This is a genomic window from Mesorhizobium sp. LNHC232B00, assembly GCF_000502435.1.
Lineage (GTDB): Bacteria > Pseudomonadota > Alphaproteobacteria > Rhizobiales > Rhizobiaceae > Mesorhizobium > Mesorhizobium opportunistum.
Genome location: NZ_AYWP01000019.1, coordinates 1 through 230,686, shown reverse-complemented (window position 1 = coordinate 230,686; position 230,686 = coordinate 1). Strand labels below are relative to the sequence as shown.

The 230,686-nt window shown below is 60.3% G+C and carries 180 protein-coding genes and 10 pseudogenes (1 of these 190 cut by a window edge); 114 read left to right on the top strand and 76 right to left on the bottom strand.

Annotated elements, in window-relative coordinates; genetic code table 11:
- Positions 1–488, top strand: partial view of a type 1 glutamine amidotransferase gene (locus X743_RS147250; protein ID WP_023767451.1) — the 3' portion only. 211 nt of this gene lie to the left of the window's left edge; only the last 488 of its 699 coding nucleotides appear in the window; the start codon falls outside the window, past its left edge; it ends in the stop codon at positions 486–488.
- A gap of 293 nt (positions 489–781) precedes the next feature.
- The gene (locus X743_RS1000000173990) at positions 782–913 is read left to right on the top strand and encodes a hypothetical protein (protein ID WP_280801316.1); all 132 of its coding nucleotides are present in this window, start codon (positions 782–784) and stop codon (positions 911–913) included.
- A gap of 35 nt (positions 914–948) precedes the next feature.
- On the opposite strand, the gene X743_RS147255 is transcribed toward X743_RS1000000173990, so the two are convergent.
- Genes X743_RS147255 through X743_RS147265 form a run of 3 tightly spaced genes read right to left on the bottom strand, consistent with a single transcriptional unit; the run spans position 949 to position 3,719 of the window.
- Complete coding sequence (locus X743_RS147255; RefSeq protein WP_023767449.1) at positions 949–1,716, bottom strand: metallophosphoesterase family protein; 768 nt, start codon at positions 1,714–1,716, stop codon at positions 949–951.
- Positions 1,717–1,753: 37 nt separating this feature from the next.
- Positions 1,754–2,890 (bottom strand): alpha-hydroxy acid oxidase, encoded by a 1,137-nt coding sequence (locus X743_RS147260; RefSeq protein WP_023767448.1) that lies wholly within the window; start codon positions 2,888–2,890, stop codon positions 1,754–1,756.
- Between the two features lie 25 nt (positions 2,891–2,915).
- On the bottom strand, positions 2,916–3,719 hold the full coding sequence (locus X743_RS147265; RefSeq protein WP_023767447.1) for an FCD domain-containing protein: 804 nt from the start codon (positions 3,717–3,719) through the stop codon (positions 2,916–2,918).
- Positions 3,720–3,930: 211 nt separating this feature from the next.
- Between X743_RS147265 and X743_RS147270 the strand changes: the two genes are divergently transcribed.
- The 4 genes from X743_RS147270 to glcF all read left to right on the top strand — a co-directional run bounded on the left by X743_RS147270 (position 3,931) and on the right by glcF (position 9,806).
- Entirely contained in the window at positions 3,931–5,253 is a 1,323-nt protein-coding gene (locus X743_RS147270; RefSeq protein ID WP_031258079.1) for a DUF3422 family protein, read from the top strand.
- A 293-nt stretch (positions 5,254–5,546) separates the two neighbouring features.
- Positions 5,547–7,043, top strand: a complete 1,497-nt coding sequence (locus X743_RS147275; RefSeq protein ID WP_031258078.1) for an FAD-linked oxidase C-terminal domain-containing protein — start codon at positions 5,547–5,549, stop codon at positions 7,041–7,043.
- 221 nt (positions 7,044–7,264) lie between these two features.
- The gene (locus X743_RS147280) at positions 7,265–8,476 is read left to right on the top strand and encodes an FAD-binding protein (RefSeq protein ID WP_023767444.1); all 1,212 of its coding nucleotides are present in this window, start codon (positions 7,265–7,267) and stop codon (positions 8,474–8,476) included.
- Between the two features lie 4 nt (positions 8,477–8,480).
- On the top strand, positions 8,481–9,806 hold the full coding sequence (gene glcF / locus X743_RS147285) for a glycolate oxidase subunit GlcF (protein ID WP_023767443.1): 1,326 nt from the start codon (positions 8,481–8,483) through the stop codon (positions 9,804–9,806).
- Between the two features lie 15 nt (positions 9,807–9,821).
- Here glcF and X743_RS147290 read toward each other — a convergent pair whose 3' ends face one another.
- Together X743_RS147290 and X743_RS147295 are read right to left on the bottom strand one after the other, a co-directional pair.
- Positions 9,822–10,742, bottom strand: a complete 921-nt coding sequence (locus X743_RS147290) for a bifunctional 5,10-methylenetetrahydrofolate dehydrogenase/5,10-methenyltetrahydrofolate cyclohydrolase (RefSeq protein ID WP_023767442.1) — start codon at positions 10,740–10,742, stop codon at positions 9,822–9,824.
- Between the two features lie 269 nt (positions 10,743–11,011).
- A complete protein-coding gene (locus X743_RS147295) occupies positions 11,012–11,755 on the bottom strand; it encodes a L,D-transpeptidase (protein ID WP_023767441.1) in 744 nt (247 codons plus the stop codon).
- 213 nt (positions 11,756–11,968) lie between these two features.
- On the opposite strand from X743_RS147295, the gene X743_RS147300 reads away from it, so the two are divergent.
- Positions 11,969–12,607, top strand: a complete 639-nt coding sequence (locus X743_RS147300) for a DNA-3-methyladenine glycosylase I (protein WP_023767440.1) — start codon at positions 11,969–11,971, stop codon at positions 12,605–12,607.
- 3 nt (positions 12,608–12,610) lie between these two features.
- On the opposite strand, the gene X743_RS147305 is transcribed toward X743_RS147300, so the two are convergent.
- On the bottom strand, positions 12,611–12,862 hold the full coding sequence (locus X743_RS147305) for a hypothetical protein (RefSeq protein WP_023767439.1): 252 nt from the start codon (positions 12,860–12,862) through the stop codon (positions 12,611–12,613).
- A 229-nt stretch (positions 12,863–13,091) separates the two neighbouring features.
- Here X743_RS147305 and hisS point away from each other — a divergent pair, with 229 nt between their 5' ends.
- From hisS to X743_RS147330, 5 genes are all read left to right on the top strand, one after another.
- Entirely contained in the window at positions 13,092–14,588 is a 1,497-nt protein-coding gene (hisS, locus tag X743_RS147310) for a histidine--tRNA ligase (protein ID WP_023767437.1), read from the top strand.
- A 181-nt stretch (positions 14,589–14,769) separates the two neighbouring features.
- Complete coding sequence (locus X743_RS147315) at positions 14,770–15,891, top strand: ATP phosphoribosyltransferase regulatory subunit (RefSeq protein ID WP_023767436.1); 1,122 nt, start codon at positions 14,770–14,772, stop codon at positions 15,889–15,891.
- Positions 15,888–16,592, top strand: a complete 705-nt coding sequence (gene hisG, locus X743_RS147320; protein WP_023767435.1) for an ATP phosphoribosyltransferase — start codon at positions 15,888–15,890, stop codon at positions 16,590–16,592. Before X743_RS147315 ends, hisG begins: the two co-directional genes overlap by 4 nt.
- 147 nt (positions 16,593–16,739) lie before the next feature.
- Positions 16,740–18,512, top strand: a complete 1,773-nt coding sequence (locus X743_RS147325; RefSeq protein ID WP_023767434.1) for an AMP-binding protein — start codon at positions 16,740–16,742, stop codon at positions 18,510–18,512.
- Positions 18,513–18,580: 68 nt separating this feature from the next.
- Positions 18,581–19,684 carry a calcium:proton antiporter gene (locus X743_RS147330; RefSeq protein ID WP_031258077.1) on the top strand — a complete coding sequence of 368 codons (1,104 nt, stop codon included), beginning with the start codon at positions 18,581–18,583 and terminating at the stop codon, positions 19,682–19,684.
- A gap of 46 nt (positions 19,685–19,730) precedes the next feature.
- Here the strand turns inward: X743_RS147330 and X743_RS147335 are convergent, their stop codons facing one another.
- On the bottom strand, positions 19,731–20,639 hold the full coding sequence (locus X743_RS147335; RefSeq protein ID WP_023767432.1) for a LysR family transcriptional regulator: 909 nt from the start codon (positions 20,637–20,639) through the stop codon (positions 19,731–19,733).
- A gap of 99 nt (positions 20,640–20,738) precedes the next feature.
- Between X743_RS147335 and X743_RS09735 the strand changes: the two are divergent.
- Positions 20,739–21,262 (top strand): annotated as a pseudogene (locus tag X743_RS09735) (hypothetical protein).
- A gap of 58 nt (positions 21,263–21,320) precedes the next feature.
- Here X743_RS09735 and X743_RS147340 read toward each other — a convergent pair.
- Together X743_RS147340 and X743_RS147345 are read right to left on the bottom strand one after the other, a co-directional pair.
- A complete protein-coding gene (locus X743_RS147340) occupies positions 21,321–21,995 on the bottom strand; it encodes a TetR/AcrR family transcriptional regulator (protein WP_031258076.1) in 675 nt (224 codons plus the stop codon).
- A gap of 125 nt (positions 21,996–22,120) precedes the next feature.
- Positions 22,121–23,065, bottom strand: a complete 945-nt coding sequence (locus tag X743_RS147345) for a nucleoside hydrolase (protein ID WP_023767429.1) — start codon at positions 23,063–23,065, stop codon at positions 22,121–22,123.
- A 103-nt stretch (positions 23,066–23,168) separates the two neighbouring features.
- Between X743_RS147345 and X743_RS147350 the strand changes: the two genes are divergently transcribed.
- From X743_RS147350 to X743_RS147360, 4 genes and pseudogenes are all read left to right on the top strand, one after another.
- A complete protein-coding gene (locus X743_RS147350) occupies positions 23,169–24,182 on the top strand; it encodes a 2OG-Fe(II) oxygenase family protein (RefSeq protein WP_023767428.1) in 1,014 nt (337 codons plus the stop codon).
- 121 nt (positions 24,183–24,303) lie between these two features.
- A pseudogene (locus X743_RS09755) lies at positions 24,304–25,160 on the top strand (ABC transporter substrate-binding protein).
- A 56-nt stretch (positions 25,161–25,216) separates the two neighbouring features.
- Positions 25,217–26,161: an amino acid ABC transporter permease gene (locus tag X743_RS147355; RefSeq protein WP_023767425.1), complete on the top strand. Its 945-nt coding sequence runs from the start codon at positions 25,217–25,219 to the stop codon at positions 26,159–26,161.
- Entirely contained in the window at positions 26,158–26,964 is an 807-nt protein-coding gene (locus X743_RS147360; protein ID WP_023767424.1) for an amino acid ABC transporter ATP-binding protein, read from the top strand. Before X743_RS147355 ends, X743_RS147360 begins: the two co-directional genes overlap by 4 nt.
- 37 nt (positions 26,965–27,001) lie before the next feature.
- Here X743_RS147360 and X743_RS147365 read toward each other — a convergent pair whose 3' ends face one another.
- A complete protein-coding gene (locus X743_RS147365; protein ID WP_023776673.1) occupies positions 27,002–27,910 on the bottom strand; it encodes a hydrogen peroxide-inducible genes activator in 909 nt (302 codons plus the stop codon).
- A 178-nt stretch (positions 27,911–28,088) separates the two neighbouring features.
- Here X743_RS147365 and katG point away from each other — a divergent pair, with 178 nt between their 5' ends.
- The gene (gene katG / locus X743_RS147370; protein WP_023767422.1) at positions 28,089–30,299 is read left to right on the top strand and encodes a catalase/peroxidase HPI; all 2,211 of its coding nucleotides are present in this window, start codon (positions 28,089–28,091) and stop codon (positions 30,297–30,299) included.
- Positions 30,300–30,368: 69 nt separating this feature from the next.
- Here katG and X743_RS147375 read toward each other — a convergent pair whose 3' ends face one another.
- Positions 30,369–31,046 carry an MIP family channel protein gene (locus X743_RS147375; protein WP_023767421.1) on the bottom strand — a complete coding sequence of 226 codons (678 nt, stop codon included), beginning with the start codon at positions 31,044–31,046 and terminating at the stop codon, positions 30,369–30,371.
- Between the two features lie 318 nt (positions 31,047–31,364).
- Here X743_RS147375 and X743_RS147380 point away from each other — a divergent pair, with 318 nt between their 5' ends.
- From X743_RS147380 to X743_RS1000000171040, 6 genes and pseudogenes are all read left to right on the top strand, one after another.
- Positions 31,365–32,654 carry an RsmB/NOP family class I SAM-dependent RNA methyltransferase gene (locus tag X743_RS147380; RefSeq protein WP_023767420.1) on the top strand — a complete coding sequence of 430 codons (1,290 nt, stop codon included), beginning with the start codon at positions 31,365–31,367 and terminating at the stop codon, positions 32,652–32,654.
- Between the two features lie 9 nt (positions 32,655–32,663).
- Complete coding sequence (locus tag X743_RS1000000172925; protein ID WP_198028475.1) at positions 32,664–32,828, top strand: hypothetical protein; 165 nt, start codon at positions 32,664–32,666, stop codon at positions 32,826–32,828.
- The gene (locus X743_RS147385) at positions 32,794–33,252 is read left to right on the top strand and encodes a PaaI family thioesterase (protein ID WP_023686843.1); all 459 of its coding nucleotides are present in this window, start codon (positions 32,794–32,796) and stop codon (positions 33,250–33,252) included. Before X743_RS1000000172925 ends, X743_RS147385 begins: the two co-directional genes overlap by 35 nt.
- Positions 33,252–33,917: a 5'-methylthioadenosine/S-adenosylhomocysteine nucleosidase gene (locus X743_RS147390; RefSeq protein ID WP_023767419.1), complete on the top strand. Its 666-nt coding sequence runs from the start codon at positions 33,252–33,254 to the stop codon at positions 33,915–33,917. The genes X743_RS147385 and X743_RS147390 overlap by 1 nt, the downstream gene beginning before the upstream one ends.
- Positions 33,918–33,972: 55 nt before the next feature.
- Entirely contained in the window at positions 33,973–35,535 is a 1,563-nt protein-coding gene (guaA, locus tag X743_RS147395) for a glutamine-hydrolyzing GMP synthase (RefSeq protein WP_023767418.1), read from the top strand.
- 282 nt (positions 35,536–35,817) lie between these two features.
- A pseudogene (locus tag X743_RS1000000171040) lies at positions 35,818–36,153 on the top strand (Arm DNA-binding domain-containing protein); the annotation flags it as partial.
- A 416-nt stretch (positions 36,154–36,569) separates the two neighbouring features.
- Here the strand turns inward: X743_RS1000000171040 and X743_RS09805 are convergent.
- Entirely contained in the window at positions 36,570–37,661 is a 1,092-nt protein-coding gene (locus X743_RS09805; protein ID WP_245264277.1) for a RelA/SpoT domain-containing protein, read from the bottom strand.
- Between the two features lie 609 nt (positions 37,662–38,270).
- Here X743_RS09805 and X743_RS147400 point away from each other — a divergent pair.
- A complete protein-coding gene (locus tag X743_RS147400; protein ID WP_023776679.1) occupies positions 38,271–39,338 on the top strand; it encodes a cyclic nucleotide-gated potassium channel in 1,068 nt (355 codons plus the stop codon).
- 782 nt (positions 39,339–40,120) lie between these two features.
- Positions 40,121–41,269: a porin gene (locus X743_RS147405; RefSeq protein ID WP_023767414.1), complete on the top strand. Its 1,149-nt coding sequence runs from the start codon at positions 40,121–40,123 to the stop codon at positions 41,267–41,269.
- 327 nt (positions 41,270–41,596) lie between these two features.
- Here X743_RS147405 and X743_RS147410 read toward each other — a convergent pair whose 3' ends face one another.
- The 3 genes from X743_RS147410 to X743_RS147420 form a co-directional block, all read right to left on the bottom strand.
- Positions 41,597–43,261 carry a sulfotransferase gene (locus X743_RS147410; protein WP_031258074.1) on the bottom strand — a complete coding sequence of 555 codons (1,665 nt, stop codon included), beginning with the start codon at positions 43,259–43,261 and terminating at the stop codon, positions 41,597–41,599.
- Positions 43,262–43,668: 407 nt separating this feature from the next.
- A complete protein-coding gene (locus X743_RS147415; protein WP_245264276.1) occupies positions 43,669–46,047 on the bottom strand; it encodes a mechanosensitive ion channel family protein in 2,379 nt (792 codons plus the stop codon).
- 270 nt (positions 46,048–46,317) lie between these two features.
- Positions 46,318–49,230, bottom strand: coding sequence for a glycosyltransferase (locus X743_RS147420; protein ID WP_031258073.1), 2,913 nt, complete (start codon positions 49,228–49,230; stop codon positions 46,318–46,320).
- Between the two features lie 726 nt (positions 49,231–49,956).
- Here X743_RS147420 and X743_RS147425 point away from each other — a divergent pair.
- The 4 genes from X743_RS147425 to X743_RS147435 all read left to right on the top strand — a co-directional run bounded on the left by X743_RS147425 (position 49,957) and on the right by X743_RS147435 (position 54,939).
- Complete coding sequence (locus X743_RS147425; protein WP_031249829.1) at positions 49,957–50,622, top strand: hypothetical protein; 666 nt, start codon at positions 49,957–49,959, stop codon at positions 50,620–50,622.
- Positions 50,623–52,147: 1,525 nt separating this feature from the next.
- Positions 52,148–53,359 carry an OmpA family protein gene (locus tag X743_RS1000000173540; RefSeq protein WP_023767408.1) on the top strand — a complete coding sequence of 404 codons (1,212 nt, stop codon included), beginning with the start codon at positions 52,148–52,150 and terminating at the stop codon, positions 53,357–53,359.
- An 11-nt stretch (positions 53,360–53,370) separates the two neighbouring features.
- Positions 53,371–53,865 carry a Rab family GTPase gene (locus X743_RS147430; RefSeq protein WP_023767407.1) on the top strand — a complete coding sequence of 165 codons (495 nt, stop codon included), beginning with the start codon at positions 53,371–53,373 and terminating at the stop codon, positions 53,863–53,865.
- A gap of 3 nt (positions 53,866–53,868) precedes the next feature.
- Positions 53,869–54,939: an adenylate/guanylate cyclase domain-containing protein gene (locus tag X743_RS147435; RefSeq protein ID WP_023767406.1), complete on the top strand. Its 1,071-nt coding sequence runs from the start codon at positions 53,869–53,871 to the stop codon at positions 54,937–54,939.
- A gap of 88 nt (positions 54,940–55,027) precedes the next feature.
- Here X743_RS147435 and X743_RS147440 read toward each other — a convergent pair whose 3' ends face one another.
- Positions 55,028–55,708, bottom strand: coding sequence for a redoxin domain-containing protein (locus X743_RS147440; RefSeq protein WP_023767405.1), 681 nt, complete (start codon positions 55,706–55,708; stop codon positions 55,028–55,030).
- Between the two features lie 19 nt (positions 55,709–55,727).
- A complete protein-coding gene (locus X743_RS147445; RefSeq protein WP_031258072.1) occupies positions 55,728–59,027 on the bottom strand; it encodes an adenylate/guanylate cyclase domain-containing protein in 3,300 nt (1,099 codons plus the stop codon).
- Between the two features lie 238 nt (positions 59,028–59,265).
- On the opposite strand from X743_RS147445, the gene X743_RS147450 reads away from it, so the two are divergent.
- A complete protein-coding gene (locus tag X743_RS147450; protein ID WP_031258071.1) occupies positions 59,266–61,029 on the top strand; it encodes an adenylate/guanylate cyclase domain-containing protein in 1,764 nt (587 codons plus the stop codon).
- A 22-nt stretch (positions 61,030–61,051) separates the two neighbouring features.
- Here X743_RS147450 and X743_RS147455 read toward each other — a convergent pair whose 3' ends face one another.
- From X743_RS147455 to X743_RS147465, 3 genes are all read right to left on the bottom strand, one after another.
- Positions 61,052–62,431 (bottom strand): hypothetical protein, encoded by a 1,380-nt coding sequence (locus X743_RS147455; RefSeq protein WP_023767402.1) that lies wholly within the window; start codon positions 62,429–62,431, stop codon positions 61,052–61,054.
- Positions 62,432–62,627: 196 nt separating this feature from the next.
- A complete protein-coding gene (locus X743_RS147460; RefSeq protein WP_031258070.1) occupies positions 62,628–63,152 on the bottom strand; it encodes a GNAT family N-acetyltransferase in 525 nt (174 codons plus the stop codon).
- Between the two features lie 73 nt (positions 63,153–63,225).
- Positions 63,226–64,050 (bottom strand): hypothetical protein, encoded by an 825-nt coding sequence (locus tag X743_RS147465; protein ID WP_023767400.1) that lies wholly within the window; start codon positions 64,048–64,050, stop codon positions 63,226–63,228.
- 205 nt (positions 64,051–64,255) lie between these two features.
- Between X743_RS147465 and X743_RS147470 the strand changes: the two genes are divergently transcribed.
- Complete coding sequence (locus tag X743_RS147470) at positions 64,256–65,671, top strand: adenylate/guanylate cyclase domain-containing protein (protein WP_023767399.1); 1,416 nt, start codon at positions 64,256–64,258, stop codon at positions 65,669–65,671.
- Between the two features lie 125 nt (positions 65,672–65,796).
- On the opposite strand, the gene X743_RS147475 is transcribed toward X743_RS147470, so the two are convergent.
- The 8 genes from X743_RS147475 to X743_RS147510 all read right to left on the bottom strand — a co-directional run bounded on the left by X743_RS147475 (position 65,797) and on the right by X743_RS147510 (position 76,771).
- Positions 65,797–66,276, bottom strand: coding sequence for a class I SAM-dependent methyltransferase (locus tag X743_RS147475; RefSeq protein WP_023767398.1), 480 nt, complete (start codon positions 66,274–66,276; stop codon positions 65,797–65,799).
- 174 nt (positions 66,277–66,450) lie between these two features.
- Positions 66,451–67,632 (bottom strand): ABC transporter permease, encoded by a 1,182-nt coding sequence (locus tag X743_RS147480; RefSeq protein WP_023767397.1) that lies wholly within the window; start codon positions 67,630–67,632, stop codon positions 66,451–66,453.
- Positions 67,629–68,627 (bottom strand): ABC transporter permease, encoded by a 999-nt coding sequence (locus X743_RS147485; protein ID WP_023767396.1) that lies wholly within the window; start codon positions 68,625–68,627, stop codon positions 67,629–67,631. The genes X743_RS147480 and X743_RS147485 overlap by 4 nt, the downstream gene beginning before the upstream one ends.
- A gap of 2 nt (positions 68,628–68,629) precedes the next feature.
- The gene (locus tag X743_RS147490; protein WP_023767395.1) at positions 68,630–70,528 is read right to left on the bottom strand and encodes an ABC transporter substrate-binding protein; all 1,899 of its coding nucleotides are present in this window, start codon (positions 70,526–70,528) and stop codon (positions 68,630–68,632) included.
- A complete protein-coding gene (locus X743_RS147495) occupies positions 70,525–72,420 on the bottom strand; it encodes an ABC transporter ATP-binding protein (protein WP_031258068.1) in 1,896 nt (631 codons plus the stop codon). The genes X743_RS147490 and X743_RS147495 overlap by 4 nt, the downstream gene beginning before the upstream one ends.
- 155 nt (positions 72,421–72,575) lie before the next feature.
- Positions 72,576–73,916 (bottom strand): adenylate/guanylate cyclase domain-containing protein, encoded by a 1,341-nt coding sequence (locus X743_RS147500; RefSeq protein WP_031258066.1) that lies wholly within the window; start codon positions 73,914–73,916, stop codon positions 72,576–72,578.
- A gap of 236 nt (positions 73,917–74,152) precedes the next feature.
- Positions 74,153–75,499, bottom strand: a complete 1,347-nt coding sequence (locus tag X743_RS147505) for a nucleotide sugar dehydrogenase (RefSeq protein ID WP_023767392.1) — start codon at positions 75,497–75,499, stop codon at positions 74,153–74,155.
- 111 nt (positions 75,500–75,610) lie between these two features.
- Positions 75,611–76,771: a DUF3095 domain-containing protein gene (locus tag X743_RS147510; RefSeq protein ID WP_032923296.1), complete on the bottom strand. Its 1,161-nt coding sequence runs from the start codon at positions 76,769–76,771 to the stop codon at positions 75,611–75,613.
- 93 nt (positions 76,772–76,864) lie between these two features.
- On the opposite strand from X743_RS147510, the gene X743_RS147515 reads away from it, so the two are divergent.
- Positions 76,865–77,953, top strand: a complete 1,089-nt coding sequence (locus X743_RS147515; protein ID WP_023767390.1) for a glycosyltransferase family 4 protein — start codon at positions 76,865–76,867, stop codon at positions 77,951–77,953.
- The gene (locus X743_RS147520; RefSeq protein WP_023767389.1) at positions 77,950–78,726 is read left to right on the top strand and encodes a polysaccharide deacetylase family protein; all 777 of its coding nucleotides are present in this window, start codon (positions 77,950–77,952) and stop codon (positions 78,724–78,726) included. The genes X743_RS147515 and X743_RS147520 overlap by 4 nt, the downstream gene beginning before the upstream one ends.
- A 15-nt stretch (positions 78,727–78,741) precedes the next feature.
- Here X743_RS147520 and X743_RS147525 read toward each other — a convergent pair whose 3' ends face one another.
- The 3 genes from X743_RS147525 to X743_RS147535 are packed head-to-tail and all read right to left on the bottom strand — an operon-like array spanning position 78,742 to position 82,800.
- Positions 78,742–79,596 carry an MBL fold metallo-hydrolase gene (locus tag X743_RS147525; RefSeq protein WP_023767388.1) on the bottom strand — a complete coding sequence of 285 codons (855 nt, stop codon included), beginning with the start codon at positions 79,594–79,596 and terminating at the stop codon, positions 78,742–78,744.
- A 7-nt stretch (positions 79,597–79,603) separates the two neighbouring features.
- Positions 79,604–80,050, bottom strand: coding sequence for a cyclic nucleotide-binding domain-containing protein (locus tag X743_RS147530; RefSeq protein ID WP_023767387.1), 447 nt, complete (start codon positions 80,048–80,050; stop codon positions 79,604–79,606).
- Positions 80,051–80,085: 35 nt separating this feature from the next.
- Positions 80,086–82,800, bottom strand: coding sequence for an ABC transporter ATP-binding protein (locus X743_RS147535; RefSeq protein WP_023767386.1), 2,715 nt, complete (start codon positions 82,798–82,800; stop codon positions 80,086–80,088).
- A gap of 263 nt (positions 82,801–83,063) precedes the next feature.
- Here X743_RS147535 and X743_RS147540 point away from each other — a divergent pair, with 263 nt between their 5' ends.
- Positions 83,064–83,750 carry a class I SAM-dependent methyltransferase gene (locus X743_RS147540; protein ID WP_051508587.1) on the top strand — a complete coding sequence of 229 codons (687 nt, stop codon included), beginning with the start codon at positions 83,064–83,066 and terminating at the stop codon, positions 83,748–83,750.
- Here X743_RS147540 and X743_RS147545 read toward each other — a convergent pair.
- Genes X743_RS147545 through X743_RS147555 form a run of 3 tightly spaced genes read right to left on the bottom strand, consistent with a single transcriptional unit; the run spans position 83,728 to position 87,333 of the window.
- Positions 83,728–84,876, bottom strand: coding sequence for a glycosyltransferase family protein (locus X743_RS147545; protein WP_023767384.1), 1,149 nt, complete (start codon positions 84,874–84,876; stop codon positions 83,728–83,730). The two genes, X743_RS147540 and X743_RS147545, sit on opposite strands and share 23 nt — an antisense overlap.
- On the bottom strand, positions 84,873–86,117 hold the full coding sequence (locus X743_RS147550) for a glycosyltransferase (RefSeq protein WP_023767383.1): 1,245 nt from the start codon (positions 86,115–86,117) through the stop codon (positions 84,873–84,875). The genes X743_RS147545 and X743_RS147550 overlap by 4 nt, the downstream gene beginning before the upstream one ends.
- A gap of 1 nt (position 86,118) precedes the next feature.
- Entirely contained in the window at positions 86,119–87,333 is a 1,215-nt protein-coding gene (locus X743_RS147555; protein ID WP_031258063.1) for a glycosyltransferase family protein, read from the bottom strand.
- A 1,103-nt stretch (positions 87,334–88,436) separates the two neighbouring features.
- On the opposite strand from X743_RS147555, the gene X743_RS1000000174140 reads away from it, so the two are divergent.
- The 3 genes and pseudogenes from X743_RS1000000174140 (at position 88,437) to galE (ending at position 91,062) form a co-directional block, all read left to right on the top strand.
- The gene (locus tag X743_RS1000000174140; RefSeq protein ID WP_023767379.1) at positions 88,437–89,489 is read left to right on the top strand and encodes a GDP-mannose 4,6-dehydratase; all 1,053 of its coding nucleotides are present in this window, start codon (positions 88,437–88,439) and stop codon (positions 89,487–89,489) included.
- Positions 89,389–89,910, top strand: a pseudogene (locus tag X743_RS147565) (NAD-dependent epimerase/dehydratase family protein); the annotation flags it as partial. The gene X743_RS1000000174140 and the pseudogene X743_RS147565, both read left to right, overlap by 101 nt.
- 177 nt (positions 89,911–90,087) lie before the next feature.
- On the top strand, positions 90,088–91,062 hold the full coding sequence (gene galE, locus X743_RS147570; protein ID WP_023767377.1) for a UDP-glucose 4-epimerase GalE: 975 nt from the start codon (positions 90,088–90,090) through the stop codon (positions 91,060–91,062).
- Positions 91,063–91,221: 159 nt separating this feature from the next.
- Here the strand turns inward: galE and X743_RS147575 are convergent, their stop codons facing one another.
- The 7 genes and pseudogenes from X743_RS147575 to X743_RS1000000173535 form a co-directional block, all read right to left on the bottom strand.
- Entirely contained in the window at positions 91,222–93,042 is a 1,821-nt protein-coding gene (locus tag X743_RS147575) for an ABC transporter ATP-binding protein (protein WP_023767376.1), read from the bottom strand.
- The gene (locus tag X743_RS147580; RefSeq protein ID WP_023767375.1) at positions 93,039–94,028 is read right to left on the bottom strand and encodes a glycosyltransferase family 2 protein; all 990 of its coding nucleotides are present in this window, start codon (positions 94,026–94,028) and stop codon (positions 93,039–93,041) included. The genes X743_RS147575 and X743_RS147580 overlap by 4 nt, the downstream gene beginning before the upstream one ends.
- A complete protein-coding gene (locus X743_RS147585; RefSeq protein ID WP_031258055.1) occupies positions 94,025–97,042 on the bottom strand; it encodes a trifunctional glycosyltransferase/class I SAM-dependent methyltransferase/polysaccharide deacetylase in 3,018 nt (1,005 codons plus the stop codon). Before X743_RS147585 ends, X743_RS147580 begins: the two co-directional genes overlap by 4 nt.
- Positions 97,043–97,207: 165 nt before the next feature.
- Positions 97,208–98,380, bottom strand: a complete 1,173-nt coding sequence (locus X743_RS0136605; RefSeq protein WP_198028479.1) for a glycosyltransferase — start codon at positions 98,378–98,380, stop codon at positions 97,208–97,210.
- A 2-nt stretch (positions 98,381–98,382) separates the two neighbouring features.
- Positions 98,383–98,739, bottom strand: coding sequence for a hypothetical protein (locus X743_RS147590; protein WP_023767371.1), 357 nt, complete (start codon positions 98,737–98,739; stop codon positions 98,383–98,385).
- Between the two features lie 56 nt (positions 98,740–98,795).
- A complete protein-coding gene (locus X743_RS147595) occupies positions 98,796–99,467 on the bottom strand; it encodes a glycosyltransferase family A protein (RefSeq protein ID WP_023767370.1) in 672 nt (223 codons plus the stop codon).
- Between the two features lie 49 nt (positions 99,468–99,516).
- Positions 99,517–99,636: pseudogene (locus X743_RS1000000173535) on the bottom strand (glycosyltransferase); the annotation flags it as partial.
- On the opposite strand from X743_RS1000000173535, the gene X743_RS1000000172915 reads away from it, so the two are divergent.
- Positions 99,593–99,895 (top strand): hypothetical protein, encoded by a 303-nt coding sequence (locus tag X743_RS1000000172915; RefSeq protein ID WP_198028481.1) that lies wholly within the window; start codon positions 99,593–99,595, stop codon positions 99,893–99,895. The pseudogene X743_RS1000000173535 and the gene X743_RS1000000172915 overlap by 44 nt on opposite strands.
- A 689-nt stretch (positions 99,896–100,584) precedes the next feature.
- On the opposite strand, the gene X743_RS1000000169925 is transcribed toward X743_RS1000000172915, so the two are convergent.
- From X743_RS1000000169925 to X743_RS147605, 5 genes are all read right to left on the bottom strand, one after another.
- Complete coding sequence (locus tag X743_RS1000000169925; RefSeq protein ID WP_198028474.1) at positions 100,585–102,027, bottom strand: family 16 glycosylhydrolase; 1,443 nt, start codon at positions 102,025–102,027, stop codon at positions 100,585–100,587.
- 105 nt (positions 102,028–102,132) lie between these two features.
- Positions 102,133–102,696: a glycosyltransferase family 25 protein gene (locus X743_RS1000000172910; protein WP_198028473.1), complete on the bottom strand. Its 564-nt coding sequence runs from the start codon at positions 102,694–102,696 to the stop codon at positions 102,133–102,135.
- Positions 102,697–102,723: 27 nt separating this feature from the next.
- On the bottom strand, positions 102,724–103,554 hold the full coding sequence (locus X743_RS147600; RefSeq protein WP_023767367.1) for a glycosyltransferase: 831 nt from the start codon (positions 103,552–103,554) through the stop codon (positions 102,724–102,726).
- A 181-nt stretch (positions 103,555–103,735) separates the two neighbouring features.
- Positions 103,736–104,344: a RelA/SpoT domain-containing protein gene (locus X743_RS1000000169920; RefSeq protein WP_023767366.1), complete on the bottom strand. Its 609-nt coding sequence runs from the start codon at positions 104,342–104,344 to the stop codon at positions 103,736–103,738.
- Positions 104,341–105,534 carry a hypothetical protein gene (locus X743_RS147605; RefSeq protein WP_156934478.1) on the bottom strand — a complete coding sequence of 398 codons (1,194 nt, stop codon included), beginning with the start codon at positions 105,532–105,534 and terminating at the stop codon, positions 104,341–104,343. Before X743_RS147605 ends, X743_RS1000000169920 begins: the two co-directional genes overlap by 4 nt.
- 326 nt (positions 105,535–105,860) lie before the next feature.
- On the opposite strand from X743_RS147605, the gene X743_RS147610 reads away from it, so the two are divergent.
- From X743_RS147610 to X743_RS147620, 3 genes are all read left to right on the top strand, one after another.
- Entirely contained in the window at positions 105,861–107,627 is a 1,767-nt protein-coding gene (locus X743_RS147610) for an adenylate/guanylate cyclase domain-containing protein (RefSeq protein WP_023767364.1), read from the top strand.
- Between the two features lie 233 nt (positions 107,628–107,860).
- Positions 107,861–109,597: an adenylate/guanylate cyclase domain-containing protein gene (locus tag X743_RS147615; RefSeq protein ID WP_023767363.1), complete on the top strand. Its 1,737-nt coding sequence runs from the start codon at positions 107,861–107,863 to the stop codon at positions 109,595–109,597.
- 411 nt (positions 109,598–110,008) lie between these two features.
- A complete protein-coding gene (locus X743_RS147620) occupies positions 110,009–111,760 on the top strand; it encodes an adenylate/guanylate cyclase domain-containing protein (RefSeq protein WP_023767362.1) in 1,752 nt (583 codons plus the stop codon).
- A gap of 7 nt (positions 111,761–111,767) precedes the next feature.
- Here the strand turns inward: X743_RS147620 and X743_RS1000000173530 are convergent.
- A pseudogene (locus X743_RS1000000173530) lies at positions 111,768–111,944 on the bottom strand (adenylate/guanylate cyclase domain-containing protein); the annotation flags it as partial.
- Positions 111,945–112,146: 202 nt separating this feature from the next.
- On the opposite strand from X743_RS1000000173530, the gene X743_RS147630 reads away from it, so the two are divergent.
- The 6 genes from X743_RS147630 (at position 112,147) to X743_RS147650 (ending at position 120,847) form a co-directional block, all read left to right on the top strand.
- Positions 112,147–113,910, top strand: a complete 1,764-nt coding sequence (locus X743_RS147630; protein WP_031258049.1) for an adenylate/guanylate cyclase domain-containing protein — start codon at positions 112,147–112,149, stop codon at positions 113,908–113,910.
- 239 nt (positions 113,911–114,149) lie between these two features.
- Complete coding sequence (locus X743_RS147635) at positions 114,150–115,895, top strand: adenylate/guanylate cyclase domain-containing protein (protein WP_031258047.1); 1,746 nt, start codon at positions 114,150–114,152, stop codon at positions 115,893–115,895.
- A gap of 398 nt (positions 115,896–116,293) precedes the next feature.
- On the top strand, positions 116,294–116,590 hold the full coding sequence (locus X743_RS147640) for a hypothetical protein (RefSeq protein ID WP_023767358.1): 297 nt from the start codon (positions 116,294–116,296) through the stop codon (positions 116,588–116,590).
- 396 nt (positions 116,591–116,986) lie between these two features.
- Positions 116,987–117,457, top strand: a complete 471-nt coding sequence (locus X743_RS0136595) for a class I SAM-dependent methyltransferase (protein ID WP_051508583.1) — start codon at positions 116,987–116,989, stop codon at positions 117,455–117,457.
- A 311-nt stretch (positions 117,458–117,768) separates the two neighbouring features.
- Complete coding sequence (locus X743_RS147645) at positions 117,769–119,514, top strand: type I secretion system permease/ATPase (RefSeq protein ID WP_198028472.1); 1,746 nt, start codon at positions 117,769–117,771, stop codon at positions 119,512–119,514.
- Positions 119,515–119,527: 13 nt separating this feature from the next.
- On the top strand, positions 119,528–120,847 hold the full coding sequence (locus X743_RS147650) for an HlyD family type I secretion periplasmic adaptor subunit (RefSeq protein ID WP_031258042.1): 1,320 nt from the start codon (positions 119,528–119,530) through the stop codon (positions 120,845–120,847).
- Positions 120,848–121,339: 492 nt separating this feature from the next.
- Here the strand turns inward: X743_RS147650 and X743_RS1000000173985 are convergent, their stop codons facing one another.
- The 5 genes from X743_RS1000000173985 to X743_RS147685 form a co-directional block, all read right to left on the bottom strand.
- Entirely contained in the window at positions 121,340–123,829 is a 2,490-nt protein-coding gene (locus X743_RS1000000173985) for a putative Ig domain-containing protein (protein ID WP_198028471.1), read from the bottom strand.
- A gap of 3,524 nt (positions 123,830–127,353) precedes the next feature.
- Entirely contained in the window at positions 127,354–127,626 is a 273-nt protein-coding gene (locus X743_RS1000000172270; RefSeq protein ID WP_156934476.1) for a hypothetical protein, read from the bottom strand.
- A complete protein-coding gene (locus tag X743_RS1000000172265; protein ID WP_156934475.1) occupies positions 127,623–128,318 on the bottom strand; it encodes a hypothetical protein in 696 nt (231 codons plus the stop codon). The genes X743_RS1000000172270 and X743_RS1000000172265 overlap by 4 nt, the downstream gene beginning before the upstream one ends.
- Positions 128,319–128,604: 286 nt before the next feature.
- Positions 128,605–130,227: an MDR family MFS transporter gene (locus X743_RS147680; RefSeq protein WP_023767345.1), complete on the bottom strand. Its 1,623-nt coding sequence runs from the start codon at positions 130,225–130,227 to the stop codon at positions 128,605–128,607.
- A 44-nt stretch (positions 130,228–130,271) separates the two neighbouring features.
- Positions 130,272–131,510 carry an HlyD family secretion protein gene (locus tag X743_RS147685; RefSeq protein WP_031258040.1) on the bottom strand — a complete coding sequence of 413 codons (1,239 nt, stop codon included), beginning with the start codon at positions 131,508–131,510 and terminating at the stop codon, positions 130,272–130,274.
- Between the two features lie 715 nt (positions 131,511–132,225).
- On the opposite strand from X743_RS147685, the gene X743_RS147690 reads away from it, so the two are divergent.
- From X743_RS147690 to X743_RS147710, 5 genes are all read left to right on the top strand, one after another.
- Positions 132,226–132,483 carry a hypothetical protein gene (locus X743_RS147690; protein ID WP_156934474.1) on the top strand — a complete coding sequence of 86 codons (258 nt, stop codon included), beginning with the start codon at positions 132,226–132,228 and terminating at the stop codon, positions 132,481–132,483.
- Positions 132,484–132,765: 282 nt separating this feature from the next.
- Complete coding sequence (locus X743_RS147695; protein WP_023767342.1) at positions 132,766–136,560, top strand: PAS domain-containing protein; 3,795 nt, start codon at positions 132,766–132,768, stop codon at positions 136,558–136,560.
- Complete coding sequence (locus tag X743_RS147700; protein ID WP_023767341.1) at positions 136,557–137,204, top strand: response regulator; 648 nt, start codon at positions 136,557–136,559, stop codon at positions 137,202–137,204. Before X743_RS147695 ends, X743_RS147700 begins: the two co-directional genes overlap by 4 nt.
- Positions 137,201–137,590, top strand: coding sequence for a response regulator (locus tag X743_RS147705; protein WP_013896619.1), 390 nt, complete (start codon positions 137,201–137,203; stop codon positions 137,588–137,590). The genes X743_RS147700 and X743_RS147705 overlap by 4 nt, the downstream gene beginning before the upstream one ends.
- Positions 137,580–138,308: a response regulator transcription factor gene (locus tag X743_RS147710; protein ID WP_031258038.1), complete on the top strand. Its 729-nt coding sequence runs from the start codon at positions 137,580–137,582 to the stop codon at positions 138,306–138,308. The genes X743_RS147705 and X743_RS147710 overlap by 11 nt, the downstream gene beginning before the upstream one ends.
- Before the next feature lie 239 nt (positions 138,309–138,547).
- On the opposite strand, the gene X743_RS147715 is transcribed toward X743_RS147710, so the two are convergent.
- Positions 138,548–139,513, bottom strand: coding sequence for an alpha/beta hydrolase (locus X743_RS147715; protein ID WP_031258037.1), 966 nt, complete (start codon positions 139,511–139,513; stop codon positions 138,548–138,550).
- A gap of 566 nt (positions 139,514–140,079) precedes the next feature.
- On the opposite strand from X743_RS147715, the gene X743_RS147720 reads away from it, so the two are divergent.
- Both X743_RS147720 and X743_RS0136585 read left to right on the top strand, forming a co-directional pair.
- A complete protein-coding gene (locus X743_RS147720) occupies positions 140,080–141,057 on the top strand; it encodes an alpha/beta hydrolase (RefSeq protein WP_032923284.1) in 978 nt (325 codons plus the stop codon).
- Between the two features lie 177 nt (positions 141,058–141,234).
- On the top strand, positions 141,235–141,984 hold the full coding sequence (locus X743_RS0136585) for a glucose 1-dehydrogenase (RefSeq protein WP_031258036.1): 750 nt from the start codon (positions 141,235–141,237) through the stop codon (positions 141,982–141,984).
- Between the two features lie 204 nt (positions 141,985–142,188).
- Here X743_RS0136585 and X743_RS1000000171010 read toward each other — a convergent pair whose 3' ends face one another.
- Positions 142,189–142,416: a DUF680 domain-containing protein gene (locus X743_RS1000000171010; protein ID WP_013896614.1), complete on the bottom strand. Its 228-nt coding sequence runs from the start codon at positions 142,414–142,416 to the stop codon at positions 142,189–142,191.
- A 417-nt stretch (positions 142,417–142,833) separates the two neighbouring features.
- On the opposite strand from X743_RS1000000171010, the gene X743_RS147725 reads away from it, so the two are divergent.
- The 8 genes from X743_RS147725 to X743_RS147760 all read left to right on the top strand — a co-directional run bounded on the left by X743_RS147725 (position 142,834) and on the right by X743_RS147760 (position 147,866).
- Positions 142,834–143,604, top strand: a complete 771-nt coding sequence (locus tag X743_RS147725; RefSeq protein ID WP_085984582.1) for an alpha/beta hydrolase — start codon at positions 142,834–142,836, stop codon at positions 143,602–143,604.
- Between the two features lie 65 nt (positions 143,605–143,669).
- Positions 143,670–144,428: an SDR family oxidoreductase gene (locus X743_RS147730; protein WP_023767334.1), complete on the top strand. Its 759-nt coding sequence runs from the start codon at positions 143,670–143,672 to the stop codon at positions 144,426–144,428.
- Between the two features lie 70 nt (positions 144,429–144,498).
- Positions 144,499–144,900 (top strand): cupin domain-containing protein, encoded by a 402-nt coding sequence (locus X743_RS147735; protein WP_013896611.1) that lies wholly within the window; start codon positions 144,499–144,501, stop codon positions 144,898–144,900.
- Between the two features lie 68 nt (positions 144,901–144,968).
- Positions 144,969–145,616: a hypothetical protein gene (locus X743_RS147740; RefSeq protein WP_023767333.1), complete on the top strand. Its 648-nt coding sequence runs from the start codon at positions 144,969–144,971 to the stop codon at positions 145,614–145,616.
- Positions 145,617–145,674: 58 nt separating this feature from the next.
- Positions 145,675–146,112, top strand: coding sequence for a CBS domain-containing protein (locus X743_RS147745; RefSeq protein ID WP_023767332.1), 438 nt, complete (start codon positions 145,675–145,677; stop codon positions 146,110–146,112).
- Between the two features lie 209 nt (positions 146,113–146,321).
- Complete coding sequence (locus tag X743_RS147750; RefSeq protein WP_031258034.1) at positions 146,322–147,056, top strand: ATP-binding protein; 735 nt, start codon at positions 146,322–146,324, stop codon at positions 147,054–147,056.
- Positions 147,057–147,107: 51 nt separating this feature from the next.
- Positions 147,108–147,389 (top strand): GNAT family N-acetyltransferase, encoded by a 282-nt coding sequence (locus X743_RS147755; RefSeq protein WP_023767330.1) that lies wholly within the window; start codon positions 147,108–147,110, stop codon positions 147,387–147,389.
- Between the two features lie 45 nt (positions 147,390–147,434).
- A complete protein-coding gene (locus tag X743_RS147760) occupies positions 147,435–147,866 on the top strand; it encodes a DUF1810 family protein (protein WP_023767329.1) in 432 nt (143 codons plus the stop codon).
- A 48-nt stretch (positions 147,867–147,914) separates the two neighbouring features.
- On the opposite strand, the gene X743_RS147765 is transcribed toward X743_RS147760, so the two are convergent.
- From X743_RS147765 to petA, 4 genes are all read right to left on the bottom strand, one after another.
- Positions 147,915–148,823, bottom strand: coding sequence for a pirin family protein (locus X743_RS147765; protein WP_023767328.1), 909 nt, complete (start codon positions 148,821–148,823; stop codon positions 147,915–147,917).
- Positions 148,820–150,388, bottom strand: a complete 1,569-nt coding sequence (locus X743_RS147770; protein ID WP_023767327.1) for a mechanosensitive ion channel family protein — start codon at positions 150,386–150,388, stop codon at positions 148,820–148,822. Before X743_RS147770 ends, X743_RS147765 begins: the two co-directional genes overlap by 4 nt.
- Before the next feature lie 158 nt (positions 150,389–150,546).
- On the bottom strand, positions 150,547–151,842 hold the full coding sequence (locus X743_RS147775) for a cytochrome b N-terminal domain-containing protein (RefSeq protein ID WP_023767326.1): 1,296 nt from the start codon (positions 151,840–151,842) through the stop codon (positions 150,547–150,549).
- A 15-nt stretch (positions 151,843–151,857) separates the two neighbouring features.
- Complete coding sequence (gene petA, locus X743_RS147780) at positions 151,858–152,334, bottom strand: ubiquinol-cytochrome c reductase iron-sulfur subunit (protein ID WP_023767325.1); 477 nt, start codon at positions 152,332–152,334, stop codon at positions 151,858–151,860.
- A 470-nt stretch (positions 152,335–152,804) separates the two neighbouring features.
- Between petA and X743_RS147785 the strand changes: the two genes are divergently transcribed.
- From X743_RS147785 to X743_RS147795, 3 genes are all read left to right on the top strand, one after another.
- Positions 152,805–153,389 carry a glutathione binding-like protein gene (locus X743_RS147785; RefSeq protein WP_023767324.1) on the top strand — a complete coding sequence of 195 codons (585 nt, stop codon included), beginning with the start codon at positions 152,805–152,807 and terminating at the stop codon, positions 153,387–153,389.
- 322 nt (positions 153,390–153,711) lie between these two features.
- Entirely contained in the window at positions 153,712–154,770 is a 1,059-nt protein-coding gene (locus X743_RS147790) for an alpha/beta hydrolase (RefSeq protein ID WP_031258032.1), read from the top strand.
- 130 nt (positions 154,771–154,900) lie between these two features.
- The gene (locus tag X743_RS147795; RefSeq protein WP_198028468.1) at positions 154,901–155,881 is read left to right on the top strand and encodes a Dyp-type peroxidase; all 981 of its coding nucleotides are present in this window, start codon (positions 154,901–154,903) and stop codon (positions 155,879–155,881) included.
- Between the two features lie 831 nt (positions 155,882–156,712).
- Here the strand turns inward: X743_RS147795 and X743_RS0136580 are convergent.
- Positions 156,713–156,847 (bottom strand): annotated as a pseudogene (locus tag X743_RS0136580) (transposase); the annotation flags it as partial.
- Between the two features lie 281 nt (positions 156,848–157,128).
- On the opposite strand from X743_RS0136580, the gene X743_RS147800 reads away from it, so the two are divergent.
- The 4 genes and pseudogenes from X743_RS147800 to X743_RS147810 all read left to right on the top strand — a co-directional run bounded on the left by X743_RS147800 (position 157,129) and on the right by X743_RS147810 (position 162,124).
- Entirely contained in the window at positions 157,129–158,499 is a 1,371-nt protein-coding gene (locus X743_RS147800) for an adenylate/guanylate cyclase domain-containing protein (protein ID WP_023767320.1), read from the top strand.
- A gap of 237 nt (positions 158,500–158,736) precedes the next feature.
- Positions 158,737–159,648, top strand: coding sequence for an AraC family transcriptional regulator (locus X743_RS147805; RefSeq protein ID WP_023767318.1), 912 nt, complete (start codon positions 158,737–158,739; stop codon positions 159,646–159,648).
- Between the two features lie 217 nt (positions 159,649–159,865).
- Positions 159,866–161,267: pseudogene (locus tag X743_RS10235) on the top strand (sugar ABC transporter substrate-binding protein).
- Between the two features lie 128 nt (positions 161,268–161,395).
- Positions 161,396–162,124, top strand: a complete 729-nt coding sequence (locus X743_RS147810; protein WP_031258024.1) for an SDR family oxidoreductase — start codon at positions 161,396–161,398, stop codon at positions 162,122–162,124.
- A gap of 479 nt (positions 162,125–162,603) precedes the next feature.
- Here the strand turns inward: X743_RS147810 and paoC are convergent, their stop codons facing one another.
- From paoC to paoA, 3 genes are read right to left on the bottom strand one after another with little or no spacing between them, the layout of a single operon-like run.
- Positions 162,604–164,787 carry an aldehyde oxidoreductase molybdenum-binding subunit PaoC gene (gene paoC / locus X743_RS147815; protein ID WP_023767314.1) on the bottom strand — a complete coding sequence of 728 codons (2,184 nt, stop codon included), beginning with the start codon at positions 164,785–164,787 and terminating at the stop codon, positions 162,604–162,606.
- A 4-nt stretch (positions 164,788–164,791) separates the two neighbouring features.
- Positions 164,792–165,742, bottom strand: a complete 951-nt coding sequence (locus X743_RS147820; protein ID WP_023767313.1) for a xanthine dehydrogenase family protein subunit M — start codon at positions 165,740–165,742, stop codon at positions 164,792–164,794.
- Positions 165,739–166,386 carry an aldehyde dehydrogenase iron-sulfur subunit PaoA gene (gene paoA, locus X743_RS0136575; protein ID WP_031258023.1) on the bottom strand — a complete coding sequence of 216 codons (648 nt, stop codon included), beginning with the start codon at positions 166,384–166,386 and terminating at the stop codon, positions 165,739–165,741. The genes X743_RS147820 and paoA overlap by 4 nt, the downstream gene beginning before the upstream one ends.
- Positions 166,387–166,567: 181 nt before the next feature.
- Here paoA and X743_RS147825 point away from each other — a divergent pair, with 181 nt between their 5' ends.
- Entirely contained in the window at positions 166,568–167,461 is an 894-nt protein-coding gene (locus X743_RS147825) for a LysR family transcriptional regulator (protein ID WP_023767311.1), read from the top strand.
- Between the two features lie 114 nt (positions 167,462–167,575).
- Here X743_RS147825 and X743_RS147830 read toward each other — a convergent pair whose 3' ends face one another.
- Entirely contained in the window at positions 167,576–168,499 is a 924-nt protein-coding gene (locus X743_RS147830) for a LysR family transcriptional regulator (protein WP_031258022.1), read from the bottom strand.
- Between the two features lie 144 nt (positions 168,500–168,643).
- Here X743_RS147830 and X743_RS147835 point away from each other — a divergent pair, with 144 nt between their 5' ends.
- The 6 genes from X743_RS147835 to X743_RS147860 all read left to right on the top strand — a co-directional run bounded on the left by X743_RS147835 (position 168,644) and on the right by X743_RS147860 (position 173,654).
- Positions 168,644–169,834 carry an MFS transporter gene (locus X743_RS147835; protein WP_023767309.1) on the top strand — a complete coding sequence of 397 codons (1,191 nt, stop codon included), beginning with the start codon at positions 168,644–168,646 and terminating at the stop codon, positions 169,832–169,834.
- A 64-nt stretch (positions 169,835–169,898) separates the two neighbouring features.
- Entirely contained in the window at positions 169,899–170,645 is a 747-nt protein-coding gene (locus tag X743_RS147840) for an SDR family oxidoreductase (protein ID WP_023767308.1), read from the top strand.
- A 162-nt stretch (positions 170,646–170,807) separates the two neighbouring features.
- Positions 170,808–171,794, top strand: coding sequence for an alpha/beta hydrolase (locus tag X743_RS147845; RefSeq protein WP_245264275.1), 987 nt, complete (start codon positions 170,808–170,810; stop codon positions 171,792–171,794).
- 77 nt (positions 171,795–171,871) lie between these two features.
- Positions 171,872–172,279: a cyclophilin-like fold protein gene (locus X743_RS147850; protein WP_023767306.1), complete on the top strand. Its 408-nt coding sequence runs from the start codon at positions 171,872–171,874 to the stop codon at positions 172,277–172,279.
- A 69-nt stretch (positions 172,280–172,348) separates the two neighbouring features.
- Complete coding sequence (locus X743_RS147855; RefSeq protein ID WP_023767305.1) at positions 172,349–172,828, top strand: hypothetical protein; 480 nt, start codon at positions 172,349–172,351, stop codon at positions 172,826–172,828.
- On the top strand, positions 172,812–173,654 hold the full coding sequence (locus X743_RS147860) for a DUF4405 domain-containing protein (RefSeq protein ID WP_023767304.1): 843 nt from the start codon (positions 172,812–172,814) through the stop codon (positions 173,652–173,654). Before X743_RS147855 ends, X743_RS147860 begins: the two co-directional genes overlap by 17 nt.
- A gap of 226 nt (positions 173,655–173,880) precedes the next feature.
- Here the strand turns inward: X743_RS147860 and X743_RS147865 are convergent, their stop codons facing one another.
- Entirely contained in the window at positions 173,881–174,897 is a 1,017-nt protein-coding gene (locus tag X743_RS147865) for a zinc-dependent alcohol dehydrogenase family protein (RefSeq protein WP_023767303.1), read from the bottom strand.
- 389 nt (positions 174,898–175,286) lie between these two features.
- Here X743_RS147865 and X743_RS147870 point away from each other — a divergent pair, with 389 nt between their 5' ends.
- A complete protein-coding gene (locus X743_RS147870; protein WP_023767302.1) occupies positions 175,287–175,586 on the top strand; it encodes a YciI family protein in 300 nt (99 codons plus the stop codon).
- A 305-nt stretch (positions 175,587–175,891) separates the two neighbouring features.
- Here X743_RS147870 and X743_RS147875 read toward each other — a convergent pair whose 3' ends face one another.
- A complete protein-coding gene (locus tag X743_RS147875; protein WP_023767301.1) occupies positions 175,892–177,373 on the bottom strand; it encodes an aldehyde dehydrogenase in 1,482 nt (493 codons plus the stop codon).
- A gap of 395 nt (positions 177,374–177,768) precedes the next feature.
- Between X743_RS147875 and X743_RS147880 the strand changes: the two genes are divergently transcribed.
- The 3 genes from X743_RS147880 to X743_RS147890 all read left to right on the top strand — a co-directional run bounded on the left by X743_RS147880 (position 177,769) and on the right by X743_RS147890 (position 180,162).
- Positions 177,769–178,041 carry a LysR family transcriptional regulator gene (locus X743_RS147880; RefSeq protein ID WP_023767300.1) on the top strand — a complete coding sequence of 91 codons (273 nt, stop codon included), beginning with the start codon at positions 177,769–177,771 and terminating at the stop codon, positions 178,039–178,041.
- A gap of 281 nt (positions 178,042–178,322) precedes the next feature.
- Positions 178,323–179,054 (top strand): SDR family oxidoreductase, encoded by a 732-nt coding sequence (locus X743_RS147885; RefSeq protein ID WP_023767299.1) that lies wholly within the window; start codon positions 178,323–178,325, stop codon positions 179,052–179,054.
- Between the two features lie 202 nt (positions 179,055–179,256).
- Positions 179,257–180,162, top strand: coding sequence for an SMP-30/gluconolactonase/LRE family protein (locus X743_RS147890; protein ID WP_245264274.1), 906 nt, complete (start codon positions 179,257–179,259; stop codon positions 180,160–180,162).
- A gap of 170 nt (positions 180,163–180,332) precedes the next feature.
- Here X743_RS147890 and X743_RS147895 read toward each other — a convergent pair whose 3' ends face one another.
- Entirely contained in the window at positions 180,333–181,547 is a 1,215-nt protein-coding gene (locus X743_RS147895; protein ID WP_023767297.1) for an arabinose transporter, read from the bottom strand.
- A 643-nt stretch (positions 181,548–182,190) separates the two neighbouring features.
- Here X743_RS147895 and X743_RS1000000171005 point away from each other — a divergent pair.
- The 6 genes from X743_RS1000000171005 to X743_RS147920 all read left to right on the top strand — a co-directional run bounded on the left by X743_RS1000000171005 (position 182,191) and on the right by X743_RS147920 (position 187,911).
- Complete coding sequence (locus tag X743_RS1000000171005) at positions 182,191–183,528, top strand: NAD(P)-binding domain-containing protein (RefSeq protein WP_023767294.1); 1,338 nt, start codon at positions 182,191–182,193, stop codon at positions 183,526–183,528.
- Positions 183,529–183,751: 223 nt separating this feature from the next.
- Complete coding sequence (locus tag X743_RS147905) at positions 183,752–184,747, top strand: Ldh family oxidoreductase (RefSeq protein ID WP_023767293.1); 996 nt, start codon at positions 183,752–183,754, stop codon at positions 184,745–184,747.
- Positions 184,748–184,841: 94 nt separating this feature from the next.
- Complete coding sequence (locus X743_RS147910; protein WP_023767292.1) at positions 184,842–185,627, top strand: 3-oxoacyl-ACP reductase family protein; 786 nt, start codon at positions 184,842–184,844, stop codon at positions 185,625–185,627.
- A 59-nt stretch (positions 185,628–185,686) separates the two neighbouring features.
- On the top strand, positions 185,687–185,989 hold the full coding sequence (locus X743_RS147915) for a YciI family protein (RefSeq protein WP_023767291.1): 303 nt from the start codon (positions 185,687–185,689) through the stop codon (positions 185,987–185,989).
- A 53-nt stretch (positions 185,990–186,042) separates the two neighbouring features.
- Positions 186,043–186,849, top strand: a complete 807-nt coding sequence (locus X743_RS0136570; RefSeq protein ID WP_023767290.1) for an aspartate/glutamate racemase family protein — start codon at positions 186,043–186,045, stop codon at positions 186,847–186,849.
- A 147-nt stretch (positions 186,850–186,996) separates the two neighbouring features.
- Positions 186,997–187,911 (top strand): LysR family transcriptional regulator, encoded by a 915-nt coding sequence (locus X743_RS147920; protein ID WP_032923276.1) that lies wholly within the window; start codon positions 186,997–186,999, stop codon positions 187,909–187,911.
- Here X743_RS147920 and X743_RS147925 read toward each other — a convergent pair.
- From X743_RS147925 to X743_RS147950, 6 genes are all read right to left on the bottom strand, one after another.
- Entirely contained in the window at positions 187,890–188,948 is a 1,059-nt protein-coding gene (locus X743_RS147925; RefSeq protein ID WP_023767288.1) for an amidohydrolase family protein, read from the bottom strand. The two genes, X743_RS147920 and X743_RS147925, sit on opposite strands and share 22 nt — an antisense overlap.
- Positions 188,945–189,526, bottom strand: coding sequence for a carboxymuconolactone decarboxylase family protein (locus X743_RS147930; RefSeq protein WP_023767287.1), 582 nt, complete (start codon positions 189,524–189,526; stop codon positions 188,945–188,947). Before X743_RS147930 ends, X743_RS147925 begins: the two co-directional genes overlap by 4 nt.
- Before the next feature lie 20 nt (positions 189,527–189,546).
- Positions 189,547–190,419, bottom strand: a complete 873-nt coding sequence (locus X743_RS147935; RefSeq protein ID WP_023767286.1) for a 3-keto-5-aminohexanoate cleavage protein — start codon at positions 190,417–190,419, stop codon at positions 189,547–189,549.
- A gap of 34 nt (positions 190,420–190,453) precedes the next feature.
- On the bottom strand, positions 190,454–191,284 hold the full coding sequence (locus tag X743_RS147940) for an SDR family NAD(P)-dependent oxidoreductase (RefSeq protein WP_023767285.1): 831 nt from the start codon (positions 191,282–191,284) through the stop codon (positions 190,454–190,456).
- Positions 191,284–193,041, bottom strand: a complete 1,758-nt coding sequence (locus tag X743_RS147945; protein ID WP_023767284.1) for an NAD(P)/FAD-dependent oxidoreductase — start codon at positions 193,039–193,041, stop codon at positions 191,284–191,286. The genes X743_RS147940 and X743_RS147945 overlap by 1 nt, the downstream gene beginning before the upstream one ends.
- Before the next feature lie 688 nt (positions 193,042–193,729).
- A complete protein-coding gene (locus X743_RS147950) occupies positions 193,730–194,719 on the bottom strand; it encodes a zinc-binding dehydrogenase (protein WP_245264273.1) in 990 nt (329 codons plus the stop codon).
- 684 nt (positions 194,720–195,403) lie between these two features.
- Here X743_RS147950 and X743_RS147955 point away from each other — a divergent pair.
- From X743_RS147955 to X743_RS147970, 4 genes are all read left to right on the top strand, one after another.
- A complete protein-coding gene (locus tag X743_RS147955; RefSeq protein WP_031258002.1) occupies positions 195,404–196,369 on the top strand; it encodes a sugar ABC transporter substrate-binding protein in 966 nt (321 codons plus the stop codon).
- A gap of 44 nt (positions 196,370–196,413) precedes the next feature.
- On the top strand, positions 196,414–197,952 hold the full coding sequence (locus tag X743_RS147960) for a sugar ABC transporter ATP-binding protein (protein ID WP_006339950.1): 1,539 nt from the start codon (positions 196,414–196,416) through the stop codon (positions 197,950–197,952).
- 30 nt (positions 197,953–197,982) lie between these two features.
- Positions 197,983–199,200 carry an ABC transporter permease gene (locus tag X743_RS147965; RefSeq protein ID WP_031257999.1) on the top strand — a complete coding sequence of 406 codons (1,218 nt, stop codon included), beginning with the start codon at positions 197,983–197,985 and terminating at the stop codon, positions 199,198–199,200.
- 84 nt (positions 199,201–199,284) lie between these two features.
- Positions 199,285–200,061 (top strand): glucose 1-dehydrogenase, encoded by a 777-nt coding sequence (locus tag X743_RS147970; RefSeq protein WP_031257998.1) that lies wholly within the window; start codon positions 199,285–199,287, stop codon positions 200,059–200,061.
- Between the two features lie 71 nt (positions 200,062–200,132).
- Here the strand turns inward: X743_RS147970 and X743_RS147975 are convergent, their stop codons facing one another.
- Entirely contained in the window at positions 200,133–201,533 is a 1,401-nt protein-coding gene (locus X743_RS147975) for an MmgE/PrpD family protein (protein ID WP_031257997.1), read from the bottom strand.
- A gap of 228 nt (positions 201,534–201,761) precedes the next feature.
- On the opposite strand from X743_RS147975, the gene X743_RS147980 reads away from it, so the two are divergent.
- The 5 genes from X743_RS147980 (at position 201,762) to X743_RS148000 (ending at position 206,972) form a co-directional block, all read left to right on the top strand.
- Positions 201,762–202,505: an SDR family oxidoreductase gene (locus X743_RS147980; RefSeq protein ID WP_084555582.1), complete on the top strand. Its 744-nt coding sequence runs from the start codon at positions 201,762–201,764 to the stop codon at positions 202,503–202,505.
- A gap of 30 nt (positions 202,506–202,535) precedes the next feature.
- On the top strand, positions 202,536–203,381 hold the full coding sequence (locus X743_RS147985) for an SMP-30/gluconolactonase/LRE family protein (protein ID WP_245264272.1): 846 nt from the start codon (positions 202,536–202,538) through the stop codon (positions 203,379–203,381).
- Positions 203,382–203,512: 131 nt separating this feature from the next.
- Entirely contained in the window at positions 203,513–204,436 is a 924-nt protein-coding gene (locus X743_RS147990) for an NAD(P)-dependent oxidoreductase (RefSeq protein WP_031257995.1), read from the top strand.
- An 89-nt stretch (positions 204,437–204,525) separates the two neighbouring features.
- Complete coding sequence (locus tag X743_RS147995) at positions 204,526–205,980, top strand: NAD-dependent succinate-semialdehyde dehydrogenase (protein WP_023767274.1); 1,455 nt, start codon at positions 204,526–204,528, stop codon at positions 205,978–205,980.
- Positions 205,981–206,018: 38 nt separating this feature from the next.
- Entirely contained in the window at positions 206,019–206,972 is a 954-nt protein-coding gene (locus X743_RS148000; RefSeq protein WP_245264271.1) for a LysR family transcriptional regulator, read from the top strand.
- A 189-nt stretch (positions 206,973–207,161) separates the two neighbouring features.
- On the opposite strand, the gene X743_RS148005 is transcribed toward X743_RS148000, so the two are convergent.
- Positions 207,162–208,001, bottom strand: a complete 840-nt coding sequence (locus tag X743_RS148005) for a hypothetical protein (RefSeq protein WP_023767272.1) — start codon at positions 207,999–208,001, stop codon at positions 207,162–207,164.
- Positions 208,002–208,253: 252 nt separating this feature from the next.
- Between X743_RS148005 and X743_RS148010 the strand changes: the two genes are divergently transcribed.
- From X743_RS148010 to X743_RS148060, 13 genes and pseudogenes are all read left to right on the top strand, one after another.
- On the top strand, positions 208,254–209,042 hold the full coding sequence (locus X743_RS148010; RefSeq protein WP_023767271.1) for an aldolase/citrate lyase family protein: 789 nt from the start codon (positions 208,254–208,256) through the stop codon (positions 209,040–209,042).
- A 16-nt stretch (positions 209,043–209,058) separates the two neighbouring features.
- Positions 209,059–209,955, top strand: coding sequence for a glucose 1-dehydrogenase (locus X743_RS148015; RefSeq protein ID WP_245264270.1), 897 nt, complete (start codon positions 209,059–209,061; stop codon positions 209,953–209,955).
- A 21-nt stretch (positions 209,956–209,976) separates the two neighbouring features.
- Entirely contained in the window at positions 209,977–211,431 is a 1,455-nt protein-coding gene (locus X743_RS148020) for an aldehyde dehydrogenase family protein (protein ID WP_023767269.1), read from the top strand.
- Positions 211,432–211,621: 190 nt separating this feature from the next.
- A complete protein-coding gene (gene ltnD, locus X743_RS148025; RefSeq protein WP_023767268.1) occupies positions 211,622–212,515 on the top strand; it encodes an L-threonate dehydrogenase in 894 nt (297 codons plus the stop codon).
- Positions 212,515–213,822 carry a 3-oxo-tetronate kinase gene (otnK, locus tag X743_RS148030; RefSeq protein WP_023767267.1) on the top strand — a complete coding sequence of 436 codons (1,308 nt, stop codon included), beginning with the start codon at positions 212,515–212,517 and terminating at the stop codon, positions 213,820–213,822. The genes ltnD and otnK overlap by 1 nt, the downstream gene beginning before the upstream one ends.
- A complete protein-coding gene (locus tag X743_RS0136565; RefSeq protein ID WP_031257991.1) occupies positions 213,819–214,469 on the top strand; it encodes an aldolase in 651 nt (216 codons plus the stop codon). The genes otnK and X743_RS0136565 overlap by 4 nt, the downstream gene beginning before the upstream one ends.
- Positions 214,466–215,245 carry a TIM barrel protein gene (locus X743_RS148035; RefSeq protein WP_023767265.1) on the top strand — a complete coding sequence of 260 codons (780 nt, stop codon included), beginning with the start codon at positions 214,466–214,468 and terminating at the stop codon, positions 215,243–215,245. Before X743_RS0136565 ends, X743_RS148035 begins: the two co-directional genes overlap by 4 nt.
- A 34-nt stretch (positions 215,246–215,279) precedes the next feature.
- A complete protein-coding gene (locus X743_RS148040; protein ID WP_031257990.1) occupies positions 215,280–216,206 on the top strand; it encodes an NAD(P)-dependent oxidoreductase in 927 nt (308 codons plus the stop codon).
- A 253-nt stretch (positions 216,207–216,459) separates the two neighbouring features.
- Positions 216,460–217,728, top strand: coding sequence for a Re/Si-specific NAD(P)(+) transhydrogenase subunit alpha (locus tag X743_RS148045; protein ID WP_023767263.1), 1,269 nt, complete (start codon positions 216,460–216,462; stop codon positions 217,726–217,728).
- Positions 217,728–217,922, top strand: a pseudogene (locus X743_RS0136560) (NAD(P) transhydrogenase subunit alpha); the annotation flags it as partial. The gene X743_RS148045 and the pseudogene X743_RS0136560, both read left to right, overlap by 1 nt.
- A 23-nt stretch (positions 217,923–217,945) precedes the next feature.
- A complete protein-coding gene (locus X743_RS148050) occupies positions 217,946–219,289 on the top strand; it encodes an NAD(P)(+) transhydrogenase (Re/Si-specific) subunit beta (RefSeq protein ID WP_023767261.1) in 1,344 nt (447 codons plus the stop codon).
- Positions 219,290–219,832: 543 nt separating this feature from the next.
- On the top strand, positions 219,833–220,801 hold the full coding sequence (locus X743_RS148055) for a sugar ABC transporter substrate-binding protein (RefSeq protein WP_023767260.1): 969 nt from the start codon (positions 219,833–219,835) through the stop codon (positions 220,799–220,801).
- 141 nt (positions 220,802–220,942) lie between these two features.
- Positions 220,943–222,016 (top strand): tartrate dehydrogenase, encoded by a 1,074-nt coding sequence (locus X743_RS148060; RefSeq protein ID WP_023767259.1) that lies wholly within the window; start codon positions 220,943–220,945, stop codon positions 222,014–222,016.
- Positions 222,017–222,293: 277 nt separating this feature from the next.
- Here X743_RS148060 and X743_RS148065 read toward each other — a convergent pair whose 3' ends face one another.
- Positions 222,294–222,599, bottom strand: coding sequence for an aldehyde dehydrogenase family protein (locus tag X743_RS148065; protein ID WP_156934472.1), 306 nt, complete (start codon positions 222,597–222,599; stop codon positions 222,294–222,296).
- A 78-nt stretch (positions 222,600–222,677) separates the two neighbouring features.
- On the opposite strand from X743_RS148065, the gene X743_RS0136555 reads away from it, so the two are divergent.
- From X743_RS0136555 to X743_RS1000000171000, 5 genes and pseudogenes are all read left to right on the top strand, one after another.
- Complete coding sequence (locus X743_RS0136555; protein ID WP_031257986.1) at positions 222,678–223,256, top strand: biotin transporter BioY; 579 nt, start codon at positions 222,678–222,680, stop codon at positions 223,254–223,256.
- Positions 223,256–224,788, top strand: a complete 1,533-nt coding sequence (locus X743_RS148070; RefSeq protein ID WP_031257985.1) for an acyl-CoA carboxylase subunit beta — start codon at positions 223,256–223,258, stop codon at positions 224,786–224,788. The genes X743_RS0136555 and X743_RS148070 overlap by 1 nt, the downstream gene beginning before the upstream one ends.
- A gap of 200 nt (positions 224,789–224,988) precedes the next feature.
- Positions 224,989–227,010, top strand: coding sequence for an acetyl/propionyl/methylcrotonyl-CoA carboxylase subunit alpha (locus X743_RS148075; RefSeq protein ID WP_023767254.1), 2,022 nt, complete (start codon positions 224,989–224,991; stop codon positions 227,008–227,010).
- Between the two features lie 10 nt (positions 227,011–227,020).
- Positions 227,021–229,162 (top strand): methylmalonyl-CoA mutase, encoded by a 2,142-nt coding sequence (scpA, locus tag X743_RS148080; protein WP_023767253.1) that lies wholly within the window; start codon positions 227,021–227,023, stop codon positions 229,160–229,162.
- 22 nt (positions 229,163–229,184) lie between these two features.
- A pseudogene (locus X743_RS1000000171000) lies at positions 229,185–229,412 on the top strand (biotin synthase); the annotation flags it as partial.
- A gap of 84 nt (positions 229,413–229,496) precedes the next feature.
- Here the strand turns inward: X743_RS1000000171000 and X743_RS148085 are convergent.
- On the bottom strand, positions 229,497–230,686 hold a 1,190-nt coding region (locus tag X743_RS148085), incomplete at its 5' end, for an aromatic ring-hydroxylating dioxygenase subunit alpha (protein WP_023767251.1).

The window sequence follows — 230,686 nt, the reverse complement described above, 5'->3', positions numbered from 1 at the left end:
TCGAACTGACCCGCGATTTCGCCGGCAAGGATCGCGCCGTTCTCGGCATCTGTCTTGGCAGCCAGCTGGTCGCCCGCGCCTTCGGCGGCGAGAACCGCATCGGCGGCGCCAACGAATTCGGCTGGCGCGGCGTGTCGCTGACGCCTGACGCCAAGGCCGATCCGGTGCTGGGCGCACTGCCGGAAAAGTTCCCGATCTTCCAGTGGCACGACGACACATTCGAGCTGCCGCGAAACGCCGTGCGGCTCGCGGGCAACGATGTCGCCCAAAATCAGGCGTTTCGCGTCGGCCGCGCCGTCTATGGCTTCCAGTTCCACTTCGAGGCCGACCGGCCGATGGTGAAGGACTGGAGTTCCTCCTTCGCGCCGATCATTGCCGCGCGCCATCCAGACTGGGCTGGCCAACTCGATGGCGAAATGGCGCGCAACGGCCCCGATGCCGACGCCGCCGGCCTCGCCATTGCCCGCGCCTGGGTGGCGACGATCTGAACCTCCGCCCCTCGGCGCTCTGCTGCGTGACATAATTGGCACGCAGCCCTGAATCCTTCTGGGAAAACCCCTTTCGTCCTTGGCTTGTGTCCGCCCGCCATCCTAGAAGGCGCGCGCCTTGCATCGGCTGTGCAACCGCGATGAACCTTTTGTGTGACCCGTGCGACACACCGCCGATACAGAACATGCCTAGAAGCGCGAAATCGTCGAAATTTTGAAGCGATTTTTCCGTTTCAACGCATTGGTAACCGCCTCGTGCACAGATGCAGAAAGCTCAACAAGAGATGACTTCCGTGAAAGCAGCGCTTCTGTCCTTTGCCATGCTCTCCGCCATCGTGGTTTGCGGTCTGGGTATCTATGCCGCCGACGCGGCAAACAACCACAATGCGGTCGACGGCTACGGCGTCACCGCTTCCTTGCGCTAAAGCCGCAACGTCTTCGCGTTCTCGGACGCGGGCGCTCAAGCTTCCTTTATCGTGATTTCCAGGATGCGTTTGTCCGCGCCGTCCACGACGAGCGCGGTCAGCATGCCTGATTGCCAGGCAAGCGTGTCCACATTGACGCGGTTGGCCATCACTTCCGCTTCCGGCACCGGCGTGTGGCCGTGCACCACGATCTTCGGGAACAGGCCGGTGTAATCGTGGAAAACGTCGCGGATCCAGATCAGGTCCTGCGGGTTCTGCTTCTCCAGCGGGATCCCCGGCCTGATGCCGGCATGGCAGAAGAAGAAGTCATCGAACGTTACCGAGAACGGCAGCGATCGCAGGAAATCGACATGGCCGGGTGGCATTGCCTCGAGCAGCGCCGCGTGTCTTCGTCTCAGCGTTTCCGTCTTGCCGAACCAGCTGGCATCGGCGGCGAGTGACACACCATAGGACAGCGCCGTCTGCACGCCGCCATAGCGCACGAAAAGGCCTTCCGGGTCAGGGGTTCCCAGAAAATCGAGAAAGCCGATATCGTGGTTGCCCGCGAGCATCAGATTTCGCGGATCGCGTTCGCGCGCCTCGATCAGAAAATCGATGACGCCCTTGGAGTCCGGCCCGCGGTCGACATAATCGCCGAGGTGGATCACCCGCCAGTCGCGAACCGGTTCCCACTGCAGCTCGCTCTCGATCCGCCGGTGCATGGCGGCCAGCAGGTCGAGCCGGCCATGCACATCGCCGATCGCGTAGAGCCGCACGCCGTCTGGCCCATGCGCGTCGAGAAAATGGATGCTCGGTTCCGCCAACTCTCGCTGTTCTCCGTGGTCAGGTCGTCACCCGAAGCTAGCGCCGGAGCTGGGCCTTGCCCATGTCGGTGACCAGACGCTTTCCGCACAGCGCCAGCGTGATGTCCATCTCTTTGCGGATGATTTCCAAAGCTTTGGTAACCCCTTCCTTGCCGAGCGCACCCAGGCCGTAGAGAAATGGCCGGCCGATATAGGTGCCCTTGGCGCCGAGGCAGAGCGCTTTCAACACGTCCTGGCCGGAGCGGATGCCGCCATCCATATGCACCTCTATTCTGTCGCCGACCGCGTCCGCAATCTCCTCCAGCACCATGATCGAGGACGACGCGCCGTCGAGCTGGCGTCCGCCATGGTTGGAGACGATGATTGCGTCGGCTCCGCTCTTGGCCGCCATCAGCGCGTCTTCCTTGTCGAGAATGCCTTTCAGGATCAGCTTGCCGCCCCAGCGTTCCTTGATCCAGGCGACATCCTTCCACGACAGCTGCGGATCGAACTGCTCCGTCGTCCATGACGACAGCGAGGCCACGTCGCCGACGCCCTTCGCGTGTCCGACGATGTTGCGGAAAGTGCGGCGCTTGGTGCCGGCCATGCCCAGGCACCAGCGCGGCCGGATGGCCATGTCGATAATGTTGGTCAGCGTCATGCGGGGCGGCGCGGTCAACCCGTTGCGGACATCCTTGTGGCGCTGGCCGAGGATCTGCAGGTCGAGCGTCAGCACCAGCGCCGAGCACTTCGCCGCCTTCGCCCGGTCGATCAAATTGAGCACGAAATCCTTGTCGCGCAGGACATAAAGCTGGAACCAGAACGGTTTTTTCGTCACCGAGGCGACATCCTCGATCGAGCAGATGCTCATCGTTGACAAGGTGAAAGGCACGCCGAATTCCTCGGCCGCCTGCGCCGCCAGCATCTCGCCATCGGCGTGCTGCATGCCGGTCAGGCCGGTCGGCGCCAGCGCCACCGGCATCGCCACCTTCTGGCCGATCATGGTCGATTCCAGCGAGCGGTTGCTCATGTCGACCAGCACGCGCTGGCGGAACTTGATCTTCTGGAAGTCTTCCTCGTTTGCCCGATAGGTGCTCTCGGTCCAGGCACCCGAGTCGGCATAGTCGAAGAACATCTTGGGCACGCGCCGGCGCGCGAGGTCCTTGAGGTCCGCGATGGTGAGAATGTCGCTCATGATAGTCCCCGCTTGATCGAATTGATTAGGTGCGTCCGCGTGCTGGTTCGGTATCGCCGGCTTCCGAGCGCTGCCGCAGCCGCAGGCGCGACACGCGTTGCCAGTCGCCGCTGCGCTCCGCCTCGGCCATCGACCGTTCGACATAGGTGATGTGATCCATCGCCGCCTGGCGGGCGCCGGCCGGGTCGCCGGCCTTCACCGCGGCGTGGATCGCCCGGTGTTGTGCAAGCAGGGCCTCGCGTGCGCCAGGTACGGTGAAGACCAGCAGCCGGTTCTGGAACACGCCTTCCGACAGCAGCCGATAGCAGGAGCGCAGTGTGTGCAGCAGCAGGATGTTGTGCGCGCATTCGCAGATCGCCTGATGGAATTCGACGTCGATTTCGGCCTCGTCGTCGAAATCGCCGGTGCGATCCGCCTGGTCCATGCGTGCCATGATGCGGTCGAGCAGCGCCAGATCCTCCGGCGTGGCGCGCCGCGCCGCATATTCGGCGGCTATGCCTTCGATCTCGCGGCGGTATTCCAGATAGTCGGTGACCGCCTTGCGATGCATCGAAATCAGGTCCGCCACCGGTTTGGTGAACAGCTGGCCGATGATGTCTGCGACATGCGTGCCGCCACCGGCCTTGGTCGTCAAAAGCCCGCGCCCTTCGAGTGCCTTCAGGGCATCGCGCAGGATCGGCCGCGATACGTCAAACTGGCGTGCCAGTTCGCGCTCGCCCGGCAGCCGGTCACCGGTGCGCAGCACGCCTTCGAGGATGAGGCTCTCGATCTGCTGCACCACCTCGTCGGCGGTGCGCGAATGCTCGATCCTGGAAAAAATATCGCTCAACAGAATGCCTGGAAGGTGAAAACGGTGTCGCGCAGGATAAAGCCTGCGTCGCCAACTGGTCAAATTATTTATCCAATTGGTCGAGGCGGGTCGGTTTTGCCGCACGGCGCCATATCGTCTTCGGCTAAACTTTGCTGTTTGCGTAACCAGCCTATTGGTCCTAGAGGGACGCAACTACAAGAGGGGTTCAAAGAAACCCGGGGAACTAGCCGTGTCAGACGACCCGTCCAATCTCGAGTTCCAGCCGCGCGCCCAAGGCAGTGTCATGGGCTTTCCAGCGCATGAAGGCCGGCCCGGCGCGCTGGGTGAGGTGCATGCCCGGCCGCATCCGCTGATCCAAAAGCCGCGCGTCCTGATCCAGCTTGCCTTCATGACCGAGGGCGGCTCCAGCGTCGATCATGCCGTCCTTTCCGAACTGTCGCGGCGGCTCGGCATCGCCGCGCCCGATCGCCAGGCCCGCCATCATGCCATGAAGTCGGGCAAGGGCTCGCTGCGTTGGGAACGGCACACGGAATTCTCGACTTATCTGTGGGAGGGGCCGCTTTCCGAAAGCGGCAGGACGCAGGAGGACTCGCCCTTCGGCAACGGCTTTTCACCGCCGGGAACCGTCATCTCGGGCATCCGCCTGGAAATTCGCAAGTGGACGCAGGCGAGTGAGCGGCTGATCGCCGCTTTCGACCCGACCAGCCTGTGCTACTCGCTGGTCGAACGGGGCAATGCGGCAATAGTCACCGATTTCCGCCAGGACGGCGACGGCATGACGCGCATCCTGGTGCTCGATCGTGGCCTGACGCCGGCGCGCACCGGAGCGTTGTCGCAGCGGCTGATCGACATCGAGACCTACCGCACGCTCGCCATGCTCGGCCTGCCGCTGGCGCTGACCTTGTCCGGCCGCGCCCGCCGCATCGAGGACCGGCTCGCCCAGACCACGCTGGAAATGAAGGTCGCCGAGACCCGCGACAGCCAGACGCTGCTCGCCGACCTGACCGAATTGGCCGCGGAACTGGAGGCGGACGCGGCATCGAGCCTCTACCGCTTCGGCGCCAGCCGCGCCTATGACGGCATCGTCGTCGAGCGGCTGGAGGCGCTCGACGAGGAAGCCGTGCCCGGCTACGACACCTGGGGCGGCTTCCTGCAGCGGCGCGTGGCACCGGCCATGCGCACCTGCCGGTCGGTCGAGGAGCGGCAAGCCAATCTGTCGCGCAAGCTGACCCGCGCCACGACGCTGCTGCGCACCTGGGTCGATGTCGAGGTCGAGAAGCAGAACCGCGACCTGCTCGCCTCGATGAACAACCGCGCCCGCCTGCAACTGCGCCTGCAGCAGACCGTCGAAGGCCTCTCGGTCGCCGCCGTCTCCTATTACGTGGTCGGCCTCATCGGCTATGTCGCCAAGGGCGCCTCGATTTTCGGCCATGCCTTCGCGCCCGAAATCGTCACCGCCGCGTCGGTGCCGGTCGCCATCCTGCTGGTCTGGTGGGGCGTGCGCCGCGTGCGCCAGATGCATTCCGAGCCCGGCAAGCACCCGGGCGAATAGCGGCGCCCCTTACCCTCCCCCTTGTGGGCCCTTGTGGGGAGGGTCGGCTCATGATCGCAGCGAAGCGAAGATCGTGAGACGGGGTGGGGGGCATCATAAAGCGCCGCGCCGACCCCCACCCCGCTCACTTCGTTCGCGACCCTGCCCACAAGGGGGAGGGTGAGACAGCGGCAGATTGCCGCTGCGGAAGGTTCGCTCGTCCCTTGGACTTGGATATTCACTACCGAGATATTTGCAACCATCGCGCTTCACTGGTAAAAGATTTTGACCAGTCAAGCGAAATGAGGCTGCTGATGTCCGGCCTTGCCATGCCGAAACCAGACGACGCCACGATGCGCCGGCGCGACGAGATCGTCGCCGACATGCGCATCATCGTGCCGGGCGAAGGCGTGGTCGATGCAGCCAATGCCATGCGGGCTTTCGAGAGCGATGGCCTGACCGCTTACCGCCAGCTGCCGCTGGTGGTCGTGCTGCCCGAAACCGTGGCGCAGGTTTCCCGGGTGCTGAAATACTGCAACGATCGCAACATCCGCGTCGTGCCGCGGGGCTCGGGCACCTCGCTGTCGGGCGGCGCGCTGCCGCTCGAGGACGCGGTGCTGCTGGTCATGAGCCGCTTCAACCGCATCCTTGCGATCGACTACCCCAATCGCATCGTCGTCGCCCAGCCGGGCGTCACCAATCTTGGCATCACCACCGCCGTCGAGCAGGAGGGCTTCTACTATGCCCCCGATCCATCCTCCCAGATCGCCTGCTCGATCGGCGGCAACGTCGCGGAGAATTCCGGCGGCGTGCATTGTCTGAAATACGGCCTCACCGCCAACAATGTGCTCGGCATCGAGATGGTGCTGATGAGCGGCGAAGTGGTGCGGCTCGGCGGCAATCATCTCGACGCGGAAGGCTACGACCTGCTCGGCGTCATGACCGGCTCGGAAGGCTTGCTCGGCGTCGTCACCGAGGTCACCGTGCGCATCCTGAAGAAGCCGGAGACGGCGCGCGCGCTGCTGATCGGCTTCCCGACCAGCGAGCAGGGTGGCCAGTGCGTCGCCGACATCATCGGCGCCGGCATCATTCCGGGCGGCATGGAGATGATGGACCGGCCGGCGATCCACGCAGCCGAGGATTTCGTCCATGCCGGCTATCCCCTGGATGTCGAGGCACTGCTGATCGTCGAGCTCGACGGGCCGGGCGTCGAGGTCGATCATCTCATCACCGCGGTCGAGGCGATCGCCATCCGCAACGGTTCGACCACCTGCCGCATCTCGCAGTCCGAGCAGGAGCGGCTCAGCTTCTGGGCTGGCCGCAAGGCGGCATTTCCGGCGGTGGGCCGCATTTCGCCCGACTACTACTGCATGGATGGCACCATCCCACGCAAGGAATTGCCACGCGTTTTGGCCGGCATGCGCGAGCTGTCGGAAAAATATGGGCTTGCCGTCGCCAACGTCTTCCACGCCGGTGACGGCAATCTGCACCCGCTAATCCTCTACGACGCCAACGTGCCGGGCGAACTCGACAAGGCGGAAAGCTTCGGCGCCGACATATTGCGGCTCTGCGTCAAGGTCGGCGGCGTGCTGACAGGCGAACATGGTGTGGGGGTCGAGAAGCGAGACCTGATGCCCGAGATGTTCAACCAGGTCGACCTGGACCAGCAGATGCGCGTCAAATGCGCCTTCGATCCCAACCACCTGCTCAATCCGGGAAAAGTGTTCCCGCAGCTTCGCCGCTGCGCTGAGCTTGGACGCATGCATATTTCGGGCGGCAAGCTGCCGTTTCCGGACATTCCGAGGTTTTGAGTGGGTATGCCAGCGCTTGAACACCCCCCTCTGTCCTGCCGGACATCTCCCCCGCAAGGGGGGAGATCGGATGTCGCGTGGGGTTTCGCTAATCTCCAGCGCTGCCAGCCAGGCGAGTGGCTGAAGCTGCCAATCTCCCCCCTTGCGGGGGAGATGTCCGGCAGGACAGAGGGGGGTGCGAAGGAACGCGGCGTTTCCGCATTCGAGGGCGCGTTCTCTTCATGACCACCTTCACCCCGACAACCTCATCCGAAGTCCTCTCCACCACAGCCTGGGCGGTGGCGGAAGAGGCGCCGCTCGAAATCATCGGCCATGGCTCCAAGCGGGGCATTGGCCGCCCGCTGCAGACCGGGCATACGCTCGACCTGTCGAAACTCACCGGCGTCACCCTCTATGAACCCGCCGAGCTGGTGCTGTCGGCAAAGGCCGGCACGGCGCTGGCCGACATCGAGAGGCTGCTGGCGGAAAACGGCCAGCAGCTTGCCTTCGAACCGATGGATTACGGCCCGCTGCTCGGTGGCGAACCGGGCAGCGGCACCATAGGTGGTGTGCTCGGCGCGAACCTGTCCGGTCCGCGTCGGCTGAAGGCGGGTGCCGCGCGCGACCATATCCTTGGCATCAATGTGGTGTCCGGGCGGGGCGAGGAATTCAAGTCGGGCGGCCGCGTGGTCAAGAATGTCACCGGTTACGATCTGTCGAAGCTGATGGCCAACAGCTGGGGCACGCTTGCCGTGTTCACCGACGTCACCTTCAAGGTGCTGCCCGCGGCCGAGACCGAGGTCACGCTCGCGGTGCGTGGCCTGCTCGACGAGGCGGCAGCAAGCGCCATGGCCCTGGCGCTCGGCTCCAGCGCGGAAGTGTCGAGCGCTGCCCATCTGCCGGAGCGCATCGCCGCGCGTGTCGCCGGCGGCGCGCTCGGCAGCGATGCCGCCACGCTGTTGCGGGTCGAGGGTTTTGGTCCGTCCGTCGCCTATCGTATCGCCGCGCTGAAGACGCTGCTCGGCAAGGCCGGACCGCTGGAGGAAATTTCCGGGGACGTTTCGCGGCAGATCTGGCGCGATGTGCGCGACTGCAGGCCGTTCGCAGACGGCAGCGAGAAACCGGTCTGGCGCGTCTCGATGACGCCTACCCAAGGTCATCAAATGGTCCTGACCCTGCGCATGCAGGCCGCCGTCAGCGCCTTCTATGACTGGCAGGGCGGGCTGGTTTGGCTGCGCATGGAAGAGGGCGATCCGGAGGCCGCTCTGCTGCGTGGTTTGTTGCGCAAACATGGCGGCGGCCATGCGACTTTGGTTCGCGCGGCACCCGCCCATCGCGCCGCGCTGCCGGTGTTCGAGCCGCAGTCGCCGGCGCTTGCCGCACTGAGCCGGCGGCTGAAGCAGGAATTCGATCCGAAAAACATCCTCAATCCCGGCCGCATGGCCCAGGACTAACGCGATGCAGACCAATTTCTCGCTTGCCCAGCTGGCCGATCCCGATGTCGCGGAGTCGGAGAAGATCCTGCGCAAATGCGTGCATTGCGGCTTCTGTACCGCCACCTGCCCGACCTATGTGACACTTGGCAACGAACTCGATTCACCGCGCGGGCGCATCTACCTGATCAAGGACATGCTGGAAAACGGCCGACCCGCCGACAAGGAGATCGTCACCCATATCGACCGCTGCCTGTCCTGCCTGGCCTGCATGACCACCTGTCCGTCGGGCGTCAATTACATGCACTTGGTCGACCATGCCCGCGCCCATATCGAGGAGACCTACAAGCGGCCGCTGCTCGACCGCCTGACCCGCGCCATGCTGGCCTTCGTGCTGCCCTATCCCCAGCGCTTTCGCGCGGCGCTCAAGCTTGCCAAGCTGGGCAAGCCGTTCATCGGCCTGTTCGAGAAGGTCCCGGCGCTGAAGCCGCTTGGCGCCATGCTCAAGCTCGCGCCGGCGTCGATCCCGGCAGCTTCGCCGATGGCCTCGCCAGGCATCCATGCCGGGCAGGGGGCGAAAAAGGGCCGTGTCGCCATCCTCACCGGTTGCGCGCAGTCGGTGCTCGATCCTGCCATCAACGACACGACCATTTCGCTGCTGAGGCGGCTCGGCGTCGAGGTCGTGGTGCCGCCGGGCGAGGGCTGCTGCGGCGCGCTGGTCCACCATATGGGGCGCGAAGAGGCAGCCCTTGCCTCGGCCCGGCAGAACGTCGATGCCTGGACGCGCGCCATCGACCAGGGCGGTCTCGACGCTATCATCATCACCGCGTCGGGTTGCGGCACGACGATCAAGGACTATGGCTTCATGCTGCGCCTCGATCCGGCCCATGCCGAAAAGGCCGCGCGCGTGTCGGCACTTGCCAAAGACATCACCGAATATCTGGCCGCTTTTGGCCTGCCCGAACCTGTGCGCAAGCCAGGCACGGTCGTTGCCTATCACTCGGCCTGCTCGATGCAGCACGGCCAGAAAATCACCCGCCAGCCGAAGGAGCTGTTGACGAAGGCCGGCTTCGTCGTGCGCGAGCCGCGCGAGGGCCATCTGTGCTGCGGTTCGGCCGGCACCTACAACATCCTGCAGCCCGAGATTTCGGCCAGGCTACGCGACCGCAAGGTGAAAAACATCGAGGCAACGGGCGCCTCGATCGTCGCCACCGGCAACATCGGCTGCATCACGCAGATCGCGTCCGCTGCCAGGATGCCAGTGGTGCACACGGTAAAACTGCTCGACTGGGCCTATGGCGGACCGAAGCCGCAAGGCGTTCTTGACGAGAACCTGATCGCGGCGGAGTAGGGCCGCGCTCGGCGGTTACTCCGCCGCCAGCCTGTCGGCTGTGCCGTAAGTCGCTTCGTAGAGCGCGCGCTGGCGGCTGAGCGCCACCATCGTGTTGCGCAGCAGGATCGCCACCGTGATCGGACCGACGCCGCCCGGCACAGGCGTGATCCAGGAGGCGACCTCGCGCACGCTTTCGGTGTCGACATCGCCGACGATGCGGCTCGTCCCGTCCGGCCCGATTTCGGAATTGATGCCGATGTCAATGACGGCAGCACCGGGCTTGACCATGTCGGCCTTGATCAGCCTTGGCTTGCCCACCGCAACGAACAGTGCGTCGGCGCGCCGCGCATGCGCGGCGACCGACCGCGTCATGTGGTGGCAGACCGTCACCGTCGCGCCCTCGCTCATCAGCAGGAAGGCGATCGGCTTGCCGACGATTTCCGAATGGCCGACGATCACGACTTCCAATCCCTTGAGATCGAGCCCGGTTTCCTTGAGCAGTTCGACCGAGGCGGCCGCCGTGCAGGGCGCGAGATCGAGCTGGTTGTAGACGATGTTGCCGATCGAGGCAGGGTGCATGCCCTCGACATCCTTGAGCGGATGCACCGCCGCCTGCAGCGTCTTGATCGGGATATGGGCGGGCACGGGCCGCTGGATGATGATGCCGGTGACGCGCGGATCGGCATTCAGGCCGTGGATGGCGGCCTCCAGTTCGCCCGACGTGATGGTGGCGGGAAAACGCCTTTCCTCGAAATCGATGCCAGCGAGCTCGGCCTTGGCGCGCTGGTTGCGCACATAGACATCGACCGCATCGGTATCGCCAACGGTGATCGAGATCAGCTTGGGCGGAAAACCCTCGGCTTTGGCAATCGCCGCATCCTCGCGCACGGCGGCGATGATGCGCTGGGCAACAGGGCCGCCCTTGAGATAGCGGTTGTCGTCGGACAGGGGCATGGGTGGACTCTTTCGTCTATGGCGCTCCCATAGCAAAGGAACATCGAAAATGGCAGCACGAAAGCGAACCGCCATGCCCTTGGCGCGACGTTCGGGCGCAGTCTCGCCTGGGTGTTGGCTCAGTTTTCACAGGAAAACGGAAAGGGCAGCGCGGTTGCCCGTGCTGCCCTTCCTGACCGGCCGCATCCCCATACGGCCCGTCCCCCGTTATCTCTGGATTGGCCCCTAAAAGCTCAATGCTTTGCCGGCCAAGTGATTCGCGAGAATTATTATATCACCTCGACCGTGGTTCCGACATTGACCCGCTCATAGAGGTCGACCACGTCCTCGTTGCGCATGCGGATGCAGCCCGACGACACCGCGCCGCCGATCGTCCACGGCTGGTTGGTGCCGTGGATGCGGTACTCGGTCGTGCCGAGGTAGAGCGCGCGCGCGCCGAGCGGGTTCTCCATGCCGCCGGCCAGATAGGTCGGCAGGTAACGGCCCTTGGCGGCTTCGCGCTTGATCATCTGCGCTGGCGGGCGCCAGTCCGGCCACTCGCGCTTGTTGGTGATCTTGTGCGTGCCCGACCATTCGAAGCCCGGCTTGCCGGTGCCGACGCCATAGCGTCGCGCCTTGCCGTTCTTCTCGATCAGGAAGAGGAAATTCTGCGTCGTATCGATGACGATCGTGCCCGGCTTCTGCGGGCCGTCATAGGCGACTTCCTGCGGCAGGTAGATCGGGTTGATCTGCGGGCGCATGGCCACGCGCTTGGCCGGAGCCTGCACGGCGGCGGTCCGCACACGATCGGGCTGCGCCGGTTGCGCGGTGCGCAGGCGCGGCTGCTGTACGACCTGGCGGTTCTGCCGCACGATGCCGGGCGCATTGCCAAGCTGCAGCACCCAGGGTGCGGAAAGGTCGGGGCTGACCATCACCGGCGGCCTGTCGGCATAGCGGTCGTCAGCGGCTGAGGGCGTGACGCCGGAGGCAAACACAGCCATGGCGCCGAGCACGGGAAACAAAACTCTTTTCATCGGGAACGCACCTTGATCGTCTGATAGAACCGGGTGGAAACGACCTCCCGGTTCAGCGATCATTGGCGTGCAAGCAGCAACCGAAACATGAATCGGAATGCGTAAAATGCGGTTCTGTCAGTAAACCTTTTGGTGTGGTTACCGCCGGGTTCAGGAATCTGGTAAAGCCGCAGTAAATACAGCGCAAGCGCGTTAACGAACGGATTTTGGCCAATGGAAAAAGAAAATACCGGCCTGCTCGCCGGTCCCGACGGTGTCGTGCGCTGCTTCTGGCATGGCAATTTGCCCGACTATCTGCACTATCATGACCATGAATGGGGCCGGCCGGTGTCAGACGACCGCAGGCTGTTCGAAAAGATCTGCCTTGAAGGTTTCCAGTCGGGCCTGTCGTGGCTGACCATACTGCGCAAGCGCGAGAATTTTCGCGAGGCCTTCGCTGGCTTCGACTTCGACAAGATCGCCGCCTTCACCGACAAGGATGTCGAGCGCCTGCTTGGCAATGCCGGCATCATCCGCCATCGCGGCAAGATCGTCTCGACCATCAACAACGCCAAGCGCGCCCGCGAAATGGTGGACGAGTTCGGCTCGCTGGCCGCCTGGTTCTGGAAGGTCGAACCCGGCAAGGACGAGCGGCCCAGGATCGTCGACCTAGCCCATCTGCGCGCCAACCCGACCACGGCGGTCTCGGTGCGGATTTCGAAGGAATTGAAGAAGCGCGGCTGGAGTTTTGTCGGCCCGACCACGGTCTACGCCTTCATGCAGGCCATGGGCCTGGTCAACGACCACCTCGAGGGTTGTGTTTGCCGCAAGGAGGTCGAGAAGGAGAGGAAGGCTTTCAAGCGGCCGAAATAGGGCTCAGGTGCCGTTGATGCTGGCCAGGAACAGGCCGGCGACGATCGCAACCACGGTGGCCACCGTCGGGTAGATCACCAGCAGGCCGGTCACCAATGCATCGCGCATCGAAGGCCCCTTGCCGATATCGGCCGGTATCTCGAATGGCCCGGCGGGCTGGCCAGCCATCTTCGGAGCGCGGATGTCGGCCGGACGCAAGCGCGCCGGCAGTTCGCCGGCATCGCTGTTGGCATGGAATTTTGTTGCGCTGGTCATGTCCCGAACCCCTTCATGTGGTGCGCTATATCGGCCGCGATTGTGTCGGCACGATGCCGTGCTCATGGCCGGACTGTTTCATTTTCGGTTCGTTTTTGTTTCAATCGTTTTCCTTCTCCCCCTTGTGGGAGAAGGCAGAGGCGCTGACCCTTGCCGGTCCCGGCTGCATCGGTTAGGACACGCGCACTCAAAATAAGTCGTCATTTACCTAGCAAAAAGACCCCATCTCATGGCCGACAAATCGGAAAAGACGAAAGCGCGGCTGCCGCGCGGTTTTGCCGACCGCAGCGCCGAGGATATCCGCGCCGTCGAGAAGATGATGGCGACGATCCGCTCGGTTTATGAGCTCTATGGTTTCGAACCGGCCGACCAGCCGCTGATCGAATACACCGATGCGCTGGGCAAATTTCTGCCCGACCAGGACCGGCCGAACGAGGGCGTGTTCTCGTTCCAGGACGATGACGACCAGTGGCTGTCGCTGCGCTATGACCTGACCGCGCCGACGGCGCGCTTCGTTGCCGAGAATTATGAGCGCCTGCCGAAGCCCTACCGCAGCTACCGCTCCGGCTGGGTGTTCCGCAACGAGAAGCCGGGCCCCGGCCGCTTCCGCCAGTTCATGCAGTTCGACGCCGACACGATCGGCACGCCGGGTGTCGCGGCGGACGCCGAGATGGCCATGATGATGGCCGACGTCATGGAAGCGCTCGGCATCAAGCGCGGCGACTACGTCATCCGCGTCAACAACCGCAAGGTGCTGGACGGTGTGCTGGAGGCGATCGGTCTTGGCGGCGACGACAATGCCGGCCGCCGGCTGACCGTGCTGCGCGCGATCGACAAGCTGGACAAGCTCGGTCCGGAAGGCGTGAAGCTCCTGCTTGGCCCGGGGCGCTGGGACGGAGGCAAGGAAGGTGAGGGAGATTTCGCCAAGGGTGCCGGGCTGGAGAACGTGCAAGCCGAGGCGGTTCTTCTCGCCACGGCGAAGAATGCACAGGCCGGCCAGGATGCCATAGTCAGTTCGAACGCGATCTACCAGGAAGGCGTTGGCGAACTCTCGACGATCGAGGCTCTGGTCAGGGCGGCGGGATACGGCGAGGACCGTATTGCCATGGACCGCTCCGTCGTGCGCGGCCTCGAATACTACACCGGCCCGGTCTTCGAGGCCGAGCTTCTGGCCGAAATTCCCAACGAAGACGGCCAGATCGTGCGCTTCGGCTCGGTCGGTGGTGGCGGCCGTTATGATGGCCTGGTCTCGCGCTTCCGTGGCGAGCCGGTGCCGGCGACCGGTTTCTCCATTGGCGTCTCCAGGCTGATGACGGCGCTGAAGAACCTCGGCAAACTCGACAGCGCCGACGTGATCGCGCCGGTCGTCGTGCTGGTGATGGACAAGGACACCGACAGCCTCGGCCGTTACCAGAAGATGGTGAGCGAACTGCGCGCCGCCGGCATTCGTTCCGAGATGTATCTCGGCGGCGCCGGCATGAAGGCGCAGCTCAAATATGCCGACCGGCGCGGCTGCCCGGTCGCAATCATCCAGGGCGGCGACGAGCGCGCTAAGGGTGAACTGCAGATCAAGGATCTGATCGAAGGCGCGCGCATGTCGGCCGAGATCACCGACAACGCCGAATGGCGCGCCGCGCGCCCCGCGCAGGTGACGGTGGCCGAAAGCGAGCTGGTCGCCGAGGTAAGCCGGATATTGGCGGCGCAGGCTGAGGAACGGTCTAAGTGACGAGCGCAGCCCCCTCTTGTCCTTCTCCCCTTGTGGGAGAAGGTGGCCTCGCGGAGCGAGGTCGGATGAGGGGTGTTCCAGGGAATGCCAACGTCTCATTCCGTCACGTACCCCTCATCCGTCTCGGCGCTGCGCGCCGATCCACCTTCTCCCACAAGGGGAGAAGGGAAGGGCGCAGCACATGACCTCCCGCTACCCCGCCATCTCAGCCGACATCACCAGCCTCTTCGCCACCCGCAACACGCATGCGGTCGAGGTTGCCATCCTGCAGCCGGCAGATCCCTTCCTCGACATGGCCGGCGAAGATCTGCGGCGGCGCATCTTCCTTACCGAGAGCGAGACCGGGCAGACGCTGTGCCTGCGGCCGGAATTCACCATTCCGGTCTGTCTCGACCATATAAGTTCGCAGGCCGGCACGCCGCGCCGCTATTCCTATCTGGGCGAGGTGTTTCGCCAGCGCCGCGAAGGCGGCAACGAGTTTTTCCAGGCCGGCATCGAGGATCTCGGCGACCGCGACACGGCCGAGGCCGATGCGCGCTCCGTGGCCGACGCGCATGCTTTGTTGTCGCTGGTGCTGCCCGGCCGTTCCCTGGCGGTCACGCTCGGCGACCAGGCTATTTTCGAGGCCGTGCTCGCCGCCCTTGGGTTGCCGCGTGGCTGGCGCATGCGGCTTGCCCGCGCCTTCGGCTCGGCGCCGATGCTTGAGGCCTCCCTCGCCGATCTCGCCAATCCACCGCGCAACAGCCAGCTTTCAGGCGATGTCGCGGCGCTTGTCCTCGACGGCGATGTCGAAGGCCTTTCGGCGCACATCGCCGGCGGCATGGAGGAGGCCGGCCTGTCGGCGTCGGCCGGGCGCTCGCCCACGGACATTGCACGGCGGCTGATCGAAAAGGCCGAGTTGCGCAGCGTGCGGCTGTCGAACGAGGCTTTCGCGGCGCTCAAGAACTTTCTCGCCATCGATGTGCCGCTCGATGGCGCGGCCCAGGCGCTGGAGAGCTTCGCTGCCGCTGCCGGTCTTTCGCTGAGTGCGGCGCTGGAAAAATTCGCGGCACGCGCCCGCGCGATCGAGGCGCATGGCTTGCCGGTGGGAACAATCCGCTATGATGCCGCTTTCGGCCGACCGCTCGACTATTACACCGGTGTGGTCTTCGAAATCGCGGCCCAGGATGGCGAGCGCCCCCTGGCCGGCGGCGGCCGCTACGACCGATTGCTGACGCTGCTCGGCGCCAAGACCGCGATCCCCGGCGTCGGCTTTGCGGTTTGGCTCGACCGCATCGAGGCGTTGCGGGAGACGGCACCATGATCACGTTGGCCATTCCCTCGAAGGGCCGGCTGAAGGAGCAGGCGCTAGAGGTGCTGGCCAAGGCTGGCCTCACCGTCAGCCTGCCCGGCGACGAGCGCTCCTATCGCGCCCGCATCGAGGGCGCGGAAGGCATCGAGGTTGCCCTGCTGTCGGCTTCCGAGATAGCTGGCGAGATCGGCCAGGGCACGGTCGATCTCGGCATCACCGGCGAGGACCTGGTGCGCGAGAACCTCGCCGATTGGGAGGCGCGCGTGGAAATCGTCGCCCGTCTCGGCTTCGGCCATGCCGATGTCGTGGTGGCGGTACCCGAGATCTGGCTCGACGTCGACACCATGGCCGATCTCGATGACGTCGCCGCCGATTTTCGCCAGCGCCACGGCCGGCGGCTGCGCATCGCCACCAAATACTGGCGGCTGACCCAGCAGTTCTTTTCGCAGAAGCACGGCATCCAGGTCTATCGCATCGTCGAAAGCTTAGGTGCCACCGAGGGCGCGCCGGCGGCTGGCCTCGCCGATGTCATCGTCGACATCACCACGTCAGGCTCAACGCTGCGCGCCAATCACCTCAAGGTGCTGGGCGACGGCGTTGTCCTGAAGTCGCAAGCCTGCCTGGTGTCGTCGAAGAAGCCGCGTGCGGCGGCCGATGAAGCCCTGCTGCGCGACATCGCGTCGAAGATGAGCGCCCTCCTCCCTCCTCCTTGAAGGGCAGGTGACTTGAAAGTCAGCCGCTGAAGGCGGACAGCGGCTCGCTGCGGCAGTGCGCGGCCCCAGCACCTCCACTACCATCGGCGGGATTTCCACCGTCCCGGCGGGCTGATAGGTTTGGGTTCGTCCTGGGAGGATACAGCGATGCCGGTCAATCTCGACGAGCTGAAGAACGCCACCAATCTGCGTGGCCGCGCCGCTCGCAATGGCAATGTCTTCGTGGCCCCTGTCGATGGCAAGGCGCATGTCTCCGGCGAGCGCACGCCGCCGCTGCTCAAGGAGACGATTCCCGCGCTGTTCTCCGACACCGCCAGCAAATATGCCACGCAAGATGCCGCCGTCTTCGTTGGCCAGGACAAGCGCTTCACCTGGAGCGAACTGTCGGACACGGTGGATGCGCTGGCCGCCGGCTTCCTGGCGCTGGGACTGGAAAAGGGCGACCGCGTCGGCATCTGGTCGCCAAACCGCTGGGAGTGGCTGGTGACCCAGTTCGCCACCGCCCGCATTGGTCTGATCCTGGTCAACATCAACCCCGCCTACCGGCTGACCGAACTGGACTATGCGCTGAACAAGGTCGCCTGCAAGGCGCTGGTGACGGCGGCAAGCTTCAAGACCTCCGATTACCTCGGCATGATCGAGACGCTGGCGCCGGAGATCGCCAAGGCCGCGCCCGGCAAGCTCAAGGCGCAAACGCTGCCGGCGCTGAAAATCGTCATCCGTATGGGCGAGGAGAACTCGCCCGGCATGTTCAATTTCGGCGACGTGCTGGCCATGGCCGGCCGCGACGAGCATGACAGTCTCGACCGCATTTCCGAGGGGCTGAAGCCCGGCGATGCCATCAACATCCAGTTCACGTCAGGCACCACGGGCGCGCCCAAGGGCGCGACGCTGACCCATTCGAACATCGTCAACAACGGCAATTTCGTCACTTCGGCGATCAAATTGACCGTCGATGACCGGCTGTGCATCCCGGTGCCGCTCTATCACTGCTTCGGCATGTCGATGGGCACGATGGGTTGCGTCTCGAAGGGCGCGACCATGGTTTTCCCGGGCGAGGGCTTCGATGCCGGCGCCACGCTGAAAGCCGTGGCGCAGGAACGTTGCACCGGGCTCTATGGCGTGCCGACCATGTTTGTCGGCCTGCTCGATCATCCCGATTTCCAATCTTTCGATCTCTCCAGCCTGCGCACCGGCATCATGGCCGGCTCGCCATGCCCGATCGAGGTGATGAAGAAGGTCGTGTCGCTGATGCATATGTCTGAGGTGACCATCGCCTACGGCATGACCGAGACCAGCCCGGTGTCGTTCCAGAGCGGCGTCGACGATCCCCTGGAAAAGCGCGTCTCGACCGTCGGGCGCATTCACCCCCATGTCGAGGTCAAGGCGGTCGATGCCGACGGCGCCACGGTTGCCGTCGGCGCGCCGGGCGAACTCTGCACCCGCGGCTATTCGGTGATGAAGGGCTATTGGGACGACGATGACAAGACCCGCGAGGCGATCGATAGCGATGGCTGGATGCACACCGGCGACCTCGCCACCATCGATGCCGAGGGCTATTGCAACATCGTCGGCCGGGTCAAGGACATGGTCATCCGCGGCGGCGAGAACGTCTACCCCAGAGAGGTCGAGGAATTCCTCTACCGCCATCCCAAGGTGAGGGAAGTGCAGGTGTTCGGCATCCCCGATACCAAATATGGCGAGGAGCTGTGCGCCTGGATCGTGCTCAAGCCCGGTCAGATCGCCACCGAGCAGGAGATCAAGAACTTCTGCGCCGGCCAGATCGCCCACTACAAGATCCCCCGCCACATCCGCTTCAGGAGCGAATTGCCGATGACTGTGACCGGCAAGCCGCAGAAATTCCTGATGCGTCAGGCGATGGTGGAAGAATTGGGGCTAGTGGCGCAGAAGACGGCGTGAACGGGTGAACGCTTCGATCTGTCGGTGCGCGAATGCAACCGGGTTTGCAGAAACGCACAGGGGCTTGCATGACTGGTTTCGGACGATCGGCGACTTCCTACGCGATGCCGCTGGCCGCCCTGGCGATGGCTGTCGCGGTCAGAGCCAGCGGGCTGTCGGTGGACCAGGGTTCGTTGAACGCCAGGATCCTTGTCGGTGCGCTGTCGAGTGCGATCATGTTCGTCACCATTTTCGTGGTGCTCGACCACGCCGAGGCGGTAGCTCGGCGGGTAGGGGAGCCGTACGGCACGCTGGTGCTGACTTTTGCCGTCACGGCGATCGAAGTGTCGATCATTGTTTCCATGATGCTGCATGGAGAGAACAACCCGACGCTGGCACGGGAGTCCGTCTTCTCGACGGTGATGATCACGTCCACCGGCGTTGTCGGCATGTGTCTCGCGCTTGGCGGCTGGCGTCATCGCAAGCAGGCCATCGTTCGGCAAGGGACCAGTGCCTATCTGGCGGTTCTGATCGCGCTGACCGTCATGACGCTTATTCTGCCGACCTACACCCAGACCACGGATCCCGGCACGTTTTCGGCAGCCCAACTTGGTTTCGTCAGCGTCCTTTCAGTGCTGCTCTATGCAAGCTTCGTGTTCGCGCAGACCGTCCGGCACCGGGAAGACTTTATCCAGGGACAACCACACGACGTTTCGGTGCTCGCTGCCCCTCACGAGAACATCTCTGCCAGCGCTCTGCTGCTGGTGGCCGGACTGATCGGAATTGTCATGCTCGCCGAGCAGGTCGCGGCAAGCGTCGAAAATACGCTCGTTGACTATCAGGTGACCCAGGCGGACAGCATTGTGGGGGCAATGATCGCGGGGCTGGTGTTGATGCCGGAGGCCATTTCGGCGGTGCGCGCTTCACTCAACAATGAGCTGCAGCGCGGCTTGAATGTCGCGATGGGTTCGGCTTGCGCCACGATCGGCCTGACCATACCGGGAGTCGCAGCCGCCAGCCTGCTGACGGGGAGAGGACTGACCCTGGGGCTGCCGGCTGCCGATGCGGTCCTTTTGGTCTTGGCGCTTTTCATATGCAATGTAAGCTTCAGCACTGAAAGAACGACGTTCTTGACCGGAATGGTCCATCTCGTAGTTTTTTTCACCTATGTATTTCTGATATTCATACCATGAAGGCTTTGGTGCGAGCGAAGCGCCAGGGGCGACGTCCCTCCTTACCTCAGACCGCGGATTTGAGGTGATCGATGAAGGCGCGCAGCTTCGGCAGGATCTGGCGCTTGCCGGGATGATAGAGGAAGACGCCCGGCGTCGTGGCGGCGATGCTCTCCAGTACCGGCTCGAGTTTTCCCTGCGCTATCGGAGCTTCGGCGACGGGCCGAGGGATCTGCGCCAGCCCGATCCCCCGCATCGCGGTGCCGACCATCGTTGGATAGTCATGCGCGATCAGCGGACCCGAGACCATCGCCTCGATCGCCTCGTTGCCGTTGATGAAGGACCAGGGCGCGATGGCGCCGTTCGAACGGCGCAAGCGCAGGCAGGCGTGGTGGCGCAAATCGTCCACACGCTCGGGGCGCCCGTAACGCTCGAAATAGTCAGGACTGCCGACGACCACGAACGAAAATGAGGGCGTCAGCCGCACGGCGACCATGTCGGGGGCGATGAACTGGCCGAGGCGGATGCCGGCATCGAAGCCGCCGGTCGCCAGGTCGACCATCTCGTCGCTGGCGGCGATCTCCAGTTCGACTTCGGGATAGGCCTGACAGAAGGACGCGATCACCGGCTCCAGGATCAACGGCACCACGGCGCGGGGCACCGACAGGCGCAGCAGGCCGGTCGGCCGTTGGCCGACGTCACGGGCGGCCTCGCCAGCGGCGACGATCTGTTCGAAGGCAGGGCCGGCGCGATCGAGGAACCGTTGACCAGCCTCGGTCAAACCGACACTGCGCGTCGTACGGACGAACAGCGCCGCGCCAATGCGGGCTTCCAGCGCGCGCACCGCTTGGCTCACGGCGGATGGCGTCACGCCGAGATCGGCGGCGGCGCGGCGGAAGTTGCGGCGCCTGGCGACGGCCAGGAACACCTCGACGCCCTCCAGCGTACCATGTCTGACTGTGTAGTTCTGCTTCATGGGTCGTTGTGATTACAACGGATAGTCGAACGATGGAAGCGGGCTTAGGTAATCGGCTGAAGCGGGGAGGCCGCAATGCCCTGCCAACAAGGAGGCCAAATGCCCACGGAAGTGCTGTTCCAGATCCAACTCGTCTTAGGCTATGTCGCGTGGCTGCTTTGCTTCGGCGCATACGGTCTGCCGTGGCTCGGATCGATGGATCGGATCGCGGCGCAACGCGCTATCGCCACGCTGCACAGCTTCCGCTTCTTCGGCCTGGTCTTCATCCTTCCGGGCGTCGTCGGCCCCGATCTGCCGGCCAGCTTCGCCACCTTTGCCGCCTATGGCGACTTCGCAACCGGGGTGCTGGCCATCTGGCGCTGCTTACCGTCAAGGTACGCCAGCTGTTCTGGGCGTTCGTCGTCGCCTTCAACATCGTTGGCATGGTCGACCTCATCGTCGACTATTATCAGGCCATCCAGGCCGATCTTCCTGCCCATGCGGGGCTGCTGGGCGCCGCCTACGCGATCCCGATCCTCTACGTGCCGCTGCTGATGATCACGCATGTCACCGCGTTCTATTTTCTGCTGCGTCCCCACCGGAGCGCATCTCGCGCCATCACGGAGAATGCGAGGGCTTCCTAGATCAACTGGGAACTCGGCTGCGCTTTCGAAGCGCAGGCGGCGGGGCGAAAAGCGGATGCTACCGCCGTCCGCTCCCCATCTCGCTCGGCCGTGGCGCCGTACCGCGCTCCTGCACGAGCGGCCCGAGCAGCACCTCTCCGAACAGCGGCTGGTAGCTCCGGCGCACCGCCGGATCCTCCTTGAAGGACAGCGCATACTGGCCGATCTGGTGGAAATAGGTGATGCGGGCCCTGACCAGGCTTTCATCCGGGGGATAGCCCATGGCGCGGAACGAGCGGATCAGCAGCGCGATGCGCAGATCGTCGATGTCCTTCACCTCCTGAGCCAGTTTTCGGGAGGTTCGCGACCAGTCGCGGATGGCCAGATCGAGCAGCGGACTGAACGGCGCTTCGTCGACCCATACATGCACGATGTCGGTGAAGAACTGCAGCCCCTCAATGTCGTGCATCTCGCGCATCGCCCAGAACGGTGCGCAGTTGATGTTGCGCCATTCCTGCAGCAGGCCGCCACGAAGATCGTCCAGGCTGGCAAAGTGGAAATAGAAGCTGCCGCGCGTGACCTTCAACTGCTTGGAGAGGCGGTCGATCTTCACCTCGGCGATGCCGCGCTTCTCCAGCACCTTGCGCGCGGCGGCGATCCAGGCGTCGCGGCTGAGCGTCTGCCGCGCGGTCTTCGAACGCGGGGCGGCCTTGGACGGTCTCTTGCCTCTGGCCGGGGCGCTGTCGGCTTTCATGTGATCAAGACCTTCATCGCCATGCGCGACGCCTCCAATCCGTTCGCCGGCTTCGATGCGCTTCGCGACTCTTCGAGGGTCCATCTATCGCGGAACGCGCGACCAGAGCAATTCCAGGAACCGCTCTATGGCAGTGCGCTGATCCGCTCCAACATGAGTTCGAACAACGGCGCCGGATCGATGCGTCGCAGAACGTTGCAGTTCTTGGCGCGGCCGGTCACGTGCCACCAGTCGACCACCGTCATGCCGATTGTCTCCGGCGAGACGATATCGACCGTCACCGCGCACTGGCGCTGCTCGTAGATATGTGGCGCCAGGAGGTAGCCGGTGACGCAGGCATCGTGGATGGGGCGCGCCGGCGTTTCGAATTTGTGGGTGCCGTACTGGCGGTAGAAGTCCGCCAGATTGGCGGCTTCGACCGCGGCGCGGCTGCCGGTTGCGCGCAGGCGGTCTAGCCACTCGGGCGTCATCAGGGCGGTGTAGGTGCAGTCGATGCCGGCCATGGTCACCGGCACGCCGCTGTCGAACACCTTATGGGCGGCATGCGGGTCGACGAAGATATTGAATTCCGCCGCGGGCGTGGCGTTGCCGCCCTGGAAAAAGCCGCCGCCCATCAGCACGACTTCGCGCAGCCGGCGCACGATTCTCGGCTCCATGGTCATGGCCATGGCGAGGTTGGTCATCGGCCCGAGCGTGCAGACGGTCAGCTCGCCCTCCGGCGCCTCCATGATCGTGCGCACCAGGTAATTCACCGCGTGTTCGCTCTGCAGTTGCGTCACGGGTTCGGGAAGATCGGCGCCGTCCAGCCCGGTTTCGCCATGGACATACTCGGCCGTGATCAGCTTGCGCACCATCGGCGCCGGGCATCCGGCATGGACCGGGACGTCCGCGCGCCCGGCGAGTTCCACGACCTTCAACGCGTTCTTCGACGTCAGGGCAAGCGGCACGTTGCCGCCGACCGTGGTGATGCCGATCACCTCGAGTTCGGCCGGAGATCCCAGTGCGAAGAGGATGGCGAACGCGTCGTCCTGGCCCGGATCGGTGTCGATGATGATCTTGCGTGGTGCCATGTTTCAGCGCTCTTCCTTTTGCGGTCGAAAGCCTATTGATGAGGCCGTTCGGATGTGTAGAAATACAGTACTGTATCTTATGTTCAAGACAGGGTGTTCGAAAATGGATGCACAAGCTCGCGGCGATTTTTCCGAAATCCCGATCCTCGACGTGTCGGCGCTCTACGGCGACGACGAAGGCGCGATCCGCGAGACGGCGGCGACGCTGCGCCGCTATCTCGAGACGATCGGCTTCCTCTATGTCACCGGCCATCCCATTCCGCGCGCCGATGTCGAAGCCGTCCGCGAAGCCAGCAAGCGCTTCTTTGCCTTGCCGGAGGAGGAAAAGCTCAAGCTGAAGATCGACCGGAATTTCCGCGGCTACCTGCCCTTCGCCGGCTCGACCATCGTAACCTCCTCCGTGGCGACGGTGAGCAAGCCGAACCAGAGCGAATCGATCTTCTTCATGCACGAGGTCGGTGCCGACGATCCCAGGGCCCTGGCCGAAAAGCCCTTGCAAGGCCCCAACCAGTGGCCGGACGAGAGAGCGCTGGCGGGCTTCCGGCAGACGATCGATCGCTATGTCGAGGAGATGGGCACGCTGGCGCGCAAGATGGTCCGCGCCATCGCGCTCTCGCTTGGGCTGCCCCTCGACAGCCTCGACCGCTATTTCGAGCAGCCGACCACCTTTCTGCGCCTGCTGCATTATCCGACGCAGCCCCAGGAAGAAGGCCTCTTCGGCTCGGCGCCGCACACCGACTACGGCTTCATCACCTTGCTGGCGCAGGACAATGTCGGCGGCCTGGAGGTCAAGAACAAGGCTGGCGACTGGGTTCCGGCACCTCCGGTTCCGGACTCCTTCGTGATGAATGTCGGCGACATCCTGGCGCGCTGGTCGAACGACCAGTTCGTCTCGACGCCGCACCGTGTCATCAACCGGTCTGGACGCGAGCGCTATTCGCAGCCCTTCTTCTTCGATCCGTCCATGGACGAGACGATCGAAGCGCTGCCGGTCTGCGTACCGGCCGGCACGCAGCCGAAATACGGGCCGGTGCTCTACGGCGACTATCTGATGGAGCGCATCGACAAGAACTATCACTATCGCAAGAAGAAGGCGGCGGAAGCGACCGGCGCCTGAGCGGATGCCAAGCCCGAGCCGGCCCCGAACAGCGGCCAGCTCGAGCCTTGCCTGACCAAGTCGGGCCTTGCCTGACAAAGACTGCCAACACTGCCAACAAGGAAAAGAAAGGGGAACAGCAATGAATGCATATCTGCGAACGGCCAGCCTCGCGCTGACGATCTCCGCAATCGCCTGGGGTGGGGTTTCCCGGGCTGCCGAGATTCCGAAATCCACCGACGTCAAGCAGAGCGGAACGCTCGCCGTCGCCAACACGCTGGACTACGCGCCGTTCGAATATCTCGATGCCGACGGCAAGCAGACGGGCATCATCATCGAACTGGCCGGCGAGGTGGCCAAGCTCGTCGACGCCAAGCTCGACGTGCAGCGCACGCCGTTTCCCTCGATGATACCGGGCTTGGCGGCGGGCCGCTTCAAGATCGCCTGGGAGACGTTTTCGGCGACGCCCGAGCGGCTGAAGCAGGTCGATTTCGTCATGTTCCTGAAGGCCGGCCTCGCCGTCTCGACATCGCCGGACAAGAAGGCCAGCTTCAGCGGCGACACGCCGCTCTGCGGCAAGCGTGTCGGCGTCTCGGCCGGCAGCGCCTCGGACTTCCTGGTCGACAAGCTCGGCAAGGAGTGCACCGACAAGGGTCAGGCGGCCATCGAAAAGTCGGTCTTCAACTCATCGACCGATATCGTCCAGGCCGTGCTGTCCGATCGGGTCGATGCCCGCATGGACGATGCGACCGCATCGAGCTATTTCGAGGTGACGAGCAAGGGCCAGCTGGTGGTCCTGCCTCGCTTTACGAGGTCGCGCCGCTCGGCATGGCGATCGCCAAGGACGACAAGGAGACCGCCGACATGATGGTGGGCGCGCTTTCCGAGCTGTTCAAGAACGGCACTTACAAGGCTATCCTCGAGAAGTACGGCATGGGCGTCTATGCCATCAAGGAACCCTACTTCGTCGGCACCATGGACGCGCTTCGCGCCGAATAGAAATTACCGGCGCCTGATCACCAGTCAGGCGCCGGTCAGCGATCAGGAGACCAGCGATGGGCGTGGCCCACCCGACCGAGATCGGCGTCGAGCCAGCAGGTGTCGCCGCCGCCGTGTCGCGATTGACCGTCGTGCCGCAGCGCCGCTACGGCATCTGGGTCGGCACGGCGCTTGCGCTGCTGCTGGCGTTTGTGATCATTCGCGCCTTCGCCAGCAATCCGGCCTTCGCCTGGGGCACGGCCGCCGGCTACCTGTTCCATCCCTCGATCATGCGCGGCCTTGGCAACACTTTGATGCTCACCGTCATCATTATGGTGCTGGCGATCGTGGTCGGCACCGTCATTGCCATCATGCGGGTGTCGCCAAGCCCGGTGCTGCGCGCCTTCGCGGGTGTCTATGTCTGGTTCTTCCGCGGTGTCCCGGCCCTGATCCAGCTGATTTTCTGGTTCAACCTGTCGCTGCTGGTGCGCGAAATCTCGCTCACTTTGCCCTTCCTGGGCACGCTGTTTGCCGTGCGCACCAATGATTTCATGACGCCGTTCTTCTCGGCTGTCGTTGCGCTTTCGCTGTGCGAGGCCGGCTACATGGCCGAAATCATCCGGGCGGGCATCAAGTCGGTGCCATCTGGCCAGTCGGAAGCGGCGAGCGCGCTCGGCATGCCCTACCGCATGATCCTGAAGCGCATCACCCTGCCGCAGGCCATGCGCTTCGTACTGCCGCCGACCGGCAATGAGGCGATCAAATTGCTGAAGATGACGTCGCTGGTGACCTTCATTGCCGTCGATGACCTGTTCTATACGGCGCAAAGCATCTATGCACGCACCTTCGAGACGATCCCGCTCTTGATCGTGGTCGCCTTCTGGTACCTAGCGGTAGTCAGCATCATGTCGGTGGGACAGCATTTCCTGGAGCGCCATTTCGGCCGTAGCGACACGCGCCGCGAGCCTCTGACGATGCGCGCACTGCGCAACGCCGTCAGCCTGCGCGGCGTCGCCCGATGAGCGATGTGAAGTCCGAAAATCGCGCCCGCTTCGGCGTGCCGGCCGGTTCCATGGTGTTCGCGCGCGGTGTGCGCAAATCCTATGGCCCGCTCGAAGTCCTCAGGGGTGTCGACTTCGACGTGCCCGAAGGATCGGTGGCTTGCATCATCGGCCCGTCGGGATCCGGCAAGAGCACGTTCCTGCGCTGCATCAACCATCTGGAGAAACTCAGCGCCGGCATCCTGCTGGTGGACAGCCAGTTCGTCGGCTACGACCTCCAGGGCGACAAGCTCTACGAGGTCAAGGACGATCTCCTGTGCCGGCGCCGGGCGGAAATCGGCATGCTGTTCCAGTCGTTCAACCTGTTCTCGCATATGACGGTGATGGAGAACCTGATCGAGGCCCCGACGCAGGTGCGGCGCATTCCCGCCGATCAGGCCAAGGCCGAGGCGGAGGTGCTGCTGCGGCGTGTCGGCCTCGCCGACAAGATCGACCGCTATCCGCGCGAACTGTCCGGCGGCCAGCAGCAGCGTGTTGCGATTGCGCGCGCCATGGCAATGAAGCCGAAGGTCCTGCTGTTCGACGAGCCGACATCGGCGCTCGATCCGGAACTGGTCGGCGAGGTGCTGCAGGTGATGCGCGACCTGGCCGAGAGCGGCATGACGATGGTCGTCGTCACCCACGAGATCGGCTTTGCTCGCGAGATCGGCGATCAGCTCGTCTTCATGGATGGCGGCGTGATCGTCGAACGTGGCGCGCCGCGCGAGATGATCGCCAACCCAAAATCGCCGCGAACCCGCGGGTTCCTGTCCCGGGTTCTGTGAGGTCTCCTTGTCGGGGCGCGGTTGCCACTTCTCGGGATCACGCTGCCAACGCCGCTGGACCCAGGCTGCGGATGATCTTGGCAAGTTCGACACACTCGCCGTGCCTGGTACTGTTGCGACGCCAGGCGAGGCAAATCATGCGTTGCGGCATCGGCTCCTGGAACGGCACGATCTTCAGGTCCGGGATGGTGCCCGCTGGCCCGGCCGCCATTTCGGGGACGAGCGTGACGCCGAGCCCGTGCGCCACCATCTGCAAGAGCGTGGTCAGGCTGGTGGCGCCGTAGCTTGCCATCGCCACCGGGCGCACATTGCCGCAGACGGCCAGCGCCTGTTCGCGCAGGCAATGACCTTCCTCCAGCAGCATCAGCCTCTCCAGTGCCGGGCTTTCGGGCGGAACCGGCGGCGAGGCGAAGGCGGGATCGCCTGATGGCACGGCCAGGAAGAACCTGTCGGGAAACAGTGCCTCGGTGGTCAGACCGGGATGGTCGAGCGGAAGCGCGGCAATGAAGGCGTCGAGCTTCCGCGATGCGGTGTCCTCGACCAGGGACGTGGTGACGGCCTCGCGCAGTTCGAGCAGCAAGGCCGGAAAGTGCTTTTTCAGCTCGGGCAGGGCACGCGGCAAGAGATAGGGCGCGACGGTCGGGATGATGCCAAGGCGGAAGCGTCCCTCCATGGCCATGCGGCCGCGCCGGGCCGTCGTTTCAACGTCGCGTATGGCGGCCAGGATATGTTCGATGCGCGGCAAAAGCGCTGCCGCTTCGTCGGTCATCCGGACCGACTTGCCGCCACGTTCGAACAGCCGGCAGTTCAGCCGCTGCTCCATCTCCGCGATCTGCGCGGACAGCGCCGGCTGGCTGACACCGGCCAGTTTTGCCGCACGCCCGAAATGCAGCGTCTGGGCCAGCATTTCGAAATAATGCATCTGGCGAACCGTCAATCCTATCACGCGGCAATCCTATCATGCGGGCAATCCTACCATAAGGAAATCCTATCAAAACAAACAGGAAAGGCAATTTGTCTTTATCGGCAAGGCGGCCTAGTCTGGAACAATTCCAGATTGGTGCGGCCACTGGCTGGCCCCAGAATCTTGGCAAAGATCAAACCTCGGCAAATCGGAGACGAACATGGACGCGAAAACCGACGACAACAGCGCGGGCAAATGCCCTGTGGCGCATGGATCCGCCGGCCGGACCAACCGTGACTGGTGGCCGAACCAGCTCGACCTCGGCGTTCTCCACCAGCAGTCGAACCTGTCGGACCCGATGGGCGAGGATTTCGACTACGCCAAGGAATTCGCGAGCCTCGATCTCGATGCGGTCATCCAGGACCTGCACAAGGTCATGACGGATTCGCAGGATTGGTGGCCGGCGGACTTTGGCCACTATGGACCGCTCTTCATCCGCATGGCCTGGCACAGCGCCGGCACCTACCGCATCGGTGATGGCCGCGGCGGCGCCGGTGCCGGCCAGCAGCGCTTCGCGCCGCTGAACAGTTGGCCGGACAATGCCAATCTCGACAAGGCGCGCCGGCTCTTGTGGCCGGTCAAGCAGAAATACGGCCGCAAGATCTCCTGGGCCGACCTGCTGATCCTCACCGGCAACGTCGCGCTGGAATCGATGGGCTTCAAGACCTTCGGCTTCGCCGGCGGCCGCGCCGACGTCTGGGAACCTGAGCAGGACGTGGACTGGGGTTCGGAAACCAAGTGGCTGGACGACCAGCGCTACTCGGGCGATCGCGAGCTCCAGGGCCATCTCGGCGCCGTGCAGATGGGCCTCATCTACGTCAATCCCGAAGGACCGAACGGCAAGCCCGATCCGCTGGCTTCGGCCCGCGACATCCGCGAAACCTTCGGCCGCATGGCCATGAACGACGAGGAAACCGTGGCGCTGATCGCCGGCGGCCACACTTTCGGCAAGACCCATGGCGCCGGCGATGCATCGCTGGTTGGCGCTGAGCCGGAAGGCGCCGGCATCGAAGCGCAGGGCCTCGGCTGGTCGAGCAAGCATGCCACTGGCATTGCCGGCGACGCCATCACTTCGGGCCTCGAAGTGACCTGGACGACGACGCCGACCAAATGGAGCAACAACTTCTTCGACAATCTGTTCAACTACGAATGGGAGCTGACGAGGAGCCCGGCGGGCGCCCATCAGTGGACGCCCAAGGGCGGCGCCGGCGCCGGCTCCGTGCCGGATGCGCACGATCCCTCGAAGCGCCGCGCGCCGGCCATGCTGACCACCGACCTCGCGCTGCGCGTCGATCCTGCCTACGAGAAGATTTCGCGGCGCTTCCATCAGCATCCGGATCAGTTCGCCGATGCCTTCGCCCGTGCCTGGTTCAAGCTGACCCACCGCGATATGGGTCCGGTCGTACGCTATCTCGGCCCGTTGGTGCCGAAGGAAGAACTGATCTGGCAGGATCCGATCCCCGCGATCGATCACGAACTGGTCAGCGAGCAGGATATCGCCTCGCTGAAGGCGAAGATCCTGGCCTCGGGCCTGTCGGTTTCCGAGCTCGTCTCGACCGCCTGGGCATCCGCCTCGACGTTCCGCAATTCCGACAAGCGCGGCGGCGCCAACGGCGCCCGTATCCGGCTGGCGCCGCAGAAGGACTGGGACGTCAACCAGCCGGCTGAACTATCGAAGGTGCTTGCCAAGCTCGAAGGCATCCAGAAGGAGTTCAACGCGGCGCAGACGGGCGAGAAGAAGATATCGCTCGCCGACCTGATCGTCCTCGGCGGCGTCGCCGCGGTCGATAAAGCGGCCAAGGATGGCGGCTATGAGGTGAAGGTGCCGTTTACGCCCGGCCGCATGGACGCTTCGCAGGAGCAGACGGATGTCCACTCCTTTGCCGCGCTCGAGCCGAAAGTCGATGGCTTCCGCAACTATGTCAGGGGCAAGCAGCCGATGTCGGTCGAAGCCATGCTGGTCGACCGCGCGCAATTGCTGTCGCTGACCGCTCCCGAAATGACGGTGCTGGTCGGCGGGTTGCGCGTGCTCGGCGCCAACGCTGGCGGTTTGAAGCACGGCGTGTTCACCGACAGGCCGGGCACTTTGACCAACGACTTCTTCGTCAACCTGCTCTCCATGAGCACGGTCTGGGATCCGGCAGCGGGCTCTGTTCCGGGTGCGGAAGAAGTCTACGAGGCCCGTGACCGCAAGACCAAGGCTGTCAGATGGACCGGCACCCGCGCCGACCTGATCTTCGGCTCGCATGCGCAACTGCGTGCGCTTGCCGAAGTCTACGGATCCAGCGACGCCGGACAGAAATTCGCCAGGGATTTCGTCGCGGCCTGGACCAAGGTGATGAACGCCGACCGCTTCGACATCGCAGGCTGATTCCGGCGTAAGGACCCGACAAAAAGAGGCGCGGGCCGTGGCCCGCGCCTTTTATTTCAGCTTTCGAGATCAATCCTTCTCGAAGATGCGTGCCTTGGCGACGACGCCGGCAATGGCGCCGCCGATCAGCGGCGCGACGATGAACAGCCAGAGCTGGCTGAGTGCCGCACCGCCCGTAAACAGTGCCGGGCCGATGGAGCGCGCCGGATTGACCGAGGTGCCGGTGACCGGGATCATGGCGAAGTGAATGCCCGCGAGCGTAAGGCCGATGACCAGGCCGGCAAATGCCGTCGAGTGCTTTTCGGCGGTGACGCCGAGGATCACGGTGACGAAGGTAAAGGTGCCGATCAGTTCCCACAGGAAGGCCGAGCTTATGCCCCATTTCGTCTCGTCCCAGCCATTGGCGCCGAAGCCGCCGGTGTGGCCGCCGGCCTGGCCGGAAACGATGATCCAAAGCGCCAGCGAAGCCAGAATGGCCCCGATGATCTGCGCGATCCAATAGGGGATGACGTCCTTGGCTGGCAGCCGTCCGGCAAGGAAGACACCGAGTGTCACGGCCGGATTGAGATGTGCGCCCGAAATGGGACCGATCGCATAGGCCGCGGCGATCAGGCCGATGCCGAATGCCAGACCGATGCCTTCCTGGCCGAGCGGCAGCGCGCCGCCGAAGCCGCCCGTCACCACCGACGCCGTGCCGATGAACACCAACAGAAATGTGCCTAGAACTTCCGCCAGATAAGTCTTCATTGCCCTCTCCTCGTGACGATCCGCCGGTCTACGTTTTCTGCGCCGCGAATCATGGCGGCAAGAGTATTCTCAACCGAAAAACTTGGAAAGCAGAGCCGTTGCGCCACGCGCCGTGCTTGAACGCGCCAGTATGAACATTAGAGATCTTTCATCTATTGATCGATCTGCTGTTGGTTGCCAGGGAGAGTTACTGGTCGGCCAATTTCGCTGGCAACAGTCGGGATGGCGCCACGCCGCGAGACGGAGCGGGGTTCAATCCGGACGTGAAAGGTTCTAAGAGCAGGCCGAGATGCTGTGCTCGATTTGATGGAATGACGAATGCGACTGGGCGGACGGCTGGCTGCGGCCATCGAAGTGCTGGAAGACATTGGCCGGCGCCACCGGCCGGTGGCCGATGCGCTGAAGGACTGGGGCCTCTCACACCGTTTCGCCGGCGGCGGCGATCGCGCGGCGATCGGCAACATCGTATATGACGCGTTGCGCCACAAGCGCTCCGCCGGCTGGTTGCTTGGCGAAGACACGCCGCGCGCCATCGGCTTCGGCGCGTTGCTGCTCGAATGGGGCCAGACGGCGCAGTCGCTCAACGACGCGCTTGATGGCGATAAGTTCGCGCCGCCGCTGCTCGGCGCCACCGAGCTCCAGGCAATCGCCGAACGCCGGCTTGCCGACGCGCCGTCCGCGGTGCGGGCCGACATACCCGATTGGTGCGAACCGCTTTTCGAACGGGCCTTTGGAGCGAGCTGGGTCGAGGAAGGCGCAGCGCTGGCAACACGTCCTCCGCTCGACATCAGGGTCAACACGCTGCAGGCCGATCGTAACAAGGTGCTGGCGGAACTGGCCGATACCGGCGCCAAGCCTGCCCGCATCGCGCCAAACGGCATCCGCATTCCGCCCATCGATGGCGACGGCAGACATCCGAACGTGCAGGCAGAGCCGGCCTTCCAGAAGGGCTGGTTCGAGGTCCAGGACGAAGGCTCGCAAATAGCGGCCGCGCTCGCCGGTGCCGAGGCCGGCATGCAGGTGCTCGACTTCTGCGCCGGCGCCGGCGGCAAGACGCTGGCGCTGTCGGCTCAGATGGGCAATACGGGCCAGATCTTTGCCCATGATGCCGAAAAGGCGCGGCTGGCGCCGATCTTCGACCGCATCCGCCGGTCGGAAAACCGCAATGTGCAGGTGGTCACCAAGCCGGCCGAGCTTGCGCCGCTCTCGGGTCATATGGACGTCGTGCTGGTCGACGCACCCTGCACCGGCAGCGGCACCTGGCGCCGCCGTCCCGACGCCAAATGGCGGCTGACGCAAAGACAGCTCGACGCCCGCAAGGGCGAGCAGTCGGCGATCCTCGATGCAGCACAAGCCTATGTCAAACCCGGCGGTCTGCTGGTCTACATCACCTGCTCGGTATTCCCCGAGGAAAATGGCGAACAGATCGCCGCGTTTCGCGGGCGCAACAGCGGCTTCGTCCCGGTCGATCACCGCGCGCTGTGGGACAGCCATTTCCCGGGGCACGAGGCGGCGGCGCGGATCGGCGCCGGCGGCGATATTTCGCTGTCGCCGGCGCTGAGCGGCACCGATGGTTTTTATGTCTGTGCCATGCGCAGGCCTGGCTGAACGTATCGGATGGCGCCGATGCGTGGCGGGTTCGTTTCGCTGTCGCAGGTCAAGCCGATTGCTGCACTGCAGCAAAAGCGTTTGCCTGCCGCCCGTGCCTCTGCAATAAGCTTTTCCGGCAAAAGTGAAGGCAATGGCGATGGCGGCAAAGATCGTACCGGCTCCAGACTATGAGGATCGCGTCAGGGCGTCCTTTGCACGCCAGCAGGCGATGGCGACGATCGGCGCCGAACTGACGCTGGTGACGCCGGGGATCATCGAGATCGAGATGCCCTATTCGGCTGCACTGACCCAGCAGCACGGCTTTCTGCACGCCGGCGTCATTTCGACCGCGCTGGACTCGGCCTGTGGTTATGCCGCCTTCTCGCTGATGCCGGAGAATTCCGGCGTGCTGACCATCGAGTTCAAGGTCAACCTGCTGGCGCCGGGCCGCGGTGAACGGTTCCTGTTCCGCGGTTCGGTGACCAAACCCGGCCGCACCATCATCGTCGCCGATGGCCAGGCCTACGCCTTCGCCGCCGACGGCGAGGCCAAGCTGATCGCCACCATGACCGGGACCATGATGACGGTGGTCGGCCGCGACGGGATTGCAGGCTGATGGGCAACGTTGTGCGAATTGGCGGCAAGGACGTCCTGTTCGTCATGGCGGCGCAAGCCGAATACGGCCCACATCTGCAAAAACTGTTCACGCCGCTGATGACCGGTGTCGGCCCGGTCGAGGCAGGTGTGCGCCTCGGCGCCGAACTCTCCCGGTTGAAGTCTGAAAAAGCCTTGCCGGATCTTGTCGTATCGCTCGGCTCAGCGGGCAGCCGGACCTTGGAGCAGACCGAAATCTACCAGGCCGTCTCCGTCGGCTATCGCGACATCGACGCCTCGCCACTCGGCTTCGAGAAAGGCGCGACGCCGTTCCTCGACCTGCCGGTGACCGTGCCGCTGCCGTTCAGGATTCCGCAGATCAAGGAAGCCACGCTATCGACCGGCGGCGCGATCATCACCGGCGCGGCCTACGACACGATCATGGCTGACATGGTCGACATGGAGACCTTCGCTTGCCTGCGCGCCTGCCAGCTGTTCGATATCCCGCTGATCGGCCTGCGCGGCATTTCCGACGGAGCGGCCGATCTCAGGCATGTCGGTGACTGGACGGAGTATCTGCATGTCATCGACGAAAGGCTGGCGGACGCCGTCATTCGCCTCGAACAGGCGATCGGCTCTGGCTTGCTTCGGGCCAAACCAGCCCGTGAAGACCCGAGCCCAGTCTGAAAGTCAGGCACCGCAACCCATTGCGCCGACTCATTTCTTTCTCTAAACGCTCGCCATGAAAACAGCCAATCATCCCGACACCGTCCTGATTGTCGATTTCGGCAGCCAGTTCACCCAGCTCATCGCCCGCCGCATCCGCGAGGCGGGCGTGTTTTCAGAGATCGTGCCGTTCCAGTCGGCCGAGGCGGCGTTCAAGCGCATCAATCCGAAAGCCGTGATCCTGTCGGGCGGGCCGGCCTCGACGTCGGACATCGGCAGCCCGCGTGCGCCGCAGATCGTCTTCGACGCCGGCGTGCCGGTGCTCGGCATCTGCTACGGCCAAATGGCCATGTGCGTGCAGATGGGCGGTGTCGCTGAAAGCTCCAACCATCGCGAATTCGGCCGCGCCTTCGTCGAGATCGAGAAGGACAGCCCGCTGTTCGAGGGCCTGTGGGCGACCGGGCAGCGGCACCAGGTCTGGATGAGCCATGGCGACCGCGTCATCGCCCTGCCGCCGGGCTTCGAGGTATTCGGCAAGTCCGAGAGCTCGCCCTTTGCCATTTTCGGCAATGTCGAGCGCCGTATGTACGGCATCATGTTCCATCCCGAGGTGGTGCACACGCCTGATGGAGCCAGGCTGCTCAGGAACTTCGTCCACAACATCGCCGGCATCGAGGGCGACTGGACGATGCGCGCCTATCGCGAACATGCTGTCGAGACGATCCGCAAGCAGGTCGGCAAGGGCAAGGTGATCTGCGCCCTGTCGGGTGGCGTGGACTCCTCCGTCGCCGCGCTGCTGATCCACGAGGCGGTCGGCGACCAGCTCACCTGCATCCTTGTCGACCACGGCCTGATGCGCAAGGACGAGGCAGCGGGCGTGGTGGCGATGTTCCGCCAGCACTACAACCTGCCGTTGATTCTGGTCGATGCCTCGGACAAGTTCATCTCCGCGCTTGAAGGCGAATCCGACCCGGAGAAGAAGCGCAAGACCATCGGCCGTCTGTTCATCGAAGTGTTCGAAGAAGAAGCGAAGAAACTCGGCGGTGCGGATTTCCTGGCGCAAGGCACGCTCTACCCCGACGTCATCGAAAGCGTCTCCTTCACCGGCGGCCCGTCTGTGACCATCAAGTCGCACCACAATGTCGGCGGCCTGCCCGAGCGCATGAACATGAAGCTGGTCGAGCCGTTGCGTGAACTGTTCAAGGACGAGGTGAGGGCGCTCGGCAAGGAGCTTGGCCTGCCCGAAAGCTTCATCGGCCGCCACCCGTTCCCCGGCCCGGGCCTCGCCATTCGCTGCCCCGGCGGCATCACGCGGGAAAAGCTGGAGATCCTGCGCGAGGCCGACGCGATCTACCTCGACGAGATCCGCAAGGCCGGCCTCTACGACGCCATCTGGCAGGCCTTCGCCGTGCTGCTGCCGGTGCAGACGGTCGGCGTGATGGGCGACGGCCGCACCTACGAATTCGTCTGCGCGCTGCGCGCCGTCACGTCGGTCGACGGCATGACGGCCGATTTCTACCACTACGACATGGCCTTCCTCGGCGCCGCCGCCACCCGCATCATCAACGAGGTCCGCGGCATCAACCGCGTTGTCTACGACGTCACCTCGAAGCCGCCCGGGACAATTGAGTGGGAATGATTCAGGCCCACTCAAGTGCCGCCGAAAACACGCCGATATGCGACGTGACTATCTGATAACAAAGATAAATCCTATCGGGGACAATCGGCACGCAGCGATTGGCTCTGACGGACCGCTTGACGGACCTCCTCCATATTGCGCACTCGAATTTTCCTGAGTACCGTCACAACCAATGAGGCTCGTGACGGTACTTTTTGTCCATTAAGGCATTTAAGAAAAACGCTATTTCCTGATGCGGAGCCTTGGGATTGTGCTGACGGTACTTTTCAGGAGGCAATGGGTATGCTGACGGACGCCGCCCTTAAAGCGCTGAAACCAAAAGGTAAAATCTACAAGATGCTGACCGTGACGGCATGTACGTCCGGGTTATGCCGAGTGGCGCGATCTCTTTTCGGCTGGACTACAGGCTGAATGGACGCCGTGAGACGGTCTATCTCGGCAGATATGGACGCGGCGGAATCTCGCTTCGCGTTGGCCCGAGAAAAGTGCCTCGACGCGAAGCGCGCTATTGGCGAGGGACGTTCTCCGGCCATCGAGAAGCAGCGCGAGAAGCGCCGCCTGAAAGAGGCTAAGAGTTTTGGCGAGTTCGGAGAGAAGTGGCTCGCCGGCGCGCCGATGACCGTCGGGATCAGCCAAGTCTCGGGTGTACATGAACCCATGATCCTCAATTGGATTGATGTCGGCCGTGCCACCGTTCGCTGCAGCCGCCGCCATCACATCAACGGCTTCACGGCCAGGGACAGCGCCAGCATTACCTCGCTAGACACGCGGAGGTGGAGCGTATTAGCGCGAGAACAATCGCCGAGCAAACTCGGAGCATCACCGGGAAAGCTTAGTCAGAAGAACAAGCGGTTCAGGAGGCCTTCGGTGAGCGAGAAGCTGATAGAACCGGCAAAGGATTTCGAATTATACGGCGAATTCCCGTCGAGGAAGGCCAATGGTCCGGCTACTTCATATGGAAGAAGCGACCGCTTAGCCAACCGTAATCGGGCGTTTCGTACGGCTTCGGATCTACCATCCGGTGCGGGATGCTCCTATTCGAGAGCCGCCTTTCCCGAGCAGATGGACTTCAGACTACGGGCGAACAATGAAACGCCACCGAAGTAATTCTGGTATATTTCAACAAGCTTTTCGACCTTGTCCACTTCGACCAAGACAGCCGTCCAATCAAGTCCTCTCAGTGCGATTTTCGCCTCAAGATCCTTTAATTTCAGCGCCCCCAGTAGAATAGTTCGAAAAGATTCGATGGTAACGTTACGATCCGTACTATATTGTATTAGATGGTGTCGAACAGATCCTATTGATTGTAAGATGCTCCCTGAGTGGCTATAAATATTCGCGATGTACTCCAGCATAGTTGTCGCACCTATACGCCTGTTGATATCTCGCAATTCCCGCACTCGGTCATCGTGATCCGGAACACCGACAGGAATGGGACACTGCTCAACCTGTGCGAATTCCGCCGACATGAGCTGGAAAAGGCGTAGCCAATCCTGCTCGCCGTTTCCGTGCTTTAAATCCTGGCGCCGGAATAGCCCGACGGCCTCAACTGCAGTTGCCCATGAGTGCTGAAGTGTGGTCCGAACTTGCAGTTCGATGCGTCGTCCCTGGAACGCTTCAGTCTCGGCAGTTCTGGGTCGGTACTGCAGAACAATATGGTGACTTCGATAGCCGTCCGGCTTCGGCTCATCGATATAGTTGAATTCCCGAGAGCGGATCTCATGGGGGAACTTGTCTCGCATCGATGCGAGAAGCAAGCGGACGCTATAGATGTCGGGCATGATCGCTCGGCAGCCGCCGATGTCGTTCATGGTGTCCAAATTGGTGGTGGACTCTCGAAGCTTTCGACAAATGGATGCCAGACGCTTCGGACGCGATGCCATGTCGCCCTTCAATCGCAGGGCTTTCATGTGGTGGCCGACAGAGAACCGAACGCTCCGCATCGGCAGAAAGTGCGAGTCGCGCCAGTTATTGGCGATTGAGAAGATCCGCATCGTGTCCACGTATTGGCCGGCGGTGGTGTCTTGTCCGAACTGCATAGGTTTTGCCAGCCGGTCGCCTGCCTTGCGAACGGCTTGCATGGTATATTTGAGGCGCGGGTACTCAGTCATTGAACCATAAGTCAAGGGAGGCCGCCTCATTCTGAACTGGGCGGGACGACCGCAAGAGAATCGGATCTCATGGATCGTACCGCTTTGATAGCTCGAGTCCGCTCAGAGCGGCTGGATCGAAGCCACGAGACCTCGACAGTGCCTCCTTGAGTTGCCTCAGACGGTGACTCAGCCCCCCTTGGTAACTTGAGCGCATGCAACGTCGCAACCATGCAGTTGCCGTCGCGTACTAACAGCGCCTCTCGAGTGATGTGGCGCACCTTCCTGCCGCCTGTGGTGCCGCACATGTTTTGGGTAGCGGGCGAAGGGCCGGAGGGAACCTCACGCTCGTGACACCAGGCGGATCTGAGCGCTCTTCTTGGGTGTCGCCGCCGGCACCCTCGCCATTGCCGACATGCCGGCCGTCTTCGAGCCGGGCATCTCTACGGCCTCGAACTCGTCGGCCCGGCTTCCTGGAACGGTTGAAACCTATTGCAGGCCCGGACGGGTCATCCTCGGTTGTGGCCTTTCGGTCCCGACACGGAGTTTCACCTTGTGGTGAACATCCCAGTGAAAGTATGCACCTTTGCGCTTGCCTTGAAGGCATCCTATTCTGGAGGAATAGCATCCGCTCATGGGCATAGAATGTCGGTACTGCCTTTCTTGAGAATTTACGCTCCGCTAAACGCGGTGTTGGCTGCGCCTGGGCTGCTGGCGGTGGCTGCGCTCACCATGCCGGGCCTATCGGGACGAAGCAGGCTGGCTCTGGCTGCCGTGCTGGCGGTCGTTTGGGGCGCTTATTTCCTGCAGATGGCCGAGACGCTGCTCAAGCGCTGGGCGGGAGACCTTCGGGATAGAACGCCGGCAATCGCCATCGATATGATCGCGGTTTTGGTTCCATTCGCTGCATTTCTGCTCGAAGGCACGCCCGACCGGAGCCTCTACTGTGCTGTCTGGCTGCTCAAGCCGCTGCGTGACTCGACTTTCTTCCCGGTACTGGGCAGGGTGCTGGCCAACGAAGCGCGCAACCTGATCGGCGTCACTACGCTTTTCGGCGTCGTTCTGTTCGGTGTCGCGCTCGCGGCCTATGTCATCGAGCGCGACATCCAACCTGAAAAATTCGGCAGCATCCCTCAGGCAATGTGGTGGGCGGTGGTCACGCTGTCCACCACAGGTTATGGCGACGCCATTCCGCAAAGTTTCGCCGGCCGCGTCCTTGCTGGGGCGGTCATGATGTGTGGCATCGGCGTCTTTGCGCTGTGGGCCGGCATTCTTGCCTCCGGCTTCTATCAAGAAATCCGTCGCGAGGATTTCGTCCGCAATTGGCAATTGGTCGCCTCCGTGCCGTTGTTTCAGAAGCTCGGCCCGGCAGCGCTGGTCGAGATCGTTCGTGCGTTGAGGCCTCGTAGTTTGCCGGCCGGCGCCGTGATCTGCCGAAGGGGCGAGACCGGGGATCGGATGTTCTTTGTTGTGGAGGGGCGGGTGAGCGTCGTGATGCCGAACCCAGTGGAGCTTGGCCCTGGCGCCTTCTTCGGCGAGATGGCGCTGATGAGCGGCGAACCGCGTACGGCGACCGTCAGCGCCGCAACGGCGGTCTCACTCCTGTCGCTGCACGCGGCGGATTTCCAGATGTTATGCAGCAGTAGCCCGGAAATCGCAGAAATAATCCGCAAGACCGCGCGCGAGCGGCACGGCACGGCACCGACGGCTTGACCGTACCAAGGTGACCGTCAGGAGGAGGGCGCGACTGCAAGGGTTGCCCCTGTCGAGATTGCTGGCGAATTATATAAGTGGCTCTTGACGGGACGTGGAAGGTCCCAGAGGCGCAGCCGCCGAGTCCGCTGCGGTGGGCAGCCAGTGAGACGACGGGCCGCGACCACCCGCTCGGGATCGTGTCGCGTTGTGCAAGGTTCTCAACTGAACGACCGCCACCAAATGCGGGGCTAAACATCAGGAGCATGCTCCACGGCCAGACGCGCGGCAGCAACAACATCCGCGAGCGTCCCAGTTAGCACAGTATCTATCGGCGAGTTCCCGCCAAGCTTGTCCGTCGGCGTCATCAACCATTTCCAGGCAAGCCGATGATCGCCAAACATGGCGATCAAAATAAGATGGCGCCGGAAATCCCGGGTTTCCCCAGCTGCGGCAGTTCTGCGGCAAATCCCAGGCTGGCGTGTCCAGGCCTTGCCATGATTCCGTCGGCCGATTGCCGGATTTGGCTGGAAACAAGCGATTGCGGCGGGCCTGAAGGTTAACGAGAGCTTTCCAAGTGAGGCCAAATCGTGACGTTTCTGCAACACAGGTCGGGGATAGCGGCCGAACTATCCATGCGCCGGTACGATCGTGGTTGAACGCCGCCGGCTCATGGGTAATGTCGAATTCGAAGGAGCGGCGCGGTGCGCATCTTTTTCGGTAGTGGGGATGGGGCAGGGAACGCTGTCCTTCAGCAAAGAATACCCAGACCCGTTTTTTAACTTTTGACTGGAGGTCAGAAAATGAACATCAAGAGCCTTCTTCTCGGCTCCGCTGCGGCCCTGATCGCAGTTTCCGGTGCGCGCGCCGCCGACGCCGTCGTCGTCGCCGAGCCGGAACCCGCTGAATACGTCAAGATTTGCGACATCTACGGCGCTGGCTACTTCTACATCCCCGGCACCGAAACCTGCCTGCGCATCGGCGGCTACATCCGTTACGACATCGGCGTCGGCGACGTGGGTTCGTTCGACGGTGCGACAAGCGCCGATCACGAGGACGGCGGCAGCAACGACACCTTCTACAAGCATGCCCGTTTCTCGCTGAAGACCTGGACCGGTCAGGAAACCGAACTCGGCACCTTGAAGACCTATACCGAGACCCGCTTCAACTTCCAGAATAACAACCGTGACTCAGGCAGGTTTGGCTCGCTCAATACTGCTGGCAACGGAGACACCGTCTCCCTGAACTTCGCCTGGATCCAGCTCGGTGGTCTCCGCGTTGGTAAGGACGAATCGGCCTTCGATACGTTCATCGGCTACGCCGGCAACGTCATCCAGGATACTCTGGTTCCTTATGGCGGTTTCGACACCAACGTCGTGCAGTACTACTTCGACGCTGGCAACGGCTTCTCGGCTGTGGTCTCTCTCGAAGAAGGCTCGGGCACCGACACGATCGACAGCTATGTTCCGCATGTCGTCGGTGGCGTGAAGTGGACGCAGGGCTGGGGCGCGGTTACTGGCGTCATCGCTTACGACAGCAACTATGAAGAAGTCTCCGGCAAGGTCCGTTTGGACGTCAACGTCAACGACGCTCTGTCGCTGTTCGTCATGGGCGGCTACGGCTCCGACGACAACCTCACCGACGGCACTTGGGCGTTCCCAGCTGGCGGTCGCGGCTTCTACAAGCCGTGGAGCGGCAATTGGGCAGTCTGGGGCGGCGGCACCTACAAGTTCAACGAAAAGACCTCGTTCAACCTCCAGGCGTCGTATGACGAAGGCAAGAACATCGGCATCGCCGCGAACGTTGCCTATGACATTGTTCCCGGCCTCACGATCACGGCCGAAGTCGACTACTCGCATCTCGGCGATGACTCTGTGTCGAACTGGACCGGTATTTCTCCTGGCGATGACGACGCAATCGGCGGCATGCTTCGCTTCCAGCGCTCGTTCTAAAAGGCGCTGCCTGATTGAAATCGAAAACCCGGCGGGCAACCGCCGGGTTTTTCATGCCGTCTGTATGGATCTTCGGAAAGCCGATGACATGGCCGTCCGCCTGCTGCCACGCTTGCAGACGTGGAAGAACAATCCTCGCAGCGAAAGGAAAAACTGCTTGGCAAGCGACGCGCGAACGGCGGGAGGCTCTGTGGCCAGGATACGCCGGCGGGACGGAGCGGGTGTGAAGGAACGCGGCGTTCAGCCTGAGGAAACCCTCGCGGCGGAAAGCGTACGCCGGCGGGATTGGGTGCAACCTAAGCTGCGCGCAGCATCAGGCATTACCGGTCAAACCTCAGCAAGATCGCCCAAAGCTTCGATCAACGGCTGAATCTCGCTTTCGTAATTCTTCCAACGCTTGACGGACGACGTATAGATCGGCTGCCGGACCTGCCAATTGCTGTAGGTATTTACGGAGCCGCCCCTGTCAAAAAAGCGCAGGCAGGCATCGTCCCACGACAATCCGAGATAATCTATGAGCCGGCGTGACTGCTCCTCCTGATTTTCGATCAACGTCTCGTAGCGATTTTCGAAAATACGACCCGGGAAAACCTTCTCCCAATGCCGCATCAAGCGATCATACTCCTTGTAGTAAAGCCCCAGCGTCTCAAGATCGGCACTGTAGCTGTGAGCTTTATTGAACTGCAGGACGAAACAGGAGATGCAATTGTCGATGGCGTCGCGACGACAATGAATGATCCGCGCTTTGGGGAAAAGAAGGCCAACCAAGCCAATCAGCTCGAAATTATGAGGCATCTTGTCAATAATTCGCAGTGAGTCGGGAGCCCGCTCGCGCAGATAAGCAAGGTGCTCTTCGGCCAAAGCCCTGGTCAGATTGGGAGTAATCATCGCGATCGATTGGCCGAGGTTCACGTTGGAGCGGTCTGCGACACCGAGTCCATTGGCTGTTCGCCTAAGTTTGCTGAGTTCGCCGGCGCCATGAACATTGGAGTGGCTGGCACAGATCTGTTCTGTCAATGTCGTGCCCGAACGAGGCATGCCAACGACGAATACAGGCGCCTCCGAGGGATTGCCGAACGCGGCTCTTGAAGTCACCAGTTCCGGCGTGAAGGTTGCGATCATGCCATCGACCCAGCGACGGTACGATTGCAGATCGAATGTATGGCCCCCGGCTTGATTCCCCTTCTTAAAGTGATCCATCGCCTCCTTATAGCGGCCGAGGTCGTTGAGAACCTTTCCTACGGCGTGATGGAGCGCTGCCGCTCCCTCCGGCCCATGGCCCGCGTCTTGAAGCTCCGTCAGGATTGCCCCGAGTTCTGGCGGCTCTTCAGCGAATTTGCGCGTGCGTACAAGCGCATTGTGGGCAGCAGGTACCGCGATGCGCCGTTGTATCGCCTCTTTCAGATGAACCGCGGCTTCGTCCATACGGCCGAGGCTTGCGAGCGCGCGGGGCAACCCCAACCAGGCTACGGGATGATTTCGGTCAATCCTAAGCGCCTTCTCAAAGAGCGGCAGCGCCATTTCCCCCTTGTCAAACGCATTGTAGGCATCGCCCAAGGCGCAAAGCGCCTCCACCAGATCCGGCTTCAACTCAAGGGCGTACTGAAAGTGCTTGATCGCCGGCGTAAATTCGCTGACCTTCAAATAGGTCTCGCCGAGGCTTAGATGGTAATAAGGATTCTGCGGATCCTCTGCCACCGCCCGAGCGAAATACCGCAGTGACTTTTCGTCATCGAAATCGAGCCCGAGCGTTCCCAGGATATACAGGGCCAGCGGATGGTTGGGCGTGCGAGCCAGGACCCTGTGGCACAGTTCTTCAGCCTCGGATAGACGTTCGGCCTGCTGCCACTCGAGCGCCTGCCGTAAAAGCAAGTCGTCGGCGTGGCTGCGGTGGGACCGCGCTTTGGATGACGCAGCCTTCGGTGATGCCGACTTCGGCGACGGTGGGGTCCTGAGGTGCTTTGCCCATGCGGGCGGCAATCGGGTGCTCATCCTGTTTGGCTAGCAAAAGGGGCTTGGAGAATCCAGCCTCAATAGCCGTTTTGCGCAGAGCGCTGGCGTCGCCCCATGATTTCCCCATTCTTCTGGATCGACTCTTATCGGATTTCCGTTCTGCGCTATGCGGTAGTAATCTAGCCCCCTGCGCACTGCCAAGACGATACGGTGATCACAAGTTTTGGCGCGTCACAATCCATTCGTGGGATGCCATATAAGCGACCACCTGCAAACCTCGTCGCGATGTCTCGGCCGGGTCACGGCGCTCCGTCGACCGAACTCGTGTACGCCATGACATCGGCTCGCGCACCACTGTGGAGACAGTGTTGCCGGCGGCGAGGCGCGCACGAACCTTGCCGCTTAGTGGGGATCTCCGACGTCGATTCGTTGACGGGCGCTCTTTCCTATTCCGTTGTGCTAGCCTTTTTTCTGCGACGTGTGTGCGATTGCGCTGCGGCCATTTTTAACACGGGTGTGATGTCCACCGGCGCATTCTCTGCCCCGTGTGGATTCTGTAGCCCCTGCACCTGGACGGTCGGGAATGGGAGTTCGATGCCCTGCTCCTTGAACACCTGGCGGAGGCGTACATAGAATTTGCGTTTCATACCGAAGGCGCCTCCCGGCCTCGTTGTGGCCTTGACCCTCAATACGATGCCGTACTCGCCGAATTCCTGTACGCCCTGCATTTTGATCGGGTCGAGCACCCAGTGTTTGAACTCGGGATCTTCCGCCAATTCGAGGCCGATCCGCTTGATCAGCTTGCGAGCGAAGTCGATATCGGTGTCATAGCCGACGGTGATGTTGAATTTGTCGATAACCCAGTCACGGCTCTGGTTCTGGACGGCCCCGAGTTCCCCAAAAGGTATGGTGAACAGTGGACCACGATGATGACGCAGCTTCACCGAACGCAGCGAAAAGCTTTCCACAGTACCCTTGTAATTGCCCGAGGAGATATATTCGCCGACCCGAAACGCGTCGTCGAGCAGAAAAAACACGCCCGAAATGATGTCCTTGACGATGGTTTGTGCCCCAAAGCCCACCGCGACGCCGACAACGCCAGCGCCAGCGATCAGCGGGCCGATTTGGATACCCAGCGAGGCGAGCATCATAAGCACCGCCATCACGATGATCGATGCGAGCAGAATGTTCTGAAGGATCGGCAACAGCGTGTGCAGCCGCGCCTGCTGCGGATCGAGCATAGGGACCTCTTCGTCGCTGATCACAGGGTGTGGTGTTTCGATGCCCAGCTTTCGTTCGATCAAGGCTTTGATGATCGACCAGCCGAAATCGGCCGCGAGGGCAATGACCACAACATTGATCAGGCCGCGCAATATGAAGGTCGTCGTATCGCTGTCGCGCATCGATTGCATGTCCAGACCCCAGACACGCGCGAGAAAGTAAGCCGCCGCCAGGATAAAAATCATTCGGATCCCGCGATCGATGACAGCGATCGCCACCGCCGGGATCGTAGGCCGGCCGAGATCTTCCGAACCTGGCCGCAGGACGAAATTAACTCCGCGCTGCGTCATAACGATCGCCAACGGCAGGAAGAATGCGGCGAAGGTGAACCAGAACATTACATAAAGCCCGGCGATGCGCTGCAGGAACAGGACGACCAAATAAGCCGTCAATAGCCATGTCGCTTCCGTGTGAACGCTGTGGCGCGCACCGTCTCGTTGCGTTCTTGGCCGACGCCAGATGGCCAGCAGCAAAAGCAATAGCAGCACGAAATCGGCGCCAAGCGACAGGACCATCATTCCGTCCCGATCGATGCCGAGACCTGGCAAGAGGATGAACGCGGCGGCGAAGAAGGCGAAGACGCCAACGATTCGAGGTAGCCAATAGGACCAATGGTCAGCCACTTCATTGGTGATCGGCAAAGCGCGAACCTCGACCGCGTTCTCGACGTTCATGAAGGAAGGGACCAGCATGGCGATGACGTACATGCGCACACCCCATGTAATGACTGCCGCCATCAGAAATGTCAGTACAATCTCGCGGATAAGCATTGGCCAGTCGAACAGCATGAACGCGCCAGCGCTGCCCAGTGCAAACGAGACGATCAGCATGCTGGAATAAAGTGTGCGACCGCCGATTTTCTTGGCCCGCCCAACGGGCGTACCCTTCGGTTGCGCGATGATCCAGAGACGAAATGGACGGGTCAACTTGTACGTTGCCCAAGTAAGCGCCAGGCCGGCAGCGATGAACATCGCAATCAGCAAGAGTACGCCGGCAGATCCCTTGCTGGACATATCCTCCATCGTCTCTGCCCGAACGCGCGCGAACTGATCTGGCAGCAGGGGCAAAGTTCGCACGATTCTTCCGATATGATGCCTGACCATATCGAGCGTCGAGGATGCCATCGTATTCATCTGGCCTGGTGCGGTCGCTGCGCCGGACGGTGCGTCGGCCGGAGAAGCTCCTGTCTCCGCAGGCGCTCTCGTTGACCCAGCATTTCGCTGTTCGGCCACCCAGGCCTTCACTGACGCATCGTCGAGCAGCTCGAATAGCTGCTTGACCCTTTCAGGCGGGACGGTTGCCGGCGCCTGCGCCTGCGCTGGACCAGCCAATAAGAGGGTGATTCCAAAGATGAGCGGCCTGGAAACCAGGACGAACATCGCGCCAAGGTGTCGGCGAGGTTGTGCCGGGCGCGCCAGGTTCCTGGCTCCCAATCGTCGAGTGATGAGACGCATCATGCTGTTAACCTTCCGGTCAAATCGGCAAGCAACAACATCTATGCCCGCCATTGCTCCTACGTTGAAGAAGGGGATGTTGTGGCGCAAGACGCCATCGTTCAAGCTAGACCATTGCGTAGGGTCTGGTCGCGCAAATCAGTGATGTGATCCGCAATTCAGGACGCTGGGCCTCACCGGGGCTTCTGGTAGAGCAGAACGTATGCCGCCTTGAGCATCGCCGACCCAATCGTGGCAGCCAAAAGCGTGACCGTGTGCGTCTATTCCCTCCAGCGCGATAGACAGTCGCATCACCCTCTACCTGGCGTCTGTCGATCTTGCGCATTGTGAGCGGAAATATGACATGAACAAAGTTCACCTTCAATTGAGAACGGCCTCGACGATGGCAACAAAGTCATCGAGCGAGCGATCCCCACGAATCTCGATGCGCGGAAGGTCGATGGGATCGCTATTAAGGTCCGCCGGCCCGTGTCTGGCGCCGAAGCCGATCCGATAGCCGGACTCCTTGGCCAGCCTGCCAAGCCGTCGATCGGTGACAGAGAAGGGTGCCGCGAAGGCCGTGGTTGGCCGGCCGGTCCACCGTTCGACGAACATACGAGAGCGCAGGAGCTCGGCGGCCAGTTCAGAGCTCGACAGACCATCGATGGCGCGATGCGTCGCCAGATGGCTTCCGAAGAACGCACCTTCGGCGGCGAGACGGCGCACCGTTCCCGCATCCATAAGCGGTGTCGGCGGACCGCTGAGAGCGTCCCACTTTGCACTTTCACCCACCAGGTCCGTGACCAGGAACACTTCCGCGGTCAGGTCGTGCGCACGCAAGATCGGCCAGGCATGGTCGGCAAAGTTCTGGAATCCGTCATCGAAGGTGATGAGCACCGGGCGGCCAGCGAAAGGCTCATGGTTGGCGATGGACCATTCCAGTTGCTCGGACATGATCGCGTGAAAGCCATTTGCGCGCAGCCATGCCATCTGGCTTGCGAATGCAGCGGGCGTGAGCCGGAAACGGGCGAGCGCGGCCGGACCTTCATCGGCGACGCTGTGATACATGAGGACAGGGATACGTTGCCGCCGCTCGCCACGAACGACGTCGCGGCGCAAGACCCGCGCCCCGCCCCAGACGATATTGCGCGCGACCCCGATACCGATGGGTGCACGGACCGGCACATGATCAATCACCGGCTCCGTCGCCATGTGGTCCGGCGACAGGCGGCGGAAGCGATCTATGCGATAGAGTTCGGTCTGGATCGATTGCGCAAGGACGAGGCCTTCGGTCTCTGACAGGGTTTTCGAGATCGTTTGGGCACCGAATGTGTTCCAGTCGAAGCCCGTCCTTTCAATATTGTCGCGTAGCACGAATGCGTGTGCGTTGATGAAACTCCCGCCAGGCGCCAGTGCCTCGACGAATTTTTTGGCGATGCGCCGCAATCCGGCGAGATCATCCAGGTAGTAGAGCACTTCCGAACAGACGATCAGATCCATCTCACTGGGCAGCGTGTCCGCAAAAAAATCCAGTACGCCGAACTCGACATTCGGTTGGTCGATGCAGCGCGCGCGCGCCCGCTCGATGGCTACGGCGGAAATGTCGGTGGCAGTCAAATGGCCCACTCGGGGCGCCAATTGGCCCGTGAAATGGCCTTCCGCACAGGCCAGCTCAAGCGCCCGTCCGATGGGACCTGCCGGCAGCATTTCGAGCTGCCGCTCATATTTTTCCTGTTCGTAGGGCGAGCTGTAGTTCCAGGGATCCTCTGTCGCGAAATACCGGTTCCAGAACGACGTACGATCCTTGTTGTGGCCACTCGACGCCGGTGCACGGCGCGGCGCCGGATGCGGCTGCGTTGCTTCGGCGCTTGACCCAACCAGTTCCCGCGCTTCCGAGATCAATTGCGCGAGTTTGCCGAAGTGGCTGTCCGGATCAGGCTGGCGTTCCGCTGTGGTTGACAGTGCCTCGGCTGCCAGCGTGCTTGATGTGTCGGCACCGTCGTCCTTTTGTGGTAGGAAATTCAGGATCAGTTCAATCCAATGGCGCCTTGTCACTTTCCCGAGTACGCCGAACTGTACGATAGCCCCGATCTGCCCATCCATCATCAGGTAGGCATAGATTTGATCGATTCCTTCCGGAAGCTTGGTCGAGGTTGGATTTCGAGCGTCGACGCGAATTCCGAAGGTGCGCGCCAGCCTGCGAGGAGCGGCAAGATCGTCGGCATCGAGCAGCATCTGCTCGAGATGATACTGTAGGCGGCGACCCGCAACCGGGTCGCCCCAGACCTTGCCGAGTTCGATGATCAACTCCGTGATGGCGCCGCCAAACATGTCCCAGCGGGCAGCCATATGGGCTGGCACCGATAGGCTTCCTACCATCAGGCCGTCGAAGGTCACCTTGGCGATCTCGCGCGCCCACTTACGCCTTGCAGGGAGCGCGCGCAGGGATTGCGGGTTGATCGAGCCGCCGCCGCTGCCGCAATCCGACGCAGCGTTCCACAGGGCGAACCACGCCAGTGCTTCGGAAGCGGTGCGGCCGCCCGCCGAGATCGCCCCATTGGCATGCGCCGGCGCTGGGTGCTTGACCCTGGGGTCGGTGGCAAAGCCGCGGGCGATAATGATTTCCGCGTCTGCCAGCGTCTGCCTCGAATTGCGGGTGAGCGCGTTGGGGCTGGTTCGATAGAAGGCGAGCGGCTCGTCGACCATCACCCAATTTTTGCCCAGACGCGCGACGCGCTGCCACAGATCCCAGCCCTCGCAGGTGGAAAGAGACACATCAAAACCGCCCAACTCCACAACTGTCGCGCGATCGACCAGCAGCGCGTGAGTGGCGATGGCACATCGGCGGGCGAACGTTTCGAAGGGCTGGCTTGCGACCTCGGGCGCGATGCTCGCCGGGGTGAGCGCTCCATTGGGCATGACGCGCCGCGAACCGCAATAAGCGGCCACTGCATCGGGAGCGGTTTTTAGTGCGGCCAGCATTTTCGTAAGGAAGCTGCCATCCACCCAGTCGTCGGCGTCCAGGAACATCAACCAGCGGCCACGCGCCGTCGAAATCCCGTTGTTGCGTGCGCCGGCGGGGCTTTTCGCGCAAGAACTCAAGGTCCGAAATCGGGCATCCTGTTCCACATAAGCGGCGATGATCGCGGGGGTGCGGTCCGTGGAGGCGTCGTCGACGATGATCACCTCCCAATCCGTGGTTTCCTGATCGAGAAGGCAATCGAGTGCGCGCGTCAGCGTTACCTCCGCGTTGTGCGCAGGAACTACGATCGAGACCAATGGATTATACGCCACGTTGTCTCACCCGCGCCGGTTCGTAACAGGTAGAACAAGCTGCGTTGATCTTTGTCGGCGCAGGCCGGCACGATCGATGCCGATCCATTCGAGCCCAACGTCGACCATGACTATACCCAGTATCCGGCAGGTCTGCCGGTGAATGCCGGCATGCATTGCGCCGCTGTTTTGCTCGACATTGAACATCGGCACCACACCCTTGCGGTAGCATTATTGTGGATCATTGAGCTTTCGTTTTCTTCTGCAAGAGTTGGCGAATGTCGAAACCCGATACCGGCATCGGATGACAGCACTGCCCTGTCAAGATCGGGGCCAATTAGGGTAGCAAAAAAAGACCTGAAGACAGGCTTGAATGGCAAGCGCTCATGCCCAAGCCTTAGTGCTGCGCCTCCCGGCAACAAAAGATGGTCGCGGGCGAACACGCGAGGGCAAGCCGATCCTGATCGAACTGATCGGAACCGCAGTCGAGCGCCGCAGTTGCTGATGATGGGTCCAAGGCACTCGATCTCGATGCCGCAGTGCTCGACGACGGCCGCCAATTTGCGCACATGGTTCCGCAAAAGGGCCTGTTCGCTGGTAGATTGTCGAGCTCGATCAGCATGTCAAATTTACGCGTGAACCCGCTTAGGCGGAAAAGATTCCGGCTTGCGAGCCGGGTGTTTTGCTGACATCTTTACTAGTTGCTAAATTAGCACGGTGTTAGCTGTTTAAATGAAGGGTATACGGATGGCCAAGGAATCTTCGAGTACCGCTTCTCCGGCAAATAAAGCGGACGGAAATCTGACAAGTAATGCAGACGCAAACGGGCTCGCCTTCATGGCGGGCCAGGCTCGCGAGAGCGGGACCCCCGGCGATGCTGTAGGTGTCGACAAGATACGTGATCTGCTGTTCGGCAACCAGATGCAGGACTATGATCGCCGCTTTTCCAAGCTTGAAGAACGGGTCTTGCAGCGCTTCAAGGATGTCGAATCCGAGGCCAAGCGCAATCTTGAAATGTACGAGTCAAACGCGAAAAAGCAGGTCGACTCGCTTGCGGCGCAATTGCGGAACGAAAAAGACGCGCGAGCCGACGCCGACAAGGAGATTGACCGGAATCTTCGCGAGCAAAATCAAGCGCTTGAAAAGCAGGTGCGCGCGTTGTCGGATCAAGTGAACGAGCTTGAGCGCGAAATTGCCGACCGGATAAATCGAAACGATCATTTGCTGCGTGAGGAAATCAAGCAAAAGAATGAAGGCATTCAGATGCTGATGGAGAAAATGTTTTCCGATCTCGGCAACGTCAAGACCGACCGAAATCTTTTGGCCGGCCTGTTTGTCGAAGTTGCAAAATGTCTGAATCAGGATCCCGTCGGCAGCAAGAACAACTCGGACCGTAGCTGGAAAGTGAGTTGATCGGATTTGACGTCGACCGTCGACCCAATCAGCCTTCCGCAAAGAACAGCCTCGAACGATACAGAGATTGATCGCGAGGCTCTGGCCCGTCTTTTGATCGAAATTGCTCGGAACGTTGATCCGGACTACCGTGCGCGTCTCGGAGGAGTTCCAACCGCCGATCCTCGCATGGAAACGCTGCGCCAGTTGCTGGTCAGCCGCGAAATTTCAGAGCTTTCACGAGTTACGCATCTGCTCGACGAACCGGAGCAGCTTGCCGCAGCAGTGGGCGACGTGCTTCCCAATGCAGCCGCACGAGCGCCTCATGCGCAACTCGGTGAGGCGCTTGCGCCGGCTGTCGAAAGGGCTGTGCAACGGTCGATCCAGAAGAGCCCGCGCACGCTGACGGATATATTATACCCTGTGTTTCTTCCAGCAATTCGCAAGTCAATCGGGGAAAAGATCGACCAGACTTTTCAGTCGCTGAATGAAACCTTGAGACATATATTTACCTGGCATGGCCTCAAGTGGAGACTTGAATCTTGGAGAACTGGAGCCAGCTTTTCGGAAGTTGTGCTGAAGCATTCTCTTTTATATCGTGTTGAACATGTCTTTCTGATTAACCGCACTTCTGGGCTCTTGATAGCGCATGTAGCTGCCGACAATGCGACGAGCGAAGATCCTCAACTGATCTCTTCTATGCTGAGTGCAATCCAAGACTTTGTGAAGGACTCATTCAACGAGAAGGAGCAGAGCGGCCTGGACACTATTCGTTTTGGCGACCTTCGTCTCTGGTCAGAAGTAGGACCGTTCGCGACCCTGGTTTCGGTGATCCGAGGAAACCCCCCAGAAGGATTGCATGACATAGTTCGCGACGTGTTGCTCCGTGTCCATGAGGAATACTCGCAGGCTTTAATGGAGTTTGACGGTGACGGGTCGCAGTTGGCCGGCATAGAGGCGCAGTTGCAGGCCTGCGTCGAGCTGAAGCAGGAGGAATCAAACCAGGGATTTCCGTGGCTGGTGGTGGGCCTGGGCCTGCTGCTGTTGGTTCTGGCAGGCGGTTGGTTCTTTCTTTCATGGCAATCCGGGCAGCGCTGGCAGGCTTATGTGTCGCGACTGGAGAGCCAGCCGGGCATCATCGTTGCCGAACAAAACATACGCGATGGCCAATTCTATATTGCCGGCCTGAGAGACCCGCTTGCCGCCGACCCGCAAGCCCTGCTGTCGGGAACGCAGGTCGATCCCGGCAGGGTCCATTCGCAGTGGCAATTCTATCAGAGCCTTGAACCGGAGTTCGTGTTGAAGCGGCTGACGGCGTCGCTGGCTCCGCCGGAGTCAGTACGGCTTGCCATCGTCGATGGGCGCATCGTTGCCGAGGGTGAGGCTCCCGACACTTGGATAGATCGGGCGCGCGCCGCGGCCCGACAGCTTTCGGTNCATCGTTGCCGAGGGTGAGGCTCCCGACACTTGGATAGATCGGGCGCGCGCCGCGGCCCGACAGCTTTCAGTAGGCGGACCGGAATTCGACATCTCCAAGGTTCGTGATGTGAGCCCCGAAGCACGCGCGGCAGAACGCTGGCAAGCCTATGTGTCGCGACTTGAGAGCCAGCCGGGCATCATCGTTGCCGAACAAAAGATACGCGATGGCCAATTCTATATTGCCGGCCTGAGAGACCCGCTTGCCGCCGACCCGCGAGCTCTGCTGTCGGGAACGCAGGTTGATCCTGCCCGCGTTCACTCACAGTGGCAATTCTTTCAGAGCCTTGATCCAAAGTTCGTGGTGAAGCGGCTGACGGCGTCGCTGTATCCGCTGAAATCGGTTCGGCTTTCGATCGTCGATAATCGCATTGTTGCCGAGGGTGAGGCTCCCGACACTTGGATAGATCGGGCGCGCGCCGCGGCCCGACAGCTTTCGGTAGGCGGACCGGAATTCGACATCTCCAAGGTTCGTGATGTGAGCCCAGAAGCACGCGAGGCGGAGCACTGGCAGTATTATGTGTCGCGACTCGAGGCCCAATCGGGAATCATCGTCGCTCAGCAAACGGTTAGGGGCGGCCAATTCTACATTTCCGGCCTGAGAGACCCGCTTGCCGCCGACCCGCAAGCTCTGCTGTCCGGAACGCAGATTGATCCTGCCCGCGTTCACTCACAGTGGCAATTCTTTCAGAGCCTCGATCCAAAGTTCGTGGTGAAGCGGCTGACGGCGTCGCTGTCCCCGCCGAAATCGGTTCAGCTTTCGATCATCCAAGGTCGCATCCTAGTCGTGGGGGAGGCTCCTGTCGCCTGGATCAACCGGGCGCAGGCCGCTGCCGAACAGCTTTCGGCGGACGGAGTGGTTCTGGATGTCTCGCAACTGCGCGAGTTGAACCTCGAAGAACTTAATTATTTGAGAGAGGCCATCCAGACGACTGATATTTTCTTCTCTTCCGGCAAAGTTGTGCCGGGACCAGAGCAACTGCCGGTTCTCGACAGGCTGGCGGATCAAATCAAGGAATTCGCCCAAAATGCCCGCAAGTCAGGCGTAGCAGCGCGTTTCATGTTGACCGGGCATTCGGACGCCACAGGCCGTGAGACGGCCAACGCGTCGATCAGTGCAGCCCGCGCCGAGACCGTTCGCGCGCTTCTCAACAAACGCGGCGTCGCTCCGGAACTGCTGCTGGTTCGGGGCGCGGGCACTTTTGAGCCGCTGGTGCCTGAAAATAGTCAAGCCGGGAGCTCCACCAATCGCCGGGTTTCGATTACGGTAAACCTGGACTAGGGGAGCCCAAGATGGTGCAAAAAAAGATCTGCATGCTGGGCGGGTTCGCTGTCGGAAAGACGAGCCTGGTTCGCAGGTTTGTGCAAAGCATCTTTTCAGAAACCTACCTGACCACGGTGGGAGTGAAAATCGACAAGAAGAATGTCGCACTCCCGGATAAAACGGTCGATCTGATTTTGTGGGACTTGGCCGGCGAAGACGACATCGGCTCATTCCGCGTCAGCTATGTTCGAGGTGCAACCGGGCTTGTGCTAGTCGTCGATGGGACCCGCGCTGCGACGCTTGCCGTGGCGCTCACGCTGCGCGAACGGGCCGAGGCTGAATTCGGCGCAATGCCGTTCGTAGTGCTGATCAACAAATCCGACCTGGCCGATCGGTGGGCAATATCGGAGAGTGATATCAACGAACTCAGGCAGCGTGGATGGCAAATCTATCTGACGAGTGCGCTCTCGGGTGAGAATGTCGATGATGCATTTCGTCAACTTGCTTTGATGGTAACCAAGTAGATCATGCATGGATTGCCAAAAGAAGTCAGCAGTTGGATTTTCAACTTCTTCTACAATGGGAACTCCGTCGCTTATCTGAAAATCGACACTCAGCTTTGCGTGGCTGCGAAGGGCGGTAATGTTGAGCATTACGGGCTCTCATCGCTTCGCATTGGCGAGCCTGTTGCCGAGCAGCTTGAATTCATGGAAGGTTTGCTGCCTTGCCCGGAGCTTCCGTTTCACATTGCCATGGTCGAACTGCCCAGCGGGCGTGTCGCTGACCTTCATTTTTTTGCTGACAATGCCTGCGTGTGGCTGCTCTTTCTTGACGCCACTGCCGAACGCGACAATAGGCAGCGGCTTCAACAAAAGGCTTATGAAATGACCCTCTTGCAAGAGAGGGAGCGTCAACTCAACAAGGAATTACAATCGACGAACGAGGCGTTGAGGAAGAGCCAGGAAGGATTGGCGCGTGAATACCATCGCGCCGAAACCCTGCTCCTCAACATACTTCCGGCGTCGATCGCGGAGCGGCTGAAGGCGCACAAAAAAATTGCTGACAACCACGCAGAAGTGAGTGTGCTTTTTGCCGACATAGTCGGTTTTACAGAACGAGCGCGGAGCGTCGGAGCCGTAACGACACTCGCAATTTTAAATTACTTCTTCAAGACGGCGGATCGGCTCTCGGAACGATATGGCTGCGAAAAGATCAAGACAATCGGCGATTGTGTGATGGTGGTCGCTGGCCTGCCCACCGCGCGAGCCGATCATGCGAAGGCACTCGCGCGCTATGCACTTGAGCTGCGTAAGGCGGTCAAGCGCGAACGCTTCGCAGGAGAACCGCTGAGACTCAGAATTGGAATTCACTCAGGGCCAATCGTCGCCGGCGTCATAGGCAAGAGGCGGTTCGCCTATGATTTGTGGGGCGAGACGGTTAATCTCGCCTCGCGTATTCAAACCTCCGCGGAGCCCGATGAAATCCGCATTTCGGATGCAACTCGCCAAATGCTTGGGCCAAATTTTGCTTGCGACCCACTCGAGGAAACGGAATTGCGTGGTACAGGTCGTGTGAGAATGTGGCGGCTCCCGGCCTGATTGCCGCGCAGCAGTGCCGATCCTGGGCTCATTCATCTCAAGCCCAAGCTGTAACGCGAAGTTTGACCCGATGGTGACCGCCGACGGTCTATTGGGCGACTTGGGACACGGCTGACATCAGCTCTTGCGGGTTTGGCGCCCCAAACATGTATCGCCCACCTTCTGGCACCTCCGTGAAGCTCCAGCGGACGATCCCCTGCCGGTCCAGCAGGAACTGACCGACCAGTTGTCCATGTCCCGTTGCGATCATCTGCTCGTCGGCTTCGGTAAGCTCGTAGTGGTCCTTCTTGTCGAGGATTGCGGCGGCTGTCATAGGATCCATGGGACCGGGCAATTCGCCAGGTATGTCGACCCGCATATCCTGTGCCGCTGCCATCGCGACCTTGTACGGCCAGTTCGTCTCGTTCTCGGTGAATTGGAGATTAGGCAGCCCAAAAGCACGATGTGAAGCGCGTTCCGGGTCCGAGGCCGCAAGCAGGTTCGGCATCGGGTGGTAGCGGAAATAGAGACGCGCCCGTTCGATCGGCGTGTTGACCACCGTCAGGCTCTCCACGCCCCTTTCGCGCAGCTCCGGGTCAAGCCGCGCCTGGGCGGCGATGTGGCGCCGGCAAAACGCACAATGCAAACCTCGAAACAGGCCGACCAGCACCGGTTTTTGCCCGCGAAAGTCGTCAAGCGCAATCTTGCCTTCCTGGGTAATGGCGTCGAGTACCAGGTTCGGCGCCCGGTCGCCCGGTTGAAGCGGTAGCAATTCACTAGGCGCGGACATGTCCAACCCCCTATCCCGGCTAGTCGAGAAAAGGCAGCACCACAAGCGCTTCCGGGTCGAGCCCGTGCTGGGCGCATATACCCTGCGCCAGGGAAAAGTAGCGTTCGGCCTCCGCCAGATTGTCGAGGTCGAGATTAAGCGTTGCTAGACCATCATAGCACGGAAACAGCAGTTGGGGCTCGCCCGTTTCGCGGGCGACGTCCAGTGCTTCGTGGAACAAGCCGACGGCCAGTTCCGGATGGCCGTTGCACTGGTGAATCTGCCCAAGCACGATCAACGGCACCGCCAGGTGCTCGCGCTGGTCGAGTGCCCGGTCGATCTCGATGGCCTTTTCGGCAGCAGGCACGCCCTCCGTTGGACAGCGATCGGTGAAAGTACAACAAGCCACCGCCAGATTGGCGAGGAGGCGCGCCTGGAAGCCCAAATCCCCAATATGGCGCGCGACTTCAAGACCGCGTCGACAGACCTCCATCGCCCGTGCGGGATCGATGGTCGTGTAAAGCACACCTAGATTGGTATAGCCGCGACAGGCCGTGCCCAGCAGACCGGCGGCTTCGGCCAATTCAATGCTATGCTCGACCTGACGCACGGCTTCACAGTTTCGCCCAAGGCGAGCCAGCGCGACAGCCTTCGTATTAAGTGCCTCGGCGGTTACGAGAGTGGCACCGCGCCCCACCTCGGAAACATGCTCTGCTGTCAGAGTGCGTACGCAATCCAACGCCGCGTCTGCCCATTTTGCCGCGAGATCGTGATCTCCGCTACGGAACGCTTGTCGGCCACGTTCTTGCCAGAGATGCGCCTGCTCGACCGGAGCATCCGCTCCATCGAGGAGCGCTGCCGCTTCAGCGTAGCGGAATTCTGCTTTGTCCCGCTTGCCGACGTCCCAGAGCAGCCGACCGATTTTACGCAGAACGCGGGCAGAGGCTACGCGATCAGCCGACTCACGGTATGCCTGCAAGGCCGCCTCGTAGTGGTGGTGCGCGATCTCGCGGCGGCCCGCCGAGCCGCTCAAATCGGCAATGCGCTCGGTAATTGTAAGTTTGAGCGGTGTTTGCCCGGTCGCCTCCAACGCAGTCAATGCTCGCTCGTAGAAACGAAGGGCGTCGTCGTTGGCGTATATCATGCGGGCGCGATCGCCGGCCGCCTGCAGGTAGTGCGCGCCCTTCTCCCGCTCGGCGCTTTGTGCGAACTGGTGACCGAGCACGGTCAAGTCCTCGAGCCGTTCCGGATTATCGCCGCACAGTTGCTCCAAGGCAGCACCTATCCGCCCGTGGATTTCGGTCCGGCGTTGCCGGAGCAGATTCTGGTAGATCACGTCCTGCAGCAAGGTTTGCGTAAAGCGGTAGCTTTGCGACGAGACAGAGCCTGATCCGGCAACTTCCTCGATGATTTCCGCATCGCAAAGCAGTTCGCAGCCGGCTTCTAGCCAGGCGGGGTCGGCTGTCACGGTCCTCAGAAGGGTGGCATCGAAGCGCGGCCCGATTACCGCGGCTTCCTGGGCCAACCGGCGCACTTCTTGTGGCAGCCGGTCGAAGCGAGTGAGCAACATTGCCTGGACTGTGGCGGGAATGTCGGTTGCGACTTCGCCTGCTACGGTCCGCCATCGCTGCCCCTCGCGCACCAGTACACCGCGATCAACAAGGCCGCGAACAATCTCCTCGACAAAAAGAGGGTTGCCACCCGCTCGGTCGAGGATCTGATCGACGAGCCCTGTTGCGGAGCTTACCCAGCTCTCGCCGAAAAGCGCCGCCAGCAGGCTGCGTCCTTCATCGCTGTTGAGCGGTGAAAGCCTGAGCGCCGTGTGACTGACCCGACTTGAGTCGAGCTGGCCGCTCTCCGGTGCCGAGCGATGCGTGACTAGCACCATTAACCGCGTGCGTTCCAACCTGTCCATCACGAAACGTAGTGCCTCGAGCGAAACGGCGTCGGCCCAGTGCAGGTCTTCGACGACAATCAACAGCGGCGACAACGCAAGCCGCCGTTCGATGATGGTGCGGACCGCGTAGAAAATTTGCCGCCGGAGCTGCTCGGGTTCGACATGCTGCAAGGTGGCATCCGGGTCGCCAAGCCCAACCACATGGTAGAGCAAAGGCATCAGCCGCTTCGCCTCCTCGCCCTGCAGGCCGAGATCGGCAAGCAAGCCTGAAAGCTTCCCCCGCATATCGTCCCCATCGTCGTTTTGCATCATCCCGGCAGCACTGCGCACCACTGCGCCCAAGGCGCCAAATGATTGTTCGCCCAGTGGTGAGCACGTGGTCTGTCGCACGGCGACGTTGCGAAAACGGTCCTCGTCGCCGACACGGGCGACGAACTCCTTCACCAGCCGCGATTTCCCGATACCGGCTTCTCCGACGAGGCGGACAAGTTGGGCCGTGCCGCCGCACGCCCGGTCAAGGCTCGCCAGCATTCTGTCGAGCTCCGCAGCACGACCTATCATCGGCGCGCTGAGGCCGAGCGCCTCGAGCCCACGCGCTGCACGCGGCACCGCAAGCGGTGCATCCAATCGATGGACGAGCACACTGCCAGCCTTGCCGCGAAGCACGACATCACCCATCGACTCGTAAGAGAAGGCATGCCGGGTCAGCCTGTGAGTGAGTTCGCCTACCAGCACTTCACCCGGTGCGGCCAGCGATTGCAGGCGTTGTGCTGTATTCACGGTGTCGCCGGTCACCGAATAGGATTTGGCGGTGCCGATGCCTAATCGTCCAGTAACGACGGGGCCAGTGTTTATGCCAATATGAAGTAATAGAGGCGAGCCGGAGTGAGAGGTGCTTTCGCCGAGCCGCGCCGTCCGGGCGATCATGTCGAGAGCGGCGCGAAGCGCACGCTCCGGATCGTCCTCATGCGCGACCGGTGCACCGAATAAAGCGAGCAGTGCATCGCCGATGAATTTGTCGACGAAACCACCAAAATTTCGCACCGCCGCCGTCAATTCCTTGAACAGCTCGTTCTGCAGGGTTTGCATGACCTCGGGGTCGAGCTGCTCGCTGAGTGTCGTGAAGCCGCAAAGGTCGGCAAAGAGGACGGTTACCGTCCGGCGATCGGCGTCAGAGATGGGCTGCAGCCGTTCGTCGTTATCAATGTTCGGAAGCAGCGACGGAGTTCGAGAGGGCGGCACAATGGTTCGGCTTGGTGTCGGAGCAAGCCGTTCGACGGCTTTTGCGGGCACACCGACACTTGCCCCACATTTCGGACAGAACCCGAAATCAGATGCGCAGGGATAACCGCAACTGGCGCATGGCACGGGCTGGCGCTTGCCACACCTCGGACAGAAAGCGTAACCGCCCTCAACCTCGAAACCGCAGCCTGCGCAGTCCATCGAGCCAGACCTCACTAGGGGCCGTGACGGCGTGTTCTCCCTACGCATTTCCCGGCCCGTGTATTCACAAGCATGAACCCATAGCCGTCGATGGGCAAGCGGCAGCGCAAATGGACATCGGGCGATCGGGTGGGACCTGTGACAGCGCGCAGCCAATTGGGTTCTGCGTGGCTGTCGGTTGCGAAAGTTCCCTCTTGGTTCGGTCTTCCTGCTATCGTGAAGATAAGGAGACGGACCCTTGAGCGAGAATCGTAAGCTAGCCGCAATTCTAGCTGCGGATGTGGTCGGATATAGCCGGCTCGCGAGCGCGGACGAAGATCGTACATTGGCGAGGTTGCGGGCACTGCGCAGCGACCTGATCGATCCGATCATCGCAGTGCACCACGGCCGGGTGATCAAGCGCACTGGCGATGGGGCGCTGGTTGAGTTCCGCAGTGTGGTGGATGCCGTGCGATGCGCCATAGAGGTTCAGAATGGTATGGTTGAGCGCAATGCCGGCGTGCCGCAAGACCGCCGTATCGAGTTCAGGATCGGCATCCATCTGGGAGATGTGGTCGAAGAAAGCGACGGCGACCTGATGGGCGACGGCGTCAACATCGCCTCGCGTTTGGAGGGACTCGCGGCGGCCGGCGCCATCTGCCTGTCCGAGGATGCCTATCGCCAGGTCAAGGCCAGGCTCGACCTCTCCGTCAGCGATCTCGGCAGCACACAGCTCAAGAACATCGCCGAGCCGATCCGGGTCTATTCGCTCCAAGTTGGCAGCGCCGGGACCGCCATCCCGGAAAGCGCAACTAGCCGGCCGGCTGCGGCAGTGCCGCCGAAGCTGTCGATCGCCGTGCTGCCGTTCGCCAACATGAGCGGTGACGCCGAACAGGACTACTTCGCCGACGGCATCTCCGAGGATATCATCACGGCCCTGTCCAAACTGTCGCAGCTCTTCGTCATCGCACGCAATTCGTCGTTCACCTTCAAGGGCCAGAACGTCGGTGTGCAGGAGGTGGGCACGAAACTCGGCGTGCGGTATGTTCTTGAGGGTAGCGTACGCAAGTCGGGGAACCGGGTCCGCATCACCGCGCAGCTCATCGACGCAACCTCGGGCGGCCATCTTTGGGCGGAGCGGTTCGATCGCGACCTGACCGACATATTCGCCGTGCAGGACGACGTGACGCAACAGATCGTCGGCGCGCTGGCGCTTAATCTGACCGCGGGTGATCGGCAGCGGCTGGCTACCGAGCACCCGCGCAACACGGAGGCGTATGACTATTTCCTGCGGGGCAGGGAGCTGTGGCACCGGCTGACGAGGGAGACGAACGTCGCGGCTCGCGACCTCTTGCAACGTGCCATCGAACTTGACGCGAAATTTGCCTCTGCCCACGCATTCCTGGCCCTTACCCACGGCATCGATTACCTGAACCGGTGGGGTGCGTCGCCCCCGGAATCGATGACGCAAGCGGAAGAGGCCGCAACGCGAGCGGTAATGCTGGATGGCAGCGATCCCTGGGCGCACTGGGCGCTTGCTATTGTCAAGCTGTACACACGGCGACACGATGGGGCCATCGACGAGGCCGAGCGCGCGCTAGTCCTCAATCCGAACTTCGCCGAAGCGCACGTTGCCCTCGGCGAGGCGTTGTACTATTCCGGCAGATCCGAAGACGCCGTCGAGAGTTTTGCCCGGGGGAAAACCTTGAATCCATATTTCCCGGATGTGCTTCTCCACTTTCAGGCTTTGGCCTTGTTTCAACTTGGAAGGTACGAAGAGGCCGCTGACCTCTTGATGCAACGGCTGGCTCGCAACGCTGTCACCGACGTCTCGCGGGCGCTTCTGGCCGCCAGCTACGGCCATCTGGGCCGTTTCGCCGAGGCCCAGGCGGCATGGCAGGAGGTGCTTCGCGTCAATCCTGACTATTCGCTGGAATACCGTCGCAAAGTCCTGCCCTACAAGAACCCTGCCGATTTCGAACTCATGGTGGAGGGGCTCCGCAAGGCCGGTATAGAGCAATGACAGGTGAGACCATGCGGCGGGATCAGACGCTGTAGGCTTGGCCGATCTTGCGCCATCGCGCGTTTTCGCGAATCAGTTTCAGGTTGTCGGTGGCCTCGGCAAATGTCCGCGAACGGTATTGCCGGAGCAGGTCCGCGAAGAGCGCCCCTTCCGGCAGGCCGGCAAGCTGCTCGCGGACCGAAATCTTTTCATCGATGACCCGGGTGCCCCAAGCATTTTCCCTTACCTGCAGCTCCGCAGCCAGATCACGCTCTTCCGATGCGGTTTCGTCCAACGCAGCTAGGAGGATCGAGTGGAAAAGCGCTACATAGCCAATCTGTCTCAGGCCGCCGACAACCCGCACCCGCGGCAAGATGGCGAGAACCAGGAACGTCAGGAACAAATTCGGCAGCAGCACGCCGTCCAGCAGCGCCTGCCTAAGATGTGGCCGCTCGAACGGGATGGAAAGACCATGCGGCTTGTCAGGCTCGATCAGCTTCCCGTTCTCAAGAACGAGCTTGCGCACGCGCTCCTCGCGGATGCCCCAGAAATAGTCCGTGGCATTGGGGAGGAACCTGCCGAATGGACCCGATGCCGCCTCTTGCAAGGCATGTTCGAGGCGCCGGCGTCTTGCGGGTTCGATGAGCAGCCTGGAAAGAAGGCTGCCGTCATGTCGTAGATGCCGCGCCACGGCAGCCGCGGCGAGCCGATCATCGATGAAAACCGGCAGAGCCATGCCGGAGCGATCCCAATTGGCGACCAGATCGTCGTTCAGCGCTATTATGGCATCGGCGGCGGTTCCAAAGACCTTATCCTGGTGAGCAAGCAGTGTACCTAGCCAGCGGCTGGCATCCGTTTCATCGCCCACCGCTTCGAGCGCGCGCTTGTTGAGGGAGACGGGACCGGCCGCGCAGGCGCTTTTGCGGCACAGCTTGTGGCGCCCCATGCCAAACAGGTTGACCTTGTCGTCCCCGACATGGAGCCATCCGGGCCCCTCCCGGCCAATTGTCTCCATGGTCATCGTCGTTCCCATGAAGCCGACGAAGGCTGACAGCTCGTTTTCGACCGCGCCGAGCCAGGCAAACAGGAGGGAATCGAAGGTGATCCGATCCATCAGAAGCAGGCAGTGCAGACCGGACTGGATCACCGGTCTGTACTCGAAATCATCGAGGGCCTTGCCGATCTCCTCAGGCTGCATAGTTACACCGAGGCGCTGATGCAGGACTTCGCGCAGCATCGAGCGGGCAGCGATCGCCGGGACCGATACGGGCCTTGCCACCGGGCGCCACAGATGGCGGGCGTAGTCGGAAACCGGCGCATTCCAGTTCTGCTCGATGTCACGCACGACTTCCGGGCAGAGCAGCGACAGCACAGCCAGAATTTCCGCCGGAGGCGCAGGGGTTGGATCACAGACGTCGGTCATCGGTCCCGTCTAACCGCTTGCGGGGCAAACGCCAAGTGAGAGCGGATCCGGCACGAATTGTCTACGTCAACGCCATAAACTGGGTCGTGAGAGATGATGCAATGAGCCTCAGATGCGTGTTGTCGCTGTCCCGGCACTCCGAGGATACCTGCTGTCGACCGCGCTCGCGTCGCCGGCACGTTGATAAAAGCGGATCTTAGAACCGCAGCCGGGCCATGCTCAGGAGGTCGTGGTACTGCCCGTCGGTAAAACCGGCTTTCACATGCCGTCCCTCGACCTCGAAGCCGTGGCTTGTGTAGAGGCGGATGGCCGGTTCGTTGTCGGCATAGACGCTCAATTCGACCCGCTTCAGGGCGCGCCAGTTGTCGGCCACGTCAAGCAGCGCGCCAAGTATGGCCGAGCCGATGCCCCTGCCGACAAAGCCATCATCAAGGCCGATATTGATTTCGCCGATATGCGAACGGCGCGGCGAACCCTGCGCGACCAGGCTGCCATGGCCGACGACCTTGCCGTCCAGCTCGGCAACGATCCAGGTGGTTTCCTGGCCGGACTTGGCGATGCGCCGCTCAACCTGCTCCACCATCTCGAACGGCATCCTGAGCGTGCCCCAGCGAAAGCCTGGCATGTTGAAGATGGCGCAAAGCGCCTCGGCATCGCCTGGCCGGACGGCCCGGAGCTGCGGCTGGATTTTCTCCACTGATGGTGAGGTCGTGCTGGTCATGGCTTTCCTGGCGATGCAATCGGCCCTACACGATGCACCGGACGTCACCTGAAAATCCAGCCGTCTCTGCCGCCTATGCTGTCGATTGCGAACCAAAATACCGAGAGGCGGTGTAGAGTTTTAAGGCGCCGCTGATGCCGATCCAGCCGAAAAGGGCGAGCCAGCTCCATGTAGCGGCCGCCGTCCAGTCGATCCGGTGCACCGCGCCGTCGGTGATGACGAGGCCAAGGATGGAAAGCAGGCCGACCAGAAATTGCGCCAAGCCTAGCACCAGCAATTCTTCGCGCGGCGCGCTTTTCCAAATAAGGTAGGTGCCGCCAGCTCCGGCGAGGAAGATGGCGCTGTAGACCTGGGCGTGAAAGGGATCGACCGTCCATGGCCAGGTGCTGCTGACCATAGCGGGAAACAGCAACATGCCCAAGCCATAGAGCCCAAGGACCGCCGTTTCCGCCAACATGTAGCTGCGCCATGCCGGGCTCGGGGTCACGCCATTTGCTGACTGACGGGCCCTGGCCCGCCACAGGAACAGCCCCGATATCGCGACCGAACCAAGATAGACCAGAAACCAGAGCCAGGCCGCTTTTCGCTCGAAGTTGAAATAGCCGAGATTGACCAACGAAACCGCCGACACTATGAGGGTGAAGATGAACGCCATTACCAGCACGAGCCTGCCCGGCGACCAGCGATTCCAGAATAAGAGCGCCGCCATCACTGCCATTTCGGCGGTGTAGAAGCCGCCGAGAAAGCGGGCACTGAACGGCGTGACGGGCCAGGGCCAGCGCGGCTTGACCAGCGCAGGCGCGAAAAACAGGCCGGCGCCGACGATGAGGACGATAATGACCCCTGCCGAGAAAAGCCGTAGCGCCGCGGGAAGTGGCGGGTTGTCGGATGTCGGCACGGGAGAATGCCCCAAAGATGAATGCCCCATGCACCCACCCTAGCGCCCCTTGCGGCCGGTGAAAATCCGCCGCATGCAAATTGAGCTGTCATCAGATCTATCCATTCGAATGGCCGTGCGATCCCTTTCGACGTAAGATGGGGTGCGCGGACCGAAGCCCGGTCCGGCCAATACGCCTCGGGGCGCATTTTCCGGAGCCTGCACGATGACCGAAGCTCAGGATCTGTTCTCACTTCTGCGGCAATCGACCGATGTCGATCCGCAGGCAATCGATGCGATCCGGCGAACCATCGCCGAGGGCAAGGACCGCGAGCTTTGCCGCATCAATGCGCTGGCCTTCGCCAGCAAGAATGGCGTCGACGAGGAACGCACCATCAGCGCCTTTCTGCATGCGGCGCGGGTGGGCATCTTCGACATCTCCTGGAATGTTCTGTGCCCCGGCTGCGGCGGCGTGCTCGACACCAACGCCACGCTGAAAACCATGCAGAAGGACGAATACACCTGCGCGCTGTGCTCCGAGGGCTATTCGCCAACCCTCGACGAGATGGTCGAGGTGACATTCACCGTCAGTCCACGCATACGCAAGATTGCCGCCCACACTCCACACGAACTGCCGTTGGTGGAATATTTCCGCCAGATCTACTTAGCGTCCGGCGCCGATCTGCCGGAAGAAGATTTGGCGGAGAAGATGGAAGCGTTCGCGCTGGAGGATATCGAGCTTGCGCCCGGTGAAAAGGCGGTTCTGCCCATACAGCTTCCGCCTGAATTCGTCATCGTGTTCGAGCCGGTCACGCATTCAGCGCAGTTCATCGATGCTAAGGGCGAACCAACAAAGGAGCGCCGAAGCCTCTCCTTGGTTTTCGACCGCGACCATGTCCAGAACCAGACGTTGGAGATGCAACCAGGCCCTTTGCGCATTTCCCTGGAAAACAGGACCGACACCCGCGTGCTGCCGACGGTCTTCATCGCAGGCCACGCATTGCATGATTTCCTGGGCAAGCGCCGGCCCTTCCTGACTGCCAAGCGCTTGCTCACCAACCAGACGTTTCGCGATCTCTATCGCACGGACACGCTCGATATCAACCAGCGGCTGAAGATCACCAGTCTGACCTTCCTGTTCACCGACCTGCGCGGATCGACCGAGCTTTACGAGCGGGTGGGCGATCTGTCAGCCTTCGATCTGGTGCGCGAGCATTTCCAGGTGCTGCACGAGATCGTCGCGGCCGAGGCGGGCGCGGTGGTGAAGACGATCGGCGATGCGGTGATGGCGACCTTCGCGACACCTGATCGTGCGGTGGCCGCGGCCCTCAGGATGCGCGATGCTATGCGTGGGCTCAATGAAAAAAGCGGCCGCGAGGATCTGCTGCTCAAGATCGGAGTCCATGCCGGCCCTTGCATCGCCGTGTCCATGAACGAGCGGCAGGACTATTTTGGCCAGACGGTCAACATTGCTTCACGGGTCCAGAACCTCGCCAACGCACAGGCGATCTTCGCCACCCGCGCGGTGGTCGACGACAATCTCACCGCCGATCTGTTGCGCAGGAACGCGCTGACGCCCGTGCCTCACGAAGTCTCGCTGCGCGGCATTGAGCGGGAGATCGCGGTATATACAATCCCCTGAGGAATTTCAGAGCAATTCTCCTGGACAAGCGTGAAATGGTTTCCGGGAGAATGGCTACGCTTTCGCTTGGCAATTGCGTTAAAACAAGAAGCTGGAGCAGCGTTCCGTGAAGCGCTCTCGGCTGCTCACAAGCGCTTGCAGAGGAAATAACGATCGGCAGGCTCCGACGTCGGCGCCGGAAGGCGCTGCAGCAGCGGGTGATCGAGCGGCGTGCCACTGACCGCGAAGCCGCCAACGCGAAGCAGGCTCGCAATCAGATCGGGAAGCCAGGTAGCGGTCACTGCATCGCGATCATCATAACCCGTGCCGATGTCGGCATGAACAAGGGCGGCTTCGATGCCGATGAACTTGCGGCCCGTTTCCCGTATTTCGCCGAGCACGAGGTTTTCAGCTTCGGGAATCGAGCTGGCGTGTGCGCCGACTTCGCGGTCAAACACCACGATCCGGCGCCCGGGCAGGCGTTCGCGCAGATGGTGGAACGTCCGGCCATTGCCGAGGCCAAGCTCGAGCACCAGCCCTTCCATCTTCGCCACCTCGGGGCAGACGTAATCGAGAATGTCACGCTGTGCGGTCATCCTGCTGATGAAATTCTCGAGACGACTCATATGCTTTGTGTGTCCTCAACCAGATCAAGAGATCGGTAATGCCCGCGATTAAACCCCGATCGCGCCTCGCCGCATATAGAGGCCGACGATGGACACTGCAACCACCAAACAGGCTGCCGACGAGGGTCGTACCGGGTAGACTTGGCGGCCCGGCGGGCGTCGGAATAGGCGATGTCATTTGTATGGGTCTGCCGCGTCGCGCAAGCCGTCGCCAAGGAAGTTGAACGCCAAGATGACAAGAACAACGGGCAACATCGGCAAAAGCAGCCATGGATAGAACGCGATCACGCTGACGCTGCGCGCCTCGGTTAGCAGGATGCCCCAACTGGTTGTCGGTGGCCTCAGGCCCAGCCCAAGGAAGCTCAGCGCCGTCTCGCCCAGGATCATGCCGGGTATGGAGATCGTCGCCGTCGCGATCAAATGCGACATGAAGCCGGGAATGAGGTGCCGCCGGATAATGCGGCTGCTGCTGGCGCCCATCAATTGCGCGGCCAGAACGTAGTCCTCCTCGCGTAAAGCCAGAAGCTTTGAACGCACGGCCCGCGCCAGCCCGGTCCAGTGGAGCAGCCCGAGGATGACGGTGATGCCGAAATAGATCAGGATTGGACTCCAGGTTATCGGCATGATCGCCGCCAGAGCCAGCCATAGCGGAATGCTGGGGATCGATTGCAGAACTTCGATTATCCGTTGAACGATCAGGTCGAAGATACCGCCGTGATACCCAGCCAGTCCGCCTATGACAATGCCGAGCAGGAAGCTGAAACTGATGCCGACAAGGCCGATTGTCAGTGAAATGCGTGCGCCATAGATGATACGCGAGAGCACATCGCGCCCCAGCCTGTCAGTGCCGGCCAGAAAGAGCTGGCCGTTTTCGGCAGGACAGAAGAAATGCCTGTCACCTTCGACGAGGCCCCAGAACCGGTAACTGTCGCCCTTGCAGAAGAAGCGAATCCGCTGAACATCATCCGGTTCGTCGATATAGTTGCGCTTGAGTGTGTCCATATCCAGCGTCATCTGGCGACCATAGACGAATGGCCCGATAAGCTGGCCGTTGTGGAACAGGTGTACCCGCTGCGGCGGCGAATAGATGTAGTCCATGTTGCGCGTGTGCAGATTGTAGGGCGCCAGGAATTCGCAGATCAGTATCCCGAAATAGAGCGCTGCCAGAAATATGCCGGATGCAAGGGCAAGCCGGTGCCGGCGGAATTTCCACCACATCAGCCGCAACTGCGACGCCTGAAAGACCTTCGACTGCTCCGCCGTCATCGCCTCGACAGATTGCAGGTCAAAGGGCGCGATGGAAACATAGTGTTGCAGTGGGGCACCCGGAGCGGGCAGGGGCGATTGCTTGTTCATTTGGTGCTGCCGCCCTGCAAGCGAATTCGTGGATCAAGCAGCGCCAGCGCCAGGTCGGAAATCAGAACACCGATCACGGTCAGAAAGGCAAGAAACATCAGGAAAGACCCTGCCAAATACATATCCTGGCTTTGCAGCGCTCTGATCAGCATCGGCCCCGTCGTTTCCAAAGACAGCACTATCGCGGTGATTTCGGCACCGGAGATGATGGCCGGCAGGATAGAGCCGATGTCGGAAATGAAGAAATTTAGCGCCATGCGCAGCGGATATTTGACGAGCGCCCTGAAGGGATGAAGGCCTTTGGCGCGCGCGGTCACGACATATTGCTTGTGAAGCTCATCGAGCAGATTGGCGCGCAGCCGCCGGATCATGCTTGCCGTGCCACCGGTGCCGATGATCAAGACCGGGATCCACAGATGGGCGAGGATGGACTTCGCCTTGGCCCAGCTCATCGGCTCACTGAGATATTGCGGGTCCATGAGATGACCGATGGAGGTGCCGAACCAGATGTTGGCGAAATACATCAGGATCAGCGCCAGCATGAAATTCGGAATGGCCAAGCCGAGAAGCCCGAACAGAGTAAGGCCGTAGTCGCCCCAACTGTATTGATGTGTGGCGGAGTACATGCCGATCGGAAAGGCGATGAGCCAGGTGAAGATGATCGTGACGAAGGAAACCAGCACGGTCAGCCACATTCGGTCCCCGACGACGTCGCGAACCGGCAGCTCATATTCGAAGGAATAGCCGAAATCGCCGTGCAGCATCCCGCCGACCCAGTAGAAGTAACGAATGACCGGCGGCTGGTCGAAACCATATTCCTTGCGCATCATTTGGATGCGGTCGGAATCTACCGCTTCGCCCTGGGCCCGAAGCTCGGAAACATAGCTGTCGAAGTAGTCGCCTGGGGGAAGCTCGATGATCGTGAACACCAGCGCCGATATGATCAGCAGCGTTGGTACCATCACAGCGATGCGCCAGACAATATATCGAAACACGCTCAGGACTCTCCAAGCCAGAATGTATCGGGCATGTAGACACCGAAATAGGCGGTCGGGTCATAGCCGTAGAGCGCCTTGTCAGGCAGATTGCGCAGCCGTGAGGACGCCAGAACCGGCTGATGCGTTCCATTCACCGTGCCGATCGAAAACACCTGATCGGTATAGATCGACAGCATTGAATTCCAGATCTCGGCGCGCTCCGCGGCCTCGGTCGATGCGTTCCAGCGCTTGAGCAGAGCCATCAACTCGACCACAGGCGGAAGATCGGGCGCCTCACCGAGCGTGCCACGAGACAGGTAGTGAGCGCCCCACAGCGGCCATTGCAGCTGGTCGTCGATGGTGGGGGCCAACTGGTACGGATTCATGTCGGAGGTCGGCACGCCATTGTCGATGCCCGACCACATTGACATCATGATCTGGCCGCCAAGCGCGCGGCTGCGGAAGATGTCGCGCTGCGACGTCCGGACGAATAGGGCGATGCCGATCTGGCGCCAGTGATCGGTGATGAGTTCGAGTGCGTCGGTTTCCAGCGTGCTTTCGCCGGCCGTTTCCACTATGATCTGCGCCGGGCGTCCATCGGGAAGTACACGCAGGCCATCATCGTCGCGTTTTTGAAGCCCGACCTCGTCGAGCAGCGCGTTGGCTTGGTCGGGATCATGGGCGACCCAGGCCTTCGCGAATTCCGGCCGGTAGAGCGGGCTCTCCGGCAGAACCGTATCGGCACTTTCCCGCGCTAATCCGTAGAATACAGCCAAATTGATCTCCCGCCTGTCCACAGCGAGGGAAAGGGCGCGGCGCACGCGCACGTCACGAAAAAGGCTACGCCATACCTGGTCGGCACAATTCAGATTGGGCAGCAGCGCCAGCCGGGAACCCTGTGTGCGTTTCCAGAGATGCATCTTCACCGGGTAACGCTTCTCCGTATCCTTCAGGAACGAGTAATCAGCGAAGTCGATGCCCATGCTTTGCAGGTCGCTCTCACCCGCACCGGTCTTGGCGGAAATGATCGCCGACGAGCTGACATTCAAGACAAACTGGTCAACATAGGGCAACTGCCTGCCATTCTCGTCTATTCTATGAAAGAACGGGTTTCGCTCGAAGATGAACTGCTCAGCCGGCGGCTTGGTCCGGTTCTGCCAGGGATCGAGCGTCGGCAACTCCGGGTTCTCCGGGCGATACTGCCGCGACATGCGGATATGCAGGAGCGTCCATTTCTGGACCCGGTTCTCCGTCATTAGGCCGGCGAGCCGGAACGGATCTTGGTATTTCTTGTGGAACTGCTTGAGATAGGCGGCTGGCAGAACAAGCGATAGCGGCGAGGCAGCAGCGAGCTTGGGCAGGAAGTCGGGATTTGGCGCCTCCCAACTGTAGCGGACCGTCAACGGGTCGACGATCTCGAAGCGTGGCGGCTTGCCATCTGCCATCAGGCCCGGAGCAAGCCCGCCTGGCGAAAGCTCATCGTTCAGCCAGACATCTTCCCAGCAATAGCGGAAATCTTCCGACGTCAACAGGCTGCCGTCAGACCATTTATGTCCTTCCCGCATCTTGAATGTGAAGACACGATCATGCGCTACGTCGAAACTTTCGAGGATGTCGGGTTGCATGTTAAGCTTTTCGTCATAGCCGACCAGGCGAGCATACCCATAGATCGTCATTATCCGGATATCTTTCTGGCTGCCGATGATCGTGCGCAGCGTGCCGCCATACTGGCCGGGCTGCCGGCCCATCGCAGCCAGATTCAACACGCGCGGATTCTTGGGCAGGCGTTCGGCGAGTGCCGGCAGCGCCCTGGCCTTCAGCTGCGGCTGAAGAAACTCCGGCTCCAGATCGCCTGCGCGTAACGTGCCCGGCACAAATGCCGAAGCCATGAGCCCAAGGACGGTGCGCCGGCTGATCAAGGCCGTAGCTCGCTGACATGGGCCGAACGTCGGGCCAGCACGAGGTGGCCGCCGCCAAGGTCGAGCGGCGACAGCACATCCTCGTCGCCCTCGTCGCGGAATTGGGGTCCCCATGCGCTCCTGTCGGAAGCACCGCTGAGCTTCAGCGTCTTGAAATCCATCGGCCTGTCGAGATCGGGAAACGGCACTGCGGCGACCAGTGAGCGCGTGTAGGGATGGACCGGTTTCCTGAGCAGAATTTCGCGCGGCGCAAGCTCGACGATACGCCCGCCGCACATCACCGCGATGCGGTCCGCCATGTAGTCCACCACAGCGAGGTTGTGGGAGATGAATAGGTAAGTCAGGCCCAGTTCCTTCTGCAGGTCCTTCAGGAGGTTCAGAATCTGCGCCTGGACAGAGACATCGAGCGCCGAAACCGGCTCGTCGCAGATCAGCAGTTCAGGCCCCAGCGCCAACGCGCGCGCGATGCCGATACGCTGCCGCTGCCCACCGGAGAAACTGTGCGGATAACGCTTGATGAAGCGCGGATCGAGCCCGATTGCTTGCATAAGGCTCTTCACGGTGGCTAGTCGGGACGCGGCATTGCCTCGTTGATGGATTTCCAACGGCTCGCTCAAGATGTTCTCCACCGTCATGCGAGGTGAAAGCGATGAAACCGGATCCTGAAAGACCATCTGGATTTTCGCGCGCAGCAGGCGCAGGGCGCCTCTGTCGCCTCCCAACACATCGATCGGTCCATCGCGGCCATTGAAAAGCACAGAGCCGCCGTTAGGCGTGACAGCTCGCATGAGCATCTTGCTGACGGTGGTTTTGCCGGAGCCGCTTTCGCCGACCAGACCCAGGCACTCACCCCGCATGATATCGAAGCTCACGCCGTCCACGGCGCGAACAGGCGTTTGATGATCGCCGCCGAACCATCCCGACTTGCGGATGGTGAAGGTTTTTGTCAGATCCCTGACCGATAGCAGGATGTCGTGCGGCCCCTTCGATGCCGGCGCCGTCTGTTTGCCAAGCAGGTTCTCGACATTCACCGGCACCTCGCGCAGCGCCTTTAGCCGTTCACCAGGCTTCAGGTCGAAATGCGGAACGGCTGCCATAAGGCCCTTCAGGTAAGGGTGACCTGGCCGGCGGAATATCGCCTCGACAGGTCCCGCTTCCATGATCTCGCCATGATAAATGACGACCACCTCGTCGGCGACATTCGCGACCACGCCCAGATCGTGGGTGATCAGCAGCATCGCCATATTCAGCTTGCTCTGAAGCTCGCGCAACAATTGCAGGATTTGCGCCTGGATGGTGACGTCCAACGCCGTCGTCGGCTCGTCGGCGATCAACAGGGCGGGCCGGCAGATAAGCGCCATGGCGATCATGGCGCGCTGACGCAATCCTCCCGAAAGTTCAAACGGATACATGTCATAGGCGCGCTTGGGATCGGGAAAGCCGACGAGGCTGAGCATTTCCTCGGTCCGCGCCCTGCGCTCTGCCCGAGGCATGGGCGTGTGGATCTGCAGCGATTCGCTGACCTGGTTGCCGATCGTGTGCAGCGGCGAAAGCGATGTCATCGGCTCCTGAAAGATCTTGCCGATGCGGCTGCCTCTCAACGCCCGGATTTCGGGTCCATCGCGCGGCATCTGCAGGATATCCTGTGTCGTGCCGGGCTTTTCAGGATCGGAAAATAGGATACGGCCACGAACATGGGCTGTGTTCGGCAAAATGCCCATCACTGCCTGGCTGAGAACTGATTTTCCGGAACCGGACTCGCCGACAAGCGCGGTAACCTTGCCGGGAAGGACGCGAAAATTTGCCCGCCTGACGGCATGCAAGGGTCCCCCGATAATGGCAAAAGAGATGCCAACATCTTCGACCCGCAGTAGATCAACGCCCGAATTCATGCTTACACCGGCCCAGTTTGCCGGCCTGCCGGGCGGCAGACCAGAAAGCGAGACTAGCGTATTGCAGGCTTAGAGCAACTTGGATTCGAAACGGTTGCCGGTGGCGAATCGGGCGACCGGACTTCAACAAGGCGTTCGGATCAGATTGGGGCGGGCTACTGGAGCTTCCTCGGGTCGCCCGGCGACAGCCGTGCGGCATCGCGATGAAGCAGCATGACCTGCTCTGCCTCCGATCTCCGGTCGTAGATCGCCTCCAGCGCACCCTCTTCATCGAGTGCGAGAGCGCCCGACAGATCGGGTGAAAGCACCGTCAGCTTCTGCTTGAGCCCCGCCAGTTCCTCGCTGCCGAGCGTCAGCCAGCTGTTGGCGCCGCAATAGCTCGCGAAGTCCTTGCTGGCGAGAACGCGGTGCGGGTATTTCTTGGTCAGGGTCTGGAGACGCTGGACCTCGTTTACAGCCGAGCCAAACACAGAGAATGTGAGCCGGTCGGTAAGCCCGACATTGCCGAACATCACGTTGCCGACATGCAGGCCGATGCCAAATTTTATGTCGGACAACCCTTTTTCCTTTCTTCGCAGATTGAGCTCCATCATGCGCGCGGTGGCCTTGTGCGCTGCCGCCAGAGCCGCCTGGCAGGCGATCTCGGACTGCGAGCGATGCCTTTCGCAAGGATAGACGGCAATGAAGCCATCCCCTATGAAACTCATGATCTGCCCGCCTTTGCGATTGAAAGGTGCAGCAATGGCGTCGAAAAACTGGTTCAGCGTGTCGATGTAGATTTCGCGGCCCGAAGTTTCGGCAAGCCGTGTCGACCCGCGCATATCGGCCATGACCAGTGCGGCCCGGATTGTGTCGCCCTCGCCGCGCTTGATCTGGCCGTCCAGCACGCGTCTGCCGGCGTCGCCGCCGAGATAAGTGGTCATCATGTTGTCGGCCAGCTTGGTAAGCACCGCCATTTTGGTTGCGATGGCGAGATGGTTTTGGATACGCAGCAGCGCCGAAATCATGCTGTCGCTGAAACCTGAGGCACTGTCGGTCGACCAGGACCCGATCATGCCCTGACTGGTATTGCCGTTGAAGGGATGGACGAAAGCCATGTAATCGGTCACGCCCATAAGCCTGAGTTCATCGAAGACAGGAAATTCCGAGGGGACCGACGGGTCGAGACGACGCCGCAGATGGTCGAGCTTGTTGCTGAGCAGATGGTAGTATGGGCTGGTCAGGAACCTGTCGGAATGAACGCCGTCCTTTTTGCGGAAGCCTTCCACTTCCATGCCCTGGCCGCGAAGCCAGGTGAAGCCAAGCGCGTCATAGAGCGGATGAAGCATCGAAAAGCTCAAATGCACCCGCTTCAGCGGCAGGCCGGCAGCAGCCAGCCGCTCGCAAAACCCCTTTACCAATGTTTCCAGCTCGTCGCCCGCCAGCGCCGACTGAGTAAGCCAGTCGGCAACCTTATCCATGAGAATTGTGGAAATTTCTGCTCGCGCCATGCTCATACCACCTCGAACCCGTCGACTTCGATCCGCCATAACACAGTCCGCCAGAGACCCAAAGATACCCCAGGTCAACGGTCGCGTGCGGCGGCAAAGGCGAAGGAATTCCCGAATGACTGTCGTTGCAACCAAGGAACAGGCTTAACCGCATTCATGCCTTGCGGCTTTATGTGGCGAAGCTGCGGCCGGAGTGCAATCACGTTCCTGACATTCGCAAAAAGTTGCCGGCTGGGGCGCTGTCAGGCCTTCACCACCGTCTCTCGGAGCAGCCCGAGACGCCCAAAAACATTGCGTGTGTCGACGATCAGAAGGGCATGATCGGCAATGGCCTGATAGTCGATCGCGTCATGGTCGGTTGCAACGACGACAGCATCGAAACCCTTCACCGCCGCCTCGGTCAACTCGACCGAACGGCGCCCCCTGATGGCCATATGCTCTCGTGTGGTCGGGATCTCGGGAACATGCGGATCGTGGAATTCCGCCTTGCCGCCCCATTCCTCGATGAGTTCGATGAGCCGCAATGAGGGGCTTTCGCGGATGTCGGGCACATTCTTCTTGTAGGCGAGCCCGATGATGAGAATGCGCGAGCGGCTGAGCGCCTTGCCGCAGCGCCGGTCCAGCGCTTTGGCAAGTTCATCGACCACGTGACGCGGCATAGCCGTGTTGATCTCTGCCGCCAGCTCGATGAAGCGGGTCGGCAGTTCATATTCGCGCGCCTTCCACGTCAGGTAGAAGGGATCGATTGGAACGCAGTGCCCGCCCAATCCGGGGCCAGGATAAAAAGGCATGTAGCCGAAGGGCTTGCTCTTGGCCGCCTCGACCACCTCCCAGATGTCGATTCCCATCGCGCCGAGCACAACCTTCAATTCGTTGACGAGGGCTATGTTGACTGAACGGAAGATATTTTCCGTCAGCTTGACTGCCTCGGCGGTCGCCGTGCTGGAAACCGGAACGACGGTTTTGACCACCCCTTGGTAGAAGGCCTGCACGAGCGTCGCCGCTTCAACGCCGTCACCTGCCACGACCTTGGGGATCGTCGCGACTTCAAAGTTGCGGTTGCCGGGATCCTCGCGTTCGGGCGAGAAGCCAAGAAAGAAGTCTGTCTTCGACCGCAAGCCGGTTTTTTCCAGTATGGGCTTGATTACATCGTCGGTGGTGCCGGGATAGGTGGTAGATTCCAGCACGACGAGGTGGCCGAGACGCAGATGCTTTGCGATGATGCCAGTCGTGTTCCTGACAAAGGAGAGGTCCGGCTCACGGTTTTTCGTCAGCGGTGTCGGAACGCAGATGATGATGATGTCGCAGGTTGACAGTTCGGCAAAATCCGCCGTGGCGCGGAACCGTCCACTCGCCACGTGGCCGGCAAGGGCAGTCGACGTCACCGCCTCAATGTAGGATTGGCCGCTGTTCAGGCTCTCGACCTTCTGGGCTTCGATGTCGAAACCGAAAACGGGGAAGCCGGCGCGTGCGACCGCAATTGCCAGCGGCAACCCCACATAGCCCAATCCGATCACGCCGACTTGCGCGGCCTGGGTCGAGATACGGTTCAGCAGACGGTCATATGCCGAAGATCGTGAAGCGTCCAAATCTGCTTTCCCGTTAATTGGGACAGGCTGGCCGGTGCCATGCGCGGCTTACCAGTCCCACAGAACCATGGCCGAGGCATATTGCGGAAAGTGGATTCTCGCAAGCTGTCATCAGACCGGCAACTTTGCCTTCAGGTTCGCGGCAGCCATCGCATAGCCGCCGGCGGCACCATCTATGAAATGAACGTGATCGCGGTGCAGCGGCGAGGCGACGAGGCATGTCATCAACGCCGATTTCTGGCGGTGCAGGCCATAGTTGCAGACGCCCGCCTCTTCCGCCTGTTTCAGCCGGTTCTCTATCCGTTGCAACACATCAGCGTCAACGTCGATGGTCATCTTCAAGCCGTCGTCGAATTTCCGGAAATCCGAATTGCTGGCCACGTCGCGTTTGTAGATCTTCGGATCGAAACTGCCGATGGTCCAGCCATATCTATCGGTGACGGCCGTAAGCGCCATCAGGAACACTATCCACAGCTTCGACAGCCACCGCCGTCCCACCGGCGCCGTGGCCCGCGCCTCGATATCGAGGCCGGCGGGCAGCAAGCTGTAACTCGGCCCGTTCACCGGCACCGGGTGGCCATCGCGTTCCTGTCTGCCGGCAATGGCGATGATGTCGGATGCCAGAAACTGAAAACCGCGCAGATCTCGCGACGAACCCGGAGTGGCTATGATCGAGACGATTTCGCCATGACGGGTTTCGATCGGGTTCCAGCGGCAGGACAGGCCGGTCAGATCCGGCCGTGCGCCGGCCGGAGCAGGATCGATGCGGTAGCGCCCCGCTTTCATCTCGGCTTCCGCCCAACTGCCGCCACCGCCGGCGAACATGGTATAGAAGACCGCATCGGATGCTTGGAACCTTGCCACGCGAACGTCGAGGCCTTGCGCTCGAATATCCTTTATCGGCACGATTGCGGCACGCAGGGTTAGGTCCAGTTCGTCCGCCACCCATCTCTGGACAGCCGCCAGCGCCTTGCGGGTGGGCTCCATCGCCGAGCCGGGAAAGGCGACGAGCGCCCCGTCGCCGCCGAAGACAAAGGGAAGGTCTTGCCGACCCAGCGCGTTGAGGAGGGCCGAAATGACGCTGGCGCCGGCCATATTGACCGTTTTGTAGCGTCCCGTCTCGATCGCCTTGGTCGAGCCGACAATGTCGGCGGTGGCCAGCGCCCAACCATCGGGGAGGGGCCGATAGTTGTCGATGTCGGCAACGCTTTCGAATTTTGCGAAGGCGGGCAGAGAAGCGACAAACGGGTCCGAGGCGGCAGCTGTTTCCATGAGCATCAGATAGCACATTCCACTGATTGGAGGTGCAGTCGATGATGCTTGGAAATTTGACTTGCGCATGCTTTCCGATGATAGGGTCGCGCAATGCGAATTGCCTTCTACGCGCCGCTGAAGTCGCCCAATCATCCCGTTGTCTCCGGCGATCGCCAGATGGCACGGATGCTGGTCCAGGCGCTGCAGCATGGCGGGCATAGCGTCGAACTGGCATCGGAGTTGCGCTTCTATCTACGCCAGCCGGAGCCGAAAAGTTTCGATGCGCTCAAGATCGAGGCCGCAGACGAAGCCGCGAGACTGACAAGGCTTTGGGACCGTGACGGCAAGCCCGATCTCTGGTTCTCCTATCATCCCTACTACAAGGCGCCCGACCTGATCGGGCCCGCGCTGGCTTCGGCCTTTGCTGTCCCCTATGTGACGGCGGAAGCCTCCTATTCCAGGCGACGCAACGCCGGCTTGTGGGCCGACAGCCAGGCGCTGGTGGCCCGAGCCATCGAACAGGCGGCACTGAACATCTGCTTCACCCAAAGGGATCGTCAGGGACTGGCGGATGCCATTCCTGGCGCAGCTTTCGGCATGCTTTCACCCTTCATCGACACATCGGCATTCCACGAAATGCCGGCACCGGATTATCCGACGCGCCTCGTCACCGTCGCTATGATGCGCCCGGGCGACAAGGTCTTGAGCTATCGCATGCTGGCGCAAGCGCTCGGGTCGATCGGCCACCTGCCCTGGACCCTGTCGGTCGTCGGCGACGGACCTGCCCGTGACGAGGTCAAGGCGCAATTCGCCGGCTTGTCCGCCGACCGTATCGAATGGCTTGGCGCGATTGAGCCGGCCGCCGTGCGGGATGTCCTCTATACCAAGGGAATCTACGTCTGGCCGGGTTACGGCGAGGCCTATGGCGTTGCCTATCTTGAAGCACAGGCCGCCGGCCTTCCGGTGGTGGCTCAGGACATTGCCGGCGTGCCGGAGGTCGTGCGGGATGGCCAGACCGGGTTTCTCACCCCGCCGCGAGATGTGGCGGCGTTCGCTTCCGCCATTGAAAGGCTTCTGGCCGGCGCCGACGAAAGAACCATCATGGCTGCACAAGCCAGACGTTTCGTTCTCGAAGAACGCTCCCTCGGTGGCGCGGCGGCGCGTCTGGCCGAACTTCTCAAGAAGATCCCGGTGTCATGACATCCGACCCGATCTGGCAGCCCCTGGTGGAGGAGCTGGCGCGTCGGCAACGGGCGGGCCGCAAGGCGGAGTTCTGGCTGCGCGACGATGACGCCGTGGATCCGACGCTGGCGCTCGATCGGTTGCTCGACCTCACCGGTGACTTCGCGGTTTCGGTCACCCTGGCCGTCATTCCGGCCCTGACCAACGAGAAGCTTGTCGTCCGGCTTGACCAGGCGCCGCATGCCACCGTTGCCGTCCATGGCTGGGCGCACCGAAATCATGCCCCCGAGGGCGAGAAGAAGCAGGAGCTCGGCGCGCATCGGCCACGCGAGGTGGTGCTCGACGACCTGGGTCGGGGGCTGTCGCGCGTAACCGGCCTGCACGCCGCACGTGCCGTTCCGATGCTGGTGCCACCCTGGAACAGGATCGACGCCGGCGTGGTATCCGATCTTGGATCGACAGGATTTACGGCATTGTCGGTCTTCGGGCCGCCGAAGCCGGCTGCCCTGGCGGTTATCAACAGCAATGTCGACATCATGGATTGGCATGGCACGCGCGGCTGCCGCGATCATGGCCTGTTGGTTCAGGCCATCGTCGCGCAATTGCAGCGTGCATTCGACGGCGGCGAACCGGTCGGCCTGCTCACCCACCACCTCGTCCATGATGAATCGGCCTGGCTTTTCCTCGAACGGTTGTTCGAGATCACCACACGGACCGAAGCCTGCGCATGGCTTCCGATCAAGACATTGATCGGGCGCGGCGCCGCTAAAGCTGTTCCAGGAAAAGGGTAGGCGGAGGAATGTACCTCAGCGCTTTTTGTGCACCGAGACTGGAAATTTGAGCGTCTGGCCATCCCGTGCGGCAAAAGCGCCGGCAAACCTGTCTTTGGCCAGTCTCTCCATCCCGTCCAGCTCATCGTCGGTGCGTGACGGATCGTGGTGAAACAGCGCAAGTCCGCGCGCACCGGCAGCTTCACAGAGCTTGACGCCCTGTTGCCACGTCGAGTGCCCGTTACCGCGGTAGCGCTCCATTTCCTCCTCGGTGTAGGTGCAATCGTAGATGACGAGGTCGGCATCTTCGATCAGCTGAAGCACCGCCTGGTCGAGTTCGCCCGGCTCGTGCTCGGTGTCCGTGATCACCGCTACGACGCGGCCGCCCCATTCGACCCGGTAGCCTATGCAGCCACCCGGATGGGTAAGACTACCGGTTCGCACCACCACCCCTTCGCGCGGACGAAGCACGTCGCCGGATGCGAAATCGCGGCAGTCGAGGCTCGCCCTGCAGACACCGAGTGTCACCGGAAACCATGGCGGCCGAATGAATTCATCGACCATCTGCCGCGTCGTCATGCGTCCAGCGAGATGCCCGGACCAAAGCGTAACTTTGATGCCCCGTTCATACATAGGCTTGAAAGCCGGCAGCCCGATGATGTGATCGTAGTGGCAATGAGTGAAAAACAGATCGAAATCGGTCACGCCCGACGCCCGAAGCGCCTTGCCGGCGGGCCGCAGGCCGGAGCCCGCGTCGAACAGAAGCGTATGCTCGCCGCACCGCATCTCGATGCAGATCGTGTTGCCGCCATAGCGAGCGAATTCTGGCCCCGACACCGCGATGCTGCCGCGTACGCCCCAAAACCTGACCAGGAAAATGTCGTCGTCCATGTACGCCCTAGGCGGTTCGCGCGTCGATCAGGTCCGCGGTCGTACTGCTTAGCCGCTCGGCCAGCACCCGCAATATCTCGATGGTCATTTCCGGAAACTCCTTCATAAGCCTCAGGAAATGGTCCTTGCGAATTCTCAAGGCTTCCAATTGGCTTGCTGCCCTGACGGTGGCCGTGCGGGAGCTGTTGCACAATATGGCGATCTCGCCAACGATCGAATTTGGCATCAATTCGGCGACTTTTATCGGTCCGTTGTCGGAATCGACCAGAATATCCGCCCTGCCTGAAAGGATGACATAGGCGGCGTCCGCCTCGTCGCCCTGCCGGAAAAGGATCTCGCCGGCACCGTAATTCACGCGATCGGATGTGAACGCGAGCAGCTTGAGCTTTGCCGGCTCGATGCCGGAGAACAAGGGAACGCGTTGCAGCATTCCAACTTCATCCTTGAGCAGCATTGTCGCAAACCTTCCCACAATTCGCGTCCGCCAGACTATGACAGAAGTTCCTTGAAGATACCGTTTCCTGCCAAAAGTGTCTCGTGTGTTCCGTCTTCCACCAATTGACCCGCATCGAAGACGATAACGCGATCGAACATCGTCGCCATTGCCGGATTCGTCACCACCCATATAATGGCCGGCGAATGGTCGTCGCGTCTGGCTTCCTCAAGCACGTTTCGCAGCACCTTTTCCTGCACCCGCTGTTCCAGCGCCGACAGCGGCCGGTTGAGAATGAGAAAATCGGGACGCTTGAGCAAGGCGCGGGCAATATCGAGCTTCTGTCGCTGTCCGCCGGTCAGGCGCCTGCCGGCGGCGCCGACATTGAAATCGAGGCCGACATCCAGAAGCTCGGCATAAAGCCCCAACTCGTCGAGAATGTCATAGACGATGGAGCGTATGCGGTCAGGCGCGTCGGGATGATTGCTGCCCACACGCCCGAACAGGACATTGTCCATGACCGTGGCCGCGGCAATGTATTTGGCAGGATCGTAGCGTTCGATCGCGTCCTGCAGCTCGGCCGGCAGGTTTTCGTAGAACTGGTTGCGTGCAGCGACGATCTTGCCCATCAGCTCGTCGGTCAGCAGGCCGAAGCGATGCCGGGGCTCGATATAGGCAAAGCTTAACGTGACCATCATGGCGCGGTCGTTCTCCGAAACCGCATCGTAGGGACGATTCTTGAGCCGTTGCAGCAAGGTTTCGTAGGCGGGTATCTCCTCGGCGCTCATGAAGGCGAGCTGCTGGAAAAACTGGTGTTCGGGCGGTAGGTCGGCAAACAGCTCGATCGCCTGTTCGGCGATCTCCATGCCCATTTCGTAGAGGGTGCGGTCGAGGCCGGCTTGCTTCAGCACGGAAGCAAAATAGGGATTGGCCGCCAGTGCCTTGTGAGCCAGCTCGGGGCCGGCGGCGGCGCCGAAGAGCAGGTTCTGGCCGATCGTCGCTTCCTTGTTGTAGGCGCCCGGTTCGAAAGGAACCACCAGCGCGCTCAGCCCTTCTTCTTCCAGCCGTGCTCGCAGCGCCGCACGCAGTTCGACGATCCTTTCGGCAAGCTTGGTGTGGCGCGTGAGGTCGGCCGAAGAGCGCAAGCCAAGATCCAGAATGTCGCGCGACAGAAGAACCGCGTCGAGCACCCGGCGCACCGCTTCGAAGAGGTCGTGCGGGCCGGTAGCGCCGGCGGAGGCATAGTTGATCCAGTCGCTGCGGATATCGAGATCCGGATTGCCCGACCGGCGCGCCTCGTCGATGTTCCAACGGTGTTGGTCCGCCGCGGCGCCGTCATAAGTCACCGCTGTCAGCGGCGCATGCTTCAACCCGTAGAGCAGGTTGTCGCGGAGGCTTGCCTGAAACAGGAAAACATCCGACGAGGCATAGGACATGCGCCGGCCGGTTACGGCTTCGGGGAGATCAAGCAGGTCGTCGCTGCCCGAAGCGACCCTTCCGCTGTCCGGCCAGTTCAGCCGCGCGAAAGCTTCCGCAAGCGCCTCCGCTCCGCCTGTTGCGGTGCTGACCAGCGCCACCGTCTCGCCCGGCTTGACCTCGAGCGAGATGCGATTGAGGAGCATGGCGCCGCCATCGTCGGCTATGGACAGGCTGATCGCCGACAGCGGCTTGGTCATCGGAGCGGGATCGTCGATCGTCAATGCCCCGATATCAGGCGCGATGATATCCTCGACGGTGAATTGTTCAACGACCTGCTGATATTTGACCTGGACATCCTGCCGATCCTGATCCCAGTCGATCAGTTCCTTCATCGGTCCGGGCAGGTCCTTATAAGCGCCGATCACGGCCACGAGCTGGCCGACATCCAGCCGCCCCTGGATGACCAGATACCCACCGATCATGTAGAAGAGAAAGGGCGTGAGCTGCGCGAGAAAATTGTTGAGGAACTTTACCATGAATTTCCATTGGTAAAGATCGAAGCGGATTTTGAAGATGAGTCCGAGCCGCGCAGCTATGTCGGCGCGCTCGTAATTTGACGTGTCGTGGACGTGAACCGCGCCGATGCCGTCGACGATTTCGCCAACCCGGCCCGAAAGCGCGCGCGCCGTCAACTGCCGTTGACGCCCGAGCACGAGCAGCCGCCGCCGCATCCGTGGGATGAGCACGATCTGGATCGCCACGATCACGACCGCTATCATTCCGAGCCAGACGTTCTGGACCATGATGAACAGCATGGCCGTCAGCGCCTGGCCGCCGAGCAGCACCGGCTGCAGGAAGGCATCGCCGATGAAGCCGCCCAGCGGCTCCACCTCGTCCTTCACCATGGTCGCCACTTCGGCGGATTTCACCCGCTTGAAGTAAACCGGCGGAAACCGCAGCACACGATCGACCAGATCGAAGCGGATACGCCGCAGCATGCGTTCGCCGAGGCGGCCCTTGTAGGTATTGATGTAGAGTTTGAACAGGCCGTTGATGACGACCAGCAAGAGGAACACGATGCTGAGCGCGAGCAGCGTCGCCGTGCGGTCGAGCTGAAAACCGGAGAAGAACTGCACCTCGCCAATGAACGGCAGGTTGTAGTGCAGCCGCATGAAGGGCAGGGTCGCGCCCGGTTGCTCGAAGCCCTTGCCCTGGATCGGGCCGTTGACGATCAGCTTCGGCAGGTCGAACGACATGAAATACGGGATCATCGAAAGCACGACGATCATCAATATCCAGAGCTGCTGCTTCCTGGTGTGCGTCCAGATATAGCGGGCTAGGCTGGGTTCCATATGCGACTGTCAGTTTGAAGGATGCAGGATGTGAAGGCACCTGGCAAATGATGTATCGGCAACGTCTTCGCCGCCAACGACAAGCTCGAAGCTGCGAGCCAGGCGAATGGGCGCCGATGGTCCGGACAGATGCAATCGGCCTCCTTCGCCACCGGCCAATGGCGGAACGGCTTGCGGCACAGTTGCGTCCGCAAGTCGAACAGCCTTGCGTGAGGCAAGATTGCGTTGTGTCGCCCGAAATCCCAACATAGAAGATGAATATGATGGATGTCACGCAACCACGCAATGCCGGCCCACGCAATGCCAGCCTGGAAGGGCACGAGCAGGCCCTGGACCTCACACGGGGAATTGCCGCCTATGTCGACCACCCTCTCGTGGCCGGGCTCGCGCGCGTCATCGCCAAGCATCCGCAGGCCGATATCGCCAACGCCTTCAACCACAAGCAGGTCGCCTGCAAGATGTGGGCGCTTGACAAGCTGTTCGAAAGCGACGGCGGCCGGTTCGGGCGTATATGGGTTCTGGGTGGATGGTACGGCGTATTGCCGGCAATGCTTTTCAACGACGCCCGCTTCGACATAGCGGCGATCGACAGCATCGACATCGATCCCAAAGTCGCGGCGGTCGCCCTGACCCTCAATCGGGAGGCCGGTGACCGGTTCCGGGCGCTGACGGCAGATATGTACGCCCTCGACTATGCGGCCGGGCGGCCCGACCTGGTGGTCAATACGAGCTGCGAACACATAGCCGATCTCGGCGCCTGGCTTGCCCTGCTTCCGCGGGGTACGAACGTGCTGCTGCAATCGAACGATTATTTCAGCGAGCCGACGCACATCAACTGCGTGGCGTCACTTGCAGCCTTCGAAGCAATGGCGGCGCTGCGGGAGATCAGGTTCTCCGGCGAACTGCCGACAAAAAATTATACGCGCTTCATGCTGATCGGAGCTGTTTGAAGCGCTCGCGCAGGATTTGCGCCGAGCGACGGGCGCCTTCCAGGTCGAGACGATGCGCGACTGGCGGCGGTCCCGCAAGCGCCTGTTCAATCGCTTGCGCCAGATCTTCGGGCGTCAGGTCCTGTTCCATCAGCACCGTTGCAAGACCGAGTTCTTCGAGCATCAGGGCGCGACGCGTCTGTTCGGTTTCCCCGCCGGCTGCAAAGGGAACGAGCAGGGAGCGACACCCCGCGCGCAGGACATCGCAGACCGTGTTGTAACCCGCCTGCGAGACCGACAGGCGGGCGCCGGTCAGCAGGCTGGCGAAATCCTCGCGGAACCGGAAGATGGACAGGCCCGGCGTGGCATCGCGTGCGATCGCCTCAAAGTCCTCCTTCGGCAGGTTGGGGCCGGTGATCAAACACCATGTCCAGGCGTTGTCGGCATTGCGCGCCGCTGCGACAGTGGATCTGACAAGGCTCTTTCCGGCGGCCCCGCCGCCAACCGACACCAGAACGTCGAAATGCTCGCAGGCCGCTTGCGCCGGCGGCGCGGCAACGAGCCCGGTGTAGGCGACCTCGGCCCTGATGGCGCCGGCCAGTGGAAATGTCTTGTCGATGGTTGCGAAAGCCGGATCGCCATGGACCATGACAAGGTCGAAATGCCTGTTGACGAGATCGACCGTTTCCTCGTTTCGGCCAGGCTTGACGCGCTCCTGAAGGATGTCGCGGACAGACGTCGCCAAAAGCGGTCTGGGCGATGTCGCTTCGATGGCCTCGATCAGCGGCAAGAGTTCGAAACGCATCTGCCGGCGTCCAAAGGGAAAAGCCTCGATAATGACGATGTCGGGCCCGCAATCCCTGAAAGCCTGCAGCAGCATCTCTGAACGGCGTTTCTTGAAATCATCGTCGATGGGTTTGCCCTGCAGGTCGACAAGCCCGGAAAATCCTTCGTCGCCGGAGGTGACAGGTGGCAGGGTCACAGATTTAACACCCGGTCCGGGAAATCCCGCGATCGGCGCTCCGCCGGTCACGACGGTTACGTCAAACCCATCATCGACTAGCGCCGCCGCAATGCGGCTGGCGCGCGCGAGATGGCCGATGCCGAGCAGATGCTGGACATAGAAGAATGCGCAGAGCCGCTTCATTCGGCGGCCCGCCACTCCCGCTCGAACAGTTCCTTGAGCTGTCCAATGCCTGCCACATGATCGAATTTGCTTCGCACGCGCCGCTCCGCGGCGTCGCCGAGGCGGGCGCGCAACACGGGATCGCGGATCAGGCGCTCCAGCGCCTGTGCCAGGGCAATCGGGTTTTCCGAGGGAATAAGCAACCCGGTCTCATCCGACGACAAAAGCTCCGGCACGCCGGAAATATCGGTCGACACGCAGGCAAGCCGTTGGCTGGCCGCCTCCACCAGAACATTGGGCAGACCGTCCCGGTCGCCATCCGCGGTGATCCTGCAGGCCAAAGCGAAGATATCGGCGCTGCGGTAGTGCTCGAGCACCTCCTCCTGCGCCAACGCGCCTTTCCAGGAGACGCGGCCATCCAGTCCGAGCTTTTGCGCCAGCGCCTTGAGCCGTTTCAGTTCCTCGCCGCCGCCAATATGCTCGAAACGCCACGCCAGATCACCAGGCAAGAGGGCAAGAGCCTCCAGCAACGTATCGTAGCCTTTCTTTTCAACGGCGCGTCCGACACTCAGGATGATGACCGGTTCGGCCGGCGCCGAGCCGTCATGCTGTTTTCGCGCCTCGCCGAAACTGCCGAAACGATGAAGGTCGAGCCCATGATAGCTCAAATGCACGGACGAGCTGCCGTTGGCGAGTTTTGTCAGGCGGTCGAAGCCGGTTTTCGTGCAGGTGACTGTCCAACGGGCCGAGGAAAGTTTGCTAGCCAAATCCCAGTCCGGCGAAGTCCAGATATCCTTGGCATGGGCTGAGCAGCTCCAGGGTAGGCGACGAAGCTGGCTGGCGTAGCGCGTCACCGATGCCGGGGTGTGCACGAAATGCGCATGCAACCATCCTGCTTCTTCAGGCCATTCGGCCGCTAGCACGAGCGCTTGCCCGAAGCGGCGTGCGCGATTGCGAGAAAAGTCGCGGCGGATATCGGCGGCGAGCGATCCGAGCGCGCGCCAGAAACTCGGCCGCGGCAAATTGGCAAGCAGCGAGCGAAGCACGCGTAGCGGCTCGTCATGCAGGTATTCCGGCAGGTAGTGGACGGGCGCTTTGATCTCGTCATGCACGGGATGCCGTTTTGCGTCGGTGGGCCGCCTGAGTGCGACGAGTATCAACTCGAACCCCGCGCGTTCCAGACCGAGCAGTTCCTGCGCAATAAAAGTTTCCGACAGCCGCGGATAACCCTTCAGGACCACGACGATCTTGCGACGTTGCAAGTCAGTTGATTCCTTCAACGACCGAAAGGTGGTGGCCGGCCCGCCGGTCGAGCAATTCCGCGACAATCTCGGAAATATGAGGCAGCCCTTCCAGCGTCAGATGCGGATTACTTTGTGAGGGGCGGGACCGGTCCGGCAGCGACACCAGTGCATCGGCGAATCGCTGGGAGTCCTTGGCTTCTTCCGGCAAAAGCAGCTCGATGAGGCCGAGTTGGGATGCGCGCCGAGCGCGAATCAATTGTTCCTGCCGTGGCTCGATGCGCGGCACGATCAGCGCAGGCTTGTCGAAAGATAATATCTCGCAATAGGTGTTGTAACCGCCCATGGCCACGACCGCCTTGGCGCCGGCAATCAGGTCTTCCATGCGGTTGTCGAACTCGATCATCTTGATATAGGGGATCTTGGACCCCTTCTTGAGCAGCTTGTTGCGCTTGCGGGCCGGCATGTAAGGCCCAAGCACGATCAGCGCCCTGTGCTGAAGTTGCGGATCCTGCTGATAGGCGTCGAGGACGTCGTGAATCAATTCGGCACCGTCGCCGCCGCCACCGGTGGTCACCAGGATGTAGTCGCCCTCGGGCCGGTGGCCGGGCAACTCGTTCCGCTGCAGGCTCCGTTGCAGGAAACCGAGAAAACTCATCTTTGCCCTGACAGCCGGCGGCACATCCATGCCGGTCAGCGGATCGTAGAAATCCGGCGGGCCGTAGACCCAGACCTTGTCGTAGAACAGGCCAATCTTGCGCATCACATCCCTGCGCGCCCACTCTGCTTCGAGCAGGTGCGGCGCATCCATGACCTCGCGCAGGCCAAGCACCAGCGTTGTTCCACGCGTCTTGAGATAGGAAAGGGTATCCTCGATCTCACCGCGCAGGCCGAGCGGTTCCTTGTCGACGATGAAGATATCCGGCCGGAAGGTCTCGGCTGTGTGGCGGATGATCGACTGGCGCAGCCTCAGCGTCTCATGCAGATCGATATCCTTTTCCAGGGAGGTGTATTCGCCGTTGCGTAACTTGATGACGCTGGGGATCTTCACGAAGTCGACTCGGGCGCGGTAATCGAAGGCGCCAGCGATGGTCGCACCCGAAATGATAAGCACCTGAAGTCCGCGGAAATCCTCGACGAGCGAATGCGCGATAGTCCGGCAGCGCTGCAAGTGGCCAAGCCCGAACGTGTCGTGGCTGTACATGAGAATTCGAGCGTTTTCTGCGTGCTGGGTCATTGTTGAACGTCTCTTAGAATTCTCGCCTTAAGGACCGTGAGCGACGCGCCGGCTTCGAAACCACCGTAGCTTTGAGAAATAAGGTCGCCATTTTCAATATATTTTACTTCGGTGGAATGCCTGCCAGACAGGCATTCCGATCGTCTGAGTCGGAAACTTGATGGATTGGCGAATATCGCCTTGCGGGGGCCGAGACTCCTGATCGTCGTTTTGGGAGGGATCGAAGGGGAACGTGGTATCCAAAAGATCGGCAGAAATCATCCCTCTTGATTCCAAAAAGTTTCGGTGTCTCCGAAAACCATTGGGTCGGAGCGGTGCGGGTGAGTTCCGCTTTCCAGCCCGTGTAGCCAATCGTCCCACCGTTCATTGTTGTTGTGGAACTCATTTCGCGCGCCGTTGTCCTCGGTCTTGGGGGACCAAGGGTGCTGCCCAACAATCTGTTGATGGGCCGTCTGATTGTGGTTCACCGACCAGAACTGAGTCATCTGTCGCGCAAGCTAGCCGGAATTTCAGCAAGAATCGAGTGGATGTCAGCGCGGGCAACGCACCGCCCCGCAGGTGGGTGTGCAAGACCAGTTGCTTGTCGATCGTAATGGCCTCTAGTTATCTCGCAATGTTCGACCATGACCAGCCCAATTTACCACGACGCCGAGGGGGGGCCGCCAGCATTTGGAGGTCATTCGTTGGCCGCATGGTCCGTTTTGCCCCCATTGCTGCAATGCCAATCCGGGAGCGCATCACTACGCTTGCCCGCAAGTCTACTCGCCCGGTGTAGTGCACCGAAGGGCGCCTGCCATTCTCTGTCACTCGCGGAATCGCCGATAGCCGTGGACAGCTCATCTTTGGCCTGGAGGTTCGTCCTACAGCTAAGAGAGGAACCGGGATCCAACCTTGTTCGGTACCGGGGAGGACGCGTTTTGACAACAATGTCTTGTCGGTAATGAAAATTGAAAGCAGGTTACTGGCCAATCGGCCTAATCTGACAACATATTAGGTTTGGCTAAATTGTCTCTTGGAGGCCTCGAAAATGCAGCAGGCAAAACGAATCCTGGTGACCGGAGGCGCGGGTTTTCTGGGATCGNTGTCTCTTGGAGGCCTCGAAAATGCAGCAGGCAAAACGAATCCTGGTGACCGGAGGCGCGGGTTTTCTGGGATCGTTCTTGTGCGAACGATTGCTTGGAGAAGGCCACGAGGTTGCATGCGTCGACAATTTCTTCACCGGAAACCGAAAAAACGTCTCAAGTTTACTCGACAACAGATCCTTCGAGATCATCCGCCACGATGTGACGTTTCCGCTCTATGTGGAAGTTGATGAAATTTACAATCTTGCCTGCCCAGCGAGCCCCATTCACTATCAGTTCGATCCGGTCCAGACGACCAAAACCAGCGTTCACGGCGCGATCAACATGCTGGGGCTCGCAAAGCGGGTTCGCGCCAAGATCCTTCAGGCGTCCACGTCGGAAGTTTACGGCGACCCTGAAATTCACCCGCAGACCNTGGGATCGTTCTTGTGCGAACGATTGCTTGGAGAAGGCCACGAGGTTGCATGCGTCGACAATTTCTTCACCGGAAGCCGAAAAAACGTCTCGAGTTTACTCGACAACAGATCCTTCGAGATCATCCGCCACGACGTGACGTTTCCGCTCTACGTGGAAGTTGATGAAATTTACAATCTTGCCTGCCCCGCGAGCCCCATTCACTATCAGTTCGATCCGGTCCAGACGACCAAAACCAGCGTTCACGGCGCGATCAACATGCTGGGGCTCGCCAAGCGGGTTCGCGCCAAGATCCTTCAGGCGTCCACGTCGGAAGTTTACGGCGACCCTGAAATTCACCCGCAGACCGAGGATTATTGGGGCAGGGTAAACCCAATAGGACCGCGTGCTTGCTACGACGAAGGCAAGCGATGTGCCGAAACCCTGTTTTTCGACTATTGGCGACAGCACAAGCTGCGGATCAAGGTAGCGCGCATCTTCAACACATATGGCCCGAGGATGCGTCCTGACGACGGCCGCGTCATCTCCAACTTCATCGTGCAGGCCCTGCAGAATGANGCGATGTGCCGAAACCCTGTTTTTCGACTATTGGCGACAGCACAAGCTGCGGATCAAGGTAGCGCGCATCTTCAATACATATGGCCCGAGGATGCGTCCTGACGACGGCCGCGTCATCTCCAACTTCATCGTGCAGGCCCTGCAGAATGAGCCGATAACAGTGTACGGCACCGGCCAGCAGACACGGTCATTTTGCTATGTCGACGACCTCATCGACGGTCTGGTTCGCATGATGCAAACGGATGACGGCGTTACCGGTCCGATCAATCTGGGCAATCCAGTCGAATTCACGATGCTCGAGCTCGCCAATCTTGTGATCGAACTTACCGGAAGCCGGTCGAGGATCATTTTTTTGCCTTTGCCCATCGACGACCCAAGGCAGCGACAGCCCGATATCGGAACTGCCTTGCGTGAGCTCAATTGGGAGCCAAGAACCCCGTTGCGAGACGGCCTTGTCAAGACCATTGCCTATTTCGAAGGCTTGGTTTCGTCGGGGTATCTACGACCCGCCGCTGCCGAATGAAGACCGTCCTGGTCACCGGCGGGGCCCGGCTATATCGGATAATTTCGGCGGTGCCATCACTCGAGCCGTCATTGACGACAATCGCCTCCCAATCGGCAATGTCCTGACCGANGTCAAGACCATTGCCTATTTCGAAGGCTTGGTTTCGTCGGGGTATCTACGACCCGCCGCTGCCGAATGAAGACCGTCCTGGTCACCGGCGGGGCCGGCTATATCGGATCACACTGTTGCAAGGCATTCGCCGAATCGGGCTGGTCGGTCATCACGTATGACAATCTGTCGCGCGGTTGGCGCGACGCGGTCAAATGGGGCCCGATTGTCGAGGGCGACATTTCCGACGCCGAGGCCGTGTCGGCGACTCTACGACAATATCGGCCTGATGTGGTGGCGCACTTCGCCGCCTATGCCTATGTGGGCGAGTCTGTCGAGCACCCGGGACTCTATTATCGAAACAACAGTTTCGGATCGCTGGTCTTGCTTGAGGAAATGTTGAAGGCCGACGTCAGAAAGCTGATCTTTTCCAGCACGTGCGCGTCTTATGGCGTTCCGGTTCACTCTCCGATTGACGAAACACATCCGCAGTCGCCCATCAACCCGTATGGATGGTCGAAATTCATCATAGAACGGATGGTGGATAATCTTTCGTATGCTCATGGCCTCGACGCGGTCGTGCTCCGGTATTTCAACGCGGCTGGATGCGATGCCGATGGCGAGGTCGGTGAGCGGCATGAACCGGAAACACATGTCATACCGCTCGCAATCGAGGCGGCGGTCAGGCGGGACCGGATTTTTACCGTCAACGGCATCGACTTCGATACCCGCGACGGGACCGCAGTACGCGACTATGTCCATGTCACCGATCTCGCGCGTGCTCACGTGCTGGCGGGGGAGAAACTGCTTCGCGACAAGGGTGTCCACGTCTACAATCTCGGGACTGGAACTGGAACGTCGGTGAAGGAACTGGCCGATGCGGTGAGCCGGGCATCGGGATCGCGCCTTCCTGTGGTTTACGGTCCGCGCAGGGCAGGTGACCCTCCAGCGCTCGTAGCCGCGGCCGGCAAGGCGCACCGGGAACTCGGCTGGGCGCCTGAGCAATCCGGAATAGACAGGATCGTCGAGACGGCGCTGGCCTGGTACCGCAGGCAATTGTGACGGGCCCGCCACCCCGCCGCCTGTCCTACCGGCGTCGAGAGAGCACCTACCGCGCCGCCCGAAAGCTTTCAGTTCGCTGCCCGCGCCGGACCGAGTCGGTGGTGGGGCTAGATTAATCACGTTTTCAGCGTTAGGGCCGACTGACGAAGTAGAGCAGCGTCAGCGTCCTTTATCCTCAGCATCAGAGTCACGCACGATTTCGTGCTGGCGACGTTGGTATTGAGGAACAACGAGGGAGGCAGGTCCTTGGCTGTTGACCCTGCCGTTCTCTATCCAAATGACATTGGCCGCATCACGCGCCGTTTCTACGCGGTGCGTGATCAGCAAAGTTGTCCTTTTGCCAAGCTGCCTGTCAATCGCGCGCCGCACCTGGTCCTCGAGCGCGGTATCGAGCGCGTTCGTGGCCTCATCCAGGATCAGGAAGTCCGGATTGCGCAATACAGCGCGTGCCAGGCCAATGCGCTGTCGCTGTCCGCCGGAAAATCGCAGCCCCTCTTGCCCGATCCAGGTATCGTATTGCTCAGGAAGGTCCTCGACGAATGACGCGACGCCGGCACTGCGGGCAGCGACAATGATCTCTTCTTCGGCCGCATCGGCTCTGGCCATCCGGATATTGTCTGTCACCGTGCCCTCGACGAGGTCGACGTCCTGACCCGTTACTGCGATCTTGGACAACCAGTCGTCCCGCCTGATGTCTTGGAGCCGGGTGCCGTCAATCTTGATGTCGCCGGAGGTCGGTTCGTACAGCCGTAGGAGGAGGTTCACGATCGTCGTCTTGCCAGCGCCACTTGCGCCGATCAGCGCGGTGGTTTCTCCGGCTGGAATTTCGAACGACAGGTCAGTCAGGACCGGCGTATTTTGATCATATCCAAAGCTTACGTGCTCGAAGACGATACTCGCGTTCAAATTTTCGAGCGCGATGGTCCCCCGCGATGGATATTCCTTGTCCTCGGACTGGACCATCTCCAGGACTGAGCGCAGTTGCGGCTGCAACTGCGCCAGAAATAGCAGATTGCTCTCGAACTCCTGCGTATGCGGCTGCAGCCGATAAAGCAGCGCGACGGCGGCCAGCGTCACCTCGAAGCTGATGTGCCACCACCCGGAGACCAGGACGATAGCCCCCAACATTCCCAGATAGCCGATCTCGGTTGTTGGGCCGATCCAAGACGAAAGGCGAATCATGGACAGCGATGCCTTGCGCGCGGCCGCCGACGATTGCACGAAGCGGCGCTGATGAAGCGCCTCCTGTCCATAGGCCCGGATGGTGCGCAACGCCTGGAGCGTCATAAGCATGTGTTCGCCGAGCGATTGATGGATCTTCTTCACCTGACGGCCTAGATCCCGCGCAGGTCGCGAAAAGATGCGCAAGATCGCCGAAATCGCGATTGAGCCAATGGCAGCGATCACCAGGATCTTCCAGGAGATCGTGAAGAGAAAGACGGCGAACACGAAGATAGAGCAGCTGTTGATGATGAGTCGGGTCACCGCACCATAGGCTTGCGCCACGAGCCACGACTCGGTCCCGAGCACCTCCATGAGCTGCGATTGTTCGTGCCGTTGGATGTGTCCGAAGGCGACCCTGAGATATTGTTCGTGGACGAGGTTGCGCACCCGTTCGCTGATTCGTTCGCCGATGCTGGAACTTATCAACGAATATAGCAGCGCCAATGCTCCACGCGCGAGAATGAGCAGGAGGATCGCGAAGGCGAGCCGGGTAGGACTACCGAACCAGGAGATTGCCAGACCCAGCGCTCGGCCCTGAAGGCCATTTCCAGTTTCTGTGATCCGGTCGGACACCAAATAGAGGAACAGCAGGATCAGGGTGATGCCGAGCGTCTCGGCCAGGGATGACAGAAAGCCAAGCGCAAGCAGCGCGGGCGTCGCCCACCGCGGCTTGCCGACGATGCGAAGCAGGTGCGAAAGATCGCGCAACGAAGCGCGGACCGCACCGCGGCGAATGGCGCCGTTCGCATCGCTCATTTCAGTTCCCCGGTCGGGAAGCGTACGATCGCCTGCGGTCGGACAGGCGGGCGACCGCGCACCAGCTTTGTCGCGGCGCGCTTGGCCAAATGCGCCCCGATCCAGGGCAAATCCACGGCGATTATCCGAATGGCGATCACGGGATGACGGCGAAGCAGCAGTGACAGGATCGGGAGCACATAGCGCGGGTGCCTCTGGCGCAAGGTCCGCTCCAGGAGCCACGCCGAATAGAAATGCAGGCCCTCACGCAGCTTAGATGCCGCTTCCGGATGGCGGCCGAGCATCTCGTCCACCACCAGTATCCAGGACCGCAGCATGCGAGTCATGTTGCTCGACATATTTCCCGGCAGATAGCGATATCCCACCAGCGGCTCTTCGACGACTTCGAAGTGGTATCTTTCGGCGACGCGACAGTAGAAGAGGATATCTTCACAACCTTGCGCGCCGGCCTCACGCAGTCCGCCTTCGAAACCGTTGGCGTCGATCAGCGCCTGCCGATGTACCAAGGCGGCGCTGCCGTTGCCAACGAAATTGCCGTGGAAAAGGCGCTCAAGCACATCGCCCCGCCAGTTTGGCCGATGCCGATCATCCATTACCGCTCCCTGCGCATCGATGACCAGATACCAGCAGTAGACAAGCCCCACTTTCTCGTCCGCTCGATCGAACGCGGCCAGTTGCCGTTCTATCTTGGTCGGCGCCCAGAGATCGTCGGCATCGACGAACGCAATCAGATCGGATCGCGCCGCTTGCCAACCCGTGTTGCGTGCAGCGGCCACGCCGGCATTTTCCTGCTCGATCAGCCGGACACGCGGATCGGTCTCCGTGTGACGTCGGGCTATGGTGACAGTCTGGTCGCGCGAACCATCGTCGACGACAATAATCTCGAGCGCGCGGTGAGTCTGCGAGCGAACGCTGCGGAGCGTCTCCTCGATTGTATCTTGCGCGTTGTGAGCGGGGATAATGACACTGACGAGTTCGCCGTTCATTCGAGCACGGCCTCTAGCATGGCAACAAAGTCATCGAGCGAACGATCCCCGCGCATCTCGATGCGGGGAAGGTCGATCAGATCGCAATCGAGATCCGCCGGCCCAGATCTGGCGCCGAACCCGATTCGATAGCCGCATTCCTTCGCCAGCCGGCCAAGCCGTCGGTCGGTGACAGAGAAGGGCGCCGCGAACGCCGTCGTTGGCCGCCCAGTCCAGCGCTCGATGAACATGCGCGAGCGCAGCAGCTCGGCGGCCAGCTCGGAGCTCGAAAGACCGTCGATTGCGCGATGCGTCGCCAGATGGCTTCCGAAGAATGCACCTTCGGCTGCAAGGCGCCCCACCGTCCAGGCGTCCATGAGCGGTGTCGGCGGACCGCTGTCTGCATCCCACAGCGCGTTTTCACCCACTAGGTCCGTCACAAGGAACACTTCCGCGGTAAAGTCGTTCGCGCGCAGGGTTGGCCAGGCATGGTCTGCAAAGTTCTGAAAGCCGTCATCGAACGTTATGAGCACCGGGCGGCCCACGAAAGGGTGACGGTTGGCGATAAACCATCCCAGCTGTTCCGACACGATCGCGTGAAAGCCATTAGCGCGCAGCCATGCCATCTGGCTGTCGAACGCGGCGGGCGTGAAGCGATAGCGGGCAAGAGCGGCCGGACCATCATCGCAGACGCTGTGATACATCAGAACGGGGATGCGCTGCCGCCGCTCGTTGCGCGCCACATAGCTGCGCCGCGCCCGCGCCCCACCCCAGACGACGTTTCGCGCGACCTCGATTTCGACGGGCGCCAGGATCGAGACATGATCGACCGTCGGTTCCGCCGCCAGCTCTTCCGGGGACAAACGGCGGAACCGGTCGATGCGATAGAGTTCCGTCTGGATCGATCGCTCAAGGACGAGGCCTTCGGTCGCTGCCAGCGTCTGCGAGATTACTTGCGCACCGAATTTGTTATCCCAATCGAAGCCTGTCCGTTCCATATTATCACCAAGCACGAATGCGTGCGCGCTGATGAAACTGCCGCCGGGCGCCAACGCGTCGACGAGTTTTGTGGCGAAGCGCCGCAACGCGTCCAGATCATCCAGGTAATAGAGCACTTCCGAGCAGACGATCAGATCCATCTCACCTGGCAGGGTATCCGCGCTCAAATCCAGTACCCTGAATTCGACATTCAGCTGGTCCCTGCATCGTGCGCGCGCTCGCGCGATGGCAACGGCGGAGATGTCCGTTGCAGTCAAATGGCCCACTCGGGGCGCCAGTTGCCGCGTGAAATGGCCCTCCGCGCACGCCAGCTCAAGTGCCCGTCCTATCGGACCGGCCGGCAGAATTTCGAGCTGCCGCTCATATTTTTCTTGCTCATAGGGCGAACCGTAGTTCCAAGGATCCGCAGTCATGAAAAAGTGATCCCAGAATGACGCGCGATCACCGTCGCGCCTTCCCTCAACCTGTGCAGGACGCGGCGGTGCGGAAGGTTCTGCCGCTTCGGTGTTTGGCCGCGCCAGCCGTTGCGCTGCCGTTGTCAACTGTGCAAGTCTGCCGTAGTGACTGTCCCGATCAGACCGGCGTCCGGCCATTCGCAGCAACGTCTGTGCCGTGAGCACGTTTGTTTTGTCGGCCCCGGCGCCCCGTTGCAGGGTCGGCACAGGCGATCGGCTCGCAACCCGCGCGGCACCCTTCCACAAACGGAATGCCATGCGCTTAAACCCGGAGAGGTCGCGTGTGAGCTCTTGAGGAGGCATGACATCTAGGATCAATTCAATCCAGTGTCGCTTTGTCACTGTCCCGAGTGCACCGAACTGAACCAGGGCCGCGATCTGGCTATCCACCATTAGGTAGGCATAGATTTGATCGATCCCTTCCGGCAGTTTGGTCGAGGTCGGATTTCGAGCATCGACGCGAATCCCAAGTGTCCGCGCCAGCCTGCGAGGAGCGGCAAGGTCGTCGAAGTCGAGAAGCATTTGCTCGAGATGATATTGCACGCGACGACCCGCAACCGGATCGCTCCAGATATAGCTGAGTTGATCGACCAAATCGGTGAGGGGGCCGCCGAACCTGTCCCATCTGGCAGCCAATTGCTGCGGCGTCGACAGACTTCCTACCATCAAGCCGTCGAAGACCACCTTGGCGATCTCCGGCGCCCATTCATATCTGGCCGGGAGAGCGCGTAGGATGTGGGGGTGGATTGGGCCGCCGCCGTTGCCGCAATCCGATGCGGCGTTCCACAACGCGAACCACGCGAGTGCTTCGGAAGCGGCGCGCCCGTCCGCCGAATTCGCTCCGTTGGCGTGCGCGGACGCCGGGCGTTTCACCCGGGGGTCGGCAGAAAAGCCTCGGGCGATCACGATTTCGGCGTCCGCCAGCATCTGCGTCGAATTGCGCGTGAGCGAGTTGGGGCTGGCTCGATAGAAGGCCAGCGGCTTGTCAACCATCACCCAACGGTTTCCGAGACGTGCGACGCGCTGCCACAAATCCCAGTCCTCACACGTGCGCAGCGACACATCGAAGCCGCCTAACTCGACGACTGTCGCCCGGTCAATCAGCAGCGCGTGAGTACGGATGGCACAACGTCGCGCGAATGTCTCGAATGGTTGGATCGCAACCTCCGGGGCGATGCTCGGTGGGGTGAGTTCGCCATCGGGCATCACTCGCCGAGAACCGCAATACGCAGCCACAGAACCGGGCTCGGCTTCCAGTGCGGTCAGCATTTTCGCGAGAAAGCTGGCGTCCACCCAATCGTCGGCATCCAGGAACATTAGCCAGCGTCCCCGCGCTGACGAAATCCCCTTATTGCGCGCGCCGGCGGCGCTATGTGCCGAAGAGTTCAGCGTCCGAAATCGGGCATCGCGCCCAACGTGACCGGCGATAATTTCGGCGGTGCCATCACTCGAGCCGTCATTGACGACAATCGCCTCCCAATCGGCAATGTCCTGACCGAGGAGACAGTCGAGTGCTTGTGCGAGCGTCAGTTGCGCGTTGCGCGCGGGCACCACGATTGAAACCAAGGGATTGTCCGCCACGTCTCCCTACCCGCGCTTGGTTCGGAGGTAGAACAGGATTCCTGAAGCATAGCCGGCGATTTCATGCCAAAGGAACCGATCCTCGGGAATCCTGCGTCCAAGCAGCCTTCTGCGAACTCTGCCGAGGTACCAAAGCGGCTTCCATTTGAAAGCCTGTNCTTCTCCCTACCCGCGCTTGGTTCGGAGGTAGAACAGGATTCCTGAAGCATAGCCGGCGATTTCATGCCAAAGGAACCGATCTTCGGGAATCCTGCGTCCAAGCAGCCTTCTGCGAACTCTGCCGAGGTACCAAAGCGGCTTCCATTTGAAAGCCTGTTTTAAATTCGCCTTGACGCCAGTTCGTTCATGCTGGACGAGCAATGCGGCCGAGTGACCGCGCATGTAGAAGTAGATTTGCTTAGCCAGACCGTCCATCGTCCGCCTGTGGAAATGGAACGCGACGGAGGTTGGCTGGTAAAGGCAGTCATATCCGTTGGCGAGCAACCGATACCAATATTCGGAGTCGCCTGAACATCCAGCCTGGCCGACGTCGAGGCGTTCGTCAAACAATCCCGCGCGGTCAAACACCTCGCGTCGAAAGGCCATGCTGGCACCGGCGCCGATTTTCCAGGCCGGGAACACGTCGTGCTTGCTGGCAGCAAAGTCGGCCGCGCGGAAAAATTGAGGCCTGTAGCCTTGCCCGAAGCTCCAGAACGTCTCGAAATAACGCTGGGCTTCGGTGGCAATTTCGGCGGGCAGTACAAGGCCCGTCACTGCGCCGATCGAAGGTCTGTCGAATGCCGTGATCAGCTGCTCAAGCCATTGCGGATGAAGCAAGACGTCGTCGTCGGTGTAGGCGATGATTTCCGAGGATGCGCGCTTAGCGCCCCGATTGCGGGCAATATCCAAGCCAGGTCGATCCTCGCGGACGTATATTGCGCCGGCAGCGAGTGCTACCTCGCGCGTTTCGCTGCCTGTCGATGCGTTGTCGACCACGATGACTTCTGCCGGCGGGACGCTTTGCTGTGGAAGCGAGGAGAGGCAACGCCGCAACTCATCCGGCCTGTCGCGTGTGCATATGATCACGCTGGCGTTCGGTAGGTCCGGAAACGGTGGAGCTGGTCTTCGGTCAGGCGAGGCCGCGATTGGGGCGGCGCGGCATTCACCGTCGCTCCCTCTAAGCAGATGCCCGACTGGAAACCCGCCGCGCCACAGCACGATCATGCCAGAATCGCAATCCTTGGGAGCAGCTTCAGTGTCTAAATCCACGTGCCGGATACCTGAGCAGCCATCCGGGCCAAACAGCTTGTGCAGTTCTGGTTTCAACAAATTTGCGCGCCGATTCGGCGTGACGGACATCTTCACCAGCTCATTTCGCCATAGAGGGGCCGAAATTCGTTCTTGTCGTTCCGCATTCGTCTCACGCATATCTTGAGCCATTGAGGAACCAGTCGGGCCCTGCAATACTCTTCGAGCATATTGGGCATGCGAGAGATCGCAACGCCCGGTTCCATCACAAAGAACCTCCTCAGCAGCTCGCCGGCTGCGAAAAATCGTCCCTCAATCAAAGCTCGTGTAGCAAGCCAATGAATCATGTCGAAGAAATGGGCGTCGAAATCGCTCGCGAATGACGGATATTTTTCACGAAATTCGGCAAGGACGATTTCGCAGGAACGAAGCATTTGCATGACATCGCTCGACATATTGTCGTTCGTCATCCGGTAACCGACAAGGTACTGAGGCACGAGGCGAAATTCGTAATTTTCCGCTATCCTTAGGCACNATATTTTTCACGAAATTCGGCAAGGACGATTTCGCAGGAACGAAGCATTTGCATGACATCGCTCGACATATTGACGTTCGTCATCCGGTAACCGACAAGGTACTGAGGCACGAGGCGAAATTCGTAATTTTCCGCTATCCTTAGGCACATTAGAAGATCCTCGCAGCCTTGTGCGTTCCTGGCTCGCAAGGACGGATCGAATTGTCCCACCCGCTCGAATGCGGAGCGACGTAAGAGCATCGAACTTCCGTTGCCGACCAGGTTTTGTCTGCACATGCGCTGGAGAACGTGACCTTCGGCGTCAGGCTGATGGCGCAGCGAGAATACCCGGCCATCCTGGTCGATATGCGCAAACCAGCAATATGCCAAGCCCGCCGAGGAGCCACCTTCCCGCAAGGCGCGCAATTGCAGTGCGATTTTCGAGGGAGCCCAAAGATCATCTGCGTCGACAAACGCCAGAAACTCCGCGTCCGTGGAAGCCGCGCCGCGGTTGCGAGCGTGCGCAACGCCGCCATTCGACTGCCCTATGAGGCGTATACGTCGATCTTTCTCGGCATAGGAGGCTACAATTGATGGGGACTCGTCCGTCGAACCATCGTCCACCACGATAATGTCCAATGCCTGGTAGGNCGCCGCGGTTGCGAGCGTGCGCAACGCCGCCATTCGACTGCCCTATGAGGCGTATACGTCGATCTTTCTCGGCGTAGGAGGCTACAATTGATGGGGACTCGTCCGTCGAACCATCGTCCACCACGATAATGTCCAATGCCTGGTAGGTCTGCTGGCAGATGCTGGTCAGGGTGGAGCGAATGGTTCGCTCGGCATTGAACATAGGGACTATGACGCCAACCGTGGCTTTGTCCTGGATCATCGGCGACTTCGTTTTCTCCCCCCGGAACGGTAAAAACGGCTGTGCTGCCATGCTGTCAGTACTGCTCTTCAATGATCGGCGAATTCGCGGCGAAAATTACTCGGGCGTTCCCAGCCGCCTCACCAGGAATTGCGATCGCGACAAAATCATGTCGAAATCCAAGAAGCAGGCGCGAGATCCATCGCGCTCAATCGCTGCTTCATTAGCTTTTCCTGAATAATCCAGTCAACCAGCAGGCTCGGATCGGCGACNATCCATCGCGCTCAATCGCTGCTTCATTAGCTTTTCCTGAATAATCCAGTCAACCAGCAGGCTCGGATCGGCGACCCCTGATCCTGACGTTGTTCGGGCGGACCCTATGAGGGCACGGTCGGGGCGCCGTCGGGCGCCACTGCCGGGCTCGGGAATTATCGCTTCTGGTTCAATGGAGATGACGAGCCACTCCCGGCTTCGTCAGCGCCTAGTCCAGCCATGTAATGGGTTGCCAAAATATCTGCGGCCGTTCATGTTTTGCATCTACACATTTTTGCTTCGACCTGGAACCGCGGCTTGTGGCGATGCACACGATTCACAAGTTGGCCGAAACTTTCGGCGATTTGCCCATTTGACGACGCGCGGATGCCCCCACGCCTAATGGCGGCCGTTGGTTCAACGCGTGCTAATAGCTGACAGACGGGTTACGGCCCGAGAGCTGTCAGGCGACAATGCGCCTCAACTAAGCCGCTCCGGATCGAATCTGCTGATCCTGAAACCTGCCGTAAGTTCATAATTAGCATGGCCGCATATTTTGGCTGCGGCACGTGCGTGTTTGAGCAGCTTTTTGCTCGTAGCCTCCTCTCGAACATAGCAAAGGGGGAATTTTCACCTCAACGGATTCCCCGCGTGAAACGCGGGCACCGGCAGCTGCGTTTACATGCATACCGAAACGTTCCTGAAGTGGGCCGTTGCGGGCAAAAAGGCCTCGTTGAGCGGACCTGCCAATTCTTCAGAGCGAGGCGCCCATAGGTTACCGTGCAAGTGCATCAGGAGGTGCGGAATCGGTGTTGGGTCCCAGCTGACTCGCTCGTGGACAACGTGGCCATCTACCGACCAAATGATAACGTTGGGTCGCCATTCAATCGCATAGGTATGGAAATCTTCACTCGCGTCGAAGCCTAGTTCGATACGGCACGGAGACCCTCGGTAACCGAAACCCATCGCACTCCCTTCATCACCAGGGTTGAAGTAAACATTGACCAGCATGCTCTGCGGGTCGTTTCCGGAAAGCTCGACGTCGATTTCTTGTCGCGGAGACTCTCGATGAAGAAAGAAACCGGTCACGAGGCCCGATCCCGGGGCGGCCTTGATTTCAGCCTCGAAACGCCCGTGACCGAAGGGGCGCGTTGACGCGAAAGCGCCAGAATGAAATGGCCTGACCCCGTTGATCGCCTTTGACAGGGTGAGCTGGACGCTATCGGGCCCGTACCGGAGCCCCCCCGTGGCGAACGAAGCCAGATTGCCTGGAAAAGTCTCTACGAGAGTTTTTAGCCAAGGGCTCGGGCTGTTCATGCTGGCTGCCAAGACGGTCGTCCCCGGCGAAGACATATTCCGGTTCGACACCCGCCCACGCTCCCATATGGCCTGTGGGGGCAAAACCCAAGGAGAGTCATCGAGTAGGGACTTCTCGATAGAGGTTCTCGCAATCGCGTTAGGCGAGCCATTCGATCGGTCGTCGCGGAACATCCTCCAGGTATGGGGTGGGCCAATCGGGAAGGCGTGTATTGGTTCGGTCAGACCTAAAGTCGCGCAGAGCGGCGTCCAGGTCCGGCCATCTTGGCGCTCGTCTAGCACCGTCAATCGGGAAGGTCGCAGTTCCTTCAGCTCAAGGGCTGTCCGGAACGCGGCGTTCGGCTCGACAATGAATTTCGTCCCACTTTGTTTGATCGCCGCAGACAGGGCCTCGGGCGTCAGCGGGGCATCGACGAGAGCGTCGAAGATGAGTCCGAGTGTCGAAAGCTGGTTGGCATCGATTGGCTTCTCGTCGCCGTCGAAGGCTCTCACACGCAGTCCCAGCATCGACAGTGCCATGGCCAGGCTTTCCTGTTGACGGCGGGCGCTCCAGGCCAACACCCGGTCAGACGGCGCCTGGCCCGGCCGCATTGCGCCTGATCCGGAATCAACAATTCCCGCCCGCGCGAGATAGGGCAACACCGAGTAGGAATTGTCCGACGGCCCGTCCTCCCTCTGGAGGATCGCTGGTGATGCCAAGGCAAGTGCCACGAGCTCGGAGAGCCGATGGTTGATCCAGAGATCGGCCGGTCCCACCACCGGCATCGATCGTAAAAGCGCTGCGGCCCCATCGCGCGACAGCACGTAGCCCGAAAGAAACCAGAGACCGCGTACGGGGCGAAACAGCGCTTCGCACGCGTCGATTCGTTCTGCGGTGCCTCCCGCGTCCCGATACGATAGGTAGAGCAGTTACGGTCCGCGATCTTTCCCGCAGCGCTCCAGTGCTGCGCGCCACCCTCGGTCGATAGCGGCGGCAGCGCCGCGTCGGAACCAAATGTCGTCCTCCAGCACTAGGACGTGCCCATCAGATCCGTTCGCAATGGCCTTCCATGCCTCGATGTGCGATCTGGCGACGGCGACTTCCTGCCGCGTCATCCTGATCGGCTCATCGAGCCCGAAACACTCCTGGAGCCGCGCGTCGGGTTGGACGAACAACTGATCGCCCATGCGGTATGTTGTGTCGACATCGGCGGTCGCGGCCACTGCCCTGCCATCGCGAGCATCTATCGCCGCAAGCCGACAGGCTATTGATTTCAGCGAAGCGCCATTGTGTGTTCGGAAACGACCGAGTTCCCGGCAAACGCGTCTCCATCTGTTTGGCTGCCTGTCCAGGTTTATCACCAGGATAGACTCAATCCTGCCTTTGCCCCGACCGAACGCTAAGATCCGAGGGCCGGGGATGGCACTTAGCGCCGCGCGAGATATACGGAAGGTGAATGCGCGTACAGAACTCGAAGCTTCTAGAAGGTTCATTGAGCCAAACTTCCTGAAATACCAGTCTCAGCAGACGTCCATTTTCCGCCAATTGCGGGCATCGTTTCGATAGGAAAGGTCCCAGCGCGTTTCCGCGACCGCGCTCCAGTCCCGGATCAGTTCAAAATCCAGGTCGGTGCCGACGCCCTGCAACTCATGTGCATGTGCTGCGAGGCTGGCCGTAAGGTTACCGGGGCCGGTCGTAGACTGGATTTCCGGTTGCGGGCCTCTGCCCAGCAGTCTCTCCGTTGCGCGGGCGAGAGCGCGTCGTAAAAGGGGGTGCCTGGGTGGCGCTATAATGGGATTGTTGTTTACGTAAAATATGCGATCGGCGGTGGGCAGATCGTGTCGCCATATCTGTGCCGCCGCAATCATTTTGCCGGTCGGAATGTCGTAGCAAAGCGGCAGCAGCTTTAACTTGCTATCGAGAAGAAATTGCTTCCAGCCGTTGCCCACCAGCACGTCGTCAGCATCGACATACAGGCCACCCTCGGCGAACATGACGCACATCCGCAAATAGTCGCTGCGCATCGCCGGATGCCGACATCGCTCGAACGCCGCACGCTCGGGCATCCCGTATACATCACTGATGTATGCAGCGGCTGACGCGTCATGAAAGATTCGAAGCTCGAAGCCCTCCTCCTTTTGCAAGGGGTTCCAACTGTCGAGGCATTCTCGCACGTCGCCCGGTATATCGTTCGGATCGTGCCAGTATTGCACCAAGATTCGGGGGATCGCCGCACCATCTGTCGCTTCGCTGATCCTAGGCAAGGAGCATTCATTGAGCTGTTGCAAGGTGAGGTGCCGAATGAAGGCAGACCGTAAATGATCGTCCTCCTCGAAGCCGGGTGAGTACATGCCAAAGGCACCTCTTTGATTGTGAACGATTTGACTGCGAAGTGGCGGGAAGATGGGCTTGTAATAAGGTCATGCCGGTAGAGGCAGTCGGCTCTCGGATCGATAAGCAATTCGCACAGAATTCCCTCAGGTGGACGTTCGGCGACCAAAATAGGCAATGCGCGCAACTCGCAGCTGATGGCTAGCTAGACCGCTTTTTAAATAGGTCGTCAAAAATGCGATCGGCACCCCATGCCTGGGCGGATGTGAAGGCGAGCAAGCGTTCATCTTCAGGGTTAAGCGGTTGCTCTCCTGGCTTGTACCCGAGATCGTGCTCTGCTTCGGACCATGCGTGCTGAAAAAGCGTCTTGATCTGCAACTCAAAGACATCCGGGACGAGTGCTTTGTCCTCAGCAGCGCCATAGAGGTCGCTCGGCATTAGGAGGATGTGGTGCCTACCGAAGTATCCGAACTCCCATTGGTGCTGAGGAACGACGTGTTTCGATTCGATTGGTCGAAACTCCCGAAGGATGACCTCTTCGATCACCGGAACGTCGCTCGAATAGAAGGCAATTATCCTCGCGCCGATCTGATCTTGAATCTGGTTGAGCGGGTCATCGTATTTAAGCTTACCACCGTCGGCCTTCGCCGCCTTGCTCATGAAGCGATCGATTGACTTTGGACGTGCGGTCACGCGGTCAACGCGAGGTCTGCCCGCAAAGATTTCGGTCAGATTGCCGATCAACGCTGTCGCTACTGGTGTCAGCGCTTTGGTGTACCGGTTCGTGTAGTCGGTTCGAAGGTCCGTCATTTTGACCTCGCTATCTTCTCGGTCACGACAGAACCTACGGTGGAGTACTTGTATTCTCCGTCAACTTCTGCGTGGACCGGCTCCTTCGTGAAGACCTCATCAAAGTCGGCCGACGGCGCTGTAAGCACCGCTCCGGAGCTCAGCTCCACGGTACGGTACGGCACCTGCTCAGTGAAGACAGGAGCGTCGAAAACGAACTTTTCAGCCTGGATTGCCGGATCCTTTATCTCGGCGAGGATTGCGTTACGGGTTGGCTCAGAGAAGTGGAAGTGATCAATAAAGCCGTTCACGCTCGTGGTCTGTCCCTGCATACCTGGGCCGAGAGTGACCGCCGACGCGATCTCACTTTTGACGGTTACGTCCTTGGCTTTGCTGACCGCTGCTTTGAGCGCGAGCGCAAGCCGGCGCGTTCCGCGCGTAGGGGTCGTGCGAAGGCCGGAATCGAGGAAATCGTTGATCCAGTATTGAGAGACCTCACGCTCTCGACTCTCGATCTGTTTGTCGACGGCGCGGCCCGTCCAGAAGCCATTGGTCAGCGACGTATGCTGGTAGACGACCGCTTTGTATGAGTAGGCGTTTCTCATAAAGACGCGCTCAAGAAAGGCGAGGGTCAGGGTTGTCGCTCCTGCCTCCGCCAACACTGCACTGTGCGCTGGGAAGCGAGACACCACGATCTTACGGACTTGGCCGTCCTGACCCGCTACGAGAAACAACAGTCCCAGGCCTGATCGTTTGGTGGTGTGCTGCGCCAGCCGCTCGGCCAATAGACGGCCGGTGTCGATCGTCCCGTGGGTGAGGTGATTGATCAGAAGTGCTCGGCATGGGTTCGTCTGGGTGCCGTCTGCTCCCGGGCTGAACGCTATGTCGATTGTATACTCGTTATCTGAGCGCAGATACACCTCTTCCAACAGGTCGAAGAGCTTACCCTGTAGTGGAACAGCAGAGCCATTGATAGCGCCGATCTCGTCGGCACCTTTACCAGGATAGACAAGGTATGTGTAAATGCTCTGAATAGGCAAGCTATTCCCCCCTGAAGTAAGTGCAGAAAAATCGCAAAACGGCCCCTTTGCTGCGGCTTGCTCTGCCACATAAGAAGCTTCTAGCACGGAATGTATCTCAAACATTTGCGTGAAGATTGTCAAACGGCAGGCGCTAGAATGCGCTGCAGAAAGCAGGACCGACCTCCCCATGATGCGATCTCCCTCAACGGGAAGCTCTCATCGGGCCATTCTCAGACCTTCGCTATACGGGACAGAAGGCCGGCTGTCGCTGATGAGCGATACACATCTGCCGGTTCGCTCCGCCCCAAACGCTGCGGCGGCAATGCGCCTGATGACAGTCATTCCCACGGCCAGGCCATTCACCAAAAGCGGACAATGGCAGTCTCAGGCTGTTATTTGCCCAACACTGGTCTCGAACGACCCGAATCGATCCGATGCGGATCATCCGACCAATGGCTCGGAGCTATCTTCCTTTGGCACGGCAGTAGTGCCAGACTGGACGGAGGGAGCACGACATGAGTGAGGCCCGCAAAATAGCAGCGATCCTGGTCTCGGATGTAGTCGGCTACAGTCGGCTAGCCGGCGCGGATGAGGATCGCATCTTGGCACGGCTGCGGGCGCTGCGCAGCGATCTCATCGATCCCACCATCGCTGTTCATCGTGGTCGCGTCGTCAAGCGCACAGGCGACGGGAGCCTCGTCGAGTTCAGCAGCGTGGTGGAAGCAGTGCGCTGTGCGATCGAAGTGCAGTACGCGATGCTTGAGCGCAATGCCGGGGTGCCGGATGATCGTCGCATCGAGTTCCGGATCGGCATTCACTTGGGCGACGTCGTGCAAGAACGCGATGGCGACCTGATGGGCGATGGCGTCAATATCGCCGCGCGCCTCGAAGGCATCTGCGAACCTGGCAATATCTGTCTTTCCGAGCAAGCCTATTGGCAGGTAAAGTCAAGGCTCGATATCGCGATCAACGATCACGGTGCGGTTCGGCTCAAGAACATCACCGAGCCGGTCCGGGTTTATTCGCTACAGATCGGCGTTCCCACCAAGGCAAAGCCCGCAGCACCAACTGAGCCCCTTGTTCTAGAGAAGTTTTCGCAGCCGCTCGCACCGCCCGACAAGCCTTCGATTGCTGTGCTACCCTTCATCAACATGAGTGGCGATTCCGAACAGGAGTTTTTCACCGACGGGCTGACGGAGGACATCATTACCGATCTGTCGAATGTGTCCGGCTTCTTCGTAATCGCCCGCAACTCCACCTTCGCCTATAAAGGCAAGCCCACCGACGTCCGTCAGATCGCTCGCGATCTGGGCGTCAAATATGTCCTCGAGGGCAGCGCCCGGCGATCCAACAAGCGGTTGCGCGTCAACGTGCAGCTTATCAATGCGGGAGAAGGCGGCAACCACGTGTGGGCCGAGCGCTTCGACCGCGAAATTGCCGACATCTTCGACGTTCAGGACGAGGTCACTCGACGCGTTGTTGAAGCGATTTCTGGTAAGCTTGGTGAAAAGAAACTTGTTGCCCGTTCCCGACCGTCAAATCTCGAAGCCTATGATCTTTGTGTTAGGTCGCGAGGCAAGTGCAACAATTCCAGGTCCGACAACAGTGAGGCGTGTGCTGACTTGGAACGTGCCATTCAGATCGATCCGAACTACTGCGAAGCGCACAGCAATCTTGCCATCTCACTTCTATTTGGCTGGATTGTCTGGGGAGAGCCACAGGAACCCGGCCGCGCAAAGGCTCTGATACACGCGCAACGGGCCGTGGAAATCGATTCCGACGATTCCCAGGCTCGGAGGATCCTAGGCTGCGTTCAACTTTATGAGCGCAACTGGGATGAAGCAAAATTCCAATTCGATGCTGCCGTTCGGCTTAATCCCAACAATGCAGATGCGGTTGCATGGATGGGTGAGCTTCAAATCTACTTAGGCGATCCGCAAGCGGCGCTGATAGCTTGTGGCGCGGCGCTCCGTATAAATCCTCGTCCACCCGGTTGGTATTTCTGGATCGTGGGAATTGCGCAGATTTCCGCCGGTTACTACGAAGAAGCTGTTGTGACCTTGAGCCGGGAAGATACATACGGGACGGGTTCGAGGGAGCACCTGGTTCCCGCGCTTGCCCTTGCCGGCCGCGTTCCTGAGGCACAGGAGGAAGCCCGCCTATTTCTTGCGGGCAATCCAAATTGGAAGTTAAGTGATTTGGTGGCGAACTCACCTTTCAAGAGCCCGAGTGATGCGCAGCCGTTTGTTGATGGCTGGCGTCTGGCGGGCTTGCGGGACTAGGCGGCATGGCAAGGGCCGTTTTCCAAGGACATGGCAGTCTGATTTATAGCGCATGATTTGCAGTTTCAGTTGGGAGCCTGAACTACGCCCGGGCTAACACCTTCAGGATTACCCCTAACCAGACATCAGCGACGTGGCAAAACGGACGTGAATGGACCCAGAGCGCGAAATCGGGCGAATCGACTCCTGCTCGGGATGCAAATACAATTTGCCGCAGTGAGAGCACCCCTGCGATGTCCGAAGAGCGCGTTCAACGCCGCCTTGCTGCCATACTGGCCATCGACGTGGTTGGCTATAGCCGTCTCACGGAACGCGACGAAGTAGGTACGTTGGCTACGCTCAAATCTCGGCGTCGAGAGATCCTTCAGCCAATGATCTCCAAACATCAGGGTCGCATCATCAAACTGATCGGGGATGGCGCGCTAATAGAGTTCGGAAGCGCAGTCAACGCCGTAGACTGCGCTGTCGAACTGCAGAAAGCTATGGACATCGCGAATGCAGATGTGGCCGGAGACCGACGCATTGTATTGCGTGCTGGAATTAATCTCGGCGATGTGATGGTGGAGGGCAGCGATCTCTACGGGGACGGAGTCAACGTCGCGGCTCGGCTCGAGAGTCTTTCGGAGCCCGGGGGATTGTGCATCTCGGGAAGTGTCTTCGAGCAGATCAACGGCAAGCTCCCACATTCATTCGTTTCGTTGGGCCCGCAGTCTCTCAAAAACATCGATCGACCTGTCCAAACCTATCGGCTCGCGGGAAAGGATGGAGCCGCGGCGGTAGTCTCCGCCGTTGAGCTTTCTCTTCCCGTCAAGCCGTCAATAGTCGTCCTCCCCTTTGTGAATATGAGCGCAGACGCCGAGCAGGCGTATTTCGTCGACGGATTGACGGAGGATCTGATTACGGACCTCTCCAAAGTGCCCGAGCTCTTCGTCATCGCCCGGAACTCATCCTTTGCCTATAAGGGCAGATCGGTAGACACCCGCCAGATCGCTCGCGGACTGGGGGTGAAATATGTACTGGAGGGCAGCGCCCGACGGGTAGCGGACCGCGTGCGGATCAATGCCCAGCTCATCGATGCACCCGCCGGTGGGCACATCTGGGCGGATCGCTTCGATCGGGACCTTGCCGATATCTTCGCGGCACAAGACGAAGTCGTCGGCAAGATTGTGGAGGGGCTCGCCGGCAAGTTGGCCGCGGCAAACCTGAAGGAGCGCTATCGGCCAACAAACCTGGGGGCCTATGATCTCTATCTACGGGGGCGGGCTGAATGGGCACACTCGACGGAGGCGGGCGTTGCGGCCATACCCTTGTTCGAGCGGGCCATCGCGCTCGATCCTAACTACGCGGATGCTTATCGGTGGTTGGCGATCAGTCAGTGCGAGGCCTGGGTCTTTAGGAACTATCCAATGAATCCCCTTCGTCGACAGTCTATGGCGTCGGCAAGAAAGGCGATTGAACTCGATCCTGAGAATTCTGGCACGCATTGGGTGCTCGCGTTCATACTCCTCCTTGAGCGCCAATGGGATGAGTCTGCCAAAGAGTACGAGATTTCGCTCAGCCTCAATCCGAACGATGCCGATGCTTGGGCAAACTTCGGGGATCTGAAGACCTATGAAGGTCGCGGAGTAGAGGCCATCGCCTGCATCGAGAAGGCATTGCGCCTGAATCCGCGCCCGCCGAGCTGGTATTTCTGGTTACTCGGAGGTGCCCAATCCGCTGCCGGTAAGTATGAGGAGGCAGTGAAGACTTTGAGGAATGATGCAACATATCGAACCGAATCCAGGGTTAATTTGGCGTCGATTCTGGCGCGGCTCGGCCGGTTCGAGGAAGCGCGTGAAGAGGCCACGCTATATCTGGCAACAAATCCCCATTTCAGGATTAGCCATTGGGTCGAATCCCAGCCCTATCGCGACCTTGCCTTGCGAGACATGTACGTCGAAGGCCTTCATATGGCTGGTTTTCCGGAATGACTAACTTTTTACTCGACGGGAGCCACCATGCTGGAGTCGGCTTGGGCCCTTACCGATCATGACCGCTTTCGGCTCAGAAGCAGACATTCGTGCATGATCTAACCATGCGCGTTTTATGAATTCACGCCCATAGGGCAAGGTCGGCTTTCTATCCCGTTTCCCGGAAGGGGACGGTCCGCTCCCGGCCCCAAACGTGACGGCCTGAGTGGTGGCTTCACGATGTCCTTAGTCGGCGCAAGCCGATGTCGCGAGCAATTGCATCGTTGGTCTTCATTGACAGAAAACTACCCGAAAGATCGGCGAGAATCTGATGCTGGTGAGTGTGGGGAGTACAGGAGGCGTAATGGACTCCGCACCTGAGGGCCCATACAATCCGCACGATTTCCTTCGCTCTAGGTTGCCGCATTGCCAATGGCCGAAGAACGCAATCAGCGTCGCCTTGCCGCCATCTTCGCGGCTGATGTGGTCGGCTACTCCAGGCTCATGGGTCGCGACGAGAGCGGAACCCTGTCGGCCTTCAAGGCGCATCGTCACGAACTGGTGGACGCTAAGATCGCCGAGCATCAGGGCAGGACCGTCAAGCTGACCGGCGATGGCTTGCTGGTAGAGTTCCCCAGCGTGGTGAATGCCGTGGCCTGCGCCACCGACATTCAGTACAAGATGCGCGAGCGTAATGCTGACGTGCCGGCGGACAGGCGCATCGAGTTCCGCATTGGGATAAACCTCGGAGATATCATCATCGAGGACGACGACATCTTCGGCGATGGCGTCAACATCGCGGCGCGGATCGAGAGTATCGCCAAGCCGGGGGGCGTTGCGATATCCGGCTCTGTCCGGGACAGTCTCGGCAACAGACTCGCACTTACCTTTGAAGATACTGGCGAGCAGACGCTTAAGAACATCGAGCGTCCGGTGCGCGTCTACAACGTCAACCTCTTTCCCGACGCGCCATTCCTGCAACCGGCCGGGGTAGTTTCGGTCGCCAATGAGAAACCGTCGATTGCCGTGCTGCCCTTCAACAACATGAGCGGCGATCCGGAACAGGAATATTTCTCGGACGGCATCACCGAGGACATCATCACGGAACTGTCGCGCTTCCGTTCGCTGCTCGTGATCGCACGGAACTCGTCCTTCACGTTCAAGGGAACGGCCGTCGACATCACAGAAGCCGGGCGAAAGCTTGGCGTGCGCCACTTGGTGGAGGGCAGCGTTCGCAAGATCGGTAAGCGCGTGCGCATCACTGCCCAGCTGATTGAGGCAGCGACCGGTAGTCACGTCTGGGCGGAACGCTATGATCGTGACCTGGAAGACATCTTCGCAGTTCAGGACGAAGTGACTCGAAGCATCGTGACCGCCGTTCCGGGGTATGTTGAATCCGACGTCGTGAAAGCATCGCGGCGCAAACCGACCGAGAGTTTGGGCGCCTATGACCATTATTTGCGCGGTATGGAGATCGTCAATCGCTGGCGCAACGATGATATTCCGCAAGCCATGGCGGAATTCGAAAGTGCGGTGAAGCTTGATCCAAACTTTGCCCGCGCTCATGCGGCAGTGGGCCATATGCACGTTCGCGTCTATTGGCAAACGCTCGCCCCGCATGCGTTGGAAAAAGCAAACACAGAAACAGAACTCGCCGTGCGGCTCGACGGCGAGGACAGCAGGTGCTTGGCTGTTCGTGGGATGTGCCTTATGCTCGACAAGAATTTCGACGCGGCGTCGGAAGCGTTCCAGCGCGCCCTCCAGCTGACACCTGATGACGCCGATCTCAATGACATGATGGCGCACTACCTGCTTTGCACGGGACATGCGAGCGAGGCTATCGAGAGATCGCTCAAAACTATCCGCGCCAGTCCACTGTTCCTTCCCGCCTCTCTTCGTGAGACTATGGGCATGGGGTTCATGATGACGCGACAGTACGAGGAGGCGATAAAGTCTTTCGCCATTATCATCAGCCCCTATTACTACATCCACGTTTATGCGGCCGGATGCCTGGCGAAGCTCGGTCGTCTCGATGACGCGCGGGCGCAAGCCCGTTTGGCAAATAAAATCAAACCGGATTGGCCTAGTGTGGATTGGGGCTATCAGTACACAAATTCAGAATATAGCGAGCACGAGCGCGAACTGGCCCATCTTGCGATGGACGCTCTAGCGGATGCACCTTGAGCGTCGGGCCATCGCCGGTGGCCTTCACGACCCGACCCCGATGAACTTCGATGGTCGGATCGACGAGGTCGCTTCGCAACGCGAGATTGCCTGTAAGCGTACGATCTTCCTCGTTTGCCGTCAGGCGGCTGAAGCCGACGATGTCCGCCACCAGGATTGCCGCGAGCTTGCGCACTTCGGCCATTGCCTGCCCATACCCGAACCTGACCAGGCGAGACGGTCTTGGTTCAGGTTCGGGTACATCGCGCCAAACCTCCTTGGCGCCGGTAGCGTCCTAGTTTGAATTCCGGCGTATGACGACCCATACTCGAGTTTCCTGATCGTGGACTCGGCCGGCGGTCGCCCGTACAATCCTTGTCCTGTAGCTCTTGAAGGCAATGCACTACATGCCCGAAGGACGCGTCCAACGCCGCCTCGCGGCCATCCTTGCCGCTGACGTGGCGGGGTACACTCGGCTCATTGGCAAGGATGAGGTCGGCACGCTTGACGCACTGAAGGAAATCCGCGACGGGTTGGTTGACCCGAAGATCGCCGAGCACAAAGGCCGTATTTTCAAAACGACGGGCGATGGTGTCCTCGCCGAGTTTCCAAGTGTCGTCAACGCAGTGGCCTGTGCGGTCGACATCCAGCGGGCCATGTTGGGTCGCAACGCAGACCTGTCCGAGGACCGAAAGATACAATTCCGAATTGGGATCAACCTCGGCGACGTAATCGTCGAGGTTGACGATCTGTTCGGTGACGGCGTGAACGTGGCGGCAAGGCTCGAAGGTATCGCTCCCGTTGGAGGTGTCATAGTTTCGGGTACGGTGCGAGATCACCTCGGAAACCGGCTTGACCTGCAATTCGACGACAATGGTGAGCAGATACTTAAAAATATTGAGCGCCCCGTGCGAGCTTATGCGGTGCGTCTCGACGGTCCCGGCGCGACCCCCACTTCGCCGACCTCGCTTTCTGACAAGCCCTCCATCGCTTTGCTGCCATTCGTCAATATGAGCGACGACCGTCAGCAGGACTACTTTGCGGATGGGATTACAGAGAACGTCATCACCGGATTGTCTCGGTTTCGCGATCTTTTCGTCATCGCGAGCAATTCGACGTTTGCCTACAAGGGCAAAGCCACGAAGATACAGGACGCCAGCCGAGAGCTGGGTGCCCGCTATATCCTGGAGGGCAGCGTACAGAGGTCGAAGGACCGTGTCCGGGTTACGGCCCAGCTCATTGACGGCAAGACTGGGCGGCACCTTTGGGCAGAGCGCTACGACCGGGGCATCGATGATATCTTTGCCGTGCAGGACGATGTCACCGAACGAATAATTGGCAGTTTAGCCACAGCGCACGGAGGCCGGCTGTTAAAGGCGTGGCAAGAGCGCCCGGAACTCGCGGGAGCACGGAACTTTCAAGCGCTGGACTACTTTGTGCGAGGCATGGAGGCTATAGACCGTAATACCAAGGAGGGAAATCAGCACGCGCGCGAACTTTTCCTCAAGGCCGGGGAGCTTGATCCGAAATTTGGCAAGGCCTTTGCGAAGGTTGCCTGGACGCACATGATGGACGTAATCGATGGATTCAGCGAGAACCCCGAGTCCTCGTTGGCTGATGCGTTACGGTACGCCAATCTCGCAATTGAACGCGACGACGCGGATGCGTGGGGGCATTACGCGCTCGCAGGACACTACCTTTTTTGCGGGCAGTACGAACCTGCCATTGCAGCATTTCACCGCGCCTTTGATCTCAATCCCAATGATGCAGACATTCTCATGGACTATGGCTACTGCCTGAGTTGCGCGGGAAGAACCACCGAAGGCCTCGACGCAGCACAAAAGGCGTTGCGGCTTAATCCTCGCTATCCCGAGTGGTACGTTCAACAGCTGGGCCAGATTTATTTCGACTGCCGACAATACCATGAAGCAGTCACGGCTTTGCATAGCCTAATGACAATCGACACAGTGTACCGCTGGCTCTATTTGGCAGCCAGTCATGCTGCCTTGGGGAATATGACCGAAGCGAAAATGGCCGTGGAGCGGATCAAGCAAATAGATCCATCGGCCACAATCGTTTCGAGAACCGGCCACCAAAGGACGCCTTACAAAAACCCCGGCGATCTGGAACACCTTCGCGAGAACTTGCGCAAGGCAGGCCTGCGGGAATGAGTGAAGGCTCGCGCTGGCCTTGAAGCACACGCAGGGAATACGGCCGCGCCGAGACAGAATTGGCAATGCGGCAACCTAGAGCGAAGGAAGTCGTGCGGATTGTATGGGCCCACAATGTCAACACGTCGCGGCCACCGGCTCAGGGCGCCTATTGACCCATAGCGGATGTATCAGGTGGCTGGTTGCGCCTAGGCCCGGGTGCTACGCTATAGCAAACCACGCGTAGTGCCGGAGGCATCGTGGCGCGCCCAGAACGAAAGCTTGTGGCGGTTTTGGCAGCAGATGTAGCTGGCTACTCGCGTTTGATGCGGGCCGATGAGGCCGGGACTCTCCTCCATCTAAAAGCACTGCGCGCCGAAGTGATCGATCCGAAGATCGCGCAATTCAAGGGTCGGCTTGTCGGCACCGCGGGCGACAGTCTGCTGATCGAGTTTCCCAGCGCCGTCGATGCATTGCAGTTCGCAGTCGAGACGCAAGAGCGCATAACGACACGCAACACCGATCTTCCGTCAGAACAGCGCATGGCCTTCAGAATGGGTATCAACGTTGGTGAGGTCATCCTGGATGAGACGACCATCTACGGCGACTGCGTGAACATTGCGGCGAGGTTGGAAAAGGTCAGCGAGCCCGGAGGCGTCGTCATTGGGCGCAGCGTTTATGATCAGGTAAATGGCAAACTTCCTTACGAGCTCGTCGACCTTGGCGATCATACGATGAAGAACATAGCTGGGGCGGTTCGTGCCTACCGGGTCGAAACGGGAGAGCACGGACAAGAGACTTCGGTCTCTATCTCCTCAGCGAAGGATTTGCCGCTGCCGTTCAAGCCGTCGGTTGCGGTGCTTCCTTTTACAAACATGTCGGCGGATCCCGAACAGGAATATTTCTCGGATGGAATAACCGAGGACCTAATCACGGAGCTTAGCCGTAGCCAAAGCCTGTTCGTGATCGCTCGCAATTCCTCATTTGTTTTCAAAGGACGAGCCGTAAACACTACCGAGGCGGGGAGGAAGCTCGGTGTACGGTACGTGGTCGAGGGAAGTGTTCGGAAGGCTGGGGCACGTGTAAGGATCACAGCGCAGCTGATAGAGGCATCATCCGGCAATCACGTCTGGGCTGAGCGTTATGATCGAAGCATCGACGACCTGTTCGCCGTACAAGACGACGTGACAGAACGGATCGTCTGGGCGCTAGTCGGCAAGGTAGGCGCTGCTGAGATCGTTTGGACAAGGCAAACGCATACGAGCCTCCCCGCATATGACGCGTTGTTGCGCGGCATCGATGCTACGAATCGAATCACCGAAAAGGATACCGTCGCTGGTGTCGAGTTCTTTAAGCTGGCTCTTGGCTGGGAGCCTGATTCAGCGCGGGCGCATGCATGGCTCGCGGACGCCTACGCGGTCCTGTCCGCTTTTAGAGCTGATGGAGAGATGAAGGCGTTGGCCATGCAGTCGGCCTTGCGGGCTATCGAACTCGGCGACGCCAGCGGACTGGCAGAGGCGGTCGTCGGCGCTCTGCATGGATGGAAAGGGGAGTTCGAGGCCGCCGCGACTCATGCGCAACGCGCGCTCGCAATGGGCCCGACCAACCCGGTCGTACTCGCCTGGGGCGGGTACATCTGCCTCTGGAGTGGTCAACTTACGAAGGCCCGCGAGGTCGGCGAGCGGCTCAGACGGCTGAGTCCGCTCGAACACCGCGACGTCCACGAGCTGCTCGCGTTCGCTTACTATCTGCTCGGCGAATATGAGGCTTCGCTGGGTTCGTTCCGCCGTTGGGACAACAACAACTATGATCGCGGGTTCGCCAATCTGGCTGCGTGTTTGGGACAGCTCGGACGCCTCGAAGAGGCAAGATTGGCTTGGGGCAGGTGCCTCGAGCGCAACCCTGGTTTCACTTTAGATGACTACAAGCGAGGCTCTCCATATCGCCGGCAAGAGGACTTAGACCACTGGCTCGAGGGCCTGCGGAAAGCAGGCATTGCGGATTGAGGATGACGAGGCAGCCGCGACGCTACGACACTTCATTCGGCACTCAGCTGCCTTTCTGCGCCTCGGCTCTCTCGCCGTTGGATTGGCCATAACGTCAGCATGGATCGTTCTGCCGGCAAAGGGTCGCCGTTTGACGCGGATCCGTTCAGTTTCCAGCGCGGAGGAACGGTTGCTTTGCGCCCAATGTGGGACGTCCAGGTTAACTCTGTCACCGCCTAAGAGCAGACACTCCCGACGAACACGCTGAAGGTCGCGGTTGTGAAAAAAAACGACTGTCGAGATCTATCATGGGCCAAATGGGGGCAGATCCAGCTGAGCCTTGTTCGTTGCGTGGAGGTCCGTCATGACGCCGTGGTTTTCTAGCGCTATGCTCCCGGTGGGAAGCGAGCACCTGGGATGTGCTCATCGGCGCCGGCTATCAGTTCACCGACTCGTTTTCGGGCGTGCTCGGCTATCGTGCCTCGGGCGTCGACTACTCGAACGGTGGCTTCACTTACGATGTCGTCCAGCAAGGCCCGATCATCGGGGCCGTGTTCCGTTTCCGAAACAGTAACAGCGCGAAGACGACGCCATTACATGAAGCCTATTGGCATCGACGCGAGGATGAGCCCCGGGATAATCAGGAAACTGCCGATGATGACCAGCCATGGTGTTGTCAGCGCCACGAAAGGCCGATGCAGGTGATGATCAAGTAAGTCTTCAACTACATGCGCGGAACCTTTCCGCGCAGGAAGCGGCTGCCCTGGCGCTGATTGCCCGCTACAAAGCTGGGCTGCGCGGTGACGAACTCGCGCATTCGTTGGAACTAAAGTAGCCGGTTTCAGTTAATCCGATCGGAACCATTAAGGTCACCGAGGGTTGGGCTGTGTGCTAACCGTGCAGGCCGACCATGCCAGAACTGTCTACCGAGCAGCAGTAGTCTATGTCCCGTCTCGTTCGGAAGTGGATTACTTCTGAGACCCGCGCCGTTACATCTTTCAACTGCTGAAACTCCCTGCAGACCCGGATTTATCCGAGGAGCAGCGGTCCAAGCTTGACGAACTGGATAAGAACGTGTCGCACCATGGCAGTTGGTTGCGGAAGATCGTGTCGTGGAACTCGGCTTCGGCGGTGGGACGGTTCTTTCGCGACTCCTCGAGGGCGCACTATTCGTCTGCGGCGTTGATCGCTCAAAGGGCGTCGTGGACGCCGCCGCGCGTCGGTTCGCTGATGCAGTCAATGCCGGGCGCGCCGAGTTTCGCGTCGGCACGGTCGAGAGCCTGCCCTTCCCGGATGCAACATTCGACAAGGCACTCAGCGTCCACACAGTGTATTTCTGGCAAAGCCTTAAAGCTGGGTCTGCGGCACTCGGACGCGTGCTCAAGCCAGGCGGGCGAGTCGTGCTTGGCCTCCTCCCGAAGGTACATATGGATCGGATGAACATGCCCGCCGACATCTTCACAGCGCGCGAGCCGGACGAGGTCATTGCCGCATTGCAAGATGCAGGGTTCAGCGAGACCGAGGTGCGGAGACCGAGCTCGGAAACCGCGTGGCTCGTTGCGACAGGTGTCCGGAGAATTTGAAATCGCCTGTTGATCACAAGTTGTCGCTACCCGTCCTTCCGCCCATTTGCATCTTGCGCCGAAGCGGACGTTTGCTCCCGGCTTTCCCAGCTGTCGGACGGCAATGCGCCTGCTATCGGCCGTAGCGACCAGTTTTTCCGCGTCCCAAAAGCAGACATCGTCGGATGCCCACTAAGGAGGTATTGCCTCCGACGCCACCAAATATCAGGATCGATGGCACTATAGCTCTATCTCATATGAGGGTTTTCTAATATGGTGTTGGCCGGGGAGGGACCAAATCGCTAATGCCTACAACTAGCGCACGCGGTGTCGTGTCGAAAAGCGTCGTCGAGCTCGGCATCTTTTCGACGTTGATGAATGCGCTCTTGCTAGTTTTGCCGCTGTACATGCTGCAGGTCTATGATCGGGTATTACCTGCCTCTAACTTGGATACGCTGATCTACCTCAGTTTGATTGCGCTATCTTCTCTCTTGCTCTTCGGCGTTCTCGAAGTCGTTCGCGGGATGTACGCGAGCCGCCTTGCGGTCAGACTCGATGCGTCCTTTGGCTCAACGTGTTTTCTTGCTGCGATGAACGGCCCTCGCGCTGGCTTGGGCGACGTACAGGCACTGCGCGATTTAACGCTCCTCCGCAATTTCATAGCATCTCGAACCCTGTTCTTTCTTTTTGACGTTCCGTTTGGGCCTGTCTTTGTGGGCCTTCTCTATTTCATCCACCCTCTGCTGTTCCTCGTAACAGTTGCTGGCGCCGTGCTGATGATTTTCATCGCCTGGCTGAACCAGGCTGCAAGCTCCAGATCAGCAAAGGAGGCGGCTGAGAGCCTCAATGCCTCAATAAATTCTGCTCAGGCCTTCGCCCGCAATTTCGAGACCGTTCGGGCACTCGGCATGATGTCCCATACGGTGGAATTTTGGGGCAGCCGCTTTTCGGGATCGGTGAATGCTTCCGATCGAGTTGCTCGCGTTAACGCGTTGTACGGCGGGGTCTCACGCACTGCGCGGTCGATTCTACAAATTGCGATCTTGGGTGTCGGCGCCGTCCTGGTTCTGCGCAACGAGATGACGGCCGGGATGATATTCGCGTCCTCGATGATCTCAGCCCGGGCGCTACAGCCCCTTGATCAAATCATCGGAAGCTGGCGGCAGATCATTGACGCGAGACTTGCGTGGAAGCGCCTGGGGTCAATCCGTTCGAGCGCAAGGCAAAAGGAAATTGTCGCGTTACCGACGCCGCAAGGGGCCTTGGGTGCTGATCAGGTTATCTATTACCCTCCCGGCTCACCCGACGGGTCGCTGCCTCTGATAAAGCGTTTGAGCTTTCAGGTAGCTGCCGGCGAATCCGTGGCGATAGTCGGCCCGAGCCAGGCGGGGAAATCCACCCTGGCGCGTCTCATCGTTGGCGCTATCGAGCCGCGTTCAGGCGCGATCCGCATCGACGGCGGTGACATCCGAAACTGGGACCCTGAAAAGCTCGGCCGGTACATGGGTTATCTTCCGCAAGACGTAGAGCTTTTTCCAGGGACTATCGGCCAGAATGTTTCGCGGTTTGAACCCGCGGCTTCGGACGAGAAATTGGTTGAGGCGGCACAACTGGCGCAGGTGCATGAACTCATTCTCGCATACCGGGAGGGATACTCGACGGTGATCGGTCCAACCGGCGTCCGGCTTTCGGGCGGTGAGCTTCAGCGGATTGGGCTTGCTCGCGCCTTCTACGGCGACCCCAGGGTTGTCATCCTCGACGAGCCGAATGCCAATCTCGACGCTGACGGCGAAGCCGCACTTGAGCGCGCGATCCTTCAGGCACGTTCCCGCAAGACGACCGTCCTGGTCATAACGCATCGCCCTTCACTGGCATCCAAGTGCGACCGCATGCTCGTGATGCGGAATGGCCAGATAGAGCTTTACGGCTCGACCAAAGACGTGTTGGCTCAGCTGGCCGAGCGAATGAACCAGCAGGCTCAGCCAGCTGCGGCGGCGCAGCCAAGCGCCAACGAAGGCGTGGTTGCCTTCCCGTCACCTTCCCGTACGGAGGCGAAAGCTGCCAATGACGGGTCCTAGTCAAACCCTCCCGGTGGTAGCCAGGACTTATCGCTGGCAGGAGAATGTCGATACCCGCACCGGTCGAGTGTCCCTAGCAGGATTTTTGAGTGTGGCCGTCTTCTTGCTTGGATTCGGGTATTGGGCGGCGACGGCTCCAATAGGTGGAGCGACAATCGCCCCGGGCGTGGTCGCGGCTGCGGGCCAGAACGTCATGATCCAGCACCTTGATGGCGGGATCATCACGAGCATCCGAGTGCGAGAAGGGGATCGGGTCTCAAAGGGCCAGGCGCTGATCACTCTCGACACGGCCCTGGCACGGGCACAGCTCAACCGTGTGCTGAAGCAATGGGTTGCCCAAAAAGCTGAAATTGCCCGCCTGGATGCGGAGCGGGACGGCTTGAAGGTGATCGATCTGCCCGATGAGCTGCGGCCTTATTCAACAGACCCGAGTTACAGCGGATTTATCATCGAGCAAAACAAGGAGTTCCAGGCTCGCTTTGCTCGCCATACCGCGGACCAAGGAATACTGAAACAAAGGGTGGCGGCCCTGCAGGAAGCCATCGTCGGAATGCAGGCTCGGAAGGCAGCCATTGAAAAGCAACTCGCGATCGTCACCGAGGAGACAGACCGAAAAAAAGCACTGCTCGACAAAGGACTGACGAACCGTTCCGAATACACTGACTTGTTGCGTAGCACCGCGGATCTAGTCGGCCAAGCTGCTGCCATGGAAGCGCAAATCGCGAGCTTTTTGAGTCAAATCGAAGAGGATCGTCAGCAGATTGAACGATTGACCACTGCTCGGGTAGAGGATGCCGTCACGGATTTGAACAAGGTCCGCGCGCAGGTGGCTGACCTTGAAGAGCAGATCAACGCCGCGCGATCGGTGCTGGAGCGAACTACCATTCGAACTCCAGTCGACGGCATCGTCGTCCGCTCCGTCTACAATTCGGTGGGCAGTGTTATCCGCGCCGGCGAATCCGCAATGGAACTTCTGCCCACCATGGAGGAGTTCATCGTCGAGGCCAAGGTCAAGCCCGAAGACATAGATTCCATCCGTGTCGGTCAGCCAGCGAGCATGATGTTCACGGCGCTCAATGCCCGAACGACCCCAAAGGTTGCCGGTAAGGTGTTCTACATCTCGGCCGACCGGTTGGTCACGCCGAACACCGGCCAGGCATATTACACGGTAAGGATCAGGCTGTCCGAAACTCTGCCGGCGCAGATCAAACCCGAGCAGATTTATCCAGGCATGCCTGTCGAGACCTTCATCTCGACAGGCGAACGAACCTTCCTGTCGTACCTCACCAAGCCCCTCGTGGATTCATTCCAACGAGCGTTTCGCGAGCGATAGCGCGGCCACAAATCCGCTTATTCGTCCTTGACACAGCTCGGGCCATTTCTGGCTCCGACACAACACTACACGAACGCAAAGTCGCTTGCTTCCAGGTGATTCAGATCGACGTTGGTCAGTATGATCGTGTTGTCTGCGTCATGGGTGATCACAACGTCCGCATTGACCTGCACGGCATGCGGCTGCACCGCGGCAAAATCCGCAAATAGGCTTTGGGCGAACTGGATGACGTCGTGCCCTACGGATGACGCGTTGAAATCTGTTATGACATCGTGGCCGAAACCGCTTCCGAAGACAAAGGTGTCTCGGCCAAATCCTCCTGTTAGACTGTCGTCGCCGCCGCCGCCGGTGATGTGATCGCCGCCGTAGGCGCCATTCAGAACGTCGCTTCCACCAGTGCCCGTAATTGCGTCATCTCCTATTGTGCCGACAACAGAAGAACCGGTAAGAGTTTGTCCGGCAATGCCGCTTCCATCCGTTGGATATGCTGGATTAAAGTTTGCGGCTGTGAAGTCGGCTGCGGTGGTGTTCTGGAAGCGGATTNGTGTCATTGCCATCCCCGCCATCGAGAAGATCGTTACCCGCCGAGCCAGACAACGTGTCATTGCCGGCAAGGCCATTGATAGTGTCGGGACCGACACCGCCAGTCAGGGTGTCGTCACCTGGCGTGCCATCAATCGTCTGGCCCGCTGGAATTGATCCATCCGTTGGATATGCTGGATTAAAGTTTGCGGCTGTGAAGTCGGCTGCGGTGGTGTTCTGGAAGCGGATTAGGGTGGTGTAGGCTTGGTTGGAGCTCGCCCCATCGCGATCGATCTGGAAGAGGGTGTCGGCGCCGTCTTGGACGAGCTGAATGAAGCCTGATCCGAACGGGTTGGAGGAGCCGTCCCATCCGATCAGTTGATTGAGGATGGCACTGTAGTCGAGCTTCTCTCCACTTGGGCCGGCGACGAAGTCGGTGACGGTAGCAGAAGCTGTTCCATTCCAAGAATCGATAACGAGGTTGTCAGTGCCTGTTCCGAGCGTCAAGGTCGGGGTGCCGCCCTGCAGCCCGAGATGCGCCACGTCATTNCCATTCCAAGAATCGATAACGAGGTTGTCAGTGCCTGTTCCGAGCGTCAAGGTCGGGGTGCCGCCCTGCAGCCCGAGATGCGCCACGTCATTGCCTGATCCAAGGTCGGTGATGACGGACCCGGAGATGCTGACGGTGTCGTTCCCATCGCCCGTCGTAAGAGACAGTGTCCCGCCAGCAGATACTGTATCATCGCCCTCGCCGGTTGAAACGGACCCAGCGCCTGACACGTTCACGGCGTCGGCTCCGGCGCCGGTCGAAACCGATATTGTATTCCCGCTCACTGAAATCTGATCTGCGCCCGCTCCGGAAGTAATGTTGACAGTACCAGAGTATGCATAAATGTATGCGGAATTATCTCCATCGCCAAAATCAGCAGAAAAAGATCCGCCGGAGCTAGTAACGGGGTCGTAACGGTCATAGCCGATTGTATCGTTTCCAGATCCAAACAGAAGATGAGTATTAGCATTTAATCCATAGTTGTAGCTATTTAGGAATAGAAATCTATTGTCACCATCTCCAAAATTTATATCAATAGTATTATTCTCAAGGGACTGTCCATTATAAAGGTAAGTTCCCGTATATATAACTGTGTCGCTTCCGGCGCCCAATGCCGCGCTTACAGAAGAGTTTCTTACATTGATGCTGAGTGTGTCGTTCCCGTCATTCCCGTCAACGGTGTACGCGATGGAAGCTGCCGAGTTGTACAAAAAGATGCTGTCATTGCCCAATCCCGCGTCCACGCCCTGCGTCAGCGAAACGCCGGAGGGACCGGAATAGCTCAGGCTGAGAATGTCATCGCCATCCCCGCCATAAAGCGAATCGTTGCCGCTGCCGTCCTGCAGCGTGTCATTGCCCAGCCCGCCAACCAGCACGTCACTCCCAGACCCGCCATTCAACGTGTCATTGCCATCCCCGCCATCGAGAAGATCGTTACCCGCCGAGCCAGACAACGTGTCATTGCCGGCAAGGCCGAATATGGCGTCAACGTCAATCGTTCCGTTCAATGTGTCGTTGTCGGGGGTGCCGTTGATGATCACGCCGTTCACTATGCTGAGGGCAAAATCCACATGGGCTTCCGCGAAGGACGTATCTGTGGCTGTTACGCGGAGCTCAAGAGTGCCAACGTCGGCGTTTGACGGGGTACCGGTAAATACACCTGTGTTCGGATTAAAATTTAACCAGGATGGTAAAGGATCGCCGTTAGCCTGACTTGAAGTCAGCGTAAGATGGTCGCCTGGATCTGGATCGAAAAAGAGATCTGACGGGAGTGTGAAGCTCAAGGGACTCGCCACTGCTAGCGCCAGCGGCGAAAGAGATCCCGCTGTCGGTGCGTCATTGACGTTGGCAATCGCCGCGGTCGCGGCACTGGCCACCGATTCCGCCGTGCCGTGCCCGTCGGTGAAGCTCGCCAGCACGCGCACAGCCGCGCCGACATCGGCGTCGCCCAGCGTGTAGGTGGTGTTCGTCGCGCCGCCGATGTTGGCGAAGCCGGAGCCGGTGTCGCGCTGCCACTGGTAGCTGATCGTGCCCAGCCCATCGGCGTCGGCCAAGGTATTCGAGGCCGTCAGCACCTGGTCNAGCCCATCGGCGTCGGCCAAGGTGTTCGAGGCGCTCAGCACCTGATCCTCGGTGGCTGTCCCGGCAACCGTCACCGACCCGGTCGGCGCGTCATTGACGTTGGCAATCGCCGCGGTCGCGGCGCTGGCCACGGATTCGGCCGTGCCGTGCCCGTCGGTATAGCTCGCCACCACGCGCACCGTTGCGCCGACATCGGCTTCACTCAACGTGTAGGTGGTACTGGTGGCGCCGCCGATGTTGGCGAAGCCGGAGCCGGTGTCGCGCTGCCACTGGTAGCTGATCGTGCCCAGCCCATCGGCGTCGGCCAAGGTGTTCGAGGCGCTCAGCACCTGATCCTCGGTGGCTGTCCCGGCAACCGTCACNCGATGTTGGAGAAGCCGGAGCCGGTGTTTCGCTGCCACTGGTAGCTGATGGTGCCGAGCCCATCGGCGTCGGCCAAGGTGTTCGAGGCGCTCAGCACCTGATCCTCGGTGGCTGTCCCGGCAACCGTCACAGATCCCGTCGGGGCGTCGTTGACGTTGGCAATCGCCGCGGTCGGTGCACTGGCCTTCGACTCCGCAGTGCCGTGGCCATCGGTGTAGCTCGCCACCACCTGGACGGTAGCGCCGACGTCGGCGTCGCCCAGCGAGTAGGTCGCGTTCGTCGCGCCGCCGATGTTGGCGAAGCCGGAACCGGTGTTTCGCTGCCATTGATAGCTGATGGTGCCCAGCCCGTCGGCGTCGGCCAAGGTATTCGAGGCCGTCAGCACCTGGTCCTCGGTGGCTGTCCCGGCAACCGTCACAGATCCCGTCGGGTTATCGTTGACGTTGGCGATGGAAGCGGTCGCGGCACTGGCCACGGATTCCGNGCCCGTCGGCGTCGGCCAGCGTGTTCGAGGCCGTCAGCACCTGGTCCTCGGTCGCCGTGCCGGCAACCGTCACAGATCCCGTCGGGTTATCGTTGACGTTGGCGATCGCCGCAGTCGCCGCACTGGCCACGGATTCTGCCGTGCCGTGCCCGTCGGTATAGTTCGCCACCACGCGTACGGTGGCGCCTACATCGCCGTCGCCGAGCGTGAAGGTCGAGGCAGTTGCCCCGCCGATGTTGACGAAGCCGGAGCCGGTGTTGCGCTGCCACTGGTAGCTGATCGCGCCCAGCCCGTCGGCGTCGGCCAGCGTGTTCGAGGCCGTCAGCACCTGGTCCTCGGTCGCCGTGCCGGCAACCGTCACAGATCCCGTCGGGGTATCGTTGACGTTGGCGATCNACATCGGCGTCGCCAAGCGTGAAGGTCGATGCCGTCGCGCCGGCGATGTTGGAGAAGCCGGAGCCGGTGTTTCGCTGCCACTGGTAGCTGATCGCGCCCAGCCCGTCGGCGTCGGCCAGCGTGTTCGAGGCCGTCAGCACCTGGTCCTCGGTCGCCGTGCCGGCAACCGTCACCGAACCGGTCGGGGAATGATTGATTATGTTGATCGTGGCTGTTGCCAAGCCTGTATCGGTGCCACCATTGGCCGTTCCGCCGCCGTCCACCACAGTGAACGTGACCGTGCGTGGTGACGAAGGCGGAGCGCCTGACGAATTCGAATAGGAAATATGCTCGAGAAGTGTCGACACCAAACTCGGCGTTGCACCATTGGCCAAGCTTATAATGAGATCCGAGCCATTGCTGCCGCCTGAAACCGCTCCAACCTTGGTGCCACCTACAAACACAGAGCCGCTCGAAACCGTGACGGTCGCGTCGGTGGCAATGGTGAGTTGGTCCGATATTGCCTTGTTTTGAGTAATCGAAACACGCAGCGATCCGCCGGCGAATTTCGAGGAGTCGATGTCTGTAACGATTGCAGAGGGGGCAATTTTTGCTGCCGAGCCGCCCGGGGAATAGTTCAGCGTGGCGGACGTGCCATTGGCCGCGCCGTTCAGATCGACTACAGGCGCATCATTGACCGCCGCGACGCTGATAGTGATGGCTCCGGCACTTGGCGAAACGCCGCCTTGGTTGTCCCGGACATTGAAATTGAAGGAGATACTGCCGTTAAAATTGGCGGCAGGAAGGAAGTAAAACGTATTGGTTGAGTAGACAGTGTTTAGGAGGGCAGGTTGCGTATGAGCAATATCCAGGTAGAGAGTGCCACTCGAGGGCAGCGAGGCCAGGATATATCCCGTAACCGTCCCGTCCTGGTCCGTTCCGCTTAAGGTAACCGTTATGAGATGATCTTCAGAGCCATTGAAGGTGATCTGCGACGTGGCTTTGGGCAACTTGTTGGCCATAGGATTATACCCCTGATGTTACATGGAGTTACCCGGCGATTGGGGGTAGCTCGGGATTCTTACGCGCGGGGCTCACTCGCCTCGGTGCAACAAGAATCCGGTCCAGGCGGAATAATACCGCCCAAACTTGATCTCTCCGGAGCTGCCCCTACTTGGGTAGCGTCCCCAATCTCTTCCATGATATTAGCAATATCTTAATTACATGCAGAATCCAATGCTCCACCGGCAAATTTTAGCAATGAATAAAGCTCACAGACAGAGTCGATCATGAGCTCTGTCAGTGCTCGTCTCTCGGGTGTTCCTTACCTTTGTGACAAGCGGGTGAGCCGAGGCGACACGCGGTAAGAGCGCTGGTTCGTCACCATTTCGTTTGAAAGTTGGTGACGGTGCTGAGTCGAAAACTGGAGGCTTCCTTTGCCTCCTCTGAATTGCCAAAGCGACGCTCGCTACTCGTGCAGCGTCTCTGGACGCGTGGCCCTCACCATTCGATTGTAGATACCTGAGCGCCGCTTCCACAATCGAGGCGCCGGAAGGTGCCTGACCGCTCTCGGCCCCATTTCAGACTACTAGTCTGATCAAGGTTCAGCGAATGGCTGCTTTGCGCCTCATGCACGAACCCGCTTCGCGGGAGGGGCGCCTCATTCTGAAATGGTACGACAGGCATTGGTCTTGAGCTGGTAGAAGCTGCGATCCGACCATGGAGTTCCTTCAACGAGAGGAACTTGCCATGGAAACTCTGTCGACCGATGCACCGATCACGCCGCTTCGCCAGCGCATGCAGCAAGGTATGCTCATGCGGGGCCTAGGGCTCCAAACCCAGCAGGACTACGTTCGTCACGTCCGGCGCTTTGCAGCCTTCCTCCGACGCTTTCTCATCCGTCGCCCCTTGCTAACGCAGCGCTTCAAACCACCGAATTCGTGCCTTTCCGCTATGACTTTGAACGTGATCTTACGCGGGGTCTTGTTCTGCTCCTAAGGGGATTCTCAGATGAAACGGCACGTCCCCGGCATCTCGGGTTCGACCCATGACGAGAAATGTCGCCGCTTTTCCTGCGGCCTTGTCCGACAAGTTTCGAGACACGATATCCGCCGGGCGCTCGAAGGAGACATTGAATTGTCAGTGTCGGCAAGCAACGCGATGCCCCACTGCCAGGCTTTGAGCCGAGATCTCCAGCGGAACGTCCGCTTGCTGACGCTTCAGCCATGAAGCTGACCGTCAGCTCGCGGCCCAGTTGCGGCCATTTCTGAACTCCCGCACCAGCGCTAAACTGGCCTTGGGCGATAAATGGAACCGGTCAGATGTTCCCGGTCTGTGCTCGAAAAGTCGCATAAATGGCAGTCTGGTGCGACGTCCGGAATTATTGAGCATTTCACGGGGTAACCAGTCCGGAATTATGGGTTGCTGGCGGGCGGGCTATGCGATTGAAAACAGGAGAGTTTTCTGGCTGAGGGTAGGGGTTTCCGATCAAAGATCGAGTTTACCAATGGCCTCAATGACAGTTAATTCTGAATTGGCATTAAGTGATTGGATTTGCGTAACCGTAGTCCCTTCACTCCGGCCGCCTTGACCAGGCCGAGAGTGCTTCTAAGCGCGTCATGCGCTTGCGATCTACATCGCTTTGGGGTCATGTCCTTCGACCCGAATGCAAAGCTTGCCGCGCCATATTCGTCCTTGACGCCCCAGCTCATGAACGAGCGACGCCAAATGCAGGAGCAGACGCCTCAGAGTTTGGCCAGCGTAGCCAGCATCGCGATAGTCCGCAATGTAGTTGTCGACGCGAGGGAGTGAGGCCGCAGCCTCCACCTCGTGGCCCTTACGCTGCAGTTTCTTGACGGTGCGCGCTCTTATGTAACGTGAGCCGCCAATGACCACAATTTTCATGTTGCTTCTCCTTGCCAGCATTGAAACCAAACATGCTCGCCGTCGTGCGTGCCGTTCCCGGTCAGCGTTTCGCCACTATCCTTTGCCGAGATCGTGAGGAAGTCGTGCCCGGAAGCCATTCGTTTCGTCTGGAGGTCTATCGCCTCGCGCTGGAAGGAAGCGCCGGCCTCCTCAAGCGCGATGTGGTCAGCCAAACTGCAGGCGAAGGAACTGTAGTAGAGTTTCACGATCTTTCTCTCGTCTGAATGCAGATGACGTTCCGCAAATGGAGGGGCAGGATCCCGTTCGGCCACTTGGCGCCGGTCGTTCCGGATAGCGCGTTGGAAGGCTCGCACTTGGCAGGAAAGACGGCTACGATGCAGACAGGTAGGTATGCCTATGCCGAGGTGTGAGCGCGCCGAAACAATTGTTCTTTGATTGCCGCGCGCGCGCCAAGCCTGGCGTGAGAAATGGTCGCCGGAAGAGCCAAGACCTCCTGTCGCCGCATGGCGTTCTCGGTTATCAGGCCAATCCTTCGCTGAGGAAATAATAAGCGAAAGTATCGGGCGCACACACTGCTGGCACAATGACTGATATCCCGCCTCGGCCCCCATGGTGCCACTTGAGCAAAGAGATGACCACGGCCGCAGACATGCCTGCTCGATTGCCGCCGGCGCGATGAAGCACTTTCCAGCAACAGAGACCTTCATCATGAGCAATCCTGGCGAACCCGAAAGACGGCCCGCCGAGCTGGTGTTACACCTTGCTACGGTCGAGGTCGATTTCTCTTCGCTGGTGCCCGGCACATCTGTGGTCGCGCAATGGCGCGGCAACCGGCGTGAGCATTGTCAGCGCTTGGCGCAGCACCTATCACGGCTCGCGAATTCACACTGCATCCTAGTGCGGCCATGCCAAAGCCGCGTCCTATGAAGCCTACTGGCCCTGGAGCTCGAACCGGCGAATTGATGTCCGGTGGCGTTCCCGGCTTCCCCCAGTAGGTTAGTGGGCGCCGCCGGCTGCTATATGACCCGGCTTCTTCAGCAACAGGACAGCCGCCAACGCGATCGTCAGACTGACGCCAAGCAGGAAGAAAGTGTCGTTGAAGGCCATTACATAGGCCTGCTGGCGGGCTCTCAGCGCGATCGCAACGATCGCCTTTTGTGCGGCGAGCGCCTGGTCGTTGATGCCATGCGAGTGGAAGTAGGCGGTCAGCCGCGCGATGCGGACGCGGGTTGCCTCCTCAAACACCGATACCGACTGAACCAGCACGTTCGAATGGTACTGCTCGCGCTTGGTGAGGAAGGTCTGCAGCAGCGCGATGCCGACGGCGCCGCCGAGGTTGCGGGTCATGTTGAATAGCGCCGATGCCGAGCCGGCATTCTCATTCTCGATGCCTGATGTGGCNGATGTGGCGATCGCGGATAGCGGCGCCAATATAAGAGCCTGGCCGATGGCGCGCACGATGTTCGGCAAGAACAGCTGGTCGCTGGCATATGCTGCGCTCATATGGATGTTCATGAAGTTCGAGGCGGCAAACAGGGCAAAGCCGATCGCGATGACGAGACGGATGTCGAAGCGCTGCATGAGGCCAGGCACCAGTGGGATCAGAAGGAGTTGCGGTAGGCCACTCCAGGCAAGCACCCTGCCGATCTGTTCGGCATTGTAGCCCTGAATACGGGCGAGATAGACGGGCACGATGAAGACCGAGCCGTAAAGCGCGATGCCAAGCAGGAAGTTAGCGAGGGTGCCGAAGCCGAAGTTGCGGCGTACCAGCAGTCTGAGGTTCAGCAGCGGATGGCTCGAAGTCAGCTCGATCCAGACGAACAGGGTCAGCGACACCGCGGCGACGATTGCCAGCCGCGCGATAAAGGGCGAGCCGAACCAGTCGTCTTTGTTGCCTTCCTCAAGTACGGTCTGCAGGGCCGCCAGTCCGATGGCCATGGTGACAATGCCCGGCCAGTCGCCTTTGGCGAGCAGGCCAAGCCGCATCGGTTGGCCGTCGAGCGAAAACCACAGCATGCCGACCATCAGCGCGCCCGGCACCAGGTTGACGTAGAAGATGTATTGCCAGCCCCAGTTCTCGGTGAGATAGCCGCCGATGGTCGGGCCTATCGCTGGCGCGAAGGTGGCCGACAGTGCGAACAGGGCCAGGCCGATCGGCTGCTTGGCTTTCGGCAGCAGCGTGATGACAATGGTGAAGGCGAGCGGGATGAGCACGCCGCCGGTAAAACCCTGGATCGCTCGTAGGACAATCATCTGACCTAGATTGGCGGCGAAGGCGCAGACGACCGAAAAGACGAGGAACAGCACCGCGTTGGTGATCAGATAGATGCGCAGCGAGAAGACCTGAGACAGCCAGCCGGTCAGCGGGATCACCACAATCTCCGCTATGAGGTAGGACGTCGAGATCCAGCCACCGTCATCGATGCCAGCCCCAATCGCCCCCTGGATGTCAGCAAGCGAGGCATTGACGATCTGAATATTGAGTACGGCCATGAATGCTCCGAGAGCAGAGCCTATCACCGCCACCCAGACCCGCAGCGAATTGCGGGCACCAGCAGATCCGGCCGCGTTCTGGACGTCGCCGGCCGACGTCGGAAGCGAGGAGACGGCGGTTTTCATTGCTGCAACTCCTCAAGCGCCAGTAAGAACGGCGCCAGTGTCAATCATCGCGAAACTGAGGAACGACCGTCGGCCAGCACGGCCGCTTTGGTGTTAATGGTCGGCTCGACGGACATGCCGGACCTGAGCAGCCCGTCGAGCTTGTGATTGTCGATGGAGATCCTCACCGGGATACGCTGCACGATCTTGGTGAAGTTGCCGGTCGCGTTGTCGGGCGGCAGCAATGCGAATTCCAGGCCGCTCGCCGGCGACAGGCTGTCGACGTGACCAGTCAATTCGACGCCAGGGAAGCCGTCGACGGCGACGCGCACCGGCTGCCCGGGACGCACATGAGCGAGCTGCGTCTCCTTGAAGTTGGCGACGACATAGACGGCATCCAGCGGCACCACAGCCATCAACTGCGTGCCTGATGCCACATACTGTCCAACCCTGAGCGTGCGCGCGCCGACCGTGCCGTCGACCGGTGCCGTGATTGTGGCATAGGAAAGGGTCAGTCGGGCCTGATCGGAAGCCGCCTCGGCGCGATCCGTTTGGGCAACGGCACTGTCGCGCTCGGTGGCGAGTACGTCGATCTTAGCCTTTGCGGCGGCTAGGGAAGCCTGGTCGCGCTGCAACCCGGCGATGAGTTGATCGGCCTGGGCGCGGCTTGCTTCGGCTTTCTGCGCGGTACCGGTGCCGCTCCTTGCCAACGTCGCATAGCGGTCGGCGTCGGTGCTGGCGAACGCCAGCGAAGCTTGCGTTGCGGCGACTGTCGCCTTTGCCTGCAGGATCAGCGACTGCTGGAGCGCGATCTGTGCGTCGAGATTACGGACGGCCGCCTCGGCGGCCTCGACCTCGGCATCAGCCTGGGCGAGCGCGGCACGGAAGTCGCGGTCATCGATGCGGGCGAGAACCTGCCCGGTCTCGACAGTCTGGTTGTCATGCACCGGCACATCGGCAATGTAGCCCGATATCTTCGGCGCCACCGTCGTGTAATCGGCTTTCAAATAGGCGTCGTCGGTAGACTCCAGATACCGGCCTGCGGTCCAGTAGCCATAGCCCCAATCACCTCCCGCGGTTGCGCAAATCAGAAACGTCGCCGCAAATGCGATCCGCTTGAGGCGGCGGCTCCTAGATACCGCCGCAGTGACGTCGCCGGGAGTAGCTTCCGTACCAACCGGCAAGGCACTCGGCTCTTCCGCCGAGGGCCGAGCTGGCTGCTCGACGAAGGCAGCCGGCCGCGGCTGAGGCACGGCCGCGCCGGGTGCGTTGGAGAAGTTGGTGGTCGCGGGCATCTCGGACATCTCATTCGTCCTGACGTTCATCGTGCTTTGCGCAAGAGCGGAATGCCCCTGTGCTCAAAAATCGGAAGCCGGACAGGTAAGAAGCTCGCCTGCCTCTTCGTTGGCTGCAGAGAGAAACCGGAAAAACCCCTGCATTCGTCGTCCGTATCTCGTCCGGTTGACACGGGTCGAAGTACATATTGAGATATCCGAGCCGAAAATCATCTGCACCAGCGTATAGGGAGATGGCTGCGATAGCAGCGATGAAGATGGTCGTTCTGATCGTTGTCTTGCCCCTGTTTGTGAAGGGGGATACCTGCCGATGAGAGCGGCAGCCAGACTGGGCTCTTGTCGGGGGAGGCGGCGCGAGCCTACGACCTGACTAGGGTGAGCAGGTCAGGATTTGATAGTGTCGGCCTGCGTCGTGCACATGCCGTGCGGAAATTCCTCATAGACCTCAAGTGTTGCTCGCTTCAGTGTTCGCGAGAGTAGCGCCGAGTCATGGATCGGAACGATCTAGTCGTCGTCGCCATGCATCACGAACGGAGACAAGTCGATTGACTTGGAGGTGTACGGTGAAGTGGGTCTCCGAAAAGGCCTTGATGAATTGAATCTGGGCATTGGCGGCGCCCATCCTGTGTGAACGACGCTCGCAATGGCTTCGCGTCCGATCGGTTGAACACTTAGAACGGGCCGCTCGCAAAATCGAGATAGAACTGCGCCCGACTTGCAGCGCTTGGCTCAGCCCGTCAAAAACTTCGATAGGCAAACCACTTGGATTGGCAGGCGTCTCAAGATCGGTCCGCCGGAGGCCGGCATCGCGATCACCGTGAACCCGGCATTGCGATACACGCTGTGGATCGCCGATCTTGGCAGCTTGGAGGCGAGCGGGCATTTGGCCTTTGCCCCGAGCGAGTGTTGCGGCAAACATTACGAAAATACCGGCATGGCGAAGATGAATTTCACGGGGAGTTCCGGGGACTGCTCAGCGTAGTTGAGGCGAGGCCCGAGGCTTTCTGTATGTCGGTGAAGGCATGCGTTTTTAACGGCTAGGTTTTCGATTTCTCCGCGTGAGAGGCTATAGCTTCAATCGGGACGTGTAGGTGCCTCACCCCGGAGGTTTGGTCACTCACATCTCATGGATTTCCATGAGGTGCGGCTGCGGCGTGGTCCGGTTAAGATCGGAAAAACGAATTCACGAGCCCAGATGGTCAATGATGAGAGTTAGAGAAGGCGCTGACAGTCTCCGCCTTTCATTGTCCGGCAGGAGAAGACAATGACGACAGCGTTCAACTCGCTTGGCGAACCCGACGCGGAAGCGTTGCGGGCGGCTCGGATCATTGAAAGCGTGGTCGGCAATGGGTGGGCGACAGACGCGGCCGGCAGATTCAGCTATGTTACTCCCAGCACGCTATCGCTTCTCGGCACGACGCTGGAGGAGTTCAACACTTCGTCAGAAGGTGGCCCCGCGGGTTGGAAGCGGCTAATCCATCCAGACGACTATGACCGAGCCGTGGCCGAGTGGCGTCGCTGCCTGCAGACAGGTGAGCACTACAATGTGGAGCACCGCATTTTGCGCGCGAGCGGTGCTTACGGTTGGAGCCGAATCTCCGGACAGCCGCTGTGCGATAGCGAAGGTAACCCCGTTGCATGGTATGGCACATTGATTGAAGGCGATTCGCCGTCCGCAGCCACAGAGCGCTCCGCTGACGTGATCATTGCGGCCGAGAAGGAAGCAGCCTCCGACGCTCACCATTCCCTGAGACTGGTCCATCCGGACGACCGGACAGCGGCGGCGCACGCAGTCGCCCGCGCGTTCTGGACAGGTGTCCCCCAGGTAACGAGGCACAGGCAACTGCAGGCCGACGGAAGTTATCGCTGGAACGAGACCCGATCGGAGCCCGGCTACAGTGTCAGTGTGGACATTGATGATCTGGTGACAGATGGGGAACCGCTTTCCGGGGCGAACCTGGATCACTTGGTTGAGAACAATGCCGGGCCAATTCAATCGGCGAAAATCGTTGAAAGCATATTCGGGAACGGATGGGCGTTCGATGCGGCGGGTAGATGGATCTACCTGCATCCGTTCGCGCTGAGCTCCCTCGGGGTGACGCTGGAGGATCTGAACGCTCCATTGAACGAGGGGTACACCGCCTGGAAGCGTTTGCTTCATCCAGACGACTATGAGCAGATCGCGGTTACCTGGCGCCATTGTCTGAGGACCGGCGATCATTTCAATGTCGAGTTTCGCTTTCGGCGCGCAAACGGCACCTATGTATGGGCCCGAACCGCCGCGCGGCCCGCGCGCGACAGCCAGGGTCGTATCACGGGATGGTACGGAATCGCGCTCGACAACGATGTCTACAAGAAAACCGTGGCGGAGCTGCGCGGTCGGGAGCGGGAACTTTCTCAGCTCGTCGACATGGTCCCAGTCCAGATCAGACGGCTGACGCCTGAAGGCGAGCCGACCTTCTTCAACAGACGTTTGCTTGACTTCTTCGGTCTCGACGGTGTGGCGGATCTGGACAAGCCGGGGATGAGCCGGCAGGCGGCGGCCATACAGTCCCTCGTCTATCCCGAAGATGCGGCACGCCTCCTGGAGACCGTCCGCCACTCTCTGGCTACCGGCGAACCATACTCCATGAAGTATCGAATGCGCCGTGCGGACGGAGCGTACCGCTGGGTGGATGGACGCGGCGAGCCGCTGCGTGATCACAGCGGCGCGATTGTTCAGTGGTATGTGATCTCTATCGACGTCGACGACGAGATGCGCGCACAGGAAGCGTTGCGCGAGCGGGAGCGGGAACTCTCGCAACTGGTCGACATGGTGCCGAGCTTCCTCTGGCGCCTGTCTGCGTCGGGCGAGCCGGTCTTCTTCAGCAAGCGAATGGTTGAGTATCTCGGCCTTGACGTAGGAGGATACGAGAATGTCGGAGGAAATGGCCTGAAGGCGGCCATTGCGGCTGTCGTACATCCCGATGACTCCGCCACGCTGGAAGCAGCGATCAACCACTCGGTCACCACCGGGGAAAGCTTCTCCCTGAACTATCGCCTGCGTCGCGCTGACGGCGTCTTCCGATGGATGTCGGGCCGAGCGGAACCGATGCGAGACGAGTGTGGGACTGTCGTCCAATGGTACGGTCTTTCGCACGACATCGACGACCAGGTGAGGGCAGAAGAAGCGCTGCGGAAAGCCAACCGGCAACTGGAGCAAATGATTGACGCTGTGCCCGTGAATCTCCTGAGCTTTGCCCCTTCAGGCAGGATCACCTACACCAGCAAGCGATACCTGGAGAAGGTCGGTTCGCCACCGACGCACATCAATGATTTCGATGCCCTGGCCCGGGACCTGGCCCATCCTGAAGACTTTCCGACAATGTTTCGGAGGGCTTCGAATGGCTTTGCGTCCGGCCAGCCTTTCGTGAACCGCTTTCGTCGACGCGAGAAGGATGGCGTCTACCGCTGGATAGAAGCACGAGCGCAACCGTTAAGGGATACCGATGGCGCGATCGTTCAATGGTATATGGCTTCAATCGACATTGAAGATGAGATGCGGGCGCAGGAGGCATTGCGCGAAAGAGAGCGCGAGCTTCAGCAGCTTGTCGATGCCTTGCCGGTCCACATCTGGAGCTGGACGCCAGATGGCAAGCTTGCGTACGTCAATAGGCGGTCTTTGGAGGAACTCGGCATCTCCGGGGCAAACTTCGAAGACTTCACGAGGGTGGCTCGAGATCTGATTCATCCCGAAGACGCTCTCGAGGTGCTCAATAGGTCAGCCAGCTGCCTCAAAACTGGCGACTCCTTCATCATGCGGTATCGCCGGCGTTGGAAAGACGGCAGCTATCGCTGGATAGAAGGGCGTTGCGAGCCTCTGCGCGATCGGGACGGAGCCATCGTTCACTGGTACCAGGTCTCCATCGACATCGACGAGGAGATGCGCGCACAGGTGGCGCTGCGCGAGAGAGAACGTTCGCTGTGGCAGCTGGTTGAAACGCTGCCGGTGATGATCGATTGCGCCGCACCGAATGGTGAGCCGATATATCGAAGCCGTCAGCTCCGCGAGTTCCTCGGATATGAGTTGGAGGTATTGGACGGTAAGGGAAAATCCCGCCTATCCGGGACACTCGACGAAGGCGTTCATCCTGACGACCTGGCGGGCGTCAAAGCGAACTATGCTCATTCGTTGGCCACTGGCGAACCGTATGCGCGGAGGCACCGTCTGCGTCGCTTCGATGGCGAATATTGCTGGGTCGATACGCGCGCGGCACCGATGCGCAATGCAGAAGGGGCGATTGTTCAGTGGAACGTCGTCTGTCTGGACATCGACGGTGAAGTTCGCACGCAAGAAGAGCTGCGCCTGGCGCAAGAGAGACTTGCACGCGCGAGCCAGGCGGCGAGTCTCGCCGAGCTTTCAGCCTCTATAGCGCATGAGGTGAACCAGCCTCTGGCGGCTGTTGTCGCCAATTCATATGCCTGCCAGCGTTGGCTCACGGCCGATCCGCCAAATATCGAGCGGGCGCAGAAGACTGTGGAGCGTATTATCCGTGATGCCAACTCAGCTGCGGATGTCGTCAGCCGTATCCGCGCCTTATTCAAGCAATCGGCAGACGCGATGGCTTACACAGCACTCGACAGCGTCATCGCGGAGGCGCGCGACCTCATCGCCGAGGAGGCGGTGCGGCGCCGTGTTCGTCTGGATATCGATGTCGAAAGCGACCTTCCTATTGTCGCGCTCGATCGGGTGCAGATCCAGCAGGTTCTGGTGAACCTCATCCGCAATGGGATCGAGGCGATGGACTCTGTTACCGGTGACAAGGTTCTTGGACTTCGCGTGGGCCGTATAGGGGACGCGATCCAGATCGAGATCAGCGATTGTGGCCCGGGCATTGAGTTTCCTGACCGAATATTCGAGCCGTTCTTTACGACGAAAGAGCATGGCATGGGCATGGGACTCGCGATCTGCCGTTCGATCGTCGAGTCCCATGGCGGACGGTTGTGGGTGGAGAAGAACGATCCGCACGGAACGGCGTTCGTCTTCACGATGCCAGTTGAAATGAAAGCGGCAGCATGACGCCCCACGATCAAATGGTCTTCATCGTCGATGACGACGTGCGTATTCGGGAAGCGCTTGGTGAGCTTCTGGAGTCCCATGGCATGCGCGCCGTAGCGTTCGGATCGGCCGGCGACTATGTCCTTGCCGACAAGCCGGACGTCCCCGCCTGCCTGATCCTCGATGTGGAATTGCCTGACATCAACGGTCTAGATCTGCAGAAGCAGATCGCCGAGGGCGATCATCCGCCGATCGTCTTCATAACGGGGCATGGCGACATCCCGTCCTCTGTGCGTGCGATCAAGCACGGCGCTGTGGACTTCCTGACAAAGCCTTTCAGCGATACGGACCTCATGGTCGCGATCCGGGCAGCGATCGCCCAGGACCGGGAAAGGCGATCAGAGCGCGCCGAACTCACCGTGTTGAGGCAACGCTATCAAGAGCTCACGCAGCGAGAACGCGAGGTGCTGCCGCTCGTTGTGAGTGGCCTGCTCAACAAACAGGCCGCGGCTGAGTTGGGGATCAGCGAGGTCACGCTGCAAATCCATAGACGGAACGTGATGCAGAAAATGGTTGCGGCATCACTCGCTGATCTCGTGCGCATGGCGGAGCGGTTGGAGATACCGATCAGCCACTCTCGACGAACGGGAGGGAACGGAGTGTGAGCAAGGTGCGACCTGTCGTGGCGATTGTCGATGACGACCCAAGATTGCTCGAGTCGCTCGAGAACCTTTTGGAGTCTGCGGGCTATGCTGCCCGCATCTTCTCGTCGGCGGGATCACTGCTCGTCAGCGGGCTGTCTGACGTGGACTTGCTCATTACCGATATCGGGATGCCTGGTACGGACGGCTTTGAACTTCGTGACTTGGTCAAGAAGACGCGTGCGGACCTGCCGGTGTTCCTGATCACCGGTCGTCACGAGATAGCCGATCAGCACCGCGCCAAAGGCATCAGCGGGTTTTTCCGAAAGCCCTTCGATGGCCAAGCCCTGCTTGCGGCTGTGAGCGACGCTTTACGCAACCAAGAACCGAGGGATGAACATGAGAGTTGACCAACCGCTCTTGCAGAGATCGACGCCGGTGTCACGGCAGCGGAACGCCGAGCCGCAGCAGCCGCTCGTCATCATTGTCGATGACGATGCGTCTGTTCGGGAGGCACTGTCGGAGTTGATACTGTCGATGGGCTTTGAACCGGTCTGCTTCGCTTCGACCCGAGAATTGCTCGACGCTGACGTCTTGGACAGCCCCGGTTGCTTGATCCTCGACGTCCGCATGCCAGGGGCAAGCGGCCTGGATCTACAGCACCATCTTGCGTCAAACGGCAATCCCAAGCCCATCATCTTCCTGACTGGGCATGGCGACATACCGATGACTGTCCAGGCGATGAAGGCGGGCGCGGTGGATTTTCTCACCAAACCGGTGCGCGACCAAACACTCCTTGACGCCGTGATCGCGGGCATTGCGGTGGATGCCAAGCGGCGGGCGGATGCGGTGGTCGTCAAGCGCAACATCGAGCGTGTCGAGACGCTGACCCCGCGCGAGCGCGAGGTGCTGCATGAAGTGGCTCGTGGGCGCCTCAACAAACAGATCGCTTTCGACCTCGGCATCAGTGAAGTGACCGTCAAGCTTCACCGCGGCAATGTCATGCGCAAGATGGAAGCAGCTTCCATCGGAGAGCTGATCCGGGCCTGGGAAACGCTGCCCCCGGCGATGCGCGAGGCCGGCGCGGCCAGGACTTTCGAAAGGGTGAACCTCGCCTCCGTCCGATAGGATCGCCCAGCGGCTGGCGCTTCTCCGTTAAGAGTAGCCTGCCCAGGACGATCCGGACTCAGACAAATTTTTATGAAGTTTAGAGCGATGATCGCCGCGTGTAACCTGGTGTTGAGGCTACACTGCCAAGCTCTTGCCGCGCATCGCCAGCTAACGGCGGCGCATTGGGAAAGCTTTGGAGCGGCGTATCTCCATCACGGCGACTATCGCTAATGTTGTGCTTCAGCCAGCCGCGAAGCTTAGTATGCTGGTGGCAGGAATTCGATCAGGGCCCTTGTGACGGCGGCCGGCTGCTCCTCCGGAACCCAATGGCCTGAGCCTTCGACTACTACGGCCCGTACGTTTTCGGCGACGTGGCGGAGATGGCCTTCGTACATCGATGCCAGGCCACCCGAACCGCTTATACCGAGTACCGGCATCGTCAGCTTGTGTTTTGCAAAGGCTTTGTTCTGTTCTTCGTCACGCGGGAAAGCCCGGTAGTACTCGAAGCCTGCGCGCAATGCGCCAGGCTGGGCATAAGAACGGCCGTAGACTTCGTCGGCTTCGGTGTCGAACGCGCGAGTATTTACCCCCTCTGCATTGTGAAACCACTTTAAATACTCAAGCTCGCGACCGGCAATGAGCATTTCCGCCACGTCGCGTACGGAGTGGAAGCGAAAATGCCAAGTGCGAGGGCCTTGGATCAATTCGTTCCACGGTTCGATGCCTGGCAGCGGGACGTCAACGATTGCCAGTGTGGTGACTTCCCCCGGGTGCTGCGCCGCATAGGAATAAGCGACCATGCCACCCATATCGTGACCGACGAGATTGACGACCGGACCAAGGTTCAGCTGATTGACAAGTGCTCGAATATCCTCGGCAATCGCCGCCTTTTCGTAGCCGGCCGCAGGCTTGGCGGTGTCCCCCAAACCGCGCAAATCGGGCGCAAGTACCGTGTAACCGCGCGCCACCAGTTGCGGCATTACAAAGCGCCACATGTATGAGGTCGTGCCCCAACCATGCAACAACACCACGGTTTTCGGGCCGCCTGCTGCCAGCAAATAGTGATAGGCCACACCGTTAACGTCGGCCTTGCCTACGACGATACGTGCCGACGGGTCGGTCGATTGCCCGAGCGGCACGCCGGAGTGCGGTGCGCTGGCAGAAGTCGATGGCCCGGCAGCAAGAACCGCAATGAGGAAACCAGAAAGAAAGCTAAGGCGCATAAAGCACTCCGGGGTTGTGAGGTCCAAAGTGCTCCAAGAGCGGCAAATGCCGTGCAATTTCTATAAGGCGAAAGCTTTAAAGCCTTTGTCATTATAATAACGCGTTGTACACCTAAGCATATTGCGCTCTGGCCGGCGGTGAGTTGATTACTCAACATGAGGACCACGTAGGCGAAACCTATCGCGGTCCGTTCGGGCGGTGACTTGCTCGCGATCAGCCGCTCCTCGTTTTGAGAAGAATCCTCATACGGCTTGATAGGTCGTGTTTGTGACAGCCGCACGCGGCACGTCGCGCACGAACCAACGTCATCGCATCATTTGCCCCATCTCAGCGACAGTTCCAGCACCTCGGCGTACCTACCCTGCACCTTGGCATCGTACGACACATGCTTGCGTAGAATAGGTTCGCGGGGCGGATCGGCGCATCTTCTCCCTCGCAAGCCATCACGATCATCGGGCGTCGCCGCTCCTTCGCCCGCTCCTCCCCCCGAAAGCGACGGTGCAGGTCGACCCGGTGATCGTGATGGTGAGCCGACCCGAGAAGCCGCTCACCAAGGATGGACACGATGAGTATGGATGGACTTTTCACCCTCGGTGCAACCCGCCGCGACGTCTTGTTGGCCAGTTTTTCAGCGGCGGTCATAGCCGGACTGCCAGTCGCTTCGTCATCCGGCGCCCAGCAAAACCCACATGTTCCCACCCCTCAATCAGGACGCAAAACAATGAGCACCATCACAACCAAGGACGGTACGGAAATCTATTACAAGGACTGGGGTAGGGGTCCGCCAATAACCTTCTCACACGGCTGGCCGCTGAATTCCGACGCCTGGGATGCACAGATGCTCTTTCTGGCCCATAATGGCTTCCGCGTGGTTGCTCATGACCGGCGGGGCCATGGCCGCTCCAGCCAGGCCACGTCCGGCAATGACATGAATGGCTACGCGGACGATCTTGCAGCCGTGATCGAGGCGCTGGATCTCCGGGACGCCACGCTGGTCGGGCATTCAACCGGGGGAGGCGAGGTCGCTCGCTATATCGGACGGCACGGCACGGAACGCGTGGCCAAGGCTGTTCTTATCGCCGCTGTTCCGCCGATCATGGTGAAAACGCCGACCAATCCGGAAGGTCTTCCGATCGAAGTGTTCGACGGCATAAGGGCTGGCCTCCTCAAGGATCGCTCGCAGCACTATCTGGACCTCGCACAGTCGTTTTATGGTGCAAACAGGCCAGGCGCCACGGTCTCCCAGGGGGTTCTGAATCAGTTCTGGCTCTGGAGCATGCAGGTCGGTCTCGTGAATGCATATGAATGCGTCAAAGCGTTCTCCGAAACCGACTTCACCGAGGACCTCAAGAAATTCGATATACCGATCTTGATCCTGCATGGCGAGGACGACCAGATCGTCCCGGTCAAGGATTCGTCAGTCAAGTCGGAGCGGCTGATCAAGGGCGCAAAGGCCATATATTACCCCGGCGCGCCCCACGGGATCACGGCCACACACCAGGACCAGGTGAACGCCGATCTGCTCGCCTTCCTCAAGGGCTAGTGCTCTCAAGCGGCGGTCATGGCTGGCCGCACAACACCGGTGCGGCCAGCCTGACTATGAAAACTCAGCATCGATGGCTCCTGGAGAAGCTTTCTGGTCTCAGCCGTCCGAGTTCACGCTGAGAACTGCGGTTGGCAACTGCGGCGGCTCTCGTGAAAATCATCAGAGGCAATGCAAATGGGTATACTTTCAGGAAAGACCGCGTTGATCACCGGGGGAAACAGTGGGATTGGGCTATTCGCCGCGAAAGCTTTCGCGTCGGAGGGGGCGCAGGTCGTAATCACCGGCCGGAGACAGCGTGCCGTCGAGGAGGCAGTCTCCGAGATCGGAGCCGGCGCACTGGGCATTCAGGGTGATGTAGCCGACGTGGCGCACCACGAGGATGTCGCGCGACAGATCCATCAGAGGTTTGGGGCGTTCGATATCTATATGGCGAACGCCGGCGTGAACACCATCACGCATTCGTCGGCAGTTACCGAAGACGAGTACGATGCGCAGTTCTCTATCAATGCGCGCGGCGTCTTCTTTGGTGTGCAGAAACTGATCCCGCTGATGCGCGATGGCGGCGCAGTCATACTGACGGGATCAATCGCCAGCGAGAAGGTCTTGGAAGGCCATGCCGTTTATGCAGGCTCCAAGGCAGCCATCGGCGCCTTCGCGCGCAGTTGGGCGATAGAACTGAAATCGCGTCGCATACGCGTCAACGTGCTCAGCCCCGGCCCCGTGGATACGGCTATTCTCGACAAACTGGGTGTCCCGGCCGAAATGCGAGCATCCTTCGAGAAGTCCATGGCCGAAGCAATTCCCCTTGGTCGAATGGGCCAGCCGGAAGAACTGGCAAAAGCCGCTCTGTTCCTGGCCTCGGACGCGAGCAGTTTTGTCACCGGTGTCAATCTGCGGGTCGACGGCGGAATGGCATTGCTTTGAGCTGGGGTAGCCAAGTCGCTGCCGTTTGACGGTCGAGCGTCGATCGCCATCCCACCCGGCCAGATCCAAGGTGAAAGGTGGTTTTATAGCTCCCCGGTCTCAGAACCTGTGTCAGGGCCCCCACGCACTTTCAAGGTCCTTTGGAAAGCGTGAAGAGGACCGGGGCGACGCCCCGGTCCTTCCAGGTTCTACAATTTTCGGGTGCTAGTGACCCCAGATGCCCTGGCCCGGGTCCTTGCTGGGAGCAATCGGCTTGCGCACGGTCTCCTGCACGCCGGCATCGTTGCCCGTCTTCCTGATCGAGGAGGTGTGCATGCTCTCGGAAGAAGTTGCGGGTTGCTGGACCGAGTTTGATCCGTAGTGATCGCTTCCGGCGACGGCGTTTCCTGCTGCAACAAGAAGGATTGCGGCAGCAAGAGATGTGTTCTTCATTTTGGTAACTCCATGGTTAATTTTGGATCGTATTCACAATAACAATATAAATGCTGCGTCATTGCGGAACGATCAGACGATGTGGCTGTTTGATCCATACGAAAGCATGGGCTGTGAAGGTCTAAGGTCAGGGCAATGTCGTTCGCGGTGGGAGTCTTGCCGTTACGCCGGGGCGGCAGTGGTGTTTGGAGGCAGCAGCTCCATGGATTTGTATTGGTCACGAACCCCTGCGCTGCCGGCGATCCGCGTGCGGAATACCCAGGTCACCTGATCGCAGCGATGACCCACCCTGCACCTTGGCATCGTATGACCGACCATTCCGCACAATAGGTCGGCGCCCCGGATCGGCGCATTCTTCTCCACATTGGTCAAACGGAAGGCCGACAAAGGAGAAAGCAAATGCGAAATGTCACTGGAATCCTGGCGCTGGCCGCCGCGCTTGCCGTCGCGGGTGGCGCAACGGCGCAGGCGGCCGGAGCGAAGCCCAAGCCGACGATCGTGCTGGTGCACGGGGCCTTCGCCGAATCGTCAAGTTGGGACGCGGTCATAACCAAACTCGGCAGGGACGGCTATGTGGCGAAGGCGGCAGCCAATCCCCTCCGCAGCGTCGCCAGCGATGCCGCGGCGGTCTCGGCCATCATCCGGTCGGTTCCCGGACCGATCGTGCTGGTGGGGCATTCCTACGGCGGACCCGTGATCACCGAAGCCGCCAACGGCAATCCCAATGTGAAGGCCTTGGTATACGTGGCCGGATTCGCGCCGGATAACGGCGAATCGAGCGCCACCTTGTCCAGCATGTTTCCCGGCAGCACTTTGGCAAGCGCGCTTGCTCCAGTCGCGTCGCCGAACGGCGGCCAGGATCTCTTCATTCAGCCGGACAAATTCCGAGCCCAGTTCGCGGCTGACGTTCCCGAAGAGCAGTCGTCGCTGATGGCCGCCACCCAACGCCCGATCGCGCAGGCAGCCCTGGCCGAGCCCTCGGGCGTAGCTTCATGGAAAACGCTGCCGTCCTACATGATCTACGGCACCGATGACCGAAATATCCCGGCAGCCGTCATGAGCTTCATGGCCAAGCGCGCGCACGCCGTGAAGACGGTCGTCATCGAGGGTGCTTCCCACGCGCTCATGGTCTCGCACCCCGACGAGGTCACCTCACTTATCGAGGACGCCGCATCGGCCAGCGAGTAGCTCGCCGGAAAGCCGACATTCGACCAACACCCGCAAATCAACACCCTCAACAAAGGAGATTGGAAATGAAGATCGTCGTCATCGGCGGAACCGGGCTGATCGGTTCCAAGACTGTGGAAAGACTGCGCAGGAAGGGACACGACGTGCTTGCGGCCTCACCGAATTCGGGAGTGAACACCGTCACCGGAGAAGGGCTGGCCGTCGCTCTTGCCGGGGCACAGGTCGTCGTCGATCTCGCGAACTCACCGTCATTCGAGGAAAGGGCCGCGCTCGAATTTTTCGCGGCATCCGGGCGTAATCTTCTTGCAGCCGAAGCGGCCGCCGGCGTCCGCCATCACGTCGCGCTGTCTGTGGTCGGCACCGACCGGCTGCAGGACATGGGGTATTTCCGCGGCAAACTGCTTCAGGAAAAGCTGATCAAGGAGTCCGCTATCCCCTACACGATCGTGCACGCCACACAGTTCTTCGAGTTCACCGCCGCCATCGCAAACACCGGCGCCGTAGGGGATACCGTCCACATGTCACCGGCGTACTTCCAACCAATGGCAGCCGACGACGTTGCCGATGCGATGGCGGACGTCGCCCTAGCAGCGCCAGTGAACGGCACGATCGAAATTGCCGGCCCCGATCGCGTTCGTATGAGCGAGCTCGTCGGTCGCTTTCTAAAGGCCACCAACGATCCGCGCAAAATCGTCTCGGATCCTGGCGCTCTCTACTACGGTCAAGTGGCAATCGACGATCAAACGCTTGTCCCCGGCGAGAACGCGCGTATCGGCGCCGTCCACTTCGACGACTGGCTCAGCCGATACACGCCACCGGCGTAAGTACCAACGCCGGTTTCGCGACCCATCAGACCAGCATTCCCTAGCTCTCATTCCAACAAGGATATCGGACATGATCAGGAAACTCCTCTGTGCAGCGCTCGCCGCCGCATCCGTCACCGCAGCAATGGCCAAAGACGCGGACAGCGTGAAGCTCGTCTACGACCACGCCCTTCCAAATGTGCCCGGCAAGAGCTTGAAAGCCGTGCTCGTCGAGTACGGGCCGGGCGGGACATCGCCGGCGCATACCCATCCCAGTTCCGCGTTCATCTATGCCACGGTGCTGGAGGGGGCGATCCGAAGCCAGGTCAACGGTGGGCCCGTGAAGACGTACCGTGCAGGCGAAAGCTTCTCGGAATTTCCGGGCGACCATCACGCCGTCAGTGAAAACGCCAGCAAGACGGAACGCGCTCGCCTGCTTGCGGTCTTCGTCGTCGATACCAACGAGACCAACCTGACGACCTACGCGAAATGAACTGGTGACGCCCTTGCCAAGGTAAGGGCGTCAAACCGACACACAATCGGCGAAGGAAAGGCACTGACATGGATGCGATCGCCAGGCGCACGCTTGCAGGGGTTTCGGTCCCCGATACGCCGCTTGTCGGCCGGGCGATCGAACATGCCCGCCAGCTATGTGAACCGTATTTGTTCAACCACGTGGTTCGATCATGGCTTTTCGCCGTCCGCATCGCACAGGTCCAGAACATCGAGCACGACGGTGAAGTTGTTGCCGTCGGAACCCTGTTGCACGACGTCACGCTCAACGAGACCTTCGCCGGGCCGCGCCGTTTCGAGGTGGAAGGCGCCGATCTGGCCCGCGCCTTCGTCCGGCAAGGCGGCTTCGACGAGCGTCGTGCTCAGTTGACATGGGACAGCGTCGCTCTCAATTCGACGCCGTCGATTGGCCTCTACAAGGAAGCCGAGGTGGCGCTGTGCACAGCCGGCATCTGCCTTGATGTCGTCGGACTGCAATACAGTCTCATCTCTTCCGCCGAGATAGCCAGGATCGTCGGCGAATTTCCGCGTCTTCAAATGAAGCGGCGGATGACGCGATGCTTTTGTCACATCGCCAAGGTGAACCCGGAAACGACCTACGACAACTTTGCCCGGGATTTCGGTGAGCGCTTTGTGGCCGGCTACAAGGCGCCGTCTTCAGTCGATTTTGTGATGAACACTCCCTTCGAAGAGTAAGCGAAACCTCGAACCTGATCTCTCCGGCTGCGGCCGCGAGAGGCCTCAAGAGGGCATCATGCGAATTGACAGTCTACATCCAGAAACATCGGCGCGCCTTGCGGCGGTCGACCTCGACACGTCCCTGCGGGCAGCTGCGCTATGGCTGTCTAAGCCGGCCATAGGCCTGGTTGTCGTATGCCATGGCAGTGGCGAGGCGGCAGGCGTGCTGAGCAAGTCAGACCTTGTCCGTCATCTGGCGAATTCGGGGTCGGCGGAAGCGCCGGTATCGACACTGATGAGCCGGTCTTTCGTATCCTGTGGGCCCGATGACGACCTGCATTCGGTCTGGCAGACCATGACAACACAGCGGCTCCAGAACCTACCGGTGCTCGGCGCCGGCGCTAAGCCGATAGGCGTCCTCGATATCCGCGACGCGATGAAGGCGCTCTTCCAACAGGAAGAGCTCCAGGAGCGGCTGCTCGCCAACTATATCGGGGGCGTTGGCTACCAATAGAGGAGAATCTCGCGACGGTGCGATGAGCACGAAAGAGCGGGAGATCTGTCTCGCGAGATGTTTGGTCCCGCACTGGCGATGGTCCGCAGATCGCGGGACATATACTGCAGTATGGTTTGGCTTCTTACTCGATCTAATCGACCACTCCCGTCCTCTATTGTACCGTCTTCAAGCAACTGAATTCTGCGTGAGCAAACATGAGGGTTACAATGTCTCGTCCGGAAGTGAAAGTGGATGTCTTCGACAGCCCGCCCGAGATTCCACGAGATGGCCTGCCCATTCAGCTAGCGACCGCCGGCATCGTTCATGACCTTGGCAATCTCATCCAGGTCGCCTCGTCGGCATTGAATCACCTGGCCCGTGATCCGAGCGTCTCGGCGGCTCCAGCGCTTGGGCATGTAATTTCGGGCGCCAGAACTGCCCTGGAACGAGCCGGCGCGCTTGTCCGCCAGACTATCAGTTCCGCCCGAGAGAGCCGCAGAGAAAGCGAATATGCAAATGTCGGCGCCTGTCTGGCTGAAATCGAGACCCTCATTCGAAGTGCGTCGGATCCCAAGATTCGTCTTGAGGTTCGAGTGACGCCGGACTTGCCTTCAGTGAGGTGCAATCGCCTGGATTTGCAGAACGCGATTCTGAACCTGGTATTCAACGCGCGCGATGCATCTCCCAACGGAGGCCTGATCTCGATAAATACCGCAGTGGTCTTTGATGGCTCCTCAGCCGCTCAGGTGGATATCACCACCGCCGACCACGGTGTGGGAATGACCGCCGAGACGATTGCCTTCGCATTCGATCCCTTCTTCACCACAAAAACGGAGGGCCTCGGCGGCGTCGGCCTGCCAATGGTCAAGCGCTTTGCCGAAGAGTCAGGCGGAAGCATCGATATTCAGAGCGCGCCCGGGGCAGGCACAACTGTCACGCTACGTCTGCGCGCGATGCGATAGCGACCGGGCAAGCTACATCGAGCCTCACGCAACGCACATCGAGAGATAGAGATGCACGCAAAGGTCACAGAAAACATTCAGCAGCATCGGTTCGAGCTCCCGATCACCGGTCAAGCCTTCGCAGTGGCCTACTATTCGCTCCAAGACGGCAAGGTAGCGCTGATACATACCGAAGTGCCTTCGGAATTTTCCGGACAGGGGATCGCGTCGCGGTTGGCGCAAGGCACCTTCGAATTGCTCCGCAAAACGGGCCGCAAAGCGGTCTTGAAGTGTCCCTTCATGAGCGGCTTCGTCGCCAGGCATCCGGAATACACCGATGTCGTTGCAGGGTGATCAGGCCCCGAATACAGCTGTTTGCAAAAAAAGGTCTGAGTCGAGATGGACGACCAATATAATTTGCAGAGGTTCGTCAACGCTCAGGATCCGGTCTACGGCGACGCCCTGGCTATACTGCGTCGAGGCATGATGTGTACTCCATACATGGAGTTGATCTTCCCGAGGTTGGCTGCCGGGCTAAGCGACACTGACGCCGATCCGTACGCGATCACATCACTCGACGAGGCAGGCGCTTACCTCCAATCGCCGATACTGGGCGTTCGTTATCGGGAATGCGTCGGCACACTGCAACGACTTTCCAATCTAAGTGCTCGCGCGGTCTTCGGTGATGAAGATACAAAGAAATTGCACGCGTCCCTAACGCTGTTTTCCGAAGCAAGTAACGACGAGTTCCTGCTCGAGACCATCTTCGACGTATGGTTCGACGGTCAAATCGACGAGGGCACGATGCGCAAACTCTACTCGATGTCATAACGCCGCCGGCGACCGGCGGATGTGGCTACCGCCGAAACCGTCACCGCCCTATTCTTCCTGTGGCAGAGGCATCAACCCGTGTTCGCCTGGTACGCCGGGGAAGCGGCCTTCGCGCCAGTCCGCCTTTGCCTGCTCAATCCGTTCGGCTGAGGAGGAGACGAAGTTCCAATGAATATAACGTGGTTCGGAAAGAGGCTCGCCGCCGATCAGCATCAGCCGCGCGGCATGGAAGGCAGGCGCCTGGAGCACGATCTCAGCGTCCGGCTCCAGCATGATCAATTCGCCTTCACCGAACGTGCCAAGTTGGCCCATGACTTCGATCTCGCCGGCGACAACATAGATCGCACGCTCGAGATATCCGGGTTTCACCTGATATCGCGCACTGCTGGTGAGCACGATTTCGGCGCAGACCAGGTCGGAGTACGTCCTTGCCGGAGACACCAACCCGTCGGAAACCCCGGCGATTAAAGTGAACTCGACCCCGTCGCCACAGATCCGTGGGATTTCGGGAGCGCCATAATGTGAAAAGTGGGCGGCAACTTCTTCGTGCTTGGTGGGGAGGGCCACCCAGGCCTGAACGCCGAAGAGATTGCTTCCTGGTGCTCGGGCTTCTGGCGACGTGCGTTCGGAATGGACGATGCCGGACCCGGCCGTCATCCAGTTGACCTCGCCGGAGCGGATGGTCTGCACTTCACCGAGATTGTCGCGATGGATAATCTCCCCGTCGAACAGATAGGTCACGGCCGCAATCCCGATATGCGGATGCGGCCCCATGTCGAAACCGCGACCTGCGTCGAATACCGCGGGGCCGAAATGGTCGAACAGGATGAAGGGGCCGATCATCAGGCGGTTCGAGGAGGGCAATACGCGCCGTACCTTCAAACCGTCGGCAAACTCACGCACGCTCGGCTGGATGAGTGCCTCGATGCCGACGATGTCGCTTTGGCGGATGGTCATGAATCTCTGTCCTTTCGAATGCCTGGTCGACCACGTGCTCGAGCGTGCTCCGATGGGGCGGTGTGGAAGACAGCCTGAATGGCTTTCAGGAGCGCGAATTTGGAGCTATCGTGCTGCTGGCCGGGGATGCCGGTTTCGCCGTAAGCCGAAGTCCCCCTCGACAGGGTTGCCACAAGATCATCGGCCATCTCGGGCCTGTCGAGTAGGAGCGGCGCGAAGCTCTGCTGGTCTATCTGGTAGACCACGACGTGGGTCATTGCCCGCAATGTCGACGTCTCGCCAATACCTGCGAGCAGGCCGGTCTCGCCGAAGAAGTCGCCAGGTGCAAGCCGGCCAACCTCCTGCACGTTGGCATTGCTTTGGACATGTTGCCGGACGATGACGCCCTTCCGGACAATCATGAGGGATGCCAGCATCTCTCCTTGTTCTGCAATGACGTCGCCCTTGCGATAACTGCGAACCGAGGTCGTCGCGGCAAGCGCCTCCTGCTCGGCATCCGTTAGCGTCGAGAAGATCGGTATGGCCTTGATCAGGTCGATCGCGGCGAAGCCTTGGGAGGTCGGCGTCCCGTCGATTGGCGGGGAGGTCACTGCAATCGAAGCCGAAAGTGGCGCTGCCAGCAGCACCCCGACCGACCTTGAGTGGCGATAGACGAGATCGAAAATTTCGTTCCGAGCTGTAATCCGCTGATCAAGGCTGGCGACGCGAAATGACAGCTCGATCTCGATTGCCGCCCCATCCAGGCTTGTGATGGCTACCACGGGCGAGGGGTCCTGGAGGATCGAGTTGCAGCTCAGCAGGACCATGCGCATCGTGTCTACGATGATAGCCGGCGTCTTCGTCAGAGACATCTTTACCGTCACGGCAAGTCCATGGCTCTCGTCTGGGCCGCTAAGGTTTGTTACCCCGATTTTGGCGACAAGGCTGTTCGGAAGTGCGATGACGTTGTGGGCCGGGGTGAGGAGTTGGGTCGAGCGCCAATTGGTCTCGACGACGCGGCCCTCGGTTCCGTCGTTCAGGATGATCCAGTTTCCAAGCACATAAGGGCGGCCGAGGTTAAGCGCGATTCCCGAAAATACGTCGCCAAGCGTATTCTGGAGCGCCAAACCTAGCATGACGGCAAAGACGCCCGACGTGGCGATGAGCGTTCCGACCGGCACGGCAAAGACGAACGCCAGGATTGAAAGGAGCATTCCCGTATAGACGATGCCGACCACGACATCCTGCAGGAGGCGTGCCTCGCGCGGCTGCCGCTCGAACACGATATAGATACGGACAAACCCAATTAGCGCCCAGGCAAGATGGACCCACCACAGCAGCTTGACCGATCCGATGAGGATCGCTCCACTGGTCGTCCCATCGCTTCGTGCGGGCTCGTATGGGACGACCCGCAGTTCGAGAACCATGATCGACATTGCGAGGAAAAACACGAGCTGGACGATCAACCTCGCATTGGCGAAGCGTCCCGGAACGAGGTTCCAAACGACGATTCCGGCGAGGCCGAGCGACACGATGTATATCAGAGGTGAGTTCCACCAGTTCATCACCGGACCCAGATCGACCATGATCGCAATCCCTGTTTTTCATCATTCGGAGCAGAGCGGTTGCTGGCGCTCGACATAAAGTTGTCTCGTCGCCTCGACGCAACGGTTCGGTCCAGAGCGTGTTGCTATCGGCGCCTTTTGAGACGGGCTGGCGAGACACGATCATCGCCTCTTCCCATCTACGTTTGGTCGCCGGCCACCGCGATCGCGCCTTTGCCGCCGGCCCCCTTGTTCTTCTCGAGCACCGCTTCAGTGATCGAGTTGGGCAGCCGCCGTGGCTTCTCGATTAAGCCTAGCACCGGCAGTGCGATCAGGAAGAAGGCGAAGTAGTAAAGCGTCGCCAACTGAGACATGACGACGTAATTCCCTTCGGCCGGCCGCGAACCAAGCCAGCCGAGAAACAGCCCGTTGGCGACGAAGAGCCAAAAGAACACCCTGTACCATGGCCTGTAAACGGCCGAGCGAACCTTGGACCTGTCGAGCCACGGCACGACGAAAAGCACCACGATCGAGCCGAACATGGCGAGCACGCCACCAAGTTTGGAATCGATCGGCCCGACATTGAAGGTGATGGCGCGCAGGATCGCATAGAAGGGCAGGAAGTACCATTCCGGCACGATGTGCGCAGGCGTCTTGAGCGGATTTGCGACGGTGTTGTTGTCAGGATGGCCGAGATAGTTCGGCAGGTAGAAGACGAAATAGGCGAAGAAGAACAGGAACACGATGATGCCGAACGCGTCCTTGACGGTCGCATAGGGTGTGAAGTCCACGACATCGGTTTTTGATTTCGCATCAATGCCGGCTGGATTGTTCTGCCCGACGACGTGAAGCGCCCAGACATGCGAGGTCACCACACCTGCAAGCACAAACGGCAACAGGTAATGCAACGCAAAGAAGCGATTCAGTGTCGGATTGCCGACCGCGAAACCGCCGAGCAGGAGCCGCTGGAACCAGTCGCCGGCCAGTGGGATGGCCGTGAAAAAGTTGGTAATGACGGTGGCGCCCCAGAACGACATCTGTCCCCAGGGCAGCACATAGCCCATGAAGGCGATCGCCATCATAAGCAAGAGGTTGGTGCATCCGAGCACCCACAGCAGCTCACGCGGCGCCTTGTAAGAGCCGTAGTAGAGCCCGCGGCAGATATGGATGTAGGCGGCAATGAAGAAGAAGGAGGCGCCGTTCGCGTGGAGAGAGCGCAGCAGCCATCCCGAATTCACGTCGCGCATGATCTTCTCGACTGAATTGAAGGCCAACCCGGTATCTGGATCGTAATGCATGGCAAGCACGATCCCGGTCAGGATCTGCGAAACCAGCATGACCGTGAGAATGCCGCCGAACGTATAGGCGTAGTTCAAGTTGCGCGGGACGGGATAGACGATGAAGCTATCGTGCACCAACCTCGGCAGCGGCAGGCGGGCGTCGAACCAGCGTTCAATACCGGTCTTGGGCGTATAGGTCGAATCTTTGTCGCTCATCGAAATCGCCCCATCTCAGCCGATACGGATTCTGGTGTCGGAAATGAATTGGAACACCGGCACCGCCATGTTCTCGGGCGCTGGGCCTTTGCGGATGCGGCCGGCAGTATCGTATTGCGAGCCGTGGCACGGGCAGAGCCAGCCTCCGAACTCGCCTTGCTGACCAACCGGGATGCAGCCGCTGTGCGTGCAGACCTGGACCATCACGATCCAGGCTTCCTTGCCCGGCGCTGTGCGGTTGGCGTCGATTGCAGGCGCATCGGCCGGCAGATTGGCGTTACGGGCGACCGAATCCTTGAGCTCGGCCAAGCTGACAGCTCTGCCGTCCTTGATTTCCTTCTCCGTGCGGTTGCGCACGACGACGGGCTTGCCGCGCCATTGCACGACCAGCGACATTCCCGGCATCAGCGAGGAGACGTCGACTTCCACCGCGGCCACAGCCTCGGCGGGCAATGCGGCAGTGCCGGTTTCGGTCTGGGATAGCTCGGCCATGACGACGACTCCTCTGATTGGAAAGCTGCTTCAGTGCGTCGGCGTGCAGTCGGAAAACCCGGCCGCGGCCTTTCGCCGTTCGCGTTTGCTCATTTCGAGTTGAACTATGCCGGCCGCAGCGGGATGTGGGCCATCGTGCCAAGGGCCCATGTGTCCAATACTTTCGTTTATGAGCCCTGAGCGAAGGACTGCGGGACTTTCGAGGACGCCAGGCGTAGTGGATTGCGAATCCTTGGTTGTTGCCGTTCCCCACTTGAGCGGGATTCCGGCATTGCACGGGCAATCGCAGAACGATTGCTTGGCTGATCATACCTCGGCATAGGCACGCCTACCTGTCGGTGTCGTAGCCTTCCTCCCCGGCAAGTGAGATCTTCTGGAGCCTGATGGACACCGCTGGCAAGTGCCCAGCTAGGCGGGCGCCGCCGCCGGACAATTGCGAAGCTTCGTCAGGATTCAAAAAGGGAAAACCCGTGAAACTTTACTATAGCCCTCTCGCCTGCAGCCTGGCCGACCACATAGCACTGGAGGAGGCGGGTGTCGCCTTCGAGCGCGAAACGGTCAATCTCAAAACCAAACGAACGGGCTCCGGCGACGATTTCACCACTGTCACGCGCAAGGGGTATGTTCCCGCCCTCGTGCTGGATAGCGGGGAAACGCTGACAGAAAATGTCGCCGTCCTCGATTGGATAGCGGCGCAATACCCGGCACTCGGCGTGGAAGGGCCGATGGGTCGTACGCGCGTTCTCGAAGCGCTGACCTACGTCTCGACCGAAATACACCGAAGCTTCAAACCCATGTGGCACCAAGGCAGCGACGCTGAAAAAGCCAAGGCACGCACCACGATTACGGCGCAACTCGATCTCTTCGCGAACGGGCTCAAGACGGATTATCTGTTCGGCGAGAAACCCAGCGTGGCGGACTTCTACCTTTTCGTGATGCTGCTTTGGGCAGCCCGCTTCCAAGTCCCTGTTCCCGCTCCTTTGGAAGCGCTGCGCGCCAGAATTGCGGCCCGCCCGGCCGTTCGCATCGCAATGAAGCGCGAGGGCCTTGCCTAAGTGCGAGACCGGCCGCGTGTCGTGTCACCCTTCAGCCACAACACATTACGAAGGAGTTTGTCCATGCTTCGGTTGCTGCATAACCTCCACCTATTCGCTGCCAAGCGCGGCGACGGGTTACGCCCCGAATTTGTAAGGATGGGAGGCGAGGCGCCACTCAGCTTGCCCTTCCCGTGTGATCAAACGCAACTTTCTACGCTGCCCGGCAATCGCGTCATGCCAAGGCACGCAGGGTGGGAACGCCAAGCCGATGAATGAAGGTGATGCCGATGCTGCGCCAAAGCAGGTGGCATCCGATAGTGCCGGGGAAGAGGTTGCGAGGATGGAAAATCCAAGACCGCCGGGAGAAATTGATCGCTATCGCAGGGCCTTTGTCGGCGTTGCTGCAATGGGTCTGGCTGCTACTCAATTCACGACAGTGCGCTCAGCTAAGGCGCAAGGCGTTTCAGCGCTGAACGGAGCAACGACAGAACGCTCGACGGCTGCCTCGTTCGCGCTCCGGCAAATCGACGCCGGCCTGCTGAACGTCGGCTATGCTGAAGCTGGTCCGCCCAACGGTCCCGTCGTTATCCTCCTTCACGGCTGGCCCTACGACATACATAGCTTTGTCGATGTCGCTCCCTTGTTGGCGATGGCGGGCTATCGGGTGCTCGTTCCGTATTCGCGCGGTTATGGCACGACGCAGTTTCTTTCCAGTCAAACTGTCCGCAACGGCCAGCAGTCGGTGCTGGCTGTCGATGTCATTGAATGGATGGATGCGCTGAAGATCGGCGAAGCAATCGTCGCCGGCTATGACTGGGGCGCACGCACAGCCTGCATCATCGCGGCGCTCTGGCCGGAGCGTTGCAAAGCTCTCGTTTCGGTCAGCGGTTATCTGATCGGCAGTCTCGCCGCAAACAGAATGCCGCTGCCGCCGAAGGCCGAGCTCCAATGGTGGTATCAGTACTACTTTGCGACGGAACGCGGCCGTGCCGGCTACGAACAATACCGGCGTGATTTCGCAAATCTTATCTGGCGGATCGCCTCGCCGGAATGGGACTTTGATGACGCCACATTCGATCGCAGTGCTGCGTGCCTCGACAACCCGGATCACGTCAGCATCGTCGTCCACAATTACCGCTGGAGGCTCGGCCTGGCTCGAGGCGAGCCGCAATATGACGTTCTGGAAAAGCGGCTGGCCGAAAGCCCGGTGATCACGGTGCCCACCATCACCCTCGAAGGGGATGCCAATGGGGCGCCCCACCCGGACAGCAGTTCCTACGCCAAGAAATTTTCAGGCAGATACGCGCATCGGATCATCACCGGCGGAATTGGCCACAACTTGCCGCAGGAAGCCCCACGGGCTTTCGCCCAGGCAGTCATCGACGTCGGCGAATACTGATCGGGCAAAATCGTGACCGGCTGATGCCGAGATGATCCTGAGACTACCTCGAATTAGGTGAACCGCAACTCCGCCGTTCCCCGATGCCCATCGACCAGGTGCGTTACGAACAAGATAAGGAGGATCTATTGTGGACTTGACTTTGCCATCCCCTGTTTCCCAACCCGTCGTCGCGCAACTGACGCGGGCCGCGATATTTCTCGTCGTGACGGTCAATTCCGGAGCACAACACGAAGCGACCGTGCGCGCCTTATGTGGCGATCTTTCCGCGCTTCTGCGCGCAGTCGGCTCCCGTGACCTGGACGGCCGGCTCTCGTGTGTCATGGCGTTTGGCTCCGATGCATGGGGCCGTTTGTTTGGAGCCTCCAGACCGAAAGACCTGCATCCATTTCGCGAGATCCAAGGCCAGCATCATGCCGTCTCGACGCCGGGCGACATCCTCTTTCACATCCGTGCCACGCATATGGATCTTTGCTTCGAATTGGCGACACAGATCATGTCGCAACTCGATGGTGCAGTCTCCACGGCGGATGAGGTGCACGGCTTCAACTATTTCGATGGCCGCGACCTGATCGGCTTCGTCGATGGCACTGAAAACCCGGTGGATGATCGCGCCGTCAAGGCCGCGATCATCGGCGAGGAGGACACCTCATTCGCCGGAGGGAGCTATGTGATCGTGCAGAAGTACCTGCATGATTTGAAAGCCTGGAACGCGCTCCCCATCGAGAAGCAAGAGGGAATTGTTGGCAGAAAAAAGCTCTCAGATATCGAACTGGACGATGATGTGAAACCGACCTCGGCGCACAATGCGCTGACCACGATCTTCGAAGACGGAGAGCAGTTGGAGATCGTCCGCGACAACATGCCGTTTGGCGACGTCGGCAAGGGTGAGTTCGGTACTTATTTCATCGGTTACGCCCGTTCGCCGCGCAGAATCGAGCAGATGCTCGAGAACATGTTCATTGGCCGCCCGCCAGGCAACTACGATCGGTTGCTGGACTTCAGCCGTGCGGTCACTGGCACATTGTTCTTCGTCCCGTCGACGACATTCCTGGAGAACCTTGCAACGGGGGAAGTCATCTCGACCACCGGTCCGGGCCTGTCGGGTTGACCTGTTCGGAGTAACCGTCAACAGGTTCCCCACCGAATATGAAACGCACGAACGACACCCCCACTTTGGCTTTCCAACGCTACACTGGCCTTGGGCGATGAACGGGACCGTCGATGTTCCCGGTCTGTGCTCTAAAGTCGCATAAATGGCACACTGGAATTGGGGCAGCGGATATGCCGATAGCACCCATGATGGATGGGGCAGATATATAAATAAAAATAAGCTATTTACGAGCCGCTGTGTGCAAAAATCGCACACGGAAGTTCTGCTTCTCTTCTTTTTTCGTTCCCGCGACGGAGCCGCCGACAGACCTATCCGGACGCTCTTCTGCCGACGACATTGACCCGTTCCACCGCAGACGTTCGCTGCGGTATCCGTACCCCTTATTGTCCGATACAGCGTACAATTCGCCTGAGGTCCATGGAATCCGGTGTTGGACAAGCTTGATCTGCACTCACGCATCGCTGGTGATACAGGTTGGCAACATCTTATCGCATCAGAGCCGAGCGCGGGTGCATAGGGGACTCGAATTCGCAGTTTCGGATCGCTACGGCTCGCCGGGATCGGCGAAGCCGCCAATTACGAGTTCTTCATAGCCCTTCGCCAGGGCGCGAAACCGAGATCGGGACCGCACAGAGGCACTGCGCCTTGCCGGTGGTTCCATTCCGACACTTCGGGACCGAGCCGTTGCTCTCGCTCGCAAGGGGAGTGAAGTGCGCAGCTGTGACATGACCGGCGTAGGAATACGCCGGTGTATCTGTCCCGGACGTGCAAAGAGGGTCTGATTGTGAAGATCGGCTCCGGGCGGCGTCGCGCCGCGGAGCTCAACACCTCGCGCACCCATTTGCGCAGCACATTCTCGTGGAGATCGAGGTCGCGGGCAGCCTGGGCCGCCGCAACGCCCCGATCCTTGATTAATCTCACCGCCTCAAGCTTGAACTCGCGGCTGAACTTCCTTCTTTGCATTCCAACTCTCCAGTTCCGTTAAACACCTTCATCTCGGTGTCCACGAAACCGGCAGCAGGCCAATCGTATCCCGGAAATCTGACTTGAGGACTGGATCATCGCCGCAGGTGCTGCGGTACCAACGCGCTCCAGAGAGTCGAGAGTCCCAGCGCCCAGGCGCCCTACGGCTTGAGTCGGCTCTTGCGTGATGGCCAGGCTGGCTTTTTCCGCATACAGTTAGGGACTATTTTGAGTTAGCGGCTCGAAAGGTTCAAACCGAACCACTAGGTGGCCACCACGTGATGCAGTTCCCCACCATGCTGGCTTCGACGTTGGCTGAAGTTTGGCCAAAACAATTGAAACTTCACGGCGCCAAAGAGACGGAAATATCGGCCACCGGCGAGAAGGCGCTGGCGGAGGCGCAGCGCAAAGGCTTTCGGTTGGCCATTTTTGGTAGGGCGTTCGCCTTGACTGCGTTGGCGTTTGTATTTCTAGCGGGTTATCACTACCCCACAAATATCGCTATATGGCTATTTACGCTGTTACTCGCCTTTGCAGGCCTGTTCGCGTTGAGAACTGCCGAAACCTGGCTAGAGAATGCCACTCGTTATATCTTCTTTTTTACCGATGCCGCTCTTGTGTCGGCAATCCTCGCAGTCGCTCCGTTAAGTAGTGGCGATGACATCCCCCAAAATCTTGTATTCCTCACAACCAGAGGCCAATTCTACTACATCGTCATCGCCGAATCGATCCTGACTCTATCACCTATCATCGTCCTTTGGACGGGAATTTGCTGTGCTGTCGGCCTCACTCTCTCTACGATATGGATCGCCTCGGGGATGCAAAACACACTCTCATTCGGGGACCTACCGGTCGCTCCATCGGCGGAAGTCTTTAATCGTGTTGTTCTGAATCCAGATTTCCTCGGGATTGAATCGCGCGTGGAGGAGGTTCTCATCCTGTCTGCAGTCACTGGGATCGCAGCAATTGCGGTCTATGGCGTTCGTTCGGTTGTGCTTGCAAGAGTTTCAGCTGAAGAAAGACGTCGTCAGATGCAGCGAGTTTTCGGCAAATATGTGCCGGCTGCAGTCATTTCGCAACTCGAGGGGGATGGGCAACTCGCCCCGCAATCTCGAAGGGCAACACTTCTGTTCGCGGATGTCGAGGGGTTCACCGCCATTTCGGAAAAGTTGCAGCCGCATGAGGTAATTCACCTCCTGAATGAGCTCTTCAGCTCAATCAGTGAGAAGATCACGCTGCATGGTGGGCTTATTGTGAACTATTTTGGTGATGCTGTTATTGCGGCATTCAATGTGCCCCTGCGCCTTGAGAAACACGAGCTGAGCGCGGTTCGAGCAGCCAGGGATATTGTAGCCGCGCTGGAGACTTCAAAATTCCACGGCCATCGGTTGCGTCTCCGCATCGGAATAGCGACTGGTCCGGTTGCCGCGGGAACGGTGGGAAGCGATGAGCGGCTATCGTTCACTCTCTATGGCGACACCGTGAACCTCTCCCAGCGACTGGAAAGTTTGAACAAGGAAGTTGGGACAACTTGTCTCCTGAGCAAAGCAACCTACGATGCCGTCCAGCACGACATAGAAGGCATTCGAGCCCTCGGCGCTTACTCGCTTCGAAACAGGCAATCTGAGGTTGAGGTATTTGCACTCGCCTGAACAACCCGGTTGGGAATGTGGCATGCGATGAGCAGGTGAGGTTGCTCTGCAGGGCAGCGGACCGGCCTATGTCTGGGACAAGCGGGTGATGCAGCATCTGGCGAGTAGCGCGTTCATCCGGTGCCTTGATTGCTGGTGCATCCCGGACATGGCGTTTTCTATTATCCAAGTTGACGCGACAGTTCTGCAGGGCTGCGCGCCGCGTCCGGATCTGAGCCAGATGGCGGAGGATGTTTGATGAGGGAAACCAGTCACAACTTGGCGCGGCTGCAGTCGCCGCAGTTCGAGCGCATCGTTCCCGCAGCAGGTGAGAGCTTTGTGTGGCGTATCGACGATTATCCGTGGCACAGGTCGGTGTGGAACTGCCATCCGGAAGTGGAAATCCATCTCATCCGGCAATCCTCGGGAACTGCCCTGATCGGTGACTTTGTCGGTGAGTTCATGCCAGGGGACCTGACCATCGTCGGGAGCTGGCTACCACATGACTGGATTTCACACTGCAGGCCCGGCCAACAGATCGTCGGTCGCGACCTCGTGATCCAGTTCGACGCCAAGGCGATGGAGGGAGCGGCAACGATCTTCCCCGAAATCTCCGCAATAAACGACCTTCTGGAGCGCGCGGCGAGTGGCGTCCGGTTTACTCCGACCGTGGCCGTAGCATTCGCGTCCGCAATGGAAAACTTGGGAAAACTGTCCGGCGCAAAACGGTTTGGGGCCTTCCTCTCTCTACTCGCCGAGATGGCCGCGACGCCGGAGTACCAGATTCTTTCCGGCACGCGTATGTCCAGCATAAGAAGCAAAGAGTTGCAGAAAATGCAGGCCATCTTCTCATTTATCCAGAGCAATCTGATGGGTGACGTTTCGCTGGCGCGGACCGCCGAGATCAGCGAAATGACCGAGACGTCCCTAAGCCGGTTCTTCAAAAAACGGGTCGGCCAAAACTATGCACAGTTCATCACCCTTCTCAGGATAAGCAAAGCCTGCGCCCTCCTGGCGACAACGAACGAAACGGTGTCGACCATCGCGTTTGAATGCGGCTACGAAAACATCTCGAACTTTAACCGGCGGTTCCTGCTCCTTCGTAGATGCACGCCCAGCGAATATAGGAGGGTGTATCTCCAAGACCGAAACACGGCCAAGTATCCGTGAACGTTCGCGTCGCCGATAATCGGATTGCAAAAAGGGGGTGTCGGCGCAAGAGTTGGCCATCGCTCACGTGCTATTCCGAATAATAATAGGACAAGAAAGTATCACTGGTTGGCACGTAGGGCTGTAGAGAGCCAGGGTTGGCGGCGGTATGGTCCTTGTCGGCAGCCACCAAAGGTTTGAGGAGAACTAGGCTGCTCGAACCGTGGGAGAGAGACACATGAAATTCGAGACAATTATGCTGGGCTTTTGCTCAGTGCTGGCGATGGCCAATTTCTCGTCGGCCGAAACGTTGACGATTGCCACCGTCAACAATGGCGATATGGTCCGCATGCAGAAGCTGACGGACGACTTCACCAAGGCGAATCCCGACATCACGCTCAACTGGGTCACGCTTGAAGAAAACGTGCTGCGCGAGCGCGTCACCACCGACATCGCCACTAAGGGTGGCCAGTACGATGTGCTGACCATCGGCACCTACGAGGTTCCGATCTGGGCCAAGCAGAGCTGGCTGTTGCCGCTCGACAAGCTCGGCGACGACTATGACGCCAAGGACATCATCCCGGCCATCGCCGGCGGCCTTTCGGTCGACGGCAAGCTCTATGCAGCACCGTTCTACGGCGAAAGCTCCTTCGTCATGTACCGCAAGGATCTGATGGACAAGGCTGGCTTGAAGATGCCCGATGCCCCGACCTGGGACTTCATCAAGCAGGCCGCCGACAAGATGACCGATCGCGCCAATGGCGTGAACGGCGTGTGCCTGCGCGGCAAGGCCGGCTGGGGCGAGAACATGGCCTTCCTCACCGCCATGTCGAACTCCTTCGGCGCCCGCTGGTTCGACGAGAACTGGAAGCCGCAGTTCGACCAGCCGGAATGGAAGAACACGCTGCAGTTCTATGTCGACTTGATGAAGGCCGACGGCCCCGAGGGCGCCTCGTCCAACGGCTTCAACGAAAATCTGGCGCTGTTCCAGCAGGGCAAGTGCGGCATGTGGATCGACGCCACCGTCGCCGCCTCCTTCGTCTCCGACCCAAAGAACTCGACGGTCGCCGACAAGGTCGGTTATGCGCTCGCCCCCGACAATGGACTTGGCAAGCGCGGCAACTGGCTGTGGGCCTGGTCGCTGGCCATTCCGGCCGGCACGCAGAAGGCTGATGCTGCCGAGAAGTTCGTCTCCTGGGCGACCTCGAAGCACTACGCCGAACTGGTTGCGGCCAAGGAAGGCTGGGCCAACGTTCCTCCGGGCACGCGCTCCTCACTCTACGCCAATGCCGAGTACCAGAAGGCGGCTCCGTTCGCCAAGATGACGCTGGACTCCATCAACGCCGCCGACCCGACGCATCCGACNGCTCTACGCCAATGCCGAGTACCAGAAGGCGGCTCCGTTCGCCAAGATGACGCTGGACTCCATCAACGCCGCCGACCCGACGCATCCGACCGTCAAGCCGGTGCCCTATGTCGGCGTCCAGTTCGTCGCCATCCCTGAGTTCCAGGGCCTTGGCACCACCGTCGGCCAGCTCTTCTCGGCGGCACTTGCCGGCCAGTCGAGCGTCGACGATGCGCTGAAGCAAGCCCAGGACGCTGCCACGGCAACGATGACCGAGGGCGGTTATATCAAGTAGGCTCCTCCCGGTGCCGAATGCCGGTGCCCATCCTAGCCGGCAAAGGGGCCGCCCGAATCCCAGTCCGGGCGGTCCTTTTTTTGCTATCATCCCGCAAGGTCCAGCGATTCAAATTAGGGCGAGATGTCATGGCGAGAGAGTTGGAAGGCAAGATTGCCGCCGTCACAGGGGCTGCGTCAGGCATCGGGCTGGCGAGTGCTGAGGCGATGTTAGCAGCAGGCGCTCGCGTGGTGACGATCGATCGTGATCAGTCGGCCCTCGAGGCGATCCAAGCGAAGCGCGGGGACTCGATCATCCCGCTTGTCATCGACCTCCTCGATCCCAAGGATTGTGCGACGCTGATGCCACGAGTTCTGGAATCCGCAGGTCAGCTCGACATCTTTCATGCCAATGCGGGCACCTATGTGGGTGGTGACCTGGTGGACGCCGACACGGGTGCCATCGACCGGATGCTGAACCTGAACGTTAACGTCGTGATGAAGAATGTGCACGATGTGCTGCCTCATATGATCGGGCGTCGGACGGGCGACATCATCGTCACCAGCTCCTTGGCCGCCCATTTTCCAACGCCATGGGAGCCGGTCTACGCATCGTCAAAATGGGCGATCAACTGCTTTGTGCAGACGGTCCGACGTCAGGTGTTCAAACACGGCATTCGGGTTGGGTCGATTTCGCCAGGCCCTGTGATCAGCGCGCTACTCGCGGACTGGCCACCGGAGAAGTTGAAGGAAGCCCGGGAATCGGGAACCCTACTGGAAGCAGCCGAAGTGGCAAATGTGATCACCTTCATGCTCACGCGCCCTCGGGGCATGACGATCCGCGACGTGGTGATGATGCCAACCAACTTTGATCTCTGAGGTCCTGGACTACGCCGGCAGCACATCTTTCCGACGTCACGCCTCGGTCGAAGTTCTCGCGAGCAACGAATTGAACGTCAGCTTCTTCACATGCTCTTCACCCGGAGCAGACATATCGCGGGTCGATCTCGATGCTGTCACAACCTGCTTGTATGGACCGCTTCGATTGAGTGGATTGCCCAATGCCGGATTGCACGGCGGCGCTTTCAGACAATCAGTCAGGGGTCGGTCGCTTTGGGCAAGGCGGCTCTGCAATCCAAATAACATCGTTACCCAAAAGGTCTTTGGCTGCTTTGCGCTTTGCGAGCGAAGGGACGAGAGCAGATAGTCCGCGATCAGGCGATGCGGATCGTCCCGAACGGTCAGAAATCGGCGACGATCTTGTCTCCATGCGAGCGCCTTGCGCGAATTATAGGCAGCCCGGTAGTCTTGCCTGGTTGGCGTGGCGCCAACCTAATTTTGTGGTATGTCGGTCTTGTTCAGACCGCCGGAAGGCGCTCAATCATTTTGTCCAGCGTTATCGGATAGTCCCGCACGCGGATGCCGGTGGCATTGTAGGCCGCGTTCGCGACAGCGGCAGCAACACCGCACAGCCCAAGTTCGCCGACCCCCTTGGCTTTCAGGGGTGTTGAGGACGCGTCGGCCGTGTCGAGGAAGATCACCTCCTGATGCGGGATGTCGGCGTGAACCGCGACCTCGTAACCGGCGAGATCGTGATTGACGAAGAAACCGCGCTTCACATCCGTTGCAAGTTCCTCCGAAAGTGCGGCGCCGACGCCCATCGTCATGCCGCCAATAACTTGGCTACGTGCGGTAACAGGGTTCAGAATTCGGCCACTATCGCAGACCGCCAGCATCCTTCTGACGCGAGTCTCTCCGGTTCCGACATGGACGCCGACCTCGACGAAATGCGCGGCGAAGGTCGCTAGCTGAAGAGACTTTTTGAAATCGCCGAAGGTGATGGTGTCCTCGGCGATCAGTTCTTGATCAGCCGAGACTTCGGCGAGAGGCACGACGGTATTGCCAGCCCTCACGTGGCCCCCTTCGAATTGCGGGTTCTCGACGCCGATCCGCTGGGAAATTTGGCGTTGCAGGGCGAGACAGGCGGCATAGACGCCGGCGCTGGAACTCGCCGCGCCGAACTGTCCGCCCGAGCCGGACGCGACAGGATAGGCGCTGTTGCCGAGCCGCACCTCGACTGCGTTCATCGGCAGGCCCATGGTTTCTGCGGCCGTCTGCGCGAGGATCGTGTACGAACCGGTGCCGATGTCGGTCATATCGGTCTCGACTATAAGTCTGCCGTCTTTGAGCCGTACCCGCGCACCGGAGTCAAGTGTCGGGCCGCCGCGGTAGGCGCCGGCCATGCCATGGCCGATGAGCCATTCTCCGTCGCGCGTACTGCCTGGGGTCTTGTTGCGGTCCTCCCAGCCGAATTCTTTCGCGCCGCGTTCGAGGCACTCGACGAAGTGCCGATCAGAGAAAGGTTTCTGCGGCTCGCTCGGGTCGACCTGGGTGTCGTTCAGAATGCGGAACTGGACAGGATCAATACCAAGTTTTTCGGCCATCTCGTCCATGGCGATCTCGAGAGCCATCAGGCCCGACGCTTCACTCGGCGCCCGCATGTCTGAAGACTCCGGCAGGTTCATATCGACCAGATGGTGAATAATCCGCCGGTTGGCACCGGCATAGAAATGCGGGCTCTGTGCGGTCGCGTCCTCGCCCCGGCCACCGGGCAAAGTATGGGATGCTGCTTCATGCCAAATGCCAGTCAGCTTTCCGTCGGCTTGCGCAGCCAGCCGGATGCGCTGCACGGTTGCAGAGCGATGCGTTGTGTTGTTCATCATAAACGGGCGCGGTAGCGCCAGTTTGACCGGGCGACCAGCGGCGCGAGAGCCGAGCGCCGCCAGCACCGCATCGGCCCGCAGCCACAGCTTGCCGCCAAAGCCGCCGCCGACAAATGGGCTCTCCACCCTGATTTTCTCTTTGTCGATGCCGAAGGTCGTTGCAAGCGACCCTCGGTTCCAGTTGATCATCTGGTTCGACGTCCAGACAGTCAGCCGATCGCCGTCCGACCAGTCGACGACCGACGCATGCGGCTCCATCATCGCGTGCGTTTGTGAGGGCGTGCGATAGACTTCGTCAACCACGGCTGCCGCGCTTGCGAAGGCAGCCTCAACGTCACCGACCAAGGTCGACGGCTTTCCGGACCCTTCAAGACGCTGGAAGGCGGCATCAAGATCGAAATCCGACTCTTCTTCCTCATAGGTCGTCCTGACCAGAGCAGCCGCCGAACGAGCCTGCTCAAGCGTGTCAGCAACGACAACCGCGATCGCCTGGTGGTAATGCTGCACCTCATTGCCGCCGAACAGGCGGGCAACGTTGAGCATGCCGAGCGGCAAGGGGTCGATTTCGAGCGTGGTGACTACCGCCACGACGCCAGGCGCAGAACGGGCAGCGGAAGCGTCGATCGATGTGATGCGGCCCTTCGCGATGGTCGAACCGACAGGATAGCCAACGAGCTGGCCCGCGACGACGCCATGGCGCTCGTAAGCGTAAGGTGCGGTTCCTGTGACCTTCAGCGGACCCTCTATTCGTGGATGAGGCTTCCCGACGATAGTGGCGCGGTCGAAAATGTTCTGGCCAGCAGGTTCGTTGAATTCCATTGTCTTACTCCTCAGCCAGCATGACGGCCAGCGTCCGCTCGGCCAGCTTGATCTTGAACGCGTTCTCCTCGGTCGGTCGGGCACCTTCCAGCAAGTGCTTCATGACAGCGCCAGCCCCGTTGGGCAGTTCTTTATCTGCTTCAGCTCGCCGCCATGGCATGGGCGCGACGCCACCGAGCGCCACGCGACCTGTCCCATCGGCCTGTCGGATCAGCGCCACCGAGACCAGCGCAAACGCGTAGGAAGCCCGGTCGCGCGCCTTATGATAAGAGTGGCGGCCGTCAAGAGGCGGGGGCAGCGTCACCGCGGTGATGATCTCGCCCTGCATAAGCGTTGTCTCGCGATCAGGCGTATCGCCGGGCAGGCGGTAGAATTCCTCAAGAGGAATTTTGCGTGTCGCTCCGACGGAGGTCACAGTCTCAACCACCGCATCGAGTGCGCGCAGCGCGACGGCCATGTCAGACGGATGTGTCGCGATGCAAGCGTCGGAAGTCCCGATTATGCCGAGCTGGCGCGAGAAGGCACCTACGCTGAGCGCCGCGCACCCTGCGCCCGGATTGCGCTTATTGCAGGGTTGGGCGGTGTCGTAGAAATAGGGGCAGCGGGTGCGCTGCAAGAGGTTGCCCGCAGTTGTCGCTTTATTGCGCAGCTGACCCGAGGCCCCCGCGACAAGCGCCCGTGTAAGGATGCCGTAGTCTCGGCGGACATGTTCATGAGCAGCTAGATCAGTGTTGCGCACGAGCGCGCCGATGCGCAGCCCGCCTTGTGGAGTGTCAACGATCTTATCCAGCCCAAGCCCATTGACGTCGATCAAATGCACCGGCGTCTCGATCTCCAGCTTCATCAGGTCGAGCAGGTTGGTGCCGCCGGCAATAAATTTCGCACCGGGAACCTGGGCAGCACGCGCCGCGGCTGCGGCCGGATCTGCAGCGCGCTCGTAGGAAAAGGCTTTCATGACCGTTTCTCCGCCACCTGGGTGATTGCCGCGAGAATGTTGGAGTAGGCGCCGCAGCGACAAATATTGCCCGACATCCGTTCACGAATTTCCGCTTCGATCATCTTAATTGGCGCAGTCAGGTCACCGGTGACATGGCTAGGGATACCGGCACTGATTTCCTCGATCACCGCTTTGGCCGAACAGATCTGGCCCGGCGTGCAGTAGCCGCATTGATAGCCATCGTGCTCGATGAAAGCAGCCTGCATCGGATCGAGGTTCCCTGGCGTACCCACGCCTTCAATCGTCGTCACCTCGTCGCCCTCGTGCATGACCGCGAGGCTGAGACAGGAATTGATGCGCCCCCCGTTCACCTTGACTGTACAGGCGCCGCACTGGCCATGGTCGCAGCCCTTTTTGGTGCCGGTGAGCTGCATATGCTCTCGCAGCGCATCGAGCAGCGTCGTTCGGTTGTCCAGCTCAACGGTTCGCCGCGCACCGTTTACAGTGAGCGAGACAGACATCCGCTCGGGACCGACCGGAGAACTGTCAGCAGCAGACTCCGCGCTTACCCGCCCGGTGAAACCGGTGGCTGCTGCCGCAGAAGCTGCGGTGGCAACGAGTAGCGTTCTTCGATTAAGCTCGAATTCGATGGGTGCAACCATGGAGGCTCGCTCCTGTCCTCGTTGGATTGTTGCCCCTCCCTACCAACCAATCTAGGTTCATGCATGCAGGCGAACACCCCCCATTGCGATCATGCCAACGATGAATCCAGCTCATGATTTGATTGGAGTGCGCCGGCCGCAGAGAGGTTAAAATCTGTCAGAAGCAACGCGGAGATAATCAATGAAACGCGAAGAATTTAGCGATCTCGCAGTGTTTCTGGCTGTTGCCGAAGAGAACAACTTCACCCGCGCCGCTACCCGAATAGGGATTTCTCAATCCGCGGTCAGCCATACGATCCGTCGCCTGGAGGCATCGGTTGGACAGAAATTGCTGAACCGCACCTCGCGGCGCGTGACAACGACCGAGGCTGGAGAGAAGCTCCTCGAGACCCTGAGGCCCACCTTCGGTCAGATCGATGCTGCCGTGGAAGAGCTGCGTCATCTCGGGGATGCTCCGCGTGGTCTGGTGCGCCTGACCACAAGCAAGACCGCTGCGCGCACTATCCTCTGGCCCATCCTGTCGCGGATCGTCCGCGACTACCCGGATGTGCAAATCGAGCTCAGTCTGGAAAGCCGTCTCACCGATCTCGCCGAGGATCGATTCGATGCCGGGGTCCGCCTGGGGGAATTCGTCGGGCAGGGCATGATCGCGGTAAGGATCGGGCCGCCGCTGCGCATGGCTGCTGTTGCCACACCGGAGTATTTCAAAGAGCACGGTGTCCCTGACCATCCTTCGGAGCTCGAGAGTCACGATTGCCTCGCATTACGCTTCAACGCCCATGTACCGACATATGACTGGGAGTTTGAAAAGGATGGAGAGGAGATCGTAAAAAAAGTCTCCGGGCCGTTCATATTCAGCGAAAGCGACATATGCATCGAAGCAGCGAAGGAAAGCCATGGCATCGCCTTCGTCACCGAACCAGAAGTACTTGATGCAATCCAAGATGGAAGCCTTCGTCGCGTTCTTGAGGATTGGTGTCCTCCGTTCGACGGCTTCCATCTGTTCTATTCTGGCCGGCGGCAAGTCACTTCAGCGCTGCGGCTCGTGATTGATCGATTGAAATACCGCGACTGAAAGATTCGAGTACTGGCTGCCCTGAGAGAAGCGGCTGGATTTTGTATATGAAGTGACAAGCCAGCTTTATGGTCTGCGCGCTGCGACGTGATCAAGGCGATGAGTTCTGTTCATCTAGCATGCCGCCCTCGGACCCGTTTCACCGGGAATTCTATACCGCAGCGCTTCCAGTATGACGGTCATCGCCGGCGACATCTGTCGCCTGCTTGGATAGTACAGGTGGTAGCCGGTAAAGGGGGGACTCCAATCTTCGAGCAGCAGGGTCAGTCTTCCTGCCGCGATATGATCTTTAGCAAGGTCGTCAGGGACGTATGCTACTCCATAGCCGCTCAATGCTGCATCTATCATCGGCATCGAGGTGTTGAACGTGAGTTGTCCCTCAACGCGCACCCTCAGTTCGCGGCCATCCTTCTCGAATTCCCAGGTGTAAAGTCCGCCTGCTGTCGTCTGGCGCAGATTTATGCAGGCGTGTCCCACAAGGTCTTGCGGCGTTGTGGGCATCGGATGTGCCGAGAGATAATCGGGCGACGCCACCGCGATCATCCGCCAGTCAGGTCCTATGCGCACGGCGATCATGTCGCGGTCAATGCTTTCGCCAAGGCGTACCCCGGCGTCGAAGCGTTCCTCCACGATGTTGCGCATACCATTGTCGCTGTAGAGTTCGACCTTGACATCGGGATAGCTCATTAAAGCCGTGCGCAATCTGGGCCAGACCGTCGTTTGCAGCGCATGATCGGACAAGGTCAGGCGCACCGTTCCTGATGGCGTGTCGCGAAATGCCACCAAGCTCGCTAGATCAGAATCAATCTCCTCAATACGCGGCGCCAGCGAACGGAACAAACGCTCACCGGCCTCGGTAGGCGCTACGTTGCGTGTAGTGCGCGCGAGTAGCCTCACCCCCAGCCGTGTCTCCAACTGCTTTATGGTGTGGCTAAGCGTTGATTGCGAGGTACCGAGCTTGGCCGCGGCCTTGGTAAAGCTCTGCTGTCTCGCGACCTCCAGGAACCAGAGCAGATCCTTCATGTCCTCACGCTGCAAGGGCACCTCCTTCGACAATTCATATCACAGATCGATAACTTCATGCAGATTTCACGGATTGTCCAACGAGTAGCGCTACATATCTTCCTGTCACGACGGCCGATCGGTGAGGGGCGTCATCCCGCCGAACCAAGGATAGCGGCAATGGACGTGACCTATGACAGTGAATTGACGAATTCCCGCTCCGCCTGGAGCGCCGTGATTTCCATGGCGCTTTGTGTTGCGGTGCTGATCGCGTCCGAGTTCATGCCGGTCAGCCTGTTGTCCCCGATCGCCGCCGATCTAGGGATTACCGCCGGCCAAACGGGCCAGGCGATTTCGATCTCGGGCGCCTTCGCGGTCGTGACCAGCCTCTTCATCGCAGGTCTCACCCGCCGTATCGATCGACGCATCGTGGTCCTGGCATTCACGGGGCTGCTTGTCGTCTCCGGCCTCGCCGTCACATTCGCGCCGAACTACGCTTTCCTGATGGTCGGCCGGGCGCTGCTCGGGATGACGATCGGCGGCTTCTGGTCGATGTCCACGGCGATCGTGATGCGTCTGCTGCCGGCCGATCTGGTGCCCAAGGGCCTTGCCCTGCTGAACGCTGGCAATGCCATCGCAGCAACGATTGCGGCCCCGCTCGGAAGCTTCCTTGGCGCCTATGTCGGCTGGCGGGGAGCCTTCTTCATGGTCGTCCCACTCGGCCTGCTGGCGCTGGTCTGGCAGTGGATCAGCCTGCCTGCATTGGCGCCCCGCCGCGACCGGGGTACTGCGAATGTCTTTACGCTGCTTGGACGCCTTCCTGTCGCGCTGGGCATGGCCTCTATCCTGTTGTTCTTCATGGGCCAGTTCGCACTGTTTACCTATCTGCGTCCGTTCCTCGAACAGGTTACCCAACTCGACATCGCGGATCTGTCCGCAATACTGCTGGTGATGGGACTGGCCGGCGTCGTTGGAACCTGGTGCATCGGTCACCTGCTGAACAAGCGGCTCTTCAGCATCCTGACAGTCATTCCGATCATCATGGCGCTCCTGGCATCTGGCTTGGTCTTATTCGGTGCAGCTCCGATCCTCGTATCCTTGCTGCTTTCTGCGTGGGGCTTCTTTGGCACCGCTGCACCCGTAGGCTGGGGCACCTGGTTGACCCGCGCCATGCCCGACGATGCCGAGGCTGGAGGCGGCCTGCAGGTGGCCGTGATCCAGCTTGCAATCACGGCTGGCGCGGCAACCGGCGGCTTCCTTTTCGACGCTGTCGGCTGGTGGAGCACTTTCGCGCTGAGCGCCGGCCTGTTGTGCGGTTCATCGCTCCTTGCGGTGGCGGCTTGGCGTGTCAACCGCAGCATTCAGCCATGACGATACATGACCAACTTTCACCGACGGCCCCCCACGCCACGTTCCAAATTGTCAGGAAAATATAATGACCGATAACATCGCAGGCAAAGTCATCGTCATCACCGGCGCCTCAAGCGGCATGGGCGCGGCAGCTGCCCGTCATCTCGCCGCCAAGGGCGCCAATATCGTCGTCGCCGCCCGGCGCGCCGAAAGGATCGAAACTCTCGTAGCCGAGATCACCAAATCCGGCGGCAATGCAGTGGCAGTCGCCACCGACGTAACCCAGCTCGATGACATGCAGCGGCTGGTGGACACCGCCGTACAGACCTTCGGCCGCATCGACGTGCTCATCAACAATGCCGGCATAATGCCGCTCTCGCCGCTTGAGCGGTGGAAGGTCGATGAGTGGAACCAGATGATCGACGTTAACCTGCGGGGCGTGCTGCACGGCATCGCCGCTGCGTTGCCGTACATGAAAGAACAGAAATCCGGCCATATCATCATCACAGCGTCGGTGGCCGCTTACTACGTGTTCCCGGGTTCAGCGGTATATTCCGCAACGAAGTTCGCTCTTCGCGGCTTGTCCGAGGGCCTGCGGCGAGAAGTGAAGCCCTATGACATCCGTACCACCCTGATTTCGCCAGGGGCTGTGACGACGGAACTGCTCAACCATATCAGCGAACAGGATGTCCAGGCGGCGAACCAGGATTATGTCGGCAAGGTCGGCATCCCTGCGGAGAGCTATGCCCGCATGGTCGCTTTCGCCGTGAGCCAGCCCGAGGATGTCGACGTCAACGAGATCGTCTTCCGGCCAACTGCCCAGGAACTGTAACCGGTCGCGCGTCTTCGCGGTGATCCCTATTTCACTCAAGGGAACAGCTATGTCCAAATATTTCACAAGCCAGCAACCTGCGCTCGGTAGCTTCAATCCAATCGGCGCTCCCTTATCAAAGCGGCAGGCGCGGCCAGCGCGGCGGTTGCTGTGATAGGCGCTGTGACCGCCGCCTCGGCAACGTCGGTACTTGCCCAATCTACCACTGCCTGGGACAAAACCTTCCCCCAGAGCAACCGCGTCGATCACCGGAAGGTGTCGTACGCCAACCGCCCGGGCATCACACTGGTCGCCGACCTGTACACCCCAAAAGATATTGATCGTTCGCGCCGTCATCCCGCGCTCGTGGTCGGCGATCCGTTTGGCGGGGTCAAGGAACAGACCTCCGGCCTCTATGCCCAGACGATGGCGGAGCGTGGCTTTATCACCCTAGCCCATGACGCCTCCTACAATGGCGAGAGCGGCGGTCAGCCGCATTTCATCTCTTCACCCGACGTGTTCATTGAGGACTTCAGTGCGGGCGTCGATTTCCTGGGCGTGGATCCTCTTGTGGATCGCGACCGCATCGGCGTAATCGGCGTCTGCGCCAGCGGCGGTTTCGCTCTTGCCGCCGCACAGATCGATCCGCGCATGAAGGCCGTCGCTACCGTCAGCATGTACGACATGGGCGGCGCCAAATGGGCCTGGGCCGGCGAACCGATGCGCCCCGAGGCACGCCAGGCCGCGCTTGCCGATATGGCCGAACAGCGTTGGGTGGAATTCGCCGGAGGCGAGAAGCGGTACGGCGAACTGCCTCAGGTTCTTACAGACAAGACCGACGCGATCACGCGGGAATTCTTCGAATACTACCGGATGCCGCGTGGCGCGCATCCCCGCTCGACGTCGGCGATATCGGTCACCAGCGATCCTTCCTACTTCCACTTCCGGCCTTTCGAACGTTTGGATGCGATCTCTCCGCGTCCTGTCCTGCTCGTCGCCGGCGAGAATGCGCATTCGCTTTTCTTCAGCCAGCAGGCCTTGGCCAAGGCGGCCGAGCCGCGGGAACTCCATATCGTTGCCGGCGCCGGTCACGTCGATCTGTACGACAAGGTAGCGCTTATCCCTTGGGACAAGCTGCAATCCTTCTTCGACGAGCACCTCACCGCCTGACGCCAACCGGCCCGCGTCCCGGCACGAAAGCCGGGACGTGGGCCGGCCTTGCAACAATGACACGGACGGGTATCGCAATGCGCAACATCATTCTCAGTGCAATCGCCGCAATGCTGTTTACGGGAGCCGCCATGGCACAGGAAAAGATCGTGATCTCATCACCCTGGGGGAAACTGACTGCCGAGCTGGTCGACAATGAAGCGACAAGAGCCTTGCTTGGAATGCTTCCGGTCACGTTGGACATGAGCGATCATCTTCGGCAGGAGAAGACGGGCAATCTGCCTTCCTCGCTGCCGCAGTCCGGACGCCAGCTTGACTTCGACAATGGCACGCTCGGATTGTGGGGATCGACCGACTTCGTGATCTATTATCGCAAGGGCAGCGTTCCGCGACCGGGGATCATCATTCTTGGCCGCGTTGATGGCGATGCGTCCATTTTCGATCGCCCTGGCCCGATCACCGTTGAGATCGACCGAGCGAAGTAGGGCGCGGCCTTAACGATCGTCCGGTCCATCACCTCATTCCATCGCACCGAGCGAGAAGACTTAGACACCATGAAAAATAGAATCCTGCCCGTTGGTTTGGCGTCAGTCTGTGGAGCGCTGGCTCTGGTCGCGAGCTACCTGACGTTGCCGCACGGGACCGGCCCGTCGCCGGCATATGCCGAAGCCAATGCGGTGACTTTCCCACCTCTTGACCAGCTTGAGCACTACACAACCGTGCGTCGCGGCATCACGCACGAACATATGCTGACAAGCTCGGCCGCACTCGCAGCCCTGAGGGCCGGACAACCGGTCCCCGTGGGGACCCAAATGGTGCTTGTCGATTACCAAAGCGATGTGCTGACCCGGTATCTGGTCAGCCAGAAAATCGGTGCCGGCGACGACGAGTGGCAATATCAATGGTTCTGGCCGGATCAATCGATCAAGGCCGACGAGAACGTAGCGCAGTGCTACGCCTGCCACCGGTCGCGCCAAAGTCAACAGTTCATGTTCACCCATGACGGAGCGATTTCCGATGACGATCCGCTTTAGGGTGACAGGGGGCTCCATGCTGACGACGAGAGTCGCACATCGGCTTTTGGTCCCGGTCGGCATGGCGGCTTTGCTGCTCTTGTCGCTTGCCTACTGGTGGCTCGACAACATTCCGCACGAAATCTTTGGTACGGCTATGTTTGTCCTGATCACCTCGCACATCGCCATGAACCGGTTGTGGTTCAGGAATGTTTTTCGGGGTCGCTACGATGGCCGCCGCGTCTTCACGGCGCTGCTGCATCTGTTCCTGATCGTCAATATGGCGGTTCTTCTGGCGACGTGTATCGTCATCTCGAGATCGGTGCTGGCTTTCCTGCCGCTTCCAAACATCGCGTACCTTCGCGAGGTCCATTGGTTCTCCGCCTACTGGGTGATGATCGTCGTCGGCATCCATCTCGGCATTCNCGCGTACCTTCGCGAGGTCCATTGGTTCTCCGCCTACTGGGTGATGATCGTCGTCGGCATCCATCTCGGCATTCACTGGATCCGGGTCATGGCACTGCTACGCTCGATGCTCGGTCTGTCCCGCGGAAGCGCCCTCAGGGCATGGACGCTTCGCGCAGCGGCGATGGCCAGTGCGGGATTCGGCTTGTGGAGCTTTTGGGTGCTCGGCGTGTGGGGCAAGCTGACCTTCACCTATAGCCTTGAATTCTGGGATTTCACGGCGTCCGTGACGCCGTTCTTCGGGCATTGGGCGGGTGTCCTCGCCCTCCCAGCCATTCTGACGCACTACGTCATGACTGGATGGGTCTCTGCGGCTTCACATAGTAGCCGCTTGGCTGGACTAAGCAAACCGACGCAGCGACCCATCCAGTCCGTAGGGTGATCTGCAGAGCCATTGGGCCGCTCAGCCCCCGAATGCTTGCGATTTTGGAGTATGCTGGGAAACCGGATGAGCATCCGCCGAGAGGCTTTCCTTGGTGCATCTTTCAACCGAGACCCTTGAGGTGCCATGGTGTGGCTGCACTACGCGATGGAAAAGCCCTAGGATGGCCGAGCGGACAGGGTGCGATGCGTTCACGCCCTGTCCTGCCGATTAGCATTTGGATGGCTTACACCCGCAGCAGGGCCTTGATCGCGCGGCGTTCGTCCATCGCCTTGTAGCCCTCGACCACGTCCTCGAGCGGTAGTTCGAGATCGAATACTTTGCCCGGATTGATCTTGCGGGTCATCACGAGGTCGAGGAGATGGGGAAGGTACTTCCGCACCGGTGCCGGCCCGCCCAACAGGTTTTTCTGGGCGAAAAACAGGTTCGCGCCATCAAGCTGCACGCCGTGCGGAACACCCACGAACCCGATCGAGCCGCCCGGTCGCGCGCAATTGATCGCCTGGGACATCGATTCCTGGGTGCCGACACATTCGAGAACTGACTCCGCGCCGATGCCGTTCGTGAGTTCCTTCACCTTCGCGGCGCCATCGTCGCCGCGCTCGGTGACGATGTCGGTGGCTCCGAATTCAAGCGCCAGCTCTTGGCGGGCCTTGTGACGGCTCATCGCGATGATGCGTCCCGCGCCCATCTGCTTGGCGGCGAGCACGCCCATCAGGCCGACGGCGCCGTCACCGACAACGACCGCGGTTGCACCGGGCTGCACGCGGGCGGCATCCGCCGCGTACCAGCCCGTGCCAAGTACGTCCGAAGTCGCGAGGAGGCTCGGGATCAAGTCGTCGGATGGCATCTCGGCGGTTGCCACGAGTGTTCCGTCGGCCAGCGGGATACGTGCGTAAGGTGCCTGGGCTCCGGACATGAATTCGCGGTGCTCGCAAGACGAAGGGAAGCCGAAACGGCAATGCGGGCATGTGTTGTCGGAAATGCAGAAGGACCCGACGACGAATTGGCCTGGCCGGATGGTCTTCACTTCACTCCCGACTTCAACCACCACGCCGCAGTATTCGTGGCCCATATGGGCAGGGCCATTCATCGGTTGGAGTCCGCGATAGGGCCATAGGTCGGAACCGCAAACGCACGAAGCCGAGAGTTTGATAATGGCGTCAGTGGGCTTCTGGATCTTTGGGTCGTCGACCTCTTCGCAACGGATGTTGCCGGGGCCGCGCATGACTGTTCCAAGCATGAGTTGTTTCCTCGGTGTTGCATTAAATGGACTGGATGAAGCGTATGGAAGCCGAACGCACCGAATGGCGACGGGAGGCTGGGAAGCGCGCACTGAGACGGAGAGGCGGTGTCGCGCTCGTCGTGCCATTCATGCGTATTCTACCACGAAGGTTCGCCAGGCATTATCGCGGAAGGTCGATTAGCCCTATTCATGCTGTACATGAATTTCGTGAGATGACCCCCTTTGAGATGTCGGGCCAAGTCCTTGACATAAGTGGACGTTATATCCTCATCGACCGTAAGATTGCCGCTTGCTGGATCGAAAGCTAAAAACATAAAGACGAACTCACGCGACTGCACCGCCTTCTGCGAAGTCGCTCCTTTCAACGACGTCATTCAGAGGTAAGCATGCCTTACGCCATCATGTTCACGGATGATCCCGGGGTCCTGGAAAAGAAAAAGACGATGCGTCCCATCCACGTCGAATACGTGACCAGGAACGCCAGTCGCATCATCGCAAGCGGTGGCTTCTTCCCTGATGATGACGATTTTCCCAACGGCGGTCTTATTCTTCTGGATACCGACATTCGACAAGAAGCTGTCGATTATATCGAGAACGATCCTTTCTTTCAGAACGGCATTTTCAGCAAATATACGGTGACGAAGTGGCGCAAGTTCATTTTCGATCACAAGCGCATTCCCGCCTAACGGCTAGACGAATTTGCGGCAGGCCGGGGCCCCGCGATGAGCGGCGACACTGCAGGCCGCCGGCGGCCTGACACTCCAACGGCCCCTCGGCCCCACTTGCGCTCTAACGGCTGGAGTGTCTTTGATTTCTCAGTGGGACGTTTCTCAGATCGATTAGTTAGACCGGCAACACTACGGCTGTATTTTTTTTGTGATCCACGCAGCGGGGGACAGATGTCTGATGCCCTTTAGCCAGCACCGCTTCGCTTGCTCAGTGGAACTCCCTTGCAGTCGGATTTGCAAGACGTTCACACGACTTTCCCAAGCTACCTCATGATGAACGGATTGCCGGGCGCCGCCTCGGCAATCGAGATGATGACACTCTTCGTTTCGAGGTATTCGTTGACGGCTTCGATGCCGCTCTCACGGCCCAGCCCGGAACGTTTTATGCCTCCGAAAGGCACCATGTAGCTGTACGCCCGGTATGTGTTGATCCACACCGTACCGACATGGAGCGCCTTCGACATGCGGACGGCGCGACCAATGTTGGTCGTCCAGACGCCCGCGACCAAACCGTAATCGATGCCGTTGGCGACCTCGATCGCTTCCTCTTCGGTGTCGAAGCCGATGATGGAAAGAATCGGGCCGAACACTTCCTCCTGGGCGATGCGCATGTTGTTCTTCACCTCGGCGAACACGGTGGGCTGAACGAACTGGCCACCGGTTAGGCCCGGGCCTTCCGCTGCTTTCCCGCCCAGGATACACCGCGCGCCGTCCGCCCGAGCGACGTCGAGGTAGTCCATGACCTTCTGGAATTGAGGCGGCGTGGCGATCGGCCCGACGTCGGTCTTCGGATCCATAGGATCGCCAAGACGGATATTGCGCGCCAGATCAAGGACCTTACCGGTGAACTCCTCCATGATCGAGCGCTGGACCAGCAAGCGCGAACCTGCTGTGCACATCTGGCCGGATGCGCCGAAGATGCCGGACACGGCTCCCGACGCGGCCAGGTCGAGGTCAGCGTCGGCGAACACAATGTTCGGTGACTTGCCGCCCAGTTCGAGGGATACCCGCTTCATGCCGCGCGCTGCGGTTTCGTAAACGCGCGCACCCGTCACGTCAGATCCGGTGAAGGTGATCTTCGCGACGCTGGGGTGTTCGACCAGCGCGGCTCCGGATTCCTGGCCAAGTCCAGTCACCACATTGAAAACACCTGGCGGAAGGTCCGCTTCCTTCAGGAGTTCCGCAAATTCGAGCGTACTGGCCGACGCGAATTCCGAGGGTTTCACCACCACGGCGCATCCAGCTGCCATCGCCGGAGCGCACTTGATAGATGCGAACCAGAGAGGAGAGTTCCAAGCCGTCAAGGCGGCGACAACACCGACGGGTTCTCGCGACGTGAATGCAATCGCGTCTGGTTTTTCGAGCGGTATCGAATGGCCCTCGATCTTGTCCGCCAACCCACCATAATAGCGCCAGCACTCCGCGATCGCGCCGAGTTGGCCCCTCGTTTCCCGCAGGAGCTTGCCGTTGTCGCGTGTCTCGATTTCCGCTAACCGGTCGCGGTTCCGATCGACCAGATCGGCGATCGCATTCAACGCCTTTCCGCGCTGCGTCGCAGTGTACCGCGACCACGGACCCTTCGTCATCGCGTTCTGCGCCGCGCGGACGGCACGGTCGACGTCGACAGATCGGCCGCGCGGGATTTGCGCCCAGACTTCGCCCCGATAAGGGTCGACGGTATCAAACCGTTCCCCGGCCGCCGCCTCGGCAAAGTCGCCAGCAATAAACATCTGGTATTGTTTCATCGGACATCCTCTGGAGTTCTGCGACCACCGGCCCATGCATTCAGTAGTCTGGCGCGTCCTGGCTGTTCGCGAATGGCGAAGCTGACAGTCACAAATCACGAGCGACAGTTCGACGTTTTCCGGCGGACGCCATTTCCTTCCGGCGGTGATCACTTGGGGGCGGACTTTAGTTGTCGCTCCTCCCATTCGCCACATGAGACCCGAAACCGACGGCCGAGGGGTATAAGCACTGGTTATCGGGGCGCCGTCCTCGTGGGGTCCGCTTGTTCATGTGGCATCGCCTCTTTGGGCGCAGTGCTAAAATTCCCTTGGCGACGACCAGCCTTGGGTTGGCCGAGCGACCGGAAGGGAACGCGGGGGGCTAGCCGAGGAAGTAGGGTGGTCGCCGTAAGACAATGGTTCCCGTGCCCCGCCTGAGGATCGATCCCAACAAGACCCCCCATCTAGCAACGACCATCGAACATGGAAGCCAGAATAGCGCAGCGAAAGCGCTGGGGTTGTCCCAGCCCGCCCTGTCAACCTCGATGAGCAGGCTCGAAGACGAACTGGGCATGCGGGTTCTGGAGGGTGGCCCATTTGGCGTCCTGCCCACGCCCGCCGGGGAGGTTTTGTACTGCCATGCGCGCTTGATCCGCGACGACCGCATAGATGGTTTCAGCTGGGTATAACGCTACAGCATATCATCTCTTGAGTCGGGATGACCCAATAAGTGCCCGTTTTAAAACAACTATCTCGGCTGTCGCGTTCCGGCCGGATTCGATTGCGGACTTGCCTGCCACCCGTGCCCCTCAATTGAGAGTGGACGGCGCTGACCAAATACCTTCTCCGTAGGCGATCGCAGAAACATCACGTCGCGCCACGGACGATAACCGGAAATGAACGACCGGATCCGCAAGGCGGGTCGACTATAGCAGGGAGGAGTCGCATGAATTGTTTCGAAGGCCGTACAGTGATCGTGACCGGGGCCGCCAGCGGTATAGGTGCTGCGTGCGTGCGACGGCTGCACGCCGAAGGCGCCGACGTCGTGGCGGCCGATGTCAGCCGGGAGGCAGTCGAAAAGCTCGTCACTGAATTCGGGGATACCGAGCGGGTCAAGGGTGCTGTGATCGATGTGCGCGACGCGGCTGCGGCGCTTGCCCTGGCGGAGGAAACCCGGGTGCGGCTGGGACGCCTCAACGGTCTGGTCAACTGCGCTGGCATCACCGGGGTGGCCAACATTTTGGATGTCGAACTGGACAAGCTGGAACAGGTCATGGCGGTCAATCTCGGCGGTACCGTCAACATGTGCCAAGCCTTCGCACGCACGGTCCGGAACGACACAGGGCCCCGCGCGATCGTCAACATATCGTCCGGAGCAGGGGTGATGGGCGTCCCGAACCGACTTCCGTATGTGGCGTCGAAATTCGCCGTCTCGGGCATCACCAAGTCCATGTGTCCGGAACTGGGTCCTTTTGGAATTCGCGTCAACGCGATCGCACCCGGCATGACCAGGACTCCGCTGGTCGAATACATGCTGCAGGACCCGGAGGCCGTGGCGCGAATCAAGGCCGCCCATCCGATCGGCCGCATGGGCGAGCCCGAGGAAATCGCCGCCGTCATCGCCTTCCTGCTGACCGACGATGCAAGCTTCATGACGGGTGCGGTGGTCTCGGTAGACGGCGGTCAGACCGCGTGCCTGTGATGTCGAGCCTGGCGTCTTCGCGCTCGATGTTCCACGGCTGAGGCGGGACAGTATCCGCGCGACGCGGCTCGGGACCCGGCCGGCGGCTGATCTGCAATAACACACCCTTCTTTCAGGGTGCGACTGCCGGACGCGCGAGGCTGAGGCAGGGCATGGACAAAGTGCGAGGCCAAGGAAGGGTACGATTGAGGAAACTAGAATGATGTCCGAACACTACGAGATCGTCGAAAGGGATTTCCGGGATATGGTGGCGCCAATCTTTCCCCCGGAGGAACTTTTCCGCGGGGCTTTATTTGCGGAGGGGCCTGCCTACTTCGCAGCCGGACGATACCTCCTGTTCACCGACATTCCCAACGATCGCATTTTACGCCTGGACGAGACGAATGACTGCGTCAGCGTCTTCCGCCAGGACTGCGGCCATCCCAACGGTCAGACAGTCGATCCGCAAGGACGTCTGCTCACTTGCGAACACCGCCACCGCCGGGTCAGCCGCACCGAGCACGATGGCACCGTCGTGACCGTTGCGGATCAATGGCGCGGCAAGCAACTAAACTCTCCCAACGACGCCGTTGTAACCCGAGACGGTGCCGTCTGGTTCACGGATCCAACCTACGGCATTCTCCATGATCTCGACGGGATCAAAGCCGAACCTGAAATCGGAGGCTGCCATGTCTACCGCGTGGACCCGGCTACAGGCGAAGTGGAAGCCAAGATCACCGACATGGTGATGCCGAACGGTCTCGCTTTTTCGAAGGACGAAAGCACGCTCTACGTCGTCGACAGTGGCAAGAGTCACTTTGAGGACGGACCGGCCCATGTGCGCGCCTTCAAGGTGGACTGCGATATGCAAGTGCGCGGGGGCGAAGTCTTGGCGGACTGCCCGGTAGGGATTTTCGACGGTCTGCGCCTGGACGACGCCGACAACATATGGATCAGCACGGGCGAGGGGGTCTATTGCTATCAGTCAGGTGGAACCTTGCTCGGCAAGATCAAGCTCGGAAAGATCGTGGCCAACCTCACCTTCGCGGGGCCGAGGCGAAACATGATGTACATTTGTGCGATGAACGGGCTGTACCGCGTCCGGTTGAAAATTAATGGTCCTCGGTAAATCGCCCGATGGCGGACAAGCGTTGATGAAGTAGTTTCGGGCCAGCAATCTTCCTCGCCCGTAAGGGGCATTATAACCTCGAGCTTAGCCGACCTGAGATGCGGGCGACAGCGTTCTCAACGACATGACCACCGAGTGAGGAGACGCAAAACTCAGCAGAGCGGCGTCGTTCACTTGTGTTCCCCCGACATGGTTGGCTGCCGATATCTGAGTTTCAAGGCGGCGACCGATGCCAGCAGCACAAGGACGCCGCTAGCCGCGAATACCATCCCGACTCCCCCATGGGCCGCTACCGCACCAAGCAAAGGACTGGAGACCCCCATCGCCAGGTCAAGACAGGCCGTATAGGCTCCCATCGCAAGCGCACGGTTTTCGATGGGAGCGCGTTTGACCACTTCGACGCCGAATCCCGGGAATACGAGCGAATAGCCGAAGCCGGTCACGGCCGCTCCTGCGAGCGCAACTGCCGGGTTCGGAGCCAGCCACATCAGCATCTGACCCAGTGCCTCGACAGGCAGCGAGCAGAGTGCGAGGTTTGCGCCGCCGATACGGTCTGCAAGATGGCCGAACAGAATGCGTGCCAACATCAAAGACCCCGCGAAGCAAGAGACGGCCAACCAGCCGGACTCCCACCCTCGTTCGGCAAACAATAGAACCGCGAAGGTGATAACTGCTCCGAAACCGACGCTGCTCAGGGCGGCGCCAAGGCCCGGTAACCACACCGCGAACAGCACCGCACGCAGCGAGCCGTGCTCGCGCGGAATCGTTGCCACTGGTCTTATGGGGATGACGATCGCGATAGCGAGCAAGGGCGCGACAGTTGTGACAACCGCTATGGAAACGAACCCGTATTCGGAAAACAATGCCGTCCCAACTGGGGCTCCGACGGCGTATGCGCCGAACACAGCCGTTCCTGCCCACGCGATCACTTTGCCCGCGTTCTGCTGTCCGACAGTACCGAAACCCCAGCTCAGCGCACCGGTGATGATGAAGCTTTCCGCCCCGCCAAGAACGCCTCGACCTATCGCAAGTATCGAGGCCGACAATATCGGTGTGCTGACCAGCAACAACGACACAAGGTAGAGGAATCCTGCGACGGTCGCGGCAGCAAGCCCAAGTAGAACGGTCGGCTTCGAGCCGCGGCGGTCGGCGTAGTTTCCTGCCCAAAACCTTGACAGCAGAGACGCTGCGAACTGGCTGCCTGCCACCAATCCCACTGCGATCGTGCCGAGGCCTACCTGGTCGTGGACATAGATCGGAAGAACCGGCAGCGCCAAACCTATGATCAAGAAGCCTACAAAGACGATCCCCATCAAGGGCAGCAGTTTCACCGCGACCGACGAATTCGCCGGCTGTGCTTCAAGATGGGCGAGGCGAGGGCTCATGCGAGTTTCGGATACTTTCTATCGCTCGGCGAATTCGGCCACGTCAGAAAGGCGATCAGCCGGCCGCCAGAATCAGGCATCTGGGAGAATGCGCCGCCCAACGCTGCCCGCGGCGAGGAAATCTATAAACTTGCTCTGTGAGGAAGGTCGACGCATGCGCACTTGGCGCAGTCGTCACGGATACGCCAATGTTAGTTAGCACATTCAGCATCGCGCGATTACCCCCACCATCCTGCAAGGACTTATGAATGGCGGATATATATGTCCGTGGGCCAGCCATCGGCTGGTATCAAGGACGGACTCGATTTCGACGGCATTGAGAGCCTGCGCGTTCCCGCAGTCCAAACAGTTAAAATGCCGTCCAGCATGGAGCGCCAATCACAGGATTGCACGCGCGGTGTCGGTCCCATGTACAACGACCTTATTGACGGAGAGGTCGCGCGGCGGGTGCGCACGGCTGGCCTGGCTGGGTTTCTATTGTAACGCGCAGCGCGAAACTCCATTGCGAGCGCCGGGAGGACGACGAGGTTCATTTCGTTGTGGCCATCCGGCATAAAGGGAAACAACTTTGGTTGGGCCAGGGTCCGACGTGGCAAGGTGCCGGGTTGCCTCTTGGACGAAGCTGTGACTGGAGGCGATTGACATGAAGGTGGGATACATCGGTCTCGGAGCGATGGGAGGCTCTCTCGCGCGGCATCTCGTGAACTCCCACGAATTGATGGTTTGCGATCTCAACAAGAGGGCGGTCACAGATTTCGTGGAAATGGGAGCGACGGCGGCTTCGACCGGAGCCGAATTGGCCCATGCTTGCGACATCGTGATGCTCTGCCTTCCCCGCACATCGAACGTCCGCGAGGCGATCTTCGGTTCAGGCGGCCTGCAAGATGGGATTACCGCAGGGAAGCTTGTCGTTGATCAGACCAGCGGCGTTCCTCGAGAGACGGCCGAGATCGCACAACGCTTGGAGAAGCTCGGCGTCCTGATGCTGGATGCTCCTGTAAGCGGAGGAATTCCCGCCGCGCAGGCAGGCGCGGTGTCGATCATCGCATCGGGATCAGACGCGGCATGGGAGATGGCCGCTCCGCTCCTCAACGCGATGACCTCGAAAGTTTTCCGCTGCAGCGACCGCATTGGTGACGGTCAAGCTCTGAAGCTTGTCAACAATGCCATGGGGGCGGGCTATCGGATGGTGGTTCTGGAACTCGCCGCCTTAGGGCTCAAGGCCGGACTTTCGCTCGGCGAGATCACCGAGCGCCTCAACGCGGGCGACGGTGCCAACTTCACCACCAAGAAGATGTTGGTTGCCAAGTTGGAGGGGAAGGCTTCCACGGACTTCTCGCTGGCCCTTATGGTGAAGGATCTTAACGAGGCATTGGAACTCGGACTTCAAACGGGTTCACCGATGCACATTACTTCCGCTGCTCGGAATATCATGCAAGTCGGCTTGAACACCCTGGGCGGGGGGGCGCGTCTCGAAGATGTTTTCCGGATCGTAGGATCCCTGGCTGGTGTCGATTTCGACCACGACGATGCAGCCTCGGATGTTGCCGCTATGGCAGAGACAGACCGAAGCTCCGTTCTTGCCTCCATCGAGAGCGCCGTTGACGCATGTAACCACATCGCGACCATCGAATGCGTGGCGATGGGCATAAAGTATGGCCTTATGACGAAGCCGATGAATGAGGTTCTGAACTCGGGTTCCGCTTGGAGCCTTGCATCCGAGCGGGTTCTCGGCTCGATTTCCCATGGCAAGCCTTACAGGGCGGGTAAGACCATTGAGCGGACGATTGAGGCGTTGCGGAACGTGGCACGCTTGAGTGCCAAGTACGGCGTCCCGGCCATTGTGAGCAACGCGGTGCTTGCTACATTCGAGAGCGCGTCCAACGAGTTCGGCCACCAATCCGACATCGGGGTGATGGTCAGCGGGTTCGAACGCGCCAAGGGGCAGAGTCTTCGACTCGAAAGCGGTAGCCCAAAATAGTCAAAGGCGGTGGATTATCAATCGCCCCGACGAAATCCGATTTTCCCCGCATATACTGTCCCGCCGCTTTCGCATGCGATTGGCGACTCCTTCGGTTCATTGTGCGGGCGTAAGACAAAGGCGAAGGAGTTCATCTTTGCGCCTGGCGTTAAGATCGTGGGCGAATGTCGGTATTAATGGGGCGTCCGGCTTAAAGTAAGCTAGCCATCTCGGAGGCAGGTAGATGCAGGTCACGTTTTCAGACGCCCACGCGTTGGCGACCGACGTTTTGATCAAACATGGCGTGAATGCCAAGCATGCCGCGATTGTGTCGGATCACCTGATCGACGCGGCCGCTGCCGGTCACGCGTTCGCGGGCTTGCCCCGGGTCCTGGCAATTGTCGAAAACCTCAAACAAAGGCCACCGGCAAAGCCGATAACCGTGACCGCCAAATCCCCGAATTCCGCGGTTGTCTGCGGGGGAGGGACCAATGGTTATGTCACTTCGTTGGTCGGTATCGATAAGGCCATTGAATTGGCGGTGCAAAGTGGCGTGGGTATTGTCGGTATAACCGATACCTGGTTCAGCGGACGCCTTGCCTATTATGTGGAGCGAGCGGCGCGCCAAGGTTTCATCGCCATGCATACTGCAAACACGATGGCGAGGGTCGCGCCCTCGGGCGGCATTGACCGAATATTCGGCACCAATCCTATCGCCTTCGCCTTCCCTGCGGATCCGGATCCTCTGGTCGTGGATTTCGGAACCGGCATGACAACCTGGGGCGATGTCCTTTTACGCCAAAAGCTTGGAAAGGCGTTGGAACCCGACGTGGCCGTCGATCTGGCGGGCCGTCCTACAGTCGACCCAACAGAAGCACTCGACGGTGCCTTCATGCCGTGGGGTGGACACCGCGGATACGGCCTGTCCCTCGTGGTACAAGTGCTCGGGATCCTGTGCGGGAGCGCGACCATTGTCGAAGAAGTGTCAGACTGTGGATTCTTCTTCCTCGTGTTCAATCCCGAGCTTCTGATGCCGCTTGGTCAGTTTCGAGCGTCGGTGACGAAGCTCATCGATCAGATCGAGGCTTCGCGCCCCGCCGATGGAATATCCAAAGTTCGAGTCCCCGGCAGGTCTAGCGCGGCGAAACGCAGAGAGGCGGAAAACGCCGGTACCATTGAGGTCGATGAGGCGATCTTCGAGGCACTGGACCGTATGAGACGGGAACACGCTGAGGCGTGACAAAGCATTAGGGCAGACCTATCGATCCGCCTAGGGTCGCCGGTCAATCCTGGGTCGGAATGTCGTGAACGATGTGGCACGGAGGAGTGAGAGAATGCGGCTGAAGGACAAGATCGCGATCATTACGGGAGGTGCCTCCGGCATTGGCAAGGCTATCTCAGACCTCTTCGCCTCGGAAGGTGCGTCAGTGGTTCTCGCTGACAAAAACGGGGATGCCATTCCGGAGGCGGTTGAATCGATCAAACAGGCAGGGGGCAGAGCTTCCGGTTCGGCGGTCGACGTAACCCAGCGCGATCAACTCGCCGAGTTCATGGACAAAGTGGTTGCCCAGTACGGCCGCATTGACATCCTGATCAACAACGCAGGGGTATCGCGGTATCGTCCGTTCGCCACCACCACGAGTGAAGATTGGGACATCGTTCTGGATGTCGATCTCAAAGGGGTATTCTTCTGCACACAGGCGGTTGCGCCACATATGGTGCGCCAGAATTACGGACGCGTCGTCAACATCAGCTCTGCGCTAGGCACAGGAGCGGCCCCGCACAAGACCGCGGGATCTCCTGGTGGAAGCGCGGCCTATGCGTCGGCGAAGGCCGGGGTGATCATGCTCACGAAGACGTTGGCGCGCGAGCTCGGCCCGAGCGGAGTGACGGTCAATTGCATCGCGCCCGGCAGCTTTCTCACCCCGTTCTCCGCGTCGACACGAACACCCGAAGAGGTTCATGAACACATGCAGCACCGCAAGAGCACGGTGGTGCTGGGTCGTTTGGGAACTCTGCAAGAGCTCGCGGCACCTGTCCTTTTCTTCGCTTCCGACGACTCCAGCTATGTCACAGGGCACACGCTGTTTGTCGATGGCGGCCGTTCCGACCGCATGTGACCGCGGTCACGGGATCAACACCGACATACGCGGCACCAAAGTGCCAGAGGAGAAATTTGATGTTGTGGGCCGTATATTGCGTTGACAGGGCGGACACCGCCGAGGCGAGGGCAGAGCACCTGACGGTGCACCGGGAATACCTCGATCAATTCAAATCGAGGATATTCTTTTCGGGCCCACTCCAGAATGACGACGCGTCTGTGGCCTTGGGAAGTCTTTTCATTCTGAACGTCCCGGCTCGGGGGGGTGCTGAAGATTTCATCTCCAACGAGCCATTCTACAAAGCAGGTATCTTCGAAAAGATCGCCATCTACAGGATGCGGAAGGGCAGATACAATCCGGACCTGGTCGACATCGTCTGAAAGCGCGCTTCCCTGAGCGGCGCTTGAAGCGGGACGAATAGCAGGAGTTGACGATGAAACTCTTTTACCAAAGCTTCGGCGTCTCTCGGGGGTCCCGAGACGGCCTATATGCGCAGGCGCTCAGAAGGATCATTCAAAAGGCTGCCGCTTCCGGCACTGAGATCACGGTGGATGGACTCAGTCCTCATCGGGCTATCGCGGACCAGTACCGCTATCTCGAGCTGTTGGACACCGTGGAGGTGACGGAGAAGGGTCTGCAGGCGGAGAAGGACGGCTACGACGCCTTTCTAGTCGGAAACATTTTCGAGCCCGGGGTGCATGAACTCCGTGAGCTTCTGAATATTCCGGTCCTCGGCCTGCGTGAGTCATCTGTCCAGGTGGCTTGCCTCATGGGGGCGTCGTTTTCTCTCATCAACGTGAATCCTAAGTTCGTGCCGCGGATCATGGAAGGGGTCCGCAACCAAGGGGTCATGTCCCGATTGGCATCCGTCGAAACCATGACGGTCGAGAGACCGGGAGTGTTCGATCTCGCCCTCCGAGATGACGACGCGAGGGCGGAGGTTGTCCGTCAATTCATCGAGGCGGCCAACCGAAGCATCGAGAAGGGAGCCGAGGTCTTGATCCCGGCTGGCGGCAGTCTGATGACGGTTCTGACCGAGGCGGGCATCCACGAAGTCAATTCGACGCCCGTGCTCAACGGGCCGCTCGCACTCGTGAAGACCGCCGAGTTGGCGGTCCAAATCAAACAGCTGACGGGTGTCTTTACCAGCAAGCGCATGACGTACGCGCCCCCGACCGGAAAGCTCTTGACCGACATCAGGAATGCCTACGGCCAGCATGTCTACCCAGGAGCGACCTAACTGGAGGCAACCGCGCAGCGTGTGAAATTTTGACGGGCGCCGTATTCACGTGTGCATTGTGGCATCTCGCTGATTGGCGACCAGCTAGCGGCAGTGCTTGCGATCAGGCATTTTTCGACGCGAGAGGAGAACGGGGTGGGGGAGGCAATGGACGAACTCAAATTGGATAGGGCGTTCGTTCTAGTAGTCGAGAACGGCAGCTTTTCGGCCGCTGCCCGGCATCTAGGCACATCTGTGACCTCCATCGCTCGGCAGATCAATCGCCTCGAAGCGACGCTGGGTGTCCGGCTGCTCAACCGCACGACTCGGCGGCAATCCCTTACCGAGGTCGGCCATCTATATTATCAGAGGCTAACCGAACTCATCCGCCAGATTGACGACGTAAAACGGGAAGTCAGCGGCTACCAAAATACAGTCAAAGGGCGGCTGCGTGTGCATCTCAGGATTTCCGTTGGAAACGCAGTGATCGTTCCGGCGCTGAAGGACTTCCTTGCCGAGAACCCCGAAGTCATGATCGAGGTCACCCTGACGGACGAGCGCGCCGACCTCGTTGCGCTCGGGATAGACGTCGCGGTATGGCTCGGCAACCTTGAGGACTCAAGTTTGATAGCGCGCCGCCTTAGCCCGAGCCGTAGGGTTCTCTGTGGCAGTCCGGGATATCTGGAAAGGAGCGGTCATCCTACCGCTCCGCAGGACCTCGTCAAACACAATTGCCTTGTCTTTCGGGCGAAGAATTACGACAACCGCTGGCGCTTCACGAAGGACGCGACCACAGTGGAAATACCGGTATCTGGGAACCTCCAGACGGATAGTGGCGCTGCGCTGTTCACCAGCGCAATGAGCGGTCTCGGCTTGGTCATTATGCAGGAATCGACTGTCCGGCAAGCCGTTAGAAATGGTGATCTGATACCTCTCCTGACGGATCATGAGGTAAGTCCTACCGAGTTCGACACCTCCCTTTACGCGGTCTACCCGAGCAGCCGGAAAGTGTCTCCCAAGACGCGCGCATTCTTGGACTTCCTCGTAGCCTTGTTCCGTCATCATGACGAGCGTCCCGCCTGAGTGATGTCGCCGGAACCGGGCATTTCCAGCCCGTAGAATCGCGCGGCGGTCCGCCAGAAGAGATTGTCCCGTTCTGTCTCTGTCGCTCCTGCCGCCAGCCGTTTCATAGCGTTCCAACCGGTGCCATAGGTGTGGCTCTGCCGGTCGGCGGGATAGTTGCTCTCGAACATGCATCGCGAGGTTCCGAAAATCTCAATGCACGTCTCCATCCATGGTCGCCAGGCCGTGCAAAGTTCAGCCGAGTCAGGCCGTCTTCCGAGTTCCGGATGGGTGAGACCCGAAATCGGCATCCCGAGACCGCCAAGCTTGATCGCGACGTTGTCGCAAGCCGCCAGTTCGCGTAACGCCATGGACCACTCGGCGAAGACCTGGGCATGACGACCCGAATAGCCCCTGGTGCCCAAGATGCCTCCACAGTGATCGACGACGATCGGAATATGCGGAAAGGACCTTGCCAACGCCGTCAGGCCGCAGATTTGATGGAAGTAAAGCCAGGCGTCGAACCGGAGGCCGTACGTCGCGAGCTTGGCGAACCCGGCCCGGAAACGAGCGTCGTCAAGCATGTCGGGAGTCGTCGGATAGGCGCTATTGAGCATTTCCTGGTCGGCATCCCAGGCGGCGATGTGCCGAACACCGCGCAGATTTCCCCGATGAAGGCCGCCGGCAGCGCGGACATGCTCCCCGAGAACCTCTTCGACGCTTTCGCCTAACATCAGATCGGCGTGGCAGACAATTCCCGCGCAAACCTGCGTTTGGCATTCGGGATCGGCCGCGCACGCGTCCGCAACGCCTTTGGCGAACTCGGTTTCACCGACAGGACGCATCGCTTCCGGACCCCGGTCGCGATACATTGCGTGGGCCTGGACGAACACCGTCGCCACCACGTTGTGTCCGCTTGCGAGATCTGCTTTGAGCTCGTCGAGCAGATAGCGAAGGTTTGCTCTGTCGTAGAGGTGATGGTGGGCATCGACGATCGGCAGTCCGGGATCGATCGGCTCCTCGTCCTTCAGATGGCAGTGTGGACGCGCGCGGCTCACGGAGCAGGTCCTGGCGAGGGAAATTCAGGATCGTTGAGTTCCGTCGCGATCGATATCGGGATTCCTAGCTCGAATGCATTCAGCGTCACCGATACAAGGCAGTAATAGCCAACGATCGCCACTAGCTCGACCATTCCCCGTTCCTCCAGGCGCTGAACGCCCTGATCGTAAAGCGCGCGGCGGATCCGACCGGTCGAGAGGAGGCACCACGCGATATCGTGTACGAGACGCTCTTCGTCGCCAGCCACCTCGGGCCGACGCCGAGCTGCCACGTCGGCGATGACGTGCGGGTTCAGCCCCGCTTCCAACGCCAGGCGCTTGTGTGCCGTCCATTCATGATGGGACGTCCAATGCCTGGCGCAAACAAGGATCGCGAGTTCCGACAGACGCGGATGAAGTGTGGTGTCGTACCTGAGAAGTTCGCCGAGCCGCTGTGCCCTGCGCGCGAGTTCTGGATTTCTGAGCCAGGCGATCATCGGGGCGGGCACGCGTCCCCGTTTCCCGGCGACTGCTTCCGCGCTGACTTCGGACTGCGCGGCGGTCATCTCGTCATCCGACAATGCTTCGAGGCGAGGCATGGAGACTCCTGTCATTTAGCTCAACCGAGCCGCAATATGTCCCGGGCCTGCGAAGCCGTGGCGACCTCCGCCCCCAGGTCCTCAATGATCCTCGCCGCGCGTTCGACCAAGGGCCTATTTCCCTGCGACAGCTCGCCACGGGAAAGAAAAAGGTTGTCTTCGAGCCCGACGCGTACATGCCCTCCGAGGATGACTGACTGGGCGACCATGTGGAACTCCTTCGCGCCGATGCCAAACGCGCTCCAGTTGCTTCCGGCTGGGACCATCTGCTTCATCGACAACATTGCCTCCGTGGTCGCGGGAGCCCCCCACGGAATGCCCAGGCAAAGCTGGTACATGGCAGGTTCGGCGAATATTCCCTGCTTGAAAAGGTGCTCGGCGAGCGCGCAATGGCCCAGATCGAAGACCTCGAGTTCGGGTTTGACGTTGGCTGCACGGACGGCTCGCGCGATACGCTCGATGTGTGCGGGGACGTTGACGAACGCGTGCGCGCCGAAGTTCATTGTTGCAACGTCCAGACTGCAGATTTCCGGTCGCAGCTCGAGCACATGCTCCATACGCTCCTCGGGTGAGGCTAGACCCGAAACCGCGTTCCGGTTCGGATCGTCTTCGGCGGGTGTGAAACGTGCCCCGACACCCGTCGTCAAGTTGATCACGACATCGGCGCCGGATTGCCGGATGCGTCCAACGACGTCCCGGTAGAGGCGGATTTCGCGACTGGGTTTGCCCGTCTCGGGATCGCGAACGTGTATATGCACTATGGCAGCGCCCGCTTCATGCGCCCTGAGCGCATCGTCGGCGATCTGTTCGGGCGTGATGGGCACATAGGGGCTTGCGGCGGTGGTGTCACCCGAACCGGTAACAGCGCAAGTGATAATAACGGGTCGGCTCATTATTCCTCCGCACTGGAACCTGTAAGGCCGCAAATTAAGCCGGGCGTGCCGCGGTCAGCCCGCCGTCCACGACCAGTTGTGTGGCGGTGATGTAACGAGCCTCGTCGCTTGCGAGAAACAGCACCGCGTTCGCCACGTCCCACGCGTCTCCCATGCGCCCCATGGGCACGCTCGCGTTCCTCTGCGCGATGAGCTTGCCGACGTCGTCCTTGCCAAGCTGGCGAGCCAACCTGTTCTCGACGAGCGGTGTGTGCATGGAACCGGGGACCACCGTGTTCACCCTTATGCCCTTCTTGGCGAACGCTATCGCTGTAGAGCGCGAAAAGGCCTCGACTGCTGCCTTGGATGCCGCGTAGGCGACGCTTACGCGACCGCCCATCTGGAAGGTCATCGACCCCACGCTACCGATGTTGATGATTACGCCGCCGCTCCCGCCTTCTTCGAACTGGCGGAGCATCACGGGAAGCACGTGCTTGCAATTGAGAAAAACGCTGTCGAGATTGATTGAGATTTGCTTCTGCCATTCCTCTTCGCTCATCGAGATCGGATCGCCCGGAGCGCTCCCGCCCACGTTGTTGACCAGAATGTCGATACGGCCGAATTCGCTGATGCACCGCGCCACCGCCGCCTCGACGGTTTTGCTGCTGGTCGCGTCGCATTGGCAGGACGACCATCGCCCGCCGAGGTTTTCCCGACCCATCGCCGATCCGGTCTCCGTCAGCGCTTCGCGGCTTATGTCGGTGCCGAACACCCTGGCACCCTGACGCGCCATAAGCACGGCCGTCGCCTTTCCGTTGCCCCAGCCTTCGCCGACCGATCCGGCACCCGTTACAAAGGCTGTCTTGCCGGATAAATCGAGTGGCATCAGCTCAACAACCCCATTTCGCGTGCCTTGATCTGCAAAGCGATGTATTTGGAGTAGATGCGCGCGTGGGCGAAACCGCCTCCGGTAAACCAAAGGCCCTGCTGGGGCGTCGGCCGGAACATGTTGGCGAGTTCCCCATCGGGCGCGATACCCCAGATCGGCCCGATCTTGTCCGCCGTTTCTGAACCCAAAAGCTGGCGGATCAGGTCCTGCTGACTCTGGTAACCGGTCGCCATCACTACCAGATCGACTTTAGCGATCTGTCCGTTGGCAAGTTTCACGCCCTCCGCGACGAATTCATCGATCTCTTCCCACTGCATGAGGCCGACTTCGCCATTGATGATCAGCTCCGAGCATCCGCAGTCGAGATAGTAGCCACCGTGACGGCGACGGAACTTCATCTGGTGCCCCGTTTCGTCGTCGCCGAAATCCAGCTTGAAACCCCTTGCCTTCAACCCGGCGAGAAGTTCGCGGTCGATTTCCTTGATCTTCGTGACGGCTGCCTTGTAGCTGCGGATGAGCAGCGGATATGTACTGGTCACCGCAATCAGGTCGCAGTCTTCGACTGGCAGGCCTTCGCTATAATAGACGGAATGCACCAGCCCGGCGGCGGCCACGCTTGTGACAGTCGTAGCCCCTCGTTGCACCAGCGTCACTTGCGCGCCGTGGCCATGGAGATCCTGTGCCACGTCATGACCGCTCGTGCCCGCGCCGAGAACCAGCACACGTTTTCCGCCCCAATCCTCGCCGCTCGTGAAATCATGCGTATGCATGACCTCGCCCTTGAACGAGTCCAGACCCGCGACCTTCGGCTTCAGCGGGCGGCCCGCCACGCCGTTGGCAAAGACGATGTGCTTCGGCCTCAGAACCCGTTCCGATCCGTCCGCCCTCCGCACCTTGGCGTTCCAGCGGCCAGCCTGGTCGTCGAAAGATCCTCCGACGAAGGTCGTTTCCGTCCATACGTTGCACTCCATGGCCCAGGCGTAGTTTTCCAGCCAATTGGCGATCATGTCCTTCGGGAGGTATTTGGGCCAGCTTGGCGGCCAAGGCAAATAGGGCAGGTGGTTGAGCTTCACTTGGTTGTGCAGCGCCAGCGAATGATAGCGCCTGCGCCAGACGTCGCCGACGCGCGGCATCTTGTCCACGATCAGGGTATCCACACCCAGCAGTCTCAACCGGGCGGCTATGCTCAACCCGCCCTGGCCCGCGCCGATGATCAGCACGGCAGGCTCGCGGTCTGTGAAGGCTTGCTCCTTCGCACGCAGGTCGCTCCAGTTGTCGCCGCCAAAGTTTCTCGAATAAGCAGAACCGCTTGGCCTTTGATCGTTTATCGGTTCCTCATGACCTTTGAATTCCTCAAGCGATGTCATTAATGCCCATGCCGTATCCGGCGCGTCGGCGACCAACCGGAGAAACCCGTAGCCGCGACCGACGTTCGTCTCGAACGTGAAGATCGCTTCGATCGATTCCACGCCGATACGGGTTACGCGCCGGGGCGGGGTGCGGTCTTCCGCCAGCTTGAAATTTCTCGCCCGCACATCCGGCTGCGCCTTAAGAAGGCCATCGATGATCGGCTGCCTAGATTGGTGAGGCGTGATGTCCCAGCTGAAAGCCAACAGATCGCGCCAATGGCAATCGTCTGCGAAATGCCGGCCAAGTGCATTGGCGTCTCCGGCTCCGAGCGCGGCTTCGAATGACGTCAGCCATCGCGCGGCGAAATCAGCCTCGTTGGCTGCGATACTGCTTGCAATATTCATGGCAACGTCTCCAATCCACCAGGGTGGATCCCAGATCATTAGCGGGGCGGCCCCAGCGTTCGCGCCTCTAGAGCGAAATACGTCCGCGCGATTTCTATGAAATAGCGGATTCCGGAACGATCAAACATGTTGCCGAACGGCAAACATCTTGGCCTCCGGTGCAAATGTGAACGAGCTCTCAACTCGCCTGCCGCTTTGAAGCGAGCGATTTGTGCGCAAGGCCCCCGCAACGGTGGCTGACTTTGGGCGAAGTGTAGCGCCGAGCAGAATCAACCGGTTAGAGTCGCTAAAAACCCAGTAGTTGGATTGGGTTTCCAGGACACTAGCGGCTTCGCTGGTATGCGTCAGTTGGCCCCTTGAAGCTCGACAGTGACGAGGCTGCTCTCGAGTGCGCCACCGGGAGTGCTATCGCGAGTAAGCGTCGTCGAGTGCTCATCGGCGCTTTCCGGGTGGGACTCACCGGTGTCGTGATGAACCTGCACGCGAACATGGAGAAGCACCTGGCGCCGATGTCCTGGGGCTAAACGACCGGGTTGGCTGCCGGGCGGCTGGTGGAGTTAGAGGAATAACTGCACGGCGACGTCTATTTCTTGGCACCCATGGCGAAGTCACCATCACCCAAGCCGAAGCTCATGGCCCAATCTGCACCGACCGTGACATCCGGCAAGTCCGAGTGGAAAGACGCGGTTCAGTCGAAGACGAACACGCCCTTGCCAATTTTTCTCTGCTCGAAAAGGGCATAAGCCTCCACGGCGTCTTCGAGCTTAAATTCGTGCGTGAACAGGGAATCGACGTCTATGCCTCGTTCGCTGACGAACTGAGCGCATTCTTCTTGCTGGTTTTTGCTGAAGGTCAGTGAACCCATGAGCGTCTTCTGCTTCGTGATGACCTCATTGCAATCGAACTGCATGGCTCCGTGAACGCCGACAAGGCAAGTGGTACCCCATTGGCAGGTGCAGTTGACCGCCTGCTCACGCGCGACCGGGTTCGAACTGCATTCGACCGCCTTGTCGGCACCAAAACCGCGGGTGACATCCTTGATGGCCTGGACGGGATCGCCTTTCAATGGATTGACGAGGAAATCAGCGCCGAACCTTTTGGCCATCGCGAGGCGTTCTTCGCCAACGTCAAGCGCGATGACCCGTGCGCCGAAGGCCTTGGCGAGAATGGTGCAGCTCAATCCGACCGGGCCTTGACCGAAGATGGCGATGGTTTCTTCGGCAAGCAGGTTGATCCGCTTCAGAGCACCGTAAGCAGTCCCGCTTCCGCAACCGATGGCAGCACCTGCCTTGAACGACAGCACGTCGGGAAGCTTGATTACTGTGTGAACGGGGGCTTTCATGAAGTCCGCGTGGCTACCGTGGCCATTTCCACCGAAAGCGATCCGCCCCCTGTCGCAGTTCTGGGTCCAGCCTGAACGGCAATTGGAGCAAGTGCGGCAGCCGTCATAGTGGTGGATCATCACCCGATCGCCGACTTTCGCTTCATGAGGTCTCACAGCCGAACCCACCATCTCGACGACGCCGCATGGCTCATGCCCTTCGATGACGATCTGGTCTTCGGTTCGCTTGGGCTCATAGAGGTGGTTCAAGTCACTCCCGCACATGCCCGAGGCCTTCACCCGGATAACGACCTCGTCCGGCCCCGGAACAGGGTCGGGGAACTCGCGAAGTTCCATTGCGCCTTCTCCGAGAAAAACAACCCCTCTCATCGCCATGACCTCCAACATCGCTCAGGTACCCCGACCTCAAATGATCGGGGTGCTACCAAGCTGGGTCGCAAATCCAAACTCTTGAGACAACCGTTTTCGCTTCGTTCGCCGCGTTTGCGGAGTCATCATATAACTTAATGTTATATGTAGCTTTGCGGCGCTAGGGGTAGTTGGCCTAGCTAGGACAAGAGGCTTCCAGTCCGGACAGCGGCGACCCTTGTCCGGGGTCCACGACATAAGCTGGTATTATAACCCTCGGCCCGGACCTCTGTCGTCCAAAATTTCAGCATGTTAGAGAAGTTAACGCAGGAGGAGGCAGGTCGAACTTCGGTATAAGGCTGAACCCAGCCGATACTGCTAGCAAGATCGACTTGCTATTTAATCGCTTAGTGAACTTTAGGGAGGATCAGAATGCGCCAGGACCCAGTAAATAAAGATGGCGTTTCTTTCCCCCTGTACATACTTGCCGACACAATTATCGATTTCAACTGAGTGATGAACTCCTAATTGTCGTCGGTCACGGCGGTTGCTCTCGTTGAATCTCGTTTGCCTCGAGTTCTGCGTAGCGACGCACGGCCCGGTTTCATAGTGCCGAAACCGACAAAGCCATCTCAACCGGCACATAGCAAAACTTGCTCCAGGGAGGAACTCATGAGCGGAATGAAACTGAAATTCGGCGTGGCAGCTATCGCGGCGCTTCTGTCCGCCGGAACGGCCGGTGCGAAGGATCTCACCTTCGGGTACGTGCCCGCAAGCCTCGAGTATCCCTACAATGTCATGACCGCGAAGGGCTTCGAGGAGGCCGCCAAGAAGGCGGGCGTCAAGACCGTTGTGCTCGATCCGCGCGGCAGTGTGGAGAAGCAGGGCAACGCGTTGGACGATCTTCTTTCTCAAAAAGTCGACGCCATTAGTTTCTTGCCTCTGGATTCCGTCGTGGCCGAGTCCTTCGTCGACAAGATCACCGCTGCCGGGGTGCCTGTCGTTGCTATCGCGGCACAGGTGGGTGATCCTCAAAAGCGCGACGTCAAGGATCCATACCCGGCTTTGTCGGCGTTGGTTGCGACAGATAACTATAAGGCCGGCTACGTCTCGGGAGAAATGACCGCAGGGGTTCTCCCCAAAGACCGCAAAGCCAAAATCGCTATCGTCCAAGGCGATCCTGCCTACGCAGTGGTTAAGCTGGACACTGACGGCTTCGTTGCTGCTTTGAAAAAAGCCAATGCAAACTATGAGATCGTTGCCGAGCAGCCGACAAACTGGACGCCGGATCAAGGTGAGGCGGTGTGCCAAAACTTTCTGACCGCACACCCGGATCTGGATGTGATTTTCAGCCAGGCGGATGACATGGCGATCGGTTGCGCACGTGCGATCGAAGCCGCAGGCTGGAAGGGCAAGCTCATCGCGACCGGCGGGGGCTCAAAGCTGGGTTATGATGCAATCAAAGCCGGGGAAATGTACGGCTCGGTTTGCACCCGTCCACTGTTGCTCGGCGAATTGATGTTCAAGGCAATGCAGGAGGCCGCGACGGATCCCAAGACGCCGAAGGGACGTTTCGTGACTTACGACATGCCGCCGATCACCAAGGACAAGCTGGACGACTGCCCAGAGAAGTGGTGATAAACTTCCTTCGTCGATAGCAAACAGATTGGGAAACCCAGCTGATGCAAGACAACGGTCCAATCATGCAGTTGCGTGGTATCGTGAAGGGGTTTCCCAATGGAACGCTGGCCCTGCGCGGTGTCGATCTCGATATCGAGCGGGGCAAAGTCCACGGTCTGCTGGGGGCCAATGGCGCCGGCAAATCGACCCTGATCCGGATCCTGTCCGGTTCCTACTGGGCCACGTTAGGCGAGATCATCTGGCGTGGACAACCGGTGCAATGGGATAGCCCTAAAGCCGCGAATGACATGGGCGTGGCAACTGTCCACCAGCATATTCCGCTGGTCCCGACACTTTCCATTTTAGAGAACGTTTTTCTGGGCAACGGTGGGCGCTGGCGACGGTCGTCAGCCATTCGGACCCAGTTCAACCAGCTCTGCGAACGCGTGGGGTACTGGTTGGATCCGGACACCCTGGTCAGCTCGCTGTCGATCGGCGAGCGCCAAATGGTATCCATATTCCAAGCGCTCGGAACCGGCGCCGATCTGATCGTCATGGACGAACCGACCGCGTCTCTCGCCTCAGAAGAGCGTGAGCTGGTCTACAACACGGTTAGGCGTCTGTCTAAAGGCGAGAAGAAAGCCATTCTGTTCGTGTCTCACTTCCTCGACGAAGTGATGGCGCTTACGGATCAGGTTACTGTGCTTCGCGACGGCTTGGCTGTGATGCGCGCCAACACCTGCGATCTCGACGAAAATCGTATCGCCGAGGCAATCGTTGGAAAGCAGATTGTCGCTCTCGAGCGTCAGGCCGAAAGCCGCGTGCCGTTGGCTGTCGTTGGCAACGATCAGATCCCGCGCTTGGAACTCCGTGATCTTGCCTCCAGGGGCAAGCTGCAGAAGATCTCGATGAGCGTTGCGCCTGGGGAAGTCGTGGGTGTCGCGGGGCTTTTGGGATCCGGCCGGAGCGAACTGCTCCACGCGATCTTCGGCGCAGACAAGAGCGCGACGGGCGAGGTGGTGCTCGATGGAAAACGCGTCGCGCGGGACACCGGCGCGGCCGTCAAGGCTGGCATCGGCATGGTTCCTGAGGACCGAATGGCTCAAGGCCTGGTTCCCGACTTTGAGATTTGGAAAAACACCACATTGCCCGCGTTGGGCGGCGTCTCAATGTGGAACGCGATTCCGGTGGGCGAGCGCGAACGGGACCGGGGATGGGAAGCCATCAGGATGCTTGGGATCAAAGCCATCTCGCCGGAAATCCTCGTCAAGGAACTGAGTGGCGGCAACGCGCAGAAGGTCACAATCGCCAAATGGCTGTTCAGTGATGTCAAGCTGTTCCTGCTCGACGAGCCGACGGCGGGTATCGATATCGGGGCGAAAACAGACATTCTGCGTCTGGTTCGACAACTGGCAAGCGAAGGCAAGTCGGTCATAATCGTATCTTCGGAATTCGAGGAACTGCTGACGGTTTGCGATCGCATTCTTGTGATGCGTGATGGCCAGTGCATTGCCGAACGCAACGCTCGCGACACTTCAGAGCATGAATTGCTTCTGCTGGCTGGCGGCAAGAGCGCAGCGACCGAAGCCGCGCGCCACTGAACGGCGGGCATCTCACAGCGAGATTTAAACATGACCATGATAAAAGAGAATCGCTTGGATCAGTCTGACGTGCTTGGTCAGGATGTGCAAACCAGCGCCAAAACCAATTGGCGGAGGCTATTTGGACTTCAAGAGATGGGCGTTTACTACGCGCTGCTGCTGTTGATCGTCACTTTGACGATCATCACGACTTATATCGGTCAATCCAACTATCTCAGTGTGCAAAATCTTTCCAATGTTATCTATCAGTCTTCGCTGATCGCAATCATGGCGGTAGCGATGACTGTGGTTCTGATCAGCGGCAATTTCGACCTATCGGTGGCGTCGGTCGCGGCTCTTGCCGCAGTGATGTTGATCGGCAATGCCGACGCGATCGGCTTTTGGCCTGCCGCGGCACTCGCGGTGATCGTGGCAATGAGCATCGGTCTTCTGAATGGAGCAATCGTTCAATACGTTGGGATCAATGCGTTCATCGTTACCCTCGGCACGATGACAGCGGTCCGCGGCTTGGTGTTGATTTACACCGACGGACGATCGCTTTCAGTTGCAAATCCAGATGTGATCGCCACCATGAAATCCTTCGAAGGTGGGCGTCATGATGGTTTCTGGCTCGTATTGATCGCGGGACTGGCGCTCCTGGCCGTGGCCGCATTCCGGATTTTCCAGACCCGCATGGCGGGGAAGAGCCTGCGGCCCGCTACACTCGGAATGGTCGTGGCTGGGCTTTTCTTCCTGCTGGTCTCCTGGGCCTCCGGCGGTGAATTGATCCTGCGGAATCCTGTCATTATGATGGTCGTCTTCACTGCGATCGTCTGGTTCACGCTAAGCTTCACAATGGTTGGCCGGCGCGTCTATGCGGTCGGTGGTAATTCAGAAGCGGCCCGATTGTCCGGTATCAACGTCACGCGATACAAGTTGATGGCTTTCGTCTTCTGTAGTGGCGCGGCAGGATTTGCTGGTGTCCTTTTCGCGAGCCGCTTGCGGTCCATCAATCCGGCGGGTCTTACGGGCGCGGAACTCACGGTTATCGCCGCCGCCATCCTCGGGGGGACCTCGCTGTTCGGTGGCGCAGGCAGCGTCATCAAGACGCTGGCCGGAGCGCTGCTGCTCTATTCGCTGACCAACGGTTTCAACATCCTGAACCTCGGTGCGAACTGGCAGGGCCTCATAGAGGGCGTGGTGGTCGTGGTCGCAGCGGCAATCTACACCGTGGGCGGCACCAAGGCGAAATCCAAGACGGGCGGCTGAGCAGCAGGTGGCGCTTCAGCGCGACCGGCGACTCGCGAAGACCATTCGCTCCGCCCTCAAAAAACAGAAAAACGGACAATCGACATGACTGACATACCAAGAGTGGATCTCAACGGCAAAGTCGCATTCGTCACCGGGGCCGGGAGCGGCATCGGCCGCGCCGCAGCGATCGCATTTGCCATGGCGGGCGCGGCTGTGACGGCCGCCGACATTTCCGAGAAGGGCTTGAAGGAAACGGTCGCCGAAATCGAGGGCCGCGGCGGAAGCGTGTTGTCCGTCATCTGCGACGTGACCAAAAGCTCTGACGTGAAGGCGGCTCTGGACCAGACCGTGGATAAGTTCGGCCGCTTGGACATCGCGTTCAACAACGCGGGCATCGAACAACCCGCGCAACCGATCGCCGAATTGTCCGAGGAAGTTTGGGACAAGACCATCGCCGTGAACCTGAAAAGCGTTTTCATTTGCATGAAATACGAGATCGAAATCATGCTGCGCCAAGGAGGCGGATCGATCGTCAACACTGCATCGGGCGCGGGTGTCTTGGCGATACGCGGGCAGTCCAGCTATTGTGCCTCGAAGTTCGGTGTTGTGGCCGCAAGCAAGGTCGCCGCCCTCGAGTATGCGAACAAGAACATTCGGGTGAACGCAATCTGCCCGGGCATCATCGACACGCCGATGATCGCCCGCTACACGGGCGATACTGATGAAGGTCGGGCTCGCGTGATTGCGCAAGAACCTATTGGACGCATGGGACGCCCAGAAGAGATCGCTGGCACGGTCCTCTGGCTTTGCTCCGACGCCGGGGGTTTCGTGACGGGTCATGCCATGGTTGTTGATGGCGGGCAGACAGCCGGCATTTAGCGGCAGCGCAAAAGTCTCGATAGAAACTTTTGACTCCACCATGGAGCGTCAGGCGCTCAACGCAGGTTTTTCTACGCCTCGTGTGCTGGCGGAGAGAGAAGTTTCACCAGTTCCGTTGCATCGGAGAGTTCCTCTAGCCGACTGGCGAGACCCGCTACCCGGGTCACGACGTCGTCCGCTAATCTGGTGATCGAGAGCGTCGCACATTCTGTGAATTTCGAGCGGATGTCGTCCCAGCCCATGGGATTGTCCGCGTTGCCAGGAACGCTTCGGCCTTCCTGCGACCATCGGCGGCCGTCATGGGTGAGAATCTCCACGCGGCCGGGTGGGAGTTCGAGTCTCCAATCGAGAGCTGGATCGTTCACAAGGCTTATCTTGGTCGCTATCTCAAGCACTGCTCTATCGTGAAGGCCATCTTCGGTAAAATCCGAGACGCTCATGCCCCGTCGGGCGATGGCGATAGAAACAAGAAACGGCAAGCTGAATTTCGCATCGGCCAATGTCGCCGGGCTCCGCCGCTCCTGAAGCGGCTGACACATTAAATCGTGGTAGTCGCCGACATGGAGACGGATCTCCGCGATCTGGTCTGGGTGCACATCGTTTTTCGTGACGATGTCGATCGCGGCTTTCATATGGCTGTGGGCGGTACCCACACATGGCCAACGCTTGTACAGCGTCCCACTTCCAAGAAAATCCCGGCCGAGATCGCGAACGATGGCTTCGCGATCGAAACCGCCGCCAAAATAGGTATTCATAAAACCGTACTGGCCTTCAAACATGCGATCGATGCCTGTGATGCCTTTTTCTGCCATCAGGGCGGCCAGGACAGCGCCTTTGGCAGAGAATCCGGCGTACATGCCACGGAGATCGCTGCCACGCCCTGCAACCATCTCCATGACGCCGCTGCATTGCATGGTAGCGATGCCCATGGCGTGCGCGACCTGTCTGGGAGACTGTCCCATTGTGCGGCCCGCGGAAGCCGTCGCGGCGAAGACAGCGAGTACCGTCGACAGGTTCCAGTCCTTTTTCCAGTCCACGTTGCATCGCAAGCGGGCGAAGATATCCTGGCCCGCGGCGACCGCGGCGATCAGATCCTTCCCGGAAACGCCGCCCCGGCGCTCGGCGACTGCGAACACCGCAGGCACGATGGAACTCGCTGTGTGCTGTCCCCAAGGGGTCTGGTCGTCGTAATCCAGGCAGTGTGCCATCGCACCGTTCGCGAGCGCCGCCATCATTGCCGGGCGACGACCGCCAAAGCCAATCACGGAACACTCGGGCTTTCCGCCGCCTTCCTCCACGATTTCCACGACACCCCTGACCGCGGGTTCCATCCCGCTCGCGGCGAGAATGACACCCAATGTGTCGAGAACGCTTTTTTTCGCAGCTTCGCGCGCGACTGTTGGGAGAGCGTCATACGAGAGTTCCGCCGCGTGCCGGGCAAAAACGTGCACGAGATCGGGTTCGGTGGACATAGTTGCGGTTTCCTCCATACACGTGCCCGCCCGCGCCGGCGGGCATCTCGTATTCTGCAGCAATCTCACGTCACATGTCGTGCCGCATCCATAACTTCACGCGGCAAGGTCTTTGATCCGACCAAGATATAACAAGAAGCTATATGCGCCGATACCAAGGTGAGTTTCCGTGTTCTCATTTCGATCGAGAGATGGAATTTTGCCTGGACAAAACATTGGGAGGATATGTTGGCAAATCTAGCCGGAAAAACCGTTCTGATCACCGGGGCGTTGGGAACGATCGGAAAGGCTTTGGTGGCTCGCTATCACGAAGCCGGGGCCACGGTCATCGCTTCGGACCGCCCCCATATGGAAAATGCTTCCGAAACAATTGGGAAGATCGCTCGCGACGTCCGCTATTTCGGTTGCGATCTTAGCGACCTCGCTGGCACGGAGAAGGCCGTAACCGCGCTAGCCGAAGAAGTGGGCGGCATCGACATCCTTGTGAACAATGCAGCATTCGTCGTGAACAAGCCGCACGAGCAATTCACGATTGAGGAATACGAGAACGAGGTCCGGATCAATTCGTCTGCTGCCTTCGTCGTAGCGCGGGCGTGCAGCGCCATGATGAAGCAGAAGAAATACGGCAAGATCGTCAATATGACGTCCGCGACCCTGACCGGACACTGGGAAGGCTTCGTCCCTTATGTCGCCTCCAAGGGAGCGATGTACGGTCTTATCAAGGCGTTGGCGCGCGAACTCGGTCACTACGGCATCAATGTGAACGGCGTTTCGCCGGGTGCGGTGGTGTCTGAAGCCGAATGGCGCCATTTCGGCGAGAAGCGAGAGGAATACCACAGGTGGATTCTGGAGCGGCAGAGCCTGAAGCGGCGGATCGAGCCCGAAGACATCGCCAATCTGGTCGTGTTCCTTTCGTCACCCGAGGCCGACCTGATCACGGGGCAGGACATCCATTGCGACGGCGGTTGGTGACGCCGGTCGAGTTCGCCGGGGAGGACGAAATTGGCAACCCAGAAACCTACGTTGTTCGCGGACAATTTCATGTTCCTCGAAGCGCCGAAATGGCGAGATGACCGCTTGTGGGTATCTGACGTTTTCGATCATAAGGTCTGCGCCCTCTCGGCCGAGGGGCACCCCAAGACGTTCTTGTATGTGCCCAACCGACCCTCCGGGCTGGGGTTCCTTTCCGACGGAAGCCTGATTGTGGTTTCCGCCAAGGATCGCAAGCTCCTCAGGTACTTCCCTGGCTCACAGTTGGTTGACTACGCCGATCTGTCAAAACACGCGACCGGTTGGCTGAACGATTTCGCGATCGACGAGCATGACCGGATTTATGTCGGAAACTTCGGGTACGATTTCGCGGGGGGCGAAGAGCGCAAGACGACTTCGCTCCACAGGGTCGATCCGGACGGAACCATTGAAGAAGTCGCTGACGAAGTCGACTTCCCAAATGGGTCCGTCGTCATCGACAACGGGCGGACACTCCTTGTTGCGGAGACTTGGGCAGGGCGCCTAACCGCTTTCAACATCAACGAAGCCGGCAGGCTGAGCAATCGGAGGCTATTCGCCGATCTTGGAAAACGGCAGCCCGACGGCATTTGCGCCGACGCAGAGGGTGCGATCTGGGCTGGTGTCTACAACACCGGTGAATTCGTACGTGTCCTCGATGGCGGCAAGATCACCGATGCCGTTCAGTTGGAAGGGTTCGGCATTTCCTGCACGCTCGGGGGCAATTCGGGCAGGACGCTGTTCATGACCGCTTTCATCGGAACCGAGGGCGACATGGCGGCGGGCAAGCGCAACAGTGCGATCTTCACGATCGATGTCGAAGTCCCGGCTGGCGCTTAGCCCAAGCCCAGGTGTTAGATACCGATATAAAGAAACATTATAACACCCTGCCGCGCATCCGACTTTGCGTTGCCCGCGGACGGGCGCGCCGATAGCGTGGCCGCTAATAGATACGTTGGAACGGCGCCCAAATGCATCCCGTGATTTCTTTCCCCGCGCTCGCGGGAATGGCCTATCCCTCGCTTGAAGGGCGCGGCCTTCTGCGGATCGTGCCTGGGCCGAGAGAAGTCCTTGCGTTGCCGGAAGCCGACCGCCGCGCCGTCCAGGTCCTGATGACCAGCGCGTCGCGCGGCTGCAGCGCGGAGCTTGCCCAAGCGTTGCCGAACTTGCGCTTTGTCGTATCGCAAGGGGTCGGAACCGAACTTATCGACGGGGACGCATTGGCTAAACGCGGTGTGAGGGTGCGCCCCGTTGGCGAAGCCTTGACCGACGATGTCGCGGATCTTGCCATGGCTCTGACGCTGATGTCCTGCCGCGGGCTCGTGCGCGCCGATGCCTTCGCGCGTAGCGGCCAATGGCAGAATGGTCGATTCGAGGTTGGCGACAGTGTGGTCGACATGACTATGGGTATTGCGGGCCTCAGCGGTCGGATCGGTCAGGCGATCGCCGCTCGGGCATCCGTATCAAGAATGAAAATCGCCGGGCTGGAACGCCCATCGAACATGGGGCTTGGCGCGTCTCTGCACGCGGACTGGAAAGCCCTTTGCGCGGCGTCGGACATACTCGTCTTGGCGCTGCCGGGGACGCCTGACCTCCAGCATGTCATAGGCGCCGAAGAACTTGTCGCATTGGGTCCCAAAGGCCGGCTCGTAAACGTTGGCCGCGGGAAACTCGTCGACACGGACGCGCTGATCGAAGCGCTGGAGAAGGGCATCATCGCCGGGGCCGCGCTGGATGTACTGGATAGCGAACCCGCAGTCCCCGAACGTCTCGCCGCGTTGCCCAATGTCATCCTCTCTCCGCACATCGGGGGGCAGACGTGGGGCCAGCGGGCGCGGGGGGCCAGGATCGCAGAGACCGAGGTCCTGAGATTCCTCCACGGCGAAGAAGAATAATGGCTTTCCGGCGTCCAGCTCGACGCGCGAAGGTCGGACCATGTGAACCTCTGGCCAGCAAATCGGCTTGAAAAGGGACGAAACCAGAAATGAGCGACAAGCCCAACCATCCGTATCCACCCATTGGCCTTCTCATAGATGGCGAATGGATCTACGACCGCCCGGCTCTTTGCGATGTGGAAAATCCCAGCGATGAGTCCATCCTGGGCCAAGTGCCCAAGGCTACAGCGGAAGACCTTCAGAACGCTCTGGAATCGTCCGCGCGAGGTTTCGAGGTCTGGCGCAGAACACCTCCGACCGAGCGCGCGGCGATCATGCGCCGCGCGGCGGGTCTCGTTCGTGAGCGGGCGGCCGATATCGCGCCGATTTTTACGATGGAACTTGGCAAGACGCTTTCAGAGTCTCTCGCCGAGATCGAAAGATCGGCCACTTTTCTCGACTGGGACGCGGAAGAAATCCGGCGCCTGTATGGCCGCATCGTTCCCACAGACCCGCCTATACAACAGTTTGTGGTGCACGAGCCGATCGGCCCTGTCGCAGCTTTCACGCCTTGGAACGTGCCGATGAGCGCACCGTCACGAAAGATCAGCGCATCGTTGGCGGCAGGATGTTCCGTTATTCTCAAGCCTGCGGAAGAGACACCGGCGACAGCATGTCTTTTCGCCCAATGCTTCCTCGATGCCGGCTTGCCCAAGGGCGTCTTGAATGTGGTCTTCGGCGATCCGGACGAAGTTTCCCGCACTCTCGTGCTTTCCCCGATAACCCGCCTCGTCACCCTGACTGGATCGATCAACGTCGGGAAACATCTGACGCGGCTCGCCGCCGAGACGATGAAGCCGGTCCTGATGGAATTGGGCGGACATGCGCCGGTGCTGGTGGATGAGAACGTTGATCCCGATGCGATCGCCCAGCTCGCAGTGAACTGGAAATACCGGATGGCGGGCCAGTTCTGCTCCGCGCCCTCCCGGTTCTTGGTCCACCGCTCGGTCTATAGCGATTTCGTCGAGAGCCTCGCTTCCAAAGCGAGCAGGCTTGTGGTCGGTGACGGGTTTGCCAAAGACACGCAAATGGGACCGGTCGCCAATCGCCGTCGTCTGGACGCAATGTCCGGTCTGGTCGAGGACGCGGTCGCACACGGCGCTCGGGTGGTCACAGGCGGCCAGCGCGTCGGTAACCGGGGATGGTTCTACGCCCCCACTGTCCTCGCGGACGTGCCTCTGGACGCGAGGATCATGAAAGAGGAGCCATTCGGCCCGCTTTCTCCCTGCGCTCCCGTCGATTCCATGGATGAGGCGCTTTCGATCAGCAACAGTCTCGACATGGGTCTGGCCGCGTTCGTGTTTACAAATTCGATGGAGCGCGCGGACCATCTGTCCCGCGAACTGCAGGTCGGCTCTGTCGCGCTCAACGTGTTTACCAGCCCCGGGGCGGATGCTCCCTTCGGCGGATATCGGGAGAGCGGTATCGGCAGGGAAGGCGGACTTGAGATGTGGAACAGCTACACAGTCTCCAAAACGATTGCCGAAAGGCGTGTGCGAGTCTAGAAACCAGAAGGCGTCGCCTGCGTTGGCGGGCGTGAATTGTGTCGGTGCTGTTGGAAATCGATCCTAAGAAATTGCTGTACTTTGCCACTGTCATCGAACAGGGCAGCCTCAATCGCGCCGCTAAATTGCTCAGCGTTTCCCAACCCGCCTTGTCCACTTCCATGAACAGGCTTGAGGCGGAACTGGGAATGCAGCTGATCCAGCGCGGTCCCAAGGGCATCGTGACAACGAGAAGCGGGGATATTCTTTACTGCCACGCAAGGGTAATCCGCGAGGAAGTGGAGCTCGCCGAACGAGATCTCCTGAACTCGCTCGATGTTCACAACGAGGCGATCAGGCTGGGAAGCCTGCCCAGCCTGGCGAGCAAGATCGTGCCGATGGCCATGCGGAAATGGCGCGACGCACATCAAGACGGACAATTGCAGGTCGTCGAAAATGCTCAGGTCGACCTCCTGATCGGATTGCTGCGCCGGGACTTTGACTTCGTAGTCGGGTTCACCGAGGTTTTCGACATGCTGGACGGGTTGCGCCAGAGGGTTTTGTTTCGGGATACCCTGCGCGTCATCGCTCGAGTGGATCACCCGTTGCGAAAGTCGGAAAACCTGACATGGGAGCAGCTCGTTCAGTACCCGTGGATAAGCCCCACATCCCGTCGCACGCACACCGTCCTCGACCACATCCTGAAAACCATGAACCTGGCACTTCCGAGCCAGGTGACCGTGTGCGGGTCGGTTTCGCTCCTAAAGTCGTTGGTGGCCGAGACCGATCATATAGCTTTGCTCCCGGCCCATGCTGTTCATGAGGAGATTGCCGAACAACGCCTGCTTCCGCTGGCGTTCGACGATCCTGTGCTTAGCCGAGACATCGCTGTCTTTTTTCGGGAGGGCTACCAAATGGACCAGCCGCGAAAGGATCTGGTTACCTGCATCGCGGAAGTTGGCTTGGAGCTGTGCCACGACCACAACGGGCATCAGGACGTTCGTGCCGTTTAATCGGCGTTGAGATCTTCGGGCCAAAAAGCCTTCCACGGGCGCTAATCCCTGGCGGACGGCAACGTCTTTCAGTCTGCGGGACTACTTATTCGCGCATCTCCGCCCGACAACGCGCCAACCTGTGGCCCCAGGCAATCGGGCAATACCCGCCGACTTCGGGCGGCGGGTGCCTTGTTGCAAAGGGATGGATCAGAACTTCGGCAGCGTCACCACGAAAAACAGCGAGTCTTCATTGGCTTTTATGTCGACCGGAGCGTCCGACGGGGTCAATTCGAGCGCCGTCTTGTCGCCGTAAGTCTTGCCTTCGACGGTGATGTTCCCCTTGCTCATGAAAAGCACGTCGACCTGAGACCGCGATCCCGTATTGTATGTCGCCCCGGCTTCGACCTTGATGAAGCTCATCTTGGTATTGCGTTCCGTGAACGTGCCCAAAAGCTTCGAGTACACACCTGGCCTTCCCGTTTCGATCCAATCGTACGAGTCGGGATCCATCATGATGACATCGTCATACCGCGGCTTGGCGAGGACCATCTTCCTTCCGGTCGCTTCTTCGTAGCAAGCGGCCGCGCCATCCATATTGTGCTTTTGGCCCTTTTCATCCACCCAGGTGAAAACGCCGCTCTTGAATTCGCCTTTTGCCTTCAGAGCCTCATTGGCTGCTTCCCGCCGGGGTGTGCTCAGGAAGCCCGCGCCGCTAGCACCACCGAACTGTATGACCATCATTTCCAGCCCCTCGGGCCGGTCCTGCGGACCGTAATGCACGCTCTCAGGAAAATACGCCACCGAACCCTCGTCCATGATCTTGTGAGGAGCTGCCGGATACCTACCCTTCAGCACGTAGCGGATCTGGTCAAAGTTGTGGCGGTGACGGGGCGTGCCCCAGCCGCCTGATCCGGTAAGGCCGACATTCAGCAGATAGTTGTTGGGGGAGTCGTCATCGCCCTGCAGGAGAAACTTCTGGTCGAGCTTGCCGTCTCTCATCGAACCGACCGCGCCGCCCTCTGCTGTCGCAAATTCTCCGATACGCATCTTCTTATCCTCTCATGTTCCGGACCAAACCGTCGGTAACCAGGACCGAACTGTCGGCCCCAGATAACCCCAAACCGGAAGGTCTCGGTATCCTCCAATTTCGACAGCTATAACATCGCGTTATTCCGGGCGGGGTCTCGGAGGGCGTGAGGACTTGATAAGCGTAAGTGTTGACTGCAAAACCTAAGGCACCGCCTGAAACGGGCGAATTAAAGCAACTCGCAATCTGTTCGCGAGGCTTCTGGATCAGCCATGCTCAATTTGGAAACGCCCTCGAAGAACCTGACGAAATCCAAGATGGATTCAGGCGGAGTGGCCGTCGGGATGGTCGTTCGACTGATGCGCGGTGTTGAGATCGCCGCCATCGCCAAGAGTGCGGGCTTCGATTGCCTCTACATAGACCTGGAGCACTGCAGCTTTTCGCTTGAGACCGTCAGTCAGATCAGTCTGACGGCAACCGCGTTGGGCGTGACACCATTGGTTCGCGTCCCCGGGATCAACAAGACCGAGATCGGCCGGGTTTTGGAAACGGGCGCCCAAGGCGTGATCGTACCCCATGTGGAAAACCGGGCCCAGGCGGAGGAGATCGTGGATGCCTCCCGTTTCCCCCCTCGCGGAAGTCGCTCTCTGCTCGCGACCAACGCCCACACTCTCTTCCGTGGCGGGCCTGCGGCCGAGGTCATGGAGAAGATGGAGGCGGCGACGCTGGTCGTCGGCATGATCGAATCCGCGACAGCGGTTGAGAACTCCGACGATATCGCGTCGGTTGATGGAATGGACATGCTGTTGGTCGGCACCAACGACCTTTGCAACTCCTTTGGCGTGCCTGGCGAACTGGATCACCCGCGGGTGCGCGAGGCCTACGAGCATGTGGCGGCGGTTTGCCGGGCAAGGGGCAAGCATCTCGGCGTCGGAGGACTGAATTCCCGCCCGGAACTCGCCAAGGAAATGATCCGTCTGGGGGGACGCTACGTGTCTGCGGGAAGCGATACAGGCTTCCTGATGAGCGCGGCGACCGCCACGGCTCGGTTGTTCCAATGACATTTTGGACCGCGGCATGCTGCGGTCCAAATATTCTTCGATCCGCCGGCCCGTGGTTGGCCGCGCTTTTACTGGAGGGAAGCCCGTGACTGTTGGAACTGCCGAACAAGTCGCTCCGGAAATCGAGGTTCCGGCAGAGGCGCGCAACTTCAGCGTAAAAGACCGAGTCGTTATCGTGACCGGCGCGGGCCAGGGTATCGGCCGGGAACTGGCACGCCAGTTCGCCGCGGCCGGTGCAATCCCCGTCATCGCTGACCTTGGCCTCGAGAACGCCCAGTCAGTGGCGAAGGAGATCAAGGCTTCGGGAGGCAAAGCCCTCCCGCTGGTCGTGGACGTGGCCAAGAAGGACTCGGTGGACGAGATGGTGGCGGCGACGTTGGCCGAATTCGGTCGCGTGGATGTCCTGATCAACAACGCCTCGCTTTTTTCCAACCTGGCTAAACGTCCTTTCGACCAGATTCCGCAGGGCGAATGGCAAAGGGTGATGGACGTCAACATCAACGGGGTGTTCTTCTGCGCCTCCGCGGTTGTCGGCAGCATGCGCAAAAACCGCTTCGGTCGCATTATAAACATTTCGTCGGACTCGGTGCATCGCGGAACCAAGAACTACCTCCACTACGTCACTTCAAAGTCGGCGCTGATCGGCATGACGAACTCCCTGGCACGCGAGCTCGGGGCCGAAGGAATAACCGTCAACTGCATCCGCCCCGGCACGGTGGCGACGGAAGTCGCCGAGCGCGCCGCCAGCCTCACTCCGGAAGTCCGCCAGCGCAACATCGACCTCCAATGTATCCCGAGAACCATCGTGCCCTCCGATCTTGCTGGCCTCACGATGTTCCTTTCAACGCCCGCGGCCTCCTTCATTACCGGGCAGACGATCGCCTGCGACGGTGGGTACACCCACAGCTTCTAACGGCCGGAGGCGGAGAGCGTTATGAAACATTTTGGCAAACTGTACATCGACGGGGCATGGGTGGATCCTTCGACCCCCGGCCAGAGACCTCTCGTCGATCCCTACACCGAGGAGCCGTTCGCGACAGTCGCCACTGGCGGCAACTCGGAAGATGTCGACAAAGCCGTAAGAGCTGCACGCCGGGCATTCGCTGCATATTCTGAGACTTCTCTCGAAGAGAGGATTTTGCTTATCGACAGTATCATCGCGGCATACGAAACGCGCGCCGACGATATTGCGGAGGCGATGGCCCTAGAGGTCGGCATTCCGGTAAGCGCCAAGGCGCAAGTGACAGGTCCGGTCGGTCATATGAAAGTGGCGCGCGATCTGCTCAAGACCTACAGGTTTGAGACCCATATCGGTGATACGATCGTACGGCGTGAGCCTATCGGCGTATGCGCCCTCATCTCACCCTGGAATTGGCCCACGCAAACACCCGTTATCAAGGCCATTTACGGCATCGCAGCCGGTTGCACCATGGTGCTCAAGCCGTCGGACGCGTCCCCGGTCAGTGCCGTAATCCTGGCGGAGATCTTCGAGAAGGCAGGCGTTCCGAAGGGCGTTTTCAACCTCGTTATCGGGCGTGGAAGCGTCGTCGGCGAAGCCATGTGCAGGCATCCCGAGGTAGACATGATATCCTTCACCGGCTCGACCCGGGCGGGCACGCGGGTGGGAGAGGCCGCCGCGCAGACCATCAAGCGGACATCGCTCGAACTGGGCGGCAAGTCGGCCAACATCGTCCTCATGGATTCTGACCTTGAGCGGGCGGCACGCTGGAACATCCAGCGTTGCTTCTTCAACAGCGGACAATCCTGCCACGCGCCGAGCCGCATGCTGGTGCATGAAAGCCAGATGGAAACGGTATTGCCTTATCTGGCGGATGAAGTCGCAAAATACAAACTTGGCGATCCGCGCGATCCCGCCACCACGATGGGACCGGTGGTCAACAAGGCGCAGTACGACAGCATCCAGAACTACATCCAGTCCGGGCTGGATGAAGGCGCGCGTTTGGTGTTCGGCGGTTCGGGCAAGCCCGACGGCGTCAACCAAGGCTTCTTCGTGAGGCCCACGGTCTTCGCGGACGTCACCCCCGAAATGACGATCGCCAGGGAAGAGATCTTCGGGCCGGTCCTGGTGGTAATGCCCTACTCGACGGAAGAGGAGGCGCTCCGGATCGCCAACGATACTCCCTACGGTCTCGGTGGTTACGTCTTCGGCGCCGACCGGAAGAAGGCTTATGAATTTTCCAGCAACCTCAAGGCGGGACGTATCTGCTTCAACGGCGCGGCAACCAACTCTTACAGCCCCATGGGCGGATACAAGGAATCTGGCATCGGCCGCTCCATGGGAGCCTTCGGCCTCGAGGAGTATCTCGAGATCAAGTCTGTCTACGGCTTCGAAGAGGAGGCGGGCCAACTGCCCGAATTCATCCGGTGACTGCGGTGGAGTCTGCGGCAGGTGCGTCGTCCTGCGGGTCGAAGACGGATGGATGCCAATGCGGTACGGGCACTTGCTCACGGGCCGTCTCCTGGTTTCCGCCAGGGGACGGAACGCTACCGATGCGCTTGCCGATCGGTTCCGACTGTAAAGCGTCCGATATGTTCGGTCATGGCATGGAGCGTAAGAAATGAAAGTCGGTGTCGTCGGACTGGGCTCCATGGGGTATGGGATCGCCGCGTCGCTCCTCCGGGCGGGGCACAGCGTTTTCGGCGCTGACATCAACCCGGAAGCGATTAAGCGCTTGCGCTCGGAAGGAGCCTCGGAGGGCGATGCTTCATCCGCCGCTTCCGAACTTGAGGCGCTGGTGGTTGTGGTTCTCAACGCCGCGCAGGCCGAAGACGTTCTTTTCGGCGATCGTGGTTTGGTAGCCAGGCTTTCCCCGGCATCCGTCGTTGTGCTGTGCGTCACCGTCGCGCCGGACTACGCGCGCAATGTCGCGCGGCGATGCGGCGATCGGGGTGTGCACTTTCTCGACGCGCCGATCTCGGGTGGCTCCGTCAAGGCGGCGCAGGGCAAGCTTTCGGTTATGGCTTCAGGCACGCCGGAGGCATTCGCCGTCGCGCGCCCGGCTCTGGATGCGATGGCGGAAAACGTGTTCGAGGTCGGCGACAAGGCGGGCGCTGGCTCTGCCATGAAGGCCGTCAACCAGTTGCTTGCAGGCACCCACATCGCGGTGATGGCCGAGGCCATCACCTTTGGGATGACGCAGGGGATCGATCCAGCCGCCTTCCTGAAGGTCATTCCGAATTGCGCCGGCACGAGCTGGATGCTCGAGAACCGAGCGCCGCATATCGCGGCAGGCGACTACACGCCCCATTCCGCCGTCGATATCTGGCTCAAGGACCTAGGAATTGTCATGGATGTCGCGCGCTTGTCCAAGTTCTCCGCGCCTATCACGGCGGCGGCGCTCCAGCAGTTCGTCGCAGCTTCTGGCATGGGGCTCGGACGCGAGGACGACGCCGCGGTGGCCAAGGTCTACGCACGCAACGCTGGCCTCACTCTTCCGGAAAAGGGCGCGTGATGGAGTTTGCAGGAAACAGCCAGGCGGGAAACAACGTCGACAAGACCTTTTTCGGCGCTATAGCGGACGACTTCACTGGAGCGACCGATCTCGCGGGTCTTCTCGCGAGATCAGGTGTCCCGGTGTCTCTGCGGATGGGCGTTCCCGAAACGCCTCCAAATGACACATCGCCCTTCGAGATCATCGCTCTGAAGTGTCGGACGGCTCCGGTCGAAGAAGCGGTGTCCGAAACCCAGGCAGCCCTCGATTGGCTCCGCCGGGCGGGCGCGCAGAGGTTTTTCTGGAAGTACTGCTCAACCTTCGACTCGACCGCTCGGGGCAATATCGGCCCCGTGGCCGAAGCCCTGATGAACGCCTTGGGGACGGACCAAACGATCTACTGCCCGGCGTTTCCCGAGAACGGCCGTGCGGTCTTCATGGGGAACCTTTTCGTCGGCGAGCAGCCGCTCGCCGAAAGTCCGATGAAGGACCATCCTCTGACTCCCATGCGCGACTCCAATCTGATGCGGCTCCTGCGGGCCCAGGTAACCCACCCGGTTGGTCTCGTGAACAGACTCGCCGTTGCCAAGGGCGCGGCTATGCTTCGCGGCGAGCTGCACCGGCTTCGCGCTGATGGAATTGCCCACGTTGTCGTGGATGCTGTCTCCAATGACGATCTTCATGTCATCGCGGACGCGTGTCGCGACATGACGCTGATGACCGGAGGGAGTGCGCTAGCCATGCCGCTGCCCAAACTGTGGCTGGAGGAAGGGCTCCTCCGCCGGGATCAATCGGTCGGCAGGCCGCGCGCGGAGGCTGGCCCGGCGATTGTCCTTTCTGGCAGCTGCTCGGCGATGACCAATCGCCAGGTTTCCGCATATCTCGCAGGTGGTCATCCGGGGCTCCGGCTCGATCCCTTGAACCTTGCGGAAAAGGGGGAGGGGAGTGCGGCCGAATGGCTGTCTAGCCGATCCCCCGACCAGACACCGATCATCTATGCCACGGCCGAGCCGGATGAAGTGCGACGGGCGCAAGAAAGGCTGGGCGTGGAACGCGCGGGCGCGGTGGTCGAGCGCGCCCTGGCGGCTTGCGCTGTGAAAGCCCGCGACCTGGGGTTCAGGCGCTTCGTGGTAGCCGGCGGAGAAACGTCGGGCGCTGTCACGAAAGCCCTCGAGATACGGCAACTCGACATTGGCTCCGAAATCGCGCCGGGTGTTCCGTGGTGTTTCGCCCGCACCGCCGGACATGAAGTCGCGATCACGCTCAAGTCCGGCAATTTCGGCGGTGAAGGCTTTTTCACCGACGCGCTTGAAAGGTTGGACACGTGACAGAAAATGCCAGACTGCGCGAACAGATATGCTCGCTGGCCAAGTCGATGTTCGAGCGGGGATTAACCCACGGATCAACTGGCAACATATCGGCGCGGTCGTCCGATGGAGGCCTGCTTGTCTCTCCTACCGGGACAAGCTTCGGTCGGCTCGACCCGTCCCGCCTGAGCCGCTTTGACGCGCAAGGTCGGCATATCGAAGGTGACAAACCCACCAAGGAAATGCCCCTGCACTCCGCGTTCTACGACACGCGAAGCCAGACCGGCGCTGTCGTGCATTTGCATTGCTGCCACGCCGTCGCGTGGTCGATGATGCCCGATGCCGACGAAGACGACTTCCTTCCGCCGCTCACGCCCTATGCCCTCATGCAGTTGGGCCGCGTCAAGCTGCTTCCGTTCTTCCGGCCGGGTGATGCAGCGATGGGTACCGCAGTGCGTGGGCTCGCTGGCAGGAGGTCGGCGGTGATGCTCGCCAACCACGGCCCGGTCGTAGCGGGCAAAGACGTCGAGGCCGCGTGCAACGCCATCGAAGAACTGGAGGCGACCGCGCGGCTGGCGATACTGATGCACGGCCATCGGCCGCGTTTGCTGACAGAGCGGCAAGTCCAGGATGTCGTCACCACGTTCAACGTGGAGTGGGACGTATGAAGTTTTCGGCCAATCTGGGTTTCCTTTGGAAGGACCGCCCGTTGCCGGCCGCGATCGGAGAGGCCAAGTCGACCGGATTCGACGCGGTAGAGTGCCACTGGCCTTACGACGCATCAGCGGCGTCCGTGAAAGCGGCACTGGATGAAACCGGGCTCAGCATGTTGGGCCTTAACACGCGTCGCGGCGACACATCGGTCGGGGAAAACGGGCTCTCTGCGCTGCCGGGCCGGGAGGTTTCGGCACGCGCGGCGATCGACGAGGCTCTTGCCTACGCTTCGGAAGTGTCCGCTGGCGCTGTCCACGTCATGGCGGGCAACTCGAGTGGGCCGCTTGCGCGCAAGGCGTTCTGCGACAATCTTGCTTACGCTTGCGAAAAGGCAGGTGAAGGGGTGACGATTCTCATCGAGCCGTTGAACCCCTACAACGCGCCCGGTTACTTCTTGAGCGACACAGCTTTAGCGGCCGACATCATCCGCGAAGTCGGTGCTCCCAACCTCCGGATGATGTTCGACTTCTACCATGTGCAAATCATGGAAGGCGACGTGACCAGGCGGTTCGAAACAATGCTGCCGTTGGTAGGGCACGTCCAGATCGCGGCGGTGCCGGATCGTGGGAAACCCGACCACGGCGAGCTGGACTACGACTACGTGCTGCGGCGCGTGGCGGACCTGGGCTGGGACAAGCCGATCGGGGCGGAATACATACCGGAACCCAATGTCGAACCCGACATGAAGTGGCTCGCCAAGTATCGACAACTGAGTACACGGCAGATCTGACCTGGCGGTCGGAGGTCGAAGGAGAAAAAGAACCATGGTAGAAAAACCGGTTATCGGTTTTATCGGGTTGGGCCTGATGGGCCACGGCATGGCCAAGAACATCCGCCAAAAGGGCTATGAGCTATGGGTGCGTGGTCGCTCCAACCGCGCGCCTGTCGAAAGCCTTCTGGCAATGGGCGCGAAAGAAGCTGCCAGCCCAGCCGACATGGCGGCCAAATGCGATATCATCCACCTGTGCCTGTCAACTTCGGCTCAGGTCGAAGACGTGCTGAGGGGGAGCGACGGCATCCTCGCGGGTGTTCGTCCCGGCTTAATCGTGATCGACACTTCCACAGCCGATCCAGGCTCGACGGTGAAGCTAGCCGATGAGCTCTTGTCGAGGGGAGCGCACATGGTCGACGCGCCTTTGGGGCGAACTCCGAAAGAGGCCGAGGCTGGCACTCTCGATGCGATGGTCGGATGCGACGAGGCTCTTTTCGACACGGTCAAACCAGTCATCGAATGCTGGGCAGGTACTATCAAGCGAATTGGTCCCGTAGGAAGCGGTCACAAAATGAAGCTGCTGATGAATTTCATCGGCATGTCGTACGGGGCGCTTTATTCCGAAGTCGTTGTCCTGGGTGCCAAGATCGGCATACCGCCACAGACCATAAGGGATGTGATCGGCCCAAGCCGTATGGGCAACGGGTTCTTCGAGACCTTCATGCGCTACGTCGTCGATCGCGACAGGGACGCCCACAAGTTCGCTATCTCGAATGCCGCTAAGGACCTTCGCTACATCAGCAATATTGCGGCGGATGCCCGCGTGGTAACCGTCATGGCTTCGGCGGCCCGGCATTATTACGCACACGTCGAGGCGATCGGTAGAGCGGACGACTATGTGCCGATGCTGAGCGACCATGTAGGCGCACTCAACGGCGTCAACATGGAAAGCGAATCGAAGAAGAACAGCGGGAAGTGATACCGGTGCGCCCTCACGATCCGGGTAATCCGGACACGACAATGGACGTGCCGGAGAGCCGGTGCGGACGGCATTTCCGGGGCAGGAAACTGGCATAGTGCGGCAGGGCGATTGGGGAACCTGTTGATCCGCAATTTTAGGGGCCTGGTTTTCAGAGCGGTCCGGCGAATTTCGCCTCCCAAGGCAGCATGCGACCCGATGGCATCATCCGATGCCATCGGGCGGACCGACAAATCGTTAGAGGGACACAAGAGTGGCCAACATATTCATCCCTCGTGAGCTCGACGCCAACGAGCCGCGCGTTGCCGCCTCGCCGGACACGGTAAAGCGGCTGACGGCGCTGGGGTTAGACGTGATCGTCGAGACCGGCGCCGGCACAAGGTCGCGCATTCCCGATGAGGAGTTTGCCAAGACCGGTGCCGTGATCGGCAAGGCTTCGGATGCCGCCAAAGCCGATGTGGTGCTGAAGGTGCGCCGACCGACCGATGGCGAGCTGAAGGGCTACAAATCGGGTGCGGCAGTCATCGCCATCATGGACCCCTACGGCAACGACGCCGCGGTCGCGGCGCTTGCCAAGGCCGGCGTCACCGCCTTTTCGATGGAATTCATGCCGCGCATCACGCGCGCTCAGTCGATGGACGTTCTGTCCTCGCAGGCCAATCTCGCCGGCTACCAGGCCGTGATCGACGGCGCATCGGAGTATGACCGCGCGCTGCCGATGATGATGACGGCGGCCGGCACCGTGCCGGCGGCGAAGATCTTCATCATGGGCGTCGGCGTCGCGGGCCTGCAGGCGATCGCCACGGCGCGCCGCCTCGGCGCCGTCGTCACCGCCACCGACGTTCGCCCCGCCGCCAAGGAACAGGTGGCGTCGCTTGGCGCAAAGTTCCTCGCCGTCGAGGATGATGAGTTCAAGGCGGCCGAGACCGCTGGCGGCTACGCCAAGGAAATGTCGAAGGAATATCAGGCCAAGCAGGCCGCCTTGACGGCAGAGCACATCGCCAAGCAGGACATCGTCATCACCACGGCGCTGATCCCCGGCCGTCCGGCGCCGAAGCTGGTGTCGGCGGCCATGGTCGCCTCGATGAAGCCGGGCTCGGTGATCGTCGACCTCGCGGTCGAGCGCGGCGGCAATGTCGAGGGCGCTGTAGCGGGCCAGGTGGTGACAACGGCCAATGGGGTAAAAATCGTCGGCCATCTCAATGTGCCCGGCCGCATCGCGGCGTCGGCATCGCTGCTTTACGCCAGGAACCTGTTCGCCTTCGTTGAGACGCTGGTCGACAAGACGACCAAGACGCTCGCCATCAATCGCGACGACGATCTTGTCAAGGCGACTATGCTGACCGATGGCGGCCGCGTGGTGCATCCGGCCTTCGCCAAGGCGGCGGAGCAGCCCCATGTCGAACCGGCGGCCATTCCGGCCAAGACCATGGTCGCCGATGCCACGCCGAAGAAGGCTGCACCGAAAACCGACAAAGCCACTGCCGGCAAGTCCGCCGCCAAGCCGAAGGGGATCGCGTGATGGATCAGACCTTGCAAAAGGCCCTCGACCAGCTCGACCAGGCAAGCGCCGCCGTCCGGCTTGCGGTGCAAAACCTGGCCAATGCTCCCGGCGCCGATGCGGCGGGTGATGCCGCGCACGCGCTGTCGGGCGGCGCCATCGACCCCTTCGTCTTCCGTTTCGCCATCTTCGTGCTGGCGATCTTCGTCGGCTACNCGTTTCCGGCGTCCTGTTCATCATGGCGCTGCGCGGCCTGTCGCATCCGACCACCAGCCGCCAGGGCAATCTCTATGGCATGATCGGCATGGGCATTGCCATTGCCACCACGTTGGCGCTGGCGACCCCGTCCGCCGGGCGCTTCGGCCTGATCGTGCTTGGCCTTGCGATCGGCGGCGGTGTCGGCGCCGTTACCGCGCGCCGCATCGCCATGACCTCGATGCCGCAGTTGGTCGCCGCCTTCCACTCTCTGGTCGGCCTTGCCGCCGTCATGGTGGCGGCGGCCGCCATCTACGCGCCGGAAAGTTTTGGCATCGGCACCAACGGCGACATCCACGCCCAGGCGCTGATCGAGATGAGCCTCGGCGTCGCTATCGGCGCCATCACCTTCACCGGCTCGGTCATCGCCTTCCTCAAGCTCGACGGCCGTATGTCGGGTAAGCCGATCATGATCGGCGGCCGTCACATCATCAATGCCCTGCTCGGCATCGCGCTGATCGTGCTGATCGTGCTTCTGGTCACCACCGAGGCCAAGCTGGTGTTCTGGCTGATCGTCGCGGCGTCGCTGGCGCTCGGCGTTCTGCTCATCATCCCGATCGGCGGCGCCGACATGCCGGTCGTCGTCTCGATGCTGAATTCCTATTCCGGCTGGGCGGCAGCCGCGCTCGGTTTCACGCTCGGCAATCTGGCGCTGATCATCACCGGCGCTCTGGTCGGCTCGTCCGGCGCCATCCTGTCCTACATCATGTGCAAGGGCATGAACCGGTCGTTCATCTCGGTCATCCTCGGCGGCTTCGGCGGTGAGACCACTGCAGCCGCCGATGACGGCATCGAGCGCACGGTCAAGCAGGGCTCGGCCGACGATGCCGCTTACCTCATGATGAACGCACAGAAAGTCATCATCGTGCCCGGCTACGGCATGGCGGTCGCCCAGGCGCAGCACGCGCTGCGCGAGATGGCCGACAAGCTCAAGGCCAACGGCGTCGACGTGAAATACGCCATCCACCCGGTCGCTGGCCGCATGCCCGGCCACATGAACGTGCTGCTGGCCGAAGCCAATGTGCCCTATGACGAAGTGTTCGAGCTTGAGGACATCAATTCCGAGTTCGCGCAGGCCGATGTCGCCTACGTCATCGGCGCCAACGACGTCACCAATCCTTCGGCCCGTGACGACAAGTCGAGCCCGATCTACGGCATGCCGATCCTCGATGTCGACAAGGCCCGCACCTGCCTGTTCGTCAAGCGCTCGCTCGGCTCCGGCTACGCCGGCATCGACAACACTCTGTTCTACAAGGACGGCACCATGATGCTGCTCGGCGACGCCAAGAAGATGACCGAGGAAATAGTCAAAGCCATGGATCACTGACCCGGAGCGGCTCTGGCCTTTCGACCACCCGAACAGACACGCACGCGGCAGTCCGCGCGCAAGTGCGGGCGGCCTTTTCAGTTTTGAAGAGATGACATCTGAACCGGAACGTTGAGTGGCGTCCTGCCGTCGGCTGAGAAAAGGCGAGGAAAAACAAACCGCTTCGGCGGCGCGGGAGACCTAGATGGCATGGCTGTCGCACGTTTCCAAGGACGCGGAAATGGACTCCGCTCTAAGTCAGCGAACGCAAGAGTGGCCAGTGGTTCATCTTTGCGTCCGGCGTGAAAGACGTTGGCGGGTGGAGGCACTTACCCAACGGTAGTCCGGTGCTACGGTGTTCCTTGCGCAGGTGGAATTTCCGCGAAGCCAGATAAAAATAGAGGGAAATCTAACGCAGCAAAGTAGTACGGCAGCGTGTTCATATCTAGCTGACCAGAGCACGGATATTTCAATGGCTGGAGGTTTTTGAGGTCAGTTTTGTGCGCGCACCTGGCGCATCGAGCCTCGCCAGCTTGGCGACCACAACCGGGAGGACATACAGAAATGAACAAGAAGATCAGTCGAATACTTTTGGGCGGACTTGCCGCCGCATCGTTGACGGCGAACGTTGCATCGGCGAAGGACTTGGTGTTCGGTCTTATCCCGAATACCATGGCCTATCCATATGATGTCGTCCTCGTGAACGGTTTCAAAGAGAAAGCCGAGGCGAACGGCGTCAAGGTTATTTTGCTCGACCCCAAAATGAGCATGGAAACGCAGGCGAATCAGATCGACGATCTCATTCTCCAGAAGGTCGACGGTATCGCGTTCATGCCAAACGACTCCGTCACGGTCCAGGGCCTTGTCGACAAAGTCGCCGAGGCGGGAATTCCCATCGTCGCTTCAGCCGTGCCCGTAGGGGATCCGAACACGCACCCCGTCGACTACGTCTATCCAAATCTCACCGCGCTCGTAACGACAAATGACATCGAGGCGGGGCATGTCGCAGGCATCTATGCAGCGGGCGTGCTTCCGAAAGATCGTGAAGCAAAGATCGCGGTTGTCGAAGGTGCGCCGGGATTCTCCGTCGTGAAGCAGCGGCAACAGGGATTCGAAGCGGCGCTGAACGAGGCGAAGATTAAATTCAAGGTCGTCTCGTCGCAGCCATCTGACTGGACGCCGGCATCCGGTGAGCGGATCTGCCAGAATGCACTTATCGCAAATCCGGACCTGGACATGATCTTCAGCCATGCTGACGACATGGCCATCGGTTGCGCCAAAGCTATCGAAGCCGCAAATGCCAAGGCTCTCCTCATCGCGACCGGCGGCGGATCAGACCTCGGAGACAACTCACTCACCTCTGGCGAGATGGACGCCTCAGTCTGCACGCAACCGAAACTGATCGGCGAACTATCATTCGACGCGCTCTTCAAAGCGTTGAACAATCCGGCGGAGGCCAAGAAGGGTCAGTACATCGACTACAAGCTGTTTCCGCTCACGAAGGAAAACGTCAAGGACTGCCCGCGTTGGTAGGCGATTGAGCCCCTTGCTTGAACGCCGGGTTCACTGGCACTAGGCAAAAAGCATGCAAAAAGTGGGTGCCATCCCTTTTTGCATGCTTGCCGCGAATTTGCTTCGCGCGGATTCATGGACGAACGATCGCGGAGGCCACTGATGCGAAGTTACGCGATTGCAGCGATTCCAGCCGATGGCATCGGGCCGGAAGTTATCGATGCAGCGCTTGAGGTTCTTATTGCGTTAGGCCAGCGGACAGGTGAGTTTTGCCTCGACATCACGCGCTATGATTGGGGCTCGGACCACTATAAGGCCCACGGGAAGATGATGCCCGATGACGGGCTGCACCAGCTCAAAGCCCATGACGCGATTTACTTCGGTGCCGTCGGCACACCCGACATACCTGACCATATCACTCTCTGGGGTCTTCGCTTGGCGATCTGCCAAGGTTTTGACCAATACGCCAATGTCCGCCCGACGCGAATTTTGCCGGGGATCGTGGCACCGTTGCGAGGGAAGGGGCCAGGGGATCTCGATTGGGTGATCGTCCGCGAGAATTCGGAAGGCGAATACGCAGGACACGGCGGGCGTGTCCATCGCGGTATGCCGGAAGAGGTAGCAACCGAGGTTGCTATCTTCACCCGCCATGCTGTCACGCGCATCATGCGCTATGCATTTCGACTGGCACAATCTCGACGCCGCAAACTGCTCACCGTCGTGACCAAATCGAATGCCCAGCGCCACGGAATGGTGATGTGGGACGAGATCGCGGCGGAGGTTGCCCTCGAATTCAAGGACGTGGCCTGGGACAAGATGCTAGTTGATGCAATGACCGTTCGCATGACGCTACATCCCGAAAGCCTGGATACCATTGTAGCGACGAACCTCCACGCTGACATCCTTTCCGACCTCGCCGGGGCTCTGGCAGGCAGCCTTGGCGTCGCGCCGACGGCGAACATCGATCCAGAACGACGGTTTCCTTCCATGTTCGAACCCATACACGGCTCGGCCTTCGATATCGCCGGAAAGGGCATTGCCAATCCGGTCGCTGCTTTCTGGACGGCCTGCCAAATGCTCGAGCATCTCGGCGAGATGGATGCTGCCTCACGGTTGATGAAAGCAATCGAGAGCGTTTGTGCAGCAGGCGTTCTTACGCCAGATGTCGGCGGGACAGCAACGACCCGGGAGGTAACCGATGCGGTGATCGCCACAATCCAGGGCAGCAATACTTGAGAAGTGGGCCACAGCCGTGAAGATCGGCGTATTTGGAGCGGGCTCAATAGGAAAGCATCGCGGCGCCGCTGCTTCGCTCCGGCCATGGCTGGACGCCGTAAAGCGCCATGGTGTCGAATTTCCCGAGCCGGGTCTGTGACATGAAGAGGACTTTTGTTGCTGATGATCGGCGGGCTGGGCTCTGTGACCTGTAGTATCTGCTGCGCCATGAGGTGGGTGCCCTCTCGTCTCCCTCGACGGCGGCGGCGGACCTTAAAGGCGCAGGTTGCTGTGCCGGTTAAATCGGCGCAAGCGAGTTGGTGTTGGGGCCGTTGAATGAAATTCGAGCTGCGCGCAGGCCCGCCTGCGTATTCGCAGCATCGCTCGTGGTCTTCGCTGAGACATAGCCGCGAATGCCGTAGATCGAGTTGTTGGCGATCTGCAGCGCTTCCTGCTTGGTCTTGTACGGGCGCGCGATCCCCATCACCGGGCTGACCTCGCGCGAGAGGCGAGCCAGCGCGCTGTTCAGCCCGAAATTTCCCGATTGCGAAGGAAATTGAGCTTGGCTGGCCATCATCGGAAATTTGCTATCTTCAGTTTGCATTTTCGTGATTGCACCTTTCAATAGTTTTCTCGCACCTCTCAAGTCGGCTGTCGCCAAGACTGTCCACTGGAGAGGAAGATGACAATTTTCTGCGCGATTGCCGAAAGCCGCGGTAACAGTTTGGTCCTCACTGCCATGACGGCTTTGGCAGGGTCGATACTTCTCGCCATAGCGGCGAAGATTTCGGTGCCCTTCTATCCAGTACCCCTGACGATGCAGACCTTCGTCGTCATTGGGTTAGGTCTTGCCCTCGGGCCCTGGCGCGGCTTGGCCGCGATCCTGCTCTATCTGAGTGAAGGCGCTTTCGGTCTGCCCGTTTTCGCCGGCACGCCGGAAAAAGGGATTGGGCTCGCCTACATGTTTGGGCCTACCGGCGGCTATCTTCTGGGCTATCTGCTGGCGGTGTTTCTTTGCGGGCGGCTGGCCCAACGTGGTTGGGATCGGCATCCGCTGACGGCCATGGCAGCGGCGGTCCTGGCCGGTGCGGTCATCTACCTGCCGGGTCTGTTCTGGCTTGGAGCCGTCATCGGTTTCGACAAGCCGGTTTTGGCCCTCGGACTTTACCCCTTTATGCCCGGCGATCTCATCAAGGCAGCCTTGGCAGCATTGCTTTTCCCAATGGCTTGGAAGGCAGTTAACCGCAAGGCCGACCGCTGATGCGGGCCATCCTAGAACAACTTGAAATACGTCGTGAGGAGGCCCGGCTCGGTGGGGGACAAAAGCGCATAGAGGCGCAACACGCCAAGGGAAAGCTAACGGCCCGCGAACGTCTTGAGGTGCTCTTGGACGAAGGATCGTTCGAGGAATACGACATGTATGTCACCCATCGCGCTACGGATTTCGGCATGGCTGCCCACAAGATCGCCGGCGATGGCGTCGTCACCGGCTGGGGCACCATAAACGGCCGGCTCGTCTATGTCTTCAGCCAGGATTTCACCGTGCTCGGCGGTTCGCTGTCCGAAACGCATGCGCAGAAAATCTGCAAGATCATGGACATGGCGGTACGCAACGGGGCACCGGTAATCGGCTTGAACGATTCAGGTGGCGCGCGCATCCAGGAAGGCGTGGCATCGCTTGCCGGCTATGCCGACGTGTTCAAGCGCAACGTCGATGCGTCCGGTGTCGTGCCGCAGATTTCCGTCATCATGGGCCCATGCGCAGGCGGCGCGGTCTATTCGCCGGCCATGACTGATTTCATCTTCATGGTGCGAGACAGTTCCTACATGTTTGTGACGGGACCCGATGTGGTGAAGACCGTCACCAACGAGATCGTCACTGCCGAGGAACTCGGTGGCGCACGCACGCACACGACGAAATCGTCGGTTGCGGATGGTGCTTACGACAACGATGTCGAGACGCTGGAGCAGGTCAGGGCGCTGTTCGACTTCCTGCCGCTCAACAATCGCGAAAAGCCGCCGGTGCGTCCGTTCCATGACGACCCGTCGCGCCTTGAGATGCGGCTCGACACGCTGATCCCCGACAGCGCGGCAAAACCCTACGACATGCGCGAACTGATCCTTGCGATCGCCGACGAGGGCGGCTTCTTCGAAATCCAGGGGGCTTTTGCGAAAAACATCATCACCGGGTTCATGCGCATCGAGGGCCAGACGGTTGGTGTGGTCGCCAATCAACCGATGGTGCTCGCCGGCTGCCTGGACATCGATTCCTCGCGCAAGGCGGCACGCTTCGTCCGCTTCTGTGACGCATTCTCCATCCCGATCCTCACGTTGGTCGACGTGCCGGGTTTCTTGCCGGGAACTTCACAGGAATTTGGCGGCGTCATCAAGCACGGGGCGAAGCTTTTGTTCGCCTATAGCCAGGCGACGGTGCCAATGGTCACGTTGATCACGCGCAAGGCCTATGGCGGCGCCTACGATGTCATGGCCTCCAAGCACATCGGCGCCGACGTCAATTATGCCTGGCCAACCGCCGAGATCGCTGTGATGGGTGCCAAGGGAGCGACCGAAATTCTTTATCGCTCAGAGCTTGGCGACAAAGACAAGATCGCGCAGCGCACCAAGGACTACGAAGCGCGTTTTGCCAATCCGTTCGTAGCGGCTGAACGTGGCTTCATTGACGAGGTGATCATGCCGCACTCCTCACGCCGGCGCATTGCCCGCGCCTTCGCCGCCCTGCGTGGCAAGAGCGTCGATACTCGCTGGAAGAAGCACGACACGATGCCGCTGTGAGGACGAGAAATGCGTAATCGGGTTCTCTGTGGTGACGCAGCCTGCATGTCGCCGAGGCAAGTTGCCTCGTCTGTCGGCCAGGATGGTCCGATCTGGCTTGGCCATCAGGGTGAAATGGATTGGTACCTTTGTGTCATTGATCTTCAAAAACTCCGGATCGGACCAGATCCAGAGATGTTTTGACTTAGCGATAGGCAATCATGTTCAAGAAAATCCTCATAGCCAATCGCGGCGAGATAGCCTGTCGCGTCATCAAGGCCGCGCGAACGCTTGGCATCGGCACCGTGGCCATATATTCGGACGCCGACCGCGAAGCGATGCATGTCAAAATGGCTGACGAAGCCGTGCATATCGGTCCGTCGCCATCGAACCAGTCTTATATCGTCATTGGCAAGATACTCGATGCGGTTTGGCAAACCGGAGCCGATGCGGTGCATCCGGGCTACGGTTTCCTGTCGGAGAACGCCAATTTCGCAGAGGCATTGAAAGCTATAGGCGTCGCCTTCATCGGGCCGCCGCCTGTGGCGATAGAGGCGATGGGCGACAAGATTACCTCCAAGAAGATCGCCGCATCCGCCGGAGTCTCGACCGTGCCCGGCCATATGGGCCTGATCGTGGATGGCGACGAGGCGGTGAGGATCGCTGGCGAGATCGGCTACCCGGTGATGATCAAGGCTTCGGCTGGCGGCGGCGGCAAAGGCATGCGAATTGCCTGGAACGATGCCGAGGCGCGCGAAGGCTTTCATTCGTCGAAGAATGAGGCGAAATCCTCCTTTGGCGACGACCGCATCTTCATCGAGAAATTCATCACCCAGCCGCGCCACATCGAGATCCAATTGCTCGGCGATCAGCATGGCAATTTGATCTATCTGGGCGAACGCGAGTGCTCGATCCAACGCCGCAATCAGAAGGTCATTGAGGAAGCGCCGTCACCGTTCCTCGATGCTGCGACGCGCAAGGCCATGGGCGAACAGGCCGTGGCATTGGCCAAAGCCGTGGGCTATTTCTCCGCCGGGACGGTTGAATTCATCGTCGATGGTGACAGGAAATTCTATTTCCTCGAAATGAACACGAGGCTTCAGGTCGAGCATCCGGTGACCGAAATGATTACTGGCATCGATCTGGTCGAGGAAATGATCCGCGTTGCCGCCGGCGAAAAGCTGCGGATCACGCAGGATGACGTCAAGCTGCGAGGCTGGGCCATTGAAAGTCGGCTCTACGCCGAAGATCCATACCGCAATTTCCTGCCATCAATCGGACGCTTGACCCGATATCGTCCTCCAGTCGAGGGCAAGCGCGACGACGGCACAGTTGTACGCAACGACACTGGGGTGTTCGAAGGCGGCGAGATCTCGATGTACTACGATCCAATGATCGCCAAACTGTGCACCTGGGCTCCGGATGGAGGGGGGACGCCCGCGCGACTGGCAGCCATCGATGCCATGGGGAAGGCGCTCGACGATTTCGAGGTCGAGGGCATCGGCCATAATCTGCCGTTCCTCTCAGCGGTCATGGACCATCCGCGGTTTCGCGAAGGCCGGCTAACGACTGCATTCATTGCCGAAGAGTATTCCGACGGCTTTTCGGGCGTAACTCCGTCGGCGGATGTGGCCAGGAAGCTTGCTGCAATCGCCGTCTTCATCAATTTGCGAGTGCAGACCCGCGCAGCGCTGATTTCCGGCGCCATGGACAATCACCGTCGCGCCGTGGGCCAGCACTGGGTGGTGACGCTGGCAGGCCAAAACTTTGATACCGCAGCCAGGGAAGAAGAGGGGAATACTGTCGTCAGCTTTAGCGAAGGTATTTGGATTTCGGTCGCCAGCGACTGGCTCCCCGGTTGCTCCCATGCCCAATTCACCGTCGACAATAAAACGCTCGGTGTGAAGACGGGATTTGCTGCATCTGGGATCCGGCTGCGTCATCGCGGTGTGGATGTGGTCGCCTGCGTGCGCACGCCCCGAATTGCCGAGCTGGCACAGCTGATGCCCGAAAAGCTACCGCCGGACACCTCCAAGATGCTGCTTTGTCCTATGCCCGGCGTGATCACCGCCATCTCGGTGCAAGCGGGGGATCAGGTCGAGGCGGGCCAAGTGCTTGCCACGGTCGAAGCCATGAAAATGGAAAACGTGCTGCGTGCCGAGCGCCGGGCAACGATCCGGCGCGTCGCAGCGCAAGTGGGCGGCAGCCTGGCCGTCGATGAACTCATCATGGAATTCGAGTGAGGGCGGGGCTATGGACGAACGTGTGACTTACGAGGACTGGCTAAAGCTCGCCAAGCGTGAACTGAAGCGGTCGCCAGACGATCTAGTCTGGCATACGCCGGAGGGAATAACCGTCAAGCCACTCTATACCGCAACGGATCTCGAAGGCATCGCCCAACTCAATTCGTTACCGGGTCTGAAGCCGTTCCTGCGCGGGCCGCGCGCTACAATGTATGCCGGGCGGCCGTGGACGATCCGCCAGTATGCCGGCTTCTCGACAGCCGAAGCATCCAATGCCTTCTATCGCAAGGCGCTCGCTGCTGGCCAGAAGGGCCTTTCGGTAGCCTTCGATCTTGCCACCCATCGCGGCTACGATTCCGACCATCCCCGCGTTGAGGGCGATGTAGGAAAGGCTGGCGTGGCGATAGACTCGGTTGAGGACATGAAGATCCTGTTCGACGGCATTCCGCTTGAAGAGATGTCGGTGTCGATGACCATGAACGGCGCGGTGATCCCGATCCTCGCGAATTTCATCGTCGCGGGAGAAGAACAGGGTGTTGCGCGCGACAAACTTTCCGGAACCATCCAGAACGACATCCTCAAGGAGTTCATGGTCCGCAACACCTACATCTATCCGCCAGCACCCTCGATGCGGATTATCGCCGACATCATCGAATACACGGCAAGGGAAATGCCGAAATTCAATTCGATATCCATCTCGGGCTATCATATGCAGGAGGCCGGCTCGACGCTGGTCCAGGAACTGGCCTTCACGCTGGCAGACGGGCGCGAATACGTCCGGGCGGCCATCGCCAAGGGCCTGAACGTCGATGAGTTCGCCGGCCGACTTTCGTTCTTCTTCGCCATCGGCATCAATTTTTTTATGGAGGCGTCCAAGCTACGCGCGGCGCGGCTGCTTTGGTCGCGGATCATGGAAGAGTTCGAGCCGAGGAAGCAATCGTCATTGATGCTGCGCACCCATTGCCAGACCTCTGGCGTATCGCTGCAGGAACAGGACCCATACAACAACATCGTGCGAACCGCCTATGAAGCGCTGGCCGCGGCGCTTGGCGGCACGCAATCGCTCCACACCAACTCCTTTGACGAGGCGATCGCGTTGCCGACCGAGTTTTCGGCGCGCATCGCCCGCAACACACAACTCATTCTCCAGCACGAAACCGGCGTCACCAAGGTCATCGACCCTCTTGCGGGCTCCTATTACGTGGAAAGCTTGACCAATGAGCTTGCCGAAAAGGCCTGGGCGCTGATCGAAGAGATCGAGGCAATGGGCGGCATGACGAAAGCCGTGGCCTCCGGACTGCCGAAGCGGCTGATCGAGGAGGCGGCCACACGCCGTCAGGCCGCCGTCGACAAGGGCGAAGACGTCATTGTCGGCGTCAACAAGTTCCGGCTCGAGACCGAGGACCACATCGATATACTGGACATTGACAACGCAGCCGTGCGCCAGTCGCAGATTGCCCGCATCGGAAAGACCAGGCGCCAGCGCGATCCCAGGCGGGTCGGCGATACGCTGGCCGCACTCAGCCAGATCGCAGCTAGCGGCGAAGGCAACATGCTCGAAGCGGCGGTTGAGGCGGCACGGGCCCGTGCGACGGTGGGGGAGATTTCAGATGCCATGCGTAAGGCGTTTGGTGATCATACGGCGGTTCCCGAGGTGGTCAGCAACGTCTATGGCAAGGCCTACGACCAGGAGCCGGAGTTCAAGACGCTGGTCTCGCGCCTCAAAGACTTCACGGCTTCGCGCGGCGCCAACCCAAAGATCATGGTCGCCAAACTCGGCCAGGATGGCCACGATCGCGGCGCCAAGATCGTCGCTTCCGCCTTTGGCGATATCGGCTTCGAAGTCGTCGCCGGACCGTTGTTTCAGACGCCGGGCGAGGCGGCCGAGCTGGCTATCGCCACAAAGGTCAATGTCGTGGGCGTGTCCTCGCTCGCGGCTGGCCACAAGACGCTGCTGCCGCAATTGATCGACGCGCTGAAGGTTAAAGGCGAGGAAAACATCATCGTCATTTGCGGAGGCGTCGTGCCGCGCCAGGACTACCAGTTCCTGATCGACCGCGGCGTGGCGGCGGTGTTCGGTCCCGGCACCAATGTGTTGGACGCCGCGGGCGCCGTCTTGGACCTTATGGAAGGCAAGCGTCGAAACTCATAGGCGCGCAGGAATAAGGTGGAAAATGCAGCCAGCTATTTCGGATTTGGCGACGTCCAAAGCCCAATTCAACGAGAGCGGCCGGAAGCGGACGCTCTTAGCGTTCAATGACGCGCCTTTCAACGACCTGCTGTTTCAGACGCAAGCGGTTCACCGCCAGAATTTCAATCCCAATAAGGTCCAGCTCAGTCGGCTGCTCCGCATCAAGACAGGTGGATGCCCGGAGGATTGCGGCTATTGCAGCCAGTTGGCCCAAGGATTTCGGCACAAAACGCTATACAATCCGGCCGTAACCCCAGCGCGTTGACGCGTCATTGTCGCCCGTTGCCTGGGCTTTCTACTGCGCGCTGTTGAGTTTTGCGGCGACGGTTTTCTGGAAGTTGTGGAGAGCGACCTCCCAGTGCGGAGAGAAGCGGCTTGGCAGGTTGAGTTCCTCGCGGATGGGGGCCATGGCCTGGACCTGGGTCCAGGGTCCGTCGTCCTCGTCGAGAACCTGCTTCCAGTAGATGGTGTTCTCGTCGCGCAGCTTCTTGAATTCCGGGGCGGTGGCCGCATCGCCGATGAAGTAGGTGCGGGAGGTGTAGTGGGTCAAAGTGGGCCCGCGCGGCAACTGCAGAGACGCCGAGACGTAGCTTGGCGTGCAGGTCAGGATCGTTGCCGGGAAGATGAACAGGATGACGGCGTGAGCGACGCCGGTCTCCTCCACGACAGGGAAGAAGGGCAGCGCATTGCCGTCCGAGGCCTTGGTGGCGTAGCGCTTCTGGGCTTCGGCAAGCGAGCGCCGCGACGAAAAACCCGAATAGACCTCGCCGCCGATTTCGGATGTGTAGTCCTTGCTGTGGTCGAAGGCCTTGTGGACGAACGGCAGGTGGTAGTCTTCGATCCCTCCCTCCAGGACGATCTTCCAGTTGACCGCGAAGTCCCGGCTGCCACGGCCCGTCGCCGGATCCGCTGGCTTAAGCAGAGAGAAGTCGAAGATGCCTTCGACGCGCTCACGAACCGGCTTCAGGAACGTCTCGAGTTCGACAGCCTTGCCGTCGATGTTGGCGAAGATGATGTCGAAATACTGGCCGCTGCGCACCTCGATCAGGGACAGCTCGGAAAGATCGAAATCCTCCGCATTGTTCTGGTTGACGCCGGCGATGGCGGGCGTGGCCAGAAGATTACCTTCCAGGCCGTAGGTCCAGCAATGATAGGAACAGCGGATTGTCCTGACATTGCCCTTGTCCTTGACCAGCTTCATGCCGCGGTGACGGCAAATGTTATGATAGCATTTGATGCCACCATCCTTGAGCCGCACCAGGATGAGCTCGTATCCGGCCACGCTGACGGGAACGACGTCACCGGCGTTGGGAATATCGCTGGCGAAACCGACGCCCACCCAGCCGGCGGCGAAGATATGCTTGCGCTCGGCCTCGTAGAAGGCCGGATCATAATAGGCCCGCCCCGGCAGGCCCTCGGCAAGGTTGGTGCTGCGGTCGAGCCTCTCGATGTCGTGGGCCGAGAGCGGCTCGGCTTCCAAACCCG

Bases quoted from the DNA above. Each gene is read 5' to 3' on its own strand.
- X743_RS147930 (WP_023767287.1), bottom strand. From the start codon at position 189,526: ATGCCTCGCCTCGAAGCATTGTCGGATGACGAGATGACCGCCGCGCAG.
- X743_RS147510 (WP_032923296.1), bottom strand. From the start codon at position 76,771: ATGGAAACAGCTGCCGCCTCGGACCCGTTTGTCGCTTCTCTGCCCGCC.
- X743_RS147720 (WP_032923284.1), top strand. From the start codon at position 140,080: ATGAGTATGGATGGACTTTTCACCCTCGGTGCAACCCGCCGCGACGTC.
- X743_RS147260 (WP_023767448.1), bottom strand. From the start codon at position 2,890: ATGAGCGACATTCTCACCATCGCGGACCTCAAGGACCTCGCGCGCCGG.
- X743_RS147800 (WP_023767320.1), top strand. From the start codon at position 157,129: ATGCAGTTCCCCACCATGCTGGCTTCGACGTTGGCTGAAGTTTGGCCA.
- X743_RS147870 (WP_023767302.1), top strand. From the start codon at position 175,287: ATGCCTTACGCCATCATGTTCACGGATGATCCCGGGGTCCTGGAAAAG.
- X743_RS147375 (WP_023767421.1), bottom strand. From the start codon at position 31,046: ATGAAGACTTATCTGGCGGAAGTTCTAGGCACATTTCTGTTGGTGTTC.
- X743_RS148010 (WP_023767271.1), top strand. From the start codon at position 208,254: ATGCTCAATTTGGAAACGCCCTCGAAGAACCTGACGAAATCCAAGATG.
- X743_RS147525 (WP_023767388.1), bottom strand. From the start codon at position 79,596: ATGGACGACGACATTTTCCTGGTCAGGTTTTGGGGCGTACGCGGCAGC.
- X743_RS147345 (WP_023767429.1), bottom strand. From the start codon at position 23,065: ATGGCACCACGCAAGATCATCATCGACACCGATCCGGGCCAGGACGAC.
- X743_RS147295 (WP_023767441.1), bottom strand. From the start codon at position 11,755: ATGAAAAGAGTTTTGTTTCCCGTGCTCGGCGCCATGGCTGTGTTTGCC.
- X743_RS147580 (WP_023767375.1), bottom strand. From the start codon at position 94,028: ATGAACGGCGAACTCGTCAGTGTCATTATCCCCGCTCACAACGCGCAA.
- X743_RS148055 (WP_023767260.1), top strand. From the start codon at position 219,833: ATGAACAAGAAGATCAGTCGAATACTTTTGGGCGGACTTGCCGCCGCA.
- hisG (WP_023767435.1), top strand. From the start codon at position 15,888: ATGATCACGTTGGCCATTCCCTCGAAGGGCCGGCTGAAGGAGCAGGCG.
- X743_RS147890 (WP_245264274.1), top strand. From the start codon at position 179,257: ATGTCCGAACACTACGAGATCGTCGAAAGGGATTTCCGGGATATGGTG.
- X743_RS147920 (WP_032923276.1), top strand. From the start codon at position 186,997: ATGGACGAACTCAAATTGGATAGGGCGTTCGTTCTAGTAGTCGAGAAC.
- X743_RS147935 (WP_023767286.1), bottom strand. From the start codon at position 190,419: ATGAGCCGACCCGTTATTATCACTTGCGCTGTTACCGGTTCGGGTGAC.
- X743_RS147740 (WP_023767333.1), top strand. From the start codon at position 144,969: ATGGATGCGATCGCCAGGCGCACGCTTGCAGGGGTTTCGGTCCCCGAT.
- petA (WP_023767325.1), bottom strand. From the start codon at position 152,334: ATGGCCGAGCTATCCCAGACCGAAACCGGCACTGCCGCATTGCCCGCC.
- X743_RS147820 (WP_023767313.1), bottom strand. From the start codon at position 165,742: ATGAAAGCCTTTTCCTACGAGCGCGCTGCAGATCCGGCCGCAGCCGCG.
- X743_RS147330 (WP_031258077.1), top strand. From the start codon at position 18,581: ATGACTGGTTTCGGACGATCGGCGACTTCCTACGCGATGCCGCTGGCC.
- X743_RS147435 (WP_023767406.1), top strand. From the start codon at position 53,869: ATGCATGGATTGCCAAAAGAAGTCAGCAGTTGGATTTTCAACTTCTTC.
- X743_RS0136605 (WP_198028479.1), bottom strand. From the start codon at position 98,380: ATGTCCGTCACGCCGAATCGGCGCGCAAATTTGTTGAAACCAGAACTG.
- X743_RS147535 (WP_023767386.1), bottom strand. From the start codon at position 82,800: ATGGAACCCAGCCTAGCCCGCTATATCTGGACGCACACCAGGAAGCAG.
- X743_RS147280 (WP_023767444.1), top strand. From the start codon at position 7,265: ATGACCACCTTCACCCCGACAACCTCATCCGAAGTCCTCTCCACCACA.
- X743_RS147790 (WP_031258032.1), top strand. From the start codon at position 153,712: ATGGAAAATCCAAGACCGCCGGGAGAAATTGATCGCTATCGCAGGGCC.
- X743_RS147315 (WP_023767436.1), top strand. From the start codon at position 14,770: ATGACCTCCCGCTACCCCGCCATCTCAGCCGACATCACCAGCCTCTTC.
- X743_RS147915 (WP_023767291.1), top strand. From the start codon at position 185,687: ATGTTGTGGGCCGTATATTGCGTTGACAGGGCGGACACCGCCGAGGCG.
- X743_RS147470 (WP_023767399.1), top strand. From the start codon at position 64,256: ATGACCGAAGCTCAGGATCTGTTCTCACTTCTGCGGCAATCGACCGAT.
- X743_RS147300 (WP_023767440.1), top strand. From the start codon at position 11,969: ATGGAAAAAGAAAATACCGGCCTGCTCGCCGGTCCCGACGGTGTCGTG.
- X743_RS147390 (WP_023767419.1), top strand. From the start codon at position 33,252: ATGGGCAACGTTGTGCGAATTGGCGGCAAGGACGTCCTGTTCGTCATG.
- X743_RS147545 (WP_023767384.1), bottom strand. From the start codon at position 84,876: ATGAAGCGGCTCTGCGCATTCTTCTATGTCCAGCATCTGCTCGGCATC.
- X743_RS147875 (WP_023767301.1), bottom strand. From the start codon at position 177,373: ATGAAACAATACCAGATGTTTATTGCTGGCGACTTTGCCGAGGCGGCG.
- X743_RS147615 (WP_023767363.1), top strand. From the start codon at position 107,861: ATGTCCGAAGAGCGCGTTCAACGCCGCCTTGCTGCCATACTGGCCATC.
- X743_RS147710 (WP_031258038.1), top strand. From the start codon at position 137,580: ATGAGAGTTGACCAACCGCTCTTGCAGAGATCGACGCCGGTGTCACGG.
- X743_RS147440 (WP_023767405.1), bottom strand. From the start codon at position 55,708: ATGTCCGCGCCTAGTGAATTGCTACCGCTTCAACCGGGCGACCGGGCG.
- X743_RS147630 (WP_031258049.1), top strand. From the start codon at position 112,147: ATGCCCGAAGGACGCGTCCAACGCCGCCTCGCGGCCATCCTTGCCGCT.
- X743_RS147325 (WP_023767434.1), top strand. From the start codon at position 16,740: ATGCCGGTCAATCTCGACGAGCTGAAGAACGCCACCAATCTGCGTGGC.
- X743_RS147355 (WP_023767425.1), top strand. From the start codon at position 25,217: ATGGGCGTGGCCCACCCGACCGAGATCGGCGTCGAGCCAGCAGGTGTC.
- X743_RS147770 (WP_023767327.1), bottom strand. From the start codon at position 150,388: ATGGTCGATCTGGGTCCGGTGATGAACTGGTGGAACTCACCTCTGATA.
- X743_RS1000000172915 (WP_198028481.1), top strand. From the start codon at position 99,593: ATGCTGGTCAGGGTGGAGCGAATGGTTCGCTCGGCATTGAACATAGGG.
- X743_RS148035 (WP_023767265.1), top strand. From the start codon at position 214,466: ATGAAGTTTTCGGCCAATCTGGGTTTCCTTTGGAAGGACCGCCCGTTG.
- X743_RS147715 (WP_031258037.1), bottom strand. From the start codon at position 139,513: ATGCGCCTTAGCTTTCTTTCTGGTTTCCTCATTGCGGTTCTTGCTGCC.
- X743_RS147840 (WP_023767308.1), top strand. From the start codon at position 169,899: ATGACCGATAACATCGCAGGCAAAGTCATCGTCATCACCGGCGCCTCA.
- X743_RS147905 (WP_023767293.1), top strand. From the start codon at position 183,752: ATGCAGGTCACGTTTTCAGACGCCCACGCGTTGGCGACCGACGTTTTG.
- X743_RS147400 (WP_023776679.1), top strand. From the start codon at position 38,271: ATGTCGGTACTGCCTTTCTTGAGAATTTACGCTCCGCTAAACGCGGTG.
- X743_RS147760 (WP_023767329.1), top strand. From the start codon at position 147,435: ATGGACGACCAATATAATTTGCAGAGGTTCGTCAACGCTCAGGATCCG.
- X743_RS147970 (WP_031257998.1), top strand. From the start codon at position 199,285: ATGACTGACATACCAAGAGTGGATCTCAACGGCAAAGTCGCATTCGTC.
- X743_RS147620 (WP_023767362.1), top strand. From the start codon at position 110,009: ATGGCCGAAGAACGCAATCAGCGTCGCCTTGCCGCCATCTTCGCGGCT.
- X743_RS147515 (WP_023767390.1), top strand. From the start codon at position 76,865: ATGCGAATTGCCTTCTACGCGCCGCTGAAGTCGCCCAATCATCCCGTT.
- X743_RS147895 (WP_023767297.1), bottom strand. From the start codon at position 181,547: ATGAGCCCTCGCCTCGCCCATCTTGAAGCACAGCCGGCGAATTCGTCG.
- X743_RS147945 (WP_023767284.1), bottom strand. From the start codon at position 193,041: ATGAATATTGCAAGCAGTATCGCAGCCAACGAGGCTGATTTCGCCGCG.
- X743_RS148040 (WP_031257990.1), top strand. From the start codon at position 215,280: ATGGTAGAAAAACCGGTTATCGGTTTTATCGGGTTGGGCCTGATGGGC.
- X743_RS147745 (WP_023767332.1), top strand. From the start codon at position 145,675: ATGCGAATTGACAGTCTACATCCAGAAACATCGGCGCGCCTTGCGGCG.
- X743_RS147340 (WP_031258076.1), bottom strand. From the start codon at position 21,995: ATGAAAGCCGACAGCGCCCCGGCCAGAGGCAAGAGACCGTCCAAGGCC.
- X743_RS147810 (WP_031258024.1), top strand. From the start codon at position 161,396: ATGGCGAGAGAGTTGGAAGGCAAGATTGCCGCCGTCACAGGGGCTGCG.
- X743_RS147685 (WP_031258040.1), bottom strand. From the start codon at position 131,510: ATGTCCGAGATGCCCGCGACCACCAACTTCTCCAACGCACCCGGCGCG.
- X743_RS147500 (WP_031258066.1), bottom strand. From the start codon at position 73,916: ATGAGCATGGCGCGAGCAGAAATTTCCACAATTCTCATGGATAAGGTT.
- X743_RS1000000171005 (WP_023767294.1), top strand. From the start codon at position 182,191: ATGAAGGTGGGATACATCGGTCTCGGAGCGATGGGAGGCTCTCTCGCG.
- X743_RS147955 (WP_031258002.1), top strand. From the start codon at position 195,404: ATGAGCGGAATGAAACTGAAATTCGGCGTGGCAGCTATCGCGGCGCTT.
- X743_RS147855 (WP_023767305.1), top strand. From the start codon at position 172,349: ATGAAAAATAGAATCCTGCCCGTTGGTTTGGCGTCAGTCTGTGGAGCG.
- X743_RS0136570 (WP_023767290.1), top strand. From the start codon at position 186,043: ATGAAACTCTTTTACCAAAGCTTCGGCGTCTCTCGGGGGTCCCGAGAC.
- X743_RS147775 (WP_023767326.1), bottom strand. From the start codon at position 151,842: ATGAGCGACAAAGATTCGACCTATACGCCCAAGACCGGTATTGAACGC.
- X743_RS148060 (WP_023767259.1), top strand. From the start codon at position 220,943: ATGCGAAGTTACGCGATTGCAGCGATTCCAGCCGATGGCATCGGGCCG.
- ltnD (WP_023767268.1), top strand. From the start codon at position 211,622: ATGAAAGTCGGTGTCGTCGGACTGGGCTCCATGGGGTATGGGATCGCC.
- X743_RS147805 (WP_023767318.1), top strand. From the start codon at position 158,737: ATGAGGGAAACCAGTCACAACTTGGCGCGGCTGCAGTCGCCGCAGTTC.
- X743_RS148020 (WP_023767269.1), top strand. From the start codon at position 209,977: ATGAAACATTTTGGCAAACTGTACATCGACGGGGCATGGGTGGATCCT.
- X743_RS147995 (WP_023767274.1), top strand. From the start codon at position 204,526: ATGAGCGACAAGCCCAACCATCCGTATCCACCCATTGGCCTTCTCATA.
- X743_RS147865 (WP_023767303.1), bottom strand. From the start codon at position 174,897: ATGCTTGGAACAGTCATGCGCGGCCCCGGCAACATCCGTTGCGAAGAG.
- paoC (WP_023767314.1), bottom strand. From the start codon at position 164,787: ATGGAATTCAACGAACCTGCTGGCCAGAACATTTTCGACCGCGCCACT.
- X743_RS147960 (WP_006339950.1), top strand. From the start codon at position 196,414: ATGCAAGACAACGGTCCAATCATGCAGTTGCGTGGTATCGTGAAGGGG.
- X743_RS147605 (WP_156934478.1), bottom strand. From the start codon at position 105,534: ATGGGGAGGTCGGTCCTGCTTTCTGCAGCGCATTCTAGCGCCTGCCGT.
- X743_RS147445 (WP_031258072.1), bottom strand. From the start codon at position 59,027: ATGGACTGCGCAGGCTGCGGTTTCGAGGTTGAGGGCGGTTACGCTTTC.
- X743_RS147350 (WP_023767428.1), top strand. From the start codon at position 23,169: ATGGATGCACAAGCTCGCGGCGATTTTTCCGAAATCCCGATCCTCGAC.
- X743_RS147555 (WP_031258063.1), bottom strand. From the start codon at position 87,333: ATGACCCAGCACGCAGAAAACGCTCGAATTCTCATGTACAGCCACGAC.
- X743_RS0136555 (WP_031257986.1), top strand. From the start codon at position 222,678: ATGACAATTTTCTGCGCGATTGCCGAAAGCCGCGGTAACAGTTTGGTC.
- X743_RS147750 (WP_031258034.1), top strand. From the start codon at position 146,322: ATGTCTCGTCCGGAAGTGAAAGTGGATGTCTTCGACAGCCCGCCCGAG.
- X743_RS147430 (WP_023767407.1), top strand. From the start codon at position 53,371: ATGGTGCAAAAAAAGATCTGCATGCTGGGCGGGTTCGCTGTCGGAAAG.
- X743_RS148015 (WP_245264270.1), top strand. From the start codon at position 209,059: ATGCTGCGGTCCAAATATTCTTCGATCCGCCGGCCCGTGGTTGGCCGC.
- X743_RS147835 (WP_023767309.1), top strand. From the start codon at position 168,644: ATGGACGTGACCTATGACAGTGAATTGACGAATTCCCGCTCCGCCTGG.
- katG (WP_023767422.1), top strand. From the start codon at position 28,089: ATGGACGCGAAAACCGACGACAACAGCGCGGGCAAATGCCCTGTGGCG.
- X743_RS1000000169920 (WP_023767366.1), bottom strand. From the start codon at position 104,344: ATGACGGACCTTCGAACCGACTACACGAACCGGTACACCAAAGCGCTG.
- otnK (WP_023767267.1), top strand. From the start codon at position 212,515: ATGGAGTTTGCAGGAAACAGCCAGGCGGGAAACAACGTCGACAAGACC.
- glcF (WP_023767443.1), top strand. From the start codon at position 8,481: ATGCAGACCAATTTCTCGCTTGCCCAGCTGGCCGATCCCGATGTCGCG.
- X743_RS147495 (WP_031258068.1), bottom strand. From the start codon at position 72,420: ATGAATTCGGGCGTTGATCTACTGCGGGTCGAAGATGTTGGCATCTCT.
- X743_RS147385 (WP_023686843.1), top strand. From the start codon at position 32,794: ATGGCGGCAAAGATCGTACCGGCTCCAGACTATGAGGATCGCGTCAGG.
- X743_RS147695 (WP_023767342.1), top strand. From the start codon at position 132,766: ATGACGACAGCGTTCAACTCGCTTGGCGAACCCGACGCGGAAGCGTTG.
- X743_RS147730 (WP_023767334.1), top strand. From the start codon at position 143,670: ATGAAGATCGTCGTCATCGGCGGAACCGGGCTGATCGGTTCCAAGACT.
- X743_RS147755 (WP_023767330.1), top strand. From the start codon at position 147,108: ATGCACGCAAAGGTCACAGAAAACATTCAGCAGCATCGGTTCGAGCTC.
- X743_RS147480 (WP_023767397.1), bottom strand. From the start codon at position 67,632: ATGAACAAGCAATCGCCCCTGCCCGCTCCGGGTGCCCCACTGCAACAC.
- paoA (WP_031258023.1), bottom strand. From the start codon at position 166,386: ATGGTTGCACCCATCGAATTCGAGCTTAATCGAAGAACGCTACTCGTT.
- X743_RS1000000172910 (WP_198028473.1), bottom strand. From the start codon at position 102,696: ATGAACCTTCTAGAAGCTTCGAGTTCTGTACGCGCATTCACCTTCCGT.
- X743_RS147455 (WP_023767402.1), bottom strand. From the start codon at position 62,431: ATGACCGACGTCTGTGATCCAACCCCTGCGCCTCCGGCGGAAATTCTG.
- hisS (WP_023767437.1), top strand. From the start codon at position 13,092: ATGGCCGACAAATCGGAAAAGACGAAAGCGCGGCTGCCGCGCGGTTTT.
- X743_RS147530 (WP_023767387.1), bottom strand. From the start codon at position 80,050: ATGCTGCTCAAGGATGAAGTTGGAATGCTGCAACGCGTTCCCTTGTTC.
- X743_RS147305 (WP_023767439.1), bottom strand. From the start codon at position 12,862: ATGACCAGCGCAACAAAATTCCATGCCAACAGCGATGCCGGCGAACTG.
- X743_RS147965 (WP_031257999.1), top strand. From the start codon at position 197,983: ATGACCATGATAAAAGAGAATCGCTTGGATCAGTCTGACGTGCTTGGT.
- X743_RS147275 (WP_031258078.1), top strand. From the start codon at position 5,547: ATGTCCGGCCTTGCCATGCCGAAACCAGACGACGCCACGATGCGCCGG.
- X743_RS147425 (WP_031249829.1), top strand. From the start codon at position 49,957: ATGGCCAAGGAATCTTCGAGTACCGCTTCTCCGGCAAATAAAGCGGAC.
- X743_RS147850 (WP_023767306.1), top strand. From the start codon at position 171,872: ATGCGCAACATCATTCTCAGTGCAATCGCCGCAATGCTGTTTACGGGA.
- X743_RS147405 (WP_023767414.1), top strand. From the start codon at position 40,121: ATGAACATCAAGAGCCTTCTTCTCGGCTCCGCTGCGGCCCTGATCGCA.
- X743_RS147910 (WP_023767292.1), top strand. From the start codon at position 184,842: ATGCGGCTGAAGGACAAGATCGCGATCATTACGGGAGGTGCCTCCGGC.
- X743_RS1000000172265 (WP_156934475.1), bottom strand. From the start codon at position 128,318: ATGATGAAGGTCTCTGTTGCTGGAAAGTGCTTCATCGCGCCGGCGGCA.
- X743_RS147475 (WP_023767398.1), bottom strand. From the start codon at position 66,276: ATGAGTCGTCTCGAGAATTTCATCAGCAGGATGACCGCACAGCGTGAC.
- X743_RS147380 (WP_023767420.1), top strand. From the start codon at position 31,365: ATGCGACTGGGCGGACGGCTGGCTGCGGCCATCGAAGTGCTGGAAGAC.
- X743_RS147600 (WP_023767367.1), bottom strand. From the start codon at position 103,554: ATGTACTCACCCGGCTTCGAGGAGGACGATCATTTACGGTCTGCCTTC.
- X743_RS147735 (WP_013896611.1), top strand. From the start codon at position 144,499: ATGATCAGGAAACTCCTCTGTGCAGCGCTCGCCGCCGCATCCGTCACC.
- X743_RS148005 (WP_023767272.1), bottom strand. From the start codon at position 208,001: ATGCGTATCGGAGAATTTGCGACAGCAGAGGGCGGCGCGGTCGGTTCG.
- X743_RS147700 (WP_023767341.1), top strand. From the start codon at position 136,557: ATGACGCCCCACGATCAAATGGTCTTCATCGTCGATGACGACGTGCGT.
- X743_RS148065 (WP_156934472.1), bottom strand. From the start codon at position 222,599: ATGCAAACTGAAGATAGCAAATTTCCGATGATGGCCAGCCAAGCTCAA.
- X743_RS147460 (WP_031258070.1), bottom strand. From the start codon at position 63,152: ATGACCAGCACGACCTCACCATCAGTGGAGAAAATCCAGCCGCAGCTC.
- X743_RS147825 (WP_023767311.1), top strand. From the start codon at position 166,568: ATGAAACGCGAAGAATTTAGCGATCTCGCAGTGTTTCTGGCTGTTGCC.
- X743_RS148050 (WP_023767261.1), top strand. From the start codon at position 217,946: ATGGCGCTGCGCGGCCTGTCGCATCCGACCACCAGCCGCCAGGGCAAT.
- X743_RS147940 (WP_023767285.1), bottom strand. From the start codon at position 191,284: ATGCCACTCGATTTATCCGGCAAGACAGCCTTTGTAACGGGTGCCGGA.
- X743_RS147520 (WP_023767389.1), top strand. From the start codon at position 77,950: ATGACATCCGACCCGATCTGGCAGCCCCTGGTGGAGGAGCTGGCGCGT.
- X743_RS147360 (WP_023767424.1), top strand. From the start codon at position 26,158: ATGAGCGATGTGAAGTCCGAAAATCGCGCCCGCTTCGGCGTGCCGGCC.
- guaA (WP_023767418.1), top strand. From the start codon at position 33,973: ATGAAAACAGCCAATCATCCCGACACCGTCCTGATTGTCGATTTCGGC.
- X743_RS1000000172270 (WP_156934476.1), bottom strand. From the start codon at position 127,626: ATGAAAATTGTGGTCATTGGCGGCTCACGTTACATAAGAGCGCGCACC.
- scpA (WP_023767253.1), top strand. From the start codon at position 227,021: ATGGACGAACGTGTGACTTACGAGGACTGGCTAAAGCTCGCCAAGCGT.
- X743_RS147540 (WP_051508587.1), top strand. From the start codon at position 83,064: ATGGATGTCACGCAACCACGCAATGCCGGCCCACGCAATGCCAGCCTG.
- X743_RS147950 (WP_245264273.1), bottom strand. From the start codon at position 194,719: ATGGAACTTCGCGAGTTCCCCGACCCTGTTCCGGGGCCGGACGAGGTC.
- X743_RS147410 (WP_031258074.1), bottom strand. From the start codon at position 43,261: ATGAGCACCCGATTGCCGCCCGCATGGGCAAAGCACCTCAGGACCCCA.
- X743_RS147335 (WP_023767432.1), bottom strand. From the start codon at position 20,639: ATGAAGCAGAACTACACAGTCAGACATGGTACGCTGGAGGGCGTCGAG.
- galE (WP_023767377.1), top strand. From the start codon at position 90,088: ATGAAGACCGTCCTGGTCACCGGCGGGGCCGGCTATATCGGATCACAC.
- X743_RS147880 (WP_023767300.1), top strand. From the start codon at position 177,769: ATGGTTCCCGTGCCCCGCCTGAGGATCGATCCCAACAAGACCCCCCAT.
- X743_RS147575 (WP_023767376.1), bottom strand. From the start codon at position 93,042: ATGAGCGATGCGAACGGCGCCATTCGCCGCGGTGCGGTCCGCGCTTCG.
- X743_RS147975 (WP_031257997.1), bottom strand. From the start codon at position 201,533: ATGTCCACCGAACCCGATCTCGTGCACGTTTTTGCCCGGCACGCGGCG.
- X743_RS1000000171010 (WP_013896614.1), bottom strand. From the start codon at position 142,416: ATGAAGAACACATCTCTTGCTGCCGCAATCCTTCTTGTTGCAGCAGGA.
- X743_RS1000000172925 (WP_198028475.1), top strand. From the start codon at position 32,664: ATGGCGCCGATGCGTGGCGGGTTCGTTTCGCTGTCGCAGGTCAAGCCG.
- X743_RS147990 (WP_031257995.1), top strand. From the start codon at position 203,513: ATGCATCCCGTGATTTCTTTCCCCGCGCTCGCGGGAATGGCCTATCCC.
- X743_RS147590 (WP_023767371.1), bottom strand. From the start codon at position 98,739: ATGACGAACGACAATATGTCGAGCGATGTCATGCAAATGCTTCGTTCC.
- X743_RS0136585 (WP_031258036.1), top strand. From the start codon at position 141,235: ATGGGTATACTTTCAGGAAAGACCGCGTTGATCACCGGGGGAAACAGT.
- X743_RS147290 (WP_023767442.1), bottom strand. From the start codon at position 10,742: ATGCCCCTGTCCGACGACAACCGCTATCTCAAGGGCGGCCCTGTTGCC.
- X743_RS147610 (WP_023767364.1), top strand. From the start codon at position 105,861: ATGAGTGAGGCCCGCAAAATAGCAGCGATCCTGGTCTCGGATGTAGTC.
- X743_RS147765 (WP_023767328.1), bottom strand. From the start codon at position 148,823: ATGACCATCCGCCAAAGCGACATCGTCGGCATCGAGGCACTCATCCAG.
- X743_RS148075 (WP_023767254.1), top strand. From the start codon at position 224,989: ATGTTCAAGAAAATCCTCATAGCCAATCGCGGCGAGATAGCCTGTCGC.
- X743_RS148070 (WP_031257985.1), top strand. From the start codon at position 223,256: ATGCGGGCCATCCTAGAACAACTTGAAATACGTCGTGAGGAGGCCCGG.